Genomic DNA, 228,329 nt, shown 5'->3' with positions numbered 1-228,329 from the left:
TCCCGTCCGGATAGACCTTGGTGACCTCCTCGAAGCGGATCATTCCCTCACGCTAGAAGCGGCCGGGGCCCCGCGCGACCGCTCGTGACCCGTGTGCTGAACTGTCCGCCGTGACCGCCCCCGGCGGGGGGCGAGCGAGAACAGGAGCACCCGTGACCAGCTACCGCCAGCCCGGCGTCGTCCTCACCGACCACCACTTCTCGGTCCCGCTGGACCACGACGACCCGTCGGGGGAGCGGATCGAGCTCTTCGCACGTGAGGTCGTCGCGAGCGCGAAGGCGGACGCGGACCTGCCCTGGCTGCTGTACCTGGAGGGCGGTCCCGGCTTCGGCGTCCGCCGGTTCACCGGACGGCAGGCCTGGCTGGGCCGGGCGCTCCAGGAGTTCCGGGTGCTCCTCCTGGACCAGCGCGGCACCGGTCTCTCCACCCCGGCCAACCGGCAGACACTGCCCCTGCGCGGCGGCCCCCGCGAGCAGGCCGGCTATCTGGCCCATTTCCGCGCCGACTCGATCGTGCGCGACTGCGAGACCGTCCGGCGGGAGCTGACCGGTGGCGCCCCCTGGACCGTGCTCGGCCAGAGCTTCGGCGGCTTCTGCGCCACCCACTACCTCTCCACCGCCCCGGAGGGCCTGCGGACCGTACTGATCACCGGCGGACTGCCCTCCCTGGACGCCACCGCCGACGAGGTCTACCGCGCCGCCTATCCGCGGATCGCCCGCAAAGTGGAGGCCCACTACGCCCGTTATCCGCAGGACATCGGCAGGGCGCGCCGGATCGCGGAGCACCTCGCCGAGCACCGGACCGTGCTCCCCGGCGGATACACCCTGACCCCCGAGGCGTTCCAGTCCCTCGGCATCCTGCTCGGCGGCGGGGACGGCAGCCATCAGCTCCACTATCTGCTGGAGAACGCCTTCGTCCGCACCGACCGGGGCCCGGCGCTCTCCGACGCGTTCCAGGAGGGCGTGGCGTCGGCACTCTCGTACGCGGGACACCCGCTGTACGCCGTGCTCCACGAGGCGATCTACGCCCAGGACGGCCGGCCCACCGACTGGGCGGCCGAGCGGGTCCGCGGCGAGTTCGCCCGCTTCGACGCGGCCAAGACACTCGCGGGGGAAGGCCCGTTGTACTTCACCGGCGAGACCATCCACCCCTGGCACTTCGAGGCGGACCCCGCGCTGCGCCCGCTGCGTGAGACCGCCGGACTGCTCGCCGCCCGTACCGACTGGCCCGCCCTCTACGACACCGCCCGGCTCGCCGCCAACGAGGTGCCGGTCGCCGCCATCGTCTACCACGACGACATGTACGTCGACACGGAGCACTCCCTGCGCACCGCGCGGGCGATCCGCGGGCTGCGGACCTGGGTGACGGACGAGTACGAGCACGACGGCCTGCGCGCGGGCGCCCCGCGCGTGCTGGACCGGCTGCTGGCGCTGGCACGGGGCGAGGACTGAACCCCCGCCCGGAGGGACTGAGCCCCTGCCCGGAGGGACTGAGCGCCCGCCCGGAGGGACTGAGCGCCCGCCCGGAGGACTGAGCCCGCGCCCGGAGCTGTCGTACGGTGCGTGCGCGACCGCTCCGCCGGAGGGGTGACCCCGGGTCCGGCCGGTCCCTCTCCGCGGGTCCGTCCCGGTCCGCCGGCCTTCGCCGAGCGGACCGGGCACGGCAGGGGGAGAATGACGTTCTGGGGACTTGTTTCGCGCTGCGCGCGATGCGGGAGGTGGTGGACATGCTGCTGCCGGACAGACATCTGGTCGCTGATCTGCTGGCCCGTTACCGGGCGTGGGAACGGCTGGTCCTCGCCGACCCGCTCGACGAGACGACCCGGGGGCGGTTCGAGGATGTCGCGTACACCCTCTGTGTCCTCATGGGACAGCGCACCGCGCGCGAGGCGATCTGGCACGCGGAGACGTATCTGCGCAGGACCCGGCCGGTGCCGATCTTTCCGGGCGGAACGGAACCCGTCGGGCCGGGGATACGCGAGATCAGCGCGGAGTGACCGGCGCGGGGCGGCCGGGGTGACCGGGGTGACCGGGGCGGCCGGCGGGGCGATCGTGGGGGAGTGACCGGGACCGCCGGACCGGCCGGGCGCGGGCGCCGGGCCGGGCCTGGGCTCTTCAGCGGGCGCCCGGAACCAGGGACCGGAAAACCGGGGATCGGAGCCAGGAGCCAGGGGCCAAGGGCCAGGGCCCCGGGGCCAGGAGCGGGAGACCCGTGGTCCGGCTGTTCCCACGATGGCAAGCGACCGCTTAGTATGCGGTCGACGTGCGGTACCGCCCATCGTGTGGAGGCCCTGGATGCAAGCATGGCGAGTGCACCGGAACGGCGAGCCGGGCGAGGTGATGCGGCTCGAAGAGGTGGAGCGTCCGGAGGCCGCCGACGGCCAGGTGCCGTTGCGCGTCCTGGCCGCGAACATCAACTTCCCGGACGTACTGATCTGCCGCGGCCACTACCAGGTACGGCCGCCGCTGCCGTTCACCCCGGGTGTGGAGATCTGCGGGGAGACCGAGGACGGACGACGGGTCATCGCCACCGCCGCCCTGCCGTACGGCGGTCTGTCCGCGTACGCGATCGCCGACCGCACCGCCGTGTTCCCCGCGCCGGAGGTCCTGGACGACGCCGAGGCCGCCGCCCTGCACATCGGCTATCAGACGGGCTGGTTCGGACTGCACCGGCGTGCGCGTCTGCGGGCGGGGGAGACCCTGCTCGTCCACGCGGCGGCCGGCGGGGTCGGCAGCGCCGCCGTACAGCTCGGCAAGGCGGCGGGAGCCACCGTCATCGGTGTCGTCGGAGGCCGGGACAAGGCGCGGGTGGCCCGCGAGCTGGGCTGTGACCTGGTGGTCGACCGCCGTACGGACGACTTCGTCGCGGCCGTCAAGGAGGCCACCGGCGGCCGGGGCGCGGATGTCGTGTACGACCCGGTGGGCGGCGAGGCCTTCGCCGGGTCCACCAAGTGCGTCGCCTTCGAGGGCCGCGTCGTCGTCGTGGGCTTCGCGAGCGGCGCCGTCCCCAGCCCCGCCCTCACCCACGCGCTGCTGAAGAACTACTCGATCATGGGCCTGCACTGGGGCCTCTACGCGCGCGAGGACCCGGCGGCGGTGGCCGCCTGCCACGAGGAGCTGACCGCGCTCGCGGCCCGGGGCGTGATCAAACCGCTCATCAGTGAGCGGGTACCAATGAAGGGCGCGGCCGACGCCGTCCAGCGGGTCGCCGACGGTGTCACCACCGGCCGGGTCGTGGTCCTCCCGGAAGGCGCGACCCGATGACCGACGCCGCCCGACTGCGCTCCCTCACCCGGAAGTTGCTGGACGAGCACCCGCCGGCCGCCACCGGCCGCACCGACTTCCTCAGGGCGCGTTTCGACGCCGGACTCGCCTGGGTGCACTATCCGGCCGGACTCGGCGGACTGGACGCGCCGCGCTCCCTCCAGGCCGTCGTGGACGCCGAGTTGGCCGCGGCGGGCGCTCCCGACAACGAGCCGCGGCGGATCGGCATCGGTCTCGGCATGGCCGCGCCGACGATCCTGCGGTACGGCACCCGGGAACAGCGGGAGCGCTTCCTGCGGCCCCTGTGGACCGGCGAGGAGGTGTGGTGCCAGCTCTTCAGCGAGCCGGGCGCCGGCTCGGACCTCGCCGCCCTCGCCACCCGCGCCGTACGCGAAGGCGGCTCCGCCGGCGGCGACTGGATCGTCAACGGCCAGAAGGTGTGGACCTCCAGCGCGCATCTCGCCCGCTGGGCCATCCTCCTCGCCCGTACCGATCCGGAGCTGCCCAAGCACCGGGGCATCAGCTACTTCCTCTGCGATATGACCGACCCCGGGATCGAGGTCCGGCCTCTGCGCCAGATCACCGGCGAGGCCGAGTTCAACGAGGTCTTCCTCACCGATGTCCGTATCCCCGACGCGCACCGGCTGGGCGAGGTGGGCGAGGGCTGGAAGGTGGCCAGGACCACGCTGATGAACGAGCGGGTCTCCATCGGCGGCGCCCGGCTGCCGCGCGAGGGCGGCATGATCGGCCCGCTCGTCGGCACCTGGCGCGAGCGCCCCGAGCTGCGCACCCACGATCTGCATCAGCGGCTGCTCACGCTCTGGGTGGAGGCCGAGGTGGCCCGGCTCACCGGGGAGCGGCTGCGCCAGCAGCTCGTCGCGGGGCAGCCCGGTCCCGAAGGCAGTGGAATGAAGCTCGCGTTCGCCCGGCTCAATCAGGAGATCAGCGGACTGGAGGTCGAACTCCTCGGCGAGGAAGGCCTGTTGTACTCCGACTGGACCCTGCGCAGGCCCGAGCTGGTGGACTTCACCGGACGCGACGCCGGTTACCGCTATCTGCGCGCGAAGGGCAACTCCATCGAGGGCGGTACGAGCGAAGTACTGCTGAACATCGTCGCGGAGCGGGTCCTCGGACTGCCCCCCGAGCCGCGCGACGACAAGGACGTCGCCTGGAAGGAACTGACACGATGACGACGCGGTCGAGCATGCCCGAGGCTTCCCCCGATCTGCTCTACTCCGACATCGAGGACGATCTGCGGGCGGCCGTACGGTCCCTGCTGACCGACCGCCACGATGTGCCGGCGGCGCTGCTGCGCGCCGAGTCAGGCGACCCGTACGACCCGGAACTGTGGACCGCGCTCACCGCGGGGATCGGGGTGTCGGGGCTGCTCGTCCCCGAGAAGCTCGGCGGCCAGGGCGCGGGCCCGCGCGAGGCCGCCGTCGTACTGGAGGAGCTGGGCCGCACCGTCACGGCGGCGCCGTTCCTCACCAGTTCGGTGATCGCGACCGAGACGCTGCTCGCCTGCGACGGGGAGAGCACGGAGAGCACGGATGTCGCGGGGCTGCTCACCGCGCTCGCCCACGGTCACCGGGTCGCGGTGCTCGCCGTACCGCTCACCACCGCCCCGGACGGCCCCCTCCCCGTCGGCGCGGGGACGATCACCGGTGTCGCCGACGCGATCCGCGCCGATGTCCTGCTGGTGCTGGAGGACGACGGGCTGTACGCGGTCGAGACGGCCTCGCCGGGGGTGACCGTCGAGCCCCTGACCCCGCTCGATCTGACCAGGCCGCTCGCCGCGGTCACCGTCGGCCCCACCGCGGGGCTGCGGATCGCCGCGCCGCCCGTGGCGGAGGCCGCCGTACGCCGCGGGCTGCTGGCCGGAGCCGGGCTGCTCGCCTCCGAGCAGCTGGGGATCGCCGAGTGGTGTCTGGAGGAGACCGTCGGACACACCCGTGAGCGGCGTCAGTTCAACCGTCCCGTCGGGTCCTTCCAGGCGCTCAAGCACCGGATGGCGCAGCTCTGGCTGGAGATCGTCTCGGCCCGCGCCGCCGCGCGCAACGCGGCCGACGCGCTGGCCACCGGCAGTGCCGACGCGCCGCTCGCGGTGGCCCTCGCCCAGGCGTACTGCGGACGGGTCGCCGTCCACGCCGCCGAGGAGTGCGTCCAGCTCCACGGCGGGATCGGGATGACCTGGGAACACCCCGCGCATCTCGCACTCAAGCGCGCCAAGTCCGATGAGATCGCGCTGGGTTCACCGGGCCGGCACAAGGAGACACTGGCGGCGCTCGCGGGTCTGCCGGGACCCCGGTAGCGGCCCCGGCCAGGACCCCTGGACAGGCCCCTTCTGACGTACGCGCACAAATGGCACCGCCGGCACAAATGGCACCGCCGGCACAAACGGCACCGCCGGCACCGTCGGAGGTGGCTGAACCAGAGGTGGCGCGGCGACGAACTCTGCGCGGGAGGGCCCCGGTCGGGGGGTGTCAGGGCGGATACTCGCCTGGTCCGCGTCCGCGCCCCACCGCGTCCACCGGAGGCATCATGGCCCGCACCACCCGCCGCAGAGCCGTCAGCACGCTCGCCGCCGCGATCGCGGGAGCCCTCGCCGCTCCCGCGTACGCCCAGGCCACCACCCGTACACCGGCCGGCCGGACACCCGGGCCGCTGCGCCAGGCGCACGCCCACAACGACTATCTGCACCCCCGACCGCTGCACGACGCCCTGGCACACGGCTTCACCAGTGTGGAGGCCGACATCTTCCTGGTCGACGGTGAACTGCTCGTCGCCCATGAGCCCGCCGGTCTCGACCCGGCCCGTACCCTCCGCACGCTCTACCTCGATCCGCTGCTCGCCCGGGTACGCGCCAACCACGGCTGTGTGTACCGGGGTTACCACCGTCCGGTGCAGCTTCTCATCGACATCAAGACGGACGGCGCCGCCGCCTACGCCGAACTCCACCGCCAACTGACCCCGTACCGCTCCCTCCTGAGCACCTTCGCACACGGCACCGTCCGCCCCGGCGCGGTCACCCCGGTCATCTCGGGCGACCGCGCGGCCCGCGCGCCGATGGAGGCACAGCGGGTGCGGCACGCGTTCTACGACGGGCGGCTCGACGACCTCGGCACCACCGCCCCGGCGTCCTTCGTCCCGCTCATCAGCTCCAATTGGACCCAGAGCTTCGGCTGGCAGGGCGTGGGCGCCTTCCCCGCGCGGGAGCGTGCCGAACTGCGCCGTATCGTCGCCACCGCCCATGGCCGCGGACAGCGCGTACGGTTCTGGGCCACTCCCGACGTGGCGGGACCCGAGCGGGACGCCGTCTGGACCGAACTGCTCGCCGCCGGGGTCGACCACGTCAATACGGACGACCTTGCGGGCCTCGAACGTTTCCTGCGCGGGGATCGCCCGTAGCCAGGAGCATCCGTCGTCAACCACCCGTACGGCGGACACGCCAGTCGGGGGTACGGGCCTCCTCCTCCGCCACACTGGCGGCCGAATGCCGCGATTCCGGTGCGGCGGAGGAGGTTTGTCGATGGCCATTTCGATCTCAGTGGTGCTGCTTCTGGTGATCCTCGCGGTGATCTTCGTGCGCACCGGCGGGCTGAAGCTCTCGCATGCGACGGTCTGCGTCCTGCTCGGGTTCTTCCTCGCGGGCACGAGCATGGCGCCGACCATCGCGAACGGGATCTCCGCGACGGCCGGGGTGGTCAGCAGCCTCAGACCGTGACCCGGGGGCTATGTCCCCACCAGCCGTGACCTGATCAGGAAGCGCACCCCCTCGGGCGCCTCCAGGGAGAAACCGCTGCCGCGTCCCTTCACCACATCGACGATGAGCCGGGTGTGCTTCCACACCTCGTACTGGCTCACCGACATCCAGAAGGGCACCGGCTCGATCACACCCTCGACCTCCAGGGACTGGAGCAGGACGTCCGAACCGCCCGTACGGAACTCGCCGTCCGGGTAGCACATCGGCGCGCTGCCGTCGCAGCAGCCGCCCGACTGATGGAACATCAGCGGCCCGTGCTCCGCCCGCAGCCGCCGGATCAGATCGGCGGCGGCGGGGGTCACCTCCACCCGCGGTGCCTGAGGGGGAGCCTGCTCGGTCATGGATCCTCCACGGTCGGTCATGGATCCTCCACGGGGTGGTCGGCCGGTCCTGTGTCCATGAGCCGCCCGGATCACCCGCACCGGGCTTCGGCCCACGGCGACCCAGTCAACTCCGCCGGACGTTGCGAGGTGGTTGCACAGGGGGCGACGCGAGGGGCGGTGTCCGCTCACAGGAGAGGGGCGGCAGGGGACGGAACAGACGGACGACGCGCGGCCCGGCCGGCCGAGGAGACCTTTCCGGCCGACCGGGGGATCAATCACCCACCGGGGAGATCAGTCCGGGCGATCGCGGCGATGTGCTGTACGGCGCCGGGCCGTTCTGGCCGACCGCGCCTCGATGTCCTCGTTCCTGCGGGTACGCACCTCCGGCGCCCTGACCTCCCTGCGGCCACGCTTCTTCGCCGTGCCCGTGCCCGTGCTCTTACCCACGCCTTCGACGGCCTGTCCCGGCTCAACTTCCTCCACGGCTTCACCGGCCGTGTCGCCCACTTCCCCGACGGTGTCCTCGACACCGGCCCCCACGCCCTCGACGGTTTCGCCCGCACCACGGCCGACGCCCTCGACGGCCCCGCCGGCGCCCCGGCCGACCTCCTCGACGGCCTCACCCGCGCCGCGTCCCACGCCCTCGACCGCCCCGCCCGCGCCGCGTCCCACATCCTCCACCGCCCCCCCGGCGCCGTGGCCGACCTCCTCGACCGCTTCCCCTGCCCCACGGCCGACATGCTCGACCGCCCCGCCTGCGCCGCGTCCCACGTCCTCGACGGCGCGGCCCGTGCCACGGCCCAGCTCTCCCACGGCATGGCGGGTGCCCGCGCCGACTTCCTCGACGGCGGTTCCCACGCCCCGCGTCAACTGCTCCAGAATCTGCGGGTTGCGGTCGATCGTCGTCAGCACGCGATTGACGATGGCGGCGACATTGCCCAGACGCACCTTGAGCTGGGCCTGCGCCTGCACACCCTTGATGTCGAGTTCCACCTTGCCGAGTTCCACATCGGCGCCGACCTGGAGTCTGAGGAGATCCAGTACCTCGGCGCGCAGGGACACGCGCGCCGAGAGGTCCTCGACCTCAAGGTTGATCTCCTCGATGTTCAGCAGCGGGACATCGAGGAAGACATCCGTGGGCCCTTGGTCCACCGCGTCTTCCTCGGTCATGCCGTCTCCGCCGGGCAGCGCCGCCTCGTCCGTCGGGTCCTCCCCGTCCGTCGGGTCCTCCTGGTCCGTCGGGTCCTCCTCGGCTTCGAAGTCGCCGTAGTCATCGGCAGCGTTCTCGGCGTCGTCCATAGATCCGCACTTCCTCAACGATTCGGCCCCGTAAGCAATTGTCGGCTTCACGAGTGCCCAGTGCAATTGATGGGAGTGGGCTCTGCGGGCCGGGAACCCTTGGCCCGCAAGGGACTTAAGCAGGAGAAATCCACGTACCGTCATGATCATTTCTCTCCGTGTCACTCGAATGGCGCCCCAACGACAAGCCGGGCAGAGTGGTGAGAAGAGGCGGGGTCGCGGGAGGCGATACTCCCCGGCCGACGGCACTCCATTTTCGCCTACCTCATCAAGTGCTGGCGTAAACCCTCATCGCAGAAAGGGGGCGGCCCGTGATGGCAACCAACGAAGCCACTCTGGCGGGCAACAAGGAAGGCGCGGTCAAGGGAAAGACCACCATCGCCGACTCGGTCGTCGCGTCCATCGCCGGTATCGCGGCCCGGGAGGCATCCGGTGTGTATTCCATGGGTGGAGGTGTGTCCCGCACGCTGGGAGCCGTGCGCGGCAAGATGTCGGGCTCGGACGATTCCGCTCGTGGTGTGCAAGTGGAAGTCGGCGAGAAACAGACGGCGATCGACATGGGCATCGTTGTCGAATACGGCACACCGATCACTGAGACCGTGGGAAACATCCGGTCGAATGTCTCGGAAGCCGTGGAGAGCATGACCGGACTGGATGTCGTCGAGGTGAACATCGGCGTTCTCGACGTACATGTGCCGGGCGCCGACGACGAAGAGGACAGGGAATCGTCGCGCGTGCAGTGATGTGCGGTGAGGCGGGATACCGGTCGTAACGGAACAACCAGACCAAAGGTGGCGCAGTCATGGATCGGAGAACCAAAGTTGCCCTGGGCTCCGCGGTGCTGGGCGGTTATGTGCTCGGCCGTACGAAGAAGGGCCGGTTCGCCCTGACCATCGCGACGTATGTGGCCGGCAAGGGCCTCGGTGTCGATCCGAAGCAACTGGTCACCGAAGGAGTACGGCGCCTGGGCGAGATCCCGCAGGTCGCGGAGTTGCAGGAGCAGATACGGGGAGAAGGCCTCGACGCGGCCAAGGGCGCGCTCTCGTCCGTGGTCGGCCGGGGCGTGGGCTCGCTGGGCGACACGATCAGCGGTCGCGCCGTCAACCTCGGCGGAAAGGGAAAGCCGGAGGAGCCGGACGAGGACGAGGTGGAGGAAGAGGAAGAAGGGGAGGAGGAGCCGGAGGACGCCTACGAGGACGAGGACGAGGAACCCGAGGCCGAGGAACCCGAGGACGAGGCCGAGGGGCCCGTGGACGAGGATTCCGACGAGGACGAGGATTCCGGTGAAACGGAAGACGAGCCGCCCTCGGGCCGCCGCGGCCGGGACTCCCGTGCCGCGCGCGCGAAGCGCCAGCCGGGCGGAGGCCCCGGCGGGGCCGCTTCCCGGGCCGCGAAGAAGCCGGCGGCCAAAGCCGCTCCCGCGGCGAGAGAGGCCGGGAAGACGGCCTCTCCGAGAAAGAAAGCGGCCAAGGCTTCTCCCACGCGTGACAGCCGCAGGAGGTAGGCAGCCATGGTGAAGGCAGCGGAGAAGGCCGCAGATCCGGGGAGTTCGGTGGCCGACCAGATACGCGGACAGATCACGCAGTTCATCGCCGCGCGACTGGAGCGTGCGGTGGGCAAGGTGGCGGGAAAACTCGGTGAGAAGGTCACCGGTGTCACGGACCGGCTCACGGAAGTGGCCGACACCGGCGGACAACTGCCCGCCGTCGCCTCCCGAATCCTGCACGGAGAGTCGCCGCTGAAGGCCTTTGTGAGCGAGAAGGTCAAGGCCACCAAGGACAATGTGGTCGACAAGGTGAAGGGAATCTTCGGCGGTGGCCGCAAGCAGCGGAAGGCCGGCGACACGAAGGTCACGAACATCATCGAATTCCTCGACGTGGGGATACCCCTCCGTACCACGTACGACCACTGGACGCAGTACGAGAAATTCAGCGGTTTCACCAAGGGTGTCCGTAACGTGTCGAAGGGCGACGAGGTGACCAGTGACTGGAAGGCCAAGGTCGGTCCTTCCACACGGGGATTCAAAGCCACCGTCCAGGAACAGATACCCGACGACCGCATTGTCTGGACGTCCGAAGGCGCCAAGGGAACGACCCGCGGAGCGGTGAGTTTTCATGAGCTGGCGCCCAATCTGACCCGCATCGTGCTCGTGGTCGAGTACTACCCCTCGGGGTTCTTCGAGAAGACCGGAAATCTGTGGCGCGCTCAGGGCCGCCGACTCCGCCTCGACTTCAAGCACTTCCAGCGGTACGTGACGCTCACGGACGAGGAGCCGGACGGCTGGCGCGGGGAGATCAGGGACGGCGAGGTCGTCCGGACGCATGAAGAGGCGATGGAGGAGGAAGAGGCGCAGAAGACCGAACCCGACGAGGCCGAAGAGGCCGATCAGGACGAGACGGGCGAGGACGAGACCGGCGAGGACGTGACCGCCGAAGACGAAGACGAAGAGGACGAGGCCGAGGAAGAGGACGGCGAGGCGGCCGAGTCGGAGTACGAGGACGAGGACGAAGCCGAAGAAGCCGAAGAAGGCGAAGAGGACGAAGAGGACGACGAGGCGGAGGAGGTGGAGGCCGAGGACGAGTCGGTCAGGAGATGAGCGAGGGCGGGGCTGAGGGCGGCTGTCCCCTTCGTCCCGCCAGGCGCTCGGCCCGCCGGCCTCGCGGATCCGGCGGGCGGTCCATGGGGCCATGTCCGGCACCGCCCCGGGCGCCGGGAGGCCGCTGATGTTTATCCAGATCCGTGCCCACGGCCCTGACCTGGACTTTTGCATTTAGCGTACCTGATACGAAAATTATGTACACTGCCTCGGCACGTCCATCGCGCTGATGAGCTCGTCGCTGGGCGTGGGCGGTGCGCTGGGACTTCCGGCCGCGGCGCTGCTGGCGCAGTACACCAACTGGCATGTGCTGTTCTGGGTGGCCGCCGGACTCGCCGTGCTGGTGTTCGTGCTGGTGAGGGCGTTCGTTCCGGAGTCCGAGGTACGCAGCGGCGGCCGGTTCGACCTGGTGGGCGCGGCAGGGCTGTCCGCCGGGCTGGTCTGTCTGCTCCTGGCCATCTCCAAGGGCGCCGACTGGGGCTGGGGCAGTGGTACGACCCTGACACTGATCTGCGCGGCAGTGGCCCTGCTGCTCGTGTGGGGATGGTGGGAGCTGCGGACCGGGCACGCCCTGGTGGATCTGCGGGTCACGATGCACCGGCAGGTACTGCTGACCAATCTCTCCTCGATCATGCTGGGCTTCGCCATGTACGCGATGTCCCTCGTGCTGCCCCAACTGCTCCAGATGCCCACGGCCACCGGATACGGACTCGGACAGAGCATGGTGGCGGCGGGCCTCTACATGGGGCCGTCCGGTCTGGTGATGATGGCGGTGTCGCCGCTGTCGGCCCGTATCACCGCGGCCTGGGGCGCCAAGGTGTCGCTGATGACCGGCGCGGCCACGATCGCCGTCGGTTACGCGCTGGGCATCGTCCTCATGAGTGAGGCCTGGCAGATGGTGATCGTCGGATCGGTCATCGGCGCCGGGGTCGGCTTCGCCTACGGCGCCGTTCCCGCTCTGATCATGTCGGCGGTGCCGGTCTCGGAGACTGCCTCCGCCAATGGACTCAACAGCCTCATGCGTTCCATCGGCACCTCGGTGTCCGCGGCCGTGTGCGGTGTCGTCCTGGCCCATATGACCACGCGCTTCGGTGACTTCGCCCTGCCCTCGCGGGACGGCTTCCGTACGGCGCTGATCATCGGATGCGCGGCCGCCCTGGGCGCGCTTGTGCTGGCCGCGTTCCTGCCGGGCCGGCGTCCGGCCGCGGTCCCGGCGGGAGCCGACACGGGAGTGGATGCCCTTCCCGCCTCCACCTCGGCGGCCAAGGCCTGATCCGTATACGGGTCGTGCGGCTCGTGCGAGGGGTGCGGCTCCTGCGGGGGAAGCGGGTCGTACGGCTCGTGCGGGCCGTTCCGCGTACGGGGTTCCGGCTCCGCCCCGGGGGCGGGGCCGATTCCTGTCCGGCGCGATGCAGCACGGTGAAGGATGCAGCACGGTGAAGGGAGTGGCGAAGGGAGTACAGGGTGCTCCCGGTGCGTCCGAGCGACGCGGCCACGGGGAAGGGATGGCCGGAGAGCGAGAACGTACGGGGCGGCCCGGCGGGCGCACACAAGTGCCGGGCGCGGCCCCCAGGCGAAGGGCGGTGGCCATGCCCGTGACGCGCGGAGCGCCGGATGTGCTGGTGGTGGGGGCGGGGCTCGCAGGCCTCGCCTGCGCGCACGACCTGCTCCGATCCGGTCTCGACGTGTGTGTGGTCGAGGCATCGGACGGCGTCGGAGGACGTATGCGCTCCGACCGCGTCGGTGACGGTTCCGGTGACACGTTCGTCGTCGACCGTGGCTTCCAGGTCTTCAACACCTCCTACCCCCAGGTGCGACGGCGCCTGTCCCTGCGCGAACTGAGGCTGCGGCCCTTCACACCGGGTGTGCTGGTCCACACGGACCGCGGACGGTTCCGTTTCAGCGACCCGACGCGCGGTGCGGCACACGACCCGGGACGCACTGGGGCACACGACCCGTCACACGATCCGGCGCGCGGACCGGCGCGTGGACCGCGCCGGTACGCCGATCTGCTGCCGGGGCGCCTCGCCGGGGCCCGCGACCTGCTCGCCCTGGGCGTGCTCTCGGCACGAGATCTGCTCGCTCCCGTACGAATCCTGAAACGCGGTGAGGAGAGCACCACACGGACCGCGCTCGCGACGGCCGGCTTCTCCGAGGAGTTCGTCGAGCGCTTCTTCCGCCCGTTCCTCTCCGGCGTCTTCCTGGAGGACGAGTTGGAGACCTCCAGCCGGGTCTTCCATCTCGTATGGCGCAGCATGCTGCGCGGCACCCTCTGTCTGCCCACCGACGGGATCGGCGCGGTACCGGCGCGGCTGGCGGACGCGCTGCCCGACGGCACCGTACGGCTGGACACCGCCGTCGGCCGGCTCACCGACGAGGGCGCGCTCCTCACCACGGGCAAGGAGATCGGCGCCCGTGCCGTCGTGGTGGCGACCGGTCCGGGACCCGCCGCGGCGCTGCTGCCCGGCCTGGAGGTGCCGCCGTACCGCGTGGTCTCCACGTACTACCACGTGTGCGAGCCGTCACCGCTGCCCGAGCCGACGCTGCTCATGGACGCCCGGCGGCGCTTCCTCAACACCTGCGTGCTCAGCGAAGTCGTCCCGGGGTACGCGCCGGCCGGCCGCTCCCTGGTCGCGACCTCGGTCCTCGGAGAGGATGAGCCCGGCCGCGAGGGCCGGGTGCGCGAGGCGCTCGCCGAGGTCTACGGCGTCGCCACCGGCGGCTGGGCGCCGCTGACCGTACGCACCGTACGGGACGCCCTGCCCGCCATGCCGCCCCCGCAGCCGCTCAGCCGTGCGGCGGCGGTGGGACCGGGGCGCTATGTGTGCGGCGACCACCGGGCCACGGGCTCCGTCCAGGGAGCGCTGGCCTCCGGCGCGCGGGCCGCACGCGAAGTGCTGCGTGACGTCGGCGGCTGAGAGGCCGATGAGCGGGGGAGCAGGGAGCAGGGGGCGGGGGCTCGGACGCCCGGTCGGACCGGCCGTCCGCGATCGTGGGCGTCGTCACCTCCCCCCGCACCCCCACAAGCCATGTACGGAGGACCGGACGTACCTACCTACCTACCTACCTGCCGCCGGTGCGTTCGTACGGGATCTTCTCGCCGGCCTCGACGGCGACCGGCAGCTTGTTCTCGGCCGGAGGCAGCGGGCAGGTGGCCAGGTCGGTGTAGGCGCACGGCAGGTTGGTGGCGCGGTTGAAGTCGATGACCACCGTGCCCCGGTCGTCCGGCGGGGGGACGGAGACGGCGCGGTTGGCCGCGTAGGTGGTGACGCCGGAGGTGGCGTCGGTGAACAGGACCAGGAGGCTGCCGGGCTGCTTGCCGTTGAAGGCGGTGAGCCGGTGGGTGCGGCCGTCCAGCGTGAACTCGACCTGCCCGGGGGCGTCATAGACGTGCTGGAGCCCCTCGACCGCCGCACCCACGGTCACGGCGCGGGGAGCGTCGAACGGGAGATAGCGGCCGGTCAGTGCCCAGCGGGGGTCCGGGGTGTAGGCGGGGGTGCGGATGTGGTCGAGCAGCAGCTTGTTGTCGGGGTGGCGCGGGCGCAGGATGTCGTGGCCGCCGCGCTTGGCGACCTCGATCACGGCGTCGCCCGCTGTGGCCAGGAGGCTTGCCCGCTCCGCGACGGCCCCGAAGTGGTACCGGCCGCGTACCACGGCGCCCTGGACGGCCAGTTCCTCGCCCTCGTCCAGGTCGACCGTCACACCGTCGTCGGCGGTGGACCACGCTCCGGGCGCGTCGGGGAACCGGGTCGGCTCACCGTCGAGCCACCGCAGGCTGGTCACGGCGAGGAAACCGTGCGGATCCGCCAGGTTCCGTTCGCGCTGGGTGTGCCATTCCTCCCACTGCCGGACGAACTCCGTCCGGTCGGCGCCCGCGTCGGTGCCTGTTGTGCCGGTGTGCTGGATCGTCATGTCGGCTCCTTGTCGGTGGCGGTGCGCGTCCCGGGCGGCGGAACCGGCCCGGGGTCGTTCTTCTGCCGGGTCCGGATCGGCCGGTCACCGTCGGCGGCGGCGGCGGTCATCGTCGGCTCCATTCGCCGGCCAGCAGTTCGTAGGAGCGGACCCGGTCCGCGTGGTCGTGGGTGATGGTGGTGACGGCCAGCTCATCGGCGCCGGTGGCCTCGCGCAACGTCTCCAGTTGGTCGGCGACCTGCCGCGGCGAACCGACGAACTGGGTGTCGACACGGTCCTCGACCAGCGCGCGGTCCTCCTCGGTCCAGGCGTGCGCGCGGGCCTCGTCGGGAGTGGGGAAGGCGATCGCGCCCTCGCCGCTGCGGATGCTGCGCACCCACAGGCCGTAGCCGGTGGCCAGCTCGCGGGCGGTCGCCTCGTCCTCGGCGACCACGACGTCGGCGGAGACGGTGACATACGGTCGCGCCAGCTCGGCGGAGGGGACGAAGGCCGCGCGGTAGGCCTCGGCGGCCTCCAGTACGGTGGCCGGGCTGACGTGGTAGTTCGCGGCGAACCGCAGCCCGTTGGCGCCGGCGACCTCCGCGCTGATCCCGGCGCTGCTGCCCAGGATCCAGACCTCCACCCGGGCCCCTTCGCCGGGTACGACATGCGCCTCGACCCCGTCGTCGGTCGCGTAGGTGCCGGCCAGCAGGGCGAGGATGTCGGCTATCTGCTCGTCGTAGGGCTGGGATTCGGCGCCCGGCTGCGTCAGCAGCTTCTTGTGCAGGGCGAAGCGCGGGGAGCGCAGCAGATGCTCGAAGGAGAAGGGGGCCGGGATCTTCAGCCCGCCCGGGGTGCGTCCGTCCACGACGGCCGTGGCGCCGACCAGTGCCGGGCGCCGGCCGGCGGGCGTGGGCCGGCCGCCGGACCGGCCCAGGCCGAGGTCGAAGCGGCCGGGATGCACCGCGTCGAGCAGCCCGAACTCCTCGACCGTGGCCAGGGCGGTACGGTGTCCGAGCTGGACCGCGCCGGAACCGAGCCGGATGGTCGAGGTCGCCGCCGCGGTCAGAGCCAGGACGACCGCCGGAGAGGTGCCCGCGACGCCGGGGTTGAGGTGGTGCTCGGCGAACCAGTAGCGGGCGTAGCCGAGGCGCTCGGCGTGCTGGGCCAGGTCGATGCTGTTGCGCAGCGCCTGGCCCGCGCTGGACCCGGACGAGATCGGCACGAGGTCCAGAACGGCCAGAGGGGTGTTGGCCACGATGGTTCTCCTTGTCAGTGGGTCGCGGCGGGCGCGACCGGGCCCCAGGCGAACGGCGGGTCGGGGATCTCACGGCGCAGCGTGGGCGCGATGTCGGACTGGAACAGCTCCAGACTCTCGCGGTGCTGGGCGTCGCTGAGGCCGCCGGCGTCCGCCGCCAGATGCAGCACGCTGTGGCCGAACCGCGCGTGGTAGCGGTGCACCTTCTCGATCACCTGCTGCGGGCTGCCGATCAGGGCGGAACTGCGCTCGACGAAGTCCTCCAGGGTGCGGAAGACCGGTTCCAGACCGAGCTTCTTCTGGAGGGCCAGACCGCCCTCGAAGACCGGCCGGTAGGCCGCCAGCGCCTCCTGCGAGGTGCGGGCGGCGTAGTAGCCGGCCGTGCCCGCGCCCACCACGGCCAGGGCCGGATCGTGACCGTAGTGCTCCCAGCGCTCCCGGTAGTAGCGGATGAGCTCGGCGTACGGCTCGATCGGATTGGTGACATTGGCGGAGAAGAGCGGGTCGCCGTAACGGGCGGCCAGGTCCACCGACTCCCGGCTGGTCGCGCTGCCGTGCCAGACCCGCACCGGCCGCTGGAACGGCCGGGGCCAGACCTCGGCCTCCTTCAGCTCCGGGCGGAAGCGCGTCGGGTACGTCACCTTGTCCTGCCGCCAGATCCGGCGGAACACCTCGTACGACTCTGCGTTGCGCTCCCACTGGTCCTCGGGGGTGACGTGGAACAGCTCGCGCTGCGCCGCGCCGTTGCCCTTGCCGACGATCAGTTCGAGCCGGCCCCCGGAGAGATGGTCGAGGGTCGCGTAGTCCTCGTACGCCCGCACCGGGTCGAGCAGACTCAGCGTCGTCACGGCGGTGAACAGCCGGATCCGCCGGGTGAGGGCGGCGAGATGGCTCAGCACCACCGTCGGCGAGGACGAGATGAACGGCCGCTCGTGGCGCTCGCCGACACCGAAGCCGTCGAAGCCCAGTTCCTCGGCGAGCAGGGCGTTGTCGACCACCTCCCGGAAGCGGTCCCGGGTGGACTTCTGTACGCCGGTCACAGGATCCGGGGCGTGCACGATCAGGGTGATGGCCAGGAACTTCACGATGCCACTCGCTCGGCCGGCGCGTCGGCGTCGGGGTGGGCGAGGCCGAGGTGGTCCCGCAGGGTGGTGCCCTCGTACTCCGTGCGGAACACGCCGCGCTCCTGGAGCAGCGGGACCACGGTGTCGGCGAAGACGTCCAGCCCGCCGGGGGTGATGTGCGGGACGAGGATGAACCCGTCGCTGGCGTCGGCCTGCACGAAGGAGTCGATGGTCTCGGCGACCGTGGCCGGGGAGCCGATGAAGGACTGACGGGTGCCGGTCTCGATGACCAGATCCCGGATCGACCACTTGTTCGCGGCCGCCAGCTCCCGCCACTCCCGGGCGGTGGCCAGCGGGTCGCGGTACATCCGCACCTGGGCGCGACCGCGGGCGATGGTGTGCTCACCGAGGTCCGGATCGATGTCGGGGAGCGGGCCCTCCGGGTCGTACGCGGACAGATCGCGGTTCCAGACGAATTCCAGGTGCTTGATCGCGGTGGCCCCGCTGACCTGCTGGCGGCGCACCTCGCGGGCCAGCTCCTGCGCCTCGGCGTCCGTGTCGCCGAGCACGAAGGTCGCGGCGGGCAGGATCAGAAGCTGGTCGTGGGTGCGGCCGTGGCGGGCGAGACGGCTCTTGACGTCCGTGTAGAACGCCTGTCCCTCCTTGAGGGTGCTGTAGCGGCTGAAGATCGCGTCCGCGCTCGTCGCCGCGAACTCGCGGCCTTCCTCGGAGTCGCCGGCCTGGAAGATGACCGGGCGTCCCTGCGGGCTGCGAGGGACGTTGAACTGCCCGGCGATGTCGAAGTGCCGGCCCTGGTGCACGAAGGCTCCGGCCCGCGCGTCCCGCAGGAAGGTGCCGGACTCCTTGTCGGCGGCGATCTCGTCGCCCCGCCAGGAGTCGAACAGCTCGGTGGTGGTGCTCAGGAACTCCTTCGCCCGCGAGTAGCGCTCGTTCTGCGGCAGGAAGCCGCCGCGGCGGAAGTTCTCACCGGTGAAGGCGTCCCACGAGGTGACGACGTTCCAGGCGGCGCGGCCGTCCGACAGATGGTCGAGGCTGGCGAACTGGCGGGCCACCTCGTAGGGCTCGTTGAAGGTCGAGTTGATCGTGCCGGTCAGGCCGAGGCGCTCGGTGACGGCGGCGAGCGCGGTCAGGACGGTGAAGGTGTCGGGCCGCCCGACGACGTCCAAGTCGTAGATCCGGCCGCCCTGTTCCCGCAGCCGAAGGCCCTCGGCGAGAAAGAGGAAGTCGAACTTGGCGCGCTCGGCGGTCCGCGCGAAGTGTACGAACGAGCTGAACTCGACGTGGCTGCCCGCCTGGGGGTCGCTCCACACGGTGGTGTTGTTGACGCCGGGGAAGTGCGCGGCGAGGTGGATCTGCTTCTGCGGCGTGGCGGACTTGCTCATGACTCGTACGGTCCTTCCGGCTCAGACGGCGGCGTAGCGGTTGGCGGGGCGGGGCAGTCCGAGCAGTCCGCGCAGGGTGCTCGCCTCGTACGCGGTACGGAAGGCGCCACGGCGCTGGAGTTCGGGCACGAGACGGCGGGTGATCTGCTCCAGGTCGTACGGAAGGGCGCCGGGCCGCAGCCGGAAGCCGGTCAGCCCGGTGTCCCCCCATTCCTCCAGCAGATCGGCGAGTTGCGCGGGCGACCCGGTGAAGACGCGGGCGTCGCTGCTGTACTCCGTGCCGGCGCGTTCGTCCAGACGGGCCTTGCGCTCCGCGGCGGCGTCGGGGTCGTCGTCGAGGAAGACCACCAGGTCGCCGAAGACATGCACGGTCTCGTCGGCGCGGCCGGCGGAGGCCTGCGCCGCGCGGATCTCCGCCAGGATGGTCCGGGCGTCCTCGGCTCCGGCCGGGGTGACGAATCCGATGTCGGCCGAACGGGCGACCAGTTCGTACGGGACCGTCGCGTGCGCCAGCGCGGTGACGAGCGGCTGTCCCTGGGGCGGGCGCGGGGTGATCGAGGGGCCCTTCACCCGGAAGTGCGCGCCCTCGAAGTCGATGTAGTGCAGCTTGTCGCGGTCGATGAAGCGGCCGGTGGCGACATCGCGGATCTCCGCGTCGTCCTCCCAGCTGTCCCAGAGCCGGCGCAGCACCTCGACATAGTCGGCGGCCTCGTCGAACAGCTCCTTCACCCATGGCTGTCCCGCCGCCGAGGCCAGGTCCTCGGCGCGCAGGCCCGGCACCGTACGGCGGCCGAAGTGCGCGGCCTCGTCGGCGCGGCCGGACACCCTCACCTGGATCCCGGCCCGTCCGGTGCTCACATAGTCGAGGGTGGCGATCGCCTTCGAGAGGTGGAAGGGCTCGGTGTGGGTGACCACGGCGGTCGGGATCACCCCGATGTTCCGGGTCAGCGGCGCCACCCGGGCGGCGATCAGTACCGCGTCCAGCCGGCCCCGTACCTGGTCGGTGCGCTCGTCCGGCTCGACGTGCCGGGAGGTCTGGAGGCTCAGCGAGTCATCGATGGTGACGAAGTCCAGCAGCCCCCGCTCGGCCTCGGTGACCAGGCCGGTCCAGTACCGCGCGGTGAACAGTTCGTCGGGCCGGGCGCCGGGCTCCCGCCAGGCCGCGGGGTGCCAGCCGGCGCCGTCGAGGGCGACGGCCAGGTGGAGGGGTGCGTGTGATGCTCGGGGCATGGGCTTACTGCTTCCTGTGAGCATGCCGAGGGACGTCCGCGCCCGTGCTCGGCCGGGGCGGAGATCCGCGAGATGAAGGGTCGGCGACAGTGGCGAAAAGTAACGAGAGCAAGGAGGAAGGCGGGCCGGGCGCGGAAAGGCCTAGGCGGCCGGCTGGGGCGCGGCGACGGACTCGTACGCCGGACACAGGGCGGCGGCGACGCGCTGGAGATCGATGTGCCGTCGCGAGTACGTGGCGATGGTGACCATGGGCCGCTGAGGGGCTCCCCGCACTGCCGTCACCTCCATCCCGGTCGGCTCACACCGTGTCGGGCTCGCGCTTGCCGAACCGTCCGGCTCCGCCGGGTCGTCACCTGGAGCACCCCGCCGCGCGGGAGGGTTGTAGGTCAGCAAGCCAGGGCTTGACGCTGACACTCTTGACCTGCCGGAACCGTAACCCGGCCGCCGTCGCCGACACAATCCCTCTCCGATGAACACGGATCCTCACCGATGTGTTCCCGCTGTCCCTCCGTACGCGGAGTCTCCGCACGGGGAATCTCATGGAAGGCCGGATGGGCACCCAGCCGCTGGACGTACGACCAGAGGCGCTCGCCGGCGGCGACTCGCCGCAGGGCGTCGGCGTCCAGATGGACGAGGGCCACCCACAGATCCACATCCGCGGCCGTCAGTGTGTCGCCCAGCACATAAGGGCGGGAGGCCAGTTGTCGTTCCAGAAGGTCCAGCGCCGGGGCCTGGGCCTGGGCGAGGTTCTCCCCCAGGAGTTGACGGACCGCGTCGATGTCGGCGGCCAGGGCGGCGGGCCGCAGCCGGGGCAGAGCGGCGTTGTCCTGGTCGGTGAAGTGGAGGGCGAGGTCGTCGAGGATGTCGGGGGTGTGGTTGCTCACCACCCGTCCGCTCCACAGGTCGCACAGCGCGGGCACGGTCAGCGGACCGTCGTAGTGGTGCCGGGTGGTCTCGTAGGCCGTGCGCAGCGCCGCGGGCGGGTCGCAGGCGTCGGCCGGGGACGGAAGGACGGTGGTGCTGACCGAGTCCTCGAGTCCGAGCAGACCGAGGGTGATGGAGACACGCAGCGAGCGCGGACAGCCCAGCGAGAGATACAGATGGTAGCGGTGGGCCGCCGGGTAGTAACCGCCGCCCAGATCGGCGCCGATACGGTCGCGGAAGCGCGGGGCGGTGCCGGGGCGGGAATCGCGACGTGCCGCCGGGAAGGACGTCTGCGTAAAGGTCTCGGACATGGCTCTCTCCAGGGATGCGGTGGAGCCCCGGTGACTTCTTCGGCGCCGGTGGCCGTACGGGAGGAGGGTCCGGCGGCGCGCGGCAGCGCACAACGCCCGGACCCGGGACAGCGATCGTGGAGCTGGTTCGGCTCAGACGGCCGGAGAGCATCCGTTGCGGAGCCGCAGCAGATCGATATGGCGGCGCCTGGTCAGCAGGCGCGGACGCGGCAGCGGCGCCGGCCGGAAGGTCGGACAGACGCTCTTGCTCTTCCGCGATGTCCTGGGCATCTCCGCCGGTCCCGTCATCGGGGCCTCGCGAGAGAAGCGAGACCGCACTTGCCCCACCGCCGGGGTGGGACCTGGTCGTCACCCGGGGCACCCCGTCGCAGTGGAAGGGTTGCCTGTCAGCGGGCCGGGGCCGATGACCCACCTGAGCGGGGGATCCCGCGCGGGTGAGCGCTGACAATCGTGACCGTCGCCCCTCAGTCTGAGCGCGCTCCGGTGGGCCGTCAAGAAGGCGGTGGGGCGAGATCCGGGCAGGGACCGGCTGTTGAGACGGCGTTGACATTCCTCCGGTGACGGACCTACGTTCCGGCGCAGAACGGTCCTGAGCGTCAGCGGCGAGCCCTGGCTCGCGGACGGGCGGTCCTCGCCTCACGGCGGGAGGCCCCGGGTGACGACCGGACCGGAGGACATTCGGCAGGCACGAGGCCCCGTGGGGCGGATGGTGAAGGCGGCGGCGATGTACGCAGGTCCGGGGACGGCCGCAGGGCGGCGCCAGGGTCGCGGCGCGGCGTACCTGAACCGCTGCGTCGACCTGCTCCGCGTCAACAGCGCGCTGTGTACGGCCCCCGGCAGCACTCTCTGCCGGGGCTGACGGCTTCCCGACGCACGCGCTCCGCGGCATTCCCCTCGCCCCTGCCGCCCCCTGTGGCCCGTCTGCGTCCCGTCCCACGCGTCCCACCCGATGCCGGCGTACTCCCGGACACCTGGGTGCCTTCGCCCCCTTGCGCCGTGATCCCGTGGTCGCGTCCCACTTCTGATCGACCGTCATATCCCTTGCACAGAAAAGGATCCCGCATCCGTGGTAGGAAACATCGTGGTCGTCGGAGGCGGGGTCATGGGTTCTTCCGCGGCCTGGCACCTGGCGTCACGGGGCGAACAGGTGACCCTCTTCGAGCAGTTCGAGCCCGGTCACGACCGGGGCAGCTCGCACGGCAGCTCGCGGATCTTCCGGCTGGCCTACCCCGATCCGTTCTATGTCTCCCTGGCGGTGCGGTCCCTGCCGCTCTGGCACCGCCTCGAGGAGGAGACCGGACAACGGGTGCTGGAACTGACCGGCGCGGTCGACCACGGTCCGGCCGCCGCGACCTCGGCGCTCCATGACGCCCTGCGCGCGGCCGGCCGCCCGGCGGAACTCCTCACACCACCGGGGGCCGCCGAGCGCTGGCCGGGGCTGAGGGCCGATACGACCGCGCTGTTCCACCCCGAGGCCGGCAGGCTGCACGCCGACCACGCGGTCGCGGCGTTCCAGCAGGCCGCCCGGCGGAAAGGGGCCCGTATCCGGCACGGCGTGAAGGTGTCCCGGCTGTCGGTGCGCGGCGAGCGCGCCGAGATCGTGACCGAGGACGAGGAAGCGGTCGTCGCCGACGCGGTCGTGGTCGCGGTCGGCGGTTGGGCGCCGAGCCGGCTGTCCGGACTCGTGCCGGGCCTGCCGCCGATGCGGGTCACCCAGGAGCAGCCCGTGCACTTCCCGGCGCCGGACGCCCTCGGCTGGCCGAGCTTCATCCACCACCCCGGGGCCGGACTCCCGGCCGACAGCGGCGGAATCTACGGACTCGGCAGCGACGACGGCGTCAAGGTCGGCTTCCACGGTGTCGGGCCCGTCGTCGATCCCGATCACCGGGACCGGACCGTGGCGCCCGACGCGGTCGGCCGGGTCCAGCGGTACGCCGCCGACTGGCTGCCCGGTGTCGACCACACGGCCCCTGGGGCGACCACCTGTCTGTACACCATCACGCCCGACCATGACTTCGTCGTCGACCGTGCGGGGCCCCTGACCGTACTGGCCGGTTTCTCCGGACACGGTTTCAAGTTCGCCTCGGTCATCGGGGAACTGGCCGCCGACCTCGTCGGCGGCCGGCTCCCCGCCCACGGCCGGTTCGCGCTCGGGCCGCCACGCGTCGGCTGACCCCCGACCCGGAACCCCACGGATGGAGATTCGCACCACCATGTCCACCAGCGTCCACCCGCCCCAGCAGCAGCCGCTCCCCGAGCCCGAGCCCGAGCTCCAGTCCGAGGCCCGGTCCGAGGCCCAGCCCGAGCTCCAGTCCGAGCTCCGGTCCGAGGCCCAGACCGAGGCCGAGCCTCGGAGCACCGCCGCCGCGCCGCACATCCTCGACAACCCGGCCTGGGCCGCACTCACCGGTCCGCACTCCCGTTTCGCGGAGCGTGCCGGCCTCGCCGCCCGTTACCCCACGGACGTCTCGCCGTTCACGGCCGTCGCCGACTCGGCCGATCCCCGCGCCTGGGACGACCTCGTCACCCTCGTCGGACCGGACACCCTCGTCCCGGTCAGCGGCGCGACGGAACTCCCCGACGGGTGGGAGATCGTCAGGAGGGGACAGGGCGTGCAACTGGTCGACACCGCCCTGCGCGCCGAACCCGACCCCGAAGCGGTCCGCCTCACCCCCGGTGACGTACCCGAGATCCTGGACCTGATCGCCCGCACCGAACCGGGTCCCTTCCTGCCCCGCACCATCGAACTCGGTACCTACCTCGGCATCCGGCGCGACGGCCGGCTCGTCGCCATGGCCGGCGAACGCCTCCGGCCGCCCGGGTGGACCGAGATCAGCGCCGTCTGCACCGACCCCGGCCACCGGGGCCAGGGCCTCGCGACCCGGCTGGTCCGTGCCGTCGCGGCGGGCATCCGGGACCGCGGCGACACCCCCTTCATGCACGCCTCGGCCGCCAACACCGGCGCCATCCGTCTCTACGAGTCGATCGGCTTCACGCAGCGCCGGCGCCCGGCGTTCCTGCTGGTCCGCACCCCGGGCGGGGCCGTCAGCCGGTGAGCCGGCCGTGGTCGAAGAGGGCCTCCCGCCAGCCTCGGGGAGGGTGGCCGGTGATCTCCTCGACGTCATGGGTGACCCTGTCGTACCGGTTCCGCGCGTGCAGTTTCGCCATCGTGGCGATGTGGTCGCGCACATGCTCCGGAAGGTCCAGCGCACCGAGATCGTTCTTCTCCCACTCGTCGAAGGGAACATCCGTGTAGGTGACGGTCCGCCCCAGGGCCGCCGACCACTCGGCGGCGATCTCCGCCATGCCTCGCGAGGCGGCGCCCGTGAGTTCGTAGACGTCACGCGGCGGGCGGTCCGCGGGCCGGGTCAGGAGCGCGGACACCGTGTCCGCCACATCCTGCGCGGCGACGGGTGAGGTCCGGCCGTCACCGAAGGGCAGACGGACGGTGGCGGACCTCGCGACGGAGGCGGCCGCCACCTGGAAGAGCGGATTCTCCATCATCACGGTCGGCCGGACATGCGTCACAGGAAGCCCCGACCATACGAAGACCTGCTCGGCGAGCCAGTGCTGACGCTGCTGTTCCGACTCCTCCGTACTCGACAGGTTCATCTGCGAGACGGTCAGCTGGGACATGCCGAGGACGAGGTCCAGACGTCCGTACTCCCGCATGGCGGCGGCCGTCGTCACCGCCGCCTCCAGGAACCGCGACGAGACGCTCATGGAGAAGTACGCCCGCCGGCAGCCGTCGAGGGCCGCGAGCACATCGCGGCCGCGCGTCAGATCTCCGACGACGACCTCGGCTCCGCTCGCTCTCAGCGCGTCCGCCCGCTCGTCCTCGCGATGGACCAGCGCGCGCACGGGTCTGCCCCGCGCGCGGAGGAGATCCACCACTCGCCGCCCCACCGCACCGACGGCGCCGGCCGCGCCGGTCACCAGGATCCGCGATTCGTCGACCATGAGTCCGTCCCTCGGAGACCCACCCGAGACCCGCCGGAGACCCGCCGGCTCAGGATCAGGAAAGCACGCCGGAGCGAGAGGCGTATCCCCGGCGTAGGCCTTCCGCCGTACCCCTCCCCGGCGCCTGTCAGGTGTCAGGCGTGGGTACGGGCGAGCAGGAGGGCGATGTCGTCCTCGGCCGGCCCGTCGCCCACGAGGGCGTCGATGACCGTGGTGCACAGGTCGTCCAGGGGTGCCAGGCCGGGCGTGAGGGCGGCGGCGAGGCGGTCCAGGCCGGAATCGATGTCCGCGCCGCGGCGCTCGACCAGGCCGTCGGTGTAGAAGGCGAGGACCGTGCCCGTGTCGAGTGTGAGGTCCACCGTCTCGAAGGACCCCAGTCCCAGGCCGATGGGCGCGCCGCCGGGCAGGGGGACGAAGCCGGCCCTGCCGCCGGGCGCGATGACCGCGGGCGGCGGGTGGCCCGCGCCGGACATGCTGCACCGCCGGGTCGCGGGGTCGTAGACGGCGTACAGACAGGTGGCGGTCATGGGGCCCAGCACGGCGTCGTCCTCGCCCGTGTCCTCCTCCATGAGGTGGACGACGACCTCGTCGAGATGGGTCAGCAGCCGGTCGGGGGGCAGGTCCATATGGGCCAGGGTCCGTACGGCGATCCGCAGACGTCCCATGGTGGCGGCGGCGTCCACACCGTGCCCGACCACATCACCGACGACGAGGGCGACCCGCGATCCGGACAGGGGGACGGCGTCGAACCAGTCGCCCCCGACGCTCTCCTGGACGGCGGACGGGAGATAGCGGTACGCCAGCTCCACGGCGGGCCCCGCGTCGAGCCGCCGGGGCAGCAGGTCGCGCTGGAGGGCGACCGCCGCGGTGCGCTCCCGGGTGTACCGGCGTGCGTTGTCCAGGCTGAGCGCGGCACGGGCGGCCAGCTCCTCGGCGAGGACGAGGTCGTCCTCCGTGAAGGGGACGAGGTTCTCGGTCCGTACGAACACGGCGATGCCCAGGATCTCCCCGCGGGCCCGCAGCGCCGTGATCATCAGGGAGTGCATACCGGTGTCGTGGATGACCCTCGCCCGGTCCGGGTCCTGGTCGAGCCAGGTGCCCGGTGAGGTGTCGAGGACGGGCTCGAAGTGCGAGCTGCCCGACTGCTGGACCCGGGTGAACGGGGAGGACGGCGGGACGAAGACGACCTGGCCGCGCTGCCACAGGGCCTCGCGGAGGTCCGGGTGGATCGACTCCGCCCCCGCGCGCCGGAAGACGGGGACACGCTTTCCCGAGGGCGGCAGCCGCTCCAGTGGCATGTCGCTCGGGAGCACCGCCTCGTCGAGGTCGACGGTGATGTAGTCGGCCATGCGGGGCACGGCCAGACTCGCCAGCTCCTGGGCCGTGACCATCACGTCGAGGGTGCTGCCGACCCGGGTGCTGGCCTCGCTCAGCAGGGCCAGGCGCTCCCGTGCCTTGCTGCGGCTGATGTCCAGCGCGAGGGAGCACACCGCGAGCGGCTGCCCGTCGGGGGCGTCGAGGGTGAACACGGCGGTGGACTCGACACGGTCCTCGGTACCGTCCCGTTCGGTCCTGCGGAACTCCTGGTCCACGATCGGGGTGCCGTCCCGCAGGACCCGCCGCATCGCCCCCTCCACGGCCCCGGCGTCGAAGCCGGGCATGATCTCCCGTACGGTGCGGCCCAGCAGTTCCCCGGGTGCGGACCCGGGGAACTGCTGGGCCGCCCGGTTCAGCCAGACACACCGCAGATCCCGGTCCCAGAGCCGGATGGCGAGCGGGGACGTCTCCAGCACGGATTCCAGGGCGGGCCCGGAAAGGGCGGCGGGCGTCGTCCCCGGTCTGAGCGGCACGGCGGACAGGAGCCAGATGTCCTGCGACTTCGGCCCGCGTATACGGGAGGCCTCGACGAGGAGGACGACATGGTCGCCGCCCCTCGGGTCGCCGCCGGCCGGGACACCGGCGTTCCTGCCGCTGCTGTCCCCGCTCCTGCGCCTGGTTCCGCTCCCGTGGCCGCCGCTCCGGCCGCCCGTGCGGCGGCGTACGTCGACCGGGCCCGACCAGTACCCCGTGCCCGAGGGCTGCCGGGCCCATGCGGCGATACCCCGGGAATCGCAGGCGGCCAGGAGGCCGGTGGCGAGAAGATCGGCCGCCGGGCGCCCGGTGACCTCGGCGGCCGAGTGGCCGAGAAGGCGTTCCGCGCTCGCCGACCAGCCGATGATCGTTCCGGCGGCGTCCACCAGGGCAAGCGCGGGGAACGCTCCTCCCCAGGAGTGGCCCCCCGTGCCACTGGATTGGTGCATACAACTACTCAGTCCCTGTTCTGCCCAGTCCCTGTTCGCTGGGCTTGCCGCGTACGGATATCGGCAGCGTCGTGCGGTCGCGAGGCGTGAACAGATATAAGGATGTCACACGACGGACATAAGGGTCATTTCCGATGTGGAGGCCTGGGGGGAGGCCTGGGGGAGGCGGGGGAAGAGGGGGTCACGGGCCGCGGCGGCCCTCCCGGCGCCTGGTGGGCGGCCTGCAACGCCAGCTTCGTCTTGCCCACCCCGGCCGGCCCCACCGCTCCCGGCGCCCGAGCCACCCGTGCCGCCCCGGCCGCCCCGGATCCGTCGCGGCCCGCCCCGTCCGGGGCGGGCGGATCCCCGCGCATCGTTTCCCCGGCCCATCCGTGAGGCCGCGTTTTTGCCTGCTCTTGGGGCAGCGGGCCAGACCGGGACCGGCGGCAGGAGCGGCCCCCCATCTCCCGGGGCAGGGGCGGGAATTGGCCAAGGTGGCTGGTTAGCGCGGTGTTGCCGTTGTGTAAATGCCCATGTGATCCATGGCAGGTGAAAGCTGTTCGGTCGCGAACGGCTGACCGGCTTTCGGACAATGATCTCCGCTCTGATGACAATCTGAGTGTCTACTGAAACGATCTGCGCGTCGCAGGGGCCTCACTCGGCTCATCTCTTATCCCTCACCCCCCCCGTACATCCCCCCATCGAGGGCACCCTCCCGCCCCCGGTGTCGTCGGCTTGCCCCCGCTCGCCCCGCTTCCCCGCCGGCCCGTCAGCACGCGAGCCGGACAGAAGGAGTCGCAGGAATGACGAACAGTTTCCGTACCAGCGCGGTCGTCCCGCACCCCGCACCCCGTCCCTCGCCCGGCACCGCCGTACGCGGGCGCCTGGCGGCGATCGCCGCCGTGGCCATGGCCTCCCTTGTCGTATCGGTCCTCCCCGTGACGGGCGCCGTCGCCGCTCCGGTCGGCCCGGATCATGTGCCACGTACGGTCGCGGCGGAACCGAGAGCCGGCGCCGCGGCCGTCGAACTCTCCCCCGCACGGCGGGAGAAGCTGCTCAAGGAGGCCGCCGGCGCCGCCGCGGCCACCGCCCGTTCGCTCGAACTGGGCGATCAGGAGAAGCTGATACCGAAGGACGTCGTCAAGGACGTCGACGGCACCGTGCACACCCGCTATGAGCGCACTTTCGCGGGACTGCCGGTGCTCGGCGGTGACCTGGTGGTCCACGAGCGGCCCCATTCCGCCGACGGCACCGCCGCACGCCGCACCGTCACCAAGGCGTCCGCGAAGGCGATCTCCGTGCCGACGACCAAGGCCGCGGTGCCGGCCGCGACGGCGAAGAAGTCGGCCCTGGCCGCCGCGGAGTCGGAGAGGACGGACAAGGCCGCCCCCGACGGAGCGCCCAGGCTGGTCGTCTGGGCGGAGGACGGCGCGTCCACCCTCGCCTGGGAATCCGTCGTGGCCGGCGTACAGGAGGACGGCACCCCCAGCGAGCTGCACGTCGTCACCGACGCCAGGACCGGGGCGGAACTCCAGAACTTCGAGGAGATCCACGCCGGTGTGGGGAAGGGCCAGTTCAGCGGTGAGGTCCAGATCGGCTCCGTACGCGACGGTGACCTCTTCCAGCTCAGGGACACCCAGCGCGGCGGGCACACGGTGTACGACCTCAACCAGGCGGGGTCGGGGAACAGCGTCCTGCTGACCGACACCGACGACATCTGGGGTGACGGGACGACGGCCGACCGCCAGACGGCCGCGGTGGACGCCGCCTACGGCGCGCGCAAGACATGGGACTTCTACCACGACCGGTTCGGCCGCAACGGCATAGCCAACGACGGTATCGGCGCCTACTCCAACGTCCACTACGGCCAGAACTACACCAACGCCTTCTGGAGCGACGACTGCTTCTGCATGACCTACGGCGACGGGGAAGGCAACGTCAAACCGCTGACGTCGCTCGACATCGCTGCCCACGAGATGACCCACGGCGTCACCTCCGCGACCGCCGACCTCGCCTACGAGGGTGAGTCCGGTGGCCTGAACGAGGCCACCAGCGACATCATGGCCGCCGCCGTGGAGTTCTTCACCGACAACCCGAACGACGTGCCGGACTACCAGGTCGGCGAACGGATCGGCCGGCGCCCCAACGGCGCGGCGATGCGGTACATGGACCAGCCCTCCAAGGACGCCTACGAGCTGGGCACGTCCCAGGACTACTGGACGTCCGGGACCGACAAGCTCGACCCGCACTTCAGCTCGGGCATCGCGAACCACTTCTTCTACCTGCTCGCCGAGGGCAGCGGCAGGAAGACCGTCAACGGTGTGGCGTACGACAGCCCCACCTACGACAACAAGCCGGTCCGGGCCCTCGGCCTGCACAACGCCACCAACGTCTGGTACCGGGCGCTGACGCTCTACATGACCTCCCGCACCGACTACGCGGGCGCCCGCGTCGCCACCCTCCAGGCGGCGGCCGACCTCTTCGGCACGTCCAGCGAGGCGTACGAAACCGTCGGCAACGCCTGGGCGGCCGTGAACGTCGGCGACCGCTTCGTCAACCACATCGCGGCGAAGACACCGGCTCCCCGCGATATCGCCGTCGGTCAGCCGACCACTCTGCGGATCCAGGCGACGAGCACCCGGCCGGGCGGTCTGACGTACTCCGCCACCGGCCTGCCGACCGGTCTGACGATCGACACCGCCACCGGTCTGATCAGCGGAACCCCCACCACGGCCGGCACCTACCGGACAGCCGTCACCCTCACGAACTCGGCGGCCGAATCGATCACGCTGCCCTTCGACTGGACGGCCGTGGCCTCCGGCGGCGACCATTTCGTCAACCTCACCAGATACGAACTCGCGCCCTGGGCCACCATCGAGGCGCCGCTCGTCGTCTCCGGCCGGGAGGGCGACGCCCCCGGCGATCTCCAGATCACGGTCGATCTCGTCCACGGCTTCATCGGCGGCCAGATCATCGATCTGATCAGCGAGGACGGCACGGTGATCCCGGTCAAGGGGTTCGTCTGGGACACCGGGACGGAGCTGCACGCGACCTACACCGTCGACGCCTCGGCCGTTCCCGCCAACGGCACCTGGACACTGCGGATCCAGGACGCCACCCCCGGCATCTTCGACAACGCCCCCGGCTACCTGGACCGATGGAGCCTGAGCTTCTGACGCTTCCGCCCGGCCATATGTCCCGGCCGCCTGTCGTCCCCGCCACACCGGTGGCATCCCACCGCTGACACCCGCCGCGCCCGTTCCCCCCGGGCGCGGCGGGTCTGTACGCATCCGGGCCCCGCACGTCCAGGCTGTTGAACTCGCGGGTAAACTTGGCACCGTGACCACATCGCGAGGGCGGATCGACAAGCGGCAGGCGATCCTTGAGGGCGCGTTCACCGTGTTCGCCCGGCGGGGGTATGCCAAGGCGTGCGTCCAGGAGATCGCGGACGAGGCGGGCGTGGCCAAGCCCACGGTGTACAACCACCTCCGCGACAAGGCCACTCTGTTCCGGCACGCGATGGACGCGGCGGCCCAGGCGGCGCTCAAGGAGAGACTGGCCGCGCTCGAACCGCTCCTCGCACCGGACGACGAACTGCGCGTCACCCTGGAGGAGGTCGGCCACGGGCTGCTCCGCCTCCACTGCGACGAGCGCTCGTGCGCGCTGCGACGGCTGCTCTACTCGGAGATCACCGCCTTTCCCGACGCCGTCGACATCGTCACGGAGAGCGGTCCGCACCGGCTCAACGAGGCGCTGGCCGACCGGCTGGCCCGGCTCGCTCTGGCGGGCCGACTGGGTGTCACGGACCCGGCCCAGGCGGCCGAACAGTTCATGGCTCTGCTGACGGGCCCCATGGAGGCCCGGTCCCGGATGGGGACGCGTCCCATCGGCGATGCCGAACTGTGGGACGTCACCCGCGCCGCCGTCCACACCTTCCTTCAGGCCTTCGGCGTCCACCGGGCTTTCGGCGCGGAACGCGCCGAAAGGAGCGAGAAGGTCTGAGGCCCCGGCCCCGGCCGCGCCCCGTACCGCCCCCCCAACTCCGCCTCCGTAACCCGCCCTCCGCCTCCGTACCCGTCCCCGCGTCCGTACCCGTCCCGCGCCCTCGTCCAAGGGTGCCGCGCGCGTCATGTCGGCGCAGCGGCCGTCGAGATCTCGCCACCGCGGAGGATACGCCGGAAGCGGGATCCTGGACCACTCCCCGGCGTTCCCGGAATCCTCCGGCGCCGACGATGAACAGCCATGGCGCCCCTGTCCGGAATCGCCTTTCCGCGAGCTTTCCGCACGGAAGGTCTGCACGCCCCTTGACAGGCCACTCCCGCCGAGCCCACGATCTGACATCGTTGTCATCTGGTTGCTGATTCCTCTCTCCGCCGAAGCATGCCTGATCGGAGCCTCTGTTGATGTCTGCCCCACCCGCACAGCCGTCACGTCGTACGGTCCTCAGCACGGGCTCCACCCTGCTGGCCGGATTCGGTCTGGGAATGGCCCTGCCGGCCACCGCCCACGCGGCGGCCCACGGCTCCTCCGGGGCCCGGCCCAAGGGTGAACTCGCCGCCTACCGGCCCGTGACGGTCTCCTCCACCGACTACGCGCCCACACCGGGCGAGTTCGTGGTCGACCGGCTCGACGCCGTCGGCGTCCGGGGGACGGGATGGCGTGCCGGGGAGGGGGACCCCCAGTGGATCGCCGTCGATCTCCAGGCGGTCTGCGAGGTCGATTCGGTGCGTCTGACCTTCGAGGCGACCGCGGACGACCCGCCCTACCAGGACGCCCCCGGGGGCAATCCGCGCGACCGGACCACGGGCGCCGAGATTCTCTCCAGCTGCGCCGTCGACTTCGTCGTCGAGACCTCCCGGGACCACCACTCCTGGACGGAGATCCACCGCACGTCCTCGGGCAAGGGCGGCGTGGTCGAGATCTCCCTCAAGAAGCCCGTCACCGCGCGCTGGGTGCGTCTGACGGTGCACAAGCGGTCCAACGACAACCCGCTCGGACTCAACGGCTTCCAGGTCTACGGCACCGCGCCCGGCCACCGTCCCGAGGCGACCGGCTGGACGGACTGGGGAACACGGCACCGCGAGGCCGTACCGCTGAAGGTCGCCGACGACGGCACCGTCCCCCTGGAGTCCGGCTGGGACCTCACCATGGACGACTGGGCCGGCGGTGACGGAGCCGCGCTGTCCCGGACGGCCGTGGACACGAGCCGCTGGCTGCCGGCGACCGTACCGGGCACGGTGCTGACCTCCCTCGTGGACCAGGGGCACCTTCCCGACCCCGTCGCCGGACTCAACAACCTCCATGTGCCGGAGGCCCTGTCCCGGCACTCCTGGTGGTACCGCCGTCGCTTCACCGTTCCCCGGGGCCTGCGCACCGGCCGCGGCCGGCACCTCTGGCTGGAGTTCGACGGCATCAACCACGAGGCCGAGATATGGCTCGACGGCACCCGGGTCGCCACTCAGAGCTTCCCCTTCGCACGGGGCGCGTACGACGTGACCGAGCTGCTCGGCTCGTCCGACGACCACGCCCTGGCGGTCCGGATCAGCCCGATGCCGTTCCCCGGCAGCCCCGCCGACAAGGGCCCCGAGGGGCTTGCCTGGGTGGACGCAGGGGCGACCACGATGAACCGCAACTCACCCACGTATCTGGCCTCGTCGGGCTGGGACTGGATGCCCGCCGTCCGCGACCGGGCCGCCGGGATCTGGAACCATGTACGGCTCCGGTCGACCGGCGCGGCCGTCCTCGGTGACCCGCGGGTGGACACCGAGCTGCCCGACCTGCCCGACACACGGACCGCCGAGCTGACCGTCGTCGTCCCCGTACGCAACGCCGCGGGCTCCGACAAGCGCGTCACCGTGACCGCGTCCTTCGGCGGAGTGCGGGTCAGCCGGACGGTCACGGTGCCCGCCGGCGGCTCCGCCGAGGTGACCTTCTCCCCGGCGACGGACCCGCGCCTGCGCCTCCGTGACCCCGAGCTGTGGTGGCCCAACGGGTACGGGCGGGCGAGCCTGCACGACCTCACGCTCGTGGCCACCACCGACGGCCAGGAGAGCGACCGGCGCACCACCCGGTTCGGCATCCGGCAGTTCGGCTACGAGTACGAGGTCCCCCTGACGTTCCAGTCGGCGACCGACGCGTACGAGGAGACCGTCGACCTCGGCACCAGGACGGCGCGGTACCTGCGGATCCTGTGCCGCACGCGCGCCACCAGTTGGGGCTCCTCGATCTGGAACCTGTCGGTGCTCGACAGCTCCGGCGCGGGCGGCGATCTCGCGCTCGGCAGGCCCGCCACCGCCTCCTCCGTGGACGGCGACGCCAACGGGGCCGGGAACGTCACCGACGGGGACAGCGGCACGCGCTGGTCCTCCTCCTACGAGGACGACCAGTGGGTCCGGGTGGACCTCGGCTCCGCCGTCACCTTCGACCGCGCGGTCATCACCTGGGAGCGGGCGTACGCGGCGGCCTACGCCGTGGAGATCTCCGACGACGGGGACGACTGGACGGAGGTGGCGGCGGTCGACCACACCGCCGTACCGCTGCCGTTCACCAGCGGCAGCGCGAGCCTCCAGACCACCGAATTCCCCGCCAGGACCGCGCGGTACCTGCGCGTCCAGTGCCACAAGAGGGCCACGAGCTGGGGCTGTTCGATGTGGGGCCTCTCCGTGCTCGACAGCACCCGTCCCGGCACCGACCTCGCCCTGCGCAAGAAGGCGACGGCGTCGTCGTCCGACGAGACGGGCAACGGCGCGGGCAACGCGGTCGACGGGGACGGATCCACCCGGTGGTCGTCGGCCTTCCAGGACGACCAGTGGCTCCAGGTCGACCTCGGCGGGTCCGTCGCCTTCGACCGCGTCGCCATCGTCTGGGAATCGGCGTACGCGAGGTCGTACACCATCCAGGTCTCCGACGACGGGGACACCTGGCAGGATGTGAAGACCGTCGACAACTCGACCGTCCCGCTCAAGATCAGCGTCAACGGTGTCCGCGTCTTCTGCCGGGGCGGCAACTGGGGATGGGACGAACTGCTCCGCCGTATGCCGGCCGAGCGCATCGACGCGGCCGTCCGCATGCACCGCGACATGAACTTCACCATGATCCGCAACTGGGTCGCGAGCAGCAACCGCGAGGAGTTCTACGCCAGTTGCGACGAGCACGGCATCCTGGTCTGGAACGACTTCCCCAACGCCTGGGCCATGGACCCGCCCAACCACGACGCGTTCAACAGCCTGGCGCGCGACACCGTGCGGCGCTACCGGATCCACCCCAGTGTCGTGGTCTGGTGCGGCGCGAACGAGGGCAACCCGCCGGAAGCGATCAACACGGCGATGCGCGACGCGGTCGCCGCGGAGGCCCCGGACCTGCTGTACCAGAACAACTCGGCCGGCGGGATCGTCTCCGGCGGCGGCCCGTACGGCTGGGTCGAGCCCGAGCGGTACTACGCGCCGTCGACCTTCGCGGGTGAGACCTACGGCTTCCACACCGAGATCGGCATGCCGACGGTCCCGACGGCCGAGACCATGCGCAACCTGGTCGGTGACGAGCGGGAGTGGCCCATCGGCGGCTCGTGGTTCTACCACGACTGGAGCACCCGCGGGAACCAGGCGCCGGACAACTACCGGGCGGCGATCGAGGCCAGGCTGGACACGGCCCGTGATCTGGAGGACTTCTGCCGCAAGGCGCAGTTCGTCAACTACGAGAACACCAGGGCCATGTTCGAGTCCTGGAACGCCCGGCTGTGGGACGACGCGAGCGGACTGCTGCTGTGGATGTCGCACCCCGCGTGGTACAGCACGGTGTGGCAGACGTACGACTACGACTTCGATGTGAACGGCACCTACTACGGGGCCCGTTCGTCGTGCGAGACGCTGCACGTCCAGGCCGATCCCACCGACTGGCGGGTCAGGGCGGTCAACCACACACCGGACACCATCCGGAACGCCGTCGTCACCGCGACCTGCTACGGGCTCGACGGCAAGAGGCTGGGCCCGGAGCGCCGCGAGAAGGCCGATCTCGCCGGATCGTCCACCACCGCGCTCCTGACCGCGGGATGGACCGACGACCTGCCGGCGTTCCACCTCCTGCGACTGCGCCTGTCCGACAGCCGGGGCCGCCTGCTGTCGGAGAACACCTACTGGCGCTACCGCACGGCGGAGGACATGCGGGCCCTGAACAAGGCGCGCACCGCCCGTGTCACCGTCACCCCCGGCCAAACGACCCGGACGGACGGCCGCCGTGAGCTGACCGCGAAGATCCACAACCGTGGCACCTCCGTCGCGGCGATGGTCCGTCTCTCGCTGCGGGACGCCACGTCCGGCGACCGGGTCCTGCCGACCCTGTACAGCGACAACTACCTGTGGCTGCTGCCGGACGAGACACGCACCGTCACCCTGTCCTGGCCCGCCGACGCGCTGCGCTCCGGCCGGCCGCGCGTCCAGCTCGACGGATACAACGTCCCCACCGTCACGGCGAACGCCTGAGCACCCGCCCCGTCCGCCGGCCCCCGCCGGCCCGTCCGCGCCGCCCCCAGGACTCCGGTCCAGGAGCGGCGCGGCGGGCCGGCGGGCCGGTACGGCCAGAACCCGGAGCACCGCCGGGTACGGGCCGGACAGGGGCGCGGCTCAGGCCCGCATGCCGCCGTCGACGCGGAGGACCGTGCCGGTCACATAGGAGGAGCGGTCGCTGAGGAGCCAGGCGGCGGCCTGGGCGATCTCGTCGGGGTCGGCGGCGCGGCGCAGCGGCGTGTGCGCGTTGAGCCGCTCGACGAGACCGGGTGACTCCGCCTCCCAGGCGAGGATCATCTCGGTCATGGTGGTGCCGGGGGCGATGGCGTTGACGCGGATGCCCTCCGGGCCGTAGGTCACCGCGGCCGATTCGGTGAGGCTGTTGAGCGCCCGTTTCATCGCGCCGTAGGAGGGCAGCTCGGGGTTGCCCGCCAGACTGCCGACGCTGGAGTTGTTGACGATGGCTCCCGTCCCTGCGGTGGCCCGGATGGCGGCGACCTCGGCGACCATCGCCAGCCACGGGCCCTTGAGGTTCACGGCGTAGATGTGGTCGAAGTCGGCCTCCCGGATCTGGTCCATCGGGCCGGGCGGCACGATCGTCGCGCCGTTGTTGAAGGCGACGTCGAGCCGGCCGTACAGGTCGACGGCACGGTCCACGGCGGCGCGCACACTGGCCGCGTCGGCCAGATCGCACACCACATGGTCCGCGGTGCCGCCCGCGGCCCGTATCTCCGTGGTCACCGCTTTGAGCTGGGTTTCCGTACGGGCCGCTAACAGGACCCGGGCGCCCTCCCGGGCGAACAGCCGCGCCGCGGCGGCGCCGATGCCGCGGCCGGCACCGGTGACGAAGGCGACCTTGCCGGCCAGCAGGCCCGGGGCGGCAGGGGCGGTGGATGTGTCGGTGGTCGGTATGTTGTCCATGGCGGCGAGCCTAAGGGTTGTCCCGTCATCCCTGGTGGATCAGCGAGCGGCGTCGGATGCGGTGCATCGCAAGGCGGAAGAGGACTCCTTCGCCCGCTCGCGGCGCGACCGCGATCCGTGCGCCGCGTTCTCCCCGGACCGCCCCCGTGGGGGCGGCGGCGGTACGGAGTGTCCCGACGATCCCGGGGTGACCGGACCGGCGGGTGAACTCCTCGCCGGAAGCGAGGAGTTCACCCCGCTGTGGTCAGCTCCGCGCCGTCGCCATGGCCAGCACGGAGGTCTGGCTTCCGAACGCGAACGACAGGGACACCGCCAGATCGAAGCTGGTGTCCCTGGCACCCTCCGCCACATGGTCGTGGTCGCACTCGGGATCGGGCGTGGTGAGATTGATGGTGGGGGCCAGCCGCTGATGGTGCAGCATCAGCGCGGTGGCGGCCGCGTTGATGATCCCCGCGAGACCGAACGTATGCCCGTAGATGGGCTTGTTGGAGCTGATCGGGGGGAGACCGGCGGGCCCGCGGTCCGGGTAGAGGGCGCGCAGGGCACGGCTCTCGGCGAGGTCGTTGTAGCGGGTCGCGGTTCCGTGGCCGCAGAAGTACCCGACGTCCTCCGGCGCACGCCCGGCCGCCTCCAGCGCCTCCACCACCAGCCCGGCGGTGATCTTGCCGGTCAGATCCATGGTGGTGGGGTGACCGGCCTCGTTGAGCGAGGCATGGCTGAGGATCCTGGCGTACACCCGCGCGTTGCGGGCCCGCGCGGTCGACTCCCGCTCAAGGCAGAGGACCACGGAGCCCTCCCCGAGGGCGAAGCCCTCCCGGTCGGCGCTGTAGGGGCGGACCGCGCGGGTGGGGTCCGCCGACTCGGCGGACAGCACCCCCCGGCCCAGGGCCCGGTAGCAGTGGGCCACTTCCGGCAGGATGGGGAATTCGTGACCGCCGACCAGCACGGCGTCGCTGCTGCCCGAGGCCAGCTCCCTGAGGGCCAGCCCGATCGCCTGGTGGCCGCCCACACAGGCGTTGCTGACGGTGGTGACCAGGCCCTGTGCCCCGGTGTGGATGGCGGACAACGACGCCGGGGAACCGGGCAGGCCACGGAACATGGCGCCCTTGTCGTCGAACGCCGCCGGGTCCTCTCCCCGTATGACGGGCTGCCACCAGGCGAGCGGGCCGCGGGAGGAGGAGAAGACCACGCTGAGCCGCCGGGGTTCGATGTCGCCCGCCCCCAGGCCCGCGTCGGCGCGGGCCTGGGCGAGTGCCGACATCGCGACAAGGATCTCCCGGCTGTACTTACGGGCGTGCGAGGGGTCGAGGTCCGGCAGATGGGCGGTGTGGTCGAAGCCGTGTATCTCCGCCGCCGCGTGCACCGGCAGCGTCTCGGCGGGGCCGTCGAACCGGGTGAGGGGCCCGATCTGGGACCGGCCCCGCGAGATGTGCTGCCAGAATTCGGACACGGAACGGGTACCGGGGAGCACGGTCCCCACTCCCGTGACCACCACGGGATCCAGGACTGCGGGCAGGTCGGACAGGTCAGTCATCGTCTGGCGCTCCTTGACGCGCGGGATCGCTGGAAGCCTCCGGCGCTGGGCGGGAAGGGGACTGGTACGTGACCGCCGCGACGGCGACGGCGACAGCGCCGAGCACGAACGCGGGCAGGGCGGTGGTGCGGGGACCCCAGGCATTGACCAGGAGGCCGCCGACGGCGCCTCCGAGGCCGATGCCCAGATAGAGCGCGGAACTGTTGAGCGCCACGGTGAAGGGGCCGCTCTCCTCGCTGAGGGACAGCAGACGGTGCTGCTGCGGTACGAGATACATCCATCCCGTGGCGCCCCAGACGAACAGGGCGAGGGTGGCGGCGCCGAGGGACCGGGACCACAGCGGCATCAGGGCGAGGTCCAGGGTCATACCGCCCACGGCGAGCAGCAGTACGGCCCGGTTGCCCAGCCGGTCCGTGGCCCGGCCGGCGATCGCGTTGCCCGCGACCGCGCCGACACCGAAGACGAACAGGAGCAGCGACAGCCGGCTGCCGCCGTCGGTGACATCGTCGAGCACCGGGCCGATATAGGTATAGACCAAGTGCTCGGAAGTGACGGCGAGCAGGGTGACCGTCAGGGTGATCAGCACGGCCGGGCTGCGCAGACCCGACAGACGCACCGCGAGCGGATGCCGTCCCGCCGGTGCCAGCCTCGGCAGCAGCAGGGCGCCGAGCAGTGCCACCACCCCGAGGGCGGCGACGGCCCAGAGGGTGGCCCGCCAGCTCGCCGCGCCGCCGATCAGGGTCCCGACCGGGACACCGAGCGCGGTGGCCACCGTCAGCCCGCCGATCACGATGCCGAGCGCCCGTCCCCGGTGTTCCTCGGGAACGAGCGACGCCGCGGCCGCGGAGGCCTGGGGGGTGTACGAGGCCGCTCCGAGCGCGGCCACGACACGGCCCGCCATCACCCAGCCGTACGAGTCGCCCGTCGCGGACAGCACATTGCCGACGACGAACACCCCGAGCCCCGAGGCCAGCACGGTACGGCGTGAGAGCGATCCGGTGAAGGTCGCGCTGACCGGGGCGAAGAGCGCGTACGTCAGGGAGAACACGGTGATGAGCTGCCCGGCGGCGCCCGTGGACACCTGGAGGTCGCGCGCGATCTCCGGGAGGACACCGGCGATGACGAAAGCGTCCGTACCGATGGCGAACGTGCCCACCGCGAGAAGCCACAGGACGGGCGGGGTCGAATACTTCACGGGATTCCTTCGTGGTTCTGTCTGTCGCATCTGTTCTGTCTGTTCCGTCCGGTCCGGGTGCTCTTCTGTGCTCCGGGCGCTCTCTGTGCTCCGGGTGCTCCGGGCGCACCGAGTGTTCAGTGTGTTGCAGGTGCGCGCCCGGCCGGACCCCGGGGCGGCGCGGGCCCCGGGGTGGACCCCGGGGCGGCGCGGGCGGTTCAGCCCTCGCGCGGCAGACCGACCGCCGTCCACACCGCGTCCAGCGCCTCGACGAACACCTGGACGTCCTCGGCGGTGTGCCGGGAGGTGGGTGTGACACGCAGCCGCTCGGTGCCCTCGGGCACGGTCGGAGCGTTCACCGGCTGTACGTAGATACCGTGTTCGGCCAGCAGCCTGGCGCTGACCTCCTTGTTGCGGTGCGGCTCTCCGACGAGCACCGGCACCACATGGCTGTCCCGGGATATGACGGGAATGCGCCGCGCGGACAGCGCCGCCTTCAGCTCGTCCGCACGCGCCCGGAGCAGATCCCTCGGTGTGGAGTCGTGCCGTACGAGCCGCAGCGCGGCCAGGGCGCCGGCCACCAGCGGGGCGGGTGCGGAGGTGCTGAAGACGAAGGGCGACGCGAACGTGCGCACACCGTCGATGACGGAGGCCGGTCCCGCCACATAGCCGCCGGCCCCGCCGAGTCCCTTGCCGAAACCGCCCTGGAAGACGGTGATCCGGTCACGGACACCCGTCTCCTCCGCGTAACCGGACCCCTCGGCGCCGTAGATGCCCACCGAGTGGATCTCGTCGAGATAGGTGAGCGCACCGGCCTCCTCCGCGATCTCGACGATCTCCCGCACGGGGGAGAAGTCGCCCTCCATCGAGTAGAGGGACTCGAAGGCGACCAGTTTGGGCACGTCCGGGCCCGCCTCGGCCAGCAGCTTGCGCAGATGGCCGGTGTCGTTGTGGCGGAAGATGCGCTTCTGCGCACCGCTGTTGCGGATGCCCTGGATGATCGAGGCGTGGTTCAGTTCGTCGGAGAAGATGACCAGGCCGGGGATGCGCCGGCCCAGCACGGACAGCGTGGCGTCATTGGCCGTGAACCCCGTGCTGAACAGCAGGGCCCGCTCCTTGCCGTAGAGGGAGGCGAGTTCGGCCTCCAGCTCCTCGTGGTAGGTGCTGGTGCCCGAGATGCTGCGCGCGCCTCCGGTGCCCAGGCCCACGGTCCGTAAGGCGTCCGAGACCTTCTCGATGACCACCGGGTGATGGCTCAGCGAGAGATAGTCGTTGGAGCACCACACGGTGATGTCCTTCCGCCCGTCGGCGGTGTGCAATACGGCGCGCGGCGCGGTGTCGGCGCGGCGTTCCAGATTCAGATAGGTCCGGTAGCGCCCCTGTGCCTTCGCTGTCGCGACGTCCTGGGCCAGGGAGGAGAGTGCCTGCACGGGTGATGTCCTTTCCTGCGCGCACGGGGGCGCGACGGCATGCCGGACCGGCCGGCGGAGGGGATGGGACTGGGCTGCGATACGGGTGACGCACCCGGAAGGAGTACGGAACCGGGTACGCCGGACGGTACGGGGACGGGGCGCGGCGCGGCCCGGGGCCCGTCGCCACGTGCCGTCGTCAAGCGGGCGGTGTGCCGCGCAGAGCGGCCCGGCGCAGCGCCGGGGCGGGCCGGTAACGTCCGTCCTGGTACTCCGCGCTGAGGTTCTCCAGCAGCGCGAGGACGGCCGGGAAGCCCAGGCGTTCGCCCCACGCGACGGGCCCCAGCGGGTAGTTGGTGCCCAGACGCATGGCGGTGTCGATGTCCGCGGCGTCGGCGAGGCCCTCGGCCGCCGCGTCCAGAGCGGTGTTGACGAGCATGGCGACCGTACGGAACACCAGCAGCCCGGGTATGTCGTCCACCAGGCCGACGTCCTTGCCGAGAGCCTGGAACAGCGCGACGGCGGTGTCACGTGAAGAACCGGGAGTGCCGTCGGCCATGGCGAGGACCGCGCGGGTGGCCTCGTGGTAGTCCAGGCTGAGGTCGAACAGTACGGTCGGCCGCCCGGCCCGGTGCGTGTGCCGGGCCGCGGTGTCTCCGTCGGTCAGCCGCAGCAGTGTGCCGTCGGGCAGCTCGAAGGCACCCGCCGTCGGAGCGCCGGGGGCGGTGTCGGCCCGTTCCACGGTGATTCCGGCCGCGCCCAGGACGGTGACGAGCTGTCGCGCGGGCCCGGGGTCGCCGTGCAGCCGCAGCCGTGTCGGCGGCGGTACGGACACCGGGGCGCAGGTGGCGGGCGCGGACGGCGGCGCCCCGGGGCCGTGGCCGTAGAGGCCCTGACCCGTCTTGCGCCCGAGGTGCCCCGCCTCCACGAGCTTGCGCTGGACGAGGGAGGGGGTGAAGCGCGGATCGTGGTGGAACCCGCTCCACACGCCCCGGGTCACCGCTTCGTTCACATCGTGGCCGATCAGGTCCATCAGAGCGCAGGGCCCCATCACGAAGCCGCCCGACCCGGTCAGCGCGGCGTCGACGGCGGCGGGTGAGGCCGCCCGCTGTTCCAGCGTGCGCAGGGCCTCGCCGTAGTAGGGGCGGGCCACACGGTTCACGATGAAACCGGGCCGGTCCGCGCTGTGCACTGCGGTCTTCCCCCAGCGGGCGGCGGTCTCCCGCAGCAGGCGGACGGTGCTCCCGTCCGTGGCCGGCGCGGAGACCACCTCGACCAGGGCCATGAGCGGAGCGGGGTTGAAGAAGTGCATTCCCGCGAACCGGGACGGCTTGTCCAGGGCGGCCGCGAGCGCTGTCACGGAGAGGGACGAGGTGTTGGTGGCGATGACGGTGTCCGGGCCGACGTGCTTCTCCACCCCGGACAGGACGGCTGATTTGACCGTCATCTCCTCGGCCACGGATTCGATGACCAGGTCTGCTGCTCCGGTCGCCGATAACTCGTCCGCGACGGACATCCGGGCCACGGTTTCCAAGGCGTTTTCCTGACTGATCCGCCCCTTGTCGGCCAGGCGGAGAATGCGTCTCTCGATTTCCTCACGGGCCTGGCGGGCTCGTGCGATACGACGGTGCAGCAGAATGACCGGATGGCCGGACAGGAGGGCCACTTGTGCGATTCCGGTCCCCATGGCGCCCGTTCCCACGACGGCCACGGGATCGGCGCGCGGCGGATTCCGGTGGACGGCTTGCCGATCGAGGGTATGGCTCGATTTCATGTGACCCTCCGGGTGAACAGACCTGTGGCCCAAGCGGTTTCACGCACTGTGACATGTTCATCACCCAGAGCGCAACCGGTTCCGGCCGTGATCGCCATACGACATACGGTCTTCATAATCCATGCGCGAATGGACGGCGCGCGGCCCCCGGACCCCGCGCTGACAACGCTTTCCGTACCGAGCGACCGCATTGCGGAGCCCTCGCGGATAACGCCCGCTCACGAGAGGGAGGCGCGGCTCGAATGAACTCCGGCGCGTACTCCATCGCGTACTCCATCGCGAACTTCGGCGCGGACCTCGGGGCGAACTCCTGGGCGCCTCCCGGTGAACTCCCGGCCCAGCGCCGAACGGGCCACGGATTGCCGCTTCGGAGCCGCTTCCCGTGGAATCGTTTTACCGTTGCCCGGTGGCCCGGGATTCCCGGACGAGGGGATTTCCGGCCGCAGGGGTATGCGGAGGCGGTCGGCGCTCAGGTCAGGGCGGCGAGCGCGGTGCGGTAGAGGGCTTCCTCCGCCCGGTCCCAGGACCAGCCGTTCTCCGCCACCAGGGTCCGCCAGCCGGTGGGCCCGAACCAGAGCCACAGCATGTCGGCGACTTCCTCGACCGAGAAGGTGTCCGGCAGCGCGCCGATGGTGCCGAGATGGTCCGCGGCCGTGCGCAGCGCGTCGCGATAGGCGGCGGTCGCCCGCTGCCAGAGGGCTTCACCGTCCTCGTGGACGGGCAGGGCCTTGTTGATCGCTTCCTGCGCGGTGAACTGGCCCTCGTTGCCCAGCCGGGTGCCGTGTGCCAGGGCCTTCAGTACGGAATCGGCTGTGGTCAGTGTCAGTACCACGGAGACGGCCTTCTGGTGGCCCGAAGCGCTGACGGCGTCGTCGACGATCCGGTTCATGATGTCGGCCTTCCCGCCCGTGCTCGCGAAGACGGTCTTGGCCGAGACGCCCGCGGCAACCGCGATATCGGCCACCGTCACCCGCCCGTAACCGCGTTCGGCGAACAGCCCGACCGCGCACCGAAGGATCAGGGCGCGCGTCTGAGCTGCGGCTTTCTCACGGTGAGGGGACACATAGGCGCGCCGGGCAGTCATGGGGCGATCGTATCCCGGTCCGGGATCACACAGGCCGGACAGCGGCCGGATGTGCATCTGCCTCGGCGGATGTACGCCCGGCCGGGACGCAGGGCTCATGACTGGGGGCCCCGCGGGTGACCGCTTGTGATTTGAATAGAGCATCGATAACCTCAAAGTGAGGGGCGGGACCGGAGTCCTGTGTGCGCCTCCGCCGGGTCCATGGACCGGCGCCGACGGCCGATGTATCCCACAGGAAGTGGAAGATGAACGCGACAGAGCTGGCCTCCGGCCTTTTCCGGATCCTCGAAACAGGAGATTCCGGCCTTGCGGCGGCTGTGGTGGACGAAGGGAACCACAATCGCGAAGCGGCCGTCTCGCCGCCCGCCTGCCGGATTCCCGGCCCGGCGGGGACGCTCGCCTCGGGCGCCTGGATGCGTTTCGCCTTCAGTGATCTGCGCTTTCCGATCACCGGAATCATCGAGGACGGGAACCAGGTGTGGGTGAGGCTCCGTATGCGCGGACGCCATACGGGTCCGTTCGTCCGGTTCGAGGACGGCACGCTCGATCAGGCCATCCCTCCCACCGGCCGCGAGATCGACTTCGAGCAGGTGCACATCCTGGATGTCCGGGACGGCAAGGTGGCCCGTCACGAGGCGCTGCGGGACGACATCACCATGCTCGGCCAGCTCGGAGTCTTCCCGCCCGCTCCCGCCACCGCCCTGCGCATGGTCGCCTGGCGGATCTCGGGCCGTGCCGCCCGCGCCGCCGCCGAGGTCACGGCACTGGCCGCCGAGGCCGCCGGGCAGTACCTCGAAGGACGAGCACCGGACGCACCGCACGCACCGGCGGCAGCGGCACCCGGGGCGGCGGCAGGAGAGCCACCGCTGTCGGTGTGATCAGAACCAGCCCCCGTGTTCCCTTGTGCGGAAGCCGCCCGGGGAGGGCGATCGCGCCGTGCCGCGGTGTGTGATCCGGCCAAACTCCGCGCGCGGCCGGAGTGTGTGATGGGGTGTGAGGGACGTACCCGATTTCTTGGAAGGACGCTCATCATGCAACGTTCCTTCGCACGCCGGAGCTTGTTCGGGGCGGCCGCCGCCGTCGGTGGCGCGGCGCTCCTCGGCCCGCTGGGCGGCACCGCGTCCGCCACGGGAGCCGCCGGGAGGCGATGGCCCACCGGGTTCCCCCTGCCGGACGGTTTCCGGCCCGAGGGCATCACCATCGGCTCGAAGCCGTACGCCTATATCGGATCGATCGCGCGCGGCGACGTCTACCGCGCCGATCTCGCGACCGGCGACGGCCGGGTCGTCGTGAAGGGGCTGGGGCCTGAACACCCCGTCATCGGGCTCAAGATCGACGCCTGGGGCCGGCTGTTCCTGAGCGGCGGGGTCAGCGGCGAGATCAGGGTCGCCGATCTCCGTACGGGCACGGTCACCAAGACCTTCACCGTGGGCACGGACGTCACCATGGTCAACGATGTGATCCTGACACCCGACGCCGCCTGGTTCACCGACTCGTTCGAACCGCAGCTCTACAAACTGCCGTTGGGCCGGCGGGGAGAGCCCGGAAACCGCGTCATCACCGTGCCGCTGACCGGCGACTGGGTCCAGGGGACGGCCATCACCGCCAACGGCATCACCACCACACCGGACGGCCGGGCACTGCTCGTGGTCAACGACTTCGCCGACGGCGGCAGTCTGATGCGGGTCGACCCCCGCACCGGCGTGGCGCGCACGGTGGACATCGGCCCGACCCTGCTGCCCAACGGTGACGGACTGCTCCTCCTCGGCCGCACGCTCTACGTGGTGCAGCAGCGGCAGAACGCCATCGACGTACTGCGGCTCGACGACGCCGGGACGAAGGGTACGGCGATCACACGGATCACCGACCCCGAGCACTTCCGGGTTCCCACGACGGCCGCGGTCCACGGGGACCGTATCTATCTGCCCAACGCCCGCTTCGACGTGACGGAACCGACGCCGGAGACGGACTACGACGTGGTGTCCGTCCGGCGCGTCCACGCCTGATCGGTCCCGGGGGCCGGGCGGCCCGCGACCGGCCCGCCCGGCCCACCCGGGAACACCACCGGGCGGTACGGTCCCGGGCCCCGGGACGGCGTGCCCGCCGCGCGACACGGGAACCGGCGGTCATCTGCCCTTGTGCAACTGGTCGTTCACCCGCTCGGCCAGTTCCGGGGTCATCGTCCCCGCGCCGGGCAGCGGCTGGTTGAGGGCGGTGAGCAGCAGGGTGAGATGCGTGTCCACGGTCGCCTCGATCAGAGCGCTCAGCGTGGCGGTGTGCTCCCTGCCCCGTACCCATCCGGTGCCGACGACACAGGCCCCGACGAGCGCGGCCGGGAACCACCACAGACCGACCACCAGATGCAGCAGACCCCACCCCGTCACCACGGCGGCGGCCTGGAACTCGGTGTTCACACTCTGGACCGGGGCGCGTTCGCTCTCCGGCAGCAGTATCCACAGCCGCGGCCACACCAGCCCGAGCCGCAACCCGTGGTACTGCGCCGCGATCCCCGCGTCGACCAGACGGAACTGTTCACCGATCCAGGTCGGCCGTTTCGGCAGATACTCGGGCACCGGGCGCACCCCGGCCCGTTCGGCGGCCTCCACCGCCCGCCTGCGGCGCAGCCGTACCAGCGCGCGGGCGAGCGGACCGCCCCACCGGCCGAACCACACCGCCTGTACGAGTCTGCCCGTCGCCCTCGCGAGCAGGACCACCGTGGCCGCGCCCAGCAGCAGGGTGGCGAACCGGACTCCCACCGACACGGTGGAACCGCGGGTGAACTCGGTGATCCTGGTCTGCGCCAGACCGAGATCGAGGGCATGGGCATGACCGAGCAGCGCGGCGCACAGCACCGACACCACGAACAGCAGTCCCGGCAGCAGCACGGCGGCGGCCCACCGCTCGGCCAGCTTTCCCCCGATGGACGACAGGAACGCCGTCATGGAGCCGGTGTCATCGGCAGGCCCTCGAACAGGGTGCACACCGGTGGTCTGCCCCGGTCGTCACGCTCGGCGAGACGGGGGCAACGCAGCTGCGGACAGCGGTAGTTGCCCCGTCCGGTCGACGGAATCGCGTCGAGTCCCGGCGGGAGCACCACGCCCGGCCCCGGCTCGGCACGCCGGGACTCCGGTGGCTGTTCCGGGCCCGTCAGCCCGAAGTTCCGGCACAGGGCCAGCGGTGACGCGCCGTCACGCATCCGTGCCTCGGCCCGGGTCAGCCGGTCGGTCCAGAACCCCGCGGCGGCGCGCTCGCGGAGCACCGGTAACGAAGCACACCACAGCGCCATGGCGCCGGCCTCGTCAAGTTCGCCGTCCACATGCCCTCCGTTGTGCTTTCCTGTGGGCAGCAACGCTAGCGGGTCAATCGAGCAGACCTGGGGGAAACCCTGTTCACCACTCGCGACGAAGCGCTGGCCCGGCTGCGGGCCGGCACGGATCCCATGGATCCCGCGCTGCTCGCCGCCGCGGTCGCCGCGCTGTTCCCCTCGTACGAGACCGAGCCGACCTCGCCGGAGGTGGCCGTCGCGGTCGGGGGGCTGCACCGGCGACGGGCCCGGCTGTCGCCCGGCTACGCCGAGATCGAGCGCGACTTCGCCCAGATGTGCTTCACCCTGGCCCGCTCGCAGCTGCCCCCGGACATCCGCTCCTGGCTGGACGAACAGCCTGAACTCCCGCCGTTCGACGAGCCCTTGTGGGTGATGTACCCGCGCGTGCTGGTACATCTGTCCAACGACCCGGCCGTGCTGTCGGCGGCCGTCGCGCTGGCCGGGGCGGCCGCCGCCGCGACCGGCGAGGCCGTCGACCTGGCATGCCTGTCCGACGCACAACGGATGATGTCCTTCGTCACCGGTGACGAGAGCTTCCTCGCCGACGCGGTGACGACGGCCTCGGCGGCGGTGGACGCCACCCGGCCGGACGACCCGAACCTGTTCGGCCACCTCGCGGCTCTCGCCGCGGCGCAGCACGACCAGGCGATGCGCACCGGCTCTCCCGCCGCCTTCGACGCCGCGTCGGAGACCATGCGCGCGGCGCTCGAACACACGCCGGACGACCACCCGGACCGTCCCGTCCACGAGGCCAATCTCGGCGCCCTGCTGCTGAACAGATGCAAGGCGACCGGCTCCCTGCATGACCTGAACGGGGCGGTCGAGGCGCTCACCGCCGCCTCGCGGTCCACCCCCGCGGATCACCCCAGCCGCTGGAACTGCCTGTCCGGGCTGGGGTTCGCCCTGCTCCAGCGGTTCGAGTGGACCGGATCCGGCCAGGACCTCGCCGCATCGGAAACGGCGGGCCGGACGGCGGCGGCACTCACCCCGGTGGGTCATCCGGGCCGGGGCACGGCCCTGATGAATCTGGCGAACACGCTCCAGGCCCGATTCGCCGGAACCGATCAGTTCTCGGTGCTCACGGAGGCCGTCGACCTGCTGCGCGCCGCGGTGGCGGCCACCGACGAGGGGAATCCGGTCCTGGCCCTGTGCCTGGGCAACCTCGGCCGGGTGCTGACCCAGAGATTCCTGCGCACCGACGAGGACAGCGATCTCCACGAGGCGATCGAGATGCTCCGGGCCGCCCTCGACCGGGTGCCGGCCGGGCACCCGGTCGCCATCGCCATGCTGCTGAACCTCGGCAGCGCGCTGCGCAGATCCTACGAGCGGACCGGCGACCCCGTGACCCTCACCGAATCGGTCGGGCTGCTGCGCCGCGCGCTGGACGCGGCCCCGCCGGACCACCCGGACCGGCCCGTCCTCCGGAGCGGCCTGGGATCCGCCCTGCATGACCTGTTCCAGCGGACCGGCGATCCGGCGCATCTCGACGAGGCCCTCGGGCTCCATCGCGCCGCGCTCGGCTCGGTACCGGGCGATCATCCGCGCCGTATCGAGATCCAGACCGACCTCGCCGTGGCGCTGGCCGCGAGATTCGGCTGCGGCGGGCCGCCCGCCCTGCTGGACGAGGCGATCGAACTGACCCGGTCCGCGGTCGCCGCACTGCCCGCGGGTCATCCCGCCCGGACACGGTATCTGTCGAATCTCGCCGCGGACCTCAGCGACCGGTTCGACCGGTTCGGACGCCTCGGTGACCTCGACGAGGCCGTCGACACCGGCAGGTCCGTGCTGGCAGCACTGCCCGAGGGGTACCCGGACCGGATCCCGCGGATGTCCAACCTCGGCAAGGCGCTCTACCGCAGATACGAGCGACTGGGCCGGACGGCGGATCTGGACGAGACCGTCGACCTGCTGCGGGTGGTGATCGCGGGCACGTCGCACGACCATCCCCGGTACCCGGCCCGACTGGTCGACCTGGCGGTCGCCCTGCGGAGCAGATACGAGCGGCTCGACCGGACGGCCGATCTGGCCGAGGCACTCCGTCACCAACAGGCCGCGGTCGCGGCCACTCCCGCCGACGACCCGCGCCGGGCGCTCCATCTGTCGAACCTCGCCATCGGCCACCAGACCACCTATCTGCGGTTCGGGGACACGGAGGATCTGCGTGCGGCCGTCGACACGGCCCGGCTCGCCCTGCGGGCGACCCCGGACGGCCATCCCGACCTGGTCAGCCGGCTGGGGACACTCAGCAACACACTGATGGCGCGGTTCGCACGCGAGGCCGACCCCGCCGATCTCGACGAGGCGCTGGACACGGCCGGGCGCGTGGTGGCGCTGCTGCCCGCCGACCATCCCCGCCGTGGCCAGGCCCTGTCCGGACTGTCCCGTACGCTCGCCGCGCGGTTCCAGCAGTCGGCGCGGCTCGCGGACCTGTCCCAGGCGATCGACATCAGCAGACGCGCGGTCGCCGCGACCGAGCCGGACGACCCCCGTGTGTTCGTCTACCGGGAGAATCTCGCCGGTCATCTGCGTATGCGGTACGACCGGGTGGGCGATCTGGCCGATCTGGACGACGCCATCGCCGGCCTGCGTGCCGTGGCCGGCTCGATGCCGCACGACCACCCCGGCCGGGTCGTCGTGTCGCTGAACCTGGCCGGTGACCTCGGCGCCCGCTTCAGGAGATCGCTCGATATCGAGGAGATCGACGAGGCGATCGGCATCGGGCGGGCGGTCGTGGCGTCGACCCCGGCCGACCACGCCGACCTCCAGCTCAGGCTGAGCCGCCTGGGAGGGACGCTGATGACCCGCGCGGAACTCGCGCCGGATCCCGGGGTGCTGGACGAGGCCGTCGAGATCACGCGCGCGGCTCTCGCGGCGGCCCCGGCGGGGCACCAGGAACTCGCCATGCTGCGAGGGAATCTGAGCGCCGTCCTCCAGTTGCGGTTCACCAGGACCGGGTCCGTCGGAGATGTCGCCGAAGCCGTCGCGATGGCGGACGCGGCGGCGCGCGCCACGGCGGCGGGCCGTCCCCGGCGCGCCGAGGCCCTGTTCAATCTGGGACGCTCGCTCGGCCTGCGCTGGACGATCACCGGGTCGGAGGCCGACCTGCGCGCGGCCGTCGACGCCTACCGGACGGCGGTGGCCGACCCGCTGGGGCAGACCAGAATCCGCGCGCTCGCCGCGATGTTCTGGGGGCTGCTCGGTGAGGAAGCGGGCCGGCCCGACCTCGCGCTCGCCGGGTTCACCGAGGCCGTCGCCCTGCTGCCCAGGCTGGCGTGGGTCGGGTCGAGCCGGGCCACCAGGGAACAGTCCCTGCGTGAGTGGCAGGGGCTGGCGTCCGCCGGCGCGGCGGCCGCCCTGTCCGCCGGGGAGCCGGAGCGCGCCGTCACCCTGCTGGAGCAGGGCAGATCGGTGCTGTGGGCCCAGGCGCTCGGACTCCGGGACGACTTCTCCGCGTTGCGGGCCGTCGCCCCGGAACTCGCCGACCGGCTCAGGACCCTGGCCGTCGAACTCGACATGGACAACTCAGGCGCGGGCGGCCTGCACACCGGTCACCTGAAGCTGGGCGACCCGGGCCCGGGGGAGCCGGCCGCGGTGCGCTCGGGCCCGGGAGATCTCGACGCGGGCGTTCCGGACGCGGGTGGTCCGGACGTGTCCCGCGACGACAGGATCCGGCTCGCCGACGAGTGGGACACCCTGGTCGCCAGGGCGAGGGCGCTGCCGGGCATGGCGGAGCTGCTGCGCACGCCGTCCTTCGAGGCGCTGAGCCGGGAACTGGGAGAGCATCCCGTGGTGCTGGTGAACACCCATCTCACCCGGTGCGACGCGCTGATCGTCGCGGACGGCTCGGTCCGCGTCGTCGAACTGGGGGACATGTACGCCGAAGCCCGCACGAGGGCCGATGTGTATCTGGCCGCGCGGGAGGCCCTGGACCACCCCGGCACTCCGGGTCCGGGCCGGGCGGCGGCGGAACAGACCGTACTGGCCACCCTGGAATGGCTGTGGGACCACATCACGGAACCGGTGCTCGACCGGCTGCGCGCCGGGCGGAGCGCACCACGCAGCGCACCACCGGGGGAAGCGCGAGGTGGGCCGTCGGGTGAGGCGCGAGGGGCGGCCGGGCGTGAGGCGCGAGGCGCGCCCGGGGGAGAGGCGCCGCCCCGCGTCATCTGGTGCCCGACGGGTCCGCTGACCATGCTGCCGCTGCACGCCGCCGGCTATCACGATCCGTCCGACGAACCGGCCGGGCGATCGGTCCTGGACCGGGCGGTCTCCTCGTACGTGCCCACCCTGCGGGCCCTGGCCAAGGCCAGGGAACCGCACACCCAGGCCGCCGAGAACCGGCGGATGCTGGTGGTGGCCATGCCCGCGACCCCGTTCGGGGATCTCCAGCCGCTGCCCGGCGCGCGCAGGGAGGCCGACCTCGTGGGCGGCCGTTTCGGCACCCGGCACACCAGCCGGGTGGGGGAGCGGGCGACCAGGGCCGAGGTGATCGGGGACCTTCGCGGCCACGCCTATGTCCACTTCGCCTGCCACGGCGGCTTTCGGACGGACGATCCGTCGGCGGGCGCGCTCTACCTGCACGACGGCCCGCTCACCGTGCTCGATGTCGCCGCGCAGCGGCTGACCGGCGCGGAGTTCGCGTTCCTGTCCGCCTGCCAGACCGCGGTGGGCGGCATCGGCCTGGTCGACGAGAGCATCCATATGGCCGGTGCGCTGCAACTCGCCGGATACCGGCAGGTGATCGCGACCCTGTGGCGGATCGCCGACCAGTCGGCGGCACATATCGCGGAACGGGTCTACGACCTGGCGTCCGACGGGGACCGGCTGGACCTCACACGAACCGCGCACGCGCTGCACCAGGTCGCTCGCGAACTGCGCGACGCCCAGCCGGGCAACCCCGCTCAGTGGGCCTCCTATATCCACACCGGCCCCTGACGGCACCAAGGCGAGGGCCGGCAAGGCTGGTTGAGAGGAGTCAGCCGCCGGGCGGGCGGGGCTGATACCCGGCCGACCCGTCCTGCCGTGCCCGGCGCTCGGGCCGAGCGCGCTCGGGGGCCAGGGGCCGTGTCCGTCCAGGGCCGTGTGCCGTCCGGAGGCGTGCTGTCCGGAGGCCGGTCGAGGGCCCGAAGAGGGACTTCGGGGCCCGGGAAACTACGCAGGAACGGGTTCCGGCTCCGCGGCGTCGGCGGCCGGGGTGTCCTCCTTCCCCTCCGTCTTCCCCTCCGTCTTCGCCTTCGTCCCGGCCTTCGCCGGGCGGCCGGCGGCGGCGCTCTCGACGGACTCCCCGCCCTCGTCAGCCTCTTCGGCCGCCTCGGTTCCGGCCGCGCCGCCCTCGGCGAGGCTGAGGAAGCCGCGGATCGTGTCGACCGACAGTCCGAGTTCGTCGGCGGCGCTCAGCTCGCCACCGAAGACCTCGACCGCTTCCGCGACGGCCTCGGCCAGCTCTGCTTCGGCCTTACGCAGCTTGGCCTCGGCCTTGTCGATGGTGTCGACGACCGCCAGCTGGCGCCGCTGCTTCTCCTGAAGTCTCTGCTTGCGGGACGGGTTCTTCTCGGGATTCTGCGAAGTCATGACCAAGATCATAAACTGACCTCCGGCGATGCCTGAAATCCTCAACCGCCCCTTCCGGAAGGGCCGTTCCCGGAGCGGTCGTCGGCCCGTGACGGCGTACCGGGGGGACACCGGGACCCTTGGCGCGGTCGGCGCCCGGACGGACACCACGACCCGGCCCTGCCCCGTTCGACCTGCCCCCGTCCGGCCGGTTCCGCTGGTGATGCGAGCCGTAAAGGGGAATTAAGGAATGAGGGAGGAGAAGGGAGTTTATGTGGCTCGGACTACACTTGCACAATCAGGAGGTTGTATGACGCATCGTGACCGCCCGATGCCGGGTGGTATGCCATCCGATTCGCTCGCGGACGAACTGCGGGCAGATCTGTCGAGGGCGATGGAATTCAACGGCGTCGGCGGGTTCGTCTGGGATCTGGCGTCCGGTCGTGTCCTGCTCGATCCGAGTGCGCTCGCGATATTCGACCTCGACCCCGGTGAGTTCGACGGCCGCCTTTCCACACTCTACGAACGGATCATGCCGGAAGAGCTTCCTGGTGTCAGGGCGCAGGCCGCCGAAATGCTGTCGGATCCCCGGCACGCGTCAAGTTGCGGCAGGTATTTTCGTATTCGTGGATCGGACGGGACCCATCGGTGGGCACATGCGCGGGCCTCCATCCTGCGTGATGACGACGGAAGGCCCCGGCGGGCGGTCGGCATCCTCCGTGCCGAACTGCACTATGCCGAGGAGCAGTCCCTTCTGGAGTCCGAACGCCGGCATCATGCCGGTGTCGTCCAGGCGTCCACGACGGCCCTGTCCCAGGCGATCAGTGTCGAAGACCTGCTGGCCGCTCTGACCAGTCACGAGATTCTGGGCCCGGTGGGCGCCGTGGGCATGTCGCTGACCGTTCTTGAGCACAACCGCCTCCGCCGGCTCGCCTCCGCCGGTATGCCTTTCGACTACGTGCGCGACATGGAGTACGGCAGGATCGATGACGACAGGCCGATCGCCGAGGTTTTCCAGACACGGAATCCGCTGTTCATCACGCGGCAGGACATCCGGGAAAACTACTCGATGCTATGGCCCTACATCAAGGGGACCGATTTCACCGCTTCCGCGGTTCTGCCCCTGATGGCACAGGCCCGGCTCACCGGAGTACTGGCCATTCTCTACGAGGGGAAGAGGGGTTTCTCCCCCGAGGAGCGGAACCTGCTGATCGCCCTCTCCGCCACCATCGCCCAGTCGCTCCAGCGGGCGCTGCTCTACGACGAGGAACACGCCATGGCGGTGGGCCTCCAGCAGGCCATGCTTCCCGCGAAGATCGAGAGCGTGCCCGGAATGAGCATCGCCGTCCGCTACCGGCCCGCCAGGGCCGGTCATCAGATAGGCGGCGACTGGTACGACGTCATGCCGCTGCCCCAAGGACGTGTCGGCCTTGTCGTGGGCGACGTACAGGGGCATGACATCCAGGCCGCCGCCGTCATGGGACAACTGCGCACGGCGCTGCGCGCCTATGCCACCGAGGGACACTCACCGGCCGCCCTCATGTCCAGGGCCTCGACGTTCCTGCGCGACCTGGACACCGAACGCCTCGCCACCTGCGTCTACGCCAGTGTCGGTCCCGCCACCGGCCAGGCGGAGGTCGTACGCGCCGGACACCCCAGTCCGCATGTCAGGACCGCCCGTGGAAGCGCCAGCCTGACCATGGAGGGCGGTCCGCCGCTCGGCCTTCCCCTCGGCCTTCCCCTCGGTCCGCCCGATCCCGCCGAGGCTCCGTACCCCACACACCACCTCCGCCTCGGCCCCCGGGAAACACTCCTGCTGTGCACGGACGGACTGCTGGAATTCCACAACACCGACATGGCCACCGGTGAGCGTCAGCTCGAACATCTCCTCGACAACGGTCCCGGCGACCTCGATCAACTGGCGGAGCACATCGTCGCCAGCATCGAGGGCCGACAGGGGCAGGAGGACGACGTGGCCCTTCTTCTCGCGTCCAGGACCCCGCCGGCCCCGTCGTTCCCGTAGCGACTCCCGCCCCGGAGGCGATTTCCGCCGGGGCCTCCGCCGGGGCCCGCTCAGGCCGGGCCCGCGCCGGGGCCCGCTCCGGCGAGGCCCGTACGGTCGCCTATGGCCGGGCCTGTGTCCGGTCGCAGGGCAGGGGAACACCGGGCAGGGCCCGACGGACGGCCGGGGTGACACGGCGGGCGACCAGGGCGGCCAGGTCGTCGTCGCGGATGCCCGCGACATAGGCGCGCATGTCCTGCTGGAGCTGGTCCAGGAGTTGGCGGGGCGGGACGAGGGCCCAGGGCCGTACCCGCTGGGCGAGCGGGTAGAAGGCCCCGGCCCGGTCGCGGGTCTCGCTGACACCGTCGGTGTACAGCAGCAGACTGTCGCCGGTGGGGAAGGGGATGGTGTCGACCCGGTACTCCGTGCCGAGCAGACCGGCCATGTTCATGGGCGGTGACGGCGCGCTGGGTTCGATCTCCCGCACGGTGCCGCCGTGCAGCAGCAGCGGCGGCGGGTGACCGCAGTTGAGCAGATGGGCGACGGGTTCGTCGGCGGGAATCTCGACCAGCACGACGGTGACGAAGTGTTCCAGTACGTCCTCGCCGAGGACATGCTCGGTGTACCGGTTCATGCTGCACTCCAGGCGGCCTGCCAGGGACGGCAGGTCGGGGGCGTCCTGCACGAACACCCGGAACGAGCTGAGGACGACCGAGGCGGCCTCCACGGCCGGCAGCCCCTTGCCCCGTACGTCACCGATGATCAGCCGCACCCCGTGCGGGGTCTGCCGCGCCTCGTAGAAGTCCCCGCCGATACGGGCGTGCGCGGCGGCGGCCTGGTAGAGCACCTCGACATCGACCTGCCCGAGATGGTGTGGCAGTGGCCCCAGCAGTACGCGTTGCGCGGTCTCCGCCACCGCGCGGACCTCGGCGAGGGTGCGCTCCCGGTTCTGCCGTACCCGGCTGGCATAGGCGGCGGCCAGGGTGATGGCCGTGATCGCGATCAGGGTGAAGAAGCCCGAGGTGCGGGTCAGGTCGTGCTCGACGGTCAGGGCGAGGACGGTGTCGGCCGTCATGGCCAGCAGCCCGACGCCCAGGGTGCCGACCACGGGGAACATGGCCGCGGCCAGCGCCGGTGCCACTCCGAGCAGCCGGTTGAACTGCAGATGCGGTGTGAGGACGGCCACCGCCGAGACCGCGAGGATCACCAGCAGCGGGGTGAGCAGCGCCCTCTCGAACGGCCGGCCCTCGTCCCGCATCCGTCGGGAGAGCCGCTTCGGGGCGGTCATCTGGCTGAGCGCGCGAACGGCAGGAATGGGATATGCCTCTCATCTCGGTACGGTTAGCCACTTTTCGCCGGGAGGGGCGAATAGTCAAGGCCTGCCGCCCCGCCCCTCACTCCGTGGAACCGGCCGAACGCCGTGGGTCACGTCCTCAGCAGAACGCGACCCACGCGTCGGTCGCGGATGTGCCGGTGTAGGCGATGGCCTGCCCCGAGGCGTTCCGTACGACGGCCATCGCCATGACGCAGGTGGTCCCCGGCGCGTAGACCTGCATGCCGAACGAACTCCCGACGCCCGGGTCGGTCGCGTAGTTCTCGTAGAAGCCGAGCCAGCCGCCCTGTCCGTCGGGCTGGCTGGAAGGGCGGCGAATGCCCTTGGTGACGGTGCTCGTGCCGTCGGGGACGCTCATGACGGCGCGTACCCAATTGGTGCCGCACGCGGGGGAGTAGCGCACCTCCATCGTTCCGTAGACGGCCTGGGGGCTTCGGATCTGCCGTGTGCCGATGGTGAACGCGTCCGCCGCGCACCCCGTCGTCTGCGGGTTCGTGTCGGTGTACGGGTCGTAGGGCGCGGCGGCGGCGGGTGCCGTCGACAGGACGGTGGCGCTCACAAGAACCGCCGATACGGCCGCCACCCGCGCTCCGGTCCCTCTTCCGGTCCCTCTTCCGGTCCCTCTTCTGGTCTCTCTTCTGGTTCGTCGCATCGAAGCTCCTGCCCGGAAGGGTGATTCGCTGGTCCCTCGGCCCAGCGAACAGCAAGCGCCCGGCCGGGATAAGGACATTTCAGGCCGTACGGCCAGGGCGGTTGCGCGCTCTCACCGCCGCGCCCGGCCACGTGGAGAGCGGGCCGAGTTGAGCATGTAGGTCAGCTTAATTCTGACTTCAAATCTTTTCGCTTGTCTTAATACAGCTCGGCGGGCATCGTGCGATCAGGAACACCTGTCGGAGAAGGGAGTTCGCGTCATGTCCGTGACCGTGGTGCGCGCCGGTGCCGTGCCGGGACACGCGGCTGCCGTCGTCGTCGCGACTCCCGTTCCGCGCCGACCGCTCCCGCCGGCGCCGGATCAACTACCGGATCGGTCAACGGATGAACGAGCGGCGCACCCCAACTCCCCTTGGGGGACGCCGTACATCATCCGTTCCCGTCCCGATCCGTCCGGCGCGGCACACCGGTCCGTCCAGCACAGCACCACACCGACCGCCACCGACGCCCGGTCCGGGCGTCGGTGATGTTCGGCGGTACGGCCTCCATCCCCCGCCCGGGTGGCGCAGTGGCAGACGCAACCGCCTTAAAAGCGGACTTCCGCGGGTTCGAATCCCGCCCCGGGTACGCATCGCGCACAGCTCTCCGCACCACGTCCTGACGGTACGAGGAATCACCGGTGAGAAGCGGATCCGCCGTCCCCGGACGAGTGGTATCCGCCCGCGTCGTCCGAGCTGACCGGCCGTACCGTCGCGGGGCGCGGTCGCGACGCGCTCTCGTCAGCTCCACCAGACGGGAGCGGAGGCGGTGACGGCGTCGACCAGGTCGTCCCGGGTGAGCGTGTCGTCCGCGAGCCACGCCTTGATGGCGCCCGCGAAGCCGTGGGACACGAACTGCGCCGCGATCCGGCGGCCGGTCCTGGGTGTGGCGGGATGGGTGGAGGAATCGATGAAAGCCAGGCTGTACTCGGTGAAGTGGCCGGTCAGCGCCTCGTAGACGCCGCGGTCGGCCGGATCGTCGAGTGCCTGACGATAGACGTCGCCGAACCGGAGCACATGGTCGGCGATATCGCCCGTGGCCAGCCGCAGAGTCGTCTCCGCCGGGGCGCCGCCCGCCCGGCGGTCGTCGTCCACACGACGCGCGGCGTCCAGGTCTCTGCGCAGCACCTGGATCAGCACGTCCAGCGGGGTGCCGAAGCGGTTGTAGAAGGTGGCACGGCTGACGCCGGCCCTGTCGGCAAGCTCCGAGACGGTGATCCGCGAGGCGGGACGTTCGGAAGCGAGCGCCACCACGGCGGTCTCCAGGGCATGGGCGGTGCGGGCGATCCTGGGGTCCACCGTGGTCCACTCCTCCGTACCCGCGCCGAGGGAGGTCATGATCCCACGCCCCGGGGGAGGTCCGCGGGCCGACCGCGCGGGGCGCCGCGGAGAGGTGGCCAGGAGCCCGGCGTTTCGGTATCGCGCGGGACGCGGCTAAGATATTTGACAGGTGTCAAAGAGATAGCAGCCCAGAGGGTGCTGGTGAGCATGTCCCGGGCCCACCCGTCGAACGCGCGAGAAACAAGGAACCAGCATGAGTGTCCGGACCGCCCTCTCCCCGCAAGAAGCCGCCGACCGTCTCGCCATCCGTGAACTCGTCGACGCCTACGCGCACTGCGCGGACCGCAGGGACGCCGAGGGGCAGATGGCCCTGTTCACCGCCGACACGCACTTCGTCGTCTTCCTGGACAGCCGGTCGGCGGAACCGTCACAGGAACTGCGCGGCCGGGAGGCGCTCGCCCCGGTCTTCGAGAATCTGAACACCTACGAGAGCACCACGCACTTCAACGGCCAGAGCACGGTGACGCTCGAAGGGGACCGGGCGACGGGTGAGTCGTACTGCCTGGCGCATCATCTGTTCACCACCGAGGGCCGGCGCATGCTCATGACCGCCTCCATTCGCTATCTCGACGTGTTCACCAAGCGGGACGGCGCATGGCTCTTCGCCGAGCGGACACTCATGGTCGACTGGACCGAGACCCGCCCGTCGGCGGCCTGAACGGGCCCGCCGTGCCGCGAGCGGCATGACCGGCCCGCGTCCGCCGGGGCATTCCACGGGGCGGGTGTCGCGGCAGGCGTGGGAACGGGCGCGCCCGCCGACCCGGAGACGGGACGACCGGGAATCGCGCACGATCGCACGGAGGATCTCTTCGCGGTTGCGGATCTCCCGAGGTCACGGGGGCCCGGGGGTTTCGCGGGAGCGGGGGCGTCGCACCGTGGTCGCGCGGCCTCGCCGTCCGTGACGAGGGCCCGCCGGGCCCCCGCTCGCCGGGCTCCGTCCCGTCGGCCTCTTCCTCCGGACCGCCCGGCGATCCGGGCGAAACGGCCTGCCGCCGGGATGTCGCTACCCCATTTGGGGGGCTATTGTCCACATATGTACGCTGCTCGATGTGGTCGGCTCGCTCTCTCTCCGGTGGAACCGGTGAGAGACGCGTGCCGCCCGTCGGTGCGCACATGGCCGAAGCCGGCCGTCCGGCGCGACCGGACGGCCGTCGCGCCGAGCCTCCACGGCCGGTGGCGCTCCCGTCGCTCCGTGTCACCCGGGACGGCCTGAGCGTGGGGGAGTGCGGAGCCCCCACCGCGGCGGAGGTGGATCACGTCCTGGCGGAGACGGTACGGGCCACCGGCGCGCATATCGGCGCCGTGTATCTCCTGGTGCCGGAGGACGAGGTACTGCGCATGATCGCGGTGACCGGTGTCTCCCGCAACGTGGCCATGCCATGGTCCCGGGTGGCGCTGGCCGCGCCGGTCCCGGTGGCCGAGGCGGCGCGCGAGCGCCGGCCGGTATGGGTGGCCACCCATACCGAGCTGGCCCATCGCTTTCCGCGTACGGCGCTCGCGCTGCCCTACAACGTCGCCATGAGTGTCGTGCCCCTGATGTCCGGATCCACCTGCTGGGGCGCGGTGCTCCAGTTGTGGCCCGGTACGCACGCTCCCGAGCTCTCCCCCGGGGAAGCGCGGGCGATCGAGGAGTGCCGCCGCCGGATCAGCCGCCTCCTGCGGCTGGCGGCGGACGCCGGGCGCCCGGTGGTGCCCGGGGAACTGCGCACGGTGAGTCCGCCGCCCACCCGGCACGAACAGCCGGGAGCCGAGCTCACCGAGCGTTTTCCCGAAGGCGTGTGTGCCCTGGACCTCGACGGCCGTATCACCTTCCTCAACGCCAAGGCCGCCGACATGCTCGGTGCGGGCCACCAATGCCTGCTGGGGGCCCGGCTCTGGGAAGCGCTGCCCTGGCTGAGCGACCCGATCTACGAGAATTCCTATCTCGCGGCGCTGTTCAGCCGGCTCCCCACCTCCTTCATCGCACTCCGGCCCGCCGACTACTGGATGGTCTTCACCCTCTATCCCGACGCCACCGGCATCAGCGTCCGCATCACGCCCACCGGGGCCCCCTCGGAGGACCACGAGCCGTTCCTGACCCCGCCGGCCGCGGCGCAGGCGCGCCCGGGGGCCCTCTTCCATCTGCTTCATCTGTCCTCGGCCCTCACCGAGGCCGTCGGGGTCAAGGACGTGGCCGAGGCGGTCACCAACCAGATCATGCCCGTCATCAATGTCCAGGGGCTGGCAGTGATCACCGCCGACGAGGGAAGACTCCAGGTCATCGGCGCCCGCGGCTTCCCGGAGGGCGTCCCGGAGCACTTCGACGGCCAGCCCCTGACCGCGGAGGGCGCCAGCCTGCGGGCCATCCGTACCGGCGTTCCCGGGTTCTACGCGAACACCGACGAACTCCGGCGCACGTACCCGCGTATCGATCTGTACACGAAGATGGCCGCTTTCGCGTATCTGCCGCTGTTCGCCTCCGGCCGGACGTTCGGCTGCTGTGTCCTGGGCTACGACCAGCCGCACCCCTTCTCGCCGGACGAGCGCGCCGGTCTCACCTCACTGGCCGGAGTGATCGCGCAGGCGCTGGAGCGGGCCCGTCTCTACGACACCGAGAACCAGATCGCGCGAGGTCTCCAGGCCGCGCTGCTGCCGCACAACCTGCCGCGGATTCCCGGCCTCGAAGTCGCCGCCCGCTATCTTCCCGCGACCCGCGGCATGGACATCGGCGGCGACTTCTACGACCTCATCCGCCTGGACGACACCTCGGCCGCCGCCGTCATCGGTGACGTACAGGGCCACAATGTGAACGCCGCCGCCCTCATGGGCCAGGTCCGCACCGCCGTCCACACCCACGCCAGCGCGGGCGCCCCTCCCGGCGAGGTGCTCGCACGCACCAACCGCCTGCTGATCGACCTGAGTTCCAATCTGTTCACGAGCTGCCTCTACGCCCATCTCGACCTGCGGTCCCACCGGGTCTGTCTCGCGTCCGCCGGCCACCCCCCACCGGTGCTGTGCCATCCCGACGGCCGTACGGAGATCCTGGACGTACCGGCCGGACTCCTCCTCGGCATCGAGCCGGAGTCCGAGTACCGGACCGCCGATGTCCCGCTGCCCCCCGGCGCCGCCCTCGCCCTCTACACCGACGGCCTCGTCGAAGTGCCCGGCACCGATCTGGACGTGGCCATCGACGAACTCGCCGCCCAGCTCGCGGAGGCAGACCCGCAGCCGCTGGACGCGCTCGCGAGGACTCTTGTCCGCCGCGCCGGGCAGGCCCGGCAGTCCGCCCGGGGCAGCGACGACATCGCCCTCCTGCTCATGAGACTGGCGAAACACGACGCCTGACGGCAACGGCCCGGCGCTCCCGTCGACCCGGACCGGGCACCGGCGGCGGGAGGCCGGGCCGCTTCCCGGGAGGCCGGCCCGCTCCCGGAGGACGGCGCTCCGGTTCCACCGCCGAGGGCGCGGCTTCATCACCTCTCCTGCTCCCTTTCACCACAACTTCGGTCTCCGATGTCGAGTACCTGGTCACAAGAGCGCACCCATGCTGCACAGGCTGATCAACTCCCCTAAACTGACCAGGCTTTGACGCGCGACCTCACCACGTCACGACAGGGCTCGACAGCGCAAGCACCAGCCGTCGGCCGTCTGTCCTCAATGGAGCTCTGATGATCCTGATCGCCTGTGATCGACAGTCGGCCCGGTCCAGCACCCCTGTGGGAGCGCGTCAGTTGTCAGAGCGGTGACGCGGACGGATCCGACGCGGTGGGCCAGGGCCGTCATCACGCCGTTCCCCGGCCGTGAGGTCCCCTCCACCACGTCACTTCTCCGCCCTTCGCCGCGTCTTCACCCATCCATGGCGCTGCCGCGTCGCGTCCCCTGTTCCGCCGGCTCTCCGGCAGCTCCCCGGCAGACGGACACCCACCCCCGCCGGGGCGGGTGACCCGTCAGCGGTACCCGGAGCGCCGACCCCAACCCCTAGGACCCGTCCTCCAGTGACCTCACTCTCAGAACCCGCCCTCGCGCTCGGCGCCCTGGCTTTCGCCCTAGCCGTCGTCGCACTGCTGCTGGCGCGTTCACGCCGTACACATATGCGCCGCGGCAAGGCACTCGCCGCGGACAAGCAGGCCGCGGACTCCCGCGCGACAGCCGCCACCGTGCTCTCCCAGTCCGCGGAGTCCCGCGTGAGGAACGCGGAGTCCCGCAGGGAGGACGCGGAGAACCGCGAGGCCGAGTTCCGCGAAGAAGTACGTCATCTCACCACCGCACGGCTTCCTGCCCTCGCGCTGAACCTGATCAGCTCCCACCATCCCGTCCCGGGACCGCTGCGTGAGAACCACGCGGAGTCCGAAGGCGCGGAACTCCTCGACTCCCTGCTGGAGCAGGTCTCCGGCATCGTCCTCAAGGAGCGCCGCCGTGTGGACGCCGCGGCGCGGGCGGCCCTGCGCGGCACGAGCCAGGACTCGCAGGCCCTGTCGTACCGTCTCCAGACGGAGATCGAGGCCCTCCAGCACGAGTTCAGCGCGCCCCGCAGCCTGACCAACAGGCTGCTCGCGGCGGACCACCTCAACGAGCAGAATCTGCGGCTCATCCAGAGGACCGCCATCGTCTGCGGCGCCTGGCCGGGACATGTCCGCAAGGACACCTATGTGGCCGAGATCGTCAGCGGCGCCTCCTCCCGGCTGCGCGGCTTCGACCGCATCAAGATCAGCTCCCGGCTCCGTGTCGCCGGTGTCGGCATCGTGGGACGCGCCGCCGAGCCCGTCGCCGTGGCCTGCGCCGAGCTGATGGCCAACGCCCTGGAGCACTCCCGTGACGACCTCGCGGTGGATGTCAGTCTGATCCAGACCGAGAACGGCACCGTCTGCATCACGATCGACGACGCGGGAAAGGGCATGACGGCGGAGGCACTCGCCCGCGGTGTACGCCTGACCTCGGCCGAACAGCCGGATGTGATGCTGACCGAGCTCGGCGACCCGCCCTCCCAGGGTTTCGCCGCCATCGGCCGCCTGGTCGCCGACTACGGCTTCCGCGTGTCCATCGACAATCCGTCTCCCTACGGCGGGGTGCGCGCTGTGGTGTCCATTCCCCCGAACCTGCTGACCTCGATCGACGAGGAGGCCGAGCCCCCGTCGGCCATGGCACCCCTGCCCGCCCTCGCGCCCAAGGTCCACAAGCGGCCCTCCCTCGCCGCGGAGGACGACGCGCCCGCGCGTACCCCGGCGCCGACGGGATCGGCCGCCGCCTCGCAACTGCCCCAGCGTCGCCGCCGTGCCTCCGCGGTGACCGCCAGCCAGAGCGCGGATGCCACACCCCGTGACCTGGACCCGGAGCGCGTCCGTGACAAATGGAGCGACTTCCAGGAAGGCTTCAACAGCGCCCGTACCGGCACCGATCCGAAGGAAACACTGTGACCACGCGCAATACCCACGACGAGACCGACGCCTGGATCCTGACCCCGCTCATCGAGATCAGGGGCGTCCGGCACGCGCTGACCATGACCCTCGACGGGATGGTCCAGACCCGGTCCGCGGATCTCACGGTCGACGAGGCGGACGGTATCGCCGCCATGACCTCCGCGCTGCACGCCGCCTCTCGTGCCGCCGCCATCACAGCGCTGAGGGCCGCGGAGGGCACGCCCATCGAGATGGTCACCGTGAATATCGCCCAGGGCATCTACATGGTCATGCCGGCCGGTGAGAACACCCTGATCGCCACCGCGGGCGACGACGCGATGCCCATGGGCGTGGTCGCCAACACGATGGCCCGCCAGGCGATGAAGCTCGGGGAGCAGCTCATGTCCGTCTCCCCCCGTACCAGCGACGGCGCGCCGTGAGCCGCGGCCAGGAACAGCGACGGCTGCTTCCGGCCTATCTGGCCACCGGAAGCAGCGACGCCTCCCTGCCCGGCACCGTCGACACGTTGACCGCCCTGCGTGCCAAGGGCCTTCCTCTCGCCTCGTACCACACGACGGCTCATCAGCGCGTCGTCGCGATCGTCACCGACGGATCCCTCACGCCCGTCGAGATAGCCGGTTACCTCGGCCTCCCGGTCAGCGTGTGTCTGGTGCTCGCGGAACAACTCGTCAGTGACGGCCTGTTACAAGCCAGCGTGCCGACCCCCGACGCTCTCGCCCCGTCGCGGGCCGGAGCGCCGTCGAAAGAACTCATGGAAGAGGTGCTGAGTGGACTCCAATCCCTCCTCGCCGCCTAGCCCGCGCCCGGTTTACCTGCCCGAGGGAAACCACCAGAGGGTCAAGCTCCTTGTCGCCGGCCCGCTCGGCGTCGGCAAGACAACGGCGATCAAGACGCTGTCGCAGATCCCCACCCTGCACACCGACGAGGTGATGACGGACGCCGCGGCCGGCACCGACGATCTCAGCCTCATCGGTCTGCGCAACAAGACCACCACCACGGTCGCCATCGACTTCGGCCGGCTGACCCTGCCCGGTGACCGGGTCGTGCTGTATCTCTACGGAACTCCCGGACAGCGGCGCTTCCTTCCCCTCTGGGAGGGCATCGCCACCGGAGCTCTGGGCGCGCTCGTCCTGGTCGACACCCGGCGGATGGACGAGTCCTTCGAGGTGATGGACCTCATCGAGGAGCGTGGTCTGCCGTACGCCGTCGGTGTCAACATCTTCCCCGACTCGCCCGACTACGATCTGAGCCTTCTCCGTTCGAAGCTCGATCTGGCACCGGACACCCCGCTGGTCACCTGTGACGCCCGCCAGAGGGAGAGCAGCCTCAAGGCGCTCATCGCCCTCACCGCCCATTCCATAGCCGCTGCCGGAGCCGGAGCCGTAGCCTCGTGACCCTCACCACACCCGCGGCGCCCGTGCCCCTGTACGGGACCGATCACGCCGCCAACCCCCAGCACAGCTATGAACTGCTCCGCAGGCAGGGGCCCGTCGGCGCCGCCGAGATCGCCCCCGGTGTCGTGGTCAACCTGGTCACCGACTACCGCGCCGCGCTCGACCTCCTCCAGGACGCCGAGACCTGGACCAAGGACACCCGGGGCTGGCTGCCCCAGGTGCCCGAGGACAGCCCGATCAGGCTTCTCGTGCAGTGGCGGCCCAGCCTCCTCTTCGCCGACGGGGAGACCCACGCGCATCTGCGCAAGGTCATCACCGACAGCTTCGGTCTCCTCGACCCGCACGACGTACGCCTCGTGACGTTCCGTTATGCCGACACACTCCTCCAGGAGTTCGCCGACGCCGGAACGGTCGACCTGGTCAGCCAGTACGCCCAGCGGATCCCCCTGATGGTCTTCAACGCCCTGTTCGGGATGGCGGACGAGTACGGCCCCACACTGGTGTGGGCCCTCTCGGCGATGATGGACACCGATCCGGAGAAGAAGGCGGAGGGCGCGCAGGCGTTCGGCACGTATCTGGAGACCCTCTACCGGACCAAGGCCGTCCAGCGCGGACACGACCTGACCTCCTGGTTCATCGACCACCCCAACGGGCTGGACCAGGAGGAGGCCGTCAACCAGGTCCTCATCACCCTCGGCGCGGGGAACGAGCCGACGGCCAACCTCATCGCGAACACCTGTGTGCGCATGCTGAGTGACGACCGGTACTTCGGCACCCTCACCACCGGCAGTCTGCCCGTGCAGCACGCGATCGACGACGCCCTGTGGAACGACTCGCCGCTGGCGAACTACAGCTTCCACTTCCCCAAGAAGGACATCACCTTCCACGGCACCCACTATCCCGCCGGCTCACCTTTCATGGTGTCGTACGCCGCCGCCAACACCTGCCCCCACACGGGCGTACCGTCCGACGGCTACCGCTCGGGCACCAAGGCGCATCTGGCCTTCGCGGCCGGTCCCCACGCCTGCCCCGGCCGTGACCTGGCCCTGCTGATCGCCACCGCCGCGATCGAACGGCTCGTCAGCTACCTGCCGGACATCCAGCTCGCCGTACCCGCCGACGAGCTGACCTACAGCCCCGGGGCCGTCCACCGGACACTGACCGCGCTTCCCGCCCGGTTCACCCCGCTGACCCCCGACGCCGACGGAGCGACCCCCTGGAGCCGGGACCCCTCCCGCCCCAGGACGGACGCGTCATCCTCCCTGAAGGCAGGCGCCCCCCAGGCGTAGGAGCCGTCTTTTCAGCCTGCCGTGCCATCGTGCCGCGGTGGTGGCGCCACCCACGGGAACGGGGCCGGAACCACCGCGGCACCCGGGGGCTACCGTGTCCCCGGCCCCGTCCTCTGCCCGAACAGAACCGCCATGACGGTTCTCGACCGAAAAGGGGATCAACCACCGATGACTGACACGCTTCCGGGCACGGGTCTGCTGGGCCTCTCCTCCTTGCGGCACCAGGTGGGCGAGGCTCTGACCGGATTCCTGGACTCCAAGGACCAGGCCGCTCCGGGTGCGGAGCTGCGGTATCTGACCGGCACTCTCCGCGGGCTCCTCGCCGGCGGGAAACGGCTGCGGGCCCTGCTGTGCGTGACCGGGTGGCAGGCGGCCGGCGCGACCGGCGATGTGACGGCCGCCATCCACGCGGCCGCCAGTCTGGAGCTCTTCCAGGTGTTCGCCCTGGTCCACGACGATGTGATGGACGACAGCGATGTCCGCCGCGGGCAGCCGTCCGCCCATCGCGCGCTCGCCCTCGCGTACACCGCCGACGGCGGCCCGCACGCCAGGGCCCAGGCCCACGGACTGGGAGCGGCCGTCCTCCTGGGGGACCTGGCCCTGGTGTGGTCGGACGAGCTGCTCCACACGGCCGCGCTCGCCCCGGGCCGGCTGGCCCAGGTGCAGCCCCTGGTGGCCGCGATGCGCAGTGAGATCATGTACGGGCAGCTCCTGGACCTGCGGACCACCGGCCGGCTCTCCGACGATGTCGAAGGAGCACTCCGTGTCGTCCGGTACAAGACCGCCAAGTACACCGTCGAACGGCCCCTGCACATAGGGGCGGCCCTGGCCGGAGCCACGCAGCCCGTGCTCGACGCGTGCAGCGCCTTCGGCATACCGCTGGGAGAAGCGTTTCAGCTGCGTGATGACCTGCTCGGCGTGTTCGGTGATCCCGCCGAGACGGGCAAGTCGGTCCTGGACGACCTGCGCGAGGGCAAATCCACCGTACTGATGGCCCTCGCCGTCCAGCGCGCCTCTCCCGCCGAACTGGACACCCTGCGCGCCCTGGTCGGCCGGAGCGACCTGAGCGAGGCCCAGGCCGCCCAGGTCCGCTCGATCCTGCACTCCACCGGCGCCCGGCAGACCGTGGAGGAAATGATCACCACACGGCACGACGCCGCCCTCGCCGCCCTGGACAGAGCCCCCTTTCCGGCAGCCGCCGTCGTCCGCCTGCGCCAGATCGCGCGGGCCGCGACGGCCAGACAGACATGACGACCCGTCAGAACACCAGCCATCGCAACCGTGAGGTGGAAGAAGTCCTTGAGCGACACGGCCGTGAGCACGACGTACTCCGAACTGGCCGCACAACTGGTGGCCAGGACCGACCAGGACGAGTGGGGCAGCGTCCGCCCCTCCCTCTACGAGACGGCCCGGGTCATCTCCGCGGCGCCCTGGCTGCCCGGTGAACCGCGCCGCGTCACCTACCTGCTGGAAGAGCAGGCGCCCGACGGCAGTTGGGGCGAGGGGCCTGAACCGTACCGGCTCCTGCCGACACTCAGCGCGGTGGAGGCCGCGCTGGCGGTCCTGCGGCGGGGCACCACGACCGCCGAGGTCACCGGCCGGCTCGCGGGAGCGGTGAACCGCGGGCTCGCCGCGCTGCGCACCCTTCCGGCGGCCGGACCGTGGCCCGACACGGCCGCGGCCGAGATCCTCGTCCCCGGCCTCGTCGCCAGGATCAACGAGCAGGCGGAGCTGGCGGCCACCGACGGGACACCCGGTCTCGGGGAGTGGCACCCCGGGCCGCGGGCGAGGGTCCCCGGCGGCTACCACGAGGCGACGCCCGCCCATGTGGCGCGACGGTACGGGTCAGCCGGCAGCCTGCCCGTCAAGTTCCATCACACGTTCGAGGGCCTGGCCGACCACATACCCGAGGCGCTCGTGGCCGAGGTGCCCGGCCTCCTCGGCAGTTCGCCGGCCGCCACCGCCGCCCGCGCGGCGGCCTCACGGGCCCCCGGCGCCACCGCGCGCGCCATCGCGGATCTCGAACCTGTCGCGGAGCGCTACGGGGGTCTCTTCCCCGAGGCGGCCCCGGTCCTCGTCTTCGAACGGCTGTGGGTCGCCGCCGCGCTCTCCCGAGCCCAGCTCCCCGCCGCCACCCTGCCCACCCTGCGGAAGTGGGCCGAGCGGCTCTACGATCCCCGGGGAGTGCGCGGCGCGCCCGGCCTCATGACGGACGCCGACGACACCGCCATGGCCGTGCTGGTGGCCTCGCTCGTCGGCCGCCCGCGCGATCCCGCGCCGCTCGACCTGTTCCACAACGGCAGCCACTACGACTGCTACATCGGCGAGGACACCGGATCGGTGACCGCGAACGCCCACGCCCTCCAGGCCCTGGACAGCTATCTGCGGCAGCACCCCGGGGCACGGCACACCTACGGCCCCCGGGCGGACAAGCTGTGCGACTGGCTGGTCGGCGTACAGCGGCCCGACGGACAGTGGCCCGACAAGTGGCACGCCTCCCCCTACTACGCCACCGAGCGCTGCGTGACCGCGCTCGCCGGGTACGGAGCCGGCCACACGTCCGCGGCCGTCGACGCCGCCGCCGCGTGGACGCTGGAGACACAGCGCGACGACGGATCCTGGGGCGTGTGGGACGGCACCGTCGAGGAGACCGCGTACGCCGTGAAGATCCTGCTGGCCGCCGCCACCCGCACGGGACACCCGCTCCCCACGGGGCGGCCACACTCCGCCCGCGCCCTGGACCGCGCTCTGGAGCGCGCCGCGGCGTATCTGGAGGCCGCGTGGGGCCCCGGCCACCGGCACCCCGCCCTGTGGCACGACAAGACCCTGTACGCGCCCGCCGCGATGATCGAGGCGGAGGTCCTCGCCGTGCGGGAGATGCTGCGCACCCGTCACCCCTGAGCCACCACCCCGCCCCACGCCCACCCGAGAACCGACCAGACGCGACAAGGACAGACACGTGACTGCCGACCTCCACGTTCCGCCGATCGCCCCGCGGCGGGTACCGCTCATCGGACACGCCCTCCCCCTGCTCAGGAACCGCCTGGAGTACGTCCAGCGCCTGCGCGCCCACGGGCCCGTCGTCCGCCTCACCGTCGGCCCGAAGTCCATCACCGTGATCAACTCGCACGAGCTGCTCCAGGAGATGCTGACCAGCAAGTCCGACCACTTCAACAAGGGTCTGCTCTTCGACAAGCTCAAGATCTTCGGTGGGGACCCCCTGCCGGTCGCGGAGGGGAAGAAGCACCTGAACCGGCGCCGCATGATGCAGCCGGCCCTCCACCGCAAGCAGGTCGCGGGCTACATCACGACCATGCGGGACACCGCGGAGCCCTCCGTCTCGGCCTGGCGCCACCAGGAGACCCTCGACGTGAGCAACGAGATGCAGCTCATGGCCCAGGGCGTCGTCATGGCCGCGCTGTTCTCCTCGACCCCGGAGCGCGGCCCCGCACAGGCGATCCTCAACGGAGTCGACACCGTCTTCAAGGCCGCCCTCCGGCACGCCATGGTGCCCATCTCCGCGCTGGAACGGCTGCCGACCCGCGGCAACCGCAGGGCCTGGGCCGCCAACACCGTGCTGAGCGACGCCATCAAGGCCATCATCGCCGACCACCGGGCCCACCCCGACGCCTACGAGGACCTGGTCTCGCTGCTCCTGACCGTCGAGGACGAGAACGGCGCGACACTGACCGACCAGGAGGTGATCGCGGAGGTCACCGCGCTGCTCGCCGCCGGCTCCGAGACCACCGCGGTCACCCTCGCCTGGCTCTTCCACGAACTGGGCCGCAACCCCGGCCTGGAGCGCAGGCTGCACGAGGAGGTCGACACCGTGCTCGCCGGGGAGCCGCTCACCGCGAGCCATATTCCCCAACTTACCTTCACCCGCAGACTCATCGACGAGACCCTGCGCCTGCACAACCCCGCGTGGATCCTGACGAGGCGGACCATCTCACCCGTGCGACTCGGGCAGTTCAGCCTGGAGCGGGACACCGATGTGATGTGGAGCCCCTACGCGATGCACAGGGATCCGGAGCTGTTCCCCGATCCGCTGCGCTTCGACCCGGACCGCTGGCTCCCCGAGCGCCCCCAGCCGCCGAGGGGGGCCTTCATGCCGTTCGGGACCGGCAAACGGATGTGCATCGGCGATCAGTTCTCGGTGACCGAGGCCGTCGTCATCACGGCGCTCGTCGCGTCACGCTGGCGGCTGCGGCCCACCCCGGGGGCCACCGTCCGGCCCGTACCCGCGATCACCGTGCACCCCTCGTCCCTCGACATGATCGCCGAGTCCAGAGGGCACGTGGCGGCGGGGAGCGTGGCATGAGCGATTCCGGCCGCACCGGCCCGTGGCCCCCCGCCACCCTGCCGATGCCCGACCTCCTGGGCTCCTTCCCCGGCCCCTTCCCGGCCAGCCCCCACGCCGATGACATCGAGCGGCAGACCGCCGCCTGGCTCGACGACTTCCCGCTGATCGGCTCGCCCGGCGCACGGAAGGCCCTCTGCAACATCACGGGCCAGGGGATGGCCCTGACCTTCCCGACGGCCGGCCGGGACGCGCTCTTCCTCTCCGCCGACCTCCTCCTGTGGCTGGCCGCGTTCGACGACACGTACGGCGAGGCCGAGGGGGCCCGGGACCCGGCCCGGCTGACGCGCCGGATCAGCGAGTGCGTACACCTCCTCGCCGGACACGACGGCCCGCCGCGCGCGCCCGGTGTCTTCGGCGCCGCTCTGCACGACCTCCTGACGCGGTTCGCGGAACGGTCCACGCCCACCCAGTACCTGCGGCTCACCGCGCATCTGCGGGACAACCTCTTCGGCATCCTCTGGGAGGCGCATCACCTCGGCAGACCCGACCACGTCACCCTGGACGACTACCGCGCGATGCGCCCGCACACCGTCTTCGTACGGACCGTCATGGCGATCGCCGGCATCACCCTCGGATACGAACTGACCGAGCGACAGCGGTCCTCCGCCGCCGTCCGGGAACTGGAGGCGGCCGTCGCCGACCTCGCGGGCTGGATCAACGACCTCGCCTCGTACGGGAAGGAGGCGGCCGCCGACGGCCCGGCCCCCCTCGGCCTGCCCACCCTTCTGATGCGGCAGCACGCGTGCGGCCTCGAAGAGGCGTTCCGGCTGGCCTCCCGCATGTGCGAGGAACGGGCCGCCGTGGCCGGCCTGCGCATCACCGAACTGACCACCACCGGCGGCGGCCCGCTCAGCGCTCACGCCCAGGCGGTCGGATCCCTCGCGTCCTCCTACGTCTGGCACATCGAACACTCCCGCTACCAGGCCTGATCACCCGGCGCCGGAGGGCCTGTCCGCGCGGGCCCTCCGGCGGTGGCGAACCCCTTCCGCCACAGGGGCATCGGCCTCGGCGTTTCGGCCATCCGCGTGCCCGGGGCCTTCCCGCGCGCCCCAAGGCCGGACGCACTCCCCACCACGCACGGCTCGTGCTCCTCCGCGGAATCCGCTCCGTCTCAAATACGTGTGTTCGATATCGCTGCCCGTGTCGTTGACCCCGGTGACACCGAACGGATGCCGACGACCGAGCAGGAGATACGCAGTTGACCTCAGCCGATACCCAGGACACGCACGCCGTGACCCCGCCGCCGCTCCCGCCACCGCCGCCGCCCGCCGAGATCACCTACACGGGTGAGTACTCCGTGAACCCGCTGGGCGAGGTCTCCTTCCGCACACTGTGCGCGCAGCTCCCCTCGGTCCTGCGCCGTATCGCCAGGATGTCCTGGGAGATCGACCGCCGGGCCGTCCTGCTGCTCCTGCTCTGCCAACTCGTCACCGGTGTGGCCGCCGCGGTGCTGCTGACCGCCACGGCCGGTGCCATGCGTCCGATCCTCGCGGGCGGCGCCGTCACCGACCGGCTGCACGAGGCTCTGCCGGCCCTGCTGGTCGTGGCCGGTGCCTCCGCTCTCACCCGGGGCGCGTCCGCCGTGGCCATGTACGCCGAACGGCGGATCACCCCCAGGCTCACGACCGTCACGGACACCGCCCTGGTCGAGGCGGTCTGCCGCGTCGAGGCGGCGGCCTACGCGGTGGACGGGTTCGCCGACCGGCAGGAGGCCGCGGAGATGGGGGTGATCCGTACGCACGTGATGGTCACCGACGCCCAGCGCTTCCTGTCGGCCCTGGTCAGGATGGTCACCGCCGCCGGTGTCCTCTCCGTCCTGAACGTGCTGATGCTGCCGCTCCTCCTCCTCGCCGTACTCCCGGCCGGCGTCGGGGCCGTGCTCACCGCCCGGATCGACTACGAGATCCACTACGCGAACATCGCCGACCGCAATGTGCGGGGCATGATGCGATGGTGGTCGACGACGCCCAAGTACGGCGACGAGGTCCGCGCCAACGGGATGACGGACTACCTGCTGTACTGGTACCGCTCCCTGTCGGAGCGGGTCGACCGGCGCACCCTCGCCGCCGCCCCGCGGACCCTGCGCATCGCCTTGGTGTCGTCGCTCGCCGGCGGGGCCTTCCTCGTGGCCACCTGGGTGGCACTGGCCTGGCTGGCCGTGACGGGCCGGGTCGCGCTCGCCGTCGCGGCCACGGCGGTCGTCGCCGTCCAGACCACCCTGGCCGCACTGTCCCAGGTCATCATGAACGGCGCCGCGGTGTTCCACACGAGCCTCTATCTGAGCGATATGCAGGCGTTCCTCGACGACGCCGGCGATCGGGCGTCCCGGCGCGGGGAACGGACCGTGGGCGCCCCCGTGGAGGAGATCCGGCTGGAGGACGTCACCTACCGCTACCCGGGCAAGAACAAGCCGGCCGTCAACGGTGTCTCCCTGACCCTGCGGCGGGGGGAGATCCTCGCGGTCGTCGGGGTGAACGGTTCGGGCAAGTCGACGCTCACCCGCCTGATCACCGGTATCTACCTGGCCGACAAGGGCCGCGTGACCTGGAACGGCACGGATCTCGCCGCCGTCGACCCGGCCACCGTCTGGGCCCGCACCGGACTGGTGCCGCAGATCTTCGCCCAATGGCCGCTGCGGGTGCGCGAGAACGTGACGCTGGGCCAGCCCAGAACCTTCGACGACGGGCCGGTGTGGAAAGCCGTCGACGCGGTCGGCATGCGGGAAGCCGTCGAGGAGCTGCCGGACGGCCTCGACACCCTCCTGGCGAAGGAGGTGTTCGGCGGGGCGGAGCTGTCCGGAGGACAGTGGCAGCGCCTGGCCTGCTCCCGGGCCCTGTACCGGCGCCCGGCGCTGCTGATCCTGGACGAGCCCACCTCGCAGATGGACCCACGGGGCGAGCACCGGATCTTCGAGGAGATCAAGGCCATCGCGGCGGACCGCATCACGATCGTCGTGACACACCGCCTGGAGAACACGAGGATCGCCGACCACATCGTGGTCATGGAACAGGGCCGCATCACCGAACAGGGCGGGTACGACGACCTCGTCCACGCGGGCGGCACGTTCGCCGAACTCCTGGAGCTCTCGCAGGACCGGTGACCGGGGGCGGCCCGGCTCTCAGGCCTCCAGTCGCGGGAGCACCTCGCTCGCGACGAGTTCCCGCTGGTCGAGGTCGGAGAAGCCGATCAGTCGGGTTCGTGCTCTCCACCGCCTGCGGGGTTCCGACCGGACCGTCCCCGGCCGGCTCGCGGGTACGGGAGCGGATGTCCACGCCGCTGCTGGTCGCCGCGTGCCGGGCCGGCGGTTTCACACGTTCCTGACGTGTGCCTTGCGTATCCGGGACGCAGCGGACACGCGCTTGGAGAACCTGACGCAACCCTTGAACCGACGCTGTTGAAAGGGCGGCCTCGGCCGAAGAAGCTGGAGACCAGAATCCGGTGCGGTGTGTTCGGGGGCTCTTCGGCCGTGACGCCGGAGGCCGTTGCCGGTGTGTTCGCCCCGCGTGTTCGCCCCGCGCCCGGCGCCGGTCACCGCGCGCCGGTCACCGCGCCGGTCACCGCGCCGATGACCGAGCCGGGCATCGCGCCGGGCATGCGCGCCCAGGACCATGACCGGCCGGCCGTCGGTCCTCGACCGGTCCGGCCCGCCCCCCGTACCGCGCCCGCGGCCGACCGTCCCCCGCGACGGCCGCGGGCGCTCTGTTCGCCCGTGCCCCGTTCGGACGCACGGCAGCCTAGGAAGGGATTGATCGTGTCCAAGCAGGAGTTCACCATCGAGGACCTCAAGCGCATCCTCCTGGAGGGGGCCGGTGCGGACGAGGGCGTCGACCTCAACGGCGACATCCTCGACACCGACCTGGAGGAGCTGGGCTACGAGTCGCTGGCGCTGCTGGAGACCGGTGGCCGGATCGAGCGCGAGTACGGGATCACCCTCGACGACGACGTGATCACCGACAACCGCACGCCGCGCGCCCTGATAGCGGCGGTCAACGCGAGCATCCAGGCCCTCGTCGACGCCTGAGTTCCTTCCCCTCGGGGTCTTCCCGGACCGCCCTCTTCCCGGACCTCCTCGGGTTTCCCGGGGTTCGCCGGGCTTCCTCGGGGTTCCCCCTCGGCCGTTTCCGGCGGGGCCGCCGCACCGACGCGGCGGCCCCGCCGCGCCGTATCAGCCATCTCTTCTTGATTGGGAGACCAGACACATGTCGGATCAGGACAAGCGCGTCGCCGTCGTCACCGGTGCGACCAGCGGCATCGGGCTGGCCGTCGCCCGCCTGCTCGCCGCCCGGAACCACCGGGTGTTCATCGGCGCGCGCAGCGAGGAGAACGTCGCCGCGACCGTCAAGCAGCTCGTGGACGAGGGCCTGGAGGCCGACGGCGGTGTGGTGGACGTCCGCAGCGACGCCAGTGTGACGGCGTGGATCCAGGCCGCCGTGGACCGCTTCGGCACCATCGACGTCGTCGTCAACAACGCGGGCCGGTCCGGTGGCGGTGTCACCGCCGACATCGACGCGGAGCTGTGGCACGACGTCATCGACACGAACCTCAACTCGGTGTTCCGCGTCACCAAGGAGGCACTGAACACCGGCGGTCTACGGGCCAAGAGCCGCGGCCGCATCATCAACATCGCCTCCACCGCCGGCAAGCAGGGCGTGGTGCTGGGCGCCCCCTACTCCGCGTCCAAGCACGGGGTGGTCGGCTTCACCAAGGCGCTGGGCAACGAGCTGGCGCCGACCGGCATCACCGTCAACGCCGTATGCCCGGGGTACGTCGAGACCCCGATGGCGCAGCGGGTGCGGCAGGGGTACGCCGCCGCCTACAACGCCACCGAGGACGCGATCCTCGAAAAGTTCCAGGCGAAGATCCCGCTCGGCCGCTACTCCACACCGGAGGAGGTCGCCGGACTCGTCGGTTATCTGGCGTCGGACACCGCGGGCTCCATCACCTCCCAGGCCCTCAACGTCTGCGGTGGCCTGGGCAACTTCTGAGCCGGGCCGATCGCACCACCGAGCGCGGCCGGACGCGGCTGGACACGGCCGGACACGGCCGGACATGGCCGAACCGGACCGAACCAGATCGAACCAGTGCGCAACCGAAACCGACGAACCTCACCGGACCGAACCGAGACCCCCAAGGAGTCCGAGCATGTCGCAGCCCGGCCCGCGCGAAGTGGAGCACGAGATCACGATCTCCGCTCCGGCCGCCGCCGTCTACCGTCTGATCGCCGAGGTGCGCAACTGGCCCCGGATCTTCCCGCCGACCATCTATGTCGACCAGGTCGAGGAGCACGGCGACGAGGAGCGCATCCGGATCTGGGCCACCGCCAACGGCGAGGCCAAGAACTGGACCTCGCGCCGCACCCTGGACCCGGAGGGACTGCGGATCACCTTCCGCCAGGAGGTCCCCGCCTCCCCGGTCGCCGCCATGGGCGGCACCTGGATCATCGAGCCGCTCGGGGACTCCGAGTCCCGGGTCCGTCTCCTGCACGACTACCGGGCCGTGGACGACGACCCGGCGCATCTGGAGTGGATCGACCAGGCCGTCGACCGCAACTCCCGCTCGGAGCTGGCGGCCCTGAAGAGCAACGTCGAGAGGGCACACGCCGAGGACGGCCTGACGTTCTCCTTCGAGGACACCGTGCGGATCGACGGATCCGTCAAGGACGTCTACGACTTCGTCAACGAGGCCGACCGCTGGCACGAGCGACTCCCGCACGTCGCCACGGTGCGGCTGCGCGAAGACACTCCCGGCCTCCAGCAACTGGAGATGGACACACGGGCCAAGGACGGCTCGACCCACACCACCGTCTCGTACCGGGTGACCTTCCCGCACCACCGGATCGCCTACAAGCAGACCACGCTGCCGGCGCTGATGACCCTGCACACCGGGTACTGGACCTTCACCGAGCACGACCAGGGGGTGCTGGCCTCCTCCCAGCACACGGTCACCCTCAACACCGCGAACATCGCCCGTGTACTCGGTCCCGGGGCCACCGTCGAGGACGCCAAGGCGTATGTGCGCACGGCCCTGTCCACCAACAGCACGGCCACGCTGAACCACGCGAAGCGGTTCGCCGAGGAGCGCGCCGCCGGCCGGCAGCACTGACCGTGCCGCAGGAGCACAACGCCGAGTGTGCCCGGACGCGCCGGTGGCGGGTCCGTCCGGGCGCATTCGCGGTGTACGCGCCGCCGGCCGCGCCCGGCGCGCCGCCCGCCCGCCCGGTGTGCTCACCCACGACCCCGCCCCCCGTCGCCACCACCACGGTCCGTCTGCCAGGACCGGACGAGCCCTGCACCTTCACCGTCGCCCCGGACCGGGTCGACCTGTGGCTGATCCACGGGCCCACGGGGGCCGGTGCCGACGCCCTGGCCCTGGCCCGTACCGAACTGGACGACCGTGAACGCGCTCGGGCCGACGCCTTCGTCCGCCCCGCCGACGGACTGCTCTACACCGCCGCGCATGTGGCGCTGCGCCGGCTGATCGCGTGCTACACCACCGCGCGGCCCGAGGAGGTGCGGTTCGTGCGGGAGCCGTGCCCCGGCTGCGGGGAGGCACACGGCCGGCCGGCGGTCGCTCCGCTGCCCCCGCCGCTGCACTTCTCGCTCTCGCACAGCGGCTCCGTGGCCCTGGTCGGAGTGGCCGGCCGGCCCATCGGTGTCGATGTGCAGAAGCTGCCCCGTGCCGAGACCGTGGAGATCTGCTCCCGGGCCCTGCACCCGGACGAGCGGGCGGAGCTGGACGGGACACCGGCCGGAGAGGCGCGGCGGGAGCTGTTCGGCCGGATCTGGACACGGAAGGAGGCCTACCTCAAGGGGCTGGGGACGGGGCTGAGCCGCTCACCCGCCGAGGACTATCTGGGCACCGACACCGGCCGGCACCCGAGCGAGTGGACGGTGCTCGGCGTTCCCTGCCGCGCCACCCACGCCGCGTCGGCCGCCGTGCGGGGCACGCCCCCGGCCGTCGCGGAGGTGCGCCAGGTGCCCGGCGTGTGGCTGACGGGGAGCTGGCCGCCCGACGCCGCGGCCTGCTCCGGCCGCTCCTGATCCCGCCGCCCGCGCCCCGGTCTCCCGGACCGCTCGACCGCTCCGTCCGGGGCGCACCGCCGACCGACACACCGAACCATGGAGGCGCATCCATGACCACAGCACAGGACACGGCCGGGACGGCGGACACGATCCACCGCCGGGTCGACACACTCCACGAGCTCAAGGGAACGGCCCGCGAGGGTGACCCCGAGGCAACCCGGCGCCAGCACACCAAGGGCAAGCTGACCGCGTACGAACGGATCGCCCTGCTGCTCGACAAGGACTCCTTCACCGAGGTGGAGGGGTTGCGCCGGCACCGCGCGACCGGCTTCGGGCTGGAGGCGAGGAAGCCGCCCGGTGACGGGGTCGTCACCGGATGGGGCACCGTGCACGGCCGGACCGTGTTCGTCTACGCACACGACTTCCGCGTCTTCGGCGGCGCGCTCGGTGAGGCCCATGCCACGAAGATCCACAAGGTGATGGATCTGGCGGAGGCGGCGGGCGTCCCGCTGGTCTCCCTCAACGACGGGGCAGGCGCCCGTATCCAGGAGGGCGTCACCGCGCTCGCCGGGTACGGCGGCATCTTCCGGCGCAACACCCGCGCCTCGGGGGTGATCCCGCAGATCTCGGTGATGCTCGGGCCGTGTGCGGGCGGCGCGGCGTACTCACCGGCGCTCACCGACTTCGTGTTCATGGTCCGCGAGACCTCGCAGATGTTCATCACCGGCCCGGACGTCGTCAAGGCGGTGACGGGGGAGGAGATCACCCAGAACGGTCTCGGCGGCGCCGATGTGCACGCGGCCACCTCGGGCGTCGCTCACTTCGCGTACGACTCCGAGGAGGAGTGCATCGAGGACGTACGTCATCTGCTGTCGCTGCTGCCCTCGAACAACCGCGAGCTGGCTCCGTCGGAGCGGCCCGGGGACCCGGCCGAGCGGCTGAACGACCGGCTGCTGGACCTCGTCCCGCTGGAGGCCGGGCAGGCGTACGACATCCGCGCGGTGATCGAGGAGATCGTCGACGACGGCGACCACTTCGAGGTGCACTCCGCCTGGGCACCGAACCTGGTGTGCTCGCTGGCCCGGCTGAACGGGCACGTGGTCGGCATCGTCGCGAACAATCCGTCGGCGTTCGCGGGCGTGCTGGACATCGAGGCGTCCGAGAAGGGCGCCCGGTTCGTGCAGTTCTGCGACGCGTTCAACATCCCGCTGGTGACGCTGGTGGATGTGCCGGGCTTTCTGCCGGGGGTGGACCAGGAGCACAACGGCATCATCCGGCGGGGCGCGAAGCTGCTGTACGCGTACTGCAACGCGACCGTGCCCCGTATCTCGCTGGTGCTGCGCAAGGCGTACGGCGGCGCGTACATCGTGATGGACTCCCGGTCGATCGGCGCGGATCTCGCCCTGGCCTGGCCGACCAACGAGATCGCGGTCATGGGCGCGGACGGCGCGGCGAACGTCGTGTTCCGCCGGGAGATCAACGCCGCCGACGACCCCGAGGCGGTCCGGGCGCAGCGGGTTGCGGAGTACAAGGAGCAGCTCATGCACCCGTACTACGCGGCCGAGCGGGGACTGGTCGACGACGTCATCGACCCCAGGGCGACCCGCTCCGTGCTCATCCGGTCGCTGGAGATGCTGCGGGCCAAACACGCCGACCTGCCCGCGCGCAAGCACGGCAACCCCCCGCAGTGAGTGCCCGTCAGGCACCGGTCCGCCGCGCGCGGTCCGGTGGCGAGAAGGAGGGACGGGCGTGACGCCCACGAGGCCCACTGTGCCCACGACGCCCACTGTGCCCACGACGCCCACGGCGCCCACGGCGCCCATGACGAGTGCGGCGACCACGGCGAGCGCGGCACCCATGACGAGCGCGGCCGGCGCGCCACAGGTGATCCGTGTGCTGAAGGGCCGCCCCGAGGCCGAGGAACTGGCCGCGCTGACGGCCGTCGTCCTGGCCCGCGCGGCGGCGGCCGAGGCCGAGCACACCGGCACGGCGAACGGAGGGCCGGCGTCGGCGGGCTGGCGCCGACCGGAGCGGGTCCGGGGGTTCCTCGGCCCGCGCACCTGGCGGGGCGACACCGCCGCCGCGCCGGGCGCCTGAGCCGGGCGCGACTCCCCGCCCCGTACGGCGCGTTCGCCGCCCGGTCCCCGCCCACTTCGCCATCCCCTCTCCTTCTCTTCTCCGCCTCCTCTTCTCCGCCTCCCCTTCTCTGTTTCCGCTTCTTCGTTCCCCTCTGCTTTCCGGTTTCTCTCTCCCACCCGTGCGAGGAGCACCCCATGACGCAGCGCACCCCGGTCCGAACCGGCCCGGAGGCGACGGCATGCGACTGCTGATCACCGGCGGAGCCGGGTTCATCGGCTCGCATTTCGTCCGTACCCTGCTCGACGGCGGCTACCCCGGGCACGAAGACACCCGGGTCACCGTGGTCGACAAGCTCACCTATGCCGGCAACCGGGACAACCTGCCCCGGGCGCACCCGCGGCTGGAGTTCGTCCGCGGCGACATCTGCGACACACAGCCGCTCGGCCGCGTCCTGCCCGGCCATGACGCGGTGGTCCACTTCGCCGCCGAGTCGCATGTGGACCGGTCGGTGCGGTCCGCGGCCGAGTTCGTCCGCACCAATGTGGGCGGCACCCAGGCCCTGCTGGACGCCTGCCTGGCGGCCGGCGTCGAGCGGGTCGTCCATGTCTCCACCGACGAGGTCTACGGTTCGATCGCGGAGGGCGCCTGGACGGAGGAGTGGCCGCTGCTGCCCAACTCCCCGTACGCCGCGTCCAAGGCGGCGTCCGACCTGATCGCCCGTGCCTACCACCGCACCCACGGCCTGAACGTGTCGATCACCCGCTGCTCGAACAACTACGGCCCGTACCAGCACCCCGAGAAGCTGATCCCGCTGTTCGTGACGAACCTGCTGGAGGGCAAGCCGGTTCCGCTGTACGGCGACGGGCGCAACGTCCGCGAATGGCTGCACGTCGACGACCACTGCCGGGCGATAGCCCTGGTGCTGGACCGGGGGCGGCCCGGCGAGATCTACCACGTCGGCGGCGGCGACGAGCGGACCAACCGGGACGTCACCGAACGGCTGCTCGCCCTCTGCGGCGCCGACCGGTCCCAGGTGCGGCAGGTGGCCGACCGCAAGGGCCACGACCTGCGCTACGCCCTGGACGAGACCAAGATCCGCGAGGAACTCGGCTATGCCCCGCGCGTCCCCTTCGAGCGGGGGCTCGCCGAGACCGTCGCCTGGTACCGCGACAACCCCGGCTGGTGGAAGGCCGTCAAGCACCGAAGCGAACAGTCCGCCCGACCGCACCAGGAAGGCAGCGCCTCATGAACGCCCACAAGGGACTGATCCTCGACGAGACCGTGAAATACCATCAGGACCTCCAGAACGAACGTCGCTTCGTGCCGGGGACGACGGAGATCTGGCCGGCCGGCGCGGTGCTGGACGCGGCGGACCGTACGGCCATCGTCGAGGCGGCGCTGGACATGCGGATCGCCGCCGGCCCCAGCGCGCGCCGGTTCGAGTCGCGGTTCGCGCGCAGGCTCGGCCACCGCAAGGCGCATCTGACCAACTCGGGCTCCTCCGCCAATCTGCTGGCGCTGGGCGCCTTCACCTCGCACCTGCTGGAGGACCGCCGGCTGCGGCCGGGCGACGAGGTGATCACGGTCGCGGCGGGCTTCCCGACCACGGTCAACCCGATCATCCAGAACGGGCTGATCCCGGTCTTCGTCGATGTGGAGCTGGGCACCTACAACACCACCGCGGCCCGGGTGGCCGAGGCGATCGGCCCCAGGACCCGGGCGATCATGATCGCGCACGCGCTGGGCAACCCCTTCGAGGCGACCGAGATCGCGCAGCTCGCCGAGGAGCACGACCTCTATCTGATCGAGGACAACTGCGACGCGGTGGGCTCCACCTACGACGGCAGGCTCACGGGCACCTTCGGGGACATCACCACGGTCAGCTTCTACCCCGCCCACCATCTGGCCATGGGGGAGGGCGGCTGCGTACTCACCTCGAACCTGGCGCTGGCCCGGATCGTGGAATCGCTGCGTGACTGGGGCCGGGACTGCTGGTGCGAGCCGGGCGAGACCAACAAGTGCCTCAAGCGGTTCAGCTACCAGATGGGCACGCTCCCCGAGGGCTACGACCACAAATACATCTTCAGTCACATCGGTTACAACCTGAAGGCCACCGACATCCAGGCCGCGCTGGGCCTGTCCCAGCTCGACAAGCTGGACCGGTTCTGCGCGGACCGGCGCCGCAACTGGAAGCGGCTGCGCGAGGGCCTGGACGGCATACCGCACCTGCTGCTGCCCGAGGCGACCGTACGCAGCGACCCGAGCTGGTTCGGCTTCGCGCTCACGGTCGACCCGGACGCCCCGTTCACGCGGGCCGCCCTGGTGGACTTCCTGGAGGGGCGCAAGATCGGTACCCGGCGGCTGTTCGCCGGCAACCTGACCCGGCACCCCGCCTATATCGGCAGCCCGCACCGGGTGGTCGGAGAGCTGACCAACAGCGACATCATCACCGACCAGACCTTCTGGGTCGGGGTCTACCCGGCGCTGACCGACGAGATGCTCGACTATGTGATCACCTCGGTGAAGGAATTCGTGGGGGCCCACTCATGACCACCGCACCCACCACCACGGCGGCCACGATCGCCGCCGGCTCCGTACCCGCCCCCGCCGGTCCCGCCGGCGCGGTCCGGCTGCGCTCCCGGCTCGACCGGGAGCTCCCGCACCGCTTCGCGCGCTCCGCGGCCACGCCGGAAAGCTCCCATCTGCGCACCGAGGACGTCGCCGGCTGGCTCGACGAGCGCCGTGCGACCCACCGCTTCCAGGTCGACCGCATCCCGTTCGCGGAGCTGGACGGCTGGTCCTTCCAGCAGGACACCGGCAATCTGGTCCACCGCAGCGGCCGGTTCTTCACCGTCGAGGGGCTGCGGGTGGCGACCACCTCCGGCCCGTACCGCCAGTGGCACCAGCCCATCATCAAGCAGCCCGAGGTCGGCATCCTGGGGATCGTCGTCAAGGAGTTCGACGGCGTGCTGCACCTGCTGATGCAGGCCAAGATGGAGCCGGGCAACCCCAACCTGCTCCAGATCTCGCCCACCGTCCAGGCCACCCGCAGCAACTACACCAAGGCCCACCGGGGCGCGGACGTGCGCTACCTCGACTACTTCACCGACCGCTCGCGCGGCCGGGTGCTGACGGATGTGCTCCAGTCCGAGCACGGCGCCTGGTTCTACCGCAAGAGCAACCGCAACATGATCGTGGAGGCGCTCGGCGAGGTCCCGCTCCACGAGGACTTCCGCTGGCTGACGCTCGGTCAGGTGGGCGAGCTGCTCCGCCGTGACAACGTGATCAACATGGACGCGCGGACCGTGCTGGCCTGCGCCCCGTTCTCCGACGCCGAGGGCGTCGCGCTGCACTCCGACACCGAGCTGCTGTCCTGGTTCACCTCCGAGCGGGCGCGGCACGACGTGGAGGCGGAACTGATCCCGCTGAACCAGGTTCCGGGCTGGCGGTGGGGCGAGAGGTCGATCGACCACGAGGACGGCCGCTACTTCAGTGTGGTCGCCGCCTCGGTGCAGGCCGGCAGCCGCGAGGTCAGCGGCTGGACGCAGCCTCTGTTCGAGCCCAAGGGCCTCGGGATGACCGCGTTCCTCACCCGGCGGATCGACGGGGCCCCGCATCTGCTCGCGCACGCCCGGGTGGAGGCCGGGTTCAAGGACACCGTCGAGCTGGGGCCGACCGTGCAGTACACGCCCTCGAACTACGCGCACCTGACGGAGCGCCCGCTGTTCCTGGACACGGTGCTGAACGCCGATCCGTCGCGGATCCGGTACGAGGCGGTGCACTCGGAGGAGGGCGGCCGGTTCCTGAACGCGGAGAGCCGCTACCTCTTCGTCGACGCGGACGAGACGGACGCGCCGCTCCAGGCCCCGCCGGGCTATCTGTGGGTCACCCCGTACCAGCTCACCCGTCTGCTGCGGCACAACCACTACCTCAATGTGCAGGCCCGCACACTGCTGTCCTGCCTGACCTCGGGAGCGGTCCGACTCTGATGGAACCGTTGCGCATCGGCGTGCTCGGCTGCGCCGGCATCGCCCGCCGCCGCATGCTGCCGGCCTTCCGCGCCTGTCCCGGCACGGAGCTCGTCGCGATCGCCTCCCGGGACGGCCGCCGGGCCCGGGAGACGGCCGCGGAAGCCGGCTGCGAGCCCGTGCACGGGTACGCGGAGCTGCTGGCCCGCCCCGACATCGACGCCGTGTACGTACCGCTGCCGGCGGCTCTGCACGAGCGGTGGGTACGGGCGGCCCTGGAGGCCGGCAAGCATGTGCTGGGAGAGAAGCCGCTCACCACCGACCCGGCGGCGACCGCCGCGCTGGCCGCGCTGGCCGCCTCCTCGGGGCTGGCCCTGCGGGAGAACGTGATGTTCGTCCACCACTCCCAGCACGCCGCGGTGCGGCACCTGGTCGCGGACGGGGCGATCGGCGAGGTCCGGGCCTTCCGTGCCGCGTTCACGGTGCCCCGGCTGCCCGACGGCGACATCCGGTACGACCCGGCGCTGGGCGGCGGCGCCCTGTGGGACACCGGCGTCTACCCGGTCCGCGCCGCCCTGCACTTCCTGGGCGAGGACCTGGACGTTGTCGGCGCCACCCTGGTACGGGGCGGCCCCGGCCGGGCCGTGGACACGGCGGGCGCCGCCCTGCTCAGGGACGCCGCCGGAGTGGGCGCTCAGCTCACCTTCGGGCTGGACCACGCCTACCGGTCGGGGTACGAACTGTGGGGCAGCACGGGCGTCCTCACGGTGGACAGGGCGTTCACCCCGCCGGCCGGGATGCCACCGCGGGTCCGGCTGGAGCGTGGGGCCGCGACCACGGAGATCGACCTGCCGGCGGACGACCAAGTGCTGCGTACGGTCGCCGACTTCGCCGACGCCGCCCGTACCGGCGCCGCGCTCGACACCGCGGTGCTGCGCCAGGCGGCCCTGCTGGAGCGGATACGCGGGAGCGCGTCCCCCGGCTGAGGGGTCACGCGGAACTCCGGGAGCCGCGCCGGCCGCTTCACCGGCGCGCCCGGCGCGGCTCCCGGGACCGCGCACGACCTGTCATCCCGTCATCTCTTCCCCGCATCCCCGCATCCCCGCATCCCCCGCATCCCCGCACACCGCCGCCGTCTCCGCGGCGACGGCCCTCGAACCCCTGGGAGTTGCCCCCGTGTCCGCTGCACCGCCTCCCGCACCGCCACGCCCGCACGGCCATCTCCCGGTCTCCGCCGGGGCCGGGCCGGCGGTGCGGTCCGTCACCCTCGACGCCGACGGCATCCCCCTCTCGGGGCTGCTGGCGCGGCCCCGGCAGGGGCCGTCCCGGGCGGTGGTGGTCGCCCTGCACGGCAGCGGTATGAGCGCCGGCTATTTCGACAACCGGGCCAGGCCCGGACTGTCGCTGCTCGCCCTCGGGGCCGAACTCGGCTACACCGTGCTCGCGCTGGACCGGCCCGGCTACGGCGCCTCGGCCCGGCCGATGCCCGAGGGGCAGAGCCTGGCCGGGCAGACCGCGGCGCTCCACGCGGCCCTGGCCGGCTTCGCCCGAGAGCACGAGCCCGGCGCGGGATTCTTCCTGCTCGCGCACTCCAACGGCGGCCGGCTCGCACTGTCCACGGCCGCGGGCGAGCACCCACCGCCGGGCCTGATCGGGCTGGACATCTCCGGGCTGGGCAGCGCGTTCGCGGTCGGACCCGATCAGTTGCCGGGGACCGGCACCCGAGGGGCCTGGCGTCGGCACTGGGGGGCACTGCGCCTGTACCCGCCGGACGCGTTCCGGCTGGGGCAGCGCCTGGTGACACCCGTGCCGGCGCGGGAAGCCCACGAGACCGTGCTGTGGCCGCGGATGTACCCCGGCCTCGCGGCCCGGGTGCGGGTGCCGGTCCGGTACACGTTCGCCGAGCAGGAGCAGTGGTGGCGGTGTGACGACGAAGCCCTGCGCGAGCTGGTGACTCCGCTGGCCGCGCGGCGGGTCCGGGTGGACCGGCAGCCGGACGCCGGGCACAACATCAGCCTGGGCTGGGCCGCCCGTACCTACCATCTGCGGGCCCTGGCCTTCCTGGAGGAATGTCTGCTGGCACGGGACGCGGCGGCCCCCCGGCGTATCTGAGCGCTGTCCCGTATTTGACGGCGCGGAATGAAACCGACCGGAGCGGCGCACACTCCTGACGCAAGTTGACATCGGCCTGACACGGGGACGGTTGCACCCGGAATCCGCTCACTGGAGACTCAAGTGCGTCCCGAGCACGAATCCCCCTTCCATTCCGACATTCCGCGACAGGGTCCGCAACAGAAAACCTTTTCCCGTTTCTGACGAGGAGTAAATTCCGTGCGATTCAATCTCATGGGCCCCTTCGAGATCGTGACCGACGACGGCAGGACCTACCGTCCCGGCACCCCGAAGGTCTGCCAGACCCTGGCACTGCTGCTCACCCGGCCGAACGAGATCATCACGGCCGAGTCCCTCATCCAGGAACTGTGGGGGGAACGTCCGCCGCGCAGCGCCGTCACCACCCTCCAGACCTACGTGTACCACGCCCGCCGGATGTTCGTGAACGAGCGGCTGGGCGACCCCGACCGCCCCCTGATCGTCACCTGCCCGCCCGGGTACGCGATCCAGGTGGACGACGACGGGGTGGACGTCCAGGTCTTCGAACGCCTGGTCAACCACGCCCGCACACTCCTCGCGGACGGGGACGCGGCCCTGGCGCTGCGCACCGTCGGGCAGGCGCTGGAGCTGTGGCGCGGACCTGCCCTCGCCAACTTCCCCGCGGGTGACGTGCTCACCGGTCATATCGCGCACCTGGAGGAGCTGCGCATCCGGGCGTACGAGATCCGGATCGAGGCCACGGCCGAGCTGGGCCAGCACCGGGAGTCGATACCGGACCTGCGCCGGCTGATCAGCGACTACCCGCTCAACGAGTGGTTCCACAGCCGGCTGATCGCCGCCCTGGGGGCGACCGGCCGCCGGGCCGAGGCACTCCAGGCCTACCAGAACGTGCGCCGGCTGCTCGCCGACGAACTGGGCCTGGAACCCTCACTGGAGCTCAAGCGGCTCCAGCTCGGGCTGCTGAACCCGGAGCCGCCGCGGACGGCGCACCGCGATCTCGTCGGTGTGAAGTCGGCCTGAAAAACCCCGAACGCGGAAGCGGGAAAGGAAAAACGACCCGGAGGGATTTCGTCCTCCCGGGCCGTTTCTTCTTTCTTGTCCGTCCGCCTTCCGCCGCTATCCCTCGTTCCGCTCCACGCCGGAGAGCGAACGCAGAATCGCGGTCTGCCGGGCGTCCCGCACCCGGACCCACTCCTCGTAGGTCCGGGAACCGTACGCGGCCTCCGCCTGCTCGATGAGGGAGTTGACGGTGGCCTCGTCCATGGACGGCCGGCCCAGCACCTCCCAGCCGCGCTCCAGACCCGCTCCCAGGGTGCCCAGCCACTTGCGCAGACCGCCCTGGCCGCCGCCGAGGTGGAAGGCGAGGAAGGGGCCGACGGTGGCCCAGCGCAGACCGATGGAGTGGGTGACCACCCGGTCCAGCTCCTCCAGGGTGACCACACCCTCGCGTACCAGATGCACCGACTCGCGCAGCAGCGCGGACTGGAGCCGGTTGGCGGCGAACGCCAGGATCGGCTTGTGCAGCACGACGGGCACCCGGCTGACGGACTCGAAGAACTCCACCGCCTCGCGGACCGCGTCCGGCGAGGTGCGCTCACCGGCCACGACCTCCACCAGCGGCACCACGTGCGGCGGGTTGAAGGGGTGGCCGACCACCAGGCGCGAGGAGTCGGCCATTCTCGCGCCCAGGTCGTCGGGGCCGAGGGTGGAGGTCGAGGACAGGATCAGCGCCCCGGCCGGCGCGGCCTTGCCGATCCGCTCGAACAACTCCTGCTTGAGCTCCAGGTTCTCCGGCGCGTTCTCGACGACGACATCGGCGTCGGTGACCGCGCGGTCGAGGTCGGGCTCGAACTCCAGGCGTGCGGCGAAGCCCGCCGGGTCGGCCGTGCCCTCGGGCAGATAGGGCGCGAACAGGTCGAGGGCTTCCGCGACGACGCGCGGCGCGTCCGCACGGCGGCTGTTGACCCGCACCCGCAGACCGTGGCCGAGGAACAGGGCGATCCAGCCCAGGCCGATGGTGCCGGCGCCGATGACGGTGACCGTACGCGGCCCGCCGCCGGCCGCCCCGGTGTTCTGCGTGGGGGTCCCGCTCACGCCCGGCCCTCCTTCAGCTTGGGGATGACCCGCTCGGCCATCAGCCGCATGGAGGTGGCCGCGTCCTCGAAGGACAGATGGCCGGAGTGCACGCCCAGACTGATGGTGATGTCGTCGCCGAACCACTCGGCGATCTGCTCCAGTTGGGCGCGGACCTGCTCGGGCGAGCCGATCAGCAGCTTGTTGTGCTTCAGCTTCTGCTCGAAGTGGGAGGTCCTGGTGGCCTCGGCCAGTTTCTCGTAGCCCGGGTAGGCGTCGGAGCGGGTGTCGGCCCACGAGGCGACGGCGTCCCGGATCGCGGCGGTGTTGCGCTCGTCGTCGTAGCGCCCCTTGCCGCGGGCCTCCTCGCCGTCCTTGGCCACCACGCACGGGTAACTGAAGTGGATCTGCTCGGTGCCGGGGGTGCGGCCGGAGGCGGCCCACTCGGCGCGGTAGCTCGCGACGCGGCTCTGCATCTCCTCGGTGGACATCACGTTCGGCACCGACTGGAGGCTGTGGCCCGCCCGGCCGGCCTCGGCGCAGGCCTCGGCGCTGCGCGCGGTGGTGACGAACACCGGCGGGTGCGGCTGCTGCACCGGGCGCGGCAGCAGGGTGACCGGGCCGAACCGGTGGAAGCGGCCCTCGAAGACCACGTCCTCCTCGGACCACAGCCGCTTGATGGCCTCGACACCCTCGACGAACCGGTCCTTGGACTCGTCGAGCGGGATCCCGAACGCCTTGAACTCGTCCGGCAGGAAGGCCCGGCCGAAGGCCGCGTCGACCCGGCCGCCGGAGATGTTGTCGAGCATGGCCAGCTTGCCGGCGAGTTTGACGGGGTGCTGGAAGGCGGGGATGGTCGCGCTGGTGCCCAGCCGCACCCGCTCGGTCCGGCCGGCCGCCGCGGCCAGGAAGGTCACGGGGTCGGGGCTGTAGCCGCCGTAGGGGAAGAAGTAGTGCTCGACCATCTTCACATGGTGGAAGCCGAGTTCCTCGGCCAGGTCGACCAGGCGGAGCGCCTCGTCGAAGTACTGCCGGCCGGACCGGTCGGCGGGGCCGACGGTGGGGAAGAAGACGATGCCGAATTTCATGGGAACTCCTCAGTCCCGGCCGGAGCCGTCGTGGCGGAGGTCGCGTTCGCGGACCTGCCAGCCGCCGTCCGCCGGCACCAGGTGGTCGTGGCAGACGACGCTGGCGAAGATGTCGAGGGCGCCGCCCCGGGGGGTGCGCATGGCCAGCGCGTAGGTACGGGTGCGCAGTGAGCCGTCCGCCTGGGGGCGGACATCGAGCATGGCCAGCCAGTGCCGGAAGTCGATCTTGTCCGTGTCCAGCCGGGCCTGCCGGGCGGTGGCCGACTCACGGATCGCGGCGCGTCCCTCGACCGGGGCGTTCAGCCGGCTGGCCTCCTGGAACGTGGCGTCCTCGGTGAAGGTCTCGGCCCATTCGGCGGGCCGGCCGTCGTCGATCAGGCCCATCTGGCGGGCGTAGAACTGCTGGACCCGCGCGTACAGTTCGGCGGAGACGAAGGGCTCCGCCGTCCCTGGCGTGAGAAGGGTGTCGCTCATGGAGACTGCCTTTCCTCAGGAGGTGCCGGTGGCCCGGCCGGGGATGGTCGTCGCAGGAGTGCGGGGGCCCGGCGGCGTGGCGTCGGCCAGCAGCCGTGCCCCGTAGCCGGCACCCGCCGGGTCGAAGCGGAGGGCGACATGGCCGGCCAGGCCGTGGATGTCGCGCCAGACCCGCTGGAGCGGATGTCCGGCCTGCTGGGCGGAGCTGCCGGCGGTGCGCAGCAGCCGTTCGACGGTGTCGACCAACTGCTCGACGGCGTACGCGCAGTCCGCGGGGCCGCGCACCTGCTCGACGGGGGACGCGCCGGGCGCGTCCGCCACCCGCGCGGCACGTTCCAGCAGCAGGGCCGCGGCATCGGTGGCGATGGTGGCGCGGGCCAGGACACCGGCCGGGACCGGGTTCTCGGCGCCGCCGCCGGGGGCCGTGTGCGCGGCCCAGGTGCGCAGCGCCGCGCGGGCGGCGCCGAGCGCGGGTGCGCCGAAGAGCGGACCGCTGAGCAGGCGCAGCGGGGCGGTGTGGCAGCGGGCACCGGAGCCGACACTGCGGCCGGTGAGCATGTCCTCGCGGGCGAAGCCGCGGTGCGCGGGGACGAAGACATCGTCGACGACCAGGGTGTTGCTGCCCGTCCCGCGCATGCCGACCGGGGCCCATGTGTCCGCCACCCGGTAGTCGTGGCGCGGCAGGGCGAGGAACCACGGGACCCGCGTTCCGTCCTGTGGCACCGGAGCGCACACCAGTGCCCAGTCGGAGAAGTCGACGGCGCTGGTGAAGGGCCACTCGCCGGTCACCCGCCAGCCGCCGGCCACCGGGGTGGCGCCGCCGTGCGGGATGAGCGCGCCCACCACCACGGTGTCCGGCCCCTTGGACCACAGCTCGTGCTGCCCCTCCTCGGGCAGATAGGCGCCCATCCGGGCGGCGCCCGCGATCACCGAGGCGCACCAGGCGGCCGAGGTGCAGCCCTCGGCGACGGCCGAGACGGCGTGCAGCAGGTCGCCCGTGGTGCCGGCGTCCCCGCCCCGGTGGGCGGGGACGAAGTGCCGGGCGAACCCGGCGTCGACGACGGCCTCGGCGACCGCCCGGGGCAGTACGCGCTCGGCGTCGGAGCGTTCGGCGTGGCGGGCGGCGGCGACGGCCGCCTCCCGCGCCGCGGAGACCAGATCCGTACCGGATCTCGGCCGACTCGGCATCGTGGACCACTTCCTCGTTCCTCGGGGCACGCGGCCAGACGGGCGGACAACACCGCCACCCTGGCCGGGAGCGATCCAGCGCCGATGGAGCACGGCTCGACGTCCGCCCCGGACCGGCGGGGCCGGGGCGCGGGACGCGGCCCTCGACCCGGGTTCGACCGGGGGCGTGCAGCCTCGGAGGACAAGGGGCACCCGGTGGCCCCGGGCCTACGACGACGTGAGGTGAGGATCGGTGAAGGGAATCATCCTGGCCGGAGGGAACGGCACCCGGCTGCACCCCATCACCCTCGGGGTGTCCAAGCAGTTGCTGCCCGTCTACGACAAGCCGATGATCTACTACCCGCTGTCCGTGCTGATGCTGGCCGGTATCCGCGACATCCTCGTCATCTCCTCGCCCCGGGACCTGCCGCAGTTCCGCGGGGTGCTCGGGGACGGCCGCCCGCTGGGCATCCGTCTGTCGTACGCCGAGCAGGCCCGGCCCAACGGGCTCGCCGAGGCGTTCACCATCGGCGCCGACCACATCGGCGACGACTCCGTCGCCCTGGTCCTGGGCGACAACATCTTCCATGGGCCCGGCTTCTCCCTGCTGCTCCAGGAGCACACTCCGCACACCGACGGCGCCCTGCTGTTCGGTTACCCGGTCCGGGACCCGGAGCGGTACGGGGTGGGGGAGGCGGACGAGAACGGCCGGCTCATCTCACTTGAGGAGAAGCCCGCCGAGCCGCGCTCCAACCGGGCCATCACCGGCCTGTACTTCTACGACAACGATGTGGTGTCCATCGCCCGGAGTCTGCGTCCCTCGGCCCGCGGCGAGTTGGAGATCACCGATGTCAACAAGGAGTATCTGGCCCGGGACAAGGCCCGGCTGGTGGATCTCGGGCGGGGCTTCACCTGGCTCGACACCGGCACGCACGACTCGCTGCTGGACGCCGGGCAGTACATCCAGACCCTGGAGCACCGCCAGGGCCTGCGGATCGCCTGCATCGAGGAGGTGGCGCTGCGTCTGGGCTTCATCGACGCGGAGCGGTGCCACCAACTGGGCGAGCGGCTGGGCAAGTCGGGGTACGGCCAGTACGTCATGGAGATCGCCCGGTCGCTGCGGGACGCCGGACCCCGGGAGCGGGCGGGTTCGCTCGCGGGACCGCGCCACGACGGCATCTCCGCGATGCCCACCGCGGTGTGACCCGCCCCGCCGTACGACACCGTACGGCGCGGGATTCCGGCTCGGGAACAGTTCGGGCCGGGCGTCGGCGTAGCGTGCCGGTGTGGAGGAACTGGCAGATGGGCTCGGGAGTTCGCACGAGTCCACCGACCTCGTGGAGGGCACGATGACCGACCGTACGCACAGCACCGAAGGCACGCAGGAGGTGACCCTCTGGGTCGATCCGGTCTGCGCCTGGACCTGGATCGCCTACACGTGGCTGCGTGAGGCGGCCACGGTGCGCCCGCTGTCGCTGTCGGTCCGTCCGACCGGGCTGGGCTATCTCCAGGGGGCTCCGGGCCAGGACGAGGAGCACGCGAGATTCCGGGAGCTGGCCCCGGGCCCCGTGCGGGTGCTGGCCGCCGCCGCGGCCGGACACGGCGCGCAGGCGGTCGGCCCTCTGTACGAGGCGGTGGCGCGCCGCTTCCACGGGGCGGGCGGGCTCTACGAGGGACTGCACGAGCGGGTGCGGGGGCTGTCCGTCCCGGCCAAGCGGGAGATCCAGGCCTCGCTGCTGGAGCAGGCACGGGACGTGGTCCGCGAGGCGCTCGACGAGTGCGGGCTGCCGGCGCGGCTGGCCGAGGCCATGGGCTCGTCCGCATGGGACGAGGACCTGCGCGCGTCGCATGGGTCGATTCCGCGCGACGGGCAGGAGCTGGAGATCCTCGGGGTACCGGTGATCTCGGTGGGCGGCCGGGTCGGGGTGTTCGGTCCGGTGCTGCGTTCCGCGCCGGCCGGGGAGCGCGCGGGCGCGCTGTGGGACGGCTTCGCCGCCCTGGCGAGCGAGGACGCCTTCCTCGAACTGCGCCGGGTGACCCCACGCCCGGTACCGGCACCGGCGGGCTGAGCCGCCGGGAGCGGCACGAGTACGGGCGGGGCCCGGCGGACCCGCTCCGCCGGGCCCCGCCCGTACTCTCCTCCGGCCGGCCGTCAGGACGCGGCCGGTTCCGGCTTCGGGAGGTCCGCCCGCGGGGCCTCGGTCCGCTTGGCCCGCTTGGGCAGCAGGAAGGCGAGGCCGAAGCCGACCAGCATCACGCAGCCGCCCGCCAGGAAGACCGCGCTCATCGCCTCGGCGATGCCGTCCACCACCGGGGCCGCGAGCCGCCGGTCCGCGGTGAGCAGGAAGGAGGTGTCGTCGAGATTGATCCCCCCGGCCCCCTTCGCGGTCTCCACGATGGGCTGATTGGCCGGATTGGCCAGCACCGCCGGGTCGTTGAGCGATGCCTGGAACTCGGGGCTCCGGCCCACCCTGGCGATGGCCTCCGCGATCCGGCTGTCGGCGAGGGAGAACATCATCGACAGGAACAGGGCCGTACCGGCGGCGCCGCCGATGCCGCGGAAGAAGGAGTAGGCGGCGCTGGAGACACCCATGTCCTCCTTGGCCGAGTTGTTCTGCAGGGCCAGCAGGGTGACCGGGAAGCAGATGCCGACGCCCGCGCCGAGCAGATAGATCAGCGCACCCACCAGCCACAGCGGGGAGCCCCGGTCGAGCGGGACGAAGGCGAACAGGGTGCCGGAGACCATGCCCATGCCCAGGAGCAGGAAGGCCCGGTACCGGCCGGACCGGTTGATGACCTTGCTCAGGCCCCGGCTGGTGGTCAGCACGCCGACCGTCTGGAGGATCAGCATCAGCCCTGCCTCGCCGGGGCTCAGGCCCTTGACGAGCTGGAGGTAGAGCGGCAGGAAGATCAGAGAGCCGAACACCCCGATCCCGATGATGACATTGGCGCTGTTGATCACCGTGAACAGCCGGTTCCTGAACAGCCTGAGCGGGATCACGGCCGCGTCGGCCATCCGCCGCTCGGCGGTCAGGAAGAGCACCAGGCCGACCAGGCCGAGCGCGAGCAGCGACAGGGACAGCGGTGAAGCCCAGCCCCAGTGCCTGCCCTGCTCGGAGACGACCAGCCACGGCCCGAGACAGATGACCAGCCAGGCCGCGCCGGCGTAGTCGATCCGCTGCTCACGGCGTTTGCCGGGCATGGTGAACTTGCGGTGCACCACGAGCAGGGCGACGATCCCGATCGGGATGTTGATCAGGAACGCCCAGCGCCAGCCGTCGATCCCCAGCAGGGTGTCCGCGCCGGCGAACAGTCCGCCGACCGGCGCCCCCGCCACACCGGCGATGGCCGAGACGGCGGAGAACCAGATCTGGTAGCGGGCCCGCAGCTCGGGCGTCAGGACATCGCCCATGATCGCGAAGGCGAGCGCGGTCAGCCCGCCGCCGCCGATGCCCTGGAGCGCACGGTAGGCCGCGAGCTGGTACATCGATCCGGCCATGCCGCACAGCAGCGAACCGACCAGGAAGATGCCGATCGCCAGCATGTACAGCTTCTTGCGGCCGTACAGGTCGGACAGCTTGCCGAACAACGGGGTCGCGATCGTCGAGGTGACGATGTAAGCCGTGGTCGCCCAGGCCTGGAGGGTCTGGCCCCGCAGATCGTCGGCGATCGTGCGCATCGAGGCGGCGATGATGACGAAGTCGAGCGACGACAGCATCAGGCCCAGCATCAGCCCGATGATGACCACTCGGACGGCACGGAACTCCGGTGTGCCGGGGACCTCCGCGGCCGCGCGCTCTCCTGCCATGCCTCAGCCCTCGTACGGACGGGCGGCCCGGCCCTCGCGCAGGGTCAGACCCCACCAGGCGAGCTGGTCCAGCAGCACGGCGGCGGCCTTGGCGGTGCCGTCCGCGTCGTGCGGACGGCCGTCGTCGTCGAACTTCTCCCAGGCCATGTGGAAGCTGACGGTGTCGCGCAGGGTGACGGCGTGCAGCTCGGCGAAGACCTGGCGGAGCTGCTCCACGGCCCGGCTGCCGCCGGCCATGCCGCCGTAGGAGACGAAGCCGACCGGCTTGGCACGCCACTCGCTGTAGACGTAGTCGATGGCCAGCTTCAGGGAGGCCGGGTAACCGTGGTTGTACTCGGGGGTGATGACGACATAGCCGTCGAGACCGCCGATGCGCTGGGCCAGGCGCGGAGCGCCGTCCGGGGCGCCCGACGGGTCGAGGGTGAGCTTCAGCTCGTCGACGAGGGCGGGCTCGGACAGGTCGATGACATGGATCTCCATGTCATCGCGCTGGCCGATCTCGGAGATGAACCACTGCGAGATCTTGTCGGCGAACCGGCCGGTGCGCACGCTGCCGATGAGGACACCGATCTTGAGCGGGGTCTGGGACATGCGGGGATTCCTCGATTCGGTGAATGACCAACAGAGCAGGCGGAGCAGGCAGAACAGATGGAACGGGGTGGGCCGGGGGGCCCGGGGAACCGCGGCGGTACGGCGCGGTTCCCCGGGCCCGTACGGCCCGCCGTGCCGGCTCAGTCGACGAGCAGAACGATCTTGCCGCGGCCGTGGCCCGTCTCCAGCTCACGGTGCGCGTCCGCGGCCTGGGCCAGCGGGAAGGTCTTGCGCACATGGACCGTGAGCTTGCCCTCGGCGACCAGGGCGGCCAGCTCGCCGAGCCGCTGCGCGGAGCGCTGGCTGCCGATCCACCGCACGCCCAGCTCCTCGTAGACCTCGTAGGCGAAGATGGTGCCGACCCGGTCCTTGTCCTTGACCAGCTCGGCCGCCACCCGCAGGCCGTCGGCGCTCGCGGTGTCCAGGGCCGCGTCCACGCCCTCGGGGGCCGCCTCGCGCACCCGGTCGATCAGCCCCTCGCCGTAGACGACCGGGACCGCGCCCAGCTCACGCAGATAGGCGTGGTTCTCCTCGCGGGCGGTGGCGATCACCCTGGCGCCGCGCAGCACCGCGATCTGCACCGCGAGGCTGCCGACACCACCGGCGGCGCCGTTGATGAGAACGGTCTCGCCCGCGGAGACCCCGAGGATCTCGATCGCGGTGTGCGCGGTCTGCCCGGAGGCGGAGAGGCCGCCGGCGACCTCCCAGGAGAGTGCGGCGGGCTTCGCCACGATCTGGTCGGCCGGGGCGACCACGTACTGCGCGTAGGTGAGCTGCGTACGGTAGCCCAGCACCTCGTCACCGGGGGAGAAGCCGGTGACGCCCTCGCCCACCGCGTCCACCACACCGGCGAAGTCACCGCCGGTGATGTGCGGGAAGGTGAGGGTGAAGCCGGGCGGGTTCCAGCCCGAGCGCACCGCGCAGTCGGTGGGCTGGGAACCGGCCGCCTTCACACGCACCCGCACCTCGCCCGGCCCCGCCTCGGGAAGGGGGACCTCCATCAGTTCCAGAACCTCGGGACCCCCGAACGCGTGGAACGCGGCAGCCTTCATATGCAACACCCCTTTGTATCCATTGGTTTCGCTGTCCGCGGACCCCTGCTGGGGGGCGGTTTGAAAAACGTAAAATCTCAAGTGCGCTTGAGGTCAAGCGGCGGCCGGCGAAGTGGCCGGAAGTACCGTGCGCGTGTTCCTCACGCTGCTCGGGGCAACCCGAGGAACGGTCAAGAACGGCTCGACGCCGGGCGGGGAGAGAGGGCTCTCCCCGCCCGGCGTCGCAAGGGGTGCGCGGCGGTCACCGCGGGGCGGTCACCGGTCCGCGGTCACTGCACGGTGGTGCTGGACAGCTGCACCGGGATGGCCGGATCCGGATAGCACTGGACCGGGGTGAAGTCGTTGATGGTGGTGTCCAGACGCTTCATGGACAGGCCCGTGTCGTCGAAGCCCGTACCGCCGGCCGAGGTCACCAGGGTGCCGCTGGAAGGCGCGGTGTAGACGGCCTCCACGATCGGCAGTTCGAAGGTGGTGCCGCCGTAGAGGGGGCCGCTGACCCGGAGGGTGAGCTGATGGCCGACCGCGACGACGGACCGGGTGGAGGTGCCGAGGTTGCTGCCGCCGGTCAGCTTCAGGCTGACCAGGTGCGCGCCCGCCGGCTGGTTTATCCTGACCGCGATGTCCCGGACCTCCTGCTGGTACGCGGGGTTGAGGGTGAAGGGGCCCTGGGCGTACTTCACGGTGAACTTCTGATGGGGCGACACGGTGGCGGGCGCCGTGACGTCGAAGACGCGGTTGCTGCCGTACTCGCTCCACACACCGTTCTCCGGCACGCGGCACAGGAACGGGACGGTGACGGGTGCGGCGACGGCACTGCCGGATGCGGCCATGACACCGGCGGTGGCCAGGGCTGCTGCGACGACGAACCGGCGTGCGGCGGTCTTGCGGATCAAGATCACTCCTTGGGTCGGGCTGCCACACCGGCAGCCCGACGGAAACTAGCCCCGCCTCCTGGAGACTGGCTCGAAAGTCACTGTTCCAACAGCTTTCGAGCGGTACGAGACGCCGTCGCCGCAGGGTGCTGGCAAGAGCCGTCCGACTGGGGAACGGGGTTGCAGAGTGAAGGTCAAGGGCCTCAAGGACAAGGTCGCCGTGGTCACCGGAGGTACCAGGGGACTGGGATTGAAGATCACCGAGGCGTTCGTCGCCGAGGGTGTCCGGGTGGTGGCCGCCGCGCGGGGCACCGTGGACGCCGCCGAGAGCCTCCGTCACCTCGGTGACCGGGCCGTCTTCGAGCGGGCGGACGTACGCGACCCGGAGTCGGTGCGCTCACTGCTGAGCGTGGCGGCGGACCGGTTCGGCGGCGTGGACATCGTGGTGGCCAACGCGGGGCTGAGCAGGCCGGGGCCGGTCGCGGGGCTGTCCTTCGAGGACTGGTCGGAGGCGTTGGACACGAATGTGAACGGCGTCTTCCACTGCGTCAAGGAGGCGGTGCCGTATCTGGAGAAGAGCGAGAACGGCCGGATCATCACGCTCTCCTCGGCCCTGGGCAGCCGGCCCACCCGTGGCGCCGCCTCGTACTGCTCGACCAAGGCGACGGTGGAGATGTTCACCCGGGTGGCGGCCCTGGAGCTGGCGCCCCGGGGCATCACCGTCAACTGTCTGTCCCCCGGCTTCATCGACGAGGGGATGGGCAAGCTGCTGAAGATGAACGAGGCCGTGTGGAGCCAGTTCGCGCCCAAGGCCTCGCTGGGGCGGATGGGCCTGGGGGAGGAAGTGGCGGACGCCGCCGTCTATCTCGCCTCCGCCGCCGGTTCCTATGTCAACGGGCATGTGCTGGAGGTCAACGGCGGTCTGTCCTGGTGACACGGGATCGCGAACGGAACGGAAGGGCGGCCCCCGGTCTCCGGGGGCCGCCCTTTCGTGCTGGCGCGGCGTCAGGCGCCCGCGGTGACCGGGACGCTCTGTCCGGTGACGGCGGTGTTCGCCGCCGAGGCCAGGAACACCACGACACGGGCGACCTCGGCCGCCTCCAGCAGCCGGCCCAGCGGGGCCCGGCCTGCGTAGCGCTCGGCGACGCCGAAACTGTCGGCCATCCGCTCCTCGTTGCGGAAGGTCCGGGTCAGGCCGGGGATCACCACATTGGAGAGGATGTCCCCGTCCCGGCCCAGGCTGAACGCCGAACTGCGCGAGAAGCCGTGCAGGGCCGCCTTGGCCGCCGCGTAGTACTCGGACCCGATCCGTCCTCCGTCGGTCTCCAGCACGCCCTCGGTGACCAGGCTCGACGAGAGATGCACGATCCGGCCCCAGCCGCGCCGGCGCATCGTCGGGGCGGCCAGCCGGGTCAGTTCCATCGCTCCCTCGATGTTGTCGCGCAGCTTGCCCTGCCAGTCGTCGCCGATCTCCTCGAACCGGTCCCCGGGCGGCCGGAAGCCGAAGGGACGGAACGCGTTGTTGACCAGGACGTCGATCCGGCCGGTCCAGCCGAGCGCCGAGTCCACCAGGGCGCGCGCGGTGGCCGGGTCGCCCAGGTCGTACGGGGCGGTCAGGGCGCGGCCGCCGCTCTTCTCCACCAGTTCGGCGGTCACGGCCGCGTCCTCGGGCCGTGAGCGGTAGCCGATCACCACATCGGCGCCCTCCGCGCCGAAGGCGGTCGCTATCTCCCGTCCCATACCGCCGGACGCGCCGGTGACCAGGACGGTGCGGTTGTTCAGACCCAGATCCACGGCGTCACCCCGCCGTCGGGGCCGAGGCCCGGTCCGGCTCCGTCGGAGCGGCGGGCGGCGCCGGCCCGGTCTTGCGGCGGGCACGGGCGAAACGCCGTACGGCCGGCACCTCGATCAGCCGGTAGAGGATCCACGCCGCGAGCAGGGTGAGGGCGAAGTCCAGGACGATCATCCCGATCGCGGGCAGGGTGTCCCAGGTCCGGCCGGGCACCCTGCCCATCGGCCCGTACCACATGACCAGCATGTGGACCATGTAGAAGGCGAAGGAGAGTTCACCGAGCAGGACGGCGGTGCGGTTGCGGAAGACCGAGGGCCGGTCACCGGTGTCCGCCGCGGCTCCGGCGGCCACGATCAGCGCCAGCGGGAGGACCGTGGGCGCGACGATGCCGTACGCGTCGGGCAGCCAGACGGTCAGCGCGTAGCCCGGGACGAGGGTGAGCAGGGCCGGGCCCAGGCCCAGCGGGATCCAGCGCCCGGACATGACGATCCGGGCCATCACGATGCCGAGGGTGAACTCCAGCAGCCGGGTGGCCGGCAGGCAGTAGACGAACCAGTACTGGTACCAGGAGATCGGGTAGTACGGCATGTCCGGTTCGGTGGGCAGCAGTTGGGAGACCAGCGCGACCAGCACCGTGCCGGCGAACAGCAGTCCCGCGCAGAGCCACAGCCGGCGCGCCGGGACGGCCCGGACCCAGCGCACCACCCAGGGGAACGACAGATAGAAGAGCAGCTCCGCGGCGAGGGACCAGCTCGGCCCGTTGGTGCCGAAGAAGACGTCCTCGACCGGGAACCAGGCCTGGATCAGGAAGAGGGACGGCACGGTGTTGTTCACCGTGGCCGCGTAGCCGCCGAGCCACACCATCAGCAGCAGCCCCAGCGCCCAGGTCACCAGGTGATTGGGGAAGATCTTCGCGAGCCGGCGGCGCCAGAAGGCCAGGGGCCGGTCGGAGTCACGGGCCGACCAGGTCAGCACGAAGCCGCTGAGGACGAAGAAGAAGCCGACCCCGACGAAGCCCAGCTTGGCCACATAGGTCACCAGGGCCCCTTCGAGGTCCTTGTCGGTGAAGATGCCGTAGGTGAACGCGTGGCAGACGAACACCATCAGCGAGGCCACGAACCGCATCCCGGTCAGCGTGGGCAGCCGGGACGGACGGCCGGCCCCCGGCGCGCGCCCGGTGGTGACATCGGCGCTCACGCCCGCGGCTCCCCGGTCTTGCGGCCGACCGCGATGACATAGCCGAGCACCTCGCCCTCCAGCACGCCGACCTTGGAGAGCATCGCCTTGAACTCGTCGGCGAACTCCTTGCCGCCGCGCTCGGCGATATAGGCGTACTTCTCGTCCAGCACCTCGGGGATACGGGCGGCGGAGCGGTGCAGATGGGCGGTGGCGTCCTCGAACCGGGTGATCTCCAGCCCGGCGTCCAGCAGGAGCCGGCGGTACCCCTCGATGGTCGGCAGCGCCTCGACGGTGAAGCCCTCCTTGAGCGCGACCCGCTGCTCGGCCGAGAGGCCGGTGCGCTCCGCGTAGTCCGACAGCACGAACCGGCCGCCGGGAACCAGGACCCGCTCGATCTCGCGGAGCGCCTTCGACCGGTCCGACATATACATGATCGCCTCGGAGGCCCAGACCGCGTCGAACGAACCGTCCGGGTACGGCAGCGCCATGCCGTCGGCCTGCTCGAAGGTGACCCGGCCGCCGACACCGGCCTCCTCGGCGAGCTTGCGGCCCTGGCGGACCTGCTCGGCGCTGACGTTGATGCCGGTGACCCGCGCGCCGGTGGCCTTGGCGGCCGCGATGGCCGGGCGGCCGAACCCGCAGCCCACGTCCAGCAGACGGGAGGCCTCACCGAGTCCGGCGGCCTCGATCATCACCTCGGTGTGGCGCTCCTTCGGGTCGGCGCCCGGCTTCTCGTCGTCGAAGTAGCCGATGTGCAGGTTGAAGCCGCTCAGCCCGAACAGCCAGCTCCGGTCGTCGAAGTACTCGCCGACCTCGTCGGCCGTCTTGGATTCGTATGTGCTCATGTCCCGGCACCCCTTCAAGCGACAATCCGTCACCCCCACGCTCCTCAGCGGCTCTCGAAGGCCGCTAGAGGTCCCCTCCACGGCCCCCGCGGACCCGGCACCCTGCCCCCCCGCGGCCCGGACCCCGGCTCCCGGACCCTGGCTCCCGGACCCCGGCCCCCGGACCCCGGCGCCCGACCCCGGCGCGCGGACGTCGGCACCGGGACCCCGGCAGCCCGGCGCCGGGGACCCCCGTGCCACCGGCGCCGCGCCGCTCCATCGGCTCTCGAAGCCGCGTCAAGGCCCCCTGCCGACCATGCGGGCATCCGTCCGCATCAGAGGGGACCACTGTGATTCATCTCTTCCAGCCGCAGACCGGTGACGAGGAACTCGCCGCCGTCGCCGAGGTGTTCGCCGACAAGTGGCTCGGCCACGGGCCGCGCACCAAGGCGTTCGAGGCCGAGTTCGCCGCTCATGTCGGGGTGGACGCCGAGCACATGATCTTCCTCAACTCCGGCACCGCCGGGCTCTTCCTGGCCCTGGAGTGCCTCGATCTGGAAGAGGGCGACGAGGTCGTCCTGCCCTCGCTCAGCTTCCTGGCCGCCGCCAACGCCATCCTGGCCGCCGGCGCGCGCCCGGTCTTCTGCGATGTGGACCCCCGCACCCTCAACCCGGACGCCGCGCACATCGAGGCCGCGCTCACCGAGCGCACCAAGGCCGTCGTCGTGCTGCACTACGGCGGCTACCCGGGCGACATCGAGGCCGTCGCCGCGCTCTGCCGGGACCGGGGCGTCCCGCTGGTGGAGGACGCGGCCTGCTCGGCCGGCTCCCGGGTGAACGGCAGGACCGTGGGCAGCTTCGGCGACCTCGCCATGTGGAGTTTCGACGCGATGAAGGTCCTGGTCACCGGCGACGGCGGGATGCTCTACGTGCGCGACCGCGAGCGCGCGGACCGGGCCCGCCGCCTCGCGTACCACGGCCTCGTCCAGTCCAGCGGCATCGGTCACGCCAAGGTCTCCCACCGCTGGTGGGAGATGGAGGTCCCGGAGATCGGACGCCGGGTCATCGGCAACGACATGACCGCCGCGATCGGCCGGGTGCAGCTGCGCCGGCTGCCGGAGTTCGTCGCCCGCCGCCGCGAGATCGTCGAGCTGTACGACCGTGAACTGGCCGGGACCGAGGGCCTTCTGACGCCGCCGCCGCTGCCCGCCGGCCACGAGTCGACGTACTACTTCTACTGGGTGCAGTTCGAGGAGGGGATCCGCGACGAGATCGCGAGCGAGCTGCTGGCCGCGGACATCTACACCACCTTCCGCTACGCCCCGCTGCACAAGGTCGCCGCGTACCGCTCCGAGAGCCGTGTGCTGCCCTCCTCCGACCACGCGGCCGGCCGCACCCTGTGCCTGCCCCTGCACCCGGGCCTGTCCGACGACGACGTCCGCACGGTCGCCACGACCCTGCGCAAGGCCGTCGCGGCCCGCCGTTAGGAGTGAGCGATGCGTCTTGTCTTCCTGGCCGCCCTGGCCAAGACCCTGCACGAGGTCACCATCGGCCTCGACCTGGCGGAGCAGCTCACCGACGCCGGCGTCGCGAGCCACTTCGTGGTCAACCCGTACAACGAGGACCAACTGCGGACCGCGCGGACCCCGTACACCCTGGTGGAGCCCGAACTCGGCGAGAACGTCCGCGACGTCGTGCACGGGGTGGTGAAGGAGTTCCGGGCCGACGCCGTCGTCCTCGTGGACTATCTCGCCCACTGGATGACCTTCAAGGTCGGCTACCGCACCGACCCCTGGTTCGTCGAGGACCTCGGACTGCCCGTCATCCCCCTCGACCTCTACGACCTGGAGAACACCAGCCGCCGTGTCGAGATCCTCGGCACCACCATGGAGGTGGACGACAATCTGCTGCGGATGCCGGTGCAGCTCCTGCCGGTACCGATGAACCGCCCCCGGATCACCCCCTCCGGCCGCGGTCTGCCGTACCGGGCCAACCGCACCGTCGAGCCGCTGACCCGGAACGCCCGTCGCGAGACCCGGCGCGCCCTCGGTCTGCCCGACGGGGCCCGTCTGCTGATGGTGCCCACCCTGCCCTGGCAGCGGCTGATGCAGGCGCACGCGGCCCCGCCGACGCGTGAACTCGCCGGCCGGCTGCCCCGGCTGCTCGCCCACCACCTCGCCCGGCTGCCGCGTGACACCCACTTCCTGCTGACCGGCCCGCTCTTCGACGGTTTCGCCGAGGGCCTGCCCGGGGAGCGGATCCACCACCGGCCCGAGTACACCGCGGGGGAGTACCACCGGCTGCTCGGCTCCTCCGACGCGGTGTTCTCCTTCCATCTGCCCAGCTACGCCCTGGAGCGCGCGGTGCAGGCCGACATACCGGGCCTGCTCGGCGTCAACAACCATCCGGTGGACGGCCCGGCGGACACCGAGCGTCTCGACGCCGCGCTCCCGGGCGGTCTGACCCGCCGGGTACGGGACTGGCTGGCCGGCCACTCGGGCCCGCTGCCCGACTTCCACATGTGGCCGCTGCGCTGGAACGAGGTGCTGCGCCCGCTGCTGGAGGCGAACCCCTTCACCGACACACTGCGCCGGGCGGAACTGCTCGACGAACACACCCTGGTCGACGGTCTGGAGCGGATCCTGTACGACGGGACCGAGCGTGACCGGCTCGCCGCGGCGCGCGCGGAGTACCGGGACACCATGAACGCCCTGCCGGAGACGGCGGGGACGTTCACCGAGGCGGCGCGCCGCCTCGGTCTCGGCGGCTGAACACCCTCCGGCCCCGGCCGGATCCGTCATGGATCCGGCCGGGGCCATGAGCGGTTTTCCGAGGCGCGGTTGCGCACACGGGAGACAGCCGGCGGGACCGGTCGGCGGGATCAGCCGGCGGGATCAGCCGGCCCGCGCCACCAGGTCCTCCACCACACCCACCACCTGGGCCGGCAACGGAAGCCGGGCCATCTCCGCGGACACCGCCCGCGCCCGCTCCCGGTACGACCCGTCCTCCAGCACCTCGCGGCAGGCCTCGGCGATGTTCTCCGGCGAGTCCCGCGCGGGGTCGACCATCTTCGCGGCGCCGTACGCGCTCAGCCGCTCGGTGTAGCCCACCACGTACGGCAGATACGGGATCAGCACCTGCGGCACCCCGGCCGCCATGCTGCCCAGGACGGTGTTCCCGCCTGCGTGACTGACCGTCAGATCACAGGTCCTGGCCACCACGTCCAGCGGGATCCACCCGGCCCGCACGTTGCCGGGCAGCGGGCCCAGCTCGGCCGCGACCGCCTCCGGGGCCGCGACCAGCAGTTCCACGTCCAGCGCGGCCACCTTCTCCACCAGACCGGAGAGGATCTCGAAGTCGGAGTCCTTGGTGACCCGGCTGCCCGCGCTCACCAGCACCCGGGGCCGGTCCCCCTTGGTGAACATCCACGGCTCCAGCGGTCTCTGCGCCGTGTAGGGGACATAGCGCATCGACTGCGCCACCGGGGCGTCGTCCAGGCGGAGCGACGGCGGGCAGGTGTCGATGAACAGGTCGGCGGCGGGCATCTCGTAGCGGCCGAGGGCCTCCAGCTCCGGCCCCAGCTCGGCCGCCGCCGCCAGGTCGATGGTGCGCGGCTCTCCCATGTCCACCGCGTGCTTGACGTACGGAACTCCCGCGTAGGCGGCGACCAGCGGGCCGGCGAACGCCAGCACCCCGCCCACCACCACGTCCGGCCGCCAGGCGTCGGCCAGTGCGGTCAGACCGTCCACACAGGCCGCCGCATACCTCCCGAAGCAGCGCCCGTTGAAGAGATAGCGCTCGTGGAGGTCCTCGGGAATCGTCTGAAGGACGCCCCGCCGGTCGTGGAGGAAGTCCTTCATCGTTCTGCCGGTGACCGGGAAACCGGGAATCCCCGCGCCGTTGACGGTGCGCATGCAGTCCTCGGGAGCCGCCATCACGACCTCGTGCCCGCTGTTCCTGGCCGCCTGCGCCAGGGGGATCAGGGAGAAGATGACGCCTGACGAGCCGCCCGCCACAAAGAGAATCTTCATGGCGGGCATGGTCCGGGAACGGGTTCGTCTTCGGCTCGAACCGTCCTCGACGACGGACCGGACTGCCGGACAGGACGCCCCGACGGACGACCGGACGTCCGGACCGGACAACCGGACCGGACACCTCCGAGCGCCGCCGCCACCGGGCGGACGCCGGCGCCGACGGCCGCCACCAGCGGGGCTCGACCTGAGATCGAGCGGAGGTCCGGAAGCTCAATCACCGGCCACGGCACCTACGAAGCGCGGGCGGTCCCACCGGGCCGTGCCGCGCACAGGAGGACTCACTCGTGAAGGACACCCAATGAGCCGACGCGTCGTCATCACCGGAATAGGCGTGATCGCTCCGGGGGGCGTGGGTACCAAGGAGTTCTGGTCCCTGCTCACCTCGGGCAGGACCGCGACCCGGGCCATCAGTCTCTTCGACGCGTCCCCGTTCCGCTCCCGGATCGCCGCGGAAGCCGACTTCGACCCGCTGCTCCACGGCTTCACGGCCGAGGACGCCGAACGCCTCGACCGCGCCGCCCAGTTCGCCCTGGTCAGCGCCGAGGAGGCGGTCCGCGACAGCGGGCTGGACACCCAGAACCTGGACCCCACCCGTACCGGTGTCACCCTCGGCAGCGCGGTCGGCTGCACGATGGGTCTGGACACCGAGTACAACGTGGTCAGCCGGGGCGGCAGCACCTGGCAGGTGGACCACCACCTGGCCGTCCCGCACCTGTTCGACTACTTCGTACCCAGCTCGATGGCGGCCGAGGTGGCCTGGCGTACGCACGCCCAGGGGCCGGTGGCGATGGTGTCCACCGGCTGCACCTCGGGCCTGGACTCCCTCGGGCACGCCGTCGAGCTGATCCGCGAGGGCAGTGCCGATGTGATGATCGCCGGTGCCACCGAGGCGCCCATCTCCCCGATCACCGTGGCCTGCTTCGACGCCATCAAGGCGACCTCCCCGCTCAACGACGAGCCGGAGACCGCCTCCCGGCCCTTCGACGTCTCCCGCAACGGCTTCGTGCTGGGCGAGGGCTCGGCCGTCATGGTGCTGGAGGAGCTGGAGAGCGCCCGCCGGCGCGGCGCCCACATGTACGCCGAGATCTCCGGCTTCGCCAGCCGCTGCAACGCCTACCACATGACCGGTCTGCGCCCGGACGGCGTCGAGATGGCCGAGGCGATCCGGGTCGCCCTCGACGAGGCCCGGCTCGACGGCACCGCCGTCGACTACATCAACGCGCACGGCTCCGGCACCAAGCAGAACGACCGGCACGAGACCGCCGCGTTCAAGCGCAGCCTGGGCGACCACGCCTACAACGTCCCGGTCAGCTCCATCAAGTCGATGATCGGGCACTCGCTCGGCGCGATCGGCTCCCTGGAGGTGGCCGCCAGCGCCCTGGCCATCGAACACAACACGGTGCCGCCCACCGCGAATCTGCACAACCCGGACCCCGCCTGCGATCTGGACTACACCCCGCTGGTCGCACGCCGGCAACGCACCGACACGGTCCTGAGCGTCGGCAGCGGATTCGGCGGATTCCAGAGCGCGATGGTCCTGACCCGCCCGCGTCCGGGAGCGGCCGTATGACCGTCCACGCCACCGAACGGGCCGCCCGTACCGGCGGCGCGCGCTCCGCGGCCCCGGCCGCGCCCGTCGTCACCGGCATCGGCGTCACCGCTCCGAACGGCCTCGGCACCGAGGCATGGTGGGCGGCGGTGCTGCGCGGCGAGAGCGGCATCGGCCCGGTCACCCGCTTCGACGCCGGGCAGTACCCGGCGAAGCTGGCCGGCGAGATCCGTGACTTCGCTCCGGAGCGGCACGTCCCGAGCCGCCTGCTGGCGCAGACCGACCAGATGACCCGGCTGGCGCTGACCGCGGCCGACGAGGCGCTCGCCGACGCGGGCGTCGACCCCGCCGAACTGCCCGCGTACGCCGCGGGCGTGGTCACGGCCGGCTCGGCGGGCGGCTTCGAGTTCGGCCAGCGCGAGTTGCAGGCGCTCTGGAGCAAGGGCGGGCAGTACGTCAGCGCCTACCAGTCCTTCGCCTGGTTCTACGCCGTCAACACCGGCCAGATCTCCATCAGGAACGGGCTGCGCGGCCCCAGCGGAGTACTGGTCACCGAGCAGGCCGGCGGTCTGGACGCGGTGGCACAGGCCCGTCGGCAGATCCGCAAGGGCGTACGGCTGCTGGTCACCGGCGGGGTGGACTCGTCGCTCTGCCCCTGGGGCTGGGCGGCGCACCTGGCGGGCGGCGAACTGACCGAGGTCGCCGACCCGGCACGGGCGTATCTGCCGTTCTCCGAGGCCGCGTCCGGTCATGTGGCCGGCGAGGGCGGCGCGCTGCTGGTACTGGAGGACGCCGACGCCGCCGAGGCGCGCGGAGCCCGGGTCTACGGCACCGTCCCGGGCTACGCCGCCACCTTCGACCCGGCCCCGGGCTCGGGCGGTGCGCCGCGGCTGCGGGCCGCCGCCGAACAGGCCCTGGGCGAGGCCGGTCTCACCCCGGCCGAGGTGGACGTGGTCTTCGCCGACGCGGCCGGACGCAGGGACGCCGACCGGGCGGAGGCCGAGGCCGTCGCCGGGATCTTCGGGGAGCACGGGGTGCCGGTGACGGCACCGAAGACGATGACGGGCCGGCTCGCGGCGGGCGGCGCCGCCCTGGATCTGGCCGCGGCCCTGCTCGCGCTGCGCGATCAGGTGATCCCGCCGACCGCGCATGTGACAGCGCCGGCCGGGGACTGCCCGATCGACCTGGTCACCGCGGCCCGCCGGCCGGCCGAGGGGCTGCGCACCGCCCTGGTGCTGGCCCGGGGCCGGGGCGGCTTCAACTCGGCCATGGTGGTGCGCGCCGCCGGCTGAGCCACCCGGCCGGGCCACCGCTCCCGCACCTCGCCCTCCGGCCGTGCCCCGCGCCGGGGCCCTCGGCAGCCCGCCGGGACCCCGGCACCCGGCCCGCCGGCCGGACCAGACCTTCCCCAGCCAGGAGGACCGTTGCCCACCGTCGATCCGGCAGACTTCGCCCGTGCCATGGCCCGTGTGCCCACTCCGGTCACCGTGGTGACGACCGTGGACCCGAGCGGGCGCCGCTGGGGCTTCACCGCCAGTTCGTTCAGTTCGCTCTCGCTCGATCCGACGCTGGTGCTGGTGTGCCCGGCCAAGTCGGCCTCCTGCCACGACGCCTTCGTCTCCGCCGACCGGTTTCTGGTGAATGTGCTGGCCTCGGACCAGGCGGCCATCGCCGCGGTGTTCGCCAGGCCGGGCGCGGACAAGTTCGCGGACAGCCCCATGGAGCCCTGCGAGTCGGGGCTGCCGGGGCTGCCGGACGCGACCGCGCGGCTCGCCTGCCGTCTGCACGACGTCCTGGACGGCGGTGACCACAGCATCCTGATCGGCCGGGTGGAGGCGGTCTCGGTGGGCGGTGCGGAGCCGCTGGTCTACTACAACCGCCTCTTCACCCGGCCCGGGGGCAGTCCCGCTCTGGCGTCCTCAGCATGACCACACGCACCAGGAGAAGAGCAGTGACCCTTCGTTCCCCTCTCACGGCCGAACCGCATCTGCGCGAGGTGGCCGAGGACGTGTACGCCTACATCCAGCCCGACGGCGGCTGGTGCCTGAACAACGCGGGCCTGATCACCTCGGGCGGGCGGCCGGCGCTGATCGACACCGCGGCCACCGAGGCGCGGACCAAGGCCCTGCGGGCGGCGGTGGCGGCGGTCACCCCCCACGCCCCGGGGTTCGTGGTCAACACCCACCCGCACGGCGACCACACCTTCGGCAACCGGTTCTTCGCCGACCGCGCGGTGATCGTCGCGCACGAGGACACCCGCGCCGAGATGGATCTCGCGGGGCTCCATCTGACCGGTCTCTGGCCCGAGGTGTGCTGGGGCGATGTCCGTGTGGAGCTGCCGTCGCTGACCTACCGGGGCACCCTCACCCTGCACCTGGGCGACACCCGGGCGGAGCTGATGCACCTGGGCACCGCCCACACCCGCAACGACACGGTGGTGTGGCTGCCGCGCCAGCGGGTGCTGTTCACCGGCGACGTGATGATGTCGGGCGCCACCCCCTTCTGCCTCACCGGCTCGGTCTCCGGCTCCCTCGATGTGATCGGGCGGCTGCGCTCCCTGGAACCCGAGACCGTCGTCCCGGGCCACGGGCCGGTCGGCGGACCCGAGTTGCTCGACGAGACCGCCGGCTATCTGACGTACGTGCAGCGCCTGGCCGCCGAAGGCACCGCCGCCGGGCTGACCCCGCTGGAGATGGCGCGGGAGGCCGGCCCCGGCCCCTACGCCGGCCTGCTCGACAGCGAACGGCTGGTGCCCAACCTGCACCGGGCGTACGCCGAGGCCAGGGGCGCCGAGCCCGGCCAGTGGCTGGACATCGAGGAACTGTTCGCCGAGATGGTGGCCTTCCACGGCGGCCTTCCGGCCTGCGCGGCCTGACCCCGGGCCCCGCACCGACCGACCTCTCCCACCGGAAGGAAACATCATGGTGATCCTCCATCCCGACAACGGCCGGGCAACCGCCGTGGACTGGCTGACCCTTGACGAGCAGGACTGGGACGGCCAGCGAAAACTGCTCGGCACCATCCGCAGAGACATCGACGGCGCCGGCCCCCCGGGCCGGGTGTCCTCCTCGCTGCACGCGGCGCACACACGCGCCGGCGTCGCCACCCTGACCCAGTGGAGCAGCCCCGCGGACCTGTACGCCCACTACGACAGCGCGGCCCACCGGGACGAACTCCTCCGGCAGGGCGGCCTGGCCACCGGGAACCGGCTGCTGGCCACCGAGCTGGTGTCGGTGCAGCAGGCTCCGGCCGTCGTCGGCGCCGTGGACATCACGCCCGCCCGCGACGACTGGACGTCGATCGCGATCCAGTGGGTCGTACCGCAGGACCAGGACGCACTGGTCACCGAGCTGACCAGGCCCCGGGACGAGTGGGTCCACCTGCTGCCCGGCTACCGGTCGCACAGTGTGCTGCGCGGCCTCGACGGCACGTTCGTGATCAATTACGCGCAGTGGGAGAGCGAGGAGGCCTACTGGGCCTTCCACGACGTGCCGGAGCAGGAGTGGCCGCTGGACGTACGGGAGTCCCGCGACCGGGCCCGGAAGCTGACCCGGTCCTGGGAGTACAACACCTTCCGGGTCGTCCACTCGCGCACCACCGAGGAACCGCGGGCCTCGGCCGAGGGGTGAGCCGGGAGGGGTGAGCCGGGAGGGGTGAGCCGGCGGGTCCCGTGCGCGGGCGGCCACGCGGCCGGCAGATCTGTTCGAACCAGTTCCCCACCTGACGGGGAAGACACGAGCGGGGGATCGGGTGATGAGTTCACCGGTACGCGAAGGGGACCGCACGGCCGTCGTCGAGGGGTGCGCGGCGGCTGACTGCACCGGCCACCGGCCGGCCGAAGAGGCCGGACCGCTCACGGCGGGCCACCGGCTGTGCCCGGCCTGCCGGGCACAGCTCTCCACGGGACTGCGCCGGCTGCCCGAGCTGTACGAGGCCTGCGGCCGACGGCTCGGCGGCGGCTCCCAGGACGGGACCCGGCCCAGGACGTCCGGCGGGCCGTCGCACGGCATGCCCTTCAACACCCGGGCGGCCGAGGCGCGGGCCGAGATCCTGGGAGTGCTCGGCTCCTGGGCGGGCGCCGTGGTCGAGGAGCGCGGTGTGCCCGCGCCCCGCCGGGCGGTGCTGCCGCTGACCGTGTTCCTCGGCCGGCACCTCGACTGGCTCGCCGCGCACGAGGCCGCGGGCGAGTTCTCCGGCGAGGTGGCCCGGCTGGTGCGCCGCGCGCGCCGGGTGGCGGATCCCGAGGTGCGCCAGCGGCTGCCGATCGGGGCGTGCGTGGAGCAGGGCTGCCCGGGGTCGCTGACCGCCTTCGTCAGACCGCGGCAGCCGCGGCTGCCCGCCGTGATCCGCTGCGACCATGACGCGGCGCATCGCTGGCTGGGCCATGAGTGGCTCCAGCTCAGCCGACGGCTCGAAGGCGCGGCGTCCGCCGCGGGCACCCCCTCCCGGCGGTCCGCCGCCCCGCCGGCCCGCGCGGCCGGTCCCCTGGCCACCGCCCCGGCGGCGCGGGGCGCGGACGCCGGGCGGCCCGCCGTCACGGAGGCGGAACCCGTACGGTGGCTGACCGCGGCCGACATCGCCCATCTCTGGGGCATGTCGACCGGCAGCGCCTACCGCCACGCGAGCGAGGCCAGGTGGCGCCGCCAGAGCAGGCGGGGGCGTACGTACTACCACGGCGAGGACGTCCTGGAGACGCTCGGCGGCCGTGGCAACGCCACGGCCGGTGCGTGAACCGGCCGTCAGCCGGTGCCGCGACGCCCTTTCCCGGACATCTGCCACGGCTCCGGGTCCGGCAGACGGACCGCCGGACCCGGAGAGGCCGGAGCGTGACACATCCGGCGGGCTGTCTCAGGCTGCTCGCAGGGTCTTCCGGTACCAGGGCGCGGCGCGGCGGAACGCGCTGGCGAAGCCGTCGCCGGGATCGCGGCCGAGGTCGGACCAGAGCGGGACGCTGTCGAAGAAGTGGTCGGTCGTCAGCAGGTCGAGCACGGCGGGCGGGTGACCGTTCCCCGCGAGGATCGCCCGGGTCTGCTCCACGGTGAACTCTCCTTCCGGCCAGGGGGTCGCGGTGCACTCGGCGACGGCGCGCAGGACGGTGTTCGCGGTGACGGGCTCGGGATGGGCGGCGTGGTAGACGGACGCGGTCAGGGCGCGGACGGGGGCGAGCGCGGTGGCCACCACCAGTGCGGCCAGGTCCTGTACGGCGATCAGCGACATGAGGGAGGGCCAGCCCGCCACCGTGCCCGGCAGGGTGCGCAGGAACCGGGCCAGACCCGGGCCCACCCAGACGTCGCCCTCGCCGTAGATCAGATGGGGCCGCAGGACGATGCCGCCCGCCGAGAGAACGGCGTCCTCGGCGAACGCCCGGGTGCGTGACGTGGGCGACCCCGGTCTGCGGGTGAGTTCCTCGGGCCGGCTGCCGCGGTAGGTGCCGCGGCCGTAGACGGACGCGGTGCTGAGATGGACGATGCGGGAGACTCCGGCGTGGCGTGCCTCCTCCACGAGGACGGCGGTGCCACGGGCGTTGACCGCCTCGTTGGCCTCGGCGGTTCCGCCGATCTGCGCGGCGCAGTGGATCAGGACGTCGACGCCGTCGCAGACCCCGCGCAGCGTCGCGGGGTCCGCCAGATCGGCCCGTACGACGCGCGGACCGGAGCCGGACACGGGCCGGCGGTGCGACATGAGCCGGAGATCGGCCTCCTGCCGCTCCGCTTCGCGGGTGACATGACCTCCGACGAAGCCGGAGGCGCCGGTGATCAGGATGGTGGGCATGCGGCACTCTCCAGGGACTCGGCTCAGTGGGTGCGCGGGCTCACCATCAGTCCGGCGGTGAAGACGGTCTCCTCCCGCTGGGTGCCGCGCACCCGTACCAGCACGTCACCCGAGGTGCCGCGCGGCTCGGGGTGTGCCTCGATCCAGCACGGGGCGTCGAACTCGGCGTAGCGCGTGAACTCGCTTCCCAGACCGAGCAGAAGCGCGTCGGGCATCCCCGTCGACGCGTGGGCGGCCTGCCGGGCGGCCTCCAGCAGCACCGTGCCGGGAACGTGGTCCACCGGGTGGTCGAAATAGGTCGGGTGAGCGGTGTCGACCCGCAGCTCCCAGCGGTTCCCGGTGTCCGGCGCGCGTCGCGCGAGTACGACGTGACGGGGGCTGGTGTGGCCCACGGCGGCCGGGTCGACCGCCGGCGGCGCGGTGCGGTGGGCGGCTGTGGGACGGTCGCCACGCAGCCGCCGGAACACGTCCGGGCTCATGCACCGGAAGCCCGCGCCGGCGGTGGCCAGTTCCTCCCCGTCGCGCAGCACGGTGATGTCGTAGCGCATCCCGCTGAGCGAGCGGCCCCGTCGGACGATGTCACGGCAGACCGTGCGCAGTTCGACATCGGTGGGAGCGACGCCCGCGACCAGGAGTTCGGGTGCGGCGTCGAAGGAGATGTCCCCCATCAGGAACTGGTACCCGAAGGGGACGTCGAACTCGGCGTGGGCGAGGAGCGATCCGGTCTGGCGGACGGACTCGATCAGCAGCATGGGGTCCTGGTAACCGCCCTCCCGGGCGAAGAGCGCGTGGTTGCGCGGCCACTGGGCGGTGACCGTGAAGGTGTCCGGGCGGTCGGAACCGGCGGGTCCTTCGGCCGCCCAGCCGGTCAGGAAGACCTCCGAGACGGCGGCGCGATGGACGTACTCGCGCGGGACCGTCGTGGTCAGTTGGGGGTGCGGCGTCTTCGTGGAGACCCGGGCGGCGGGAGTTCGCACCGCTGTGGCGTGCTCCTCGGTGGTCTTCCGAGCGAGGTACGGCATGGCAGCTCTCCTGTCAGTTTCCGAGCAGGGGGCAGCGGTCCGTACGTCGGCAACCCCCCGCGGCCGACGATCCACCTTCATAAGATACAGACAGGTTGGTTCGATTTTTCAAGTGGACCTGTATCTCACTCTGTTCCCGGCCCTCGCGAGCCACTCTCCCTCGCCGCTCGGCGGCGCCGGCTTGCCCCGCTTTGCCCCTCGCCGCAGTGAAACATGCAGCCTTGTATGGCTGCGGGTGCCGGGCCGGGCTCGCCGCCCCTCGGTGCTCCACAGGTGATACACCGTCAAGTCGCCCAGGATGCAAGTCAGTTGCTGTTCGCGACGCGACACCCTGTCGTGAGTGGTCGCCGCGCCCTCGGATAATCGTCGTTGACAATCAGACAAGTCTGTTTGGTATGTTCGCCGTCGTGAGCGTTCAGCAGTCTGTGAGGGCGTGGCTGTGTCTCAGGAGGAACAGATGTATCGGCAGGCCGTGGATCTACTCGGACCGACATCGGAGCGCTGCCATCCGCACCGCCCCACGGTCGCCCCGCAGGGCGCGGGCCAGGAAGGGCCCCTGTGCGCACTGGTCGTCGAGAGCGACGCGCGGGCCGCCGACGCGCTCCTCAAGAGCCTGGTGCGACAGGGCTACACCACCCGGAGCGCGGCCACCGGCGCCCAGGCACTCCGGGCGCACCACGACGCCGACCTGGTGCTGCTCGACCTCGACCTGCCCGACCTGGACGGCCTGGAGGTGTGCCGGGGCATCCGGGCGGTCAGCGACATCCCGATCATCGCCGTCACCGCGCGCGACTCCGAACTCGACCGGGTGCTCGGTCTCCAGGCCGGCTCCGACGACTACCTGGTCAAGCCGTACGGCTTCCGGGAACTGCTGGCGCGGATGGAGGCGGTGATGCGCCGGGCGCGCTCACAGCCGACCGCCACCCGGATCATCAGCCACGGGCCGCTGCGCATCGACGCGGCCGCCCGGGTGGCCACGCTGGACGGGAAGCCGGTGGACCTGACCCGCAAGGAGTTCGACCTGCTGTATCTGCTGGCCTCGCAGCCCGGCACCGTCGTCCCGCGCCGCCAGATCATGGCGCAGGTCTGGGACGACGCCTGGTCCCCCCACGGCCGTACGGTCGACACCCACGTCAGCACCCTGCGCGGCAAGCTCGGCTCCAGCAGATGGATCACCACGGTGCGCGGAGTCGGCTTCCGGCTCGGGCATCCGTAGCCCATCCCGGATCCCCGGACCACCCGGAACCCCTGAACACCCGCCGAACCGGAGGCATGTCCCGGTGACTGACTCCTGTCCGACGGGCCGGATACTGTGCAGACAAGTCTGTAAATTCAGGGTGAGGATCCGGCATGGCACAGCAGGAACGTGGAAAGAGATCGCGGCTCTCGATCCTGGAGGCCGCCGCCCGTGTGTTCGACGAGCGGGGCTACGACGCCGCGAGCACCAATGAGATCCTGGCCAGGACCGGGCTCACCCGAGGTTCGCTGTATCACCACTTCCCGTCCAAGGAGGCTCTCGCCCGAGCCCTGGTGGACGCGCATGCCGAGGCGCTGGAGGTGCCGGACCAGCCGGTGAAGCTCCAGGCCGTGATCGATCTGACCCTGGAGTTCGCCAGGCGGCTCCAGCACGACCCGGTGCTGCGGGCCAGTGTCCGCCTGACGGTCGAGCAGACGTCCTTCAGCCCGCCGCAGAGCGCCTACGAGCAGTCCAGTACGGCGATCCTCAAGCTGCTGCGGCAGGCCGAGGAGAGGGGCGAGATCCTGCCGGGTGTGGACGTGCCGGAGGCCGCCTCGACCATCGTCGCCGCCTTCACGGGCCTCCAGATCATGTCCCAGGCGTACACCAACCGCGAGGACCTGCCCGAGCGGACCGGGGTGTTCTGGCGGTTCCTGCTGCCGGGCCTGGCCATCCCCGGCATCATCGGGCGGCTGCGTACCACCGCGCCGCCCGTCGCCGCGGAGGACTGAGGGCCGGCTCCGCCGCCCCGTGCCGACCCGCTCCCGGCGGCTCGGGGCCGGCCGTGCTCAGTCCCGGTCGGCCCCGTCCGGCCCGAACAGAGGGCGCAGCACTCCCCACAGGCGCTGCGAGGTGGTGACGCTCCACCAGTCGACACTGGTGTGGCCCAGCGACTCGAGTCCGGCGGCCACCACCACGGCCAGGTCGGCCAGGTCCTCGTGCCGGGATGTTGTCTCCTGGTGGGCGTCCGACACGCGTTGGTGGACCATGGTCAGCAAGTCGTCGCGCAGCCGCGGCGGTCCGGCCGAGCCGTCCTCCGCCAGCCGCATGCCCGCCCGGACGATCTCCTCCGTGCGCAGGGCCTCGCCCAGGGCGACGAGGAAGCGTTCCAGCGCGTCCGCCGACGGCCCCTCGAACGCCTCCTCCGTCAGTGCGACGACCCGGTGGCGTGCCTGCCCGTACACCGCGGCCGCCAGCGCCGCGGTGGAGGGGAAGTGGTGATAGAGAGCCCCGCGGCTGACACCGGCCTTGCGGCAGATGTTGACCAGCCCCGCGTCGGAGAGCTGACCGTCCGCGATCAGCTCGGCCGTGGCGCGGACAAGAGCCCGACGGGTCTGTTCGGACCGTGTCTGCATCAGGGTGCACCGCCTTCCCTTGCTCGCAGCACGAGCGATACATGGATGAGCCGCGGGCACTGACACCAGCGGCGAAGCAGAATCATACAACCATGCCTGTTTTGCTTGACAGTCCTGTACGGGACTCTTCCCTTCCGATTTTCACAGCTCCCGCAAATCCGCCCCTGTGCAGCGACTTGTCCCCGAACGCCGCCGTGGTGCGGTGGATCTGGAGTACGTGACAACCAAACAGGTCTGTCTGTTGCCCCTTCCGGCCCACGGTGTCCCGCCCGCCACCAGAAGGGGGCTCACGCCCCGTCACACACCCTTACCCGGTCGCGGCACGGGCACGCCGTCGCGCACACGCGCACCGGCGCCGACCGTGGAATCGGCGCCGGCCGTGGCCCGTTGACGCGCGGCGCCCTACCGGCCGCCGTCTCCCGCGCGTCGCGCGGCCATACCCCCCGCCGCGCACACGGTCGCCAGACCGGCCAGCGCCATGGCCATGCCCGCGTCCGTGAACTCGGCGACGGTCCCGAACACCGCCGGTCCCACTCCTTGTACGGACATCAGCCCGGCGGAGAGCAGCCCGAACGCCTGGCCGCGGCGCGCCTGCGGGACCGCGTCGAGGAACGAGCGCTGGAGTCCGAGTGCGTAGGCGAATCCGGTTCCGGTGAGGAAGAGGAGGACGGCGCAGACGACCCACGACGGGTCCAGCGCGAAGCCGGCCAGCGGCAGGCCGAGGACCACCACCAGCGTGGGGACCAGACGTTCCCGCACCGCGGGCCGGACGAATCGGCCGACGGCCAGGTCACCGGTGAGCATGCCGACCGGCAGACAGGCGAGCAGCAGTCCGGCCGAACCGTCCGGCATACGGTGGTCGCTCACGAACGGGACGATCAGGCTCTCGGCACCCGCGACGAACATCGGCGGCAGCCACTGGGCGAGCAGCAGCGCGCGGACCCTCCGGTCGGCGAGCAGTGCGGCGCCGCCGTACCAACTGTGGCGCAGTACCGACCCCGTGCCGCGCCGCCGTCCTTGCCGCGGCGCCCGCTCCGGTGCCGCCTGCTCGGCTGCCGACTGCTCCGGTACGGCCTGCTCGGGGGCGGGCAGGTCGGGAAGGCGCACGCGGATGGCGACCGCGGCGATCAGATAGGCGCCCGCGCTCCACAGCAGGGTGGTCCGCGGACCCAGCAACGCGACCGCGGCGCCCCCGGCCGCCAGACCCGTCAACTGGGCCGCGGACGCGCAGATATTGGACAGCGAGCGTCCCAGGACATAGGCGTCGCCCGTGAGCGTCTCGGCGACGAGCCGGTTGGTCACACCGCTGAAGACGGGGGTCAACCCGGCGACGGCGGCGAGGAGGACCAGGATGGCCGCCACCGGCAGATGCGCCACCCCCATCACGGCGGCCGTCAGGCACTGGAGACCGTGCCCCGCGATCACGAGACGGCGCGGGCGTGCCCGGTCGGCGAGCGAGCCGAGCAAGAAGGAGCCGGCGAGTTGCGGCAGGAAGCCGATGCCGAACGTCAGGGCGCTCAGCAGGGGTGAGCCGGTCGTCGCGAAGACCAGCACCGAAAGGGTCATGATGCGCAGCGCGTCGGCCGCGACCGTCAGGGTCCGGGTGGCCAGCAGCAGCCGGAAGCGCCGGTCGGCCAGCACGTCCCCGTAGGTGGCGCGCTCTTCCCGGGCGGGGACGGAGGCCGAGTCGGAGGTCACGGGAAGGAGTGTGCTGGACGGGCCGTGATCCGGCCGCGCCGTTACGCCTGGAGCGTAAGCCCGCTGTGGTGACCCGCGGGCCGCGGGACAACATTCGGGACAACGGTCCCATCAGGGCGGGACACGGGGTGCCGGAGAATGATACGCCCGGGGCGAAGCCTGCCCGGCCCCGCTCCGCGCACCAACGACCGAAGGGACTGGACATGCTGGTAGACCACATTGAGATCCCCGAACTGGCTCCGGACGCGTACCTCGACGACGAGGCGTCGGAGGTCGCCACCGACGCGCCGGAGGAGCGAGCCTGGCTCCCCTCCTACCAGGCGGCCCTGACGACCGTCTGACGCACGGCACTTCCGGTCCGGCACCGGGCCGCAGAAGGGCCCGGTGCCGGTGTTCCACGTCCAGGTTCGCTGTCTGACCCCGAAGGACGGTCCGTCGTTGTCCGCATTGTCTTCCGCCGGTGCGTCGACCACCGATGTGGTGGCCCAGGCCGACACCCTGCTCTGCGCCGACCGGCAGTTCGGCGACTCCGCCGCCATCGGCGAGCGCAACCTCGCCCGGTTCCGGCTGGGTCTGACCATGCTGGCACGGCATGACGGCGAAGGGGAGAAGGCGCTGAGGGCGGCGGCCGCGGCGGCCGACGAACACCTCCGTCCGCTGCTGTACGACCCGGTGCTGCGCAACTGCTTCGAGGTGGACCTCGTACGACTGGAGAGCGGCCGGCTCGGGCGCAGTTCGTTCGCCCGCCTGAGCGGTTACGCGGCCGGCGCCGCGGCGGACGCCCCGTCCTCCACGGGACCCTGCGAAGCGCTCACCCACCCGCACCGGCCTGCCTGGCCCGGTCGCGGGGACGCCTGGATCATGACCGAGCCGGCACCGCGTGACAGCGCGCAGGAGATCCTGGCCGGGCGCCTCATGGAGCTGTACCGGGACGCGCTCGGCGACGTCCGGGCGGCGGGACCGGTCGATCCGACGGACGACATCCGGGCCGTCCTGCGGGAGGGCGCGGAACTCCTCGCGACGCTGCTGCCGTCCGCGGGAGCCGGCGTACTCGGGCACGTCACCATGGTCGGGTTCACCCACAGGGAGAGCGAGGAGGGTCCCCTCCAGTCCATGTCCGGCGGCGATCCGCTCCCTTCCACGGTGCTGCTGGCGCCCGAACGCTGCACTTCCCCGTGGCTCGCCGCGGAGAGCCTGCTCCACGAGGGAGCCCACCTCAAACTCTTCGACGCGCTCCGGACGGGCGCCCTCGTCGCGAACCCCAACGAGCGTGTCCCGATTCCGTGGCGGATTGGCAGATGGACGCTCATCCGCGTGTTCGTGGCCCTGCACTTTTATGTGCATCTGCTGGTCTTCCGGGCCGCCGCGGCCACGGCGGGCGACGCGGTCCGTGAGAGGTTCGGCCCGCCCCCTTCGGCCGAGGAGCTGGACGAGCCCAGCCCCGGCACGCCCGCCGCCCGGAGCGGGGAATACCGGACCAGCGCGGAACGGGCCCGCTACCTCGCGCAGTGCGTCCTGACCCTGCCGGACCAGGCGCTGACCGAGAACGGGCACCGGTTCGCCCGCTGGCTGCTCACCGTGCTCCGCCTGGTGGACGACGACGCGCCTCAGCCCCCTGACCGGACCGCGGCGAAGACCCGGCGCGAGGACCCGTCGCCGGTGCCGGGGGTTCCCACGGAGGGCGTTCTCCAGCAGGCCGGGCCGGTGGACGCGTGCGCCCTGCCCGGCTTGGGGCAGCTCGTCGTCAGCACCGCGGGGTCGGCCCGGATGCACTGGCTGAACGCGCGCTCGTGGACGGTCTACTCCCTGTGCGACGGGCGGGACTTCGGCGCGGTGCGCACGGCCTACGCCCGCGCGGCCGGTCTCCCGGCCGGCTCGGAGGAGACCGGCCGGCAGGTGGGCGAGAGCCTGCGCCGGCTCCTGGACGCCGGCCTCGTCACCCACGGCGGATAGCGCTCCCGCTCCGGTCGGGCCGCCCCAGGCCGCCGGTACGGGTGCGGGCCTCGCCGCCGCACCGGCTACGCGCCGGCGAGGCCCGCACCTGTACCCGCACCCGTACCGGGGCCGGCGGTTTCCAGGCCGGCCAGCCGTGCGGAGACGATCGCCTCCAGCCGGCTGGAGACATGGATCTTCGGCAGGATGGCCGAGACGTAATTGCGCACGGTCTTCTCCGATATGAACAGCTCCTGGGCGATGCGACGGTTTCCGTAGCCGAGCGAGACCAGTCGCAGAACCTCCCGTTCGCGGTTCGTGAGCGCCGGGAACGGGAGCCTCCCGCGGGATTCCGCCAGGCGCACCAGGAGGGCGGAGAGTTCGCCCCCGGTCCGCGGGCCCAGCATGACGTATCCGCGTCGTACGGCCCGCACCGTACGCAGCAGATCCGCCGTCTCCGTGTTCTTGAGCAGATAGCCCGTGGCCCCCGCCATCAGTGTGGTCAGCAGCAGGCTGTCGTCGTCGTGCTCGGGGGACACCGCGGCGACCAGCCGGGCCGCCGGGTACTGCCGGCGCAGCCGTTCGAGCAGTCCGACCCCGGCGCGACCGGGCAGATCGAGGTCGACGATGACCACGTCGGGCTTCGCCTCCCGGACCGCCCGCTCGCCCAGGTGCGGATCCCGTGTCCCCGTGGAGACGGTGATCCCGCCGTTTTCGAGCGCGGAGCGTAAGCCGTCCAGAACCAGGGGGACGCTCTCTATCACCACCACACGGATACCGCTGTTCCGTACCGCGTCGGCCATGGACCCCATCCTCGTTCTCGGGCCGGTGCGAGGCATGACGCAGCGCCCTTTCCCGCACCCTCTTGATCAAGATTCCCGTGAAAGCGTAGACGCCTGTCGGACGGGCCGGTCGGTACGGTCGTACGGCCGAGGGCGGCGGCCGGTGCGGCAGCGCCACTCACCAGGGGCCGCGGGAATCAGCGACGGAGGCGGCCCAGTTCGGTGGCAGGATTCCTCATTCCATCGCATGTGCCCTTGCTGTCTGCGGTGGGTGGTCTCGGGCGCGGGCCGTGCCGGGCATGTGCCTCGGTACGGCCCGCCGCCTCAGGTGGGTCAGCGGGTCGCCGTGGCGGCGCTGCGGATGATGCCGACGACGGCGTCGGGGCGGGTGAGCATCACCGCGTGGGGCGCGGTGACCTCGGTGGTGTGCGCGTGGGCGCGTCCGGCCATGAAGCGCTGGGTGGCGGGCGGGACGGCATGGTCGTCGCGCGTCACCAGGTACCAGGAAGGGATGGTCTCCCAGGCCGCCGCCGTGGCGGTCTCCTCAAGAGCCCCGGCGGCGATGGGGCGTTGAACCGCCGCGAGGGTGCTGGTCTGCCGCCGGGGGAGCCCGGCGGCGAACACGTCACGGAACTTGTCGGGCTTGATGTAGACGTCGACCCCCCGTGTGCCGCCCGTGTCGTACGGAACGGTGTTCAGGGCATCGGGGGTGGCGTGCGAGCCGGGGTACTTCGCCACCAGGGCGCCGGTGCTCTCGTTCTTGGCGGGGGCGAAGCCGGCCACGTAGACGAGCGCCTTCACGTTGGGTACGTGCGCGGCCGCCTCGGTGATGACCGCACCGCCGTAGGAGTGTCCGACCAGGACGACCGGGCCGGTGATGCCGCGCAGACGGCTCTCCAGGTAGGCGGAGTCCTGTGCCAGCCCCCGCAGCGGGTTGGCGAGGGCGAGGACGGGATAGCCCTGGGCCTCCAGCCGGTTGACGACATCGCCCCAGCTCGAGGAGTCGGCCCAGGCGCCGTGTACCAGGACCACGGTGGGCCTGGCGGTGGTGCGGGCGGCGGCAGCGGGGTGCTGGTCGGTGCTCCCGGCGGCGAGGGCCGGGACGGCGAGGCCGGCGAGCACGGCGCCTGCGGCGAGCGCGAGCACCGTTCGCCGGGATGCGCGGGATCGGGCATGGAACATGGTTGAACCTCCTAAAGAGACAGAACGTTCTGTCTTCCCAGGAGGTTAGGGTGCGATCCTTCGACGGTCAATCTGGTCCCTGCGTTTTCCCTGAGCGGACTCGCCGAGCGGGGTGGACGGGCCAGGCTGGGCGGACGGGCCAGGCAGGTCGAGTGGGTCGAGCGGGTCGGGCGGGCCAGTCGGGCGTGAGGCCGACTCGGCGCATCGGTGTCCATTGTGGGAGAACGATCGTTCCGGTAGGGTGGCGGCATGTCCACTTCCGCCACCGCGCCCCAGCAGCGGCCCTCCCCGGCTCGTGACCGCCTGCTGGAAACGGCGTCGCACATCTTCTACGCCGAGGGGATCCACCACGTCGGCGTGGACCGGATCATCGCCGAGGCCGGTGTCACCCGGGCCACCCTCTACCGGCACTTCCCGGGCAAGGAGGAGCTGGTCCTCGCCTACGTCCGCCATCGCGACCAGCAGATCAGGGCCCGGGTAGCGGAACTGTTCACCGTCAGCACCGACCCGCGGACCCTGCTGATCACGGTGATGTCCGGTGTCGGCGCGGAGGTGTGCGGCCCGGACTTCCGCGGGTGCCCGTTCATCAACGCCGCCGCCGAGTACCCCGACCCCGGCCAGCCCGTGCACCAGGCGGTCCAGGCCCATCGGGCCTGGTTCAGGCAGACCGTCAGGAATCTCGTCACGGCGGCCGGGTGCGCCGACGCCGACCACGCCACCGCGACGCTCCTGCTGCTGCGCGACGGTGCCATGGTCGGCGGCGATCTCGACGACTCCGAAGCCGTCCGCGCCCACCTGGAACGGGCCGTCGTCGCCGTCCTCTCGTGACGGCCCCGCACCGCGACGCACCCGGACGAGCACGGCGAACCGGCTGCGCGGGCGCGCCGAGGGCCGGCGCGTGGGCGGTGTTCACGCCCCACCCCCCGACCGGGGCGTGAACACGGCCCCGACTCTAGGTTCCGTGCGGCGGTCCTGCGAGAGTCGGACTGCACAGCCGGACCGGCCGGCGGTTTCAGAAGTTCCTGTCCGGCCCGCCGCGGTCGAGGACCTCGACGGCCAGCCACAGGTCATGACGCGCGTTCGGGACCCGTAACAGCGACCGGCGCAGCACCTGTTCGAGCCGGATCAGCCGCTTACGGGCTCCCGTCACCGACACACCGAGCGCCTGCGCCGTCGCACTCAGCCGGGTGTCGTTCCGCACCCAGGTGCGCAGCGTCGGCTCCAGCGCGGGCGCGTCCTCATGGACGGGGCGCAACTGCGTCAGCGCCCATTCCCGTACGGCCGGCAGGCGCAGCAGCGTCTCGAAGGCATCCTCGGCCGGAGCCGGAGCCGGAGCCGGAGCCGGAGCCGGAGCCGGAGCCGGAGCCGGAGCCGACGGCGCCGGTGGCGCCACCCCCGTCGGCCCGTGGTCCGTCACGGGCGGTAACGCCCCGATCCGCAGGGCCAGATCGAGCTTCGCCTGATCACCCACCAGCCCCAGGTCCAGACCGAGAAGGGCCTCGACGCGGCGGAGACGGGAGGCCAGGGTGTTGCGGTGGATCTTCATATGACTGGTCGCGGCCGACGAGAAGGCCAGCCACGACCGGACCGTGTCGGTCAGCGTGCGGCTGTCGGGGTCGGCGCTCCGGGCGGGGACATACCCGGTCAGCGGCGCCAGCAGACGGTCGGCCCAGGCGCGGCCCCGCCGCCCCACCACGACGGCAGCCCGAGCGTGGCGTCGAACCGCGCCCAGCGCTCGGGGCGGCCACGGGCCACCGCGAGCGCGTGGAAGGCCTGCTCGTAGCCGATGGCCGTGTCGCGCAGCGCCAGCGCGTCACCGGTGCCCACGGCACAGCCCTCTATCCCGGCCGCGAGCGCGGCTTCCAGCGGGCGGGAGTCCGCGGGGACGGGGTCCGCCGACGCGACCACGAGCACATGGTCGGAGTAGACGGGACACCGTACGATCCACGCCCGGCCGCCGGTGAGTTCGGTGCAGATACGGATCGTCTCGGCCCGCCGGTCGACACCGCACTCGATGACATGGAACCGGGCCGGATCGTGGAGGCGCGGCGCGAGGACGCCCGCGATCTGGTGCGCCGTCGCGAGGTTCCCCGACATCAGCAGATGCAGCACGGCCTCCCGCCCGCGCGCGTCGGCGATCTCTACGCGCCGTCGGGCCCGTTCGGTCTCGTTCGCCCACCAGCAGACCCCGAGCAGCGGCCCCGCGTCGGCCGGGGCGGCCGTCCCGAGCGGATCGGGCCCGACGACCGCGAGGACCAGACCGGACGGGACCAGACCGGACGGGACCAGGCCGGAGGGGACCAGACCGGACGGGACGGGGCCGGACCGGTCCCCGGGTATGTCGACGGCCAGCAGCGCGCCCGAGCGGCCCGGGGACTCGCCCGCGAGGAACGTACGCAGCCCCCGCTCGCGCATCACGCGCAGCCCCTCGGCGACGAGCGTCCTCACATCGGAGTCGTACGCCCGGGGAGATGCCGCCTGTACGCCGCCGGCCTGGTCCACCAGCCCGACCCAGCACCCCGTCCGGCGCGCCAGCCACCGCAGCAGCGCCTGGACACCGTCCGCCTTGCGGACCAGCCGGTGCATGGTCAGGATGTCGGCCGCGCGCCCGGAGTCGGGGGACGGCGCCGCTCGCACGTCCACACCGCACCCCTTCGCCTCGCCGGTCAGCGTGCCGGGTCCGGGAGACCCCGCCACGGGAGGAGACCGATTGTCGCCGCTGCGACGGGACTTCTGCCACTCCTGGGGGCGTCCGGGAGATCGGCGATGTGGAGCGTCCGAACCGGCGGCGTCCGAGGGGGCCCGCGGCGACGCGGAATCCGTCGTTGTGGGGGACCGGGCCACCCGCGCCGCCGGCGGGTTCGGTGGCGAGCCCGAGGTCACCGACGACGGCGAACGCAGTGTCGTTTCGGCGATGAAATCACTGGACCATACGGGTGAGTTCTCGGCCGCGGGACTGTCGCGGACATCCCCGGACTGCCTAAATCCGGGTGTGATCAAGAACCTCGTGTGGCGCGGCCTTCCCGCGCTCGCCCTCGCAGCCCTGCCCGTTCTGGCCGCCGTGCCGGCCGCTGACGCCGTGGAGAGCAGCCGTACCGTTCGGAGCACGCAGCCCCGAGAGGCCCTGCGGAGCGACTCCCGTTTCTACGCACCCGCCACCCTCGGCAAGAACCAGGCGTGGACCTCCGGCAACGGCCGCACCATCCTGCGTGTCCAGAGTGACGGCAACGTCGTCGTCTACAAGAACAACCGCCCCGCCTGGCAGGCCCCGAACGTCTATCCCAACGCCGACCGCCTCGTCATGCAGAAGGACGGCAACTTCGTCATCTACAACAAGGCCGGCCAGCCCATCTGGGCCGCCGGGACCTGGCGCAAGGGCCACTACGTCGCCGTCCAGGACGACGGCAACGTCGTCGTCTACAACAACGCCAACAGGCCCGTCTGGGCCACCAACACCGGCGACTGACAGACAGGCATTCCCGTATGCGGCAGGGCCCGGACCGGACGTCCGGGCCCTGCCTCCGTTCACGACCGAGCCGGCAGCCGGCCACGCCGGCCCGGGTGTTCCACGGAGGGTGAGCCGTCGGCTCAGCCCCGAGGGCGCGGCCGCCGGACGGCTGACGCCTCGTCAAGGGCCCGGACCGGCAGGGGGATTGTCGGCTTCCGGAGCTTCACCTGGATTCGATTCGGCCCAGTGGGTCGGTGCTCTCCGACAGGGTCTTCTGCGCCGCCGACCAACTGGAATCGTCCATGCCGAGTGCGTGGCGAAGATAGGCCCAGGTGAGCCGCTGGATCAGGGCGACGCGTTCGGGATTCTCGTCCGTCGTCTCCTTGACCTCGTAGCCGGGGATCCCGCCGAGCGAGTGCTCCGCCCCGAACAGTGTGAGCAGGCTCTTGTCGCCGGGGCTCAGGAAGTACGGGTCGGCGAGCCAGTCCGGTCCCCTGACGGTCAGCGGGGAGTCGTCCCGATCCCCCGCGATCACGAGGGCAGGCGTGGTCATGTCCGCGAAGTCCGGGTTCATGAACGGGTAGCGCTCGGCCGCGAACGGTGTCAGGTCGGCTCCGCCCTGTCCGGCCGTGGCAAGCAGCACGCCCGCCGTGACGCGCGAGTCGGACAGGTCCTCGCCCTGCCCGCTCTCGGGATCGAGGACGCGCAAGCCCAGCAGAATGCCCGCCGTCTGGCCGCCGAAGGAGTGTCCGGCCGCGGCGATGCGGCTTCGGTCGAGGCGCCCGCCGAGGCCGGGAACAGCGGCTTCCAGCAGATCGAGCCCGTCGAGGACGCGCTTCATGTCCTCGACCCGGAAACGCCAGATCCGCGGTGTGCGGGGATCGTCCGGAGGAAGGCCCACGGTCCTTGAGTCGAGATGGGTGGGCTGGATCACCACGAAGCCGTGAGCGGCCCAGAAGTCGGCCAAGGGACCATAGCCGTCCAACGACGAGCCGAAGCCGTGCGAGAAGACGATGACCGGCAGTTCGCGCCCGGTCGTCGGCGCGGACACTCTCACGCGCAGGTCTTCACCACGGCCCGGTGCTGGTAGCACCACCGGCTTCACCGAGACGACGGGAGTGGGTGCGCCCATGGCCATCTCCATGGTCGCCCTCTCTGATCCGGTCATGCGAAAGGCCTTTCCCATCGGCGAGTTCGGTCCAGCGCCCGGAGGGTTTCGCGCCGAGCACGAGTGTGCCGACCCGCCCTCCCGGGCGACCGACGGTGTCGTACCGCATGACCGTTCTCCCTGCCGCGCTGAGCCTGGCGGCAGCGTGCGGTTTGGTCGCCGGGTCCCCGATCTGACATCATCAAGAAACGGGACACTGTCCCGATTGACGATACGGGACACTGTCCCGTTTAGCAATCCCGGGAGCGAGGGGAGAGACGCGGTGAACGACGGCGACCGGGACACGGGACGCGCGGCCCGGCCCAAACGGGCGGACGCGCGACGCAATGAGGAGACCCTGCTCGACGCCGCCGCCGCGGTCTTCGTCGCCTCAGGCGTGGAAGCGCCGGTACGCGACATCGCGGCCGAGGCCGGTGTCGGGACGGCCACGATCTACCGCCACTTCCCGACACGGGCGGATCTCATCGTCGCCGTCTACCGCCACCAGGTCGAGACCCTCGCCGAGGCCGGTCCGGCCCTGCTGGCGACGAGCGCGACCCCGCACGCCGCACTGGGGCGATGGATCGACCTCTTCGTCGACTTCCTGGTCACCAAACACGGACTCGCCGCCGTGCTCCAGTCCGACGACCCCTGTTTCGACCCCCTGCACTCCTACTTCCTCGACCGCCTCGTACCGGTGTGCACCCGCCTGCTCGACGCCGCGGCCGGTGCCGGCGAGATCCGCTCCGACCTGGAGGCCTACGAGATCATGCGCGGCGTCGCGAGCCTCTGCGCGGGCGCCGGCCGTCATCCCCGCTACGACACACGCCGACTGGTCGCGTTCCTCGTCGCGGGACTGCGCCGCCCGCGCTGACCACCGGTCAGGCACCCGACGCGGGCGGACCACCCGCGCCAGGCCGGTCGTAGGCGACGAACCCTCCGTAGCGCGTGCCGTGCATCGGCTCGGGGGAGTCATGTCGGCCGCGCCGCCGGCGGGTGACCGGGCATCTGATGCCGGCCCTGTACCGGTGCGGGCGGCAGGCCGAGGCCCTGGAGTGCTACGAGCATGCCCGGCGCCGGGTGGCCGGGGAGACGGGCGTCGATCCCGGCGCGCCGCTGCGCCGGCTGTATGAGCAGATCCTCACCGCCGCCCCGGTTCTCGACGTCGACCCGGCCGAGGCCGCCATCGCACCCGTCACCGGGACACGGCGGAGACCTCCAGGCCGGGCCGGCAGCGGATGCCACTGCCGCACCTGCGCCCGGCCGGCTGGTGAAACACCCGCCGCGACCGCTCGCGCGCGGACTCAGGGGTGATCTTCACGGTGAGCTCAGACCGGGGTGACCGCGGTGCACTTCTTGAACGGGAGCCAGGGGCGGTCGCCGTCCGGGCGCGGCGCGCCCGCGTAGGTCGGGTCGCCGATCAGCCTCTGGTCCTCGTGCTCGTGGCTGGTCTCCAGGCCGAAGAGTTTGAAGCCCGTGCTCCACTTGTGGAGGGAGGTGCCCAGGCTGAGCGCGAACCCGGCCTTCCACCAGTCGATGTTGACCTTGTAGTCGAGGCTGCTGAGCTTGCCCTTGTCGTGCAGGAGCCGCTCGAAGGCGGTGGCATCAGGGGCCAGTGGCTCGGCCGCGGAGTGCGGGGAGGGGATGCCCGCGTTGTGGATCTGCTTGAGTCCGCTGTCACCGCCGTCCTCCCCGTTCCGCAGATAGTTCTCCACGGTCTCACTGTCCTTGGGATCCTTGAGGTCCAGCTCCGCGACCTCGGTGTGCACCTCCGTGTCGGTCTTCCCGCCGCCCCCCTCGACATGGAAGGTGAACGGCCCCGCGGGCACCGACCCGCGCACGTCGACGCCGGGATTGCCGCTCATGCCGCGCTCGGCCGTCGTGATCCGCAGCTTGGTCGGACGGTGCTCCTTGCCCTCCCCCTCCTCCCTGTCGTAGTCCTCGGCGTTGTACGTCACGTAGAACTGCTGCATATGGCTGCCCTCACCCTGGTAGCCATTGCCGACCCTGCCGTTGATCTCCATCGTGTAGACGAAGGTGATCTCTCCGTTGCCGCGCATGACCAGGGTGTCGTTCATCCAGGTGCCCTGGGCGCCCTTGCCCGTGAGCTGGCCGACGCTCTTGTTGTCCTTGCCCTTGCGCAGGCTCTTGCCGAACTTGACGTCACCGGACTTCTCATCGGTGGTCTTGGTGATGTCGAGGTCCGGCTGCTTCTCGGGCTCCAGCTCGGGCAGCTTGTCCTTGTTCTCGTTGTGGCAGAGCATGCCGAGCTCGGTGCCCCACGCCCGGGGCGGACCGCTGTTGCACTTCGCCGCGCCCTTCAGATAGTCCGCGAACTCCTTGGCGGCGTTGTAGTTGGCCTCCAGGTCCTTCTGCGGGTCGCCGCTCTCATGACTGTCGAACAGCCATCGCCCGCCACCGCCACCGCCCTTGGTGTAGCTCCCGCTCAACGAGGCACTGCCGCCCCACTGCTTGAGCCCGGGGAAGTCGATGCCGGCCTCCACACCGCCCTGCACCGTTCCCGTGGAATCGAGCGTGACCGACCCGTCGGACCACTGCGTGACCTTCAGCTCACTGCTGGAACTGATCTTGATGAAGAGAATGCGCATCACGGTCTTCTGCTTGTCGGTCTCGGTCGCCAGGATGCATCTGTCGGGCTCGAACGACGCGTCGTCGAATTCCGGTGCGCCGCCCTCTCCGTCCGGCCCCGGCGGGCCGGTGCGACCCGAAGGGCCCGGACTCGGCAGCGCCGTGTCCCCGCCGCCTCCCGGATCCGACTGGCAGGCCCCGCCCAGGATCCGGCACACCGCGTCCCGGAGTCCGACGGCTATGTCCGTCCCGGCCGACGTGAGCGTGAGCGCCAGCACCACGCTCACCACGATGCCGAGCACGCCGAGATACTCCGCCGACGCCTGCCCCCGCTCCCGGGACCGGAAGGGTCCCGCCGAGCCGCTCTTCCTCACGTCTTCGCCTCTCCGCGCGAGCCGGTGATCCGGGTTCGGACCGAACGCTACGGAGCGGACAACAATGAGGGCCTAGGCCCGTGGACCCAGCCCAAGACCCAATTCCCACTACGCTCCGGGCCCTTTGGGCCCTGCGGTGTCACAGGGCGAAAGCGCAGGTGAAGTGGGTGTCGCGGTCCGATGAACACCGGGATCCGGGGTCTCGCGTTCTCGTACGCCCACAACGACAGGTGGCTGTGACGGTACGTCAGATCAAGCGTTCAGGATGGCCCGCCGTCCGAGTCCCCGGCAAGGAGGCGCGGGAGAGGGGCCGCGCTCTCGGCGATGAAGGACCGGAACCGACCGTGGAGGGCAAGGTCCCGCGCCGGAGCGGGATCGTGGCGAGACGGGTCAGTTCATACGATCAGGGGGTTTGATGCAGCCCGCCCGCGCACTCCGGCCGGCTCCTGTTTCCTGTCGGAGCGGCGTGGGGGTGGCCATGACGGGAAGCGGCTTCCGCCGCCTCCCGTGCCGGGTGCCGGCTGACCTCCCGCTCGCTGAACCCGACCAGCGTCAGGAGAGTCATATGCCACCCTCTGGGATCGATCCCGCTGTTTTCCCCTGCCTCGAGGCGGACCTGGACAGGGTCCGTGATGCTCTCGGGCCGGTGCGTATCCACGGCAGGCCCGAACTCGACGCACTCACACTCGAAGGGGCCGGCACGTCCCGCGGCCTGGTCCGTCCCGTCCTCGCTCTGCTCTCGTACTACGTGCTCACCGACCCTTCGAAGCCGGCCGACGACCGTGCGGTGCTCGCCGCCGCGGCCACCGAACTGCTGCACGTGGGCGCGCTCTACCACGACGACGTCGTCGACCACGCCTACGAGCGCCGGGGCGGCCCCAGCACCAACGCGCTGTGGGGTCAGCACCTCGCCATCCTCGCCGGGGACTGCGTGATGCTCTCCGGTCTGGGCATGCTGGCGGGGCTCGGCCAACGTGAGGTCGCCGAGGGGGTGAGGGCGAGCGAACGCATGTGCGCCGGCATGGTGATGGAGGCGGCCGACCTGTATTCGGCCTCGCGCAGCGAACAGTCCTACCTCGACGCGATCGGCGGCAAGACGGCAGAACTGTTCACCCTGGCCTGCCGGCTGGGAGCCCTACAGGCGATCGCGAAAGGCACCGGCCCTCAGGCGACCGCGAACGGCGCCCGGCAGGCACCCGGAAGCGGCGCCCCGCGGGAGGGCCGGCAGGAAGGCCGAGAAGGAGGCCGGGAAGAGGGCCGGGAAGAGGCGCTGGCCGGCTTCGGCCGGGAATTCGGGCTCGCCTATCAGTTACACGACGACATTCTCGACCTGACGTCCACGGAAGAGGAGTTGGGCAAGCCCGTCAACACGGATCTGTCCGAGGGTGTCTACACCCTCCCCGTGATCCGCGCGGCCTCCCGCGACCGCGACCTGGGCCGTCTGCTGGGCAAGGAGGTGACCCGGGAGGAGGCCGCTCGCGCCCGGACCCTCGTTCTCGCGTCGGGGGCCGTGGAGGAGGCACGGGCGCTGGCCGACGCCCACGTGGCCAAGGCCGTGGACCAGCTCTCCGGACTTTCCGAACACCCCCGCGCGGTCGCCGAGTTGAAGGCGTACGCCCAGGCCGTGTTCGACCGGCGCACCGACTCCCGTCCCGCGGCGGTCCCGCGCCAGGCCCGGCAGACGCCTCGGTCCCAGGAGGCCGCGCACGGCCAGCAGGTCACGCGGTGGGTGAAGGACTGGCTCGTGGACACCGGCCTCGCCGCCACCCCGGCGGAGGCCGACCACCACCGCCTGGCCGGAGCCATGTGGATGATCGAGCGGATCCTCCCCCGGGCGACGGACGCGGCCGCCGACGTCGAGGGCGGCGACGTCGAGGGCGGCGACGAGGACGCCTCCGAGAGGAAGCGGGCCACCGCGGCCATGGGCACGCTGATCTGCGTGTGGGACGACATCTTCGAGGATCCGCGGCTGACGGACCCGAGGGCCGTCACCGAGCTGAGGGAGAACCTGGTGGCGACCCTGCGCCAGGACCCGGCCGCCCCCTGGACGCACGGCGCGATCCCGACGGCCTGGGCGCAGTTGTGGCCGCGCCTGCACAAAGGCAGGACAGCACGGTGGCGGGAGGCCTTCCTCGACAGCATCGAGGAGACCTTCCACGCCTGCGAGCGTGAGGCCCTCCACCGCATCAGCGGTTACATCCCCTCGACGGCGGAGTACCTGCCGCTGCGGAGGTCGACCAGTGGGTTCGAGATCGGCATGGGATGCTCGGAGGTTCTCCAGGACCGGGAGATCCCCGCCGCGCTGCGCGGTCACCGCATGGTCCGACGGCTGGAGGAACTCGCCTTCTTCGTCATCTTCGCCGAGAACGACCTGGCGGGACTCGACCAGGACGAGGCGGACCGGATCCCCTACAACCTGGTCAGGGCGATCCGTCACGAGACGGGGTGCAGCCGCGCGGAGGCCGTCGAGCGGGTGGAGCGCCAAGTGGCCGAGAAGCGCGCCCAGTACAACGCGGTCCTCGCGTACGTGCCCGTACTCTTCCGTACGTTGCCCGGCCTCTCCGGCCAGGGCGACCGGTACGCCGCGATCTACGACCGGTTGAAGCTGTTCGTCGATGTCCGGCAGCCCGAGTCCGAACGGTACGCCCCGAGGACCGAGGCGGCCGGACCCGACCTGGCGCGGCTGCGCCGTGAGATCAGCCGGTCCGCCGCCACCGTTCCGTCCCAGCGGTAGTCCGGGAGCCGGAGGACGACGGTGTCCCGCGCGAGCCCCTCGCGCGGGACACCGCCCTCATCACATCGCGGCCTTCCCGGACGGCGCCGGGCCGGTGTCCGCCTGCCGGCCGAGCCGCGCGGCACCCGGCAGCGCGGACCGGGTGCGCCGGTGGAAGGCGAGGAGGCCGACGAGGGCGCTGACGGCGAACCAGGCCAGCTGCACCGCGAAGTCCACGGCGGACACGCTGGTGGAGAAGCCCGCGGCGGTCGCGGCCTGCATGGCACCGTACGAGGGCAGCCACCGCACCATGTCGCTGTCCGCCCCGCTGCTGGCGAGGGGATTCTGCAGAGCCAGGTCCACCACGCTGATCATGACAATGGCGAACATGCCCTCCACCTCGCGGCGCAGGAGTGTACCGAGGGCGACACCCAGCGCGCCGTACGTCATCGCCGTGCAGAAGAGCGCCGTTCCGAGCAGCACGGGCTGCCGGGGCGACCAGAAGCAGCAGATGACCGCGGTGGCGTACGAGCAGACCACCACCGACGCGATGACCAGGCAGGCGACCTTCGCCAGCCCCAGCGGAACGCGGGGAAAGCCGGCCATGGACAGGCGCCGGTCGAACGCCCCGTTGCTGAAGGTCGCGGCGAACATCATGAAGCCGATGATCAGCGTGACCGCGTTCAGAGCCCCGGTGATCTGGGTGAGCCTGTCACCCCCGGCGGTCAGCAGGCGACCGGTGCTCTGCACCCGGAAACGTACCGGATCCTCGGGGACGGTCCAGCCCGACAGAATGACCCACACGGGAAGGAACACGGCCACAAGCAGCATGGCGAACCGGTTCCTGGTGTGCTCCACCAGGCCGTAGCGCGTGGCGATCCCGAACAGCCGCATCCGGCGCCTCACCGCACGTTCTCCTGCATGCCGTGCAGCACACCGTCCCGCAGCCGCCACACCTGGTCGAGCCGGTCCGTGTCGTACGCCAGATGCGAGACGACGAGAACCGACCGGCCGGCGGTCCGCAGGTCCCCGACGAGATCCCAGAAACGCAGATACGTCTCCCAGTCGAAGCCCTGGTACGGCTCGTCCAGCAGCAGCACCTGCGGATCGTGCATCACCGCGAGCGTCAGGTTCAGCTTCTGCCGTGTGCCGCCGCTGAGCGTTCCCACCAGGGCACCGGCGTACTCGGTGAAACCCAGGATCGCCATGACCTCATCGGCCCGCCGCAGATCCGCGACGGCGTACGCCGCGGCGAAGAGCTCCAGGTGCTGACGCACCGTGAACGCGTCGTTGAGCACGACCTCCTGCGGGCAGTACCCGAACCGTCCACCGTGCCGGACCACGCCCCGGTCCGGTCGGAGTTCTCCCGAAAGGACCTTCAGCAGCGTCGACTTGCCCGCCCCGTTCTCACCCACGACACCCACCACCGACCCCGCGGGCAGCGCGACGTCGACACCGCGCAGCACCCGCCGACTGCCGTAGGCATGGTGGACTCCCTCCACCTTCATGAACGCCCCCTGTTCGTCCCGCCGATGTAGGCCGTACGTGTCCTGTCAACGAACAAGCGGTCGCGAGGAAACGCCACGGCGCATGCGGGCCGGGACGCGCGGGTCCGACGCCTCCGCCGGTACCGAAGGGGCGCCAGGAGCGGGTACGGTCGCACACCACGGAGGCGGCCTGTCACGTACGGAGGTTCGGGGGAGCCGGATGCTGAAATCGGTTGTGGCGGGTCTGCTGTGGTCCGCACCCCTGTGGCTGTTGACCGGCCTGGGCCTGGACTCCTGGGGATGGGCCGGGGTCGTCGCGGCCGCCGGCGCCGCCACCGGTCCGGCCGTGCGGGCGGCACGCCGCCACCCGGCCGCCGCGCGGGTGACCGCCCTCGCCGCGCTCGTTCTGGGGGTGGAGGCAGCGGGGGTGGTCCTGCTCGTGTTCGGGATCCGTCAGTTCGGTGACTTCGAACCGTCCCACTGCGACCCCGGGGTGGAGGACTGCGTCGTCGTGGGCAGTGGCACTCCGGAGGAGGTCGTCGAGGAGCAGCGCGACGCCTACACGGAGGGCACCTGGGTGGCCGTCGTGGCGGGCGCGGCGCTCACCCTCATGTTTCCCGTCTCCTTCGCCCTCGGGGCGGCCAAGGTGCGCCGGCGGCGTCATCCACGCCGCGCCAGGCCCTTCCCCGACCACTTCTACGACATGGAGGAGACCGACCGGCGCGACGGTCACCTCCCCGGCTGACCGGGCCCGTGTCTTCCGGCGACCGCCGGGCCGCTCCGGATCAGCGGTTACCGCCCAGGTGGGGCCGGGAGCGTTGGTAGCGTCGGGGGATGCCGCGCCGGCCGGTGCGGTGTGCCGCTCGACCGAGAGAGACCTGATGCCCCCGACGATCCGCAGGGCTGTGATTCCCGCCGCCGGACTCGGCTCCCGCCTCCTGCCCCTGACCAAGGCCATCCCGAAGGAAATGCTGCCGGTCGGCGACAAGCCGGTGATCGAGCACACGGTGCGCGAACTGGTGGCGTCCGGCATCACGGACATCACCATCGTCGTCTCCGGCGGGAAATCGCTGATCCAGGACCATTTCCGGCCCAACCCCGCACTGGTCGAGCAACTGCGCGCGGACGGCAAGACCGCGTACGCGGACGCCGTGGAGGAGGTCGCCGAACTGGCCCGCCAGGGCCACATCACCTACCTCGACCAGCACGGCCCGTACGGCAACGGCACCCCCGTGCTCAACGCCGCCAGGAACTTCGGTGACGAGCCCATGCTGGTGCTCTGGCCCGACGACGTGTTCGTGGCCGACGTGCCCCGTGCCCAGCAGCTCATCCGCGCGTACGAGGCGACCAACTGCCCGGTACTGGCCCTGCTGCCCATGGACCCCACCGAGTCCCAGCGCTACGGTGTGCCCGTGGTCAAGGAGGACCTGGACGACGGCCTGCTGCGCATCACCGGCCTGGTCGAGAAGCCCAAGCCCGCCGACGCCCCCTCCTCGTACGCGGCGATCGGCGGCTATGTCATCACCCCCGGCATCATCGACGAACTGCGCGAGCAGACCAACCGCTGGCACGAACACCGTGACGGCGAGATCTATCTGACCGACGCCATCAACGCCTACGCCGCCGGCCGCGCCGTGTACGGGCAGGTCATCTCCGGCCGCTGGTACGACACCGGCAACCCGGCCGACTACCTCGTCGCCCAGATGGCCTTCGCCCTGGCCCACCCCGAGTACGGGCCCGTCCTGCGCCGCCTCGCCCGCGAACTCGGCGACGGCGACGACCCCGCACCCGGCACGGAGAACACCACGACCTGACCCGCCGATCCCTCCGGGCCGCCCGGCCACGGCGAGCCGCCGATCCTGGTCCACGGCCACCCCTCCTCCGGACCAACAGCCATGTCCTCGCCCACGGTTCGGCCGGGCCAGTCGCGCAGTCGAGCGCTCCTGGCCCGGCCGTCTGTCGCGCGGACAGCCGCTCCTGGCCTTCCGGTCAGGTCAGGTGCGGGTCAGTGGCGGTTGCCGTTGTGGTGACCGTTGTGGTGGCCCCGGCCCCAGGACCGGCTGTCGACGGTGCGACCGTGGTCGTTGCGCAGGGTCGCGGTGTCGCGGCGGTTGTCCCAGATGTAGTCGCGGCGGTCCTGGTACACGTCATTGCGGGTGTCGCGGCCGAGACCGGTGTGGACGCGGACCTTGGAACGCCCTTCCAGCCGGATGTTCTTGAAGCGGTAGCGGTTGCCGTCGGAGTTGCTCAGGGTCCAGCCCCTCAGATTGACCGGTCGGCGGCTGTTGTTGGTGACCTCGACCCATTCCCCGTTCAGGCTGCGGTTCGAGCCGTTGTCCGGCCCCGGACTGTCGGACTGGATCTGACCCAGCACAACGCCCGGCCGCGGAGCCTGGTGGCGGCCGTGGCCGTCGTGGCCGTCGTGGGCCGAGGCCGGCAGAGCCGCTACGGCGAGCAGAGCGCCGGACGCCAGCACACCGGCGGCCAGACGGCGGACAGTACGGAATGAAGACATGATGCCCCCTCAGAAGCGCGCACCGGCACGGCCGGTGCGCTGCGGGTTCCCCGGTCAGATGCCGAGACCCACAGCCTGGCCCGCCCCGCTTCAGGTTCCGGGCAAATCAAATGCGAGTTACGGAACGAGGACATGTCCGTAATCTTCATTCTTCATGACTACTTGTCGCGCGGGCTCTTCGTCCGGCGATCCGTGCATCGCGCATTGATCCGTGCGCCGAGCGGGGGCAACCGCTTACCCGTGTCACCCGTGGGGCTGCCGCTCGCGGAACGGATCGCCTCGGTCGGCGAGAGCCCGGTAACGGAAGCGGGCGGACCGGCAACGGCGCGTTCGACCACCCGGGACCATGGCGTTCGAGCTCGTTGCCTTCCGGGGCGGCGGCGACGGCGGCACTGGCCTCGTCCGCGCCGGTGCCGACGGTCCGGCCGAGGGCTTCGGCCCAGGACACCTTCATCCGCGTGTTCGCTCTTCCGCGGCCGGGGCGCGGGTCAGGGACGGTTCGCGGTGACGCGCCATACATGGGCTGACAGCGTGACGCCGTCAGCCGTCGCGTAGGCGGCGAACGCCTCGGCCGCGGCGGCGCGCACCTGCCGGCGGATGCCGTCGTCGGCGTTCGCCTCGCGCATCCAGTGGCGGACAGGGCCCCAGTCCGTCAAGAAGCCGGCCGCGTCGTCCGGGTCGGCACCCCAGTACTGCGACAGGGTGAACGGTTCGACGGCAACGGAGGTGAAACCGGCTCCGCGCAGGACCTGTTCGCTTCTGCCCGGGTCCGCGAAGGACGCGGGCCCGGTGTGCTGTGTGAAGTCCGGCACGGGAACGCGGGTGCCGATCGCCCGGTAGATCACCGTCTGGTCCATCCGGGCATGCCCTTGGGAGCAGACGAAGACGAGGCGTCCGCCCGGACGCAGCGCCCGCCGGATGTTCGCGAAGGCGGCGACCGGATCGGCGAAGAACATCACACCGAAGCGGCTCACGGCGGCGTCGTAGGCGGCCTCGTCGAACGGAAAGACCTGTGCGTCCCCACGGGCGAAGGAGACCCCCTCCAGGCCGGCCGCGGCGGCGGCCTCGGCCGCGGCCTCCAGCATCGGAGCCGACAGGTCGAGCCCGAGACCCTCGGCTCCGCGCCCGGCGGCCCGGCGGGTGAGCTGACCGGTGCCGCACCCGATGTCGAGAACACGGTGGCCGGCCCGGACACCTGCCGCGTCGAGCAGCAGTTCGTCCGCGCCTTCGTTCAGGGCGTCGTACCGCTCGGGGTGATCGGCCCAGTGCCGGCCCTCGTATCCGTTCCACGCATCCGACTGATCCTGGTTCGCGGTGGTAATCGCCATATCGCCAGTATGACCGTAGGCGCTGTCGGGCGCTCACGCGGTGGGCGGTGCGGTCTTCCGGACGGCAACGCGTCGAGAGAACCGGCAAGTGACCGGCAGGTCCGGCCAGTTGCCGGTGGAGCGGACGCCCGGCGGCGAACACCGCCCGAAGGTGAGCCCACGCCACGAACCCGTCGCGCCGGACCCCGTGACACGGGCGGCCCGGTGATGAGACGCTACGAAGTCCGCGATTCGGACATTTTCGAAGTGGGGGGATCATGACCAAGAGGTCGGGCAAGGGTGTGGAGTACGCGGAGAGCGCCGAGGAGGCCGAGACGCTGCTGCTCGCCGAGGCCGAGCGCATCGGTCTGGACCGGGAGTGGGTGCCGGACGAGACCTGGAACACCACCAAGGACATCGCCGTCAACCCCGTGTACGGCCTCCTGGAGGCGTACAAGACGCTTCTGAAGGACCTGGAGGAGATCCACGACAACACGCGACGCGACGCGCGCCAGGCCAGAGTCGACGCGGTCTGGCCGCAGTTGCGGGAGGCGGCGACACGGACCGGCGCTCATGTGCTGAACATCCTCACCGAGTGCAGGACCCTGTACGTCGAGGGCCGGCGCGTCAACTTCGAGCACACCACGATGACCGCGCAGGAGTTCCGGAACGTCTGCCAGGAGTGGGAGGACCTGCGGACGGAGAGCGCGGTCACCGACCAGGACGTCTTCCACCACTTCCACTGGGAGCCCATCCAGGACAAGGCCGCGGCGAACAAGGGCAACGTCGGCAACACGATCGCCAAGCGGACCGTGCAGGGCTGCGTCCTGGTGTACGTGGGCGCGGTGAAGTTCAACGCCCACATCAACATCAAGGGCTGACCCGGGCACGCGTCGCGGGTGGCGGTGCCCGGAGGGGTGCTGTCCCGCTGTCCCTCAGTCGGTCCTCGGGGGCAGCCGCTCCACCGGCTCGCACGCGTGGCAGCGCCAGAGGCGGACCGTGCCGTCGCCGCGCGAGGTCCCAGATCCGTACCGTGCCGTCCTGGCCGCCGCTGGCCGCCGTCCGCCCGTCCCGGCCGACGGCGAGGCCGAGCACCTCACATACCGGCAGCGCCACGCTCACCACACCCATCACCCACACGTTCCGTACGCAAGGGACCACACACGGCACAAGGGGGGAGAAGCGTGACAGCGCCGGGCCGGACTCATGGGAAAGAGGGCGAGGCGGGCGGGATGCGGTGGGCGACGCCCTCCCCGGGCCACCGCGTACCGGTCAGTTCCGAGGCCCGCTCCCAGAGGGCACCGCCGAGCCGCGGATCGCGGGCGGCACGGGGGATCCGGGCCGGTCCGGGAAGGCCGACGGCCTCGAAGGTGCGTGACGGGCCGAAGTAGTCGCCGGACCGGGCGTTCGCGTCGGTGGCGGCCCGCAGGACGGACAGGGCGCCGCGGTCGGCCCCTTGGTGCAAACCGGGGATCTTCATGACGAGCGTCGTGGCGTTCACGGGCCGCTTCACCGTGTCCTGGCCGAACCGCCTGCCCGTCACCTGGAGATTCGTGGCGCAGGAACCGGGATGCGCGGCGGTGCTCGTCACACCCCACGACCCCAGGTCGCTCCTGCGGCCCAGTTCGAAGGCGAACAGCAGGGCGGCGAGCTTGGACTGCCCGTAGGCGCGCATCCCCGAGTAGCGGCGTTCGAGTTGCAGGTCGGCCAGGTCGAGCCGGGTGGTGGGGAAGTTGATGGCCAGGCTGCCGATGTTCACCACCCGGGGGCCGCGGGACGACGCGCGCAGCGCGTCGAGGAGTCCGCCGGTCAGTGCGAAGTGCCCCAGGAAATTGGTCGCGAGCTGGAGCTCGAAGCCGTCGACGGAGAGTTCACGGCGCGGTACGTCCATGATTCCGGCGTTGTTGACCAGGATGTCCACCGGAGTACCGGATCCGCCGAGCCGGTCGGTGAAGTCCCGTACGGACGCGAGCGAGGAGACGTCCAGACGCTCCTGGGAGACGACGGCACCGGGGGACGCGGCACGGATCGCCTCGACCGCGGCCCGCCCCTTGTCCGGGTCGCGCACCGCGAGGATCACCCGGGCACCTGCCCCCGCCAACTGCTTCGCCACTTCGAATCCGACCCCGCTGGTCGCCCCGGTCACGATCGCCGTGCATCCCGTGCGGTCCGGCATCGTCCATGTGCTGTGATCAGTCACTCTGTTCTGCTTCCTGTGCGAAAGGCGTTGCTGTGGGACAGGCGGGTGGGCGGGTGGCCGTGGCCATGGGGTGCGCCGACGGGCGGCAGTCGCCGTCCGGGCGCCGGCTCTCCCCGGGGGCGAGTGCGCCGGGCCGGGCCAGGCCAGGCCCATGAAGATCGACCGGACCGGCCGGTCAGGGCGCCCGGTGACCGGAGCCGTGCGCGTCGGTGTTCCACTGGACGAGGAACCGCAGGGCATCCTCGGAGGCGGAGCCGGGGCGTGCGGTGAAGCTGACCAGGGACAGCCCCGGGCGTCCCTCGACGGCGTAGAGCTGGGCGTCCAGCGTCAGGGGGCCCGTCAGCGGGTGGTGGTACGTCTTGCGCCGCAGTTTCGGGCCGCTCACCGACTGGGTGGCCCACCAGGCGCGGAAACGGGAGTCGCGGACGCTCAGCTCGCCCACGAGTGCCTGGAGCGCCGCGTCGTCCGGGCGCCGCCCGGCCTCCATGCGGAGCGCGGCGACGGACTCCTTCGCCATGGGCTCCCAGCCGTCGCCGAACAGAGCCTGGTAGCCGGGATCGAGGAAAGCCAGGCGCACCAGGTTGCGCCGGTCCTCCGGCAGGGCGTCGAAGTCGACCAGGAGCCACGCGGCCGCCCTGTTCCAGGCCAGGACGTCCATGCGCCGGTTGAGGACGAGGGCGGGCAGCTCGGTCAGGCTTCGCAGCAACTGCCGCACGTTGCCCGGCACCCGGTCCTCCTCGGCACCGCCGTGACCGGAGGGTGAGGAGGCGACGCCGGCCACCGCGAAGAGATACTGCCGTTCGTCCGCGCCCAGCTCCAGCGCGTCCGCCAGCGCGGTCAGGACCGCACGCGAGACACGCCGTTTCCGGCCTTGCTCGATGCGGACGACATAGTCGACGCTGACGTGCGCCAGCTCGGCCAGCTCCTCCCGCCGCAGCCCCGGGACCCTTCTTGTTCCGCCGTCGTCGAGGACCCCCAGCCGGGCGGGGTCCGCGCGGGCCCGCAGAGCGCGCAGGAAGTCGCCCAGTGCCCGGTCGTCCCGCCGGGTTCCGGGAGCAGCGCCCTCCCGCCGCGGCCCCTGCCCGCGCGCCCCGGCGGCCCCGGCGGCCTCGTTGGCCCCGGCGGCCTCGTTGGTTTCGTCGGAATCCGTGCGCCTCATAGGAACCAGCATGAAAGGGGAAGCGCGGATGTGCCTGGTACCCCCGGTCCCAGGCAGCGGGGACGCGGGGGGTCCGGTCGTCGTGGCCACCGCCCGGTCGCGGATCCGGTCGTGGCGGGGGAGTCAGCCCGGGGTGCGGGTGTGCTCGCGGCGGTACTCGCCGGGGGCTTTTCCGTACTCGCGCTTGAAGGCGCGGTTGAAGGCGGATTCGGAGGTGTAGCCGGTCAGCCGGGCGATGGTGTGCAGGGGGGTGTCGTCGAGGCGCAGCAGGGTGCCGGCCGAGGTCATCCGCCACCAGGTGAGGTAGGTGAGCGGTGGGGTGCCGACGAGGGCGGTGAAGCGGCGGGCGAACGCCGCTCGCGACAGGCCCGCGCGTGTGCCCAGTTCCTCGACCGTCCAGGGGTGGGTGGGGTCACGGTGGAGGTGATGGAGCGCGGTGCTGACCGCCGGATCGGACAGGGCTGCCGCCCAGCCGGTGGTGGCGCTCCGGGCGCGCTCCTTGTACCAGGTGCGCAGGATGTACAGCAGCATCGTGTCCAGCAGGCTGGAGACGATGGCGTCGGAACCGGGGTTGTGCTCGTCGAGTTCGTCGCCGAGGAGGGCGACGACGGCCGCGAGGGGAGCCTGCCGGCTGACGCGTGCGGGCAGGTGGATGAGGTCCGGGAGTTCCGTCAGGAGCGGGTGCGGGCGGGCGCGGCTGAGTTGGTAGGAGCCGCAGATGAGGACGGTGGCGGGGGGTGTGCTCCGCGCTTCGGTACGGGGGATCCAGGCGTCGTCCAGGTCCTGGGTGGCGTCGACGAGCGCACGGGAAGGGTGGTCGGCGAGGGCGATCTCCCGCCCGTGGGAGACGAAGACCACGTCGCCCGCCGCGAGAGCCACCGGTGCGGCGCTGCCCGACAGCAGCCAGCACCCGCCCGCGAGCACCACATGGAACCCGGGGCCGCTGGTCGGCGCGAAGCGCAGGCCCCAGGGAGCGGTGAGGTGGGTACGTGCCGAGTGCGGCCGGCCGGTCCGGATCGCGGCTACCGCGTCACTGACGACATCCATGACAGGAACTCTACGGGGAAGGGCCGATGCGAGACGTACGGCTAAGGAAGCGAGACTTTGGGGCATGGATCGTCTTGCCGGACGGCTCTACCGTCGGAATGTGTGAGGTGTCCCGGAGCGGCCGGCCACCGACAGCATCCCGAGACCGAGGAACCATGGCCCCCCTTGCTTCAACCGTTCCGCGTACCGCTGCCGAGGACGGCGAGTTCGCCGGAAAACGTGTCCTGGTGACGGGAGGGACGCGTGGGATCGGCGCGGCGATCGTCGACAGGCTCACCCGGGCCGGCGCCGCGGTCGCCTTCACCGCCCGCTCCGCGTCCGTGCGGGAGAACGAGCTGTTCGTGCGGGCCGACGTCGGCACCCGGGAGGGGATCGAAGTGATCACCCGGCATGTGAACGAGCGTCTGGGCGGGGTCGACATTCTCGTCCACAACGCGGGCGCCGACGGAGACCGGCACGTTCCGCTGCTGACCCAGGAGGACGCCGTGTGGCAGTTCGTCATGGACGTCAACCTCTTCGGTCCCGCACGGCTCGACCGGGCGCTGGTGCCCGGCATGGCCGAGCGCGGCGCGGGAGCCGTGGTCCACATCTCCTCGCTCTCCCGCTCGATCCCGAGCGCGAACCGAGTTCCGTACGGGGCGGCCAAGGCGGCTCTGTCCCACTACAGCAAGGGGCTGGCCAACGAGGTCGCCCCGCGGGGGGTCCGCGTCAACAGTGTCACTCCCGGTTTCACCGAGAGTGACTGGGGCCGTTCCTTCGTCGCGGCCCTCGCGGACACGGCGGGCGTCGACTACGACGAAGGCCGCCGCATGGTCATGAACGGGATCGGTGGCATTCCCCTCGGCCGGCCGGCACGCCCCGAGGAGGTGGCCGAGCTGGTGGCCTTCCTGGTCTCGGACCGGGCGTCATCGATCACCGGCGCCGAACACGTCATCGACGGCGGCAGCAGGCCCACTGTCTGATCCACCCCCTGAAGGAGCCACAACCCCCATGAACACCAACCCCATCGAGCTGCCCGACGTGGTGAGCCGCTATCTGGAGGCCCACCGCGTCCGGAACACACCGACCGCCCTCTCGGCGTTCCACGAGAGCGCCACCGTCACCGACGAGGGCGTCACCCACACCGGAACCGGCGCCATCGAAACGTGGCTCGGCACAGCGGCGAGCGAGTTCACCTACACCACCGAAAGGCTCGGCGCGGAGCGACTGGACGACACCCACTGGGTGGTGACGAACCGGCTGGAGGGCGACTTCCCCGGCGGACGCGTCGATCTCCGCTACCGCTTCACGCTGCGCTCCGGCCTGATCGAGGACCTCACCATCGCCCCGTGACCGACCCGCACATCGCGCCCCGCCGGGGCGCGCCCTCGGCGTGAGGCGGGCCGGTGTCCCGGATCGGCCCGACGAGGCCTGGGATCGATCCGGGACGGGCGGTGAGGGATGGGTCGGCGCGCCCGCACCCCTGCCACCGCTCGGCATTCGATACGGCGCGGCTTCCGGATTGCCGCAGAAGGCGGATGAGGTACCGATTCACTCCCACGGGCCGTTCCCCGCACGGCTGTGGGGATCGGACGTACGCGGCTCGTCGTCCACGACGACGCCGTCGCGCGTGCGTGGCCCCGCACCGGCGTGTATGCGCAGCTCTGACGGACCTGGGCAGGGATGTTCGGTTCCGCGGCACGAACGGCGGATGACGATTCACCCGCCAGTGTGAACAAGGCATCGGCAGGGCCTGTAGGGCAATCCACTGACGGCGCCGCGTCGAATGGCCACACGGCGACGGAATGCTGGGGCGAGGAGCCTTCGCCGGGCCGGATCGGAGTCGTGCATCGGACTCCGGGGTATCCGGCGGGACCGTACGGGCGGTACGACGTACTCCTGTGGTCCGGGACCGCCTCCCGCCGGCCGGGCGCCCGTCACCGGTCGGCGGGAGGCTCGTGTCTGCCAGGGACGGCAGGACCTGGCAGACCACACCCCCTACGGCCGACGCGTCGGCGACAGGCCGGAGGGACACCGCCGCCACGGAGGCTACGGAGCCTACGGTGCGGCCTTCTCCCCGGTCTGGTCGGCGGCGAACCACGTGCCCTGGAGGCCCTGCCCGTTGGCGTCGCCCGCCCTCGTGTCACCGGAGAACCGGTAGAGGGGGTGTCCGCCGACCGTTATCTGGACCGAGCCGTCGGGGCGGCGGATCGCGCCGACCTGCCGCTCGTCCACTCCGGCCAGATAGACGTTCCCGCCCTCCTCGATGGTCACGGGCGGCCACGTCACGGCGCAGGCGTCGACACACGCGGACCGCGGGGGATTCGTCGTGTCACGGTCGAAGCGGTACAGCGTCGCCTGATTGATGTTGATCAGGTGCCTGCCCAGCTCCGGTGACTGGACGGCGGACAACTGGACCCACTGCGGTGGTGTCTCCTGCACGGCGGCACCGACCACGCTGCCGCCGTCGCCGGTCCTCCCGTTGTCGGCCGCGCTGCTGTCGACCACCCGCAGCGCGGCGTTGCCGTTGGCCGGCTGCGGTGAGGCCGTGGCGGGCGGCGGCGCGGAGGAGGCCTTCGTGTCCTTGCCGGAGTCGGAGGAGTCCTCGATGGTGATCGTCTTCCCGCAGGAGGTCAGGGCGAGCAGGGCGCACAGGACGACCGGGGCGGCCACGGCCGCCCCGCCCCACGGTCCGCGCGAGCGGCGTCTGTTCGAATTCACGCATGCATCACGAGACAGAGAGACGAAAGGTTCATCCGCGGGGTGCGCGAACCGTCTGAACCACCTGGTGGCGCGTCTCGTTCTTCCTCACAGGAGAGACATACGACCCGCACCGCTCCGAGGGGGAACCGCCATGGCAGACATCTTCGTGCCCGGGGACGAACTGGACGACGCGCGCCAGGCCCTGGGCTTCGTCCAGGACCACATCGACATCGGACACCACACCTTCGACTTCGACAAGGCCTTCGGCCCGGAACTCTCCCGCGGCTCGGCGCAGAACTTCGAGAACAAGTGGGACGACGGCAAGAAGCAGCTCATCAAGCAGGTGAAGGGCATCAAGGAGGCGATGGACCAGATCATGGACAGCTTCACGAAGACCGACCAGGACGCCGCGTCCAACCTGAGCACGGGACAGGAGGGCGGCACCTCATGAGGACCGCCGCACGCTTTCTTCTGAACGTGCCCGACGTGTGGACCGAGATGGACATGAGCGGGGAGCAGATGGCCACCGCACGGGCCGAGGCGCTGTCCGCGACCGACAACCCGCGGGAGAGGGCCAGGATCAACGACCTGTTCCGGCAGGGCCGTGAGATCAGCCGGTCCGCCCGCGACCACGGTGCCCTCTTCTCCGCCGGTACCGCCACCTTCTACGACGACGGACTCTTCCTGGCCTACGCCATGGTCTTCGCCGTGACGACGCCCGAGGGGATGGAGCTGACCCTGCCGGTGCTCTCCGCGCAACTGGGCCTGTCCGACGCCACCGGCGTCGCCCCCAAGGACCGGGTCATCACCAGTGCGACGGTACCGAGCGTGGGGCGCGTCGCCCGCGTCACCGGAACGGAGGAGACCCGGATCACGGCCGACATCAACGTCAAGCTGCTGACGATGCACACCATGATGCCGGTGCCCGGCAGCCCCCAGGAGTTCCTCGTGGTGACATGCGCCAGCCCCAACCTGCCGCTGAAGGAGCAGGTGTACGACCTCTTCGACGCGGTCACCGGAACCTTCCGCTTCGTGTCGCAGGACGGCGGGATCACGCCGGACCCGGCCTGACGGGGCCCGTACGCGCGGGCACGTACTTCGCGCGCGCCGCGCGCCCGGAACGCCGCGCGCCCGGACCACGGACCGGTGGAACTGGTGGACCGGTGGAAGCGGAGCGGTGAGCACCGGCGGCGGGTGGGGGTGGGGGGCGGATACCGGAAGATCCGGACCCGCCCCCCACCGCGACAGGGGGCCTATACGCCGGTCCGCTCCTCCGGCCCGCTCAGAGGGACCTGTACGCTCCGCAGCGCGCCGTCGCCCAGGTGGAGCAGGCCCCGCCCCGGCTGCGGGGCCCGGCCGACGACTCCTCGGGTCAGTTTCACCCCGATGACCTCACCGTCGGCGAGGTTCTGCGGCGAGAGCAGCATGCCGGTCCGATTCCGCTTCACCTGGCCCATCCAGCCGGCCAGACTCAGCGACAGCGACTCGGCGTTGCCGGCGGCCAGGACCCCCCAGCCGTTGCCCGCGCCACCGCGCGCCAGCAGGGCCAGGTCCGGGTCTATCTCGGCGCCCATGAACAGCTCCGCGTCATCCACGACGATCACCGCGTTCTCCTCCGGCACGTTGCCCAGCACCTTGCGGAACTCGGCGAGCGAGACCTCGGGATCGGTGATCACGGCGGCCACTCCGGGCCGTCCCGCGAGCTCGCGCAGCGGCGAGCGCCGCGGCGCCAGCACGATCAGACCGGTGCCCGCCCCCAGCAGCGAGTGCGCGGCGGTGAGCAGCGCGGTGCTGCGGCCGGTACGGGGAGGGCCGGCGACGACGAAGGTGGGCACGTCGGCGAGGTCGGGCCCGAGGATGTCGAGGGTGTCGCCCCCGACGGCGATCAGTGGCCGCATCCGGAGATCCCCGCCCGCGGTGCGCAACGCCATGGCCTCCTGGAAGCCGATGCGTTCCGGGAGCAGGTCCAGGTGCGGTGCCCGGTGTGACGGGGGGACGTCCGTCTCGCGTGCGGTCAGTTCCGCGCCGAGCCGCAGGAGCAGTTCCGCCTGGGCGGTGCCCGAGAGGTCCTCGCCCAGGACGGCGATCTGCACCTCGGTGAGGTCCGGCGTGCTCAGGCCCCGGCCCGGCACCGGGTCGGCGGGCGCCGACTTCGAGGGGATCCCGACCGAGGAGTAGTCGGCCCGGTCGTTCAGCCGCAGCACGATCTTGTCCTCGGTGGTGCCGCCGAACCTGCTGTTGCCCAGCACCTTGTCACCGGCGAGCACGACATGGATGCCGACGCCCGCCCCGTCCCGCAGCAGCCGGATCATCCGCTCCAGATAGCTGCCGTTGTCGAAGCTCGCGTACTCCCGCTCGAACACCTCGAACCGGTCGACGAGCAGGACGATGTGCGGCGGGCGCTCCTCCGGCGCCGCCATCCGGCGCAGCTCCGCGAGGTCGGCCGTGCCCCGGGTGCCCAACAGGCCCTGACGCACGGTGAGTTCGGTGGTCAGACGGTCGAGCAGCCGGTCCAGTCGTTCGGTCTGGTTGCGGTCGACGACCGCGCCGCAGTGCGGCAGCGCGGTCAGCGCGTTGAGGGCGCCGTTGCCGCAGTCGACGCCGTACAGATGGACGTCGTCCGCGCCGTGCGCCTGGGCGAGTGCCGCGGCCAGCGTACGCAGGGCCTGCGACCGTCCGCTGCGCGGCGAACCGATGAGGTGGAGGTGTCCGGCCCGGTCGAGGTCGAAGGCCAGTCCGGCCCGGCTCTGCTGGGCCGGCCGGTCCACCGTCCCGTACTCCACCGCGGGCAGGGCGGCCTCCCGTTCACCCCGTGGCTCCGGCGCCGGCGGCGGCGTCCACACCAGGACGTCGGGAAGCGGCGGGAGCCACGGGCTGGGCTGGCGCGGCACCCCGGCCACGCGAGCCGCCCGCGCGACCGCCGAGGTCAGTACCGAGAGGTCCGTGACGGCCTCGGTGGCGGCACCCCTGTTGCCGCCCGCCCCGGAGAGCGCCCCGCGCAGCGGACCGCCCAGCTCCTGCCAGGAGACGGTGCGCACATGGACGGGCACCTCGTCGTCCGCGGTCGGCGCCCCGGACAGACGGCGGCCCCCGACCCGCCCCGACTGGAACGGCAGCAGGGTGGAGGGACCGAGCCGGGCGTAGGCGCGGCCGGGAGTCGCGGGCGAGATGTCCCCCGCGTCGGGAGCGTCGATGATGTCGCGGCTCTCGGAGGTGTCGGTCGTCCGCAGGGCGATCCTGAGGTTGGTGTTGGCCCGGATGTCCGCGGTGACCGCCCCGCTCGGACGCTGTGTCGCCAGCACCAGGTGGATGCCGAGCGAACGGCCGCGCTGGGCGATGTTGACCAGCCCGGAGATGAAGTCGGGCAGTTCGCGGACCATCGAGGCGAACTCGTCGATGACCAGGAGCAGACGTGGCAGCGCCGGCAGGACGTCGCCGCCCCGGCCGCGCTTGTCGAGGTAGTCCTCGATGTCCTTCGCCGCGGCAGAGGACAGGAGCGTCTCGCGGCGGCGCAGTTCCGCGCCCAGGGACACCAGGGCACGCTCGACGAGATGCGTGTCCAGGTCGGTGACCAGGCCGACGGTGTGCGGCAGTTCGGCGCATTCGGCGAACGCGCTGCCCCCCTTGTAGTCCACGAGCACGAAGGTCATCTCGTCGGGCCTGTTCACCACGGCGAGGCCGGCCACGAGCGTCTGGAGCAGCTCCGACTTCCCGGAGCCGGTCGTGCCGGCGATCAGCGCGTGCGGCCCGTCCCGCACCAGGTCCACGGTGAAGTCGCCGTCGTATCCGGTGCCCAGCAGCGCCCGCGTGCTGCGCCCGCCCAGTGACCAGCCCGCGACGACGGCCTCCGCCGTCGGGGGCTCGAGGTTCAGCAGGTCGAGCAGGCGGACGGAACCGGGCAGCGCGCTCTCGTCACTGTCCCCGACCCCGCGCAGCGGAGCCAGCGCCCGCGCGAGCCGGTCGTACCAGCCGGGCTCGGGCGAGTCCGCGCGCACCTCCTCCAGGGCCGCGCCCGCGCCCGTACGGACCCGCGCGCCGGCGCCGGCACTCGCCGCGGTCACCACGACGGCGCCGCACTCCTCGGGGAGCAACCGCTCCTCCCGGTCCATGCACAGGGTGTAGACGCCCACGGCCGGGCCGTCGCGCAGCAGGGCGATCACACCCGGCAGCGAGCGTGCCCGCCGGACCTGGTCGAGGACCACGAGCAGGTCGGGATAGCCGTTCACGCCGCCGCGCACCAGATCCGGGCCGGCCTGCTGTCTGGCGGCCACGAGCTGGCCCAGCTCGCCGATCCGGCGGGCCAGGGAGTCGGCCGTCGAGCCGACCAGGGCGAAGGCGTCCTCGTTCTGCGGCTGGCAGTGCGGGAGCCAGCGCGTCCACGACCAGTCCCGTTCGCCGTCCGGACCCGTCAGGACCACGATCCGCAGATCGGCGGGGCTGTGCAGCGACGCGGCCTGGGCCGTCATCCATCCGGCCAGACGGCCCGCGCCGGGGCCGGCGATCCCGGAGACACCGGCCCGTCGCAGCGGTACCGACACCGGGACCTGGTCGAGCCACGGCACGGTGGACCTGCGGTGTTCGTCCAGCGACGGGTCGTCCACCGTCAGGGAGGACGGCAGGTCGGCCGTACCCGCCCGTACGGACAGGAAGTCCTGATCCTGCCAGCGGCGCTCCCACAGCCGCTCGGAGGGCCGCACGGCCATCTGCAGCAGCGAGGCGGGATCGGGCAGTGACCGTCGCAGGTCGCGCTGCTCCTCCAGAATGGCCGCTTCGATGTCGGCCCGTATCCGGTCCCGCCGCTCCTCGTACTCCTCGACCTGCTCCAGATACTTGAGCATGGCCTGCTTGCGGCCGCCGAACTGGGTGACCAGCGCGGCGATCGGGGAGAGCAGGGCGATGAACACGAACGCCCAGCGCTGCGTCACGAAGATGGCGATGGCGGCGCTGCCCGCGGGGAGCAGCAGGATCGGCAGCAGCGGGATGGGCCGCTTGTCCGGCTTCACCGGCGGTGTCGGCAGACGGAACTTCGCGTTGCTGGGCTGCGGCACGAAGCGCGGAGGCCGGTTGAACTCCAGGCCAAGACCGTCCGCGGCGGGGGTGAGGGGCGCCGTGGCCGTCCGGTGCGACGACAGCTCGAACAGGATCCCGCCGACGGCCAGTTGGCTGCCCTCCCGCCACGGGACGGCGCGCGGGACCGGCTTGCTGTCCAGCAGCGCGTGCTCCGTCGCCGCCAGCTCCGCCGTCCCGTCCACCCGCACCCGGACCCTCGCCGCCGGCGAGGCGGTGCCCGGGAGCCGGATACGGCAGGTGTCGCCGCCCCCGATGTCGTAGTCGCCCGGCGGCAGCCGGTGGACCGTACCGGCACCCGGCCCCGACACGACACGCAGTTCGGTGTGTCCCTCGGGCTCGGGCTCCCGTGGAAGGGGAGCGTCGAGCCCGAGGTCCATCCCGTCCCGCACCCCGGCCGCCCGCAACGTGGCCTCGGGGTCGACCTGCCCGGACCCGACGTACAGCGCCGGAGGCGCCCCGTCGGCAGTGACGTGGCCGACGGTACGAGCCAGCTCTGCTGCCAGCCGCCCGGCACGGGCGGTGGGTTCGGTGTCGACGACGACGCTGGTCGACACCCCCTCGTCCAGCGGGTCGCGGACGCTGATGTTCAATCGCACGGCGATCGTCTTCCTCGGATGGCTCGGTGACGCGGACGGTGCTGACGGTCGGTCGGGGCAGGACGGTGTTACGACAGATTCGAGCCGAGCTGCTCGTCGGTCTGCGAGAAGGCGTCACCGACGGCCTTCACGTACTGACCGATGCCCTGGAGTCCCTGGTTGACCTGGTCGAACCCCTTGGCGAACTCATCGAAGAAGGGCTGGAACTTCTGCTGTGCGGCCGGGGTGCTGTAGCCGTTGGCCAGAAGCTGCGAGATGCGGCCCCTGACCTCCGTCAGCTTGTCCTGGAGCTGCGAGAAGTCATTGAGCAGCGACTGGGAGGCGGTGGCGGTCTCGTCCGAGTTCACGGCGAAGTTGGGCATGAGGACACTCCTTGATCGGTTCTCTGTGCTGTCCATCCACGGCGGATGGAGGTCTGTGGGGCGCGGCCGTCAGGGAGACGGCGGCAGCGGGACGTCGGCCGGGTCCGGGCTGGGCGGCCTCGGTACGACCGGGCTCTGCGGAGGTGTCTGGAACGGGGTTCCTCCGGGCGGGGGCGACGAGGGAGGCGTCGCCGTCGGTGTCGACGGAGGGGTGAAGAACGGCTGGTCGGGCGAGCCCGGTGTCGTGGGGCTCCCGGGCGCGGTGGCGGGGCCGTGGCCGCCGGGCTGTGCGGTGGAGAGGGGCGGCGGCGTGACGGCGGCGGGGGAGCCGGGTGGTGTGGTGGAGACCGGCGATGGGGGTGTCGCGGGCACCTGCGGCGGGGGTGTCGTGGTGACCGGCGGTGGTGATGTGGTGGTCACCGGAGAACCGGGCGGAGTGGTGGACACGGGCGGGGTGACGGCCGGCGTCGGTGTGCCCGTCCCGTTCCCGTTCCCGGTCGTGACCGGTGTCGGTGTCGGTGTGACCGCCGGTGGCGCCGGGGCCGCGGGCGGCGCAGGCGGCGGCGTGGCGGCCGGAGACGTCTGGGCCGGTGTGGCGGCGGGCCCGCCGCCGGAGGTCTTGACCGGGATGAAGCCGTCGGCCCGGTCCGCGAGGGGCTTCTTGCCCGCCGGTCCGGGAGCCTGGGGCACCAGGTTGGCACCCTCGGTGTTGAGCGCGTCCGCGAAGGACGATCCCTCTCCGACCGCGACTCCGATCTTCGCGCCGCTGGACGCCACCTGCTCGCCGAAGTGCTCGATCTGTTCACCCGCGGAATTCCTGGCGTTGCGCGCGGCGTCCGAGAAGACGCCCCCGGCGCCGACCGGGGGAGTGGTCCCGCCCTGGGACGTGCCGTTCCCGGTGCCGCGCGCGCCCCGGAACTTGCCGATGCCCGCGCCCACCACCGCTCCGCCGGCCGCGCCGGCCAGGATGTTGCCGGCGGTGATCTGGTCACCGTTGGCCGCCTTCACGATCACCTCCAGGCCCGCCGCGCCCGCGAACCGGGTACCGGCCTCCTTGGCGAAGTTCGCCGCCGGACCGACGACGCGGCTGTTGGCCAGGGAGTTGTTGACCGAGGTGATGCTCCCCGAGACGTTCTTCACCAGCGGTGTGTTCCTGAGACCGTTGACCAGCCGGGGCGCGAACGTGGTGAGGGCGCGCCCGCCCAGCTTGACCAGCGCCCCGCCGGGGACCAGCCCGATCAGACCGGCCAGGAAGTCACCGGCCTTGAAGTTCCCGCTTCCTATCGCCACCACTTGGTTGAACGCGAACAACGCCCCGCCCAGCAGCAGCCCCACGACCGGGAAGAACACGGAGACGATGGCGATGAGCGTCGCCAGGATGATCTGGATGAACGGGAAGTCCCTGAAGAAGTCCGCGATCTTCTGGAAGAAGTTGCGCTCGGGGATCGCCTGACCGGCCGCCCGGTCCAGGGCATCGGCACAGGTGCGCTGCGCCTGCTCACGCAGTTCTCTGGCGCTCTGCGCCAGGCGCTTGGCGGCGGTCAGCTTGCCCTGGGCCTCGTCGATGCGTGCCTGCTGCTGGCGGGCGTCCGCCTGCTGACGGTCGTCGGCGCCGGCCGGCAGCGCGGGTACGGTCTGGGCGGCCTGCCCGGCCACGGACTGGGCCTGGTCCATGGCGTCGTCCAGCATGGACTGCGCCTCGGTGAGCTTCGGGGCGTAGTCCCGGTAGGCGTCGGCGGCGGTGTGGAAGGAGTCGACGGTCTTCCGGAGCTTGTCGGGCAGATCGTCGATCTGCTTCCTCAGCGCCTCGACGGCGCTGCCGCGCCCGGTCTCCAGCCCGCCCCCCTGCCGGACGAACCGCAGGGCGACGTCCGCCTTGTCCCCCACTTCGCGGTAGCGGGTCTCGACGCGCGCCATCTCGTCGATGTCGCCGGGTGTGGGGTCCTGATCCATCCCCACGACGTCGAATCCGGACGTGTGCCGTCTTCCCACTGCTTTCCCCCCCGTGCCGGGTCCGAGTGCCTGCCCCAGGTACACGACGTGGGCGCCCGCAAGTGTTCACCGCACCCGCGAACCGTCCCCGCGAACCTTTCGGCGACCGGCCCCGTGTAGTGGGTGACATGCGCCCGTGGCCACGGAGAGACATGAGTGTGAACGACGAGACAGAACGCACCGACGCCATCCGCCGGGACAGGTGGGGCGGCGGATACCGGCTCCTGGGAGCCCTGCTCCTCCTGGTGTTCGCTCTGTGGGCGGGGACGGGAGCGGTGTCGCCCGTGTACGCCGACGACGGTGATGATCTGGTCAAGGTGTTCGTCGTCGCGGACACGGGCCAGGCGGCCACGACGGCGTCCGTCGCCGCGAGCACGCTCGGCGACGCGGGCCGGGCAGCGGAGATATTCGAGCTCAACCGGGGTCTGGCGCAGCCCGACGGCGGCGCCCTGAACGCCCTGACCGATCCACTGCGGCCCGGCTGGATTCTGCGGCTGCCCGAGGACGCGACCGGCCCGGATGTGCGGCTGGCCCGTGAAACCGGCTCCTCGGACACGGCGGACCCACCGAGGCAGGGGAACGCGGATGCGGGCACGGGCCGGGAGTCCGACGACGGTTCGGGCGCCCTGACGATCCCGTTCGCCGCCGTGATCGCCGGTGCCGCCGCGGTGCTTCTGGCGCTGGTGACGGCCGGTATCGTGGCGCGCCGTCAGGTCCGCGGGGCGGCCGGGGCCGTGGGGAGGACGCTGAGCAGGCTCGGCGATCCGGTCCGCCGTCGCCGTCTGCTCAGGTTCCGCCGGTCCCTCGGAGCACGCTTCGCCGGTGACGCCGACTCCGTACGCCGGGCCTACCGGGCGCTGGAGGAGTTCGCCGGACGGGACGGCACACCGGGCACCCCTGTCCATGCCCTGCGCGTGGAGCAGGCGGGCGTGACCGCGTGGCTGTCACCACCCGACCGGGCGGAGGCCCCGTGGCAGCGCCTGGACGGCGCCCGGTGGCGCCGTCCCACGGGAGCGGGCACCTGGCTGATGCGCGGGGTCGACGAGAGTGTTCCCCGGCGCGGACTCACGGAGGACGCCTGCCTGGTGCGGGTGGGCATCGACAGCGACGACGAGCCGGTGTTCGTCGACCTCAGCCGTCTCGACGGAGTGCTCAGCGTGTCCGGCGACCCCGGCGTGGCACGGGACGTCGTACGGGCGCTGCTGGCCGAGGTCGCGCGCCACACGCCCGGGATGCCCGTGACGGTGATGCGCGCGCCGGACGGGGCACCGGACATCCCGGTGCCCCGGGCACTGGCGGAGCGCTCCGGTCCCGCGGTCCCGCCGCCCGCACCGGTCGCACCGGCGGTCGCACCGGCCGGGGACGTGACGCTGCGGGCCGCCGCCGTGCGCCGCCCGGTGAAGGGACTGGTGGTGATGTCGGGCGCGCCGACGGCGCGGGAGGCCGCCGACCTCCGGGCGCTGTGCGGTCCTGGCGGGGCCGGGTGGACCGCGCTGGTCTGCGGTGAGGTGGACGGCGCGCACTGGCGCTGGCGTACCGCGGCCGACGGGCGGGTGGAGATCCCGGTCCTGGACCTGGAACTGACCGTGCCCGCCTGAGGCGCCCGCCTGAGGCGCCCGCCTGAGGCGCCGGCCGCGGGGCCGGTCTCAGCGAGCGGTGGGGCGCCGGGTGCCGATGTGCTCGGCGCCCGCCGCGTGTCCGTCGGACACGGACTCCTCGCCGACGCGCCGGCGCAGGGTGTGCAACGCGTAGTGCTGGCGGGATTTGACGGTCCCCGCCGGTATCCCGAGGATGTGCGCCGTCTCCTTCACGGTCCGTCCGCAGAGATAGGTGTGGACGAGCACCTCGCGCTGCTCCAGCGACAGTCCGCGCAGCAGCGAGGTGGTCTCCAACGAGGTGAGCACCGCGTGGGTGTGGTCCGGCTGGGGCACGTCCCGGGTGTCGGACGCCACCGTCTCGTGGCGGCTGTGGGCGCTGCGCATCCGGTCGATGACCAGGTTGCGGGCCACGGTGAGGAGCCAGCCGCGGACCGAACCCTCACGTTCGAGCAGCCGGTCGATGTGGTGCCAGGCACGGATGAGGGTCTCCTGGACGATGTCCTCGGCGAGGTGCCGGTCGGCCAGCAGCCGTTCGGCGTAACTGAGGAGGGCGCCGCGGTGCTCCTCGACCAGGGCGTGCACGGGATGGTGCTGCCGCTGTACCGGGTGTGCGGCGTTACGGCCCGCTTGTGACGTCATGTTTCTCGGGTTCCTGGGGCTTGAGCCGCACCGGTCGCCCGACCCCGCCGGGGCGGGGGCCCGGCGGGGTGGGAGATGTTCCGGGTGTGGCGTACGGGATCGGGCGCCGAGCGTAGGCAGACCGCGGTGCCGAAAAAGTGACGGCCGCGGGCGGCCCTCGCGAGCCGGTGCGACGGGCCCGCCGCGACGCGGCCGCGTCCCGCACGGGCCGGCCCTGCGAAAAAGCGGGCCGGCCCGTACGGGAACGCCGGCCCGTACGGGAACGCCGGCCCGCAGGGGGATGGGAGAAGAGGGCCGGAGGCGGGGCGGGAGGCGAGAAGCGGGTCAGCCCTTCGCGGCCGGGACGGTCTTCCCGCGGTCGCTCGCGGGGATGTCCGCCTTGACGGCGAACCAGACCCCTCCCACCTTCTGCCCGTTCGTCTGCCCGGGTCCGGTGTCACCCTTGAAGGTGTAGGCGGGCCAGCAGTTGAACGACTCCTGCGGGGTGCCGTCCGGTGTGGTGAAGGTGAACAGCACCTTCGGGTCGAGCCCGGCCGCCCTGGCGTCCGCCGCGGTGACCGGCGCGCTGGGTGTCCAATTCTCCAGGCACGCCGCGTCGCAGGCCGTCTTCATCGGCCACGGGGTGTCCTTGGTGAGCAGGTACAGGGTGCGGCCCTCGCGGTCCTGGAGCACCCGGCCGAGGGCGGGGTCGTCGAGCACGCCGAGCGCGGGCCGGTCCACTCCCGCCGGGGCGCCGTCGGGCGCCGCCGCGTACCAGACCTTGTTCACTCCCTGGCCCTTGGTGTCCCCGGCCTTCTCGTCCTGCGCGAAGTAGTACAGCGGCTTCCCGGCGACCGTGAGCTGCTCGGTCCCGTCCTTACGGGTGAGCGAGCCGAGCAGGTCCCGGTTGAGTCCGGCCGCGGCCGAGGAGTCCGCCGCGGGAACGGGCGGCCAGGCGGTGGCACAGGCGTCGTAACAACTGGACTCGCCGGGGGTGGCCGCGTCCTTCGTGAAGACGTACGTCGTCATGCCCTTGCCGTCGACGACGACGGTCTTCAGCTTCGCGTCCGTGCGGACCGACACGTTTCCGGCGGAGAGGGCCTTCGCGGACCGCGAGGCTTCGGGCACCACCCGGAGGCTCGGCCCCGCCGACGCCTTCCCGGAGTCCTGGGAACCTGCCGACTCCGAGCCGCAGCCGGCCAGGGCAAGCACCATCGCGGCGGTCGGCGCGACAACGAGGGCCACACCGCGGGAGTTCTTCTTCATCTTGTTCCTCGGGTTCACTGTGCGTCCGCGTCCAGGCGCGGCAGCATCCCCCTCTACACGGATTCGGTACGGTGCCGAGTTCGACGTCCCGGCGTTCGGTGTGCCTGTGCCGCTTCAGGAACCGGCCGGACGCCCCGCCGGACGCCCCGCCGTGCGCCGCAGCCGGGCCCGTACGTCCCCGGCCTCCGGATGACCGACCGCCTCCAGGATCCCCAGAGCCTCCTGCCAGGCGGCCTGCGCGGCCGGGCCGGCCCCCGCGGCCGCGTGCGCGTCACCGATGTGGACCAGGGTGTCGGCCGTCAGATAGGCGTCACTGATCTCCCGGTACTGGTCCAGGGCATGGCCGAACGCCTCCAGGGCGCGTTCCCGCTGCCCGAGACGGTGGTGGGCGACGCCGATGCTGTCCCAGGCGGCCGCCTCCACATTCCGGTTCCCGCTCTGCCGCGCGAGCCTGACCGCGCGACGGCACTCGTCCAGCGCCTCGCGGGGCTCGCCCAGCAGGATGTGTGTCCACCCGACCTCGTTGGCGATCGCGGCACGCCCGCCGCCGCGGTGACCGGCCGACGCGTAGAGCGAGTCCGCCCGCACGTAGTGGTCCAGCGCCTCACGGTACGCGCCCCGCATGTTGGCCAGGAAGGCGAGATAGCGCTCGGTCCGGCCCTCGCCCGGCGGATCGCGGATCTCCGCGAACAGTTCGCGGGCGCGCAGCAGATGGGTCCGTGCCTCGTCATGACGTTCCAGCCGGCCGTGGGCCAGGCCCAGCGCGCGGTGCGTGTGCGCCTGTCCGGTCGGATCACCGAGCCGCCGGGCGGCCGTCAGCGCCGTGCTCTGCAGGGCGAGTTGCTCCTGACGGCGGCCCAGCCGGTCCAGGAAGTGCTCCAGCGTCGAGGCCAACCGCCAGGCGTACGCGCCCGATCCGCTCGCCGCGTCGCTCTCGATCACTGCCTGGAGCACGGTGAGTTCCGTGGTCAGCCAGGCGTGCGCCCGGTCGTGGTCGTCGAACTCCACGGCCTCCGCGCCCGCCACCGGGGGCGGCAGGGTGATCTGCTCGCGCTGCGGCGCCAGCAGGGTGCACGCCGCGTAGGCGCTGTGCAGATAGTGGTCGAGCAGCCGGCGCCGGGCCGCGGTCAGCTCCTGCCGTGGGTCGTCGGCCTGTGCCAGCTCACGGCTGTACGCGCGCAGCAGGTCGTGGGAGGCGTACCTGCCCAGGACATGCTCGGAGCACAGGTGCGCCCGCGCCAGCTCGGCCAGCACGGGCCGTACGGCCCGCACGGCGAGTCCGGCCAGGCTCGCCGCCGCACCCAGCGAGACATCCGGTCCCGGACACAGTGACAGCAGCCGGAACAGCCGCGCCGCGGCCGGAGTGAGTGTGCGGTACGACCAGGAGAAGACCGAGCGGGGGTCGGTGGTCGGGTCGCCCGCGTCGAAGGCGTCCAGGCTGCCGTGGCTCTGACGGAGTTCCTCGGCGACGGACGCCAGCGAGAAGTGGGGATGCACCGCCGCACGCGCGCACACCACCGCGAGCGCCAGCGGCAGCCGCCCGCACAGTTCCACGATGTGACCGGCGGCGTCCGGTTCCGCCGCCACCCGCTCCTCTCCCAGCCGCCGGACCAGGAAATCGAGGGATTCGTCCGCGGTCAGGAGGTCGAGCCGCAGGGGACGGGCCCCGTCGGACGCCATGAGACCGGGGAGCTGGTGACGGCTGGTGACGATGGCCAGGCAGCCGGGTGCCGCCGGAAGCAGGGGGCGGACCTGCTCGGCGTCGCGTGCGTTGTCGAGCAGCACCAGGACCCGGCGGTCGGCCAGAAGGCTGCGGTACAGCGCGGTCTGTGCGTCGAGGCTCGCGGGGACACGGCCGGGCGGAACGCCGAACGCGTCGAGGAAGGAACGGATCGCCTCGGCCGGCCGCATCACGGACTCGCCGGGGTCGTACCCCCGCAGGTTCACATACAGCTGCCCATCGGGGAAGCGCGGGGCGACCTGGTGTGCCCAGTGCACCGCGAGAGTGGTCTTGCCGACGCCGGGCGCGCCCCCGATGGCGCTGATCACCACGGCGGGGGATGCGGATCCGTCCTCGGGCAACAGCGCCTGGGCGCGGGCGAGTTCCGCGTCCCGGCCGGTGAACACGGCCAGGTCCGGAGGGAGTTGCGCGGGCCGCACCCGGGCGGTGCTTGCCTCGGTGCCGGTGCCGGTGCCGGTGCCGGTGCCGGTGTTGGTGTTGGTGTTGGTACCCGCACCGGCGCCCGTGCCCGCTTCCGGGCCCGCACCCGCGCCCACGCCCACGTCGATCTCGGTGTCGGTGTCGGTGCGGGGAGCGGATCCGCCGGGACCGGCGGACGCGGTCTGCCGCAGCACCCGCTGCTGAGCGGCCCGCAGCTCCGGTCCGGGGTCCAGCCCCAGTTCCGCCGTCAGTCGGGCACGGACCGTCCGGTAGTGATCCAGGGCCTGCGCCTGCTGCCCTGCGGCGGACAGGACGGTCACGAGCCGTGCTTGCAGGCCTTCGTCCAGGGGTTCCAGAGCGGCCGCTTTCCGCAGCGCGGCCAGGACGTACTCCGCGTGACCGGCCGTGAGCGCCGTGTCGGCCGCTTCCTTGGCGGCCGCCGTGTATTCACCGTCGACGGCCGCGAACGCGGGGTGAGCACGCACCACCGGAGGCAGGCCGGCCGCGGTGGGCCCGCGCCACAGCGACAGCGCCGCCACCAGCAGCGTCGCCGCCCGCTCGGGATCTCCGTCCGCTGCCGCCGACCGCGCCTCGCCGCGCAGCGCCCGGAACCGCAGGAGGTCCACCGCGTCCGGGTCCACATTCAGCCGGTATCCGCCGGACCCGCGCAGCAGCCGCCGTGCGTCCGCACGCGTCCTCAGCTCCGGTTCGAGCAGTCTGCGCAGCGCGCCCACATGCCGGTGCACCACGTTCACCGCGCTGTTCGGCGGATCCCCACCCCACAGCACGTCCACGATCTCGTACAGGGGAACGGGGCGGCCCGCCTGGGTCAGCAGGAGCGCCAGCACGGCCTGCTGTTTCGGCGGGCCCAGGGGCAGCTCGACTTCACCGAGCCACGCACGGACGGGCCCCAGAACAGTGAAACGGACGGCAGCGGAGTCGAAGGCGCGGTCCATGGCTCCGTCGTCCGGTCGTCGGGATCCGCTCTGATCACGCATGAGCGACGGTCCCCGCGATCCCGACGCGTACGGGGCCCTGTCCGGCCGAGGGGGCGCGCCTGCCGCGCCGTTCGCCCGGGAGCCCGGTCCCCGCCTGTTTGCCCGGGAGCCCGGTCCCCGCCCGGGGCCCCGTTCCCGCCCCGAGCCGGTCAGGGCCGGGATGCCCCCGGCCGCGGACATCTGCGTGGCCGCCGCCTTGCCGGCGTTGTCGGTAGTGTGACGTGATGTGCCTCCCACATGGTCGCGGTCGCGCCGGTCACCACGGTCGTGCCGGCGGAGAAGGGGCCCGGCGAGCGGGCGCCTTCGTCAGGTTCGGCTGCCGGACACGGTGTCGCTCTCGATGAAATCCCTGACGACGCTGTTGAAGAGCCGGGGGTTCTCCCAGAACAGCAAGTGGCTTCCGGACTCCTCGGCGGAGAAGACGCGGACCTGGCCACGCGGGATCCGCGCGGCTGTCCACCGCGCCGTCTCGGGTGGGAAGATGCTGACCTCGCCGCCGATGACAAGCGTCGGCACGGTGATACGGGGGAGTACGTCCCTCCAGTCGTTGCCGTAGTGGTCCAGGTGCAGGGACGCGGCGTGCTCCCGGGGGAGAAGCAGGTTCTGCTCCGTGAGCCAGGCCAGGTCCTCGGCGCTCAGCGACGGGGTGTGCATGCTCTCCAGGATGGCGTCGGCCATGGCGACGGCCTCCGGCCCCCGCAGCGCGGCGGCGATGCCGAAGGCCGTGTCCGCGGTGAAGACGGCGCCGAGGTCGGCTGCCCGTTCTCCGGCGACCAGATCCACGGCGGTCACCGCTCCCTGGTCGACCAGAATGAGCCGACGGACGCGATCGTCGCCGAACAGGTCCCAGTAACACCAGATGACGGCGCAGCCGAGGGAATGGCCGAGGAGGGTGGCATCCCGAAGATCCAGTGTGACGACCAGATCCCGCAGATCGGCGGCCAGCCGGGAGACCCGGTAGCCATGATCGGGTTTCTCCGACAGCCCGTGTCCGCGCAGATCGACCGCCACGACACGGTAGTCACGGCTCAGGTCGTCGATCTGCTTTCCGAACTCGGCCGCGCTCTGTGAGAATCCGGGCACCAGCACCACCGGTTCGCCCTCGCCCGCGTCCAGGTAGCGGATGCCCACCCCGTCGTTGGTGGTGATACGGCCGCTGCTCCGCCTGCTCATGAGGCCTCCTCCGCACGCCGGCCGACGGCATCGCCCGCGTGTAGTACGGCTTCGTCGATATGTGATGAGGGGTGTGTGATGAGGGATGTGTGACGAGGACCGGACCGGAGCCGCTGAACCGGCTCGTGGGGAACACCGCGGCACCCGGCTCACCCGCTCGTTCGAGGGGGAGTGGCCGCCGCGGAGGCGCGCGGTCCTCGTACGGAAGATCGTGGGACCCGGGAACGGGCGCCCCGGCCCAGGACGGGACGACCCGGGCCTACGACAGGTGCCAGCCTACGACCACCGGCAGGGACTCGCGACGCCCGGTGTCTCGCGATGCGGTCACCCGGACGACCAGCGGTTGACAAGCCGAAGCGGAGTGGGACGGTGGGAAGTGAGGCGCGGTGATGTGGCCACCGGCGCTGTTATCGGTGCGGGGTGGCCGCGGGGCGCCTGGATGTGACGCGTGTGCGCGGACCCGAAGCTCGTGCGGTGTCCCGGCGCCTCTCTCCGCGTACGGGCCGGACTCACGGCGTCCGCGGACGCGGCCGGCACACCGCCCGGCGTCCGTGACCGGACCCGCTCAGCGGAAAGGACGATCAACCATCATGGAATACGCATTGCGTGACCGGAAAGTCGCGATCCTGGCCGCCGACGGTGTGGAACGCGTAGAACTCGAACAGCCCCGCGGCGCCCTCTACGGTGCCGGAGCGACCAGTGAGATCCTCTCCATCCACCCCGGTGAGATCCAGGCCCGGCAGTTCGACATCAGCCCCGCCGGGACCTTTCCCGTCGACCGGCTGGTGGCCGACGCCTCCGTGGACGACTACGACGCGCTGCTCCTGCCGGGCGGCACCATGAATCCCGACCAGCTCCGGATGAACAAGGACGCCGTCGGCTTCGTGAAGGCCTTCGTCGCCAGTGGAAAGCCGATCGGCGTGATCTGCCACGGCCCGTGGACCCTGGTCGAAGCAGACGCCGTACGCGGCCACCGCCTCACCTCCTGGCCGAGCATACGTACCGACCTGCGCAACGCCGGAGCGGAGGTCGTCGACGAGGAGGTCGTCATCGACGGCCAGTTCACCTCCAGCCGGTCGCCCGCGGACCTGCCGGCCTTCTGCCGAGCCGTGGTCGACCAGTTCGCCAGGGCCCGCCACAAGATAGCCGGGTAACACCCGCACCCGAGCCCCTCCGACGACGGCGCCGACGGAGGGCGGGCAACACGCAGGGCGGGCAACACGGAGGGCGGGCAGCCTGCGGACGGTCGCCCGTGACTTCGCGGGCACGCTTCAGCGCCTCGGCACGCAGTCCGGCCGCGTGGTTGAGGCCCAGCCGCTGCCGCGCGGTGAGATCGCCCGTGTGCCGGCGGCCCACCCGGTCGACCACCTCGGGCATGCCCACGGCGAGGGCGCACTCGCCGTCGGCGACCGCCGTCCGGATCTCGGTCCGCCGGGCCTCGTCCGCCCCGCCGGCGGTCTCGTAACCGCGGCGGACCGCTTCCCGGGCCGCCTCCATCGACGCGTACGGCAGCCCGCGCTCGCGCATGCAACCCGGGCCGCCTGTCTGCGCGCCATCGACGACGGCCGCATCAACACCGGACTGGCCCGTAGGACCGGCATCGCCCAGCCCGCCGCCGGCGAAGACGCTGCCACACTCCGGGAAGCCGGCCTCGCCACGACCACCCGCCACCGCGACACCGTCCTCCACACTCTCACCCCCCTCGGCCAAGCCGCCCCGGAACGCGAACCGCGTTCCGGGGCGTGAGGTCACTCGCACGTGGGGTCCGGCGCGGTGTGTCAGTCCACGATCATGGTGTTGAGCGGTACCGCTCCTGCCGTCCGCGCGAACCCACCACCGAAGTACCCCTCGACCTCGGCCTTCTCGGCCGTGTTCGGATAGGCGTTCGTGCATGTGGTTCCCGCGCTGGAACCGGACATCAGGCTCGTACAGGGTCCGGGCTTGCGGTCCGGCAGGCCCAGGATGTGGCCCAGTTCGTGGGACGAGATGCGGATGGTGTTGTGCCCCTCGTTCACCGCCTGCCGACCGATGTAGACGGTTCCGTTGCCCAGCGAGGTGGTGATCGCACGGGGCCAGCCGTTGTCCGCCAGGACCCGTATATTGGCGCGTTGCCCGGCCGCGACCGGTCGCAGTTCGACGGCGTCGACGCTCTCGTTCCAGATCGCGGCGCCCCGGTCGACCGCGGACCTGAACTCCGCGGAACCGCTGGCGTCGTAGGTGACTACGCGTGCGGCCAGGGCTCCGTCGGCGTCCGCGGCAGGGGCGGCCACGGCCTGACCACCCATCAGGGAAAAGGTCACGACCAGGGCGGCGGCGAGCCCGCTGGTCAACGTACGGACGTGCATGGTCGACCTCCTTACAGGAAAGATGGTCGTGCACATGACACGACCTTCCCGTGCTCTCTGCCCAGTGAGGACCGATACCAATCCGTCCATCCCGCCGACCGTGCAGAGGAGCGCGGACGGCCGGGGAACGGCTGGTTGGGCGGCCTCTGGAAAACCCGTCTTACGCCGCGAGGTTCAAGGGAGCGCTCGCACGCGTCACCGGAGGACCTCCTTGCTCCGGTCGGCCGCGATCGAGTAACTCCGAGGTGAGAGAGCGTGAGAAGAGACGTCTCGTCGCCGCGGTCAGCACCCGAGGGCACACGCGTCCGGCCGCACAGAGCGGCGGGACGACAGAGCTACGAACTCAGTGGTACAGGGGGCTGACGGCGTGACCGAAACCCCCACCGTGGATGCCTCAGGGCTCGACATGGCCCGCGCGTTACCCGGCCAGTGCCCGTCGGAGCGCATCGGTCTCTCCTGTCGACGCCTCCGAGCTTCCGATTCTCATACCGGTATAGTATGGCCGGTATAGTTATTGGTTGCATGAGAAGGTCGACGCATGATCGAGATTCTGAACCACACCCTGTTGGCCCGAGCGAGGGAGACAGGCGCCCTGGTCGCTGACATCCTCCAGACGCTGAAGAGCCGTAGCACGATCGGCACGAACCTTCTGGACATCGACCGGTGGGCCAAGACCATGATCGTCGAGGCTGGAGCGCAGTCCTGCTACGTCGACTACGAGCCGTCCTTCGGACGCGGCCCGTTCGGCCACTACATCTGCACGGCCGTCAACGACGCCGTGCTCCACGGACGGCCGTCCGACTGCACACTTGCCGACGGCGATCTGCTGACACTCGACCTCGCCGTCTCCAGGGGCGGAGTCGCCGCAGACGCCGCCATCAGTTTCATCGTGGGCGACGCGAAGCCCCCGCAGAGCGTCGCGCTGATCCGTGCGACCGAACGCGCGCTGGCCGCGGGGATCGCCGCTGCCGGGCCCGGGGCCCGCATCGGCGACATCTCCCATGCCATCGGCACGGTCCTCAGCGAGGCGGGGTACCCGATCAACACCGAGTTCGGAGGTCATGGCATCGGATCGACGATGCACCAGGACCCCCACGTTTCGAACACCGGCCGCCCTGGCCGTGGATACAAACTGCGTCCCGGGCTGCTGCTGGCACTGGAGCCGTGGGTCATGGCGGACACCGCTGAACTCGTCACCGATGCCGACGGGTGGACGCTCCGCAGTGTGACGGGCTGCCGGACGGCGCACAGTGAGCACACGATCGCCATCACCGACGACGGAGCCGAAATCCTCACCTTGCCGAAGCAGGCGCGGCCATGAGGTAGGAGCCCCCCGTGTTCCTCCTCTCCGGGCACCGCACGGCGAACCGTCGGTGAAACGAGAGGCTGCCCATGCCTCATGTCAACGCTGACCTGGCTCCCCGACACCGCGTCGACGCTCCCCCACACCGCGTCGACGTCGCTCGTCCCGTCGCCGACGGGTGGCCGATCCGTACATCCAGGGCCTCTCCCTAGGACTGGCCCATGCCCCCGGAGACGAACAGTTCGGTGCCGCTGACGAAGCCGGCGTCGGCGGAGGCCAGGAAGAGTACGGCTCCCGCCACCTCCCGGGCCTGTCCGAGCCGGCCAAGGGTGGTGAGCGACACGAGATGGTTCCGTGCCTCGGGGGAGAGGCGCTCCAGCGCCGGGGTGTCGATGGGGCCGGGATGCAGCACGTTGACGCGGATACCGCGACCGGACAGTTCGGCGCTCCATACACGGGCGAACGATCGCAGCGCCGCCTTGCTGGCCGCGTAGAGCGACGATCCCGGCATCGCCTTCTCCGCGGCCGCCGATCCGTTGAGGATGATGGAGCCGCCTTCGGTCATCAGCGCGGCGGCGCGCTGGGCGGCGAACAGCGTGCCGCGGACGTTGAGGCCGAAGACCTCGTCGAAGCCGGCCGGCGTCACCTCGGCCAAGGGCTCCTGGAGGCTGCCGATCCCCGCGCTGGCATAGAGGATGTCCAGCCTCCCCGCCTCGGCGGCGATGGTGGTGAACAACATCTCGATGTCTTCCAGCTCGGCCGCGTCGACGCTGATTCCACGCAGTCGCGGGCCGAGGCGGCGCACCGCGTCGTCGAGGAGCTGCTGACGTCGGCCGGTGATGTAGACGAGGGCACCCTCCTCGACGAACCGCTCCGCGGTGGCCAGAGCCATTCCCGATGAGCCGCCCGTGATGAGCGCGATCTTCCCGTCGAACTTTCCTGACATGCACTTTTCCTTTCCTCCGGGGCGGCTGGGCCGGCCGGGGCCGCGAGGGACCACGGCACACGGCTGCCGGGCGACCGCGGGCGCCCCTCGCCGGATTACGTCATCACAGTACCTGATGCGTGCGCAGGCATCTAAGTCTGGGGGCATGCAGAGGCTGGTAGTGTGGATCTCGTGAAGGCGCCTCGGACGACATCAACGGTCATCTCGCAGCCGGAGCAGGACGGCTGGTTCGGGCTGATGTACGCCCAGGCCGCCATGCGGTCACGGATCGAGACCGTGCTGATGGAGCGCCACCGGCTCTCGTTCAGCGCCTTCGAGATCCTCTGCCGCCTCAAGGACTTCGAACCCCAGCCGGTCCGCTCCCTGGCGAGTGAGCTGGTGACCGTGAGCCCTACCCGGGCGTCCCGGCTGGTGCAGGAGTTGATCGACGCCGGCCATCTCGTGCGTGGCGCCAACCAGGATGACGGCCGGGTTTCCTTGATCAGCCTGACGGAGGACGGCCGCGGCTATATCGAGACCGTGGCCAGGACGTTCGAGGAGTCGGTCAAGGAGTTCTTCGTCGAGCCCCTCGACGGGGACGACATCGCCGCCCTGGCGCGGATCTGGCAGAAACTGGAAGCGGCCGACGGCTGAAGCCTGGCCGGTGACCCGGTGACCCGGTGACCCGGTGACCCGGTGCGCAGAAGGATCAGAGCCGGGCTGCCAGCATCGGCGCGCCCGCGCCGGTGAGGCGGTCGCGTGCGTGTCCGCGCCCGGCCAGAAGCGAGATGAGGGCCTCCGCCGGGCCGCGCGCCGGTGGCCGGCCGGCTGATCCCGCGCTCCACCCGGTGTCGGTCGTGGTGAGGTGCAGGTTCCTGCTCCTCTTCCTGGCGGGGATGAAGGGGTTGGGGATGGTTGCCTCCACGTGGAGGACAGCGTTCGCTGTCTCCGGCGCGAGGTTCGCGGACCGGTCGAGGGCCAGCGCGATATCGAGATGGTGGACGGTGTGGTCGCCCAGGAGCAGCGGAGCCGGGAGCAGCCGTCCGACTCCGCGGGGGCGGTCGCGCCCGCGGTCGAATTGCTCGATCAGTTCGGCGGCGCTGTGGCGATGGGCGTGTGCGCGGGTGAGTATGTCGTTCGCGGTGTCGAAGGAGCCGCGCCGCCTTGCCATTTCGGCCAGCAGCCGCGTGTTCGGGAGCTGAAGGCCGAGGGCCAGGTGTGCCAGGACGTCCTTGTTCGTCCAGCCGGCGCACAGGCTGGGTGCGGCCCACTCGTCATCGGTCAGCGAGTACGCGAATGCCAGGAAGTGCTCGTCCTGGCGGCGGACGAGGTCACGCATGGAGGGCCTCGCTCAGGCCGAGGTGACGGGTGAGGAAGGCGACTTGGTCGGCGATGATCCCCTCGGCGAGCGGTGCGTGGTACACCTCGAAGTGGTCGGCGGGGTAGCGGATGGCGACGCCCCTCGGAGCGCGTTCGGCGGTCTTCACGGCGATGCGGGGGTCCGTCAGCGTCTCGTGGTCCGACACGCACACCAGCAGCGGAGACGTGATCTTCGCCGACCTGCGGGAGGCGTTGAGGGTGACGAGTTCGGCGCCGACCGCGGCGGTGACCCGGTTGTCGAAGTCCACGTCCGGGGGAACCATGCCGTACCAGCCTTCCTTGGCTCCTGGCACGGTCACGACCGCGGAGGTGGCTGGTTCGCCGACGACGGCGATGTACCTGCGGGGGAGCCGCAAGGCGGCCCGGAGCAGGTCATCGGTGATCGGGCCGACGAGCCTGAGGACGTGTCGCAGGCCCGAGCTGAAGGCCGCGTTCACCGTGTTGACCACCGGGCACTGCACCACGGCCGCGGCCAGTTCGGGATGCCGGGCCGCCGTCAGCAGGACGTGGGTCGCGCCCATCGAGGTGCCCCAGAGGGCGATGCGGCTGCCATCAATCTTCGGATCCCGCCGGACGAAGTCGAGGGCGGCGTCGATGTCCGCCAACTGGCGACGCACCGATATGAGTTGGCGCGGGGTTCCTTCGGAGGCTCCGAGGTTGCGGAAGTCGAAGGAGAGCACGGCCATTCCGGCAGCGGCGAAGGCCTGTTCGTACGGGGCGAGCCGCATCTCGTGGGTGGCGCCGAAGCCGTGGACCAGCACGACGGCCGGAAACGGCCCGGTGCCTGTGGGGCGGGTGAGCCAGGCGGCGCACCGGCTGCCCTTGGACTGGAACGACGTGTGCGTGGTGTCGGACATCGTCATTGCTCCTCTCGTTTAAGTACACCGTACGTGTTGTAGAGTCGTTTACGTACGACGTACGTGTCAAGTGGAGGTCCCATGGCAAGGCCGGCCCGTTACACGCTCGCCCAGATCCAGCGGCAGGCCCTGGAGATCGTCGACCAGGAGGGCCTCGCCGGACTCTCCATGCGCAGCCTCGCGGCCGCTCTGCACACCGGGCCGATGACGCTGTACAACTACTGCGACGGCCGGGAGGGTCTGGAGGAACTCGTCGTCGACGCGGTGGCGGCGCTGGTGCCCCGGACCGAGCCGACGGACGACTGGGTGGCCGACGCGAGGACCGCGGCCACGGCGCTGTGGAGCACTGTCCGCGAACACCCGGCCGCCATCCCGCTGATTTTGACCCGCCGCACCTCCTCGCCCGGCGCCCTGGCCCCGGCCGAGGCCCTGGCCGCGGCCCTGGCGCGGTCCGGGCGGACCGGCTTCGACCTCTTGGTCGCGTTCCGCGTGGTCATGGGCTTCGTCACGGGCATCGCGCAGTCCGAACTCGCCGGACCGCTCACCTCCGGCAGCGACCCCGGGGCGGAGGCCGACCGCGTCCGTACCGTCGCGAGTGATGCCAACCCCACGCTTGCCGCACTCGCCGCCATGGCCGGCGCGGACGCCCACCGGGAGTTCGAAGAAGGGCTCACCCTGATCCTGGCCGGACTCGGACCGGAGCCTTCGGCACAGGAAGGGCATCGTGGGTCGCGGGCGGCACCTCGCTGAGTGGAGGGCCGCCCGCGACCCCTGTACCAGCCGCCCGCGACCCCTGTACCAGGGGTGGAGGGACAGACCCTAGAGAACGACGATGCCCTCGCCCGCGACGGCGTCGGGAACGGGGGTCGTGCTGATCTTGGTGAGGGAGCCGTTGTCATTGATGCGGAAGCCGTCGACGGCGCCGACACCGCCTGTCTGCACGTACAGGTAGTGGTTGTCGGGTGTGACGGCACTGTCGACGGTGCCCGTACCGGTGGGGGTGTTGCCGAGCGGAGCGAGTTGTGCTCCGCGGGTCTGCCGGAAGCCGGAGACGGTGTTGCTGCCGGCGTTGGAGACGTAGAAGCGGTTGCCGGCGCGGGTGACCCAGCAACTGGCCTGCTGGCCGGTGAGGATGTCGTCGAGCAGGGTGACGTCGCTGTCGTTCTCGATACGGAACGTCAGGACGGCGTTGGGGCCCGCGTCGGCGACCACGAGGCGGCCCCGCTGGTCGAACGTCAGACCGAAGGGGGCCGACCCGGCCTTGCTGCTGACGACGGGCCGGGCCGAGGGGGCGCCGGAGCGGTCGAGGGGGAAGACCGCGAGGCTGTTGCCACCCATCTTGGTGCTCACGACGAGCCGTGATCCGTCGGGGGTGAAAATGATCTGCCCCGGGGTGTGCAGGAACTCCGGTGCGGTGGAGGTGTTCAGACGCAGGGCGCGGTGCCACGCCGGGACGCGGTGGAGACCCTTCTCGGTCAGCCGGTAGCCCTGGACGGAACCTCCCTTGCGGGCGTTGAGGACATAGACCCGGTCCTCGTGCACCGTGACGCTGACGGGGAAGGTGCCGCCGGAGGAGATGACCTGCCGGCGGTGGAGCCGCTCGCCGTCGACGGAGAACACGGTGATCGAGTTGCTGCCCGCGTTGACGGCGTACAGCAGTTTGTGGCGGCGGTCGTAGGTGAGGGATCCCTGGGAGGCGAGATGGTCGACGACGGAGCCGCCGAGGATCCCGCCCTTGCCGTTGGTGGCGTAGACGGCTCGCTTGTGGAGGGTGCCGTTCGGGGCACGGTGATAGGCGACGATCTTGTTACCGCTGGTGCTGTCGGTCTGGACGAAGACAGGCCCCTGGTGTTCTCCGGCCGGCCGGGGTGAGTCGGCGGACGCGGGAATCGCGCACGCGGCCACGAGCGCGGTCACCGCGGCGGCGATTCTGGTGGTACGGACGAACATGCTTGTGCGCTGCATCGTTCCCCTTCGGACTGAGGCGGATTCGCGGGACGGACGCCCGCCGGGCCGGTCCGGCCGAGGGCAGGGTCCGTTCGCCATGATCGTGCGAGCGGCCCCCGAAGCCGTGGACCGACCGGGACCGTTCCCCTGGGGGAGTGAGCGGCAGGGCACCGGACGGCGGTACGCACCCACGGGGGGTGAGGGGCCGCCGCCGACGCTTCCTGTCGCTGAGGCGGGGTACTCGCGCACTGCGCCGGACAGGCGTGCCGGCCCTCGCCGTGCGCACCCGACGGGTGCACACGGCCCCGACGAAAGGCGGTCTCACAGTGGACGCGATCGTGCTGCTCAAAGACGACCACAAGACGGTCGAGAAGTTGTTCAAGGAGTTCGAGAAGGCGGGCGAGAACGCCCACAAGACCAAGAGGCGGATCGCGGACAAGGTCATCGAAGAGCTGACGGTCCATACCTGGATCGAGGAAGAGGTCTTCTACCCGGCCGCCCGCAAGGCGGTTCCCCAGACCACGGACCATGTCCTGGAGAGTGTCGAGGAGCACCACGTGGTGCTGTGGATGCTCTCGGAACTGGCCGGCCTGGATCCGGCCGACGAGCGGTTCGACGCGAAGATGACCGTGCTGATGGAGAACGTCCGTCACCACGTCGAAGAAGAAGAGCAGGAGTGGTTCCCCCAGGTCCGCGCCGCCCTGGGCCGCAACCGCCTGGTCGAACTCGGCGAAGAACTCGCCGCGGCCAAGCCCACTGCTCCCCGCGACCCGCTCAAGGTCCCCAGCGCCCACCAGTGACACGCGCGGCGGCCCGGCCGCGGCCCTCGGCCGTGTTCGGGCCGGATACCGCGATACGGCATGCGGCGACGTACAGCACCGGCCCGGGTTCCGTGGCATTCGCCGTCCCGGTCACCCGGCGGCGCCACACCCTTGCCGGGTTCGGCCGCGACGCGGCCGAACCCGGTGGTGCGCCCGTTCCGGCGCGGTGCGCTCGGCCGACGGCTGACGAGAAATGCACCCTTTAATCCGATTGCTATATTCGCACGCTTTGTACTCGTCGGTGAGCAGCCGGGCGACCAGGAGGACCGGCAGGGAGTGCCGTTCGTCGGGCCTGCCGGCGGCGTATTGCACAGGGCGCTGGACGAGGCCGGGCTCGACATGGCGGAGACGTACCTTGCGATCGTCCAGCCGACCAGCAGGGTCTGGCCGAGCTGGGTTCGCGACGAGAGCGGCCAGCGCGATGGTGCGGGCTCGGGCGGGACGCCCCGTGGCGCCGCGGGCCGCGGTCCACGCGGCCGTGGCCCCGAGAGCGGTGGCGAGGGCCCGTACGGCGGGGCGCGCGCGGCGCGAGGGGGGCGCGAGGGGAGCCGCCAAGAAGACGACCGTGAAGCCGTGACGCGTCGGAGGCGGTCGGACGCGTCGGTGCGCGGACCCTCAGGCGAACGCCGGGGTGGCCGCGCGCCGCGCATTCCGCTGCCCGTGGGTCGCGCTGGTCAGGTGGTCCGGCGGTCCGGGCGCCGCCGGTTGACGCCCCTCCGACGAACACGGACCGAACGGTCCCGCCGTTTTCCCGTCTTCCCCAGATGCGGCCGGTCCGGCCTCGGCGGAAGCTGGGAAGAGGGAGCACGTTGAGCTACCAGGCTGGAACGGCCTCCCCCCTGAGGCGCCGTCGGGACCGGCTTCCTCGGGACACTTCGCCACGAGTACGAGGTATAGCCATGCTGATCATCGGGATTCTGCTGATGGCGGCCACCGCCGCGTTCACGGCACTGCTCATCGCCTTCAACCTCTCCGGAGGCCCGGACTACGCGGTGACCTTGTTCAGCAGCCAGCCATTCACCCTCAACGCACTGGGTACCTTCCTGAGCGGGATCGCCCTGACACTGATCTTCGGTCTTGGACTGTGGCTCATGCTGGGAGGCGCGGCGCTGCTCGCCCACCGGAGCAGGAAGCGGCGCGCGGCACGCGACGCCGTGGCCGAGCGCGATGAACTCAGGAGCCGGCTCGACGGCACCCGTACCGAGCCGCCCGGGGCCGGCTCCTCGGACAGGGGTGCCACTCCGCTCTCCGCGTCGACCTCGCGCCGGCCGGCACACCGCTTCCATCTCCCCAGGCACGGACACTGAAGGGCGCGTCCCCGTGGGTACGCGCCCGGTTCCCGCGCGTCACGCGCGGGAACCGGGCGTGGATGCGCGCTGTGCGACGAGGTGCTCTTCGTGAGCCTGGCGGAGCGCCTTTGTGACAGGCAGGAGGGCGTGCCGCGGTCGGCTTACTCAGGTCGAGCTGAGCACATGTGCTCATGCCCGGCGCATGCCGCGCCGCGAGCATGAGTGCGGCGGCGCGAGAGAGCGCCGGATCTCATCCATCTGAGAAGTTGCGGAGTACCTCCTATGTCCCGACGTATCGCTCTGTCCGTGACCGCCGGTGTCGTCGTCCTCGGAGGCGCCGGAGCTTTCGCCCTCGCCTACGCGGGGGAGCAGCCCCCCGCCCTGGCGCACAGCAGCGCCCGCTATGTCGCTCCCGACGGCGACCGCGACGGCTCGTTCACCTTCACCACCGACGTCACGGCGTCCTCCGGCGTCAAGAGCCTGAAGGTGCTGGCCTGGCCGGCGAACTCCGCCTTCGCCGAGCAGGAGCTGACCGCCAAGGACATGGCCGCCGCGGAGTCGGCCACCTGCGAGTCCGCCGGCAAGGACACCGTGCGCTGCACCTACACGACCGAGGTGGCCGGCGCCGAGGCCGAGTCTTCCCCGCACGGTCCCTGGCACGTCGCCGTCCTCGCCGCCGCCGAGGACGGCACCACCACCCTGGACACCGAGGCGGCGGTCTTCACCGTCAGGTGAGCGGACCGCGCCCCCCGATGCCCAGGTCCTGGGGCCTGGGCCCTGGAGATCGTCCCCCTGGCCGTGCGGTTCCTTCGGATTCACCACACCCTACGGACTGTCAGAGGGTCGCCACACCACGCGGGTTGGTTTCGGTGGTGATGGTGCCGATGACCGCGTTGGTGGCCGTGCTGATCACGGAGACGGTACTGGGCGACAGGTTCGAGACGTAGACATAAGCTCCGTCCGGGCTGACCGCCACGCCACGTGGATTGGTGTTGACGGTGATGGTGGCGCTGACCGTGTTGGTGGCCGTATCGATCACTGAGATGGTGTTGGCGCCCTGGTTGGCGACGTAGGCGCGGGTTCCGTCGGGGCCGACCGCGACACTGAAGGGGAGGGCGTCGACGGCGATGGTGGCGATGACGGTGCTGGCGGCCGTGTCGATCACCGAGATGGTGTTGGTCCCCTGGTTGGCGACGTAGGCGTGGGTTCCGTCCGGGCTGAACGCGACACTGAAGGGGAGAGCACCGACGGTGATGGAGGCGATGACGGTGTTGGTGACCGTGTTGATCACCGAGACGGTGCCCGCGGTCAGATTGGTGGCATAGGCGCGGTTACCGTTCGGAGAGACCGCCATCCCCGAGGGCTGAGGGGGGACGATGATGGAGGCGATGACGGTGTCGGTGGCTGTGTCGATCACCGAGACCGTGTCCGAGGTCAGGTTGGTGACGTAGGCGCGGTTACCGTCCGGAGAGAACGCCACGCCGGTGGGGTTGCTGTCGACGGCGATGGTGGCGACGACGGTGTTGGTGGCCGTGTCGATCACCGAGACGGTGTCGGCGCCCTGGTTGGCGACATAGGCGCGGCTGCCCTGCGGGGAGACCGCGACACCGGTGGGGTTCTTCTCGACGGGGATGGTGGCGATGACCCTGTTACTGGCCCTGTTGATGACCGAGACGGTGCCGGAGGTCAGGTTGGCGACGTAGAGGGCGGGGAGGACGGGGAGGATGTACGTGTATCCGCCGGGGACGGTCGCACTGCCACCGGGGGTGGTGACCACGACGGGGACGTTTCCGGCCACACCCGCGGGCGTCACCCCGGTCAGGACGGTTCCGGCGGGATTCACCGAGATCCCCGTCGCCGCGACGCCGTTGAAGGTGACACCGGCGGAGGCCAGCTGCGTTCCCGTGATCGTGAAGATGGTGCCGCCGGAGACCGGGCCGGATGGGGGAGCGAGCGCCGTGACCGTGGGCACGCCCACATATGTGTAGGTCAGGCCGTTGCTGGGGCCCCCAGCGGTGGTGACCCGCACGACAACTGGACCGGCCGCGTTTCCGGTCGGCACGGTCACGCTCAACTGGCTGTCGGAGAGGACCGTGGGGGTGGCGGAGTTGGGACCGAAGGCCACACTGGTGGCTGTGCTCAGGGCGGTGCCATTGACGGTGATGGTGTTGCCGCCGGCCAGCGGGCCGGAGGTACTGCTCAGATGCGTCAGCACCGGTGGGCCTACGTAGAAGAAGGGGACCGGAGCGCTGGTGCCGCCGGGAGTGGTGACGGTCACCCCCACCACCCCGCTTCCGGCAGGGGACCTCGCGGTGACCTGAGTCGGCGACACCTGGACGATATCGGTGGCTGACTCGGTACCGAACCGCACCGCGAAGGTGCCGCTGAGGCCCGGACCGGTGATGGTGACCAGGGTGCCACCGGCGGTGGACCCGTGGTCGGGGGAAATGGTGATGGCCATGATGGTGCCTCCTGGACGTTGCCTGCCGTCCGCTGGTGGGCCGGAGGCGGGACTTGCCGCGGTGGGCACCGGGGCGGGGCGAACCTGTCTGCTCCGAGCGCCGCTGGTGGGGAGTACGGCACCGCGCAGATGTACAGGCGTCTGACATGTGTCGCCGGTCATGGAAGCCCGCGCCGACGCTGCCGACTTCACTGACCTGGATTGCGTCGATGCCGGTCAGGGGGGAACCGGGCCGCGCCGCTCACGGGCCCTCGCGCTCTTCACAGCAAAAGCGAGCGCCGGGACCGTGCTTCAGGTCGGCATGGAGATCCGAGGAGGCGGCCCGGCCGGGCAGTGACCGGAGCCTCTTGGCTCTTGCCTGGTCCAAGTGAACCGACACTGTTCCAGATACGAAAGGTCGCAGTCGAGGCGCATGGGAGTGAAGATGAAAATATGAGTGGAGTCCCCTGGTGAGACGGGCGCGCCGGAGTGCGCTGCTTCCGCCCGTGCCCGCCCCCCCACGGCGGCCGTAACGCGCGGTGGCGGGCGTGAAGGAAGTGCGGGCTGTTTTCCCGGTCGCGCGGTGCGCTTCAGCGTCCGCGGTCCGCGCTCCACCCCTTTACCAGGGGCGGGTGACGCTGTTGGTGTCCAGGGTGACGCTGCCATCGCGTGCCAGGGTCTGGCCGTTGACCGTCGCACCGGCGGTGACGGTGATCGAGATCTGGGCCAGGACCCGGCCTGCCAGGGCGGTGCCGGTGCCCAGAGTGGCCGAACTGCCGACAAGCCAGAGGACATTGCGGGCCGTTGCGCCGTTGATGAGGAGCACGCTGCTCGCGGTCGCCGTCGTCAGGGTCGATCCGATCTGGAAGATCCAGGTGGCGTTGCGATCGCCCAGGGCATCCAGCGTGAGCGTGCCGGTGAGCCCGATGGAAGAGGCCGCGTTGTAGACGCCGGGTGTGAGTGTCAGACCGCCGAGGTCTCCGGAGATGCTGGCGTCCGGGGTCTGGCTGACGGCGTTGTCGTACGTGGCGATCAGATCGGCGTGCGCCGCGACGGCGTCGGCGTCCGCGGTGTGGATGGTTCCGTTCACCTGGCCGGGCGGGAATCCGGTGATGGACACTCCCGGGCTCACCCCGAGGTCTCCGGTGATGGTGGTGAGGCCGGTGTTGGTGACCGATGCTCCGCCCAGTACCGCGAAGCGGCTCAGATAGGTGTAGGCGCCCGGGGCGGTGGTGGTGCCGCCGAGGGTGGTGACGGAGACATCGGCCGGGCCGAGGGCACCGGCTGGAACAAGGGCGTTGATCTCGGTGTCCGAGGCGATCCGGTAGGAGAGGACAGGTACGCCGTCGAATGTGACGCTGGTGGTGTAGAAGAACGCGGTCCCGGTGATGACGACGAGGTCGCCGCCGTCCACCGGACCTGAGTCGAGCGTGATCACGGTGACGGAAGGCGGGTCGAGATAGGTGTAGGTGACCGTGTCCGCGATGCCGCCCCTGGCGCGTACGGTGACCGCCACCGGGCCCGCGGAGATCGCCGCGGGAACGGTCACCGTGAGCTGACCGTCGGAGTCGACCGTGAACTCGGCGATCTGCGTGCCGAAGCGGACCTCGCTCGTGGTGTACAGACCGAGGCCGGTGAGGATGACCGTGTTGCCACCAGCCAGCGGGCCCGCGGGGGGCGGGACGAGGCGGATGACCGGCGGCGGCAGGTAGTAGAAGGTGCCGACGACCCCCGTGCCTCCGGGAGTTGTCACGGACACCGGGACGGCACCATGGCCGGAGGGGGTGATGGTCGCGAGGGTGGTGTCGTTGACGACCGTGAAACTCGTGGCGGGGCGGGAGCCGTAGCGCACGCCGGTGGTCCCGGTGAAGTGACTGCCGGTGAGGGTCACGGCGTCACCCCCGCCGGTGGATCCCTGATTCGGTGACACCGGCATGAGGAGCTCCTCGAGTCCATCGGTTCGACGGACCAGGCTCGTCCTTGAGCCGGCCCCTGCACCAACACGGCGGGTTCGACTACACCCAGTAGCCCACTGGTGAAAAGTTATGGCAACGACGGGCGCCCCATTTCACCCGAACGAGTGTCGGTGCGCGGTTCGGTGAGAGAGCGGAGGAAGCTGGGCTACTGGTGGGAGGGGAGTTGTACCGGCCAAGCGCTCCTGCCCTCCGACCAGTAGTTCTCATGACGGGACCCGGCAGCTTGTCAGGAGACCGTCGCCGGGGCGTCCCGGAGGGTGACGTTGGCGTGGCTCTCCTGGAAGCTCTGGTCCGAAACGAGGGTCAGCCGGGCCGTGGACCGGAACTCCGGCAGGGTGGTGGAGCCGCAGGAGACCATCGTGGTCCTGAGCTTGGCGATGGTCAGGGCGAGCCCTTCGTCGAGGTCGCCCGCGTAGGGGACATAGCCGTCCACGCCTTCCTCGAAGACCAGTCCCTGGCCTCCCTGGCCGTAGCGCTGCCAGTTGCGGGCCCGGTTCGAGCCCTCACCCCAGTACTCCTTCACGAAGCCGTCACGGGTGGGCAGCTTCGCGCCGGCCGCCTGGTCGAAGCGTGCGAAGTAACGCCCCATCATGACGAAGTCGGCCCCCATCGCCAGGGCCAGGGCCACGTGGTAGTCGTGCACCAGCCCGCCGTCGGAGCAGATCGGCACGTACTCGCCGGTGCGTTCGCGGAAGGCGTCCCGGGCGGCCGCGACGTCCAGCACGGCGCTGGCCTGGCCGCGGCCGATGCCCTTCTGGTCCCGAGTGATGCAGATGGAGCCGCCACCCACCCCGACCTTGACGAAGTCCGCCCCCGCCTCGGCGAGAAAGGTGAACGCCTCCCCGTCGACCACGTTCCCGCCGCCGACCGGGATCTCCGGATACTGCTGCTTCACCCAGGACAGGGCCTGCGCCTGCCAGTCGCTGTAGCCGTCGGACGAGTCGAAGCACAAGGCGTCCACGCCTGCCTCCAGCAGGGCCGGGACGCGCTCCTGGTAGTCATGGGTGTTGATACCCGCGCCCACACGCAGACGCTTGGCGGCGTCCACGACCTGGTTCGGGAAGCGCTTGTTGTCCGCGTAGTCGGAACGGAACACCAGATGCTGAAGGAAGCCCTCGGTATCCAGCACCGGGAGGCAGTCCAGCCGTTCGTCCCACAGCCGCGCGTTGGCTTCGGACAGCGTGATGTCGGGCCCGGCGTGGGCCAGATCGGCGACAGCGGTCATCCGGCCACTGACCGGTCCGTCCAGATCATGGCGCTGGGGGTGGAAGTCCCGGGAGGTCACCAGGCCGGCCAGGCGGCCGGTGGCGGTCCCGTCGTGGGTGACCGCGGCGGTGGTGTGACCGGTGCGGCGCATGACATCGGCCAGGAGGCTCAGGCTGTCGCCGGGGCGGACGTTGGTATCGCTGGTGACGAACCCGGCCTTGAAAGCCTTCACCTGGCGGACCGCCGCGGCCTGGTCCTGGATCGGCTGATTGTGGTGCAGGAAGCTGAAACCGCCGTTTCGCGCGAGCGCGATCGCGAGATCGGGTGTGCTGACGGCCTGCATGATCGCGGATGTGAACGGGGACCGCAGCTCGATCGCCGACGCCTCGCCCGTGATGTGCCGCACCAGGGGTGTACGCAAGTCAACCGTCGCAGCCGAGCAGTCGGTCCGCGTCCGGTTCGGCAAGAGCAGAAACTCGTTGAACGTCCGTGAGACCTCGGCGATGATCTGTGCCACTCGTTCCTCCTGACCCGTCGGCCGGGGCCCGACTGCCCCGCCGTGAGGATCGCCCCCGTGTCTCAGGGCCCGGGCAGGCAGGGATCGGCACGGCAGCCGTGGAGGTGCCACCAACTGCGGCAGAGCCCTGACCGGCCCGTGGATCGAACGGGGTGCGGTCGTGACCCGGCACCCTATCGATCAACTCAGTTGCCGCACGAATCGTGGCCGTCACCGGCAGCCGCCACCGCGGGCGGTCGCTTGAAGGCCACCACGCTCGGCCGAAGAATGGCACAAGAAGCACAACAGCGTCGAACGGGCGATCAACCAGCTCAAACAGCAGCGGGCCATGGCCCCCCGATACGGCAAGCGCCGCCACGTCCGCCTCGGCACCGCCACTGCCGCGGCACTGGTGACCTGGCTCCGCTCGTGGGCGCCAGGATCAGCCCCTATCCGTCTTCCGGCAGATGGAAGTAGACGGTCCCTGACCACCAGGGGCCGTGCTCGGTCGTCTCCGACTCGATCACCACGTCCTGGATCTCCACAGGGCCCAATACGTCAATGGCGTCGGCCAGCCGTCGCAGGAGAGCCGGAACACTGTCGCAACCCGGGCCGGCGGGGTTGGCCAGCGAAAAATGGCGCACGGTCCAATGCTTCGGGGTGTCACCCATGGGCAGATCGTAAGGCCTGCCGTCACCTGGTCAGCAGGCCGACCACCGGGGGACGGGAGGCTCAGGTCCCGAGGCAGTCGAGACCATGATCGACCGGACAGGTCCTGGGTGTTGCGGGCCAGGGCATTGTCGGCGGCGGCAGGTCGGGTCACCTCGGCCATGGGCGCGTTCGGCCCGCCGTGTCGGCAGTGTGCTGCTGGAGGCGACCGTCGGCGTCGGTGTGTTCGATGTCTTTGTCGCTGCGGCGTGGTGTCGTCGCCCAGGAGGGGAGCCAGGCTCTCTCGGGGAGCGGTGCCAGGCTTCCGAGGTGGTTGATGATGGTCCGGAGTCCCGGGTGTGGATTCGCTCGGGGGAGGATGAGCGAGAGCGGGTACGCGAGCGTCGGATTCACGATCGGGATGCGGCGCAGGTCGTGGCTCGTCGGCCAGATGTACCGGTCGCGCGAGCCGACGAGGGTTGCCACGTCTGCGGAGTCCGCGAGGATGTCGAGGAGTACCTCGTCGCCGAAGTTCGGGCCCGCGGCGTCAATACGGAGGTCGAAGGCGGTGGCGAGCTGATCGTAGAACTCTGCCCATTCGCTTCGCGGCGCGATACCCGGCACCCAGATCCGGTGTCGGCGCAGCTGGGACGGTGTCAGTGTTCGTGCGGAGGCGAGCGGGTGCCTCGGGCCGACGAGGAGCTCCAGCGGGGAGTCGAACGCGTGGATCATCCGCACGTCGCGCGGCAGTGTGGCCGGGTCGGTGACCGAGCGGAACGAGGCGTCGATGTCGCCCGCTCGGACGGCGGTGACCGCCACGCGCGGGTCGTTGACCCTGAGGGTCACCACGTCGAGGTCGGTTTCGGGACGCGACCGCCAGTAGTCGTGCAGCACGACGGCCTGCGCGGATCGCAGACCGAGAACGTCGATCCGAAGGGCCCGTGAGCCCGGTCTGATCGCGGTGATGGCGCGATCGACACCCGTGATGATGTTCCGGGCGTGCGGAAGGAAAGCCTGGCCGTCGAGTGTCAGCTCGACCCCTCGCGCGGTGCGGGTGAACAGCCGGACGCCGAGTGCGCGCTCAAGGGTCGCGATCCGCTTCGACACGGCCTGTTGCGTCACGCCGAGTTCGTCGGCCGCGTGTCGCAGCTGTCCGAACTCGGCCGCGCGGACGAATGAACGCACCGCCTCGGTATCCATTGATCCAGCGTACGTGTGCACAACGGATGGTTGTGGCTCGCCCGGGAGTCGGTTGTTTGATCCCGTGCTGGTGCGGCCGGTGTGATGCGGGGACCCGAACATCGGTTGTCGCGAGGGAGTCGCATGCGTGTGCGGTTGGGGCGCGGTTTCGGCCGGCTGTGGTCGGCCTACGCCATCAGTACATACGGTACGTGGATTGCCTTCGGCGCGTTTCCGCTGATCGCGGTGCGAGTGCTGCACGCGCCGGCGTTCGCCGTGTCGCTCCTGGAGGCGGCCGGGCCGGCCGTCGCGGCGATCGTCGCGTTCCCGCTCGGGCCGTGGGTCGAGCACCGGGCCAAGCGCCCGGTGATGATCGCGATGGACCTGATCCGGTTCGTCGCGGTGGCAAGTGTCCCGATCGCGTACGTCCTCGGCTTGCTCTCGTACGGTCAGCTACTGATCGTCTCCGTCATCTCCGGGACCGCGGGCATCGCCTTCACCGCCGCGTCCGGCGCGTATCTGAGGCATCTCGTCCGTGGCGATCATCTCCTTGTGGCGAACGGGAGATTCGAGGGCACGAGCTGGGTGGCGACCGCGGCGGGTCCACCCCTCGGTGGCGCCCTCACAGCGTTGCTCGGCCCGGTCATCACTGTCATGGCCGACGCCCTCAGCTACCTGCTGTCCGCGCTCGGGGTCCTCCGCATCCGCGGAGGCGATGTCGCGGCTCCCCGCGACCGGGCCACCGGGCTGCGCGGAGCCGACCTCCTGAGGGGCTGGCGGTTCATCCTTCGCGACCGCGCACTGAGGCGCCTGTTCCTCAACTCGGTCCTGGTCGGCGGCCTCATCATGGCCACCGTCCCGCTCCTGTCCGTCCTCCTGCTGGGCCAGTACCACTTCCCGGCCTGGCAATACGGTCTCGCCTTCGGCATCCCGGCACTCGGCGGCTTCGTGGGCGCCCGCCTCTCCGCGCGCCTCGTGACCCGCTACGGCCGGCACCGGGTCATGACGGTCTCCGGCTGGCTGCGATCGCTCTTCCCACTCGGTCTCACGTTCGTCCGCCCCGGCATTCCCGGACTTCTCACCGTGATCATCGTCGAGGGCCTGCTCATCACCTGTATGGGCATCTTCAATCCGATCTACGCGACAGAACGCCTGCGACGGACTCCCGCGGATCACACCGCCCAAATCCTCAGTACCTGGAGTGCCGTCAGCAAACTCCTGCAAGCCGCCCTGATGGTGGTCTGGGGCATTCTCGCCACACTCACCAGCCCGCTCGCCGCGATCACCATGTCCGGCGTTCTCCTGCTGGCCACCCCGCTCACGCTGCCCGAACGGAGACATTTGTCCGCCCCTGGGTCCGCCCCTGGGTCCGCCCCTGGGCCCGCCGCGTCGGGCCCGGGGGCGGACGCGGCGGCCGAAGACGTCCGGGTCGTATGACTCACCGCAACGCCCCGCTCACCCCGGAAGGGACGCGCGGTTTGGTGCGGGCCGTGCGGTGCGGCAACTGTCCGGCCTTCTGTGGACAGGGCGCGGGGCAACGCGGTGACGCTGGTGGGGCAGGTGGGGCGGGGGTACCTGAGAGAGAGCCGCGCACCGGACGGTGCGCGGCCCTGGGCGGGATCAGACGTCGATGTTCGGCCCCTGGGGAATGGAGTTGAGCACGATGTCACTCAGGGTGACGACTTTGTGCCAGTCGAAGGCGTACTTCTCGAACGCGCGGCCAGTGATCCCGCGCTTGAGACCGTTCGAGATCAGCCAGATCGTGTCCGAGGACGGGGACGTGGCCAGGATGGCGCCATCCGACAGGGGGCCGCCGTCGGTGATGCTCTCGATGTCGATCACATGCTGCACGCCCACGTAGGAGTTGAACAGGTTGAGGTACGTGGGTCCGCTGGGGATCGCCCGTCGCTTGCCGTCGATGACGACGTAGATGGTGGCGCCGGTGACCGACTTGATGCGGTAGCCGTTCAGTTCCGGCCGGTCGGCTACCGCAGCCGTCTTCGCTCGGACAGGCGCTTCGGTGGCACTGAGTTCCGCGACCGTCTTCGCTCGGACGGGTGCTTCGTCGGCGCTCGCGGTGAGTGCCGCTCCGAGTCCGAGCGGGACGGCAAGTATCAGGCTGATCGCGCCGAGTGATACGCGTCGGCCGAGGCTTCTGGGCATGGCTCCTCCAAGGAGTCGGGAGAGGTGGCGGGGCCGCGGAGCGAGTAACTCTCCGCACCGGCGGCTCCGCACCAGGCTGGCAAAGGCGAAACGGGCTCGCCATCCCAGTAAGTTGGGGTCCAGCCGTTCACTGGAGGCATCTCGGTCACCCGGTCACCCGGGCGCTGGGTGGCGGCGGAGATCCCGCCAACAGCCCAACTGCCACGCGGGGGTGGCGCTGGAGCCCGCGCGGGCGGCGAGCTCCTTCAGGACGGCCTGTGCCGCGGCGGCGGCAGAGGCGGGGTTCTGGCCGGTCACGAGGTCGCCGTCCGTACCGAGGGCGGATGGCTGCCATCTGGTCCCGGCCCAGGATGGCGTCCTCGGCGGTTTCGGGGCCCTCTTTGCCCGCGGGCGCCGACTTGGCCGCCCGGGGCGGCTGGGCCCGCCTCAAGATGGGCAAGAGCCCGACGTGTTACACGGGGTTCTTCGACAAAACACGTAACTCGTCGGGCCTGTACTGCAGTACGGCATGCAGCACACGGATGGCGGCGCGGGCCTACCGCAACCGTGTGGGTTTTCGCGGTCTTTCGACGTTGTGGTGGTGGGCGGTGGGACGGCGGGATGTGTTCTGGCCGCACGTCTTTCCGAGCATTCCGATCTGCGCGTCCTGCTGCTCGAGGCCGCGCCGGCCGAGGGCCCCACTTCCATGGCGGTGCCATCGGCGTGGCCCAGCCTCATGCGCGGCGAGGTTGACTGGGGCTTCACGACAGCCCCCCAGGCCGGGCTGGACGGGAGGACGGTTGCCTATCCTCGGGGCAAGGTCCTTGGCGGCTCCGGTGCCATCAACGCGCTGATGAACCTCCGCGGACACCATGCCGCCGTCGACGCGTGGAACGTCACCGGTTGGGGATACCAGGACCTGCTGCCCTATTACCGTCGCAGTGAACATACCGAGGGTCCCGACGCCGCCTACCGAGGCGAAGGAGGCCCGATGCGTCCGAGTGTGCCAAGAACACACCACCCAGCCGCTGAGTCGGCCTTCGCCGCCTTTCGGGAACTCGGACATCCGGTGTCGGACGACTTGAACGGGGCCGGGGCCGAAGGTGTCGCCTGGGTAGAGCTGACTGTTGCCGAGGGGGTGCGTCAGTCCGCGGCGGACGCTTATCTGCGCCCCCATCTCGACCGTTCCAATCTGACAGTGATCACAGACGCGACGGCCGGACGACTCACGTTCTCGGGCACGCGCTGCACGGAGGTCAGCTACCTCCACGCCGGTACGGAGTTCCACGCGGAGGCAGAGAGTGAAGTCGTGCTGAGCGCGGGAGCGATCGGCTCCCCGCACCTCCTGATGCTCTCCGGCGTGGGTCCGGCACGTGAGCTGCGTCGTCACGGCATCACGGTGGTTCAGGACGTGCCGGGCGTTGGCGCCAACCTTTCCGATCACCCCCTGGGGGCGGTCGGCTACGCGGCCGGCCGCGATCTGCCGAGCGGCGTCAACAACCATGTCGAGGTGCTGGCCGCGCTGCGCAGCAGCCCGGCTGTGACACGGCCCGACCTGCATGTCCTCTTCATGGACACACCTGTGGCGGCATCAGGACCGCACGGCGGATACGGAATACGGTTCAGCGTTCTGTCTCCGCACAGCCGTGGCTGCGTCACTCTCGCCTCGGGTGACCCCGCTGTGGCTCCTGTGATCGATCCGGCGTTCCTCACTGATGAGCGGGACATGGACCGCATGCTCGTTGGCCTGCGTATCGCACGCGACGTGGGCATGACCGAGGCCATGAGCCCATGGCGTGACCGGGAAATCCTGCCCGGGACATCCGTCACCGGCCCGGACGAACTGCGCGCCTACCTGCGTGGCGGGGTCGGTGCCTACTTCCATACCGTCGGCACCTGCCGACTGGGCGACAGCCCCGAGGCGGTCACCGACAGTACGCTGCGGGTCCGAGGGACCGAAGGCCTGCGCGTCGTCGACGCCTCCGTCATGCCGGCCCTGCCCGATGCCAATACCAACGCCACCGTCCTCGCGATAGCCGAAAGAGGGGCCCACCTCATCACAGGCGAATGAGGGCGAGCGCATGTCGCTGCCGCATCGCGATGACGGTGGCGTTGGCGGAGACGCCATCCTGACGCCGTGATGAGGCAGTGGAGGATGAGCTGCTTTCTCAAAGCTTGCGCGTGCGGGCGCTGCCGCGCAGGAGGCGCCACCGAGCGAGGGACGTGGGCCACCGATGAGTGGGTTACCGGCCCTGCGCGAGGTCGACGAGCTGATGCATCACCGCTGCCGGCAGCGCCGGGTTGGCCGCGGCGGCGAAACGCGCTGCCCGGCAGGGTGAGCCGGCGCAGCAACTCACTGGCGGGGAGCCTGGGGTTCCGCACCGCCCAGTCTCCGACGTCCGGGTCGTCGGCCAGCCGTAGCGGCAGCTCCGGGCCGGCTTCCGGGTCGTCCAGCGCGGCGTGCCGCAGGCGGGGATTGGGGTCGTCCGCGAACCGGGCGAGACCGGGCCGGGCGAAGTTCCGGTGATGTCGCAGGACCGACCAGATCCGGTCCTGTGCCGTGGCGTACATCTCTACCAGCAGCTCGTGCGGCGTGTCCTGGTCGAAGTCGCAGAGGCTGCGCCGCACGCCCGGGTCCTCGTCCGCGGCCAACCGCGTCACCACATCGGCCGGCAGATGCGGCCACCGGGCCAGGGCCCGCCGCAGCCCGATGTGTGCCGACGCGGCGATCCGCCGTGCCGCCTCGGGCTCCGCCGCCCGCTCCTGGACCCAGCTCGGCCGGGGACACCACTCCGGCACCAGGTACGGGATCGAGGCGCGCTGCTCTTCGGTCAGATCCTCCCGCATCGACAGGGCGAGCCGGACCTCGTTCTCAGGGTCCTCGGCCAGACGCAGCGCCAGCGCGAGCGGGACCTCAGGGTCACCGGCGGCGTCGCGCCGGACATATGTCTCCGCGTGGACCACCCGCGCCTGGGCCGTCAGCACCTCCGGCTCCTCCCGTGTCCGGAGCAGCTCGGCGATCTTCTCGCGCACCTGCGGGGAGGGATCGTCGAGCAGCCGCTCCCGTACCGGCTCCGGGAGCCGTTCCCACAACTCCCGCCTCAGCACCCCGGACCGGACATCAGGGTCCTCGTCCTCGACAAGCCGGCGCTGAACGGCGGCGGGTAACCCCGGAGCACTGGTGATCATCCGCCGGACCTTCGGATCCGTATCCCCGGCCAGTGCCGCCAGCGCCTCTGGCGGGCTCGGCCGCTTGAACTCGGAGAGCAGGACGGCGTACACGAACCGGACCCGGGGCTCCACGTCGTACGCGAGCCGTGCCAGCACATCGACATCCGCGGTCGGGTTCTCCGCGACGTCCAGCCGGTACTGCATCCGCGACGACGCCACCGCGATCGCAGTCGCCTCCTCATCAAGCCGGCGCCAGGTGAACCACAGTCGATCGGCCGGCAACTCCTCGAACTCCAGGAGCCGCTCAAGCACCGTTCCAGGCAAGGCCGGATTGCACGTCAGTCCCCGCAGCCACTCCCGTACCACGACCTCATCCGCACCAGCCTGCTCAAGTGCCTCATCCACCCCATGCATCCGGCCATCCCCACCCGCTGGCGCCGCACCCTGACCGCTCGTGTGCCGACCGGTCCCCGCGTCAAAGCGTAAGCGCCGTCCGCTCTCGTGAACACTGGCCTCACCCCGGTTCGGGTGCTTCACGAGACGATGAACAACTGCTGTCGAGACTCGGGTTCTGGCCCAGCTTCTGTGGATGGGCTCGTTGGGCAAGGGGGTCCGGCTAGGGTCTCTCGTTTGGACCTGGCTGGGTCAGGGACCGGGGTCCTGTGCCGTGGAGCGTCGGCTCCCTCCTCCGCCGTCAACGTCGCGAGGCGCGGTGCCGGGGCACATGCGCCCGGCAAGATCCAAACGAGGGGCCCTAGCTGTCTGAAGTGGGCGATACGGGACGGGTGAACAGGTGTGCTTGCCGTATCCCGGCCTTGCGTAGTTCGTCTGCCACGATGCGCAGCGCGGTGCGGGCCATGTGCGGAAACATTCCGCCCTTGCAGTCCATCCACACGCGGGGGACCGTGTCGTCGACGGCGGCGTAGTTGGGGCTGTAGAGGTCGGTGTCGGCCATGACGTCCTCGGCCTCCTCCGGCGAGAGTTCACGGCCGTCCTCGAGCACGCGCGTCAGGCGGTGTCTCGCGGCGGTGAGCGCCGTGACCGCACGGGCAGGGTCGTCCGACGTGACGGCGATCTCCCAGTGCTGTTGATACGCGTCGCCGTCCTCGCCCCCCAGGATACGCAGCGCGCCCGGGTCAACCGTGATGCCGCCCGGCTCGCTCTCCGAGACCACGGCCCGACGCATCCAGAATGCGCTGTGGACGGTTTCCAGGCATGCCTCGGCCACGCGCCAGAGCATCTGCGGGCCGGAACCGCGAACCGCCTCCTCGAACAGATCGCGTGCGCGTTCCCGGTCCCCCGACTCCATGGCCCGGCAGCCGCGTTCGAACGCGGTCTCGGCAGAGTGATCGGCAGATGACGGGAACAACTCAGTAGTATTCACAGGCCCATACCTACCACCCAGCTCTGACACACGGTCACTGAGCAGCACACCTGGTGTCTTTCGCCGCGGCGGCGACGGGTCTGGCGGACCCGGCCACCATCAGCACCGCCGAGAGCGACCGGGCAGAGTGCCGGAGGCGCGGACAGGGCCCGCCCCGGCCGGGGGACCGGTGGGATACGGGCGCGCCGTCCTTCCTCTGCCTGCGACGCGATGCGTGCTCGGCCGTGGACAGAACCGGGAAAGGGCCCACGACCTGTGCCGAAAGGCGAACGACGGACAACGAACGTCCCTCGGTACGGCGGCTGTTGGCTGAACACAACGCGACCCGCGTGGCTCGCATCACCTTTCGGGAACTCCCTCGGGCCGGTCGGACAGGTCGAAGGTATGGACATGAGTGTGCGTGCCCGGATACGGGCGGGAGACCCGGCTGCCTTCGGGGCTCTCTTCGACGATTACGCCCCGGCGGTGTACAACCACGCTTTCCGGCTGACCGGGGACTGGTCGGTGGCCGAAGACATACTGTCCCTGACCTTTCTTGAGGCCTGGCGGCTGCGCGCGTCGGTCGATCTGGACGGTGGGCCGCTGCGGCCCTGGCTGCTCGGGATCGCGACCAACACCGCCAGGAACACCCGCCGCGCCGCCCGGCGGCACGAGGCGGCCGTCAGCCGCCTGCCGCGCGAAGAGGCGTTCCCGGACTTCGCCGAGGAACTGGTCGGCCGGATCGACGACGCGGCCCAGGTCGCGCTGTTCCGGGCGGCGCTGTCCAGGCTGCGCCGCCCGGAGCGGGAGGTGGTCGCGTTGTGCGTCTGGTCCGGTCTGGACTACGCCACGGCGGCCCGAACGCTGGGCATCCCCGTAGGAACAGTGCGTTCGCGGCTGTCCCGCGCCCGCAAGAAGCTTCACAAGTTCGCGGGCACCGACGCCGAGTTGGGGGCCGCCGCGTCGAGCACCGGGAACTCGCGGCGGAGCCGCGGACAGACAGAAGGTGACCGCAGCCCTGCGGTCCGGCCCCCTCAGGAGGAGACCCGATGAGCCCCGAACCGCCCAGGCCCACCCCGGCCGAGCGCGAGGAGATGGTCCGGCTGCTGCCGGGCCCGGCCGACCGTGACCTGCCCGGACGCCGCCACCAGCTCCTGAAGGATCACCTCATGCGTGAAGTCCGGCAGCACCCCGCCACCGACGAGGCCGCCTCCCGTCCCCGGCGCCGGCGCCTGGCACTCGCGGCCGTACCGCTGGCCGCGGGTGCCGTGGCCGTCGTACTGGCCACCGGAGGCATACGCGACGACCGCCCCGCCACCGGCCCCGACCCGACGGTGGCCTCAGGGCCGTCCACCGGCGCAACCCACGCCACATCCGCCGCGGTACTGCTGGACCGGATCGCGGTCGCCGCCGCCTCCCAGCCGGCGCCCGTGATCCGCGACGACCAGTACATCCACATCGTCAGCACGGTCGCCCCGACCAGGGGGACCGGCCCGGCCGCCACACTCAGCGACAAGCCTCACGCGCGGCAGATCTGGCTCTCCGCCGACGGCTCCCGCCCCGGACTCCTGTGGGAGAACGGTACGAAGAGTTCGCTCGGCACCAAGGGGGCGGGCACGGACACGGCACCGTCCCTGAACGCACCCACCTACCGCTACCTGGAATCCCTGCCCACTGACCCCGGCCGACTGTTGAAGAAGATCTATGACGAGACCAGGGGGATGGGATCCGGCCCCCACCAGCAAGCGTTTCTGACCATCGGCGACCTGCTGCGTGAGCAGATCGCCCCGCCGAAGGTCAGTGCCGCCCTGTACCGGGGCGCGGCGAGAATCCCCGGTGTCACAGTCGTTGACCAGGCGGTCGATGCCGCGGGCCGGGCCGGCGTCGCCGTCGCCCGCGTTCACGACGGTAAGCGCACCGAATGGATCTTCGACAAGAACACCCTGCGATTCCTCGGCGAACGCAGTGTCATGACCGAGAGCACCGCGTGGGCCAAGAAGGGCCAGGTCATCGATGACGCCGCTGTCCTGAGCCGCACCGTCACCGATGAGCCCGGACAGACCTCGGGCCACGCAAGCTGAACCGCGGACTCCCCCCGGCCGGGCCAGTGCGCCGTCCGGTGGCATCCGTCGGTCTTCATCAGCTTATGAAGTCGCAGGTCACCGAGCCTGCTCCCCGCACCTGCTTCCCGCACCTGCTCCCCGCACCTGCTTCCCGCACCTGCTCCCCGCGCCTGCTCCCCACACCCGCGGGGATACGCACGCCCCTGGTGTCCCATGCCTCCGCGAGCGGGACCATGTGGCCGAGGTCCAGGGCGCCGGGTGGGCTCACGGTCCGACCCTCCAGCCCGCCGACGACCGGCTTCGGCACCAGCCCATCCGTGACGGATGGAGGCGCGGGACAGGGGTAGGCGAAAAAGTGTCCCCGCGCGGGGACGGCGGAACTCCGCCGTCCCGGGCGCGACCGGCCAGACAAGGAAGGCCTCTCATGCTGAACGCCATCGCCGATGTCCTTCGGAAGATCGCGGGCGCCGTCGCCACCGTGGTCACGCTGCCCTTCCGGGCCGTCGCCCGCCTCTTCGGCGGCGCCTCGGACACCGCACACGGCCGCCGCGCCTGACGCACGGGGCGGGATGGGGCGCCCGCCGCCCGTCATTCCACGAAAACGGGCGGCGGAGCCGGGTGAGGCGTGCGGCTGGCGGTGCTGGTCATGGAGGTGCCCTCTCGGGGCGTCGGTCGGCTCGGCGCGGGTTCTGTGTCAAGATCCCGTTCCGAGTGATCGCGGGTCGTCTCAGGGATGTCTCAGGCGTGTCATCGGGTGAGCAGGGCCGTGAGGGCCGTCCGTGTTACGGGTGACGGATCGCGCAAGAGCCGCGGTCGCACAACCTGAGAGGCCGTGACTGCCATGAAGAGCCAGCGTTTTGGGATCATCGTCGTGTCCGCCGTCGCCGGTGCGTTCCTGCTGACCGCCTGCAACGGCGAGGACACGCCGACCGGCGCCGGCGCGAGTGCCGCGGCCAGTGGCCCGGCCGCCGGCGGGCACGCGTCGGCCGGTACGGAGCACGGTGGCGGGGGCGGCACCGTGCAGGGGGCCGGTCAGTGGGACAAGAACAAGGCGGACGCGGCCTTCTTCGGGTCCGTCCTCAACGGTGCCAATGAGGTGCCGGTCGAGGGTGGGCCGGCCGTGGGTGACAAGGACGGACACGCGCTCGCCCTCATGCGGATCCAGGGCGATCAGGTCTCCTACGCGTTCACCTTCACCGGGACCGAGACACCGACGCTCGCCCACCTCCACAAGGGCGTTGAGGGCGTGAACGGCGACGTGAAGATCCCGTTCTTCACGGAGAAGCTGGACGACGGCAGGAAGTTCGCCTACGGCACGGTCACCGTTGACGACCACGACTTGCTGGAGGGCATCAAGGCCAACCCCCAGAACTGGTACTTCAACATCCACACCGGCCAGTTCCCCGGCGGCGCCGTCCGCGGCCAGGCCTACAAGCTCCCCTCCAGCGTCCACGTCCCCGACGCCATCACCGAGGAGACCCTCAACTCCGTCGTGAAGGGCGCCAAGTAACCCACCACACCCGCCAAGCCGCAATTTCTGTAGGTGGCTTGTCGCTCCGTCAGCTCATCGCGGGTCCGTCGCGCAGCGGTCTCCTGAAACCGGCTGACGCACACGGGACGGCATGAGAATGTCGTCGCCGCGACCGCCCGGCAGTGGCGATCCGGGGCGCCGGCGCTGTGGCTGAGAGCCCGGCGTCGGCGCACCGGTATCACCTACGCGGCGATGGCCGGTAGGCGACTGGGCGTGGGCGGGAGGTCAGGACGGGGCGCCCAGCGACCAGCCGGAGATGTCGCTGACTCGTCCGCGCCACACCGGAGTGGTGGGTGCTGCCGGGACGGACATGAAGGTGACGTCCACCAGATGGATGAAGGACTGCCGCCCGTCCGGTTCGCCCCCCATCTGCCGCAAGGTGTCCTGGACAGTATGAGGCAACTGGGCCATCAGCTCGGACCGCTCCTGCCGGGCCGTCGCCTCGGACACCACCTTCTCCCAGCGGTCCGCCCAGGCCACGGGACTGACCAGATGACCGGCGACGATGCCACCGGGCATCGTCAGGCAGATCGCCATGCTCGCTTCCGGCTGCGACGCCACCAGCCGCAGCAGGATCTCCAGGTGGGCATCGACCTCCTGGCCGCCGGGCGCACCGGCTGTCTCACCCTGGGCGTGCTCGCTCATACAACGGTTCCTTTCGTGTCCGCCCTGGAGCTTTCCTGCGGTTCCTCGGACGGTGAGCATGCTCTCGCGCAGGTGCTTCAGGGTGCGCGAGAGGCCGACGACATAACGCCTACCCCGTCTTCGTAGCGTGATCGCGGACAAGGGCCGCGGTTTCCCGGGAAACAAGGGCCGCGGTTCCCGGGAAATCCACCTCCGCCGACGCGGCGTCCTGCCGAAGCCACCACGGGTCCACGACCCCAACGGCGCCCGGCCGCGCGCCCACATACCCTGGCAGGGGATGTGGTCTGGTCCACTGCCGGAGCGGTGACTCGAATCCCCGGCTGCTCAGTGCCGTTCAACGCGACGCGGCGCAGGGCTGACAGGGCGGCGGCGTCAACCGCACCGTCAACACCTACCAGCCACATGGCACCTTGCCCCCACAGGACACGATCCGCGTCAAGCAGCCCGACCGTACGAGGTGCACGGGGCCGCGACGGACTCCTGTCGGTTACACGTAGACGTACAGCGCCCACCTGGCGCCGGTGCGGACGCACGCGTGCTCGCCGACCTGTGTCTGGCCCACCTCGAAGCACTCTTCGAGAGTGTCGTAGTAACCCACGAGGACAGGTGCGGTAGCGGCGGCCGACGCGGGTGCCGCGATGGCACCGCCGGCGAGCATGACGGCTCCCAGCGCGACGCCCACGGCCCAGATCCTGGTACGCATACGATTCTCCCCCTTTGGTCCGGTCTCTTACCTGACGGCAACCTCGCACGGGCGAACAAGGCGGGCAAGCTGTTCGGCCGTCGATGGCCGGATACGGTGTCCGCGTCCCCGCGTGTCCCGCACATCTGGCCGAAGCCGGGCGGTGGCACGTTCTTGGCCCCCGGCCCCTGGCGCTTGGCGACCGTTGTCGCGTCGGGCAGGAGCGGCACAAGGGTGTCCAGGACCCTCTCCACGGTCGGCCGGGGACGCCTGCGCCGCTCGACCATGGGCGGTCATTACTTCCGGTCCTCGGAAAGAGTCTCTGCAACTCGCCGCCACACCTCGGCCGTGACCAACTGCTTCAACTCCTCACCGGACAGCGGGGGCTCGGCCCGACTGACCGGTGAACCATGGTTGGCGACGGAGTTCAACTCGCTGACCCTGATGTACTGGCTCCTCGGGGTGAGCAGGGAGGCCGTCCACTCCTTGGTGTCCCCGCGCCGGTCGGGACGCACGTACCCCTTGAGCAGCTGCACCCGCGAGCCGTCGGGCAGCCGGGTGACGACGCAGCTGTCGACCTGGTCCTCGGACGGACACCCGATGGTCATCTCGGCCTGAATGCCCGGCTCGAGCCAGGCGATGACGCCGACGCTGATGGCCGCCGGTCCCCTGCCGTCGTCATGGACGACGTGCGCGGACAGATCAAACCCTTCGCCGAACCCGCGTCCGAGCCGATCGGTGATCTCGCCCTCGGGCAGCAGGCCTTCGAACGTGCGGATCATGTAGGCCCCGGAGACAGGAGTGGGGACCGGCGCCGCGGTGGGCTGCTGCGGAGCGCTGCCCCGGGGCAGGAGCAGTGCGCCGCCTGCCGCGATGAGCCCGATCGCGGACACCACGGCGGCCCGCCGCCGCGGCAGCAGCCGCCCGCGGGCCGTCCCCGCGGAGACGAGCGCGGGCCGGTCGGCGTCGAAGCGCGCGCCGGCGGCACGCAGGGCGCGGCCGAGCCGTCCTTCGAACGCGTCCTCGTCGGCATCGTCACGCTCGTCGAGTTCTTCCCCGAGCATTTCCCGTAGCTGGCCAAGAGCCCGCGCGCAGCGGGTACGTACGGCTGCCGGGTCGGCGTTCATGGCGTCGGCGGTCTCCTCCATGGACCGGCCCTCCCAGTGGTGCAGGACGACCACGGCCCGGTCCTCGGCGGGCAGTCGTCCGAGCGCCCGCACCAAGGGTGTGTCACCGTCGGCGGGGCGCGGTACGTCCGGCGGTACGCCGGCCGCCCGTTCGGTACTGCCGCGGCGTCGCTGACGGGTGAGGAAGGCGCGGGTGAGGACGGTCTGCTCGTACCCGGCCGGACTGCCGGCCCGCGACACGTGCCCCCTCCGTGTGTACAGCCGCCCGGGGGCCTCCCGCACCAGGTCCCGCGCGAGATGTGTGTCGCCTGCGGTGAGCAGACAGGCGAACCGGTACAGATGCTCGGCACGCGCCGTCGCGGACTTGGCGTTCTCGTCGGCACGGACCTGTCTCATGCGTGGTTCCCCCTGTCGCCGCCCCGGCTCGCACTGGCCGCCACGCCCCACTGATCGCGGTGGGGCCGGGGGACTGTCTCACGGATGGGTGTCCGTGGAAGGGCCGCCGAGCGACGAGGAATCAGGGGGCCGATGACGATGCAGTGACCGGCCGGGCTTCGCAACCCGCGGTGCCGCCCGTTTCGCGGGGTGGTGATGAGGATGAGGTGATGAAGGATCTGGATGCCGCGACCGGGCGGACACACGGCCCGCACCACGGTGAGCGAGGCAGCCGCGGCAGCCCCGCTCACTCGCGGACGAAACGATCTCGGCGAGGGGTCAGCCCGAGTGCGCTGCGGGTTCGAGCGCTCCCACCGTCGTGGTCTTGTCGCGGCGGTCGAGCGCGGCGGACAGGGCGGTGATGGCCAGGCCGAGTGCGGCCATGCCGACGCCGACCCAGATCGGCGAGGTGTAACCGTAACCGGCGTCGATGGTCCGTCCGCCGAGGTAGGCGCCGACGGAGATGCCGAGGTTGGCTCCGGAGGCGGCGATGGCAGAGCCGAGGGTGGGGGCGCCCTGGGCCTTGTCGATGGCGCGGGTCATGAAGGCGGGGACGGTGCCGAAGCCCGCGCCGCCCAGGAACATCAGGGTGATCGCGGCCGGGATCTTGGCGTGCGCGGTGAAGGTGAAGACGACCAGTACCACCGTCAGCAGTCCGAGGAAGGCCAGCAGGGTGGTGATCTGGGCGCGGTCGGCGAACCGGCCGCCCAGCAGATTGCCGATCACCAGTCCGGTTCCGAACAGCATCAGCAGGGGCGTGAGCGCGCCCGAGGAGAATCCGGTGATCTCGGTCAGCAGGGGGGCGATGTAGGTGTAGGCGGCGAACAGGGCGCCGATGCTGCACGCGGCGATGCCGACCGCCAGCCACACCTGGGGCAGGGCGAGCACCTTCAGCTCCTGCCGTACGCTGGCGCCCTCCTGGACGGGCTGTTGCGGCACCAGCGCGATGATGCCGATCAGGCTGATCAGCCCGAGGCCGGTGATCATGAGGAACGTGGAGCGCCATCCCAGATTCTGGCCGACGAAGGTGCCCAGCGGGGAGCCCACCACATTGGCGACGGTCAGGCCGGTGAAGACCAGGGAGATGGCGTGGGACCGCTTCGACTCGTCCACCAGGTCGGCGGCGACGACCGAGCCGATCCCGAAGAACGCGCCGTGGCAGATCGCGGCGAGGACGCGGCCGATCATCAGGAGCCAGTAGTCGGGGGCGACCGCGGCGAGCAGGTTGCCCGTGATGAACAGCACGATCAGCAGGATCAGCATGGCCTTGCGAGGCATGCGGATGCCTAAGGCGGTCACGACCGGCCCGCCGATCACCACGCCCATCGCGTAGCCGGAGATCAGCAGGCCTGCCGTGGAGAGAGTGACGTGCATGTCGTTGGCGATTTCCGGAAGCAGGCCGGACACCACAAACTCGGTTGTTCCGATACCGAATGCGCTGATCACCAGCGCGACGAGAGCGAGTGGCATGGGGAAACGTGATTCCTTCGAACGTGGATGGCGGGTGGGCGTGAACGTGGACGGCGGGCGGGCGCGGCCGAAACTGTTCTCGCGGGGGGCGCGCCTGGGACCGCCGAGGACGTGTGCGGTCCGTCTCAGCCGGCCCGCTTCACCAGATGGGCGAACTCGGGATCGCCGGCAATCTCGCCGAGCGCGGCGGTGACCACCTCCTCCCAGGCCGGTTGGACCCGGTTGAGGGTGACTTGGCCGAGTTCGCTGAGTTCGGCCACGATGCCGCGCCGGTCCGACCGGCTCAGCCTGCGGGTGACCAGACCCCGTTGCTCCAGTCCCGAGACCAGGCGGGTGACCGTGCTCTGGCTGAGCCGGGTGATGCTGACCAGCTCACAGATCCGGACCGCGTGGGTGGCTCGTGTGTTGAGCGTGTGCAAGGTCTCGTACTCGGCGATGGACAGCTCATGGGCGCGGAGCACCTTGGTCACATCGCTCTCGACGCGACGGCATACGGTACGCAACGCGTTCCAGGTCTGGATCATCGCTGGTTCGGATGGAGTGGACACAGGGGACTCCGAGCTGGTAGCCGGTCCAAGAGGACGGGAACGTGTACCGGGTGCGGTTCGACGGACGGCCCTACCGCGCGGGCGCGACGGGGCCCGAGACCCGCGCGGTGAAGTGCGGCAGGACGTGTTCGGCGATCTCCTGGAGCACCTCGGACACCGGCCGGGCGCTCGGCCGGAAGTTGAGCGCCACGTGCCCGACTCCGGCGGTGCGCAGACCGTCCAGGTAGTCGATCAGGGCGTCGCGGCCCAGGCGGGCACCGAACCGGATCGGCCGGACCGCGGCTCCACGGTCGTCGGCGAGATCGACCAGCATGGTGGTGAGCAGGGGCCGGTGCGCCCCGCCGCACGCCTGCTTCCACTCCTCGGCGACAGTCCGCATCAGGCTCGCCGGCCGGTGATAGGTGAAGTGGCCGCCCAGGTTCTCGGCGAGCCACTGCACCGACTGCTGTCCGTGTCCCGCCATGACCAGGGGGATGTCGGACTGGACGGGCGCGGGAAGGACGCGAAGGCCCCGGCTGCCGGCTGGATCGGGTTCGGCGGCTTCGGCCCAGGCCGCGCGCATGCTCTCGACGCTTTCGCGTACCGCCTCGCCCCGGCGGGCGAAGTCCAGCCCGAGCAAGGGGTACTCGACCGGCCGGTCACCGGAGGCGATGCCGAGGATCAGCCGGCCGTGGCTGAGGCGGTCGATGGTGGCGGCCATTTTCGCCACATGCAACGGATGGCGGAGGGGCAGGGCGACGGCCGCGGTCCCCAGTTGGATCCGCTCGGTCGCCGCCGCGAGATACCCCAGGTACGGGAAGGGGTCGAAGACCTGGCCCGCGTCCCCGAAGGCGGGATCCCACAGCGGAACGTCGCGTAACCACAGCGCGGAGAATCCGAGTCGGTCGGCCGCTTGGGCCAGCTCATGGTGATGCGTCAGGTCGGGCACCCCGTAGGGGCGCCCACGGGCCGCGGCTTGTGCACGTCCTGCCGGCGACCAGTCGTTGTCCAGGGGGAACTCGACGCCGAGCGTGAGACTTCCCGGCTCTGGTGCGATGCGGGCGAGGGCGGAATCGCCGGATGCGTGACTTCCCATGCGTGCCTCGGTGTTCGTGGGTGGACGGAGTGGCGCCGGGTCCCGGGGCGCGGCAAACGTATGCATAAGCATAAGATGTCGGCGCAGGAGATGCAACAGCAAGTGATGCGGCTGCATGGTAGATTGGTACCGTCGTCCTAGCGTGCGTTTTGGCGCGGTGAAGGAGAGTAGTCATGCCTCTTGTCACCACAGTGAGTCCGCGAATCGAACTCCCGACCCCCCTGGAGCGGCACTGGCAGTTGCTGCGGATTCTCCAGGGGCGTGTGGACGAGGCTGCCAACCGGGCGCTCCAGGCGGAGCACGGCCTCTCCCTCTCGGAGTACACCGCTCTGGCTTCGCTGGCCTACTCGGACGACGGCGGTCATCTGCGCCAGCAGTTCCTGGCCGACGCCATTCCGCTCAATCAGAGTTCCGTCAGCCGCCTGGTCGGCCGGCTGGAGAAGTCGGGACTGACCGAGCGCTACGTGTGCCCGAACGACCGCCGCGGCGTCTACACACAGATCACCGAGCTCGGCCGGGCGAAGGTGGAGGCCGCCCGGCCGACGTACGAGCGCGTCCTCAAAGAAGTCCTCGAGGACGCCGACGGGGAAGACTCACCGGCCCTCACCCAGACCCTTCGGGGGACCCTGCGGCAGGAGTGACCGTCCTCCTCGCAGCCCCACCACGCCCAGCAGATCGGCGGGGCTGCCGATGACGAGATCGACCGACTCCTCAGCCCCGCCCAGCCCGGCTCCGGCGATTCCGGCCACGCGCGCGCCCGCCGCCCGAGCGGCGCTCACCCCGACCGCGGCGTCCTCGACCACGAGGCAGTCGCGGGGAGGGACGCCCAGTTGCTCCGCCGCACTCAGATACCCCTCGGGGGCGGGCTTGCCCTGGGCCACATCGTCGGCCGTGACCAGAACGGCGGGAATCCGGAATCCCATGGCCCGCAGTCTGGAAGTCGCCGTCCCACGGCTTCCGGAGGTCACGATGGCCCAGGGCAGTGCGGGCGTCCGGGCCGACAGCTCCTCGGTCAGTTCAACGGCCCCCGGACAGGCACGGATACCGGCGAGATCGGCCGCCTGAACACGCTCCAGCTCGGCTCCTTCGGCGACCGCGTCCAGCTGGGGGGCGAGCAGCGCCACGGTCTCACTGGCCCGTCGTCCCGGCAGGAGCGGGACAACCACGTCCCACGGCACGCCGTGGCGTTCCGCCCAGACCCGCCACACCCGGTCGATGACCGGGGACGAGTCCACCAGGACACCGTCGAGGTCGAAGAGCACTGCACGAGCCGAGGACACGGCCTCGACAGAACCGACATCACTCATACCGCTGCTCCTGATCTTGGGTAGGCGTAGCCGTTGTGTCGTGCGTTCTCCCCAGCCATCCGCGCCAGGTCAGGTTCACCTCGCCGGCGTCGTCGCACCCGGCCGAGAACTCCGCCGCCTCGCAGTTGAGCCACCGGGGCTCCCAGGCGGCCTGGAAGGCGCTCCGGCCGGCGGGATCGAGCAGTTGGAGCAGCCCTTCGGTGAACAGACCACCGTGCCCGACCACGACCGCCGTGGCTTCGGAGGTGCTCGACACGATGTGCCGCAGGGCGAACCGCAGCCGGGCCGTGGCGTCGAACAGATCCTCCCCGCCAGGGAATCGCGTCTGGGCCCGGCCGGATCGCCACGCTTCGATGACCTGGTAGTAGGTCTGCCGGTCGACGGCCTTGCCCGAGCCGTCGAGGAGGCCGACGTCGAGTTCGCGCAGCTCCTCCATGATCTCGATCGCCGTTCCGTACGGTGCGAGCAGCCCGGCGGTGTGCCGGGCGCGGCGCAGCGGTGACGCCCAGTACCGGGTCTCCGGTCCCAGAGCCAGTACGCTCCGCAAGCGGACGGCCTGTTCGCGTCCTCGTGCGGTCAGTCTGAAGTCGGCCTTGCGAAAGGACAGGATGTGGTGGACGTTGGCAGGGTTCTCACCGTGCCGGACCAGCAAGACGCGCATTGCGAGACTCCATCCTCCCTCGGTGGCAGGGGCGCCGCCGGCGATCCGTCGTGCTCCGGCGGCGCCCCTGCCCGACTCAGGCGAGGCGCGCCAGGGCTGCCTCGTGGTCGATGCTCCCCGAAGCCTCCAACTGCTGGACCGCGTCCTCCAGGAACAACACTCCATAGAGGTAGTGGCCGGTTGCGAGGTCGATGGGGCTCAACGCCGTGTCGTGGTCCTCGTCAGTGCGCTTCTTGATGTCCGAGAGCCTGCACGCGGCCTCCGCCAGCAGGTGGAAGGCGTGCCCCAGCAGGTACCGGCTCTCCCACCCGGCATCTCCCGCGGTCAGCTCACGGAACGAGGGCAACGACCGCAGGAGGGGCAGCAGGCCGTGCGCGGCGGTGATGTATTCGGGGTAGTTCCCTTCCCGGATACCGACCGTCCACTCACCCGACCGGGGCGAGTCGATCGTGAACCCCTTGCGCAGACCCGCGTCCCACACGCTGAGACTGAACAGGATCTTCGAGAGATCGTAGGCGGGATCCCAGGGTCCGAGGGTGCCCCGCGGATCGATGATCCGGTACCCGCCCGCTTGGTTCGCCAGCTTCCTTTCGTCGGTCACCAGGATGTTGCGGGTGTTGAGGTCTCCGTGCACGGGATAGTGGAGCCAGGTCGCGTCCACGCCCGCGGTCAGTGACGGGTCGTCGATGATCCTCTGGGCGAGGTGCAGGGGGTTTCGGCAGGCCACGCCGTTGATCACGATGCGTTCTGCGTCGGTGAGCTGGGCGGGCAGGTATTTCTGCAGCAGCCAGAAGCGGCGGGAGAGCCGGTCCGCGTGCACCTCGGCGATATGGCCCGGCCCGGTCGGGGTGCGCTCGCGGAGATAGCCCTGGGTGATGAGCGTGTCGAGGATCGTGCGCAGTTCGGGTTCGTAGTGCGCACCGGGCTCTTCGCCGTGACGCAGCGGCTCGGCGATGTCGCGATTCGGGTAGAACGGCATGGTGTAGGCCGCCCAGTTGGTGCCGTAGAAGTCGTCCGACAGCTCGGTGTAGACGTCTTCCAGCTCCGGGATGTCCTGCCGCACCTTCGCGATCTGCTGGATCTTGACGCGAAACGAGTCCAGGTCATGCCCGTCCACGGCGCCCGGGAGGTCGACCAGGAGCTTGATGACGCCCGCACTTCCGTCGGGCAGGTCGACCTGGACGAGACGGGCCGGGGATCCGCCCTCGGTCAGCTCATCGCTGATCGTCGCCCCTAGACGCCCGGTCAGATCGGCGACGACGGCCTCCTCGACGGCTTCGATCCCGGTGGCTTCGAGGGGAAGGGCACTGATGTCCTGCTGTGTGCTCATGTCCTGCTTCCTTTCCGGAGGTTCTGCCTGGTGCTCAGGCGGAGGCGGCGAGGGCGGGGGATGAGCTGTGATGGTCGGGAAGGGCCAGGGCGTAGTGTTCGATCGCCGAGGCGACCGCACCGCGCAGCCGCCCGTCCAGGTCGATGCCGCGCTGCTCGGCACGGACCCGGGCGGCCTCCTTGAGATCGCGGAAGGCGTCGGTGGCGAACACGTAGTGCCCCGCGATCATGGCTCTGCCGGTGTCGCCGGCCCGGGTGTCGGCGTGCATCCATTTCTGCCAGGACCGGCTCTCGTAGGCGAGAGCCAGGAATCTTTCGAGCTGCACGTTGAGGCCTAATTCGCGTAACAGCGCGACGAAGGCCCGGCTCTCCACGACACCGAACTCCGGGGCGACGTTCAGCGCGTCCACGCCGGCCCGGGAGAGGTACGCGAGCTGCTCGCGCGAGAGGTAGTCGCAGTTGTGGGCCTTGAGCGCGATGCCGTTCCTGCGGGTGATCGCCGCCAGTTCACGGATGGTGGACGACACGGCGAACGGCGCGACCGTGAGCGCGCCCACGTTCTCCGTCTCAAGGACCTTGGTGGCGGTCTGCGCGACGATGAACGTCGGATCGGGCAGGCCCGCCGCCCGCAGCCGCTCCAGCGCGGTGCCGACCTGCGCCTCGAATTCGGCAGGGTCGTTGGTGTCGCTGCCCTGGTCCTCGAAACCGATCTCGAACTGCGGTTCGGCTCCCACGGAGCGAGCGAACTCAACGGCCCGCGCGTAGAGTTCCACCGCGCGGTCGATGGCCGCCTCCAGCGTCGCGACTCCCTCCAGGTCCACCGAGGTGTCGACGTGCAGCAGGTCGAAGCCCTGCCGGATGTCCTCCTCGTATGACTGCGCGGCGGACTTCATCGCCTCGCTGAGCCCGTAGCGCTGCTGCTTCTCGCGCGGGTTCTGGTAGGGCCCGCCGTGATCACGGCAGAGCAGGATGAGCCCCTCGGGGTCCCGGTCCCGGACGTATCCGGCGAAGGCCGCGGTGTCCCAGCCCTCCACGTACCCGCCGCCCTGGGCCTCGGCCTCCACCTGGCGGCGGCTGGGGATGAGCATCAGCGGTCGCCGGTGGCGGTAGGCCACCTCCAGCGCCGCGTCGACCGCGTTCTTGGACATCGGCCCCACACCCAGACGGGCGGGGACGTTCACAGTAGCGTTGGATGGCCTGTTCATGACATCCTCCTGGCGAGTGAGAACTTCCTGGCCGGATGAGCCGGCGAGCCGGCTCGGAAACGCATCGTGAGTGCGGGTGACGTTGCGCGGGGGGATGGGACCGATCAGTCCCGGCAGGCCCAGGTGATCCCCTGGCGGACGAGTCGGGTGACGTCAGGGGCCTGCAAATCCTTGGGGTAGTGGCCGACCGAGCAGTAGAACACCTTTCCGGTGCCCCAGTTCCGGATCCAGGCCGCCGGCATCCGGTAGCCGTCTATCCAGGGCAGGTGCTCGCCGCTGAACACCGTTTCGGCCAGTACGTGATTGGTGGGGTCGACATGCATGTAGTACTGCTCGGAGGCGACGTCGAAGTCGGAGACTCCGGCAGTGACGGGGTGCCCCTTGTCGGTGACGGTCACGGTGTACGGAACCTCCACTCCCTCACCGCCCGGGTGAGAGACACAGGAGCCGCCGACCAGGTGGTTGTAGCGGAGGCTGGCCCGGAAGGAGGCCGCCATACCGTGCCATCCGGCCACACCGGTGCCGTGTTCCACGGCGTGCAGGAGGCTGTCTTCCTGGCGGGTGGTCAGGTTCTCCGTGGTGTGCGCCTGTGTCCAGCCGATGACGATCAGGTCGTAGCCGGTCAGGTCCTCTTCCAGCCGGTAGTGATCGTTGATGATCTCCACCGTCAGTCCCAGGTCCCGCATTTCGGCGACCGCCCAGTCGGCGACCTCGTAAGGCCGGTGTCCCGGCCAGCCTCCGTGCAGGTACAACGCGCGTGTCATCGTCTCCCCTTCGACGTGATGTGCGGGATGTGCCGGAAGCCGCTCAGCCGAGGTTGTGATAGACCGCGACGACGGGGTCGTCGGCCAGGAAGTAGCCGGGCGTGTAGTAGCCGATCGTGGCGAAGTCCAGGCGGCCGTCGCCGTTGAAGTCCGCGACCGCGATGCGGGCCGCCGAGTCCGACGAGACCCGCTTCTTCGTCCACAGGCCGGCGGCGGCATCGACCGCCTTGTAGTAGAAGACGCCCTGCCAGGGCATCGGACCGCGCAGGGCGACCAGGAACTCGTCCTCGCCGTCGCCGTCGAAGTCGGCGGCGACCACGTGATGCCCGGGGCCTTCGCCCACCTCATTGGGGTCACCGTAGACATCGAGGACGGTTCGGCTCCACAGGCCCTCACCGGTCTCGACGTACACGCTCACGGTGTTTCCGTGGAAGGGCTCCAGGGTCGCCGCGAACCTCACACCCGCGCTGGGAAGCGATCCGAGCGCGACACTGCTGCTGCCGGAGAATCCGGTCCGCTCGCGTTGCGAGTCCTCTCCGGTGCCGATCCGTCTCCGGCGCCAGACCCCGTCCTCGGCGTCCCAGTTGTACGAACTCAGGCCTTCGCGGCTCGCGATCAGCAGGCGTTCCAGCCCCTGGAGGTCACGGCCGAACGGCGTGTAGTCGTGGAGGATGCGGAACGAGGCGGCATCGACAGCCGCGACATTCCAGGCCTCGGCCTCAAGGACATTCTCCGGCGGTTCGAAGACCGTGATCCGGGCGGGTCGCTCCAGTCCTTCACGTCCGCCGGCGTCACCGACGACCGGCAGCGCGAGCAGTTGGAGTCCCGCGGGCCGGGTGAACTGCCCGAACCGCAGCCGGTGCGCCGACACCAGGCCGCCGATCCGGCGTACCTCCCAGGGCGTTGTGTCCGGAGCACCGGGGTTGCGTAACCACGAGATGGTTCCGTCGCCGGGCTTGTGGGCATACATGCTCTCGCCGTAGTTGTGACATGCCACCAGGTCCGGTACGCCGTTCCCGGTGATGTCCGCCGCGTCGAACGCGACAGGCTGCTGCAGCTTGGCGATGGTGTGTTCACGCCAGCCCGGATTGGCGTACCAACGCACGACGCCTTCGGCGAGTCCCGAGGTCAGAAGACCCGGGCGCCCACTGCCGTCAAGGTCGACGGCCTGGATCCAGTATCCGTCTGTGAGACCTTCGGCCACGGGCTCGCGTTCGAAGCGAGGAATCCCCGTCATGCGCCCCCCTGCTGATTACATGCTTACGACTAATATGCTTACTCCTATTATGTGCTCACATGTAAGTGTTGGTGATCCACTTTTACCGCACAAGGGGCAACCACGTGATTCATGTCTCATGACCACGGAGAGGGGGGAGGCGGCGCGGTGGCGCGTTCCGCTGCGGCCGTGCGGCGGGTGAGGCTGTCGGGACCGGGCGGGCCGAGCGGACGAGAGTGACGCCACCGCCACCGCCACCGCCACCGTCGGTGCCGGCGAGGCGGGCCCCAATTCAAGCTTCGTCCAAGGTTCGGACAAGGTCGCGCGAGCAAAGTAGTGGCCGTCGAACAGGTGCGAAGGGCCGGGCCTTCTCGGCACCGGCCTTCGCTGGAGGAAGGGGTATTGATGCGCGCTCGCAGGATCATGGCAGGACTCGCTCTCGCAACCACCGTCGGTCTGGGCCTCATGGCGGCACCTGCCCAGGCTGCTCCCACGGCGGCACCCGTCGCTTCCGCCCCCACCGAGGTCGTCGTGGACAGCCGGAGTGTGCAGGCGAAGCACTTCTACAGCAGCCACTGGACCCGTGCGGAATGTCAGGCCGAGGGGAGCTACTGGCTGAGCCAGCACCCCACGTGGACCGCGACGTGCGAACCCGGCCTGGGTACTGACGGCAGGTTCAAGTACCACCTGTACATGTGGTACTAGGACCTGCGGGTTGCACATCGGCCCAGGTCCGCGTCAAGTCCCGCTTTGATGATCCAGGTGCGGGCAAGAGCGGGCTCCCGGAGGAGAGCTTCGGTACCGCGCTCCTGCCGGATCGACGCTCCTGCCGGATCGACGCTCCTGCTCGTGGCCGACCGCCGACAGCGCCTTGAACCGGCGTCGCCCGGCCGCAATCCGAACGCAAAGAGGCCCCGCTCCCAGGTGATCCGGGGAGCGGGGCTGAGCGGGCGTGCGGGTCAGCGATGGTGGAGATAGGCGGCGGTGTCCACGAACGCGTCGTGCGGTGCACGCTGATCGTGGCTCGCTCCGGTGACAACGGCTGCGAGCAGGGTGCCGATGACGGCGACCATCGTGGCGGACATGGGATATGCCTCCGGGCTCAGTCTCGAAGAATCGCCGCAGGGCGGAGACCGCCGCGGCCGATGCTACGACTGCTCCGCCGCACTCCGTACCACGAGGTAGCGCTGGAGCGCGTGGCCCGCCTCACGGACGTGGAGGCGGATGTGCCGCTCCGCGGCGCGCGGGTCGCCCTTCCGGATCGCCTCCAGAATGGCCTCGTGCTCCTCGATGGCCACCGGCAGCCGGCCGGGCGCCCGCGCGGAGAGACGGTTGCCCAGCCGCACCTGAGCGATGAGGTTCTCCGCGATGGGGATGAGCCGTCGGCTGCCTGAGCCCTCCCAGATGAGGCGGTGGAACGCGAGGTCCAATTCCCCGTAGGAGTGCAGGTTGTTCGCCTCGATGGCCTTGCGTTGCTTTTCCAGCAGCCGGTCCAGCTGGGCGGCGATCTGGTCATGGTTGGGGGCCCCGGCCGTCCGGCGCGCGGCGATCCCGTCGAGGGCCTCCCGCAGCTCGTACAGTTCCAGCAGGTCGTCGGTGGTGAACTCGGGTACGAAGTAGCCGCGGTGCGGGACGGCGATGAGGAAGCCTTCGCGTTCGAGTGCGGCGAGGGCGGCCTTGATGGGGGTAGGGCTGAGGCCGAGCTGTTCGGTCAGGGGACGGACGGTGACGCGGGAGCCCGGGGTGAGGGAGCCCTCGAGGATGGCGGCGCGCAGGTGGTCGTAGGCGGCGTTCAGCAAGGTGTGGCGCGGGACGGTCATGGTCGCCGGAGCCCCCCTTTCTCCGTGAAGATGTGTACCGAGCACGGTACTTCCCCGGAGTGGCCGCGGCGCGGCCGGGCGCGTCAGTGAAGTCTGCGCTCGTACCAGCGGGACAGCATCGTCAGTGGCAGACAGATGACGAAGAAGACGGCGAGTACGGCGCCCAGGATCGGTACCGCGTGGGAGGAGCCGCCGGAGAGGGTGAGCCGCTCGATGGAGCGTTGTGATGCTTCGAGGATGTCGAGCAGTCCGATGACGGCGGCCAGCGAGGTCTGTTGGGTGAGGTTGACGACCAGTCCGATCAGCGGGGGGAGTGCGCGCCGGGCGGCCTGGGGAAGGAGGACGTGCCGCATGCGTCCGGTCCAGGAGAAGCCCAGCGCCGCGGCGGCCTCGGCCTGCCCCCGGGGTATCGACTGGACGGCGCCGCGGACGACTTCGGCCATGTTGGCGCTGCCCCACAGGGACAGCCCGATGGCGGCGGCGACGAAGGTGTTCACCAGTACGCCGATGATGGGCAGGACGAAGAAGATGAAGTACAGGATGATGATGATCGGCAGGCCCCGCCAGATTTCGACATAGGCACGGGCCACCGCCCGGACCGGTCTGCTGGGCAGGGTGAGTACGGCGCCGAGCAGGGTTCCGGCCAGGAGGCTGGCGGCGATGCTGACCAGGGCCAGCAGGGCGGTTTCGCGCAGGCCGGTGGCGAGGTAGTCGGCTACGGGGCCGACCCATGGGGGCATCAGTGTTCTCCTGGTATCGCGAAGCGACGCTCGATGGCTCCGGCGCCCAGGGACATGAGCCAGACCAGCCCCAGGTAGACGAGGCCGATGGCCAGGAACATCTCGAACGCCCGGAAGGTGACGGCGACGATGTTGACAGCGGTTTCGGTGAGTTCCGGGTAGCTGATCGCGACCATGAACGATGAGTTCTTGAAGACGGATATGAGGATGTTGGTGACCGACGGCAGTGCGATGCGGGCGCCGAGGGGGAGGGTGACGTGTCGGAAGGCGGCCAGGCGGGGGAAGCCGAGGGCTCGGCAGGCTTCGACGTAGCCGCCTTCGACGGCTTCGAAACCGGCGCGGAAGTTCTCCGCGTTGTAGGCACCGCCCCACAGGAGCAGTGACAGCCAGCCGACGGTGAAGCCGTCGAGTTGCAGCCCGGTTTCGGGCAGCGCGAAGTAGAGGAAGAAGATCTGTACCAGGAGTGGGGTGTTGCGGAACACCTCGATGTAGACCGTGATCAGTTGCCGGGCGACCGGTACGCGGAGCGTGCTGGTCGCGCCGAGCAGGACGCCGACGATCAGGGCACCGGCCATGCCGATGGCGCTGATCGCCAGCGTTCGCAGCAGGCCGGTGCCGAGCTCGCCGAGATGCTCGACGACGAAGCCCGGGTCGAAGGGGTAGCCGGAGGCGTCGAGCATGCTCAGCACTGCAGGGTGGAGCCGGACGGGTAGGTCAGCTCGCTGCCGGGGCGCGGCACGTACTTGGCGAACTGCTCCTGCACGGAGGGATCGGTGACGTTCTTCTGGAATTCGGTCCAGAAGAAGTCGGTCTGCTGCATGTGGGCGAGGGCGCCGTTGACCCAGGCGAGCATCTGCGCGTCGCCCTTGCGGACGCCCATTCCCCAGGGGCTGTCGGCCTTGGCCTCACCGACGACCTTGAGTCCGGGGTTCTTCGCCGCCAGGTCGAGGAGAAGGGTGTCGTCCTGGGCGAACGCGACGCCGCGGTTCTGGTTCAGTGCGGTCAGCGCCTGGCTGGTCTCGGTGAACAGTGTCTGCTCGACGTCTTTCATGCACTGGGTCAGCCAGAGGCTGGCGGTGGCGCCGGAGATGCTGATGACCGACTTGCCGGCCAACTGGTCGAACGAGGTGATCGGGGAGTTCTTGGGTACCAGCAGTTTCACGCCGCTGTCGAAGTAGGGGGTGGAGAAGTCAATGGTCTCGGCGCGTTCCGGGGTGTAGTTCATCGTCGCTTCGATCAGGTCGATGCGCTTGGAGGTCAGGAACGACACCCGGTTGGATCCGGTCACGCAGGTCAGGGTCAGCGCGTTGGGGTCGCCGAACGCGTAGGAGGCCAGCTGGCGGGCGATGGAGATTTCGAAGCCCGCGTTCTTCGACGATTCGTCGATGTATCCGAACGGCGGGTAGTCGCACTTGACGCCGACGGTCAGCTTGCCCTTGCTCTTCACCGCGTCGGGCAGCGGCGCCCCCACGTTCACGGGGCTGCTGGAGGCGGCGGTGGACGAGGACGACTCGTCGGGTGAGGAGGAGCAGCCCGCGGCGAGGACCAGGACCATTGCCGCACCGATGACAGTGCCGTATGTCGATTTCAAGACGTGACTTCTTTCTGCCCGCTGGGGCGGGCTATCTGAGAACCTTGCGCAGGAACTGGCGGGTGCGGTCGTTCTGGGGCCGGTCCAGCACATCGGCCGGGCGGCCCTGCTCCGCGATCACCCCATCGTCGATGAACACCAGGCGGTCGCCGAGTTCACGGGCGAAGCCCATCTCGTGGGTGACACACAGCATCGTCATCCCGGAACGGGCGAGGTCACGCATGACGTCGAGGACCTCGCTGACCAGCTCCGGGTCGAGTGCGGAGGTCACCTCGTCGAACAGCATCACGTGCGGGTCCATCATCAACGCGCGGGCGATGGCGACCCGCTGCTGCTGCCCACCCGACAGTTGCCTCGGGTACGCGTCGGCCTTGTCGGCCAGCCCCACGCGGGCCAGCAACGCGGTGGCCCGCTCCCGCGCCCGGTCCTTGGGCATCCGCAGCAGCTTGCGCGGCGCCAGGGTGAGGTTGTCGACGGCGGACAGGTGCGGGAAGAGGTTGAACTGCTGGAACACCATGCCGATGCGCCGGCGCACCTTGTTCAGATCGGCGCCGGGCGCCGTCAGGTCCTCGTTCTCCAGCAGCACCTGACCGGAGGTCACCGGCTCCAGCAGGTTGACACAGCGCAGCATGGTGCTCTTGCCACCACCGGACGGGCCGATGACGGCCACCACCTCACCGCGGGCCACCGTCAGGTCGACGCCCCTGAGCACCTCAACACCGCCGTAGGACTTGTGTACCCCGCGCAGCTCCACCATCGCCGGCCGCGTGTCGGCGGGTGACCGGGCGGGCTGACCGGACACGCTCGGCGACTGCGTCATCGCGGTGTCCGAGAGCCGCGGGCTGTGCCGGTCACGTCGGCCGCGGAGGCCTCAGGCGGCAGGTCCGCGTCGCGTCGCAGGCGGGGCGGCTGGCCGACCCGCAGGGTGTCGGCGTACTTGACCGCACTGCCGGTGTTGAGTACCAGGACCTCCTCGTCCCCGTCCAGCCACCCGTCGGCGCGCAACCGGCGTACCGCGGCCAGTGTCGCCGCCCCCTCCGGGCACATCAGCACACCGTCGGACGTCGCACAGGCCAGCTGCTCCTCAAGGATCTCCCGGTCGTCGACGGCGATCGCCGTGCCGTTGCTGTCCCGCAGCGCGGACAGGATGAGGAAGTCGCCCAGCGCGCTGGCGACGTTGATACCGAACGCGACGGTGCGCGCCTGGTCCGCGGGCCACGGCTGGGCGGTCTCGGCCCCCGACTCGAAGGCCCGCACGATCGGCGCGCAGCCGCTGGACTGCACGGCCACGAACCGGGGCAGCCGCCCGGTGATCCAGCCCAGCGCGGCCAGCTCGTCGAGCGCCTTGCGGATACCGATCAGGCCCACGCCGCCGCCGGTCGGGTACACCACGACATCCGGCACCCGCCAGCCGAACTGTTCGGCGATCTCCAGACCCATCGTCTTCTTGCCCTCGATGCGGTAGGGCTCGCGCAGCGTCGCGGCGCTGAACCAGCCGTCCCGTACCGCCTGCCCCGCGATGCGACCGGCGTCGCCGATCAGACCGTCCACCATGTACACCCGAGCGCCGACCGCCAGACACTCCTTACGGGTCACCTGCGGAGCGTCCTCAGGCATCACCACCAGACACTCCGTGTCGGCCCGCGCGGCATAGGTGGCCCAGGCGGCGCCGGCATTGCCGTTGGTCGGCAGCGTCAGGCGCCGCACCCCCAGTTCGCGCGCCCGGGAAACGCCGACCGCCGCGCCCCGCGCCTTGAAACTGCCGGTCGGCAGCATTCCCTCGTCCTTGGCCAGCAGGCCCGGCACCCCGATCCGCCGGCCGTACCCGGCCAGCGGCACGATCGGTGTCCAGCCCTCCCCGAGGGTGATCACGTTCGCGGGGTCGCGTACCGGCAGCAGCTCCCGGTACCGCCACAGGTCCGCGCCGCGCGACGCGATGTCGCCTGGTCGGACCGAGGCTCGGACCCGGTCGAGGTCATAGCGGACCAGCAGCGGCGAACCACAACGGCACACGTTCTGCGGCACATCCGCGTCGTACCGCTCGGCACACCGTCCACACTCCAGGTGGGTCAGCGCGCTGGTCCAGCTGCCATCGTCGGGGTACAACCGGGTCTTCCTCTCTGTCGGGCCGGGATCGGCCGGTGGTGGGGACAGAAGGACCCGCCCCCACCACACGAGCTACTTTCCGAGGCGTTGGAACTGGTCGGCCGAGAGCTTCGTCGACGGCCCGTAGTACGCGGCGTTGAAGAGCGTCCGCTGTTCGGACCGGTTCCAGGTGCGGAACCCGATCTCGCTGCCGAAGGTGACGACGTAACCCTTGCCGACCGTCCAGGACAGCCCGTTGACCGCCCCGTTGAGGTCTTCACCCCCGATCAGCCAGCCGCTCTGCAGCTGATTGCCGCTGTCGGGGTACTTGGCCACCACGTCCACCGGGTACGTGCTCGTGCCGGTCAGCCTGTACGCGTCGTTCGACACGAACCACACGGGGTTGTTCGCCGGCACGCCCCAGGCCACCGGGTTGTTCGTGTCGAACTCCTGGCTCAGCAGCGATCCCGGGCAGTAGAAGTCCGAGGAGGAGCCGCTGGGCAGCACGGAGGTGATGGGCAGACCGAACAGCGACTGGGCGGTGGCGGTCCCGCTGCCGTAGGTGACCAGCGTGCCGCCACCGGTCACGAAGTCGCGCAGCTGGTCCCAGCCGGTCGTGCCGACGCCGAACGCCCAGGCCCACTCGGGCGGGTAGTTCTTCGAGTTCAGCCCGTTGACGATGGAGTTCCTGCTGACCCCCTTCGGCATGATGATGGCGTCGTACTTGGCGAGATTGGCGTAGTCGCTCGCCGTCACGACGGAGTAGTCCACCCCATACTGATCGAACGTCCACATCAGCCAGCCGGACGGCATGTTGCCCGCGGGCTTGATCAGGCCGATCTTCGTGCCCGGCTTGAGCTGGATGCCGGCCACGGCCGGCACCGTGCGGAGGGCGGACACCGGGATGCCGGTGGTCTTCGACTGGGCCTGGAGGAGCTTCCGGGCCGCCGAGGACGGCGGGACGAGGAAGGTGCCGGCCGGGAAAGTGCGACCGCCGTCGGTGAATTGGGCGGCGGCGCGGAAGGTGGGGATGTTCTGCTTCTGCAACGCGGCGACGATCCGGAACACCCCGTAGGACTCCGGTCCGATCGCGTACGCCCCGCTGCTCGGCGGCGCGGATGGTGTGACGACCGCCGGGGGTTTGACGGAGCTCAGCAGCTTGGTGCCGGCCGAGAAGGACGTGGCGATGAGGTCGGCCTCGAAGCCGAGCAGCATCGGCAGGGTCTGCGCGGTGGTGTCGTACGGCCGCTGTGGCGGGCCACCGGGGTACTCCAGCAGATGCGGGTAGTCCTGCACCTCCAGCAGCGTCTTGGCGAACCCGGCATAGGGCTGCTGCATGTAGATGACGTACGACCCGGCGGGATACCGCTTGCCGCCGGCGGTGAACGCGGCCTGTGCCTGGTGTATCTCCACCGCGCCGAGGTGGAAGATCTCGAGGGCGTCGTAGACGGCCTGCGGGTCACGCTGCCCAGCCGGGATGACGTAGGCGTACGGGCTGGTCCGGGTGACCGCCTTGACCCCGATGCGGTAGGAGTTGTAGAGCCAGTTGTAGGTGTCGTAGGCGACCGTCTCCAGGCCCGAGTAGAAGGCCTGGGAGACCCAGTCGATGATGTTGCGCAGCGTCCAGGTGTTCGACTCGTACGGCTCGATGAAGTTGATGTCGGTGGTCTGCCGGCCGAGCGGTCCCGTGCCCACCTGGGGATAGGCGAGGTTGGAGGCGGCCGCCGCCTCGGTCAGGATGCGCGCCGCGCCGTGGTAGGCGCAGTACTGCCGGGAAGCGGACCAGAAGTCGTATTCCGAGCCCCAGCCGTTGCCCTTCATGCCGGCGACGGTCATGCCCCGCTGCATCGCCAGGCCCACCGTGTCGGTCTGCTGCACCAGGATGGTGTCGATGTTGGGGTCGTACGGCGACAGGTACGGCGGTGTGAACAGCCGGGGAGAACCGGCGCTGGCGCCATGGGAGTCCTGGAAGACCTGGGGCCGGTACTCGTTCAGGATCGAGACGTTGTACTTGCTCTCGATCTGGGTCAGCATGATCCAGTCACGGTTGCCGTCGTGGCCGGTGTACTTGTTGTACAGGTCGGGGTAGGTGCGCGCGTAGTCGGTGCCGGCCGTCGCGGCGAAGTAGTCGTTGACGAGGACGATGCCGTCCGGGTTCTGGCACGGCTGAAGCAGGATGACCAGGTTGTCGAGGATCTTCTCGATGTATTCGGACCGCTCGGTGGCCAGCCGGTAGGCCCATTCGATGGCGGCCTGGGAGTTGCCGACCTCGGTCGAGTGGATGCCGGCCTGCACGTAGTAGAACGGTTTGCCCTTGGTGGCCAGCTTCTTCGCCTCGGCCTCGGACAGCCCGCGGGAGTCGGCCAGCCTGGCGTTGGTGGCGACCAGCTTGTCGAGATTGGCCAGGTTCTTCGGAGAGCTGATGGTCAGCAGGACGTACGGATTTCCCTGGGTGGTCTTGCCGATCTCTTCGTACTTCACCCGGTCGCTGCGAGCACCGATCAGCTCGAAGTACGGGACCATCTTGCTCCATTGAGCCAGAAAGCCGTCGGTTCCGATCGGCGTTCCGAAGTACTCCGCCGGGGTCGGGATGCGCCCCCTCTGCCCGGCGGACGGCTGGTCATGGTCGGTCAGGGGTGTCGCGGGCGCCGCCGAGGCGGCGCCCGGGTGGATCACCGTCGCGGCCGCCCCGGCGCCGGCCGCCGCGGTGGTCCGAAGAAGCATCCGGCGGGAGAGTCTTGAGCTTTCACTGCTAGTCATCTACCGACATCGCCTTTCACGGTCCGGCTGGGCCGGGCCGTTGTCCGTCACGCAGTCAGGGTGGGTTGACTTCGCTGGTCTGCGGGGTGTCGTACAACGCAGTACGGGTGGGTGGCGCAGCGCCGCGCCACGATGGTTGTCGCGATGCCTGGGTGCCGCGCGCTGCTGTCGGGGAGACCCGCGTGATGATCCGCGAGCGCCCCGACCCCGGGCAGTGGAAACCTTGTGCGCAACGCAATCTGTCATCCGGTACCGGGTGAGGGCAACGCTTCAATCTTGGATTTAATATTAAATGCGTGTTGCATCGTGCCTGGCTGGGGCGATGGCAGCGCGGTATGCGTGGGGCGGGCAACCAGCGCTCGACGAGGGCCCGCTGACGCCCCGACAGTCTTCCGCGCCCGTTGCCACCGGCGACCCCACCGGCGGTGTCGTTCACGCCGTACCCGGGCACGGTCCCGACACCGCACGGCCGGCACACCCGGGTGCCGGATGTCCGCGTTGCGCCACCGCGGATACGCGTGCAACTCCCGCCCTCGCCCTCCCCGTCGGCCGAACTATGATGCGGGCCTCGGGCCTCCAAAATCCTCGGAGAGTACGCATGAGTGATGTGAGCACCGGCACCGGCAAAGTGGTCGTGAACAGAGCGATGTCGCTGGACGGCTTCATCGCCGGTCCTGGCCACGCGATGGACTGGATCGGCGAGTATCTGACCACGGACGCGTTCCCGGAGGTCATGGCGGCCACAGGCGCCATGCTCGTCGGCCGGGGCACATACGAGGTCGCCAAGCGTATGGCCGACCAGGACACCGCCTACGACGGGGGAGCACAGTTCGTCCTCACCCACGAGCCTCCCGAGGAACCGGACCCTACCGTCACGTTCCTCACCTGTGGACTTGAGGAAGCCGTTGCCACGGCACGCAGCGCCGCGGGCGGCAAGAACCTGGAGATCCTCGGTGCCGACGTGGCCGCCCAGTGCCTCCAGCGCGGGCTCGTCGACGAGATCCTGGTGTATGTCCTGCCGGTGCTGCTCGGCGACGGTGTCCGCTTCTCGCCCTCAGGCCTCGACAGGATCGAGCTGGAGCCCTTCAGCAACACCCAGTCGGGCGCCGTCACGATGCTCCGCTTCCACGTGCGGATGTAGGGGCGGCCCCCAAGCTGTCCCGCTGACCAGCCCCTCTCCGGCCGCCTGACCCGGAGGGTTCCGGACCCGCGTACGTCAAGGGCCGCCCGCCGCGCTCCGCCCGGCCCCGCCGCCCGCGCTCCGCCGCCCGCGCCGCCCGCGCTCCGCCACCCGCCCCGCCCCTCCGGCAGCTCCGAGGCATTGGCCGCGACCTCCCGCAGCCGATGCGGAACGCCTTCGTGGTTCCTGCCCGGTGGGCGAGATCAGTGCGTGGCGGGCCAGGCGCGCATGGCGATGTCGACGCACTGGAGGAGTTCGTCGCGGGTCGCCCCGCCGGCGGCCTGGACCGCGATGCCGTGGTTGGTGACCATGACGTAGCGCGCCAGGGCGGCTGCGTCCGTGCCCCTCGGCAGATCGCCCTCTTCGACTCCCTGCCTCAGACGCTGCTGGATCGCGTCGAGCACGGCGGCTCTGCGGGCGGCGAGTTCTTCGCGGATCGACTCGCTGGCGTTCCCGACAGCCAGGGCGCCTTGGACGAGCAGGCAGCCCTTCGGTGTGGCGGGGCCGGTGCACAGCAGCGCGGTCGCCCGCAGGAACGCCTCAATCGCGGCACGCGCCGTCGTCTCCTGGGCGAAGCCGGACGCCGCGGAGTGGAACTCGCCCGCGTACAGGTCGAGGGCCTTGAGGAAGAGCTGCTCCTTGTTCCCGAAGGCGGCGTACAGGCTGGGGCGGTTGATGCCCATGGCCTGGGTCAGGTCCGCCATCGAGGCGCCCTCGTAGCCCTTGGCCCAGAACACCTCCAGTGCGATCCCCAGTGCCGCATCGATGTCGAATTCACGAGGACGTCCGCTCCGCATACCTTCTCACCTGCCCAGTCTTTTATATCGACCAGTATAGATCCCGCTTGACAGCGATGCCGCGGGTTGTCATAGTACCGACCGGTACATTTTATCGATCGGTACAGAAGTTGCTGAGATGAGGCCCTGGCCCGGGGTGTCACCACGGGCTGCCCCATCGGGCCCGGGGCTTCACCGGCCGGTCCGACTGTGCAGGAGTTCCGCATGCCTTCCCTGTTCGACCCCTTCCGCCTGGGCGCGCTGGCCCTGCCCAACCGCGTCGTGATGGCGCCCATGACCCGCTCCCGTGCCACCAGCGACGGCCTGGCCACCGAATCCGTCGCGGCCTATTACGCGCAGCGCGCCACCGCCGGCCTGCTGATCTCGGAGGGCGTCCAGCCGAGCCGGCACAGCCAGTCCACGGCCGGCACGCCCGGCCTGCACACCCCCGAGCAGGTCGCCGCGTGGAAGCAGGTGACCCACGCCGTACACGCCAACGGGGGCCGGATCTTCGCGCAGATCATGCACGCCGGGCGGGTGAGCCACCCGAACGTCACCGGCACCACGCCGGTCGCCCCCTCGGCCGTCGACCCCGGCATCCCGGTCTTCGCCGACTCCTTTGGCGACCGCGGCGCGATGCGGCCCGCGCCCGTGCCGCGCGAGCTGACCCTCGGCGAGGTGGCCGAGGAGATCGGCGTCCACGTGGACGCCGCCCGCAACGCCGTCGCGGCCGGTTTTGACGGCGTCGAGCTGCACGGCGCGAACGGCTACCTCATTCACCAGTTCCTCTCCTCCAACGCCAACCGGCGCACCGACGCCTACGGCGGCTCGACAGAAGGCCGTATCCGCTTCGCCGTCGAGGTCGCCGAGGCCACGGCGCAGGCCATCGGCGCCGACCGGGTCGGCATCCGCCTCTCCCCGGGCAGCCATCTGTGGGGCATCGAGGAGCACGACGTCCCCGAGCTCTATGCCGCTCTGGTCGACGCGCTGGCACCGCTCGGCCTCGCCTACCTCCACACGGTCGCCACTGCCGACGAGGACGTGCTGCTGGACATGCGCAAGCGGTGGCCGAACGCCTTCATCGTCAACCCCTCGACCGGTGCCGGCCCGCTGCCCTCCGGCCGGGCCGAGGGTGAACACTGGCTGGCACAGGGCGCCGACCTGGTCAGTTTCGGCCGCGCCTACCTCGCCAACCCCGACCTGGTCGAGCGATTCCGCACGGGCGCACCCCTGGCCGAACCCGACCCCGAGACCACCTACCACGGCGGCGACCGGGGGTACATCACCTACCCCAGCCACCAGCACTGAGCGGAATGCGCGATCTGCGCAGGCTGAGGGCCCCGGCCGCGTCGCAGCCCGCCGACCACCCGACCGGCCCGCGCTGCACACTCATGCCGGCCCCGAGGACCATGCCGGGTGGGCCCGCACCACGGCTTCTGCCCCGCCGCGAGTCCCGATCGCCCGCCGGGACGCCCGGATCGAGCCGCCTTCGAGTCGCGCGGTTCCGACCGCCGCTGAACGGATCCCGCGAGGGGGGTACTACGCGTGACTCCTTAGCAGGCGGTCGTGGGCATACCGTGAAGTTCATGAGTGATCGCAAACAGGTGCGAGCGGGCGTGCGGGAACAGATCCGCGAGTTCCTCGCGACCCGCCGCGCCCGGTTGACCCCCGAGCAGGCCGGTCTGCCGGTCTTCGGCGGCAGCCGGCGGGTCAAGGGCCTGCGCCGCGAGGAGGTCGCGGCGCTGGCGGGCATCAGCGTCGAGTACTACATCCGCCTGGAACGCGGCGATGCCACCGGTGTGTCCGAATCGGTCCTCGACGGCATCGATCACGCGTTGCAGCTCACCGATGCGGAACGTGCACACCTGCGCGACCTGCTCGGCGCCGGGGGTGGCCGCCCACCCGCGTCGCCCACCGCGCGGCCCAGGCTGCGCGCGCCGGTCCAGCGCATTCTCGACTCGATGGCCACCACCGCGGCGGTCGTGTTCACCGGCCGTCTCGATGTCATCGGTGCGAACGCGCTCGGCCGGGCGCTCTACGAGCCGATGTACGCCGACCCGGTCCGGCCGGTCAACACCGCCCGCTTCGCGTTCCTCGACCCGGCAGCCCGTATCTTCTGGCGTGACTGGGACAGAATCGCCGACGACTCGGCCAATCTGTTGCGCGCCGAAGCCGGCCGGACGCCCTGCGACGCACAGCTCACCGCCCTGATCGAGGAGTTGTCCACCCGCAGCGAGGACTTCCGGATCCGCTGGGCCCGCCATGACGTGCGCTCGTATGCCACCGGCGTCAAACACATACGCCATCCGATCGTCGGTGACTTCGAGCTCGCGTACGAATGCACCCGGCTGGCCGACCCCGGCCAGATGCTGCTCATGTACACCCCCGAGCCGGACACCCCGTCGGAGGACGCGCTGCGAATGCTCGCGAGCTGGGCAGCGTCGAAGCCCAGCGCCGACCAGCCGCACCCGGCCGACGGCCCACACTCCACCCGAGCCGACCCCGGCTAGGGCGTGTTTCGAAAGTAGCGCCGTCCGCCCCCTGGGGCGCGAGCCAGGCGGGACTTCCGAAACACGCCCTAACCGCCGGACGGCTGTTCCACCGTGCCCGGAAGCCCGAACGGAGCACCGGCCACCATGCCTTCGAGCGTTGCCGCCCGCGCCGCCCTGTCCGCCCCCCACCCGCTCGTCCCGCCTACGGTCGAACTCGGCCGGCCGGCCGATGAGGTGGTGACCCGGCCTCGGCAACGACTTCTCCACATCAGACATTCCGCGGGTGTCGCATCCGGCAGGTGCGCTACCGCTCCCACCGTGAGGTGCTGCCCCGGCGCGCACGAGGCGCTCGTGCGCACGAGGCGCTCGCGTACACATCGCGGCTCTGTCACCCGACCAGCTGTTCCAGAGGAGACCGATGACCATCGTCCACGACCAGGCCCACCTCGACCGGCCGGCGTTCTTCGTCGGCGGCACCTGGCTCGCCCCCAGCACCGATGAACGCCATGTGGCAGTGGAGGCCGCCACCGAGGAACCCATCGGCACCGCCGCGATGGCGGGCCCCGCCGACATCGACGCCGCCGTCGCCGCCGCCCGCACCGCCCTCGACGACGGGCCCTGGGGCCGCAGCACCGCGGCCGGGCGAGCCGAGGTCATGCGCCGCTTCGCCGACGCGTGGGAGAGCCGGGCCGACCTCGCCACCACGCTGGTGAGCCGCGAGAACGGCATGCCTATAGCCCTGTCACGGCAGACCAACGGGCTCGGACCCGCCGGACATCTGCGCCGCAACGCCGACCTCATTGAGAACTTCCCCCTGGACACGCTCCGCTCCAGCCTGCGGGGGGCCACCATCGTGCGCCGCGAACCCGTCGGCGTCGTCGCCGCGATCACCCCCTGGAACTTCCCGCTCGGGCTGGCTCTGAGCAAGCTCGCCCCGGCCCTCGCCGCCGGCTGCACCGTCGTGCTCAAGCCGTCCCCGGAGACCGCGCTCGACAGCTACCTGCTGGCCGACGCCGCCATCGAGGCCGGCCTGCCCGCGGGTGTACTCAACATCGTGCTCGCCGACCGGGAGACCAGCGCCTACCTCGTGCGCCATCCCGGTATCGACAAGGTCGCCTTCACCGGCTCCACCGCGGCCGGCCGGGCGATCGGCGCCGAGTGCGGGCGCCTGATCCGCCGCTGCACCCTCGAACTCGGCGGTAAATCCGCCGCGATCGTGCTCGATGACGCCGACCTCGACACATTCGTCGCCGGGCTGGACGCCGCCTCATTCATGAACAACGGCCAGACCTGCACACTCCAGTCCCGGATCCTCGCGCCGCGCTCGCGCTACGACGAGGTCGTCGAGGCCGTAGCCGGCTTCGCCGCCGGCCTGGTCGTCGGCGACCCACTGGATCCGGCGACCACGTGCGGCCCGATGGCCAGCAAAGCCCACCAGGAGCGGGTGCTGGGCTACATCGACACGGCCCGCGCGTCGTCGGCGCGGCTGATCACCGGCGGTGGACGACCCGCGGGTCACGAGCGCGGCTGGTTCGTCGAACCCACGGTCTTCGCCGACGTGGACAACGCCGACCGGATCGCACGCGAGGAGGTGTTCGGACCGGTCCTCGCCATCATTGCGTATGACGACGAGGCCGACGCCGTGCGGATCGCCAACGACTCCGAGTACGGCCTGGCCGGGTCGGTCTGGACCGCCGACGAGGCGCGCGGTATCGACGTGGCCCGGCGCGTGCGCACCGGCACGATCGGCGTCAACTACTACGCGATCGACTTCAACTCGCCGTTCGGCGGGCTGAAGGCCAGCGGCATCGGCCGCGAGTACGGCCCTGAGGGGCTCAGCGGCTACCTGGATCACAAGTCCATCTACACCAGCGCCGGCCAACTGCCGGATGCCCCGGGCCGCGCGGGGGCGGGCGGACGGGGCTGGTGACATCTACTGGCTGGTGTCGGTGGACTCCACGGTCGTCCGGGCCCACCAGCACGCCGCCGGGCCGAAAGAGGGGCTCCGCCGCCCCGGACTCGGACGGTCCCGGGGCGGCCTGACCAGCAAAATCCACTTGGCCTGCGACGGGCTGGGGAAACGGCGGTCCCCAAGACCACAGTCGGGTCTTGGGGACCGCCGTCACGCGGGCCCCTGAATTGACCGACGACATCTCCTCGGGATCCGGGGCATCGCCGCTCCGGCACCCGGGGTTGTCGCGCCCGGCTCAGCAGCCGATGGCGTTGAAGTCCCAGAACGCGTCTCTGGTCAGAGATCCGGCGTCCCCGTCGACCTCCAGCCCGTAGTCGAAGATGTTCAGGTAGCGCTGGAGCGCCCGGATCGTGTTGGGTCCGACCTCTCCGTCGACGGTACCGGCGTTGAGGCCCAGGTCGTTGAACTTACGCTGCGCCGCCTTCCAGCTGTTGGTGCCCAGCTCCCCGTCGATCGTGCCGGGGTTGTAACCCGTGTCGCGCAGCCAGCACTGCCAGTTCTTGGCCCGCGCTGTGTTCAGGCCGAGGTTGTTCACCGCGAGGACGGAGACGTCCTGGGTGCTCACCACGGATGTGGCGGCCGGCTGGGGTGCCGCGAAGCTCGCGCTTGCCCCCGCCAGGCTCCCAGCCGTGATCCCGACGATGGCGGTAACGCTGACCAGCGTCCTCGTCAAAGCAGATCGCATTTTTCTCTCTTCCCTGTTGAATGTGGCCGCCGTCGGCCTGGTCCTGACCGGCCACTGCAGGCCTCTTGAGATTCCTGCTCCGTAGCGCGTGACGTTCCGGCACGTTCCAAGCCCGCCACGTGTGGTGCCGCGATGGCGGCGGCTCTCCTGTGGTGTTGGTTACCGCACGAGGACCACGGAGTTGATCGGCGTCATGTCGTACGGTGCGGATTCGCCCGTCCAGCGGAGCACGTTGCCGCAGTTGGTGCCGTTGTATCCGAGACAGACCCGGAAGCCGGCGCCGCCGGTCTGGTTGTGGACCAGCACACGCTTGCCGATGACGTTCGACAGGTTGTGGTAGCCGTAGCTGTAGAAGATGTTCCTGTCCAGGATGGTGCCGTTCGTTTCGCGGATGCAGAGTGCTCCGGTCGGGCAGGGCGTCGCCGCGTTGGCGCTGGGCGCCATGGCGAGTCCAGCCACCACGGCGAGGCACAACCCCGCGGCTGCCGTCGTGATCTTGTGCATGTTTCCTTTTCCCCTGTCTGTCGTGAGGGCTCCGGTACGGAGCACTTGGTGGTTGTCCTGTCGTGACGCGGTGGACGGCTCTGGAGTGGACGGAGCCGGATCTCCCGTCCTCTGTCCCGGTCAGCTGTTGATCAGCCGGTCGATCTCTCTGCGCAGCCCCGGCAGTTCGGCGTGTGGCGTTCCGGGGCACAGGGTCGCCGCCCAGTCACGGTGTCCGCTGATGGCCGGGACGGTCCGGCTGAGCCCGTTGATCGGATTGCGGTAGACCACGTCGGCCAGCGGGTCGATCGAGTGCCGAGCCGCGAGTTCGGCCAGCAGTTGGACCAGGCCGGCGCGAGCGGCGGCCGACGCGGGCGTCGCGGTGAGCGTGCCGAGCAGGGCTATCCCCACGTTGCCGGTGTTGTAGCCCGCGATGTGCGCACCCGTGACGAGCCGCCCTGCGCCGTCGTGTGCGACCGTGCCGTCGGTGCCGGACCAGCGCCCTTCGTACACCTGGCCGTTCTCGTCGATCAGGTACTGGTAGCCGATGTCCCCGTAGCCCTTGGCGACGGTGTCGTTGCGGTAGATCGAGCGGACCCGCGCGGCTGGGTCCGGGTCGCTGCTCCCGTCCGCGGTGTGGTGAACGGTCAGGGTCTGGAGGGAGGAGTACTCCGGCGGCCAGAGTTCGGCTCCATCGGTGGCGAACCGCAGTGACTCGTCCGCACCCCAGTCGGCGCGGGTCAGCAGCGGGTAGGCCACGGGTGCGGCTGGCCCGGCTGGTGCGGCTGGTGCGGCGGGGGGCGCGGCCGCCGCCGCGGCCGGGTGGGGCAAGGCGCCCAACGCGGCGGCGCCGAGCGCCCCCAGGAGAACGCTTCTGCGGGGCGGCGAAAGGGCCTGTCCCGCAGCGCGGGAAACGGGGAGTTCCGAACGTCCCATGGTGTGCCCGGTCCTGTTCTGTCGTTGTGAACTGAGGTCGTCCGTCGCTGTGACGAGGCAGGACGGGTGCCCGCACGCCCGACCCCTGTGCGGCCGTGCCGGCCCGGCTCTCCTCCGTCACGCGTCCGAGGAGCCCGAGCACCGCCGGACTGTCAGCAGGATGAAACCCAGCGGTGGGAGCGGATCCGGACGTTGAAGTCGCTGTCCCAGCCACCGTTCTGGGTAATGCAGCCCAGATATCCGGTGTAGTTGGCGCCCGAGTAGAAGGCGACGCCCCCGAACGAGGAGGATGTGCCAAGGTTGTAGGCCGACCGGGCGTTCTGGGTGTCAGCCCACGAACACGCAATGGAACCGCTCCACCAGTCCGGGTCGGCGTGAGACATGCGTCTCTCCCTCCTGATCGTCTGTCGAGGCCCGCAGCGGGCACTGCTGGGCAGCCGCTGCGGCGGGACGGCGAAGTTGCTGCCTCGGAAGGCCGAGCCGACGATCCCTCGGTGATACCGGTGTCCGCCCGTGTCGCTTTCCGGCCGGTTGGCCCCGGCTGGCATGAATCCATGTTCCCGGCCACGGGTATACCTGTCATGCTTATTCGAAACGCATGAAAAGTCGCAGATGAGCGAACTGGGGAAAGTGGATGCTCCGTTTCCACTTCACGGCCGAAGATCTAATGAGAACCCGGGTGGCGGCCGCATCGCATCCGTTATGGGAAATCGCATCCAGCCTGCACAGATTCCAGACCCGGCGGGGCAGATGGGCCTACGTGCATTGGTATCGCATCGCACGCGCCGAGCTTCAAGAGTCCGGGTTGCACAGTGCCGTGAAGACCTTTTTGCTGCCGCTCTTTCCCCGCGCGAGCTATTTTCCGGACTTCCTCACGCCCATGCAGGGCACCGAAGGGCTCGGCGCCGGCCTGGATGCCATCTTGTCAACTCCACGGCGACAGGTGGACCAGGAAATCGCCATGCTCGCCCGGGTCAACGGAATCCCGGCCTGGGCGCCTCGACTCGCCGAGGGCGAGATACGCAACCAGCTCGTCGAGGTGCTGGGCGCCTATCACCGGGCGGTCATCGCACCCCACGAGGAGGACATCCACAAGCGCCTTGAGGCCGAGCGGATCCGCCACGCCCGGTCTCTGCTCGACACCGGGGTCGAAGGCATGCTGAACAACTTGACGCCAACCATCCGCTGGCGCCATCCCGTCCTGGAAGTCGACTACTACGGAGATGAGCGCGATGTCCATCTCAACGGGCGCGGACTGCTCCTCATTCCTTCCTACTTCTGTTGGAACGACCCCATCTCGCTGGCCGATCCCGGCCTGCCTCCCGTCCTCATGTACCCCCTCCACCACGCCTCGGTGACACCGCACGACGCCAACGACAAGCGTTCCACACCGCCCCTCCACGCCCTTCTCGGCCGCACCCGTGCGACCATCCTGCGGTCCACCGCGACCGGGGCCACCACCACGGGAGCAGCGCGGTACGCCGGAGTCTCCGCGGGAACGGCCACGCACCACACCACCGCGCTGCGTGACGCCGGACTGATCACCAGCAACCGTCACGCCAACACCGTCCTCCACACCCTCACCCCCCTCGGGGCGGCCCTGCTCGAGGAAGCCGACCGAGCGGCGGGAAATCGCTGACTCATTCGCTGAGGCTGCCGGCAGTGGAAGGAGGTCTGCGTCCGAGCCGGTTCTGTCAGCGGCGGCACCTGGGTCTCGCGGGCGGAGCCGCCGATGACGACCCGGGCGCGGCCGTGGTGCTTGGTGGACTTCGGCGCCGAGTGGACCTCGGGGGCGAGCATCCGCCATGCGTTCACGCTGTAGCGGGCATACCGGGTGCGGGTGCGTGCGCCGGACCATGTGCGGCCGGTCGACGGCGTCGACTACGGGCCCAGACCAGCGTCTCAGGGGCCGCGTGTGCCCCTGGCTGACCGGCTACCGCAGACTCAACCACCGCTACGAACGCCGCCCCCGCAACTATCTCGCCGGGGAGCAGGGTTGCGTCCGGAGTCGTCGGTATCCGCATCGCGGGACGGCGGCTTCGCTGAGCACCCAGTGACTGCCGCGTAGGATTTCTTCTGTTTCCGCGCATGAACGCGAAGAGGAATAAATGGATTTCGACAGTACCGCTCCGGGGGATGCCGCCGTCGCCCGGATCCTGGACAGCAATGGCCGGCCGGTGGGGGCCGGGTTTCTCGCCGGACGGTATGACGTGCTCACCTGTGCGCACGTCGTGGCCAATGCCCTCGGCGTACCGCCCGATGCGGAGGAGATACCCAGCGGGCGATTACAGCTGGATTTTCCGTTGGCTCGCCCGGGTCGGGAAGTCGAGGCGCGGGTCGGGGCCTGGGCTCCGATGCGAGCCGACAGGTCGGGGGATGTCGCCGTCCTGCGTCTGCTTTCCGAGCCTCCCGCGAAGGCTCCGGTGGCACGCCTGGTGGACGACGTGGCGGGCCCCGACCGCCGAGTGCGTACCTTCGGCTTCCCGGCTGGTTACGACGATGGTGTGTGGAGCGTCGGGTGGCTCCGGGGCCGCCAAGGTGCTGACTGGTTCCAGTACGACACTGATCCCGCCGCCCAGCACCGCGTTCAACTGGGCTTCTCGGGCGCACCGGTCTGGGATACCGACGGCGGCGGCGTGATCGGCATGGTCGTGGCCGCCGATCGCGGGACCGGTATTCGGACTGCGTATCTCATTCCCACCGGGACACTGCGCGAAAGCTGGCCGGCGTTGGGGGAAGCATCCCTCGGCGCGAGCCCGTTCCGAGCCCTGGACCACTTCCACGAACGCGATGCCGTGCTCTTTCACGGCCGGAAGGATCCCGCGCACCGCATTGTCGACCGGCTCGGCTACGCACCGGCGACCTGCCTGGTCGGCCCGTCCGGCAGTGGCAAGAGCTCGCTGCTGTTCGCCGGCGTACTGCCGCTGTTGCGCGAGAACACCTACGGCGGACCGCACCCGCAGACGGTGGTCCTCCGCCCTGGGCGACCCGGCCCGAGCCCGCTCACCACCCTCGCCCACACGCTGCTGCCCCTTCTCGAACCCGACCTCACCGAGACCGCCCGGCTGGAAGAACGCCCGCGGCTGGAACGCCTTTTGCGTACAGGGGAGATGCCCGCCGTCGTCGACCGGCTCCTCACCCGGCAGGGCAAGGACAAGCTGCTGGTGGTGGCCGACCAGTTCGAGGAGGCGCTCGTCGGCGCCGCACAGGCCGACCTCGTCCCCTTCGCCGATGCCCTGAAGCACTGCCTGGAGCCCGGATCCCGGCTCCAGGTCCTGCTCGGTCTGCGCGCCGACTTCCTCACTGCCGCGCTCGACCACCAGGGACTGGCCCCGCTGCTGGCCGGCGATCGCCTGTTCACCCTGGGCGCGATGTCCGACACGGAGCTCCGCGCCGCGATCATCCGCCCCCTGGAGGGGACCGGAGTCTCTTACGAGCCGGGGCTCGTCGACCGGATCCTGGGGGACATCGGACACGATCCTGGGCGGCTGCCGCTCTTGCAGTTCACCCTCACCCGGCTGTGGGAGCGCCAGCAGCGCGGCGTCATCGGGCACACCGCCTACGAATCCCTGGGCCGGGTCGACGACTCGCTGGCCAACTACGCCGAACAGGTATGGACTGCCGGGCTCACCGGGGACGAGCAGCAGGAGGCCAGGGCGCTGCTGACTCAGCTCGTCCATCCCGCCGACGGCCGCGCCGCACCCGCGCGCCGCACCGTGCGCCGCTCCGAACTGCACCCCGCTCGGTGGCGGATCGCCCAGCGGCTGATGACCACCCGCCTGGTCGTGCCCGGCGAGGACCACCTGCCCGACGACGGACCACCCGAGGAAACCGTCGAGCTTGCACACGAGACGCTGCTGACTCAGTGGACACGGCTGCGGGAATTCGTCACGGCCGACCACGAGTTCCGTGCGTGGCAGGAGGATCTGCGCCGACGGGCCGCCCACTGGGAGCGCACCCGGCGTTCCCGGCGCCGCCTGCTGCGCGGCGCCGACCTGCGCGACGCCTACCGCTGGCAACGCCGCCGTCCCAGCGAACTCAGTTCCGCCGAAACCGAGTTCATCAACGCGAGCAGCCGCGCGGGACGCCGCCGCCTGGGACTCGCCGCCGCAGTCACGGCCTTCCTCGTCACGGGCACCGCCGTTTTGGTCATGACGGGCTGGGGCGCCGACCCCTCGCCACAACTGTCCGAGAACGCTTCACGTGAGCTGTGGCGGCAGGCGGCCACCGAGGCGGACGACATCAGCGGCAACCGGTACACAGCACTGTTGCTGGCCATGCGCGCGTACCGGACGCAGGACACCCCGCGCACCCGCGCCCTGCTCGGCCAGATGCACGAGCGCTACGCCTTCGCCGATCTGCTCGTCCCCAACTACCAGGAAGGCTGGAACAACCTGATCGACGGGTGGGAACCGTCCTCCTCCATAGCCCGCCAGGGGGAGGTGATCGCCTCCCAGAAGGGCGACGGCAAGGGGGCCGTCTGGCAGTACGACGGCTCGGGCTTCAGCCATCGGTCCACCGGCCGCAGTGGCAACGTCAACGGCGTCAGTTCCGACGGCTCGCTGGTGGCGTTCACTGCCGCGTCGGCCCGGTCGTCGCTCGCGGGGGAAGAACCGGACCCCGGCGTCTATCTCTACGACGTGAGGACCGGCAAGACCAGACCGATGGACGTGCCCGACGTGAGGTTCTTCCAACCGAGCTATCAGCGGCTGGCTGTCGACCCCGCGGGGAAGCGGCTAGTCGGGGAGAACGACGACGGCGATCTGTATGTGTGGAACGCGGTCGACGGCGATTTCCAGAAAGGAGTGCCGTTCCCGGCCGATGTGCTGCTGGGCCTGAGAGGTGACGGCGCGGTTACCTGGTCCAGCTCGTCCACACCTTCTCCGTCCTCGGAATCCGAGCGCGTGTGGAAGTACTCCATTGCGCTGTGGGACCTCGACGGGGTGTCCCTGAAGCCGCGGAAGACCCACACGTTCCAGTACACCGACGTCGACACGCGGAACGGACTGCGATTCGACGTGAGCCCGGACCTCAGCAGGTTGGCTGTTGTCGAGTACACGCGTCCGGACAGCTCGGACGGCTCGGACGGTACGGATATCGACGCGACCGTCTACGAGTTGTCGAGCGGGGACGTCGAATGGCACGACCAGTTTACAGCCGATCACTCTCCGGACCACATCACGATCGGCGACCAAGACCCCCCGACACTCCTCTACGAGCAGAGCGAGGGACTGGTCCAGCTCACCCCAGTGCGGGGAGCCAAGGCAGACACCATCTCCGTTGCCCCCATCTGGGACACCGTCGATCTCCTCGGCATGGAGGGCGACGCGTCCCTGGCCCTCCATGCCCGGGGTCTCATCGCATTGGTCGGTCCCCACAGCAACGACCCGACAGGACGTCTCCCCGAGGAGGCAGAGGACTTCACCACCTCACCGCCTCCCGCCCCCGATGCCGACAAGGAACCGGAAGAGCGTCGCCAAGCCAAGGAATGGATGGCGGACCTGTGCCACATCCTCGGCGACGAGCAACTGCCCCAGGCTACCGAGAAAGACCTGCCACCAGGCGCCTACGAGGGGCGGTTGTGTCCATGAATGACATCGACGACATCAAGGATGACGACCCGCGACAGCCTCACCCGGCGGATCGGGGAGGCAGGCGACCCGGCCGGGGCGGGGAACGCACCCGGCGCGGTGGACCCGCTGGTCGCGGTCCTGGAGCAGTGACGCAGGTCCTCGGGCCGGACCACCCCCCGGACCCTGACGGCCCGGAGCGACCTGCCCGGTGACCTGGCCCGGTGACGGATGCGGGTGGAGCGCATCAAAGCCTCCCGCCGATCGCTCCGGCGTCGGCCCGGCCCGGCCGTCTGGTTAACCTGGAGCCAAAGGGAAAGGGCACCTGATGGCGGTACGGCCGGTGAGCGGCGAGGCGCGGAACGGGCCGGAGCGTGGTCAGGGTTCCTCCCGGCGCGGGGAGATCGTGGTCGCCGTTCAGCGGCTGCTGGGGGAGTGGGGCAGTTCGGACCGGTTGACCATGCGTGCGGTCGCCAAGGAGGTCGGGATCTCCGCGCCCAGCATCTACCTTCATTTCACTGACAAGACCGAGTTGGTGTGGGCGGCTCTGGCGGACAGGTACGACGAGCTCGTCGCACGGATGGCCGCGGCCGAGAAGGCCGGTGACGCGGCGGATCCGCGCGGCAGACTGCGGGCGCAGACACACGCGTACTGCCTGTTCGGGCTGGGTAACCCCGGCCACTACCGGTTGATGTTCGAAGTGCGCCAGCCGACGGTGGAGCCGTCGCGGATCAGCGGTCATCCCGCACGCCATGTCTCCGCCAGCCTCCGAGCAGGGCTGAACGGGTGCCGGGAGGCCGGATACGCGCTGTCTCTGCCGGTGGAGCAGGCGGCGCAGACGCTCTGGGCCGGGATGCACGGCATGGTGGCGCTGCACCACAGCCTGTACCGGGACGAGTCGTCGGAGACGCTGGTCCTGCACATGGCGGACGGGCTGGTGGATGTGCTCGTCTCGGCCGTTCCCGGCGCCTCGCCTCTCTTCCCCGGTGCCGACGCGCAGACCGAGGCGTCCCGTCGTATCCGTGACTTGCGAACCGATCCGGAGCAGGGCGAACCGCAGCCGTAAAGACAGCGCCGGCGCCCCGTCCGCCATGCGCGGATGAGCAGATTCCGATCCGCTCACGCTCCCTTCGCCACTTCAACACCTGGCTCAAAGCAGCTGGTTGCCGCACTCCCCGCCCAGGGGTACAGTCGGCACTGAACTTAGTTAGGTGCCTAGAGCAACCACCTATGGTGTCTGACCCGCGTCGCCCCCGGAGGGGCTTGACGGAGGTGCATCCCCCATGCAGATTTCCATCGACTTCGACAAATGTTGCGGTGCCGGCCAGTGCGTGCTGGTCGCTCCGGACGTCTTCGACCAGCGGGACGAGGACGGCATCGTGGTCCTGCTCGACGGCAATCCGCCCGTCGGCCAGTCCGAGAGCGTGGCTCAGGCGGCGGCCGTCTGCCCGGCTGCCGCCATCCAGGTGCGGCGGTGACCAGCGCGCGCCCGTCCCGGATCGCCGTCGTCGGTGCCTCCGCGGCCGGCCTGAGCGTCGTGGAGGGCCTGCGCCGCCAGGGCTACAGCGGCCTGCTGACGCTCATCGGAGAGGAGACGCACCTGCCCTACGACCGGCCCCCGCTGTCGAAGCAGCTGCTGTCCGGAGCGTGGGACACCGACCGGCTCCAACTGCGCGGTGCCGACGGCATCGAAGCCCTCGGCCTTCAGCTCCGTCTGGGCTCGCCGGCCGTCGCGCTCGACACCCAGGAGCGGGAGATCGCCCTGGCAGACGGCAGTCTCGTCGGCTACGACGCCCTGGTGGTCGCCACCGGCACCCGGGCCCGCCGCCTGTCCGGCACCGACGGGATCCGTGGGGTGCACGTCCTGCGCACCCTGGAGGACGCTGTCGCCCTGCGCGAGGACTTGGCCGACAAGCCGCACCTTGTCGTGGTCGGCGGCGGTTTCGTCGGCGCCGAGGCCGCTGCCGTGGCGCGCGGTCTGGGCTGCGAGGTCACCCTCGTCACCGACACCGCCGAGCCCATGGGCGACGTGCTCGGCGACGAGCTGGGAGCCATGCTGCGGACGGTCCACGCCGAGCACGGAGTCCGGATCGAGACCGGCGTTCCGGTCGACCGGGTACGCACAGCAGGCGGGCGTGCCACCGGTGTCCTTCTCGCCGACGGCCGCGTCATCGAGGCGGAAGCCGTCCTGGTCGGCATCGGCGCGCAGCCCAACACGGAGTGGCTCACCGGCAGCGGTGTCCCTGTCGGCAACGGGGTGACGTGCGACGCCACGCTGTACGCCGGCGCCGGGGTCTGGGCGGCCGGTGACGTCGCCTCGTGGCCGCATCCGCTCACCGGTGAGCGGATGCGCGTCGAGCACCGTACGAACGCCGCCGAGCAGGGACTGGCCGTCGCCCGCAACGTACTGGCCGGCCCGCAGCAGGCACGCCCGTTCGAGTCCGTCCCCTACGTCTGGTCGGACCAGTACGACCTCAGGATCCAGATCTGGGGCCGTACCCGGGGTGCCGACGAGGTGCGGATCGTCGAGGGCGGCCCGGCGGAGCGCAAGCTGGTCGCACTGTATGGCAAGGACGGCCGGGTCTGCGCGGCGGTGGGCGTCAACATGATGCGGGCCCTGCGGGGCTACCGCTCTCCAGTGGCCGAAGCGGCCCCCTTCACCGCGAGGAGCGCGGCATGACCGACAAACACACTCTCCGGGCCGGCGTCGTCGGCCTGGGCATGATCGGCGGCGGGGTGGCCGTCAGCCTGGCCCGCAGCGGACGCGTCCCCGCGGTGTACGACATCCGGCCGGACGCCTCGGCGGACCTGGCCGGCGTCCCCGATCCGCTGGCCTCTCCCGCCCAGGTGGCCGAGGCCGGCGACGTCGTGATGGTCGCCGTGGTCAACGCCGACCAGGCACGCGAGGTGATCGGCGGCGAGAAGGGACTGCTGTCCGCCGCGCACCCGCGGCTGACCATCGTCCTGCTCGCCACCGTCGCCCTGCCGGTCGTCCACGAGCTGGCCGGCCTGTGTGCCGCGCGCGGCGTGGGGTTCCTCGACTGCGGGGTGACGCCGGGCGACAAGGCCGCCGAGAACGGCATGGTCGCCATCGTCGGAGGAGAGCGAGCCACCGTCGACGCGGCGCTGCCCGTCCTGGACGACTGGGCCAAGAAGGTCGTGCACTGCGGCCCGCCCGGGGCCGGCATGGCCACCAAGATCGCCCGCAATGTCATCACGTACGGGAGCTGGCGTACCGTCGCCGAGGCCACCGCGCTGGCCCGCGCCGCAGGCGTGGATCCGGCCCGGCTCTCCGAGGTCATCGACACCGCGGACCCCGAGGGCCGCACCCTGCTGCAATTGCTGCGCATGCACGGCCCCGACGGCACCCTGCCCGAGCCCGTGAGCCGGCAGATCGAGCCCCTGATGACCAAGGATCTCGACGCTGCCCGGGACCTGGCCACGACTCTCGCCGTCGACGTCCCCCTGGTGGATGTGGTCCGCACCCGGGCCCGCCAGACCCTGGAACTCGGCGACGAACCATCTCCGGACGAGCGCGATCTGCACCAGTACGGCCTGGAGATGATGGACCAGGTCTACGGCCCCGGCTTCAGCACCGCGGTCCAGGGCAGCAGTGACCCCTTCACCACCGGGACCGTCGACTACCTCTTCGCCCAGGTCTGGGGCCGCGGGGGTCTTTCCGTACGCGACCGCCGGCTGCTTACCCTCGGCGTCGCCGCCACCGTCGGCCGCCCGGAACTCATCCAGATCATCGCCAACGGCGGCCTGGTCAACGGCGAGCTGACCGCCGACGAGCTCCGTGAGGCCGTGCTGCACCTGGCCGTCTACACCGGCTGGTGCAAGGCCACCGCCACCCAGGCAGGAGTCACCGCCGCCATCGACGC

Annotated in this window: 196 protein-coding genes, 1 tRNA gene, 4 pseudogenes and 3 riboswitches (2 of these 204 only partly in view); of the genes and pseudogenes, 103 read left to right on the top strand and 98 right to left on the bottom strand. The window is 71.0% G+C overall.

Annotated features, from left to right (window positions below; translation table 11 throughout):
• Positions 1-43, bottom strand: the start of a protein-coding gene (locus ACFYYH_RS19360; protein ID WP_388552142.1) for an ABC transporter ATP-binding protein. The gene continues 1,121 nt to the left of window position 1, outside the view; 43 of the gene's 1,164 nt are visible here — the first part of the coding sequence; its start codon is at positions 41-43; the stop codon falls past the left edge of the window.
• Between the two features lie 109 nt (positions 44-152).
• Between ACFYYH_RS19360 and ACFYYH_RS19355 the strand changes: the two genes are divergently transcribed.
• The 7 genes from ACFYYH_RS19355 to ACFYYH_RS19325 all read left to right on the top strand — a co-directional run bounded on the left by ACFYYH_RS19355 (position 153) and on the right by ACFYYH_RS19325 (position 6,987).
• Positions 153-1,451 (top strand): alpha/beta fold hydrolase, encoded by a 1,299-nt coding sequence (locus ACFYYH_RS19355; protein WP_388552140.1) that lies wholly within the window; start codon positions 153-155, stop codon positions 1,449-1,451.
• Between the two features lie 275 nt (positions 1,452-1,726).
• Positions 1,727-1,996: a DUF5133 domain-containing protein gene (locus ACFYYH_RS19350; protein WP_388552138.1), complete on the top strand. Its 270-nt coding sequence runs from the start codon at positions 1,727-1,729 to the stop codon at positions 1,994-1,996.
• Positions 1,997-2,294: 298 nt separating this feature from the next.
• Positions 2,295-3,263 (top strand): NADPH:quinone oxidoreductase family protein, encoded by a 969-nt coding sequence (locus ACFYYH_RS19345; protein WP_388552136.1) that lies wholly within the window; start codon positions 2,295-2,297, stop codon positions 3,261-3,263.
• On the top strand, positions 3,260-4,453 hold the full coding sequence (locus ACFYYH_RS19340) for an acyl-CoA dehydrogenase family protein (protein WP_388552134.1): 1,194 nt from the start codon (positions 3,260-3,262) through the stop codon (positions 4,451-4,453). The genes ACFYYH_RS19345 and ACFYYH_RS19340 overlap by 4 nt, the downstream gene beginning before the upstream one ends.
• Positions 4,450-5,574: an acyl-CoA dehydrogenase family protein gene (locus ACFYYH_RS19335; protein WP_388552132.1), complete on the top strand. Its 1,125-nt coding sequence runs from the start codon at positions 4,450-4,452 to the stop codon at positions 5,572-5,574. Before ACFYYH_RS19340 ends, ACFYYH_RS19335 begins: the two co-directional genes overlap by 4 nt.
• Positions 5,575-5,804: 230 nt before the next feature.
• The gene (locus tag ACFYYH_RS19330) at positions 5,805-6,671 is read left to right on the top strand and encodes a phosphatidylinositol-specific phospholipase C/glycerophosphodiester phosphodiesterase family protein (protein WP_388552130.1); all 867 of its coding nucleotides are present in this window, start codon (positions 5,805-5,807) and stop codon (positions 6,669-6,671) included.
• A gap of 121 nt (positions 6,672-6,792) precedes the next feature.
• Complete coding sequence (locus ACFYYH_RS19325; protein ID WP_388552128.1) at positions 6,793-6,987, top strand: hypothetical protein; 195 nt, start codon at positions 6,793-6,795, stop codon at positions 6,985-6,987.
• Between the two features lie 8 nt (positions 6,988-6,995).
• Here the strand turns inward: ACFYYH_RS19325 and ACFYYH_RS19320 are convergent, their stop codons facing one another.
• Positions 6,996-7,388 (bottom strand): DUF779 domain-containing protein, encoded by a 393-nt coding sequence (locus ACFYYH_RS19320; RefSeq protein WP_388552126.1) that lies wholly within the window; start codon positions 7,386-7,388, stop codon positions 6,996-6,998.
• 252 nt (positions 7,389-7,640) lie between these two features.
• Positions 7,641-8,648, bottom strand: coding sequence for a hypothetical protein (locus ACFYYH_RS19315; protein ID WP_388552124.1), 1,008 nt, complete (start codon positions 8,646-8,648; stop codon positions 7,641-7,643).
• Positions 8,649-8,962: 314 nt separating this feature from the next.
• On the opposite strand from ACFYYH_RS19315, the gene ACFYYH_RS19310 reads away from it, so the two are divergent.
• From ACFYYH_RS19310 to ACFYYH_RS19290, 5 genes are all read left to right on the top strand, one after another.
• Positions 8,963-9,391, top strand: a complete 429-nt coding sequence (locus ACFYYH_RS19310; RefSeq protein ID WP_388552122.1) for an Asp23/Gls24 family envelope stress response protein — start codon at positions 8,963-8,965, stop codon at positions 9,389-9,391.
• Between the two features lie 59 nt (positions 9,392-9,450).
• Positions 9,451-10,152 (top strand): histone protein, encoded by a 702-nt coding sequence (locus ACFYYH_RS19305; RefSeq protein ID WP_388552120.1) that lies wholly within the window; start codon positions 9,451-9,453, stop codon positions 10,150-10,152.
• A gap of 6 nt (positions 10,153-10,158) precedes the next feature.
• On the top strand, positions 10,159-11,244 hold the full coding sequence (locus tag ACFYYH_RS19300) for an SRPBCC family protein (protein ID WP_388552118.1): 1,086 nt from the start codon (positions 10,159-10,161) through the stop codon (positions 11,242-11,244).
• A gap of 229 nt (positions 11,245-11,473) precedes the next feature.
• A complete protein-coding gene (locus ACFYYH_RS19295) occupies positions 11,474-12,517 on the top strand; it encodes an MFS transporter (RefSeq protein WP_388552116.1) in 1,044 nt (347 codons plus the stop codon).
• Positions 12,518-12,833: 316 nt separating this feature from the next.
• Positions 12,834-14,162: an NAD(P)/FAD-dependent oxidoreductase gene (locus ACFYYH_RS19290; RefSeq protein WP_388552114.1), complete on the top strand. Its 1,329-nt coding sequence runs from the start codon at positions 12,834-12,836 to the stop codon at positions 14,160-14,162.
• Positions 14,163-14,307: 145 nt separating this feature from the next.
• Here the strand turns inward: ACFYYH_RS19290 and ACFYYH_RS19285 are convergent, their stop codons facing one another.
• The 7 genes from ACFYYH_RS19285 to ACFYYH_RS19255 form a co-directional block, all read right to left on the bottom strand.
• Entirely contained in the window at positions 14,308-15,156 is an 849-nt protein-coding gene (locus ACFYYH_RS19285) for a DUF1684 domain-containing protein (RefSeq protein ID WP_388552112.1), read from the bottom strand.
• 106 nt (positions 15,157-15,262) lie between these two features.
• On the bottom strand, positions 15,263-16,393 hold the full coding sequence (locus ACFYYH_RS19280) for an LLM class flavin-dependent oxidoreductase (protein WP_388552110.1): 1,131 nt from the start codon (positions 16,391-16,393) through the stop codon (positions 15,263-15,265).
• Between the two features lie 14 nt (positions 16,394-16,407).
• Complete coding sequence (locus ACFYYH_RS19275; RefSeq protein ID WP_388552108.1) at positions 16,408-17,478, bottom strand: LLM class flavin-dependent oxidoreductase; 1,071 nt, start codon at positions 17,476-17,478, stop codon at positions 16,408-16,410.
• A complete protein-coding gene (locus tag ACFYYH_RS19270; RefSeq protein ID WP_388552106.1) occupies positions 17,475-18,860 on the bottom strand; it encodes an NtaA/DmoA family FMN-dependent monooxygenase in 1,386 nt (461 codons plus the stop codon). The genes ACFYYH_RS19275 and ACFYYH_RS19270 overlap by 4 nt, the downstream gene beginning before the upstream one ends.
• Before the next feature lie 21 nt (positions 18,861-18,881).
• Positions 18,882-20,090, bottom strand: coding sequence for an LLM class flavin-dependent oxidoreductase (locus ACFYYH_RS19265; RefSeq protein WP_388552104.1), 1,209 nt, complete (start codon positions 20,088-20,090; stop codon positions 18,882-18,884).
• Between the two features lie 141 nt (positions 20,091-20,231).
• Entirely contained in the window at positions 20,232-20,363 is a 132-nt protein-coding gene (locus ACFYYH_RS19260) for a putative leader peptide (protein ID WP_388552102.1), read from the bottom strand.
• A gap of 38 nt (positions 20,364-20,401) precedes the next feature.
• A riboswitch (SAM riboswitch) is annotated at positions 20,402-20,512 on the bottom strand.
• Positions 20,477-21,325, bottom strand: a complete 849-nt coding sequence (locus tag ACFYYH_RS19255; RefSeq protein ID WP_388552101.1) for a glutathione S-transferase C-terminal domain-containing protein — start codon at positions 21,323-21,325, stop codon at positions 20,477-20,479. (Overlaps the previous riboswitch by 36 nt.)
• Before the next feature lie 309 nt (positions 21,326-21,634).
• Positions 21,635-21,781: riboswitch (SAM riboswitch) on the bottom strand.
• 129 nt (positions 21,782-21,910) lie between these two features.
• Positions 21,911-22,019, top strand: a riboswitch (SAM riboswitch).
• 372 nt (positions 22,020-22,391) lie between these two features.
• Here ACFYYH_RS19255 and ACFYYH_RS19250 point away from each other — a divergent pair.
• Both ACFYYH_RS19250 and ACFYYH_RS19245 read left to right on the top strand, forming a co-directional pair.
• On the top strand, positions 22,392-23,498 hold the full coding sequence (locus ACFYYH_RS19250) for an FAD-dependent oxidoreductase (protein WP_388552099.1): 1,107 nt from the start codon (positions 22,392-22,394) through the stop codon (positions 23,496-23,498).
• A 22-nt stretch (positions 23,499-23,520) separates the two neighbouring features.
• Entirely contained in the window at positions 23,521-24,381 is an 861-nt protein-coding gene (locus ACFYYH_RS19245) for a GNAT family N-acetyltransferase (RefSeq protein ID WP_388552097.1), read from the top strand.
• Here the strand turns inward: ACFYYH_RS19245 and ACFYYH_RS19240 are convergent.
• Positions 24,371-25,285 carry an NAD(P)H-binding protein gene (locus ACFYYH_RS19240; RefSeq protein ID WP_388552095.1) on the bottom strand — a complete coding sequence of 305 codons (915 nt, stop codon included), beginning with the start codon at positions 25,283-25,285 and terminating at the stop codon, positions 24,371-24,373. The two genes, ACFYYH_RS19245 and ACFYYH_RS19240, sit on opposite strands and share 11 nt — an antisense overlap.
• A 134-nt stretch (positions 25,286-25,419) precedes the next feature.
• Positions 25,420-27,585, bottom strand: coding sequence for a SpoIIE family protein phosphatase (locus tag ACFYYH_RS19235; RefSeq protein WP_388552093.1), 2,166 nt, complete (start codon positions 27,583-27,585; stop codon positions 25,420-25,422).
• Positions 27,586-28,367: 782 nt separating this feature from the next.
• Between ACFYYH_RS19235 and ACFYYH_RS19230 the strand changes: the two genes are divergently transcribed.
• From ACFYYH_RS19230 to ACFYYH_RS19220, 3 genes are all read left to right on the top strand, one after another.
• Complete coding sequence (locus ACFYYH_RS19230; protein WP_388552092.1) at positions 28,368-30,740, top strand: M4 family metallopeptidase; 2,373 nt, start codon at positions 28,368-28,370, stop codon at positions 30,738-30,740.
• Positions 30,741-30,903: 163 nt separating this feature from the next.
• Positions 30,904-31,566: a TetR/AcrR family transcriptional regulator gene (locus tag ACFYYH_RS19225; RefSeq protein WP_388552090.1), complete on the top strand. Its 663-nt coding sequence runs from the start codon at positions 30,904-30,906 to the stop codon at positions 31,564-31,566.
• A 401-nt stretch (positions 31,567-31,967) separates the two neighbouring features.
• Positions 31,968-36,041 carry a discoidin domain-containing protein gene (locus ACFYYH_RS19220; RefSeq protein WP_388552088.1) on the top strand — a complete coding sequence of 1,358 codons (4,074 nt, stop codon included), beginning with the start codon at positions 31,968-31,970 and terminating at the stop codon, positions 36,039-36,041.
• Between the two features lie 141 nt (positions 36,042-36,182).
• On the opposite strand, the gene ACFYYH_RS19215 is transcribed toward ACFYYH_RS19220, so the two are convergent.
• The 6 genes from ACFYYH_RS19215 to ACFYYH_RS19190 all read right to left on the bottom strand — a co-directional run bounded on the left by ACFYYH_RS19215 (position 36,183) and on the right by ACFYYH_RS19190 (position 43,961).
• Positions 36,183-36,986, bottom strand: coding sequence for an SDR family NAD(P)-dependent oxidoreductase (locus ACFYYH_RS19215; protein WP_388552086.1), 804 nt, complete (start codon positions 36,984-36,986; stop codon positions 36,183-36,185).
• A 244-nt stretch (positions 36,987-37,230) separates the two neighbouring features.
• Positions 37,231-38,520 carry a beta-ketoacyl-[acyl-carrier-protein] synthase family protein gene (locus ACFYYH_RS19210; protein WP_388552084.1) on the bottom strand — a complete coding sequence of 430 codons (1,290 nt, stop codon included), beginning with the start codon at positions 38,518-38,520 and terminating at the stop codon, positions 37,231-37,233.
• The gene (locus tag ACFYYH_RS19205; RefSeq protein WP_388552082.1) at positions 38,513-39,715 is read right to left on the bottom strand and encodes an MFS transporter; all 1,203 of its coding nucleotides are present in this window, start codon (positions 39,713-39,715) and stop codon (positions 38,513-38,515) included. Before ACFYYH_RS19205 ends, ACFYYH_RS19210 begins: the two co-directional genes overlap by 8 nt.
• Positions 39,716-39,912: 197 nt before the next feature.
• The gene (gene hemA, locus ACFYYH_RS19200; protein WP_388552080.1) at positions 39,913-41,124 is read right to left on the bottom strand and encodes a 5-aminolevulinate synthase; all 1,212 of its coding nucleotides are present in this window, start codon (positions 41,122-41,124) and stop codon (positions 39,913-39,915) included.
• Positions 41,125-41,302: 178 nt separating this feature from the next.
• Positions 41,303-42,877 (bottom strand): 3-hydroxyacyl-CoA dehydrogenase, encoded by a 1,575-nt coding sequence (locus ACFYYH_RS19195; RefSeq protein WP_388552078.1) that lies wholly within the window; start codon positions 42,875-42,877, stop codon positions 41,303-41,305.
• 469 nt (positions 42,878-43,346) lie between these two features.
• A complete protein-coding gene (locus ACFYYH_RS19190) occupies positions 43,347-43,961 on the bottom strand; it encodes a TetR/AcrR family transcriptional regulator (protein WP_388552076.1) in 615 nt (204 codons plus the stop codon).
• 245 nt (positions 43,962-44,206) lie between these two features.
• On the opposite strand from ACFYYH_RS19190, the gene ACFYYH_RS19185 reads away from it, so the two are divergent.
• Positions 44,207-44,839, top strand: coding sequence for an ester cyclase (locus tag ACFYYH_RS19185; protein WP_388552074.1), 633 nt, complete (start codon positions 44,207-44,209; stop codon positions 44,837-44,839).
• A 153-nt stretch (positions 44,840-44,992) separates the two neighbouring features.
• Positions 44,993-45,967: a superoxide dismutase gene (locus ACFYYH_RS19180; protein WP_388552072.1), complete on the top strand. Its 975-nt coding sequence runs from the start codon at positions 44,993-44,995 to the stop codon at positions 45,965-45,967.
• 120 nt (positions 45,968-46,087) lie between these two features.
• On the opposite strand, the gene ACFYYH_RS19175 is transcribed toward ACFYYH_RS19180, so the two are convergent.
• The gene (locus ACFYYH_RS19175; RefSeq protein ID WP_388552070.1) at positions 46,088-46,903 is read right to left on the bottom strand and encodes a hypothetical protein; all 816 of its coding nucleotides are present in this window, start codon (positions 46,901-46,903) and stop codon (positions 46,088-46,090) included.
• Complete coding sequence (locus ACFYYH_RS19170) at positions 46,900-47,277, bottom strand: hypothetical protein (protein WP_388552069.1); 378 nt, start codon at positions 47,275-47,277, stop codon at positions 46,900-46,902. The genes ACFYYH_RS19175 and ACFYYH_RS19170 overlap by 4 nt, the downstream gene beginning before the upstream one ends.
• A 123-nt stretch (positions 47,278-47,400) precedes the next feature.
• Between ACFYYH_RS19170 and ACFYYH_RS19165 the strand changes: the two genes are divergently transcribed.
• Positions 47,401-52,221, top strand: a complete 4,821-nt coding sequence (locus ACFYYH_RS19165; RefSeq protein WP_388552068.1) for a CHAT domain-containing protein — start codon at positions 47,401-47,403, stop codon at positions 52,219-52,221.
• Positions 52,222-52,437: 216 nt separating this feature from the next.
• Here the strand turns inward: ACFYYH_RS19165 and ACFYYH_RS19160 are convergent, their stop codons facing one another.
• The gene (locus tag ACFYYH_RS19160; RefSeq protein ID WP_388552067.1) at positions 52,438-52,857 is read right to left on the bottom strand and encodes a hypothetical protein; all 420 of its coding nucleotides are present in this window, start codon (positions 52,855-52,857) and stop codon (positions 52,438-52,440) included.
• A 322-nt stretch (positions 52,858-53,179) separates the two neighbouring features.
• On the opposite strand from ACFYYH_RS19160, the gene ACFYYH_RS19155 reads away from it, so the two are divergent.
• Positions 53,180-54,859: a SpoIIE family protein phosphatase gene (locus ACFYYH_RS19155; protein ID WP_388552065.1), complete on the top strand. Its 1,680-nt coding sequence runs from the start codon at positions 53,180-53,182 to the stop codon at positions 54,857-54,859.
• 100 nt (positions 54,860-54,959) lie between these two features.
• On the opposite strand, the gene ACFYYH_RS19150 is transcribed toward ACFYYH_RS19155, so the two are convergent.
• Both ACFYYH_RS19150 and ACFYYH_RS19145 read right to left on the bottom strand, forming a co-directional pair.
• Positions 54,960-56,126: a PP2C family protein-serine/threonine phosphatase gene (locus ACFYYH_RS19150; RefSeq protein WP_388552064.1), complete on the bottom strand. Its 1,167-nt coding sequence runs from the start codon at positions 56,124-56,126 to the stop codon at positions 54,960-54,962.
• A gap of 145 nt (positions 56,127-56,271) precedes the next feature.
• Positions 56,272-56,730, bottom strand: coding sequence for a DUF2690 domain-containing protein (locus ACFYYH_RS19145; protein ID WP_388552062.1), 459 nt, complete (start codon positions 56,728-56,730; stop codon positions 56,272-56,274).
• Between the two features lie 646 nt (positions 56,731-57,376).
• Between ACFYYH_RS19145 and ACFYYH_RS19140 the strand changes: the two genes are divergently transcribed.
• Positions 57,377-57,449, top strand: a tRNA-Leu gene (locus ACFYYH_RS19140).
• 152 nt (positions 57,450-57,601) lie between these two features.
• Here the strand turns inward: ACFYYH_RS19140 and ACFYYH_RS19135 are convergent.
• Positions 57,602-58,198 (bottom strand): TetR/AcrR family transcriptional regulator, encoded by a 597-nt coding sequence (locus ACFYYH_RS19135; RefSeq protein ID WP_388552060.1) that lies wholly within the window; start codon positions 58,196-58,198, stop codon positions 57,602-57,604.
• Between the two features lie 196 nt (positions 58,199-58,394).
• On the opposite strand from ACFYYH_RS19135, the gene ACFYYH_RS19130 reads away from it, so the two are divergent.
• The 24 genes from ACFYYH_RS19130 to ACFYYH_RS19015 all read left to right on the top strand — a co-directional run bounded on the left by ACFYYH_RS19130 (position 58,395) and on the right by ACFYYH_RS19015 (position 86,844).
• Entirely contained in the window at positions 58,395-58,859 is a 465-nt protein-coding gene (locus ACFYYH_RS19130; protein WP_388552058.1) for a nuclear transport factor 2 family protein, read from the top strand.
• A 455-nt stretch (positions 58,860-59,314) separates the two neighbouring features.
• On the top strand, positions 59,315-61,525 hold the full coding sequence (locus ACFYYH_RS19125; protein WP_388552056.1) for a SpoIIE family protein phosphatase: 2,211 nt from the start codon (positions 59,315-59,317) through the stop codon (positions 61,523-61,525).
• A 650-nt stretch (positions 61,526-62,175) separates the two neighbouring features.
• Positions 62,176-63,594 carry a sensor histidine kinase gene (locus tag ACFYYH_RS19120; RefSeq protein ID WP_388552055.1) on the top strand — a complete coding sequence of 473 codons (1,419 nt, stop codon included), beginning with the start codon at positions 62,176-62,178 and terminating at the stop codon, positions 63,592-63,594.
• On the top strand, positions 63,591-64,016 hold the full coding sequence (locus ACFYYH_RS19115) for a roadblock/LC7 domain-containing protein (protein ID WP_388552053.1): 426 nt from the start codon (positions 63,591-63,593) through the stop codon (positions 64,014-64,016). The genes ACFYYH_RS19120 and ACFYYH_RS19115 overlap by 4 nt, the downstream gene beginning before the upstream one ends.
• Entirely contained in the window at positions 64,013-64,393 is a 381-nt protein-coding gene (locus ACFYYH_RS19110; RefSeq protein WP_388552051.1) for a DUF742 domain-containing protein, read from the top strand. The genes ACFYYH_RS19115 and ACFYYH_RS19110 overlap by 4 nt, the downstream gene beginning before the upstream one ends.
• Positions 64,365-64,991, top strand: coding sequence for an ATP/GTP-binding protein (locus tag ACFYYH_RS19105; RefSeq protein ID WP_388552049.1), 627 nt, complete (start codon positions 64,365-64,367; stop codon positions 64,989-64,991). The genes ACFYYH_RS19110 and ACFYYH_RS19105 overlap by 29 nt, the downstream gene beginning before the upstream one ends.
• On the top strand, positions 64,988-66,280 hold the full coding sequence (locus tag ACFYYH_RS19100) for a cytochrome P450 (RefSeq protein ID WP_388552047.1): 1,293 nt from the start codon (positions 64,988-64,990) through the stop codon (positions 66,278-66,280). Before ACFYYH_RS19105 ends, ACFYYH_RS19100 begins: the two co-directional genes overlap by 4 nt.
• Positions 66,281-66,448: 168 nt before the next feature.
• Positions 66,449-67,531: a polyprenyl synthetase family protein gene (locus ACFYYH_RS19095; protein ID WP_388552046.1), complete on the top strand. Its 1,083-nt coding sequence runs from the start codon at positions 66,449-66,451 to the stop codon at positions 67,529-67,531.
• A gap of 48 nt (positions 67,532-67,579) precedes the next feature.
• Positions 67,580-69,181, top strand: a complete 1,602-nt coding sequence (locus tag ACFYYH_RS19090; protein WP_388552044.1) for a prenyltransferase/squalene oxidase repeat-containing protein — start codon at positions 67,580-67,582, stop codon at positions 69,179-69,181.
• Positions 69,182-69,239: 58 nt separating this feature from the next.
• Positions 69,240-70,601, top strand: a complete 1,362-nt coding sequence (locus tag ACFYYH_RS19085) for a cytochrome P450 (RefSeq protein WP_388552042.1) — start codon at positions 69,240-69,242, stop codon at positions 70,599-70,601.
• Positions 70,598-71,572, top strand: a complete 975-nt coding sequence (locus ACFYYH_RS19080) for a terpene synthase family protein (protein WP_388552040.1) — start codon at positions 70,598-70,600, stop codon at positions 71,570-71,572. Before ACFYYH_RS19085 ends, ACFYYH_RS19080 begins: the two co-directional genes overlap by 4 nt.
• Before the next feature lie 269 nt (positions 71,573-71,841).
• Positions 71,842-73,743 (top strand): ATP-binding cassette domain-containing protein, encoded by a 1,902-nt coding sequence (locus tag ACFYYH_RS19075; RefSeq protein ID WP_388552038.1) that lies wholly within the window; start codon positions 71,842-71,844, stop codon positions 73,741-73,743.
• Positions 73,744-74,394: 651 nt separating this feature from the next.
• Positions 74,395-74,664, top strand: coding sequence for an acyl carrier protein (locus tag ACFYYH_RS19070; RefSeq protein WP_388552036.1), 270 nt, complete (start codon positions 74,395-74,397; stop codon positions 74,662-74,664).
• Between the two features lie 178 nt (positions 74,665-74,842).
• On the top strand, positions 74,843-75,628 hold the full coding sequence (locus tag ACFYYH_RS19065; RefSeq protein ID WP_388552034.1) for an SDR family NAD(P)-dependent oxidoreductase: 786 nt from the start codon (positions 74,843-74,845) through the stop codon (positions 75,626-75,628).
• 157 nt (positions 75,629-75,785) lie between these two features.
• Positions 75,786-76,745 carry an aromatase/cyclase gene (locus ACFYYH_RS19060; RefSeq protein WP_388552032.1) on the top strand — a complete coding sequence of 320 codons (960 nt, stop codon included), beginning with the start codon at positions 75,786-75,788 and terminating at the stop codon, positions 76,743-76,745.
• Positions 76,746-76,816: 71 nt separating this feature from the next.
• Positions 76,817-77,683 carry a 4'-phosphopantetheinyl transferase family protein gene (locus tag ACFYYH_RS19055; protein ID WP_388552030.1) on the top strand — a complete coding sequence of 289 codons (867 nt, stop codon included), beginning with the start codon at positions 76,817-76,819 and terminating at the stop codon, positions 77,681-77,683.
• A gap of 92 nt (positions 77,684-77,775) precedes the next feature.
• The gene (locus ACFYYH_RS19050) at positions 77,776-79,356 is read left to right on the top strand and encodes an acyl-CoA carboxylase subunit beta (RefSeq protein WP_388552027.1); all 1,581 of its coding nucleotides are present in this window, start codon (positions 77,776-77,778) and stop codon (positions 79,354-79,356) included.
• Between the two features lie 58 nt (positions 79,357-79,414).
• Positions 79,415-79,762: an acyl-CoA carboxylase epsilon subunit gene (locus tag ACFYYH_RS19045; RefSeq protein WP_388552026.1), complete on the top strand. Its 348-nt coding sequence runs from the start codon at positions 79,415-79,417 to the stop codon at positions 79,760-79,762.
• A 220-nt stretch (positions 79,763-79,982) separates the two neighbouring features.
• Positions 79,983-80,993 (top strand): dTDP-glucose 4,6-dehydratase, encoded by a 1,011-nt coding sequence (rfbB, locus tag ACFYYH_RS19040; RefSeq protein ID WP_388552024.1) that lies wholly within the window; start codon positions 79,983-79,985, stop codon positions 80,991-80,993.
• Positions 80,990-82,294, top strand: a complete 1,305-nt coding sequence (gene rfbH, locus ACFYYH_RS19035) for a lipopolysaccharide biosynthesis protein RfbH (protein WP_388552023.1) — start codon at positions 80,990-80,992, stop codon at positions 82,292-82,294. Before rfbB ends, rfbH begins: the two co-directional genes overlap by 4 nt.
• On the top strand, positions 82,291-83,733 hold the full coding sequence (locus tag ACFYYH_RS19030) for an NDP-hexose 2,3-dehydratase family protein (protein ID WP_388552022.1): 1,443 nt from the start codon (positions 82,291-82,293) through the stop codon (positions 83,731-83,733). The genes rfbH and ACFYYH_RS19030 overlap by 4 nt, the downstream gene beginning before the upstream one ends.
• Positions 83,733-84,698: a Gfo/Idh/MocA family protein gene (locus ACFYYH_RS19025; protein ID WP_388552020.1), complete on the top strand. Its 966-nt coding sequence runs from the start codon at positions 83,733-83,735 to the stop codon at positions 84,696-84,698. The genes ACFYYH_RS19030 and ACFYYH_RS19025 overlap by 1 nt, the downstream gene beginning before the upstream one ends.
• Before the next feature lie 190 nt (positions 84,699-84,888).
• The gene (locus tag ACFYYH_RS19020) at positions 84,889-85,824 is read left to right on the top strand and encodes an alpha/beta hydrolase (RefSeq protein ID WP_388552018.1); all 936 of its coding nucleotides are present in this window, start codon (positions 84,889-84,891) and stop codon (positions 85,822-85,824) included.
• A gap of 219 nt (positions 85,825-86,043) precedes the next feature.
• Complete coding sequence (locus ACFYYH_RS19015; protein ID WP_388552016.1) at positions 86,044-86,844, top strand: BTAD domain-containing putative transcriptional regulator; 801 nt, start codon at positions 86,044-86,046, stop codon at positions 86,842-86,844.
• A gap of 96 nt (positions 86,845-86,940) precedes the next feature.
• Here ACFYYH_RS19015 and ACFYYH_RS19010 read toward each other — a convergent pair whose 3' ends face one another.
• Genes ACFYYH_RS19010 through ACFYYH_RS18995 form a run of 4 tightly spaced genes read right to left on the bottom strand, consistent with a single transcriptional unit; the run spans position 86,941 to position 90,647 of the window.
• A complete protein-coding gene (locus ACFYYH_RS19010; protein ID WP_388552014.1) occupies positions 86,941-87,918 on the bottom strand; it encodes a 3-hydroxyacyl-CoA dehydrogenase NAD-binding domain-containing protein in 978 nt (325 codons plus the stop codon).
• Entirely contained in the window at positions 87,915-88,985 is a 1,071-nt protein-coding gene (locus ACFYYH_RS19005; RefSeq protein WP_388552013.1) for an LLM class flavin-dependent oxidoreductase, read from the bottom strand. The genes ACFYYH_RS19010 and ACFYYH_RS19005 overlap by 4 nt, the downstream gene beginning before the upstream one ends.
• Before the next feature lie 9 nt (positions 88,986-88,994).
• On the bottom strand, positions 88,995-89,459 hold the full coding sequence (locus ACFYYH_RS19000; protein WP_388552011.1) for a nuclear transport factor 2 family protein: 465 nt from the start codon (positions 89,457-89,459) through the stop codon (positions 88,995-88,997).
• 15 nt (positions 89,460-89,474) lie between these two features.
• Complete coding sequence (locus ACFYYH_RS18995) at positions 89,475-90,647, bottom strand: hydrolase (RefSeq protein ID WP_388552009.1); 1,173 nt, start codon at positions 90,645-90,647, stop codon at positions 89,475-89,477.
• Between the two features lie 232 nt (positions 90,648-90,879).
• On the opposite strand from ACFYYH_RS18995, the gene rfbA reads away from it, so the two are divergent.
• Together rfbA and ACFYYH_RS18985 are read left to right on the top strand one after the other, a co-directional pair.
• Positions 90,880-91,830, top strand: a complete 951-nt coding sequence (rfbA, locus tag ACFYYH_RS18990; RefSeq protein ID WP_388552007.1) for a glucose-1-phosphate thymidylyltransferase RfbA — start codon at positions 90,880-90,882, stop codon at positions 91,828-91,830.
• 82 nt (positions 91,831-91,912) lie between these two features.
• Positions 91,913-92,695: a hypothetical protein gene (locus ACFYYH_RS18985; RefSeq protein WP_388552005.1), complete on the top strand. Its 783-nt coding sequence runs from the start codon at positions 91,913-91,915 to the stop codon at positions 92,693-92,695.
• A gap of 83 nt (positions 92,696-92,778) precedes the next feature.
• On the opposite strand, the gene ACFYYH_RS18980 is transcribed toward ACFYYH_RS18985, so the two are convergent.
• The 4 genes from ACFYYH_RS18980 to ACFYYH_RS18965 all read right to left on the bottom strand — a co-directional run bounded on the left by ACFYYH_RS18980 (position 92,779) and on the right by ACFYYH_RS18965 (position 96,970).
• Positions 92,779-94,434 (bottom strand): MDR family MFS transporter, encoded by a 1,656-nt coding sequence (locus ACFYYH_RS18980; RefSeq protein ID WP_388552004.1) that lies wholly within the window; start codon positions 94,432-94,434, stop codon positions 92,779-92,781.
• Positions 94,435-94,437: 3 nt separating this feature from the next.
• The gene (locus ACFYYH_RS18975; protein WP_388552002.1) at positions 94,438-95,025 is read right to left on the bottom strand and encodes an NADPH-dependent FMN reductase; all 588 of its coding nucleotides are present in this window, start codon (positions 95,023-95,025) and stop codon (positions 94,438-94,440) included.
• Between the two features lie 140 nt (positions 95,026-95,165).
• Positions 95,166-96,077, bottom strand: coding sequence for an NADP-dependent oxidoreductase (locus ACFYYH_RS18970; RefSeq protein ID WP_388552000.1), 912 nt, complete (start codon positions 96,075-96,077; stop codon positions 95,166-95,168).
• Between the two features lie 269 nt (positions 96,078-96,346).
• Positions 96,347-96,970: a hypothetical protein gene (locus ACFYYH_RS18965; RefSeq protein ID WP_388551998.1), complete on the bottom strand. Its 624-nt coding sequence runs from the start codon at positions 96,968-96,970 to the stop codon at positions 96,347-96,349.
• Positions 96,971-97,136: 166 nt separating this feature from the next.
• Between ACFYYH_RS18965 and ACFYYH_RS18960 the strand changes: the two genes are divergently transcribed.
• Positions 97,137-97,883 carry an SDR family NAD(P)-dependent oxidoreductase gene (locus tag ACFYYH_RS18960; RefSeq protein WP_388551996.1) on the top strand — a complete coding sequence of 249 codons (747 nt, stop codon included), beginning with the start codon at positions 97,137-97,139 and terminating at the stop codon, positions 97,881-97,883.
• Between the two features lie 71 nt (positions 97,884-97,954).
• Here ACFYYH_RS18960 and ACFYYH_RS18955 read toward each other — a convergent pair whose 3' ends face one another.
• From ACFYYH_RS18955 to ACFYYH_RS18945, 3 genes are read right to left on the bottom strand one after another with little or no spacing between them, the layout of a single operon-like run.
• Complete coding sequence (locus ACFYYH_RS18955) at positions 97,955-98,743, bottom strand: SDR family NAD(P)-dependent oxidoreductase (protein WP_388551995.1); 789 nt, start codon at positions 98,741-98,743, stop codon at positions 97,955-97,957.
• Between the two features lie 4 nt (positions 98,744-98,747).
• Positions 98,748-99,938 (bottom strand): acyltransferase family protein, encoded by a 1,191-nt coding sequence (locus tag ACFYYH_RS18950; protein ID WP_388551993.1) that lies wholly within the window; start codon positions 99,936-99,938, stop codon positions 98,748-98,750.
• Positions 99,935-100,765, bottom strand: a complete 831-nt coding sequence (locus tag ACFYYH_RS18945) for a class I SAM-dependent methyltransferase (protein ID WP_388551991.1) — start codon at positions 100,763-100,765, stop codon at positions 99,935-99,937. Before ACFYYH_RS18945 ends, ACFYYH_RS18950 begins: the two co-directional genes overlap by 4 nt.
• Before the next feature lie 329 nt (positions 100,766-101,094).
• Between ACFYYH_RS18945 and ACFYYH_RS18940 the strand changes: the two genes are divergently transcribed.
• Together ACFYYH_RS18940 and ACFYYH_RS18935 are read left to right on the top strand one after the other, a co-directional pair.
• On the top strand, positions 101,095-102,231 hold the full coding sequence (locus tag ACFYYH_RS18940; protein WP_388551989.1) for a DegT/DnrJ/EryC1/StrS family aminotransferase: 1,137 nt from the start codon (positions 101,095-101,097) through the stop codon (positions 102,229-102,231).
• A 9-nt stretch (positions 102,232-102,240) separates the two neighbouring features.
• Complete coding sequence (locus ACFYYH_RS18935) at positions 102,241-103,515, top strand: DUF6365 family protein (RefSeq protein ID WP_388551987.1); 1,275 nt, start codon at positions 102,241-102,243, stop codon at positions 103,513-103,515.
• Between the two features lie 123 nt (positions 103,516-103,638).
• On the opposite strand, the gene ACFYYH_RS18930 is transcribed toward ACFYYH_RS18935, so the two are convergent.
• Positions 103,639-104,775 (bottom strand): glycosyltransferase, encoded by a 1,137-nt coding sequence (locus ACFYYH_RS18930; RefSeq protein ID WP_388551986.1) that lies wholly within the window; start codon positions 104,773-104,775, stop codon positions 103,639-103,641.
• Between the two features lie 301 nt (positions 104,776-105,076).
• On the opposite strand from ACFYYH_RS18930, the gene ACFYYH_RS18925 reads away from it, so the two are divergent.
• The 6 genes from ACFYYH_RS18925 to ACFYYH_RS18900 all read left to right on the top strand — a co-directional run bounded on the left by ACFYYH_RS18925 (position 105,077) and on the right by ACFYYH_RS18900 (position 111,058).
• Complete coding sequence (locus tag ACFYYH_RS18925) at positions 105,077-106,348, top strand: beta-ketoacyl-[acyl-carrier-protein] synthase family protein (RefSeq protein ID WP_388551984.1); 1,272 nt, start codon at positions 105,077-105,079, stop codon at positions 106,346-106,348.
• Positions 106,345-107,619 carry a ketosynthase chain-length factor gene (locus tag ACFYYH_RS18920; protein ID WP_388551982.1) on the top strand — a complete coding sequence of 425 codons (1,275 nt, stop codon included), beginning with the start codon at positions 106,345-106,347 and terminating at the stop codon, positions 107,617-107,619. The genes ACFYYH_RS18925 and ACFYYH_RS18920 overlap by 4 nt, the downstream gene beginning before the upstream one ends.
• Before the next feature lie 132 nt (positions 107,620-107,751).
• Positions 107,752-108,255, top strand: coding sequence for a flavin reductase family protein (locus ACFYYH_RS18915; protein ID WP_388551980.1), 504 nt, complete (start codon positions 107,752-107,754; stop codon positions 108,253-108,255).
• Positions 108,256-108,278: 23 nt separating this feature from the next.
• Entirely contained in the window at positions 108,279-109,202 is a 924-nt protein-coding gene (locus ACFYYH_RS18910; protein WP_388551978.1) for an MBL fold metallo-hydrolase, read from the top strand.
• Positions 109,203-109,248: 46 nt separating this feature from the next.
• Positions 109,249-109,956 (top strand): antibiotic biosynthesis monooxygenase family protein, encoded by a 708-nt coding sequence (locus ACFYYH_RS18905; RefSeq protein WP_388551976.1) that lies wholly within the window; start codon positions 109,249-109,251, stop codon positions 109,954-109,956.
• Between the two features lie 124 nt (positions 109,957-110,080).
• On the top strand, positions 110,081-111,058 hold the full coding sequence (locus tag ACFYYH_RS18900; protein ID WP_388551974.1) for a hypothetical protein: 978 nt from the start codon (positions 110,081-110,083) through the stop codon (positions 111,056-111,058).
• Positions 111,059-111,175: 117 nt separating this feature from the next.
• Here the strand turns inward: ACFYYH_RS18900 and ACFYYH_RS18895 are convergent, their stop codons facing one another.
• Both ACFYYH_RS18895 and ACFYYH_RS18890 read right to left on the bottom strand, forming a co-directional pair.
• Positions 111,176-112,099 (bottom strand): NAD-dependent epimerase/dehydratase family protein, encoded by a 924-nt coding sequence (locus ACFYYH_RS18895; RefSeq protein ID WP_388551972.1) that lies wholly within the window; start codon positions 112,097-112,099, stop codon positions 111,176-111,178.
• A gap of 23 nt (positions 112,100-112,122) precedes the next feature.
• On the bottom strand, positions 112,123-113,121 hold the full coding sequence (locus ACFYYH_RS18890; protein ID WP_388551971.1) for a ScbA/BarX family gamma-butyrolactone biosynthesis protein: 999 nt from the start codon (positions 113,119-113,121) through the stop codon (positions 112,123-112,125).
• Positions 113,122-113,578: 457 nt separating this feature from the next.
• Here ACFYYH_RS18890 and ACFYYH_RS18885 point away from each other — a divergent pair, with 457 nt between their 5' ends.
• Both ACFYYH_RS18885 and ACFYYH_RS18880 read left to right on the top strand, forming a co-directional pair.
• The gene (locus ACFYYH_RS18885) at positions 113,579-114,337 is read left to right on the top strand and encodes a response regulator transcription factor (RefSeq protein ID WP_388551969.1); all 759 of its coding nucleotides are present in this window, start codon (positions 113,579-113,581) and stop codon (positions 114,335-114,337) included.
• Between the two features lie 134 nt (positions 114,338-114,471).
• Positions 114,472-115,089, top strand: a complete 618-nt coding sequence (locus ACFYYH_RS18880; protein ID WP_388551967.1) for a ScbR family autoregulator-binding transcription factor — start codon at positions 114,472-114,474, stop codon at positions 115,087-115,089.
• Positions 115,090-115,146: 57 nt separating this feature from the next.
• On the opposite strand, the gene ACFYYH_RS18875 is transcribed toward ACFYYH_RS18880, so the two are convergent.
• Both ACFYYH_RS18875 and ACFYYH_RS18870 read right to left on the bottom strand, forming a co-directional pair.
• Positions 115,147-115,713, bottom strand: a complete 567-nt coding sequence (locus tag ACFYYH_RS18875; protein ID WP_388551966.1) for a TetR family transcriptional regulator — start codon at positions 115,711-115,713, stop codon at positions 115,147-115,149.
• A gap of 402 nt (positions 115,714-116,115) precedes the next feature.
• Positions 116,116-117,411, bottom strand: a complete 1,296-nt coding sequence (locus tag ACFYYH_RS18870) for an MFS transporter (RefSeq protein ID WP_388551964.1) — start codon at positions 117,409-117,411, stop codon at positions 116,116-116,118.
• Between the two features lie 203 nt (positions 117,412-117,614).
• Here ACFYYH_RS18870 and ACFYYH_RS18865 point away from each other — a divergent pair, with 203 nt between their 5' ends.
• Together ACFYYH_RS18865 and ACFYYH_RS18860 are read left to right on the top strand one after the other, a co-directional pair.
• A complete protein-coding gene (locus ACFYYH_RS18865) occupies positions 117,615-117,752 on the top strand; it encodes a hypothetical protein (protein ID WP_365903108.1) in 138 nt (45 codons plus the stop codon).
• A gap of 97 nt (positions 117,753-117,849) precedes the next feature.
• On the top strand, positions 117,850-119,364 hold the full coding sequence (locus tag ACFYYH_RS18860; RefSeq protein ID WP_388551962.1) for an aKG-HExxH-type peptide beta-hydroxylase: 1,515 nt from the start codon (positions 117,850-117,852) through the stop codon (positions 119,362-119,364).
• Between the two features lie 65 nt (positions 119,365-119,429).
• On the opposite strand, the gene ACFYYH_RS18855 is transcribed toward ACFYYH_RS18860, so the two are convergent.
• Positions 119,430-120,146: a LuxR C-terminal-related transcriptional regulator gene (locus ACFYYH_RS18855; protein ID WP_388551960.1), complete on the bottom strand. Its 717-nt coding sequence runs from the start codon at positions 120,144-120,146 to the stop codon at positions 119,430-119,432.
• Positions 120,147-120,458: 312 nt separating this feature from the next.
• On the bottom strand, positions 120,459-121,307 hold the full coding sequence (locus ACFYYH_RS18850) for an alpha/beta fold hydrolase (protein WP_388551959.1): 849 nt from the start codon (positions 121,305-121,307) through the stop codon (positions 120,459-120,461).
• Positions 121,308-121,556: 249 nt separating this feature from the next.
• Between ACFYYH_RS18850 and ACFYYH_RS18845 the strand changes: the two genes are divergently transcribed.
• Positions 121,557-122,135 (top strand): TetR/AcrR family transcriptional regulator, encoded by a 579-nt coding sequence (locus ACFYYH_RS18845; protein ID WP_388551957.1) that lies wholly within the window; start codon positions 121,557-121,559, stop codon positions 122,133-122,135.
• A gap of 184 nt (positions 122,136-122,319) precedes the next feature.
• Here the strand turns inward: ACFYYH_RS18845 and ACFYYH_RS18840 are convergent, their stop codons facing one another.
• Positions 122,320-123,003 (bottom strand): helix-turn-helix domain-containing protein, encoded by a 684-nt coding sequence (locus ACFYYH_RS18840; RefSeq protein WP_388551955.1) that lies wholly within the window; start codon positions 123,001-123,003, stop codon positions 122,320-122,322.
• Positions 122,952-123,950 (bottom strand): hypothetical protein, encoded by a 999-nt coding sequence (locus ACFYYH_RS18835; protein ID WP_388551953.1) that lies wholly within the window; start codon positions 123,948-123,950, stop codon positions 122,952-122,954. Before ACFYYH_RS18835 ends, ACFYYH_RS18840 begins: the two co-directional genes overlap by 52 nt.
• A 271-nt stretch (positions 123,951-124,221) precedes the next feature.
• On the opposite strand from ACFYYH_RS18835, the gene ACFYYH_RS18830 reads away from it, so the two are divergent.
• Positions 124,222-124,773: a hypothetical protein gene (locus tag ACFYYH_RS18830; protein ID WP_388551951.1), complete on the top strand. Its 552-nt coding sequence runs from the start codon at positions 124,222-124,224 to the stop codon at positions 124,771-124,773.
• Positions 124,774-124,978: 205 nt separating this feature from the next.
• Here ACFYYH_RS18830 and ACFYYH_RS18825 read toward each other — a convergent pair whose 3' ends face one another.
• Complete coding sequence (locus ACFYYH_RS18825; protein ID WP_388551950.1) at positions 124,979-125,923, bottom strand: alpha/beta hydrolase family protein; 945 nt, start codon at positions 125,921-125,923, stop codon at positions 124,979-124,981.
• Positions 125,924-126,185: 262 nt separating this feature from the next.
• Between ACFYYH_RS18825 and ACFYYH_RS18820 the strand changes: the two genes are divergently transcribed.
• Complete coding sequence (locus ACFYYH_RS18820; RefSeq protein WP_388551948.1) at positions 126,186-126,776, top strand: TetR/AcrR family transcriptional regulator; 591 nt, start codon at positions 126,186-126,188, stop codon at positions 126,774-126,776.
• 74 nt (positions 126,777-126,850) lie between these two features.
• Complete coding sequence (locus ACFYYH_RS18815) at positions 126,851-127,216, top strand: BTAD domain-containing putative transcriptional regulator (protein WP_388551946.1); 366 nt, start codon at positions 126,851-126,853, stop codon at positions 127,214-127,216.
• A gap of 14 nt (positions 127,217-127,230) precedes the next feature.
• Here the strand turns inward: ACFYYH_RS18815 and ACFYYH_RS18810 are convergent, their stop codons facing one another.
• A complete protein-coding gene (locus tag ACFYYH_RS18810) occupies positions 127,231-128,865 on the bottom strand; it encodes a hypothetical protein (protein WP_388551945.1) in 1,635 nt (544 codons plus the stop codon).
• A gap of 565 nt (positions 128,866-129,430) precedes the next feature.
• Between ACFYYH_RS18810 and ACFYYH_RS18805 the strand changes: the two genes are divergently transcribed.
• Positions 129,431-131,599 (top strand): polyprenyl synthetase family protein, encoded by a 2,169-nt coding sequence (locus ACFYYH_RS18805; protein WP_388551943.1) that lies wholly within the window; start codon positions 129,431-129,433, stop codon positions 131,597-131,599.
• 60 nt (positions 131,600-131,659) lie between these two features.
• On the opposite strand, the gene ACFYYH_RS18800 is transcribed toward ACFYYH_RS18805, so the two are convergent.
• Together ACFYYH_RS18800 and ACFYYH_RS18795 are read right to left on the bottom strand one after the other, a co-directional pair.
• Positions 131,660-132,484: an ABC transporter permease gene (locus tag ACFYYH_RS18800; protein WP_388551941.1), complete on the bottom strand. Its 825-nt coding sequence runs from the start codon at positions 132,482-132,484 to the stop codon at positions 131,660-131,662.
• Entirely contained in the window at positions 132,481-133,086 is a 606-nt protein-coding gene (locus ACFYYH_RS18795) for an ABC transporter ATP-binding protein (RefSeq protein WP_388551940.1), read from the bottom strand. Before ACFYYH_RS18795 ends, ACFYYH_RS18800 begins: the two co-directional genes overlap by 4 nt.
• A gap of 199 nt (positions 133,087-133,285) precedes the next feature.
• Here ACFYYH_RS18795 and ACFYYH_RS18790 point away from each other — a divergent pair, with 199 nt between their 5' ends.
• Both ACFYYH_RS18790 and ACFYYH_RS18785 read left to right on the top strand, forming a co-directional pair.
• Complete coding sequence (locus tag ACFYYH_RS18790; RefSeq protein ID WP_388551939.1) at positions 133,286-133,810, top strand: hypothetical protein; 525 nt, start codon at positions 133,286-133,288, stop codon at positions 133,808-133,810.
• A 136-nt stretch (positions 133,811-133,946) separates the two neighbouring features.
• The gene (locus ACFYYH_RS18785; RefSeq protein WP_388551937.1) at positions 133,947-134,879 is read left to right on the top strand and encodes a UTP--glucose-1-phosphate uridylyltransferase; all 933 of its coding nucleotides are present in this window, start codon (positions 133,947-133,949) and stop codon (positions 134,877-134,879) included.
• A 191-nt stretch (positions 134,880-135,070) separates the two neighbouring features.
• Here ACFYYH_RS18785 and ACFYYH_RS18780 read toward each other — a convergent pair whose 3' ends face one another.
• Both ACFYYH_RS18780 and ACFYYH_RS18775 read right to left on the bottom strand, forming a co-directional pair.
• Positions 135,071-135,580 carry a lamin tail domain-containing protein gene (locus ACFYYH_RS18780; protein ID WP_388551935.1) on the bottom strand — a complete coding sequence of 170 codons (510 nt, stop codon included), beginning with the start codon at positions 135,578-135,580 and terminating at the stop codon, positions 135,071-135,073.
• A gap of 488 nt (positions 135,581-136,068) precedes the next feature.
• The gene (locus ACFYYH_RS18775) at positions 136,069-136,908 is read right to left on the bottom strand and encodes a class I SAM-dependent methyltransferase (protein ID WP_388551933.1); all 840 of its coding nucleotides are present in this window, start codon (positions 136,906-136,908) and stop codon (positions 136,069-136,071) included.
• A gap of 257 nt (positions 136,909-137,165) precedes the next feature.
• On the opposite strand from ACFYYH_RS18775, the gene ACFYYH_RS18770 reads away from it, so the two are divergent.
• Positions 137,166-137,768: a hypothetical protein gene (locus ACFYYH_RS18770; RefSeq protein WP_388551931.1), complete on the top strand. Its 603-nt coding sequence runs from the start codon at positions 137,166-137,168 to the stop codon at positions 137,766-137,768.
• Between the two features lie 323 nt (positions 137,769-138,091).
• Here ACFYYH_RS18770 and ACFYYH_RS18765 read toward each other — a convergent pair whose 3' ends face one another.
• The 3 genes from ACFYYH_RS18765 to ACFYYH_RS18755 all read right to left on the bottom strand — a co-directional run bounded on the left by ACFYYH_RS18765 (position 138,092) and on the right by ACFYYH_RS18755 (position 141,293).
• Complete coding sequence (locus ACFYYH_RS18765; RefSeq protein ID WP_388551929.1) at positions 138,092-139,087, bottom strand: SDR family oxidoreductase; 996 nt, start codon at positions 139,085-139,087, stop codon at positions 138,092-138,094.
• A 175-nt stretch (positions 139,088-139,262) separates the two neighbouring features.
• Positions 139,263-140,246, bottom strand: a complete 984-nt coding sequence (locus tag ACFYYH_RS18760) for a helix-turn-helix transcriptional regulator (protein ID WP_388551927.1) — start codon at positions 140,244-140,246, stop codon at positions 139,263-139,265.
• Positions 140,247-140,369: 123 nt separating this feature from the next.
• Entirely contained in the window at positions 140,370-141,293 is a 924-nt protein-coding gene (locus ACFYYH_RS18755; protein ID WP_388551925.1) for an AraC family transcriptional regulator, read from the bottom strand.
• A 155-nt stretch (positions 141,294-141,448) separates the two neighbouring features.
• Between ACFYYH_RS18755 and ACFYYH_RS18750 the strand changes: the two genes are divergently transcribed.
• Both ACFYYH_RS18750 and ACFYYH_RS18745 read left to right on the top strand, forming a co-directional pair.
• Positions 141,449-142,255: an SDR family oxidoreductase gene (locus ACFYYH_RS18750; protein WP_388551923.1), complete on the top strand. Its 807-nt coding sequence runs from the start codon at positions 141,449-141,451 to the stop codon at positions 142,253-142,255.
• 28 nt (positions 142,256-142,283) lie between these two features.
• Positions 142,284-142,625: a nuclear transport factor 2 family protein gene (locus tag ACFYYH_RS18745; RefSeq protein ID WP_388551922.1), complete on the top strand. Its 342-nt coding sequence runs from the start codon at positions 142,284-142,286 to the stop codon at positions 142,623-142,625.
• Between the two features lie 705 nt (positions 142,626-143,330).
• Here ACFYYH_RS18745 and ACFYYH_RS18740 read toward each other — a convergent pair.
• Positions 143,331-143,993 (bottom strand): hypothetical protein, encoded by a 663-nt coding sequence (locus ACFYYH_RS18740; protein WP_388551920.1) that lies wholly within the window; start codon positions 143,991-143,993, stop codon positions 143,331-143,333.
• Between the two features lie 133 nt (positions 143,994-144,126).
• Here ACFYYH_RS18740 and ACFYYH_RS18735 point away from each other — a divergent pair, with 133 nt between their 5' ends.
• Positions 144,127-144,426 (top strand): hypothetical protein, encoded by a 300-nt coding sequence (locus tag ACFYYH_RS18735; RefSeq protein WP_388551918.1) that lies wholly within the window; start codon positions 144,127-144,129, stop codon positions 144,424-144,426.
• The gene (locus ACFYYH_RS18730) at positions 144,423-145,046 is read left to right on the top strand and encodes a hypothetical protein (protein ID WP_388551916.1); all 624 of its coding nucleotides are present in this window, start codon (positions 144,423-144,425) and stop codon (positions 145,044-145,046) included. Before ACFYYH_RS18735 ends, ACFYYH_RS18730 begins: the two co-directional genes overlap by 4 nt.
• A 182-nt stretch (positions 145,047-145,228) precedes the next feature.
• On the opposite strand, the gene ACFYYH_RS18725 is transcribed toward ACFYYH_RS18730, so the two are convergent.
• From ACFYYH_RS18725 to ACFYYH_RS18715, 3 genes are all read right to left on the bottom strand, one after another.
• Positions 145,229-149,641, bottom strand: coding sequence for an FtsK/SpoIIIE domain-containing protein (locus ACFYYH_RS18725; protein WP_388551914.1), 4,413 nt, complete (start codon positions 149,639-149,641; stop codon positions 145,229-145,231).
• 68 nt (positions 149,642-149,709) lie between these two features.
• Positions 149,710-150,003 (bottom strand): WXG100 family type VII secretion target, encoded by a 294-nt coding sequence (locus ACFYYH_RS18720; protein WP_388551913.1) that lies wholly within the window; start codon positions 150,001-150,003, stop codon positions 149,710-149,712.
• A gap of 69 nt (positions 150,004-150,072) precedes the next feature.
• Positions 150,073-151,956: a hypothetical protein gene (locus tag ACFYYH_RS18715; RefSeq protein WP_388551911.1), complete on the bottom strand. Its 1,884-nt coding sequence runs from the start codon at positions 151,954-151,956 to the stop codon at positions 150,073-150,075.
• Positions 151,957-152,153: 197 nt separating this feature from the next.
• Between ACFYYH_RS18715 and ACFYYH_RS18710 the strand changes: the two genes are divergently transcribed.
• Positions 152,154-153,593 carry a hypothetical protein gene (locus tag ACFYYH_RS18710; protein WP_388551909.1) on the top strand — a complete coding sequence of 480 codons (1,440 nt, stop codon included), beginning with the start codon at positions 152,154-152,156 and terminating at the stop codon, positions 153,591-153,593.
• 48 nt (positions 153,594-153,641) lie between these two features.
• Here the strand turns inward: ACFYYH_RS18710 and ACFYYH_RS18705 are convergent, their stop codons facing one another.
• From ACFYYH_RS18705 to ACFYYH_RS18690, 4 genes are all read right to left on the bottom strand, one after another.
• On the bottom strand, positions 153,642-154,232 hold the full coding sequence (locus tag ACFYYH_RS18705; protein WP_388551907.1) for a sigma-70 family RNA polymerase sigma factor: 591 nt from the start codon (positions 154,230-154,232) through the stop codon (positions 153,642-153,644).
• A 324-nt stretch (positions 154,233-154,556) separates the two neighbouring features.
• Positions 154,557-155,477, bottom strand: coding sequence for an SCO0930 family lipoprotein (locus ACFYYH_RS18700; RefSeq protein WP_388551905.1), 921 nt, complete (start codon positions 155,475-155,477; stop codon positions 154,557-154,559).
• A 114-nt stretch (positions 155,478-155,591) separates the two neighbouring features.
• On the bottom strand, positions 155,592-158,636 hold the full coding sequence (locus tag ACFYYH_RS18695; RefSeq protein ID WP_388551904.1) for a BTAD domain-containing putative transcriptional regulator: 3,045 nt from the start codon (positions 158,634-158,636) through the stop codon (positions 155,592-155,594).
• 306 nt (positions 158,637-158,942) lie between these two features.
• Entirely contained in the window at positions 158,943-159,809 is an 867-nt protein-coding gene (locus ACFYYH_RS18690; RefSeq protein WP_388551902.1) for an alpha/beta fold hydrolase, read from the bottom strand.
• 590 nt (positions 159,810-160,399) lie between these two features.
• Here ACFYYH_RS18690 and ACFYYH_RS18685 point away from each other — a divergent pair.
• Positions 160,400-160,963, top strand: a complete 564-nt coding sequence (locus tag ACFYYH_RS18685; RefSeq protein ID WP_388551900.1) for a type 1 glutamine amidotransferase domain-containing protein — start codon at positions 160,400-160,402, stop codon at positions 160,961-160,963.
• A gap of 145 nt (positions 160,964-161,108) precedes the next feature.
• Entirely contained in the window at positions 161,109-161,555 is a 447-nt protein-coding gene (locus ACFYYH_RS18680) for an ArsR/SmtB family transcription factor (RefSeq protein WP_388551898.1), read from the top strand.
• Between the two features lie 32 nt (positions 161,556-161,587).
• Here the strand turns inward: ACFYYH_RS18680 and ACFYYH_RS18675 are convergent, their stop codons facing one another.
• On the bottom strand, positions 161,588-162,154 hold the full coding sequence (locus ACFYYH_RS18675) for a snapalysin family zinc-dependent metalloprotease (RefSeq protein WP_388551897.1): 567 nt from the start codon (positions 162,152-162,154) through the stop codon (positions 161,588-161,590).
• Between the two features lie 538 nt (positions 162,155-162,692).
• Between ACFYYH_RS18675 and map the strand changes: the two genes are divergently transcribed.
• Positions 162,693-163,475: a type I methionyl aminopeptidase gene (map, locus tag ACFYYH_RS18670; RefSeq protein WP_388551895.1), complete on the top strand. Its 783-nt coding sequence runs from the start codon at positions 162,693-162,695 to the stop codon at positions 163,473-163,475.
• A gap of 190 nt (positions 163,476-163,665) precedes the next feature.
• Here the strand turns inward: map and ACFYYH_RS18665 are convergent, their stop codons facing one another.
• The gene (locus ACFYYH_RS18665; RefSeq protein WP_388551893.1) at positions 163,666-164,403 is read right to left on the bottom strand and encodes an SDR family NAD(P)-dependent oxidoreductase; all 738 of its coding nucleotides are present in this window, start codon (positions 164,401-164,403) and stop codon (positions 163,666-163,668) included.
• A 162-nt stretch (positions 164,404-164,565) separates the two neighbouring features.
• Here ACFYYH_RS18665 and ACFYYH_RS18660 point away from each other — a divergent pair, with 162 nt between their 5' ends.
• Positions 164,566-165,036, top strand: a complete 471-nt coding sequence (locus ACFYYH_RS18660) for a MarR family winged helix-turn-helix transcriptional regulator (protein ID WP_388551891.1) — start codon at positions 164,566-164,568, stop codon at positions 165,034-165,036.
• Between the two features lie 55 nt (positions 165,037-165,091).
• Here the strand turns inward: ACFYYH_RS18660 and ACFYYH_RS18655 are convergent, their stop codons facing one another.
• Both ACFYYH_RS18655 and ACFYYH_RS18650 read right to left on the bottom strand, forming a co-directional pair.
• Complete coding sequence (locus ACFYYH_RS18655; protein ID WP_388551889.1) at positions 165,092-165,721, bottom strand: maleylpyruvate isomerase family mycothiol-dependent enzyme; 630 nt, start codon at positions 165,719-165,721, stop codon at positions 165,092-165,094.
• Positions 165,714-166,619 carry an alpha/beta hydrolase gene (locus tag ACFYYH_RS18650; RefSeq protein WP_388551887.1) on the bottom strand — a complete coding sequence of 302 codons (906 nt, stop codon included), beginning with the start codon at positions 166,617-166,619 and terminating at the stop codon, positions 165,714-165,716. Before ACFYYH_RS18650 ends, ACFYYH_RS18655 begins: the two co-directional genes overlap by 8 nt.
• 81 nt (positions 166,620-166,700) lie before the next feature.
• Here ACFYYH_RS18650 and ACFYYH_RS18645 point away from each other — a divergent pair, with 81 nt between their 5' ends.
• Positions 166,701-167,369: a TetR/AcrR family transcriptional regulator gene (locus ACFYYH_RS18645; protein WP_388551885.1), complete on the top strand. Its 669-nt coding sequence runs from the start codon at positions 166,701-166,703 to the stop codon at positions 167,367-167,369.
• A gap of 69 nt (positions 167,370-167,438) precedes the next feature.
• Here the strand turns inward: ACFYYH_RS18645 and ACFYYH_RS18640 are convergent, their stop codons facing one another.
• A complete protein-coding gene (locus ACFYYH_RS18640) occupies positions 167,439-168,584 on the bottom strand; it encodes a lactonase family protein (RefSeq protein WP_388551883.1) in 1,146 nt (381 codons plus the stop codon).
• A gap of 308 nt (positions 168,585-168,892) precedes the next feature.
• Here ACFYYH_RS18640 and ACFYYH_RS18635 point away from each other — a divergent pair, with 308 nt between their 5' ends.
• The 4 genes and pseudogenes from ACFYYH_RS18635 (at position 168,893) to ACFYYH_RS18620 (ending at position 171,411) form a co-directional block, all read left to right on the top strand.
• Entirely contained in the window at positions 168,893-169,366 is a 474-nt protein-coding gene (locus tag ACFYYH_RS18635; RefSeq protein WP_388551881.1) for a hemerythrin domain-containing protein, read from the top strand.
• Positions 169,367-169,609: 243 nt separating this feature from the next.
• Positions 169,610-169,744 (top strand): annotated as a pseudogene (locus tag ACFYYH_RS18630) (uracil-DNA glycosylase family protein); the annotation flags it as partial.
• 542 nt (positions 169,745-170,286) lie between these two features.
• Complete coding sequence (locus tag ACFYYH_RS18625; RefSeq protein ID WP_388551879.1) at positions 170,287-170,694, top strand: hypothetical protein; 408 nt, start codon at positions 170,287-170,289, stop codon at positions 170,692-170,694.
• A gap of 264 nt (positions 170,695-170,958) precedes the next feature.
• Positions 170,959-171,411: a DUF5707 domain-containing protein gene (locus ACFYYH_RS18620; RefSeq protein ID WP_388551877.1), complete on the top strand. Its 453-nt coding sequence runs from the start codon at positions 170,959-170,961 to the stop codon at positions 171,409-171,411.
• A 100-nt stretch (positions 171,412-171,511) separates the two neighbouring features.
• On the opposite strand, the gene ACFYYH_RS18615 is transcribed toward ACFYYH_RS18620, so the two are convergent.
• From ACFYYH_RS18615 to ACFYYH_RS18595, 5 genes are all read right to left on the bottom strand, one after another.
• On the bottom strand, positions 171,512-173,137 hold the full coding sequence (locus ACFYYH_RS18615) for an IPT/TIG domain-containing protein (protein WP_388551875.1): 1,626 nt from the start codon (positions 173,135-173,137) through the stop codon (positions 171,512-171,514).
• A gap of 598 nt (positions 173,138-173,735) precedes the next feature.
• Positions 173,736-175,052: an ice-binding family protein gene (locus ACFYYH_RS18610; protein WP_388551873.1), complete on the bottom strand. Its 1,317-nt coding sequence runs from the start codon at positions 175,050-175,052 to the stop codon at positions 173,736-173,738.
• A 266-nt stretch (positions 175,053-175,318) separates the two neighbouring features.
• Positions 175,319-176,815, bottom strand: coding sequence for an IMP dehydrogenase (locus tag ACFYYH_RS18605; RefSeq protein WP_388551872.1), 1,497 nt, complete (start codon positions 176,813-176,815; stop codon positions 175,319-175,321).
• A gap of 428 nt (positions 176,816-177,243) precedes the next feature.
• Positions 177,244-177,465, bottom strand: a complete 222-nt coding sequence (locus ACFYYH_RS18600; protein ID WP_388551870.1) for a hypothetical protein — start codon at positions 177,463-177,465, stop codon at positions 177,244-177,246.
• 148 nt (positions 177,466-177,613) lie between these two features.
• On the bottom strand, positions 177,614-178,642 hold the full coding sequence (locus ACFYYH_RS18595) for a LysR family transcriptional regulator (RefSeq protein WP_388551869.1): 1,029 nt from the start codon (positions 178,640-178,642) through the stop codon (positions 177,614-177,616).
• A gap of 123 nt (positions 178,643-178,765) precedes the next feature.
• Between ACFYYH_RS18595 and ACFYYH_RS18590 the strand changes: the two genes are divergently transcribed.
• Positions 178,766-180,058, top strand: coding sequence for an MFS transporter (locus ACFYYH_RS18590; protein ID WP_388551867.1), 1,293 nt, complete (start codon positions 178,766-178,768; stop codon positions 180,056-180,058).
• Positions 180,059-180,241: 183 nt separating this feature from the next.
• On the opposite strand, the gene ACFYYH_RS18585 is transcribed toward ACFYYH_RS18590, so the two are convergent.
• Positions 180,242-180,784 (bottom strand): hypothetical protein, encoded by a 543-nt coding sequence (locus ACFYYH_RS18585; protein WP_388551866.1) that lies wholly within the window; start codon positions 180,782-180,784, stop codon positions 180,242-180,244.
• A gap of 323 nt (positions 180,785-181,107) precedes the next feature.
• Here ACFYYH_RS18585 and ACFYYH_RS18580 point away from each other — a divergent pair.
• Both ACFYYH_RS18580 and ACFYYH_RS18575 read left to right on the top strand, forming a co-directional pair.
• Positions 181,108-181,272 (top strand): annotated as a pseudogene (locus tag ACFYYH_RS18580) (hypothetical protein); the annotation flags it as partial.
• 20 nt (positions 181,273-181,292) lie between these two features.
• Complete coding sequence (locus ACFYYH_RS18575; protein ID WP_388551864.1) at positions 181,293-182,834, top strand: GMC family oxidoreductase; 1,542 nt, start codon at positions 181,293-181,295, stop codon at positions 182,832-182,834.
• A gap of 1,854 nt (positions 182,835-184,688) precedes the next feature.
• Here the strand turns inward: ACFYYH_RS18575 and ACFYYH_RS18570 are convergent.
• Positions 184,689-185,318 carry a hypothetical protein gene (locus ACFYYH_RS18570; RefSeq protein ID WP_388551862.1) on the bottom strand — a complete coding sequence of 210 codons (630 nt, stop codon included), beginning with the start codon at positions 185,316-185,318 and terminating at the stop codon, positions 184,689-184,691.
• A 384-nt stretch (positions 185,319-185,702) separates the two neighbouring features.
• Here ACFYYH_RS18570 and ACFYYH_RS18565 point away from each other — a divergent pair, with 384 nt between their 5' ends.
• The 4 genes from ACFYYH_RS18565 to ACFYYH_RS18550 all read left to right on the top strand — a co-directional run bounded on the left by ACFYYH_RS18565 (position 185,703) and on the right by ACFYYH_RS18550 (position 188,870).
• Positions 185,703-186,350: an RNA polymerase sigma factor gene (locus tag ACFYYH_RS18565; RefSeq protein ID WP_388551860.1), complete on the top strand. Its 648-nt coding sequence runs from the start codon at positions 185,703-185,705 to the stop codon at positions 186,348-186,350.
• The gene (locus ACFYYH_RS18560) at positions 186,347-187,378 is read left to right on the top strand and encodes a CU044_5270 family protein (protein WP_388551859.1); all 1,032 of its coding nucleotides are present in this window, start codon (positions 186,347-186,349) and stop codon (positions 187,376-187,378) included. Before ACFYYH_RS18565 ends, ACFYYH_RS18560 begins: the two co-directional genes overlap by 4 nt.
• 406 nt (positions 187,379-187,784) lie before the next feature.
• Positions 187,785-187,916 (top strand): LPFR motif small protein, encoded by a 132-nt coding sequence (locus tag ACFYYH_RS18555; RefSeq protein WP_388551857.1) that lies wholly within the window; start codon positions 187,785-187,787, stop codon positions 187,914-187,916.
• Between the two features lie 285 nt (positions 187,917-188,201).
• Positions 188,202-188,870, top strand: coding sequence for a CHRD domain-containing protein (locus ACFYYH_RS18550; RefSeq protein ID WP_388552219.1), 669 nt, complete (start codon positions 188,202-188,204; stop codon positions 188,868-188,870).
• 246 nt (positions 188,871-189,116) lie between these two features.
• Here ACFYYH_RS18550 and ACFYYH_RS18545 read toward each other — a convergent pair whose 3' ends face one another.
• From ACFYYH_RS18545 to ACFYYH_RS18520, 6 genes and pseudogenes are all read right to left on the bottom strand, one after another.
• Positions 189,117-189,536, bottom strand: coding sequence for a hypothetical protein (locus ACFYYH_RS18545; RefSeq protein ID WP_388551855.1), 420 nt, complete (start codon positions 189,534-189,536; stop codon positions 189,117-189,119).
• A 487-nt stretch (positions 189,537-190,023) separates the two neighbouring features.
• Complete coding sequence (locus ACFYYH_RS18540; RefSeq protein WP_388551853.1) at positions 190,024-190,239, bottom strand: hypothetical protein; 216 nt, start codon at positions 190,237-190,239, stop codon at positions 190,024-190,026.
• Positions 190,240-191,258: 1,019 nt separating this feature from the next.
• Positions 191,259-191,741: pseudogene (locus ACFYYH_RS18535) on the bottom strand (sigma factor-like helix-turn-helix DNA-binding protein); the annotation flags it as partial.
• 318 nt (positions 191,742-192,059) lie between these two features.
• On the bottom strand, positions 192,060-193,250 hold the full coding sequence (locus ACFYYH_RS18530; protein WP_388551851.1) for an MFS transporter: 1,191 nt from the start codon (positions 193,248-193,250) through the stop codon (positions 192,060-192,062).
• A 125-nt stretch (positions 193,251-193,375) separates the two neighbouring features.
• Entirely contained in the window at positions 193,376-193,774 is a 399-nt protein-coding gene (locus ACFYYH_RS18525; protein WP_388551849.1) for a MarR family winged helix-turn-helix transcriptional regulator, read from the bottom strand.
• Between the two features lie 94 nt (positions 193,775-193,868).
• A complete protein-coding gene (locus tag ACFYYH_RS18520; RefSeq protein WP_388551847.1) occupies positions 193,869-194,873 on the bottom strand; it encodes an LLM class oxidoreductase in 1,005 nt (334 codons plus the stop codon).
• A gap of 173 nt (positions 194,874-195,046) precedes the next feature.
• Here ACFYYH_RS18520 and ACFYYH_RS18515 point away from each other — a divergent pair, with 173 nt between their 5' ends.
• Positions 195,047-195,514, top strand: coding sequence for a MarR family winged helix-turn-helix transcriptional regulator (locus ACFYYH_RS18515; protein ID WP_388551845.1), 468 nt, complete (start codon positions 195,047-195,049; stop codon positions 195,512-195,514).
• Here ACFYYH_RS18515 and ACFYYH_RS18510 read toward each other — a convergent pair.
• The 6 genes from ACFYYH_RS18510 to ACFYYH_RS18485 form a co-directional block, all read right to left on the bottom strand.
• Positions 195,467-196,180, bottom strand: a complete 714-nt coding sequence (locus ACFYYH_RS18510) for an HAD-IA family hydrolase (protein ID WP_388551843.1) — start codon at positions 196,178-196,180, stop codon at positions 195,467-195,469. The genes ACFYYH_RS18515 and ACFYYH_RS18510 overlap by 48 nt on opposite strands.
• Positions 196,173-196,841, bottom strand: coding sequence for a histidine phosphatase family protein (locus ACFYYH_RS18505; RefSeq protein WP_388551841.1), 669 nt, complete (start codon positions 196,839-196,841; stop codon positions 196,173-196,175). Before ACFYYH_RS18505 ends, ACFYYH_RS18510 begins: the two co-directional genes overlap by 8 nt.
• A 76-nt stretch (positions 196,842-196,917) precedes the next feature.
• Positions 196,918-198,171 (bottom strand): hypothetical protein, encoded by a 1,254-nt coding sequence (locus tag ACFYYH_RS18500; RefSeq protein WP_388551839.1) that lies wholly within the window; start codon positions 198,169-198,171, stop codon positions 196,918-196,920.
• Between the two features lie 34 nt (positions 198,172-198,205).
• Positions 198,206-199,375: a class II D-tagatose-bisphosphate aldolase non-catalytic subunit gene (locus ACFYYH_RS18495; protein WP_388551837.1), complete on the bottom strand. Its 1,170-nt coding sequence runs from the start codon at positions 199,373-199,375 to the stop codon at positions 198,206-198,208.
• 104 nt (positions 199,376-199,479) lie between these two features.
• Positions 199,480-200,139: a ThuA domain-containing protein gene (locus tag ACFYYH_RS18490; RefSeq protein ID WP_388551835.1), complete on the bottom strand. Its 660-nt coding sequence runs from the start codon at positions 200,137-200,139 to the stop codon at positions 199,480-199,482.
• A 43-nt stretch (positions 200,140-200,182) separates the two neighbouring features.
• Positions 200,183-201,376, bottom strand: coding sequence for an FG-GAP repeat domain-containing protein (locus ACFYYH_RS18485; protein ID WP_388551833.1), 1,194 nt, complete (start codon positions 201,374-201,376; stop codon positions 200,183-200,185).
• Between the two features lie 384 nt (positions 201,377-201,760).
• Between ACFYYH_RS18485 and ACFYYH_RS18480 the strand changes: the two genes are divergently transcribed.
• Positions 201,761-202,060 carry a hypothetical protein gene (locus tag ACFYYH_RS18480; protein ID WP_388551831.1) on the top strand — a complete coding sequence of 100 codons (300 nt, stop codon included), beginning with the start codon at positions 201,761-201,763 and terminating at the stop codon, positions 202,058-202,060.
• A 254-nt stretch (positions 202,061-202,314) separates the two neighbouring features.
• Here the strand turns inward: ACFYYH_RS18480 and ACFYYH_RS18475 are convergent, their stop codons facing one another.
• The 8 genes from ACFYYH_RS18475 to ACFYYH_RS18440 form a co-directional block, all read right to left on the bottom strand.
• On the bottom strand, positions 202,315-202,440 hold the full coding sequence (locus tag ACFYYH_RS18475) for a hypothetical protein (RefSeq protein WP_388551829.1): 126 nt from the start codon (positions 202,438-202,440) through the stop codon (positions 202,315-202,317).
• 63 nt (positions 202,441-202,503) lie between these two features.
• Positions 202,504-203,175 carry a GntR family transcriptional regulator gene (locus ACFYYH_RS18470; protein WP_388551828.1) on the bottom strand — a complete coding sequence of 224 codons (672 nt, stop codon included), beginning with the start codon at positions 203,173-203,175 and terminating at the stop codon, positions 202,504-202,506.
• An 83-nt stretch (positions 203,176-203,258) separates the two neighbouring features.
• Positions 203,259-203,915, bottom strand: a complete 657-nt coding sequence (locus ACFYYH_RS18465; RefSeq protein WP_388551826.1) for an amino acid ABC transporter permease — start codon at positions 203,913-203,915, stop codon at positions 203,259-203,261.
• Positions 203,915-204,595: an amino acid ABC transporter permease gene (locus ACFYYH_RS18460; protein ID WP_388551824.1), complete on the bottom strand. Its 681-nt coding sequence runs from the start codon at positions 204,593-204,595 to the stop codon at positions 203,915-203,917. The genes ACFYYH_RS18465 and ACFYYH_RS18460 overlap by 1 nt, the downstream gene beginning before the upstream one ends.
• Positions 204,596-204,597: 2 nt before the next feature.
• Entirely contained in the window at positions 204,598-205,506 is a 909-nt protein-coding gene (locus ACFYYH_RS18455) for a transporter substrate-binding domain-containing protein (RefSeq protein ID WP_388551822.1), read from the bottom strand.
• A gap of 31 nt (positions 205,507-205,537) precedes the next feature.
• Positions 205,538-206,263, bottom strand: coding sequence for an amino acid ABC transporter ATP-binding protein (locus ACFYYH_RS18450; RefSeq protein WP_388552215.1), 726 nt, complete (start codon positions 206,261-206,263; stop codon positions 205,538-205,540).
• A gap of 59 nt (positions 206,264-206,322) precedes the next feature.
• Complete coding sequence (locus ACFYYH_RS18445) at positions 206,323-207,612, bottom strand: threonine synthase (protein ID WP_388551820.1); 1,290 nt, start codon at positions 207,610-207,612, stop codon at positions 206,323-206,325.
• A 72-nt stretch (positions 207,613-207,684) separates the two neighbouring features.
• Positions 207,685-210,315 (bottom strand): M14 family zinc carboxypeptidase, encoded by a 2,631-nt coding sequence (locus tag ACFYYH_RS18440; protein ID WP_388551819.1) that lies wholly within the window; start codon positions 210,313-210,315, stop codon positions 207,685-207,687.
• Between the two features lie 634 nt (positions 210,316-210,949).
• On the opposite strand from ACFYYH_RS18440, the gene ACFYYH_RS18435 reads away from it, so the two are divergent.
• Positions 210,950-211,492 (top strand): dihydrofolate reductase family protein, encoded by a 543-nt coding sequence (locus ACFYYH_RS18435; protein ID WP_388551818.1) that lies wholly within the window; start codon positions 210,950-210,952, stop codon positions 211,490-211,492.
• Positions 211,493-211,734: 242 nt separating this feature from the next.
• On the opposite strand, the gene ACFYYH_RS18430 is transcribed toward ACFYYH_RS18435, so the two are convergent.
• Positions 211,735-212,328 (bottom strand): TetR/AcrR family transcriptional regulator, encoded by a 594-nt coding sequence (locus ACFYYH_RS18430; protein WP_388551816.1) that lies wholly within the window; start codon positions 212,326-212,328, stop codon positions 211,735-211,737.
• A gap of 204 nt (positions 212,329-212,532) precedes the next feature.
• Between ACFYYH_RS18430 and ACFYYH_RS18425 the strand changes: the two genes are divergently transcribed.
• The 4 genes and pseudogenes from ACFYYH_RS18425 to ACFYYH_RS18410 all read left to right on the top strand — a co-directional run.
• Positions 212,533-213,615 (top strand): alkene reductase, encoded by a 1,083-nt coding sequence (locus ACFYYH_RS18425; protein ID WP_388551814.1) that lies wholly within the window; start codon positions 212,533-212,535, stop codon positions 213,613-213,615.
• Between the two features lie 278 nt (positions 213,616-213,893).
• Positions 213,894-214,817: a helix-turn-helix transcriptional regulator gene (locus ACFYYH_RS18420; RefSeq protein WP_388551812.1), complete on the top strand. Its 924-nt coding sequence runs from the start codon at positions 213,894-213,896 to the stop codon at positions 214,815-214,817.
• 400 nt (positions 214,818-215,217) lie between these two features.
• Positions 215,218-216,729, top strand: coding sequence for an aldehyde dehydrogenase (locus tag ACFYYH_RS18415; RefSeq protein WP_388551810.1), 1,512 nt, complete (start codon positions 215,218-215,220; stop codon positions 216,727-216,729).
• A 10-nt stretch (positions 216,730-216,739) separates the two neighbouring features.
• A pseudogene (locus ACFYYH_RS18410) lies at positions 216,740-216,877 on the top strand (IS5/IS1182 family transposase); the annotation flags it as partial.
• A gap of 129 nt (positions 216,878-217,006) precedes the next feature.
• Here ACFYYH_RS18410 and ACFYYH_RS18405 read toward each other — a convergent pair.
• From ACFYYH_RS18405 to ACFYYH_RS18390, 4 genes are all read right to left on the bottom strand, one after another.
• Positions 217,007-217,456 carry a peptidoglycan-binding protein gene (locus ACFYYH_RS18405; protein ID WP_388551808.1) on the bottom strand — a complete coding sequence of 150 codons (450 nt, stop codon included), beginning with the start codon at positions 217,454-217,456 and terminating at the stop codon, positions 217,007-217,009.
• A 159-nt stretch (positions 217,457-217,615) separates the two neighbouring features.
• Complete coding sequence (locus ACFYYH_RS18400; protein ID WP_388551806.1) at positions 217,616-217,960, bottom strand: hypothetical protein; 345 nt, start codon at positions 217,958-217,960, stop codon at positions 217,616-217,618.
• Between the two features lie 120 nt (positions 217,961-218,080).
• Positions 218,081-218,698, bottom strand: coding sequence for a peptidoglycan recognition family protein (locus tag ACFYYH_RS18395; protein WP_388551804.1), 618 nt, complete (start codon positions 218,696-218,698; stop codon positions 218,081-218,083).
• Positions 218,699-219,027: 329 nt separating this feature from the next.
• Positions 219,028-219,258 (bottom strand): hypothetical protein, encoded by a 231-nt coding sequence (locus ACFYYH_RS18390; protein WP_388551802.1) that lies wholly within the window; start codon positions 219,256-219,258, stop codon positions 219,028-219,030.
• A gap of 251 nt (positions 219,259-219,509) precedes the next feature.
• Here ACFYYH_RS18390 and ACFYYH_RS18385 point away from each other — a divergent pair, with 251 nt between their 5' ends.
• From ACFYYH_RS18385 to ACFYYH_RS18360, 6 genes are all read left to right on the top strand, one after another.
• Positions 219,510-220,514 (top strand): DUF5937 family protein, encoded by a 1,005-nt coding sequence (locus tag ACFYYH_RS18385; protein ID WP_388551801.1) that lies wholly within the window; start codon positions 219,510-219,512, stop codon positions 220,512-220,514.
• 469 nt (positions 220,515-220,983) lie between these two features.
• On the top strand, positions 220,984-224,466 hold the full coding sequence (locus ACFYYH_RS18380) for a trypsin-like peptidase domain-containing protein (protein ID WP_388551799.1): 3,483 nt from the start codon (positions 220,984-220,986) through the stop codon (positions 224,464-224,466).
• Positions 224,467-224,773: 307 nt separating this feature from the next.
• On the top strand, positions 224,774-225,511 hold the full coding sequence (locus ACFYYH_RS18375; RefSeq protein ID WP_388551797.1) for a TetR/AcrR family transcriptional regulator: 738 nt from the start codon (positions 224,774-224,776) through the stop codon (positions 225,509-225,511).
• Between the two features lie 217 nt (positions 225,512-225,728).
• Positions 225,729-225,923, top strand: coding sequence for a ferredoxin (locus ACFYYH_RS18370; RefSeq protein ID WP_388551795.1), 195 nt, complete (start codon positions 225,729-225,731; stop codon positions 225,921-225,923).
• The gene (locus ACFYYH_RS18365; RefSeq protein WP_388552212.1) at positions 225,890-227,125 is read left to right on the top strand and encodes an NAD(P)/FAD-dependent oxidoreductase; all 1,236 of its coding nucleotides are present in this window, start codon (positions 225,890-225,892) and stop codon (positions 227,123-227,125) included. The genes ACFYYH_RS18370 and ACFYYH_RS18365 overlap by 34 nt, the downstream gene beginning before the upstream one ends.
• A protein-coding gene (locus ACFYYH_RS18360; RefSeq protein WP_388551793.1) for an NAD(P)-binding domain-containing protein crosses the window boundary here: on the top strand, positions 227,122-228,329 show its 5' portion. The gene runs 43 nt beyond the window's last position; the window shows 1,208 of its 1,251 coding nt (coding positions 1-1,208); the start codon lies at positions 227,122-227,124; its stop codon lies beyond the right edge, outside the window. The genes ACFYYH_RS18365 and ACFYYH_RS18360 overlap by 4 nt, the downstream gene beginning before the upstream one ends.

This window comes from Streptomyces sp. NPDC002018, from assembly GCF_042890865.1.
Lineage (GTDB): Bacteria > Actinomycetota > Actinomycetes > Streptomycetales > Streptomycetaceae > Streptomyces.
This window is presented reverse-complemented; position numbering and strand designations above follow the sequence as displayed.

What these genes read in the sequence shown, in the direction of transcription:
- ACFYYH_RS19350 (WP_388552138.1), top strand. Translation starts at nt 1,727, where the DNA reads ATGCTGCTGCCGGACAGACATCTGGTCGCTGATCTGCTGGCCCGTTAC.
- ACFYYH_RS19345 (WP_388552136.1), top strand. Translation starts at nt 2,295, where the DNA reads ATGCAAGCATGGCGAGTGCACCGGAACGGCGAGCCGGGCGAGGTGATG.
- ACFYYH_RS19340 (WP_388552134.1), top strand. Translation starts at nt 3,260, where the DNA reads ATGACCGACGCCGCCCGACTGCGCTCCCTCACCCGGAAGTTGCTGGAC.
- ACFYYH_RS19335 (WP_388552132.1), top strand. Translation starts at nt 4,450, where the DNA reads ATGACGACGCGGTCGAGCATGCCCGAGGCTTCCCCCGATCTGCTCTAC.
- ACFYYH_RS19330 (WP_388552130.1), top strand. Translation starts at nt 5,805, where the DNA reads ATGGCCCGCACCACCCGCCGCAGAGCCGTCAGCACGCTCGCCGCCGCG.
- ACFYYH_RS19325 (WP_388552128.1), top strand. Translation starts at nt 6,793, where the DNA reads ATGGCCATTTCGATCTCAGTGGTGCTGCTTCTGGTGATCCTCGCGGTG.
- ACFYYH_RS19320 (WP_388552126.1), bottom strand. Translation starts at nt 7,388, where the DNA reads ATGACCGACCGTGGAGGATCCATGACCGAGCAGGCTCCCCCTCAGGCA.
- ACFYYH_RS19315 (WP_388552124.1), bottom strand. Translation starts at nt 8,648, where the DNA reads ATGGACGACGCCGAGAACGCTGCCGATGACTACGGCGACTTCGAAGCC.
- ACFYYH_RS19310 (WP_388552122.1), top strand. Translation starts at nt 8,963, where the DNA reads ATGGCAACCAACGAAGCCACTCTGGCGGGCAACAAGGAAGGCGCGGTC.
- ACFYYH_RS19305 (WP_388552120.1), top strand. Translation starts at nt 9,451, where the DNA reads ATGGATCGGAGAACCAAAGTTGCCCTGGGCTCCGCGGTGCTGGGCGGT.
- ACFYYH_RS19300 (WP_388552118.1), top strand. Translation starts at nt 10,159, where the DNA reads ATGGTGAAGGCAGCGGAGAAGGCCGCAGATCCGGGGAGTTCGGTGGCC.
- ACFYYH_RS19295 (WP_388552116.1), top strand. Translation starts at nt 11,474, where the DNA reads ATGAGCTCGTCGCTGGGCGTGGGCGGTGCGCTGGGACTTCCGGCCGCG.
- ACFYYH_RS19290 (WP_388552114.1), top strand. Translation starts at nt 12,834, where the DNA reads ATGCCCGTGACGCGCGGAGCGCCGGATGTGCTGGTGGTGGGGGCGGGG.
- ACFYYH_RS19285 (WP_388552112.1), bottom strand. Translation starts at nt 15,156, where the DNA reads ATGACGATCCAGCACACCGGCACAACAGGCACCGACGCGGGCGCCGAC.
- ACFYYH_RS19270 (WP_388552106.1), bottom strand. Translation starts at nt 18,860, where the DNA reads ATGAGCAAGTCCGCCACGCCGCAGAAGCAGATCCACCTCGCCGCGCAC.
- ACFYYH_RS19265 (WP_388552104.1), bottom strand. Translation starts at nt 20,090, where the DNA reads ATGCCCCGAGCATCACACGCACCCCTCCACCTGGCCGTCGCCCTCGAC.
- ACFYYH_RS19255 (WP_388552101.1), bottom strand. Translation starts at nt 21,325, where the DNA reads ATGTCCGAGACCTTTACGCAGACGTCCTTCCCGGCGGCACGTCGCGAT.
- ACFYYH_RS19245 (WP_388552097.1), top strand. Translation starts at nt 23,521, where the DNA reads ATGGAGATTCGCACCACCATGTCCACCAGCGTCCACCCGCCCCAGCAG.
- ACFYYH_RS19240 (WP_388552095.1), bottom strand. Translation starts at nt 25,285, where the DNA reads ATGGTCGACGAATCGCGGATCCTGGTGACCGGCGCGGCCGGCGCCGTC.
- ACFYYH_RS19235 (WP_388552093.1), bottom strand. Translation starts at nt 27,585, where the DNA reads ATGCACCAATCCAGTGGCACGGGGGGCCACTCCTGGGGAGGAGCGTTC.
- ACFYYH_RS19230 (WP_388552092.1), top strand. Translation starts at nt 28,368, where the DNA reads ATGACGAACAGTTTCCGTACCAGCGCGGTCGTCCCGCACCCCGCACCC.
- ACFYYH_RS19220 (WP_388552088.1), top strand. Translation starts at nt 31,968, where the DNA reads ATGTCTGCCCCACCCGCACAGCCGTCACGTCGTACGGTCCTCAGCACG.
- ACFYYH_RS19215 (WP_388552086.1), bottom strand. Translation starts at nt 36,986, where the DNA reads ATGGACAACATACCGACCACCGACACATCCACCGCCCCTGCCGCCCCG.
- ACFYYH_RS19210 (WP_388552084.1), bottom strand. Translation starts at nt 38,520, where the DNA reads ATGACTGACCTGTCCGACCTGCCCGCAGTCCTGGATCCCGTGGTGGTC.
- ACFYYH_RS19195 (WP_388552078.1), bottom strand. Translation starts at nt 42,877, where the DNA reads ATGAAATCGAGCCATACCCTCGATCGGCAAGCCGTCCACCGGAATCCG.
- ACFYYH_RS19190 (WP_388552076.1), bottom strand. Translation starts at nt 43,961, where the DNA reads ATGACTGCCCGGCGCGCCTATGTGTCCCCTCACCGTGAGAAAGCCGCA.
- ACFYYH_RS19185 (WP_388552074.1), top strand. Translation starts at nt 44,207, where the DNA reads ATGAACGCGACAGAGCTGGCCTCCGGCCTTTTCCGGATCCTCGAAACA.
- ACFYYH_RS19180 (WP_388552072.1), top strand. Translation starts at nt 44,993, where the DNA reads ATGCAACGTTCCTTCGCACGCCGGAGCTTGTTCGGGGCGGCCGCCGCC.
- ACFYYH_RS19175 (WP_388552070.1), bottom strand. Translation starts at nt 46,903, where the DNA reads ATGACGGCGTTCCTGTCGTCCATCGGGGGAAAGCTGGCCGAGCGGTGG.
- ACFYYH_RS19165 (WP_388552068.1), top strand. Translation starts at nt 47,401, where the DNA reads ATGGATCCCGCGCTGCTCGCCGCCGCGGTCGCCGCGCTGTTCCCCTCG.
- ACFYYH_RS19160 (WP_388552067.1), bottom strand. Translation starts at nt 52,857, where the DNA reads ATGACTTCGCAGAATCCCGAGAAGAACCCGTCCCGCAAGCAGAGACTT.
- ACFYYH_RS19155 (WP_388552065.1), top strand. Translation starts at nt 53,180, where the DNA reads ATGCCATCCGATTCGCTCGCGGACGAACTGCGGGCAGATCTGTCGAGG.
- ACFYYH_RS19150 (WP_388552064.1), bottom strand. Translation starts at nt 56,126, where the DNA reads ATGACCGCCCCGAAGCGGCTCTCCCGACGGATGCGGGACGAGGGCCGG.
- ACFYYH_RS19135 (WP_388552060.1), bottom strand. Translation starts at nt 58,198, where the DNA reads ATGACCTCCCTCGGCGCGGGTACGGAGGAGTGGACCACGGTGGACCCC.
- ACFYYH_RS19130 (WP_388552058.1), top strand. Translation starts at nt 58,395, where the DNA reads ATGAGTGTCCGGACCGCCCTCTCCCCGCAAGAAGCCGCCGACCGTCTC.
- ACFYYH_RS19125 (WP_388552056.1), top strand. Translation starts at nt 59,315, where the DNA reads ATGGCCGAAGCCGGCCGTCCGGCGCGACCGGACGGCCGTCGCGCCGAG.
- ACFYYH_RS19095 (WP_388552046.1), top strand. Translation starts at nt 66,449, where the DNA reads ATGACTGACACGCTTCCGGGCACGGGTCTGCTGGGCCTCTCCTCCTTG.
- ACFYYH_RS19080 (WP_388552040.1), top strand. Translation starts at nt 70,598, where the DNA reads ATGAGCGATTCCGGCCGCACCGGCCCGTGGCCCCCCGCCACCCTGCCG.
- ACFYYH_RS19065 (WP_388552034.1), top strand. Translation starts at nt 74,843, where the DNA reads ATGTCGGATCAGGACAAGCGCGTCGCCGTCGTCACCGGTGCGACCAGC.
- ACFYYH_RS19060 (WP_388552032.1), top strand. Translation starts at nt 75,786, where the DNA reads ATGTCGCAGCCCGGCCCGCGCGAAGTGGAGCACGAGATCACGATCTCC.
- ACFYYH_RS19050 (WP_388552027.1), top strand. Translation starts at nt 77,776, where the DNA reads ATGACCACAGCACAGGACACGGCCGGGACGGCGGACACGATCCACCGC.
- rfbB (WP_388552024.1), top strand. Translation starts at nt 79,983, where the DNA reads ATGCGACTGCTGATCACCGGCGGAGCCGGGTTCATCGGCTCGCATTTC.
- rfbH (WP_388552023.1), top strand. Translation starts at nt 80,990, where the DNA reads ATGAACGCCCACAAGGGACTGATCCTCGACGAGACCGTGAAATACCAT.
- ACFYYH_RS19030 (WP_388552022.1), top strand. Translation starts at nt 82,291, where the DNA reads ATGACCACCGCACCCACCACCACGGCGGCCACGATCGCCGCCGGCTCC.
- ACFYYH_RS19025 (WP_388552020.1), top strand. Translation starts at nt 83,733, where the DNA reads ATGGAACCGTTGCGCATCGGCGTGCTCGGCTGCGCCGGCATCGCCCGC.
- ACFYYH_RS19005 (WP_388552013.1), bottom strand. Translation starts at nt 88,985, where the DNA reads ATGAAATTCGGCATCGTCTTCTTCCCCACCGTCGGCCCCGCCGACCGG.
- ACFYYH_RS19000 (WP_388552011.1), bottom strand. Translation starts at nt 89,459, where the DNA reads ATGAGCGACACCCTTCTCACGCCAGGGACGGCGGAGCCCTTCGTCTCC.
- ACFYYH_RS18995 (WP_388552009.1), bottom strand. Translation starts at nt 90,647, where the DNA reads ATGCCGAGTCGGCCGAGATCCGGTACGGATCTGGTCTCCGCGGCGCGG.
- ACFYYH_RS18980 (WP_388552004.1), bottom strand. Translation starts at nt 94,434, where the DNA reads ATGGCAGGAGAGCGCGCGGCCGCGGAGGTCCCCGGCACACCGGAGTTC.
- ACFYYH_RS18975 (WP_388552002.1), bottom strand. Translation starts at nt 95,025, where the DNA reads ATGTCCCAGACCCCGCTCAAGATCGGTGTCCTCATCGGCAGCGTGCGC.
- ACFYYH_RS18970 (WP_388552000.1), bottom strand. Translation starts at nt 96,077, where the DNA reads ATGAAGGCTGCCGCGTTCCACGCGTTCGGGGGTCCCGAGGTTCTGGAA.
- ACFYYH_RS18945 (WP_388551991.1), bottom strand. Translation starts at nt 100,765, where the DNA reads ATGAGCACATACGAATCCAAGACGGCCGACGAGGTCGGCGAGTACTTC.
- ACFYYH_RS18935 (WP_388551987.1), top strand. Translation starts at nt 102,241, where the DNA reads ATGCGTCTTGTCTTCCTGGCCGCCCTGGCCAAGACCCTGCACGAGGTC.
- ACFYYH_RS18930 (WP_388551986.1), bottom strand. Translation starts at nt 104,775, where the DNA reads ATGAAGATTCTCTTTGTGGCGGGCGGCTCGTCAGGCGTCATCTTCTCC.
- ACFYYH_RS18925 (WP_388551984.1), top strand. Translation starts at nt 105,077, where the DNA reads ATGAGCCGACGCGTCGTCATCACCGGAATAGGCGTGATCGCTCCGGGG.
- ACFYYH_RS18920 (WP_388551982.1), top strand. Translation starts at nt 106,345, where the DNA reads ATGACCGTCCACGCCACCGAACGGGCCGCCCGTACCGGCGGCGCGCGC.
- ACFYYH_RS18905 (WP_388551976.1), top strand. Translation starts at nt 109,249, where the DNA reads ATGGTGATCCTCCATCCCGACAACGGCCGGGCAACCGCCGTGGACTGG.
- ACFYYH_RS18900 (WP_388551974.1), top strand. Translation starts at nt 110,081, where the DNA reads ATGAGTTCACCGGTACGCGAAGGGGACCGCACGGCCGTCGTCGAGGGG.
- ACFYYH_RS18895 (WP_388551972.1), bottom strand. Translation starts at nt 112,099, where the DNA reads ATGCCCACCATCCTGATCACCGGCGCCTCCGGCTTCGTCGGAGGTCAT.
- ACFYYH_RS18890 (WP_388551971.1), bottom strand. Translation starts at nt 113,121, where the DNA reads ATGCCGTACCTCGCTCGGAAGACCACCGAGGAGCACGCCACAGCGGTG.
- ACFYYH_RS18885 (WP_388551969.1), top strand. Translation starts at nt 113,579, where the DNA reads ATGTATCGGCAGGCCGTGGATCTACTCGGACCGACATCGGAGCGCTGC.
- ACFYYH_RS18880 (WP_388551967.1), top strand. Translation starts at nt 114,472, where the DNA reads ATGGCACAGCAGGAACGTGGAAAGAGATCGCGGCTCTCGATCCTGGAG.
- ACFYYH_RS18875 (WP_388551966.1), bottom strand. Translation starts at nt 115,713, where the DNA reads ATGCAGACACGGTCCGAACAGACCCGTCGGGCTCTTGTCCGCGCCACG.
- ACFYYH_RS18865 (WP_365903108.1), top strand. Translation starts at nt 117,615, where the DNA reads ATGCTGGTAGACCACATTGAGATCCCCGAACTGGCTCCGGACGCGTAC.
- ACFYYH_RS18855 (WP_388551960.1), bottom strand. Translation starts at nt 120,146, where the DNA reads ATGGCCGACGCGGTACGGAACAGCGGTATCCGTGTGGTGGTGATAGAG.
- ACFYYH_RS18850 (WP_388551959.1), bottom strand. Translation starts at nt 121,307, where the DNA reads ATGTTCCATGCCCGATCCCGCGCATCCCGGCGAACGGTGCTCGCGCTC.
- ACFYYH_RS18845 (WP_388551957.1), top strand. Translation starts at nt 121,557, where the DNA reads ATGTCCACTTCCGCCACCGCGCCCCAGCAGCGGCCCTCCCCGGCTCGT.
- ACFYYH_RS18830 (WP_388551951.1), top strand. Translation starts at nt 124,222, where the DNA reads ATGAAATCACTGGACCATACGGGTGAGTTCTCGGCCGCGGGACTGTCG.
- ACFYYH_RS18825 (WP_388551950.1), bottom strand. Translation starts at nt 125,923, where the DNA reads ATGACCGGATCAGAGAGGGCGACCATGGAGATGGCCATGGGCGCACCC.
- ACFYYH_RS18805 (WP_388551943.1), top strand. Translation starts at nt 129,431, where the DNA reads ATGCCACCCTCTGGGATCGATCCCGCTGTTTTCCCCTGCCTCGAGGCG.
- ACFYYH_RS18795 (WP_388551940.1), bottom strand. Translation starts at nt 133,086, where the DNA reads ATGAAGGTGGAGGGAGTCCACCATGCCTACGGCAGTCGGCGGGTGCTG.
- ACFYYH_RS18790 (WP_388551939.1), top strand. Translation starts at nt 133,286, where the DNA reads ATGCTGAAATCGGTTGTGGCGGGTCTGCTGTGGTCCGCACCCCTGTGG.
- ACFYYH_RS18785 (WP_388551937.1), top strand. Translation starts at nt 133,947, where the DNA reads ATGCCCCCGACGATCCGCAGGGCTGTGATTCCCGCCGCCGGACTCGGC.
- ACFYYH_RS18780 (WP_388551935.1), bottom strand. Translation starts at nt 135,580, where the DNA reads ATGTCTTCATTCCGTACTGTCCGCCGTCTGGCCGCCGGTGTGCTGGCG.
- ACFYYH_RS18775 (WP_388551933.1), bottom strand. Translation starts at nt 136,908, where the DNA reads ATGGCGATTACCACCGCGAACCAGGATCAGTCGGATGCGTGGAACGGA.
- ACFYYH_RS18770 (WP_388551931.1), top strand. Translation starts at nt 137,166, where the DNA reads ATGACCAAGAGGTCGGGCAAGGGTGTGGAGTACGCGGAGAGCGCCGAG.
- ACFYYH_RS18760 (WP_388551927.1), bottom strand. Translation starts at nt 140,246, where the DNA reads ATGAGGCGCACGGATTCCGACGAAACCAACGAGGCCGCCGGGGCCAAC.
- ACFYYH_RS18755 (WP_388551925.1), bottom strand. Translation starts at nt 141,293, where the DNA reads ATGGATGTCGTCAGTGACGCGGTAGCCGCGATCCGGACCGGCCGGCCG.
- ACFYYH_RS18750 (WP_388551923.1), top strand. Translation starts at nt 141,449, where the DNA reads ATGGCCCCCCTTGCTTCAACCGTTCCGCGTACCGCTGCCGAGGACGGC.
- ACFYYH_RS18745 (WP_388551922.1), top strand. Translation starts at nt 142,284, where the DNA reads ATGAACACCAACCCCATCGAGCTGCCCGACGTGGTGAGCCGCTATCTG.
- ACFYYH_RS18735 (WP_388551918.1), top strand. Translation starts at nt 144,127, where the DNA reads ATGGCAGACATCTTCGTGCCCGGGGACGAACTGGACGACGCGCGCCAG.
- ACFYYH_RS18730 (WP_388551916.1), top strand. Translation starts at nt 144,423, where the DNA reads ATGAGGACCGCCGCACGCTTTCTTCTGAACGTGCCCGACGTGTGGACC.
- ACFYYH_RS18720 (WP_388551913.1), bottom strand. Translation starts at nt 150,003, where the DNA reads ATGCCCAACTTCGCCGTGAACTCGGACGAGACCGCCACCGCCTCCCAG.
- ACFYYH_RS18715 (WP_388551911.1), bottom strand. Translation starts at nt 151,956, where the DNA reads ATGGATCAGGACCCCACACCCGGCGACATCGACGAGATGGCGCGCGTC.
- ACFYYH_RS18705 (WP_388551907.1), bottom strand. Translation starts at nt 154,232, where the DNA reads ATGACGTCACAAGCGGGCCGTAACGCCGCACACCCGGTACAGCGGCAG.
- ACFYYH_RS18700 (WP_388551905.1), bottom strand. Translation starts at nt 155,477, where the DNA reads ATGAAGAAGAACTCCCGCGGTGTGGCCCTCGTTGTCGCGCCGACCGCC.
- ACFYYH_RS18695 (WP_388551904.1), bottom strand. Translation starts at nt 158,636, where the DNA reads ATGCGTGATCAGAGCGGATCCCGACGACCGGACGACGGAGCCATGGAC.
- ACFYYH_RS18690 (WP_388551902.1), bottom strand. Translation starts at nt 159,809, where the DNA reads ATGAGCAGGCGGAGCAGCGGCCGTATCACCACCAACGACGGGGTGGGC.
- ACFYYH_RS18685 (WP_388551900.1), top strand. Translation starts at nt 160,400, where the DNA reads ATGGAATACGCATTGCGTGACCGGAAAGTCGCGATCCTGGCCGCCGAC.
- ACFYYH_RS18675 (WP_388551897.1), bottom strand. Translation starts at nt 162,154, where the DNA reads ATGCACGTCCGTACGTTGACCAGCGGGCTCGCCGCCGCCCTGGTCGTG.
- map (WP_388551895.1), top strand. Translation starts at nt 162,693, where the DNA reads ATGATCGAGATTCTGAACCACACCCTGTTGGCCCGAGCGAGGGAGACA.
- ACFYYH_RS18665 (WP_388551893.1), bottom strand. Translation starts at nt 164,403, where the DNA reads ATGTCAGGAAAGTTCGACGGGAAGATCGCGCTCATCACGGGCGGCTCA.
- ACFYYH_RS18655 (WP_388551889.1), bottom strand. Translation starts at nt 165,721, where the DNA reads ATGCGTGACCTCGTCCGCCGCCAGGACGAGCACTTCCTGGCATTCGCG.
- ACFYYH_RS18650 (WP_388551887.1), bottom strand. Translation starts at nt 166,619, where the DNA reads ATGTCCGACACCACGCACACGTCGTTCCAGTCCAAGGGCAGCCGGTGC.
- ACFYYH_RS18645 (WP_388551885.1), top strand. Translation starts at nt 166,701, where the DNA reads ATGGCAAGGCCGGCCCGTTACACGCTCGCCCAGATCCAGCGGCAGGCC.
- ACFYYH_RS18640 (WP_388551883.1), bottom strand. Translation starts at nt 168,584, where the DNA reads ATGCAGCGCACAAGCATGTTCGTCCGTACCACCAGAATCGCCGCCGCG.
- ACFYYH_RS18625 (WP_388551879.1), top strand. Translation starts at nt 170,287, where the DNA reads ATGCTGATCATCGGGATTCTGCTGATGGCGGCCACCGCCGCGTTCACG.
- ACFYYH_RS18620 (WP_388551877.1), top strand. Translation starts at nt 170,959, where the DNA reads ATGTCCCGACGTATCGCTCTGTCCGTGACCGCCGGTGTCGTCGTCCTC.
- ACFYYH_RS18615 (WP_388551875.1), bottom strand. Translation starts at nt 173,137, where the DNA reads ATGGCCATCACCATTTCCCCCGACCACGGGTCCACCGCCGGTGGCACC.
- ACFYYH_RS18610 (WP_388551873.1), bottom strand. Translation starts at nt 175,052, where the DNA reads ATGCCGGTGTCACCGAATCAGGGATCCACCGGCGGGGGTGACGCCGTG.
- ACFYYH_RS18600 (WP_388551870.1), bottom strand. Translation starts at nt 177,465, where the DNA reads ATGGGTGACACCCCGAAGCATTGGACCGTGCGCCATTTTTCGCTGGCC.
- ACFYYH_RS18595 (WP_388551869.1), bottom strand. Translation starts at nt 178,642, where the DNA reads ATGGATACCGAGGCGGTGCGTTCATTCGTCCGCGCGGCCGAGTTCGGA.
- ACFYYH_RS18590 (WP_388551867.1), top strand. Translation starts at nt 178,766, where the DNA reads ATGCGTGTGCGGTTGGGGCGCGGTTTCGGCCGGCTGTGGTCGGCCTAC.
- ACFYYH_RS18585 (WP_388551866.1), bottom strand. Translation starts at nt 180,784, where the DNA reads ATGCCCAGAAGCCTCGGCCGACGCGTATCACTCGGCGCGATCAGCCTG.
- ACFYYH_RS18575 (WP_388551864.1), top strand. Translation starts at nt 181,293, where the DNA reads ATGCAGCACACGGATGGCGGCGCGGGCCTACCGCAACCGTGTGGGTTT.
- ACFYYH_RS18565 (WP_388551860.1), top strand. Translation starts at nt 185,703, where the DNA reads ATGGACATGAGTGTGCGTGCCCGGATACGGGCGGGAGACCCGGCTGCC.
- ACFYYH_RS18560 (WP_388551859.1), top strand. Translation starts at nt 186,347, where the DNA reads ATGAGCCCCGAACCGCCCAGGCCCACCCCGGCCGAGCGCGAGGAGATG.
- ACFYYH_RS18555 (WP_388551857.1), top strand. Translation starts at nt 187,785, where the DNA reads ATGCTGAACGCCATCGCCGATGTCCTTCGGAAGATCGCGGGCGCCGTC.
- ACFYYH_RS18550 (WP_388552219.1), top strand. Translation starts at nt 188,202, where the DNA reads ATGAAGAGCCAGCGTTTTGGGATCATCGTCGTGTCCGCCGTCGCCGGT.
- ACFYYH_RS18545 (WP_388551855.1), bottom strand. Translation starts at nt 189,536, where the DNA reads ATGAGCGAGCACGCCCAGGGTGAGACAGCCGGTGCGCCCGGCGGCCAG.
- ACFYYH_RS18540 (WP_388551853.1), bottom strand. Translation starts at nt 190,239, where the DNA reads ATGCGTACCAGGATCTGGGCCGTGGGCGTCGCGCTGGGAGCCGTCATG.
- ACFYYH_RS18530 (WP_388551851.1), bottom strand. Translation starts at nt 193,250, where the DNA reads ATGCCACTCGCTCTCGTCGCGCTGGTGATCAGCGCATTCGGTATCGGA.
- ACFYYH_RS18525 (WP_388551849.1), bottom strand. Translation starts at nt 193,774, where the DNA reads ATGATCCAGACCTGGAACGCGTTGCGTACCGTATGCCGTCGCGTCGAG.
- ACFYYH_RS18520 (WP_388551847.1), bottom strand. Translation starts at nt 194,873, where the DNA reads ATGGGAAGTCACGCATCCGGCGATTCCGCCCTCGCCCGCATCGCACCA.
- ACFYYH_RS18515 (WP_388551845.1), top strand. Translation starts at nt 195,047, where the DNA reads ATGCCTCTTGTCACCACAGTGAGTCCGCGAATCGAACTCCCGACCCCC.
- ACFYYH_RS18510 (WP_388551843.1), bottom strand. Translation starts at nt 196,180, where the DNA reads ATGAGTGATGTCGGTTCTGTCGAGGCCGTGTCCTCGGCTCGTGCAGTG.
- ACFYYH_RS18505 (WP_388551841.1), bottom strand. Translation starts at nt 196,841, where the DNA reads ATGCGCGTCTTGCTGGTCCGGCACGGTGAGAACCCTGCCAACGTCCAC.
- ACFYYH_RS18500 (WP_388551839.1), bottom strand. Translation starts at nt 198,171, where the DNA reads ATGAGCACACAGCAGGACATCAGTGCCCTTCCCCTCGAAGCCACCGGG.
- ACFYYH_RS18495 (WP_388551837.1), bottom strand. Translation starts at nt 199,375, where the DNA reads ATGAACAGGCCATCCAACGCTACTGTGAACGTCCCCGCCCGTCTGGGT.
- ACFYYH_RS18490 (WP_388551835.1), bottom strand. Translation starts at nt 200,139, where the DNA reads ATGACACGCGCGTTGTACCTGCACGGAGGCTGGCCGGGACACCGGCCT.
- ACFYYH_RS18485 (WP_388551833.1), bottom strand. Translation starts at nt 201,376, where the DNA reads ATGACGGGGATTCCTCGCTTCGAACGCGAGCCCGTGGCCGAAGGTCTC.
- ACFYYH_RS18480 (WP_388551831.1), top strand. Translation starts at nt 201,761, where the DNA reads ATGCGCGCTCGCAGGATCATGGCAGGACTCGCTCTCGCAACCACCGTC.
- ACFYYH_RS18475 (WP_388551829.1), bottom strand. Translation starts at nt 202,440, where the DNA reads ATGTCCGCCACGATGGTCGCCGTCATCGGCACCCTGCTCGCAGCCGTT.
- ACFYYH_RS18470 (WP_388551828.1), bottom strand. Translation starts at nt 203,175, where the DNA reads ATGACCGTCCCGCGCCACACCTTGCTGAACGCCGCCTACGACCACCTG.
- ACFYYH_RS18465 (WP_388551826.1), bottom strand. Translation starts at nt 203,915, where the DNA reads ATGCCCCCATGGGTCGGCCCCGTAGCCGACTACCTCGCCACCGGCCTG.
- ACFYYH_RS18460 (WP_388551824.1), bottom strand. Translation starts at nt 204,595, where the DNA reads ATGCTCGACGCCTCCGGCTACCCCTTCGACCCGGGCTTCGTCGTCGAG.
- ACFYYH_RS18450 (WP_388552215.1), bottom strand. Translation starts at nt 206,263, where the DNA reads ATGGTGGAGCTGCGCGGGGTACACAAGTCCTACGGCGGTGTTGAGGTG.
- ACFYYH_RS18440 (WP_388551819.1), bottom strand. Translation starts at nt 210,315, where the DNA reads ATGCTTCTTCGGACCACCGCGGCGGCCGGCGCCGGGGCGGCCGCGACG.
- ACFYYH_RS18435 (WP_388551818.1), top strand. Translation starts at nt 210,950, where the DNA reads ATGAGTGATGTGAGCACCGGCACCGGCAAAGTGGTCGTGAACAGAGCG.
- ACFYYH_RS18430 (WP_388551816.1), bottom strand. Translation starts at nt 212,328, where the DNA reads ATGCGGAGCGGACGTCCTCGTGAATTCGACATCGATGCGGCACTGGGG.
- ACFYYH_RS18425 (WP_388551814.1), top strand. Translation starts at nt 212,533, where the DNA reads ATGCCTTCCCTGTTCGACCCCTTCCGCCTGGGCGCGCTGGCCCTGCCC.
- ACFYYH_RS18420 (WP_388551812.1), top strand. Translation starts at nt 213,894, where the DNA reads ATGAGTGATCGCAAACAGGTGCGAGCGGGCGTGCGGGAACAGATCCGC.
- ACFYYH_RS18415 (WP_388551810.1), top strand. Translation starts at nt 215,218, where the DNA reads ATGACCATCGTCCACGACCAGGCCCACCTCGACCGGCCGGCGTTCTTC.
- ACFYYH_RS18405 (WP_388551808.1), bottom strand. Translation starts at nt 217,456, where the DNA reads ATGCGATCTGCTTTGACGAGGACGCTGGTCAGCGTTACCGCCATCGTC.
- ACFYYH_RS18400 (WP_388551806.1), bottom strand. Translation starts at nt 217,960, where the DNA reads ATGCACAAGATCACGACGGCAGCCGCGGGGTTGTGCCTCGCCGTGGTG.
- ACFYYH_RS18390 (WP_388551802.1), bottom strand. Translation starts at nt 219,258, where the DNA reads ATGTCTCACGCCGACCCGGACTGGTGGAGCGGTTCCATTGCGTGTTCG.
- ACFYYH_RS18385 (WP_388551801.1), top strand. Translation starts at nt 219,510, where the DNA reads ATGCTCCGTTTCCACTTCACGGCCGAAGATCTAATGAGAACCCGGGTG.
- ACFYYH_RS18380 (WP_388551799.1), top strand. Translation starts at nt 220,984, where the DNA reads ATGGATTTCGACAGTACCGCTCCGGGGGATGCCGCCGTCGCCCGGATC.
- ACFYYH_RS18375 (WP_388551797.1), top strand. Translation starts at nt 224,774, where the DNA reads ATGGCGGTACGGCCGGTGAGCGGCGAGGCGCGGAACGGGCCGGAGCGT.
- ACFYYH_RS18370 (WP_388551795.1), top strand. Translation starts at nt 225,729, where the DNA reads ATGCAGATTTCCATCGACTTCGACAAATGTTGCGGTGCCGGCCAGTGC.